Raw genomic sequence first — 229,133 nt, forward strand, 5'->3', positions numbered from 1 at the left:
CCCGACTGCCGCCTCGGCGAGCGCAGCCCCCTGGCCCGGCTGGAGAAGGCGGGCGCCCGCGTGCTCCTGCTCGGCGCGGGCTACGACACCTGCACCAGCTTCCACCTCGCCGAATACCGGATCCCCTCGCCCCGGGTCGAGGTCGGCAGGCCGGGCCCGGACGGCTGGGAGGTGGTGACCGAGGTGGCGATCGACTCGGACCGGTTCGACGAGCTGGGGTACGACTTCGAGCGCGACCGCGGGGTCGTCCGCGGAAAGGCCGGCGCGGCGGACGTACGTCTGTTCCCGGTGGCCGACGCGGTGGCGTACGCCGAGCGCTGGCTCCCGTTGCACCGTCCCCGTGAGGAGGAGATCTCCGGACCCGGCCGCCTCGGCACCCGGCCGCCTACCTAGACTCGGGCCCATGCGAAGCGACCCCGTGGTCCAGGTCCGGTCCCTGGTGAAACGGTACGGCGACAAGACCGCGGTGGACGGCCTGGACCTGGCGGCCGGGGCGGGCGTCACCGCCGTGCTCGGCCCCAACGGCGCGGGGAAGACGACCACGATCGAGACCTGCGAGGGCTACCGGAAGCCGGACTCCGGTTCGGTGTCCGTCCTCGGCCTCGACCCGGTCCGCGAGGCCGCCGCGCTGCGCCCCCGGATAGGCGTGATGCTCCAGTCCGGTGGCGTCTACTCCGGCGCCCGCGCCGACGAGATGCTCCGGCACGTGGCCGGGCTGCACGCCCACCCCCTCGACGTGGACGCCCTCGTCGAGCGCCTCGGGCTCGGAAGCTGCGGCCGTACGACCTACCGGCGGCTCTCCGGCGGCCAGCAGCAGCGCCTCGCCCTCGCGATGGCCGTGGTCGGCCGCCCCGAGCTGGTCTTCCTCGACGAGCCGACCGCCGGCCTCGACCCGCAGGCCCGCCGGGCCACCTGGGAGCTGGTCCGGGACCTGCGCGCGGACGGCGTCTCGGTCATCCTCACCACGCACTACATGGACGAGGCCGAGCAGCTCGCCGACGACGTCGCGATCATCGACGGCGGCAGGGTCATCGCCCAGGGCCCCCCGGAGGAGCTGTGCCGGGGCGGCGCCGAGAACACTCTGCGCTTCACCGGCCGCCCGGCCCTCGATGTGGGCTCCCTGCTCAAGGCCCTCCCGGCGGACTCCACCGCCGTCGAACTGACGCCCGGCGTCTACCGGGTGACCGGCAAGATCGACCCGCAGCTCCTCGCGACCGTCGCCTCCTGGTGCGCCCAGCACGGGGTGATGCCGGACCGGATCTCGGTGGAACGGCACACCCTAGAAGACGTCTTCCTGGAGCTGACCGGCAAGGAGCTGCGTTCATGATTCCGGCGAGCACACGGATCGGCCGGGGGTCCGGGGGTCGTCCCCCGGAAAGGCACAGCCTGGAGCTGACCGGCAAGGAGTTGCGTTCATGATTCCGGCGAGCACACGGATCGGCCGGGGGTCCGGGGGTCGTCCCCCGGAAAGGCACAGCCTGGAGCTGACCGGCAAGGAGCTGCGTTCATGAGCGCGCGTACGAACACGGGCATGTACACGCCGAAGCCGGGTGCCGCCCCCCTTCCCCGCATGATCGCGGCGCAGGCGGCCCTGGAGACGAGGATGCTGCTGCGCAACGGCGAGCAGCTGCTTCTGACGGTCGTCATCCCGACCCTGCTGCTGGTGCTGTTCGGCTCGGTGGACATCGTCGACACGGGCGCGGGCAGGCCGGTCGACTTCCTTGCCCCCGGCGTCCTCGCGCTCGCCGTGATGTCGACGGCGTTCACCGGCCAGGCCATCGCCACCGGCTTCGAACGCCGCTACGGCGTGCTGAAGCGGCTGGCGGTCTCGCCGCTCCCCCGCTGGGGCCTGATGACCGCGAAGACACTGTCCGTACTGGTCACGGAGATCCTCCAGGTCGTCCTGCTCACCGTGGTCGCCTTCGCGATGGGCTGGAACCCGCACGGCAACCCCTTCGCCGTGCTGCTCCTGCTGATCCTCGGCACGGCCGCCTTCTCGGGTCTCGGTCTGCTGATGGCGGGCACGCTGAAGGCGGAGGCGACGCTCGCGGCGGCGAACCTGGTCTTCCTGCTGCTGCTCGTGGGCGGTGGCGTCGTCGTCCCGCTGGACAAGTTCCCGGACGCGGCACAGAGCGTGCTCGGGCTGCTGCCGATCGCCGCCCTGTCGGACGGGCTGCGGGACGTCCTCCAGCACGGCGCCGGGATGCCGTGGGGCGACCTCGGAATCCTCGCCGTGTGGGCGATGCTCGGGCTGGGCGCTGCCGCCCGGTTCTTCCGCTGGGAATAGCCGCAGCTCACAGCCATGGCCACACCCTCGTGAACGCGTGCACAAGCGGCGGGCCTACCATGGTGCGCGTGCCGAAACCGACCCGCGACGACCTCGTCTCCGCTGCGCGCAACCCGCTCGCCTTCATCGCCGACCGCTGGACCCCGGACCCCAGAACGGTCCGGCGCGCGGCCCTCGCCGCCCTCGTCATGGCGGTGGCCATCGTGGTGACCGGTGGTGCCGTGCGGCTCACCGGGTCGGGCCTCGGCTGCCCGACCTGGCCCAAGTGCACCGACGACTCGCTCACCGCGACCCGGGCGATGGGTGTGCACGGCGCCATCGAGTTCGGCAACCGCATGCTGACGTACGTACTGTGCGCGGCGGTCGGCTGGGCGATCGTCGCCGCGCGCTCGCAGAAGCCGTACCGGCGCAGCCTGACCAGGCTTGGCTGGACGCAGTTCTGGGTGGTCATGAGCAACGCGGTGCTCGGCGGGATCGTCGTGCTGGTCGGCCTCAACCCGTACACGGTGGCCGCGCACTTCATGCTCTCCACCGCGCTCATCGCCGTCGCGGCCGTGATGTGGCACCGCACCGGCGAGGCCGACACCGCCCCGCGTCCGCTGGTCGGCAAGGCGGTGCAGCAGCTGGTGTGGGTCCTGGTGGGCGTCACGCTGCTGCTGATCGCGGTGGGCACCGTCGTCACGGGCGCCGGCCCGCACGCCGGTGACTCCAGCAAGGTCGAGCGCATCCCGCTGAACTGGGAGAACGTCACCAAGCTGCACGCGGTCCTGGCCTGGATCGTGGTGACGCTCGCCTTCGCCCTGTGGTTCGTCCTGAAGGCGGTCGACGCCCCGCGCGGACCGCTGGACCGCACCCGCGACCTGTTCCTGGTCCTCCTCGCCCAGGGCGCCATCGGCTACGTCCAGTACTTCACCGACCTCCCGGAAGTCCTGGTCGGCGCCCACATGTTCGGCTCCTGCCTGGTGTGGATCGCCACCCTCCGGGTGCTGCTGGCCCTGCGTGAACGACCGGCGGACGCGGTGGACGTGCCGGGTCCGGCCGTCGCGGAGTCGCCGGTCGCCGCGCGCGGCTGAGGCCGGGACGGGCCTGCGCCCGCCGGGTCAGCCGTACGTGCGTACGAGGTCGTCGATCGCCGGGCCGAGGAACCGCCGGGTCAGCTCGCCCCGATACGGCACCTCCTCGGCCCGCTGCCCGTAGCGGCGCCGCCTGATGTCCTCGACCACCTCGGCGGGCGCTTCCAGGGTGGGCAGCAGGTCAAGGGCCTCGCGCTTGGAGATCAGGCGGTCCTCGCGCAGGGTGGCGGTGGCGCGGGCGAAGGTGAGCAGTCCGAGGTCGACCCAGATGTCCTGCTCCCAGAGATGGGCCCTGTCGACCGCCGGGCGCCAGAACTCCCGCTGGTCGCGGACGACGAAGGCGCCCAGCTCGATGACGGAGACCGGTGGCAGCAGTGCCTCGGGCGGTTCACCGTGCAGGACCAGGCCGAAGGTGTGCAGCTCGCGTCGGGTGACCGGGGTGACCGTCCGCCGGAACAGCTTTCGGTGGGCCCAGGTGAGGTGCTTGCGCTCGGCGTCGTCCGCCGTGCCGGGGGCCAGGTAGGTGCAGTGCAGGTGGGCGGCGAGCGGCTCGTCACGCAGACGGGCGTGGAGCCGCCCCGCCCGCCAGGCCGTCCGGGCGGTGACCGGACCGTCCAGGACGGCGATCAGGTCCAGGTCGCTGCGGCCCTCCTGGTAGTCGCCTCCGCCGAGGGAGCCGTGGGCCCAGACGGCGAGCGGGCCGAGTTCCCGGAGCTCGTCGAGGAAGCGTCGGACCAAAACCGCGGTGTCGCCGACGAGGTCGGGTAAGCCGGCGATCGCCTTGTCACGTGTCATGCCGCCAGTCTCTCCGGCTCACCCCAGCCCGTACACCCGCACATCAGTTCTCTCCGACTCACCCCAGCCCGTACACCCGTCGCGCGTTCCCCGCCGCGATCAGTCCCGCCACGCGCTGCGCGTCCGCCAGTGACCAGGCGCCCTCCGCCACCCAGGTCCCCAGCACCCGGGCCAGCGCCTCACGGAACAGCCGGGCCCCGACCACGTGCAGCTCGGGCAGGCCCTGGGCGCCGCTGGAGAAGAGGAGCTTGCCGAAGGGGGCGAGTTCGAGGACCTCGGCGAGTACGGCGGTGGCGCGTGCGCCGGTGCGGACGAGTTCGGCGCCCAGGTCGGCGTAGACGTGCGGGAAGACACCGGCGAGGTGGGCCGCGTGGCGGTGGTACGGGTAGCCGTGCAGCAGGACCAGGTCGGTGCCGAGGCCCGCCGTGGCGCGGGCGAAGTCGGTGAGCAGGACGGGGTCGGTGGCGTCGATGCGCAGGCCCGGTTCGCCGAGGCCCGCGTGGAGTTGGAGGGGGCGGCCCGAGGCGACGGCGATCCACAGCAGGTGGCGCAGCAGGACCGGGTCGGTGAGCACTCCGCCGACCGGCCGGTGCGCGAGCCAGCGCCCCACCGCGCCGCGCACCTCCCCCGGGCCGGGCGGCTCGGGCGCGAACGCCAGGCCGTGCCGTACGCCCGCCACCGACGCGAAGGCGACGGCGTTCGCGGCGGCCGCGTGCACCGACTCGGCGAGATTGGCCAGGAACGACTCGACGGTGCCGGAGGTGTCCGCGACCTGCTCGGCGAGGAGTTCGAGGCGGACGATCTCGTGGGCGTCCGCGTCCGCGGTGGAGGCCATCTCGCCCGGCCCGGTGAGGTCCCCAGGCAGCCCCGTGTCGACGAGGTAGGTCGTGATGCCACTGCCCCGGAGCAGCCTGCGCCCCGCCTCCAGTACGCCCAGCTCGCGGCGCCGGGCCAGGTAACGGGCCGGTGGGCAGTGCGGTTCCAGGCCCAGCAGGGGCGGGCACCAGCGGCGCACGGCGAAGCCCGTCTGGGTGTCGAAGAAGGTGGTGCCGGGCGCCGGCGGGCCCTCACTGCGGGCGAGGTGGGCCTCGAAGGTGCCGAGGCCCAGCTCCGTTCGCAGTACGCCGTGGCAGTACTGGTCCACGAGGGACGGCGTTTCGATCATCGGGCTCCCCGAGGCTGGACCTGTGAACTCCCACAGGTCCTAACGGGTGAGCCGGGCTCAGGTGTTGCTGTTGGCGGGGCCGCCGACCTGGATTCCGGCCATCCGCGACCACTCGTACGGGCCGGTCCGCACCTTGGCGGCGAACTCTCCGTCGAAGTCCTCGTGGACGGTGACGCCGGCCTTCTGCACGGCCTGCTCGGCGATGGGGTGGCTGGGGGCCACCAGGTCGCCCCAGCCGCCGTCCTCACCGACGAGCACGATGCGGGCTCCGAGCCGGCCGATGTAGGCGACCTGGGCCTCGGCTCCGCCGTGGGCCTTGGAGAAGGCGGTGATCTGCTTGGCGAGCTTGGCCGCCTTGCGCTCGGCCTTGGCGGCCTGCTTGGCGTCGGTGCCCTCGTCAACCTGCTTGGTGTCTGCCATGGCCAGGATGCTACCGATGGGTAGAGCAGGGGACGACGCCAGGCCCACGTGGCCTTGAACACGAAACCCGCGCCCTTTGTTCTTCAGAGGCGCGGGGATCCGCGTTCTTCGGGAGCGCGGAGATCCGCGCGACAGGCCACGAACCACCCGCGGCCGAAGGATTCAGCGCAGGAACGGGTCCACCGCCACTGCCACGAACAGCAGCGACACGTACGTGATCGACCAGTGGAACAGACGCATTTCCTTGAGCTTGCCGCCGGTCGCGCCGCTCTTCGCGCGGTTCTGGAGGGCGTGGGCCTCCCAGAGCCACCAGCCGCCGGTCACCACGGCGACCGCCGTGTAGAACCAGCCCGTGTAGCCGAGCGGGGTCAGCATCAGGGAGACCGCCACCATCACCCAGCTGTAGAGGACGATCTGCCGCGCGACCACCCTGTTGGAGGCGACCACCGGAAGCATCGGGACGCCGACGCGGGCGTAGTCGTCCTTGACCTTCATGGAGAGCGGCCAGTAGTGCGGCGGCGTCCAGAAGAAGATGACCAGGAAGAGGATCACCGCGGCCCACGACATCGAGTTCGTGACGGCGGACCAGCCGATGAGGACCGGCATGCAGCCGGCGATGCCGCCCCAGACGATGTTCTGGGACGTACGTCGTTTGAGGATCATGGTGTAGACGACGACGTAGAAGAGGAGCGCCCCGAGCGACAGCCAGGCGGACAGCCAGTTGACGAGGAGCCCGAACCAGGCGGTGGCGACGACCGCGAGGGTGATGCCGAAGACGAGGCCCTCACGGGGGGTGACCATGCCGGTGACCAGCGGGCGCTGCGAGGTGCGCTCCATGAGCGCGTCGATGTCCCGGTCGATGTACATGTTGAGCGCGTTGGCACCGCCCGCCGAGAGGTAGCCGCCGATGCATGTGGCGAGCACCAGCCAGAGATCCGGGACGCCCTGCTCCGCGAGGAACATCACCGGAACGGTGGTGATCAGCAGAAGCTCGATGATCCGTGGCTTCGTGAGCGCCACGAACGCCTTGGCTCGGGCCCCGATCGGCCGCTGACCCCGGCTGCTGCTCGTGCTGCTCGCCCCGAGCACTCCCGGTGGACGGGATTCGACGGCCGTCACGCACACCCCTGACAGAGACTCCCAGCAAGCCTTTCGGTTGTGAACTCCCCGTAACGGCTCGCGCGTACCACGCCACTGTAGACGTTGCCCAGAGCCAGCCTTTCAAGGGGGTGGGGTCGTGTTTGGGAGGCACCCCGTGGCGAGCCGAACACACTTCGGTTGAGCAGTCGGATGAGCGGTTCCGTATTCAGATGTCGAACAGCGGAACCCCCTGGTCTCAGCATGCGAGCCACTGGTCGGGAGGCGGACCTGACACAGTCCCGGCAGTCTGGAAATGACTCGAAAAAATGCGCGTTCCTACGGGGGTAGGCTCGACAACGGCCGGTGCCGTGAAGAACACCGGCACGAGACATGTGGAGAGGAGCCCTGACCCAGGGTGAGCAGCAAGCCGACCACTACAGACCTCGCGTGGACCGAGTTGGACCAGCGTGCCGTCGACACGGCCCGAGTCCTGGCAGCCGACGCCGTACAGAAGGTCGGCAACGGCCATCCGGGTACGGCGATGAGCCTCGCGCCCGCCGCGTACACCCTCTTCCAGAAGGTGATGCGCCACGACCCCGCCGACCCCGACTGGGTGGGCCGTGACCGGTTCGTCCTGTCCGCCGGCCACTCCTCCCTGACCCTCTACATCCAGCTGTACCTGGGTGGCTTCGGCCTGGAGCTGGAGGACCTGGAGTCCTTCCGCACCTGGGGTTCGAAGACCCCGGGCCACCCGGAGTACGGGCACACCAAGGCCGTCGAGACGACGACCGGGCCGCTGGGCCAGGGTGTCGCCAACGCGGTGGGCATGGCGATGGCCGCCCGTTACGAGCGCGGTCTGTTCGACCCCGAGACCGCCGTCGGCGAGTCGCCGTTCGATCACCACATCTTCGTGATCGCCGGTGACGGCTGTCTCCAGGAGGGCATCTCCGCCGAGGCGTCCTCGCTGGCCGGTCACCAGAAGCTCGGCAACCTGGTCCTGTTGTGGGACGACAACCACATCTCGATCGAGGGCGACACCGAGACGGCCGTCTCCGAGGACACCGCCAAGCGGTACGAGGCGTACGGCTGGCACGTGCAGCGCGTCGAGCCGAAGGCGAACGGCGACCTCGACCCGGCCGCGCTGTTCGAGGCGATCGAGGCCGCGAAGGCCGTCACCGACAGGCCGTCGTTCATCGCGATGCGCTCGATCATCGCCTGGCCCGCCCCCAACGCGCAGAACACCGAGGCCGCGCACGGCTCGGCACTCGGCGCGGACGAGGTCGCGGCCACCAAGCGGGTTCTCGGCTTCGACCCGGAGAAGAACTTCGAGGTCGCGGGCGAGGTCATCGCGCACACGCGCGCCCTGGGCGAGCGTGGCCGTGAGGCCCGTGCCGTCTGGGAGAAGCAGCTCCAGGAGTGGCGCGACGGCAACGCCGAGCGGGCCGCGGAGTTCGACCGGATCAGCGCGGGCGAGCTGCCCGAGGGCTGGGAGTCGCACCTGCCGGAGTTCGAGACGGGCAAGAGCGTCGCGACGCGTGCCGCGTCCGGCAAGGTCCTGCAGGCGCTCGGCGCGGTCGTCCCCGAACTGTGGGGCGGCTCGGCCGACCTCGCCGGTTCGAACAACACGACGATCGACAAGACGTCGTCCTTCCTCCCGGCGGACAACCCGCTGGCGGAGGCGAACCCCTACGGCCGCACGATCCACTTCGGCATCCGCGAGCACTCCATGGCCGCGGAGATGAACGGCATCGCGCTGCACGGCAACACCCGTATCTTCGGCGGCACGTTCCTGGTGTTCTCCGACTACATGCGCAACGCCGTACGCCTGTCCGCGCTGATGCACCTGCCGGTGACGTACGTCTGGACGCACGACTCCATCGGTCTCGGCGAGGACGGCCCGACCCACCAGCCGGTCGAACACCTGGCCTCCCTGCGGGCGATCCCGGGCCTGAACATCGTCCGCCCGGCCGACGCCAACGAGACGACGATCGCCTGGCGCGAGATCCTCAAGCGCTGGACCAAGGAGTTCGGCAAGGGCGCCCCGCACGGTCTGGCGCTCACCCGCCAGGGCGTGCCGACGTACGAGGCCAACGAGAATGCCGCCAAGGGTGGTTACGTCCTGTTCGACGCCGAGGGCGGCGACGCCCAGGTCGTCCTGATCGCCACCGGGTCCGAGGTGCACGTGGCCGTGGAGGCCCGTGAGCGGCTCCAGGCGCAGGGCGTGCCCACCCGGGTGGTGTCCATGCCGTCCGTGGAGTGGTTCGAGGAGCAGGACCAGGGGTACCGGGACAGCGTTCTGCCGCCGGCCGTCAAGGCGCGGGTCGCGGTCGAGGCCGGTATCGGTCTGACCTGGCACCGGTACGTCGGTGACGCCGGCCGCATCGTTTCGCTGGAGCACTTCGGCGCTTCGGCCGACGGCAAGGTCCTCTTCCAGGAGTTCGGCTTCACTGCCGAGAACGTGGCCGCGGTCGCGCAGGAATCGCTCGCAGCCGCTCAGCGCTGACGCTCTACACACGACACGTAGGAGATGGAATTTCCATGACAGACGCACTCAAGCGCCTCTCCGAGGAGGGCGTCGCGATCTGGCTGGACGACCTGTCGCGCAAGCGCATCACGTCCGGCAACCTCGCCGAGCTGCTCGACCAGCAGCACGTCGTGGGCGTCACCACCAACCCGTCGATCTTCCAGAAGGCGATCAGCAGCGGTGACGGCTACGAGCAGCAGGTCTCCGACCTCGCCGCCCGCAAGGTCACCGTCGAAGAGGCCATCCGCATGATCACGACGGCGGACGTCCGCGACGCCGCCGACATCCTGCGCCCGGTCTTCGACGCGACCGGCGGCCAGGACGGCCGGGTCTCCATCGAGGTCGACCCGCGCCTGGCGCACAACACCAAGGCCACCGTGGCCGAGGCCAAGCAGCTTGCCTGGCTGGTGGACCGCCCCAACACGCTGATCAAGATCCCGGCCACGCTGGGCGGCCTGCCGGCCATCACCGAGGTCATCGGTCTCGGCATCAGCGTCAACGTCACGCTGATCTTCTCGCTCGAGCGTTACCGCCTGGTCATGGACGCCTACCTCGCCGGTCTGGAGAAGGCCAAGGAGCGCGGCCTGGACCTGTCGAAGATCCACTCCGTGGCGTCCTTCTTCGTGTCCCGCGTGGACACCGAGATCGACAAGCGGATCGACGCGCTCGGCACCGACGAGGCCAAGGCCGCCCGTGGCAAGGCCGGTGTCGCCAACGCCCGCCTCGCCTACCAGGCGTACGAAGAGGTCTTCGACGGCAAGCGCTGGAGCGACCTGGAGGGCGCGGGCGCCAACAAGCAGCGTCCGCTGTGGGCCTCGACCGGCGTCAAGGACCCGGCGTACAAGAGCACGCTGTACGTCGACGAGCTGGTCGCGCCGAACACGGTGAACACCATGCCGGAGGCCACGCTGGAGGCCACCGCGGCGAGCGGCGAGATCCGCGGCAACGCGATCGCCGGGACGTACGAGCAGTCGCGTGCCGAGCTGGACGCGGTCGAGAAGCTCGGGATCTCGTACGACGAGGTCGTCCAGCTGCTGGAGGCCGAGGGCGTCGAGAAGTTCGAGGCGTCCTGGAACGACCTGCTCAAGTCGACCGAGGCGGAGCTTCAGCGCCTCGCACCCTCGGAGGGCTGAACACCTTGTCGAGCAGCAATCCGCTGCGTGACGCCGCGGACCGACGGCTCCCGCGTATCGCGGGGCCGTCGGGCCTGGTCATCTTCGGCGTCACAGGCGATTTGTCACGTAAAAAGCTGATGCCTGCCGTGTACGACCTCGCCAACCGCGGACTGCTGCCGCCGGGCTTCTCGCTCGTCGGCTTCGCACGCCGGGAGTGGGCGAACGAGGACTTCGCGCAGGAGGTGCACGACGCGGTCAAGGAGCACGCCCGTACACCCTTCCGCGAGGAGGTCTGGCAGCAGCTCATCCAGGGCATGCGGTTCGTCCAGGGCACCTTCGACGACGACGAGTCCTTCGAGCGGCTGCGCGACACCATCGAGGAACTGGACAAGGCACAGGGCACGGGCGGCAACTTCGCCTTCTACCTCTCCGTGCCGCCGTCCGCGTTCCCGGTCGTCATCCAGCAGCTGAAGAAGCACGGCCTGGCCGACCAGAGCAGCGGCTCCTGGCGGCGCGCGGTCATCGAGAAGCCGTTCGGCCACAACCTGGAGTCGGCGGAGGACCTCAACAAGGTCGTCCACGAGGTCTTCGCCCCGGACCAGGTCTTCCGCATCGACCACTACCTGGGCAAGGAGACCGTCCAGAACATTCTGGCGCTCCGTTTCGCCAACACGATGTTCGAGCCGATCTGGAACCGGTCGTTCGTCGACCACGTGCAGATCACGATGGCCGAGGACATCGGCATCGGCGGCCGCGCCGGCTACTACGACGGCATCGGCGCCGCCCGTGACGTCATCCAGAACCACCTGCTCCAGCTGATGGCGCTGACCGCGATGGAGGAGCCCGCCTCCTTCGACGCGGACGCGCTCGCCGCCGAGAAGACCAAGGTCCTCGGCGCGGTGAAGCTGCCGAAGGACCTGGGCCGGGACACCGTGTTCGCGCAGTACGCGGCCGGCTGGCAGGGCGGCGAGAAGGTCATCGGCTACCTCGAAGAGGACGGCATCGACCGCAAGTCGAAGACCGACACCTACGCGGCGATCAAGGTCCAGGTCGACAACCGCCGCTGGGCGGGCGTCCCCTTCTATCTGCGGACGGGCAAGCGCCTCGGCCGCCGGGTGACGGAGATCGCGGTGGTCTTCCAGCGCGCCCCGCACTCCCCGTTCGACTCCACCGCCACCGAGGAACTGGGCCAGAACGCGATCGTCATCCGCGTCCAGCCCGACGAGGGCGTGACGGTCCGCTTCGGCTCCAAGGTGCCCGGCACGTCGATGGAGATCCGGGACGTGTCGATGGACTTCGCGTACGGCGAGTCCTTCACCGAGTCGTCGCCCGAGGCGTACGAGCGCCTCATCCTGGACGTCCTCCTCGGCGACTCGAACCTCTTCCCGCGCACCGAGGAGGTCGAGCTGTCCTGGAAGATCCTCGACCCGATCGAGGAGTACTGGGACAGGAGCGGCAGGCCCGCGCAGTACCAGGCGGGCACGTGGGGTCCCGTCGAGGCGGACGAGATGCTCGAGCGAGACGGACGGAGCTGGCGTCGGCCATGAAGACAGACCTCACGGACACCACGGCCAGCAAGATCAACAAGGCGCTGGTGAAAGCCCGCCGGGAGATAGGCACCCCGGCCGTCGGCATGGTGCTCACGCTGGTCATCGTGACGGACGAGGAGAACGCGTACGACGCGCTCAAGTCCGCCAACGACGCCTCCCGCGAGCACCCGTCGCGCACGATCGTGGTCATCAAGCGCGTCTCCCGCTCCGCCCGCGACCGCACGAAGTCCCGCCTCGACGCCGAGGTACGGGTGGGCGCGGACGCGGGCACCGGCGACACGGTCGTGCTGCGGCTGTACGGCGAGGTCGCGGACCACGCCCAGTCGGTCGTGCTTCCGCTGCTGCTGCCGGACGCGCCGGTGGTCGTCTGGTGGCCGGTCAACGCGCCGCTCGACCCGGCCCGAGACCCGCTGGGCGCGCTCGGCCAGCGCCGGGTCACCGACAGCTACGCCGCCGAGAAGCCCATCGACGAGCTGCGGACCCGCGCCGACAACTACGAGCCCGGCGACACGGATCTGGCCTGGACCCGGATCACCCCGTGGCGTTCCATGCTGGCCGCCGCGCTCGACCAGGTGGACTGCGAGGTCATCTCCGCGGAGGTGCAGGGCGAGCAGTACAACCCGAGCGTGGAGCTGCTGGCGATGTGGCTGGCGGACCGGCTCCACGTCCATGTACGGCGTGGGGTGTCGGCCGGGCCCGGCCTCAACGAGGTGCGGTTGCTGACCAGCACCGGTCCCATCCGGCTGTACCGCCCCAATGGGGGCCTCGCCCTCCTCACGCTGGAGGACCAGCCGGACCGGGCGGTCGCGCTGAAGCGCCGCGAGACGTCCGAGCTGCTGGCGGAGGAGCTGCGCAGGCTCGACCCCGACGACACGTACGCGTCGGCACTGCGGTTCGGGGTGGACCGGCTGGGAGGCACCGGTGCGCTCGGGGGTTCGGCGAGTGCGCTGACGGCTGCCACGGCCGGGGCGACCTCCACGGCCGCGACGACCGCTGCGGCCGATGCTCCGAGGACTGCTTCGGCTCCCGTTTCCGGCTACGAGCCGGGTTCGGCCGTCGCGCCGTCGTCCTCTCCGGCCCGTCCGTCCGGGTTGGCGTTGCCGCCTGCGGCTCCGTCGGCTTCGGAGGCATCAGCGGGATCGGCGGGATCGGCCGGTGACGACGACTCCGAGCGGCCCACTCCGGCGCAGATGCCGCCCGTGAAGAAGGCGGCCGCGCCGTGAGTACTCCGCAGTTGGTCGTGCACCGCGACAAGGAGCTGATGGCTCAGGCGGCGGCGGCCCGGCTGATCACCAAGGTCGTGGACGCGCAGGCCTCGCGCGGCTACGCCTCGGTGGTCCTCACGGGTGGCCGCAACGGCAACGGGCTGCTCGCCGCGCTGGCGGCGGCGCCCGCCCGGGACGCGATCGACTGGGGCCGGCTGGACCTGTGGTGGGGTGACGAGCGGTTCCTGCCCGAGGGCGACTCCGAGCGCAATGTCACCCAGGCTCGGGAGGCGCTGCTGGACTCGGTGCCGCTGGACCCGAAGCGGGTGCATGCCATGCCCGCGTCGGACGGGCCGTGGGGTGCCGATGTGGACGCGGCGGCCGCGGCGTACGCGGAGGAGCTGGCGCGGGCGGCGGGGCCGGAGAACCGTGGCTCGGTGCCCACGTTCGACGTGCTGATGCTGGGGGTCGGCCCGGACACCCATGTGGCCTCGCTCTTCCCCGAGTTGCCGGCCGTGCGGGAGACCGAACGGACGGTCGTGGGGGTCCGTGGTGCGCCGAAGCCGCCGCCGACGCGGGTCACGCTGACGCTGCCCGCGATCCGTGCGGCGCGTGAGGTGTGGCTCCTCGCCGCCGGTGAGGACAAGGCGCGGGCCTCGGCCATCGCGTTGTCCGGTGCGGGGGAGATCCAGGCTCCGGCCGCGGGTGCGTACGGAAGGTCGCGCACCCTGTGGCTGCTGGACTCGGCGGCGGCCTCGCAACTGCCGCGGTCGCTGTATCCGCCGGCGTCGCCCTGACGGCTTGTTTCGCCCCCACCGCCCCTACCCGTTCCCATCCCCAGGGGCGCTGCACCTTCGACCCCGAGAGGGTGCGTTGTCGGGTGCGGGCGGGTGGGGGCTGGTCGCGCAGTTCCCCGCGCCCCTCAAAAAACCAGGGGCCGCGTCCCATCGTTTTTCGGCGGCCCGCAGGGCCGTCGCCTTCAGGGGCGCGGGGAACTGCGCGAGCACCCCCCACCGGACCCGCGGACAGAGGTCGAAGGGGCGCTGCCCCTGGGGATGGCGGGGGCGAAAAACTCAGGCCACGAAGTCTCCCTCACGGGTCTCCGGCAGTGCCACCAGACACAGCAGGCTCACCAGGCACAACCCACCCGTGTAGAACCCGAGCACCAGCGGAGACGACCACTGGCTGTTCAGCCACGTCGCGACCAGCGGAGCGAAGCCGCCGCCCAGCGTGTTCGCCAGGATGAACGCCGCCGACGCCCCCGTGTAGCGCAACCTCGCCGGGAACAGCTCCGCGAGGAACGCCGCCACCGGGGAGAACATCAGTGCGAGCAGCATGAGCCCGATGGTGTACGCACCGGTGATGACGAGCCCGTTGCCCGTGCTGAGGGACGCGTACATGGGGACGGCCCACACGACGCAGCCGGCCGCACCCGTCAGCATGATCGGCCGGCGTCCGATCCGGTCGGCGAGCCGGGCGACGGGCAGGGTGATCGCGATCCCGGCCGCCGCCCCGACACTCGCGGCGGTGAGCATCGTGTTCTGGGGGATGCCGAGCGACTTCGGCCCGTAGGACAGGCTGTAGACGATCGTCAGGTAGTACACGGCGGAGCCGCCGATCGCCGCGCCCGTGCCGAGCAGCAGCCGGCCGGGGTACCGCGCGATGAGCGCACCGAGCGGGAAGCGCGCCGCCGGGGACGCCGGGGAGTCCGCCTGCGATACCGAGCCCTTGAACACCGGAGACTCCGACACCGTCGTCCGTACCCACAACCCGACCAGGACGAGCACCGCGCTGAGCAGGAACGGAATGCGCCAGGCCCACTCGGTGAAGCCGTCGCGGCCCACGATGTTGAGGGTGGGGAGGATGACGGCGCTGGAGAGCAGGAAGCCGAGGGAGGGGCCGATGTTCGGGACGGCTGCGTACAGCGCGCGACGGCCGGGCGGGGCGTGCTCGGCGGCCAGCAGCACCGCGCCGCCCCACTCGCCGCCCATGCTGACGCCCTGCAGCAGACGGAGGGTCACCAGGAGGACGGGGGCGAGGAGTCCGGCGCTCTCGTAGGTCGGGAGCAGGCCGACGCCGACCGTCGCGATGCCCATGAGCAGGAGGGACGCGACCAGGGCCCGCCGACGGCCCAGCCGGTCGCCGATCGTGCCGAAGAGGACGACCCCGAGGGGACGGGACAGGAAGGCCGCGGCGAAGGTGAGGAACGCGGCGAGGGAGGAGACGGTCGGGTTGCCGGAGGGGAAGAACGCGGGTCCGAGGACGAGCGCGGAGGCCGTTCCGTAGACGGCGAAGTCGTAGTACTCGATCGTCGTGCCGATGAGGCTCGCGGCGGCGACCTTGGGCGCCTTGCTCGACTCGGCCGGCGCGGAGGCCGGTAACGCGACCGGTCTGGGGTCCACTGCCTCGGCGACGGTCTCGGACGGGGATTCGGGCATGGGGGACTCACTTCCGGTACGCCCGGACACGAATGGTCCGGGCCCAGATGGTGGGGACGGCCACGCATGAAACACGAACCGGAGTGCGACTGTCACCCTAGGCCGGGAAATTCGATTCCCACAAGGAAGTCCCGGGGGGAAACTCACCGGAGGCTTCGTCGAATTATTTCGACGGAAAGGCAGAGTAAGCGTCGATTACACGCGACAACGACATTTAAAGCAGGTGATCCCATGAATCCCATGGATCCCATGTGATCCCGCTATGTGCGGGGACAGGTCGCCAGAATGTGCCACGAACACCACGCCTGGACGCCGTCAACCCCGTGGATCCTGTCAAGCAGCTATCAAATAGTCATGTGTCGGCGTGCATAAAAATTTGCCGATGGTCACGCCTTGCCAACCCCCGATCACCCACGGAATGCTGACGTGCGGCAGAACTTGAAAGTTCTACGACCATCGTTTTTCGGACATGGAGACCGCATCGGGTTGCCGCGGTTCGACTTTCTGAAATGCGGCCTCAGAGCCGGGAAGGCGCATTACCCATGCTGAAAACTGGCAAGCCATTACGTTGGAGAAGACTTTCGCTGGCCGGTGACGACCGGCATTTGCTCATACCGCTCGATCACAGCGTTTCGGACGGTCCGGTCGCCCCTCCGGGCCAATGGGACGAGCTGCTGAGGGAACTGGTGGCCGGCGGGGCTGACGGGATCATCGTCCACAAGGGGCGGGCCCGCACGCTCGCCCCGGACCTCCTCAAGAGCTGCGCGCTGGTGGTGCATCTGAGCGCCAGTACGGCCTGTTCCGCCGATGTCGACGCCAAGGTACTGGTCGGTGATGTCGAGGAGGCGGTGGCACTCGGCGCGGACGCGGTCAGCGTCCATGTGAACATCGGCTCGGACACCGAGGGGCGGCAGCTCTCCGACCTTGGCGCGGTGGCACGTTCGTGCGACACCTGGGGCATGCCGCTGATCGCGATGGTGTATCCGCGCGGCCCCCGGATCGAGAACCCGCACGATCCCGTCCTCCTCGCGCACATCGTGAACGTCGCCGCCGATCTGGGCGCCGACATGGTGAAGACCACCGTCGCCCTGCCCCTGGACCGGATGGCCGAGGTGGTGGCCCACAGCCCCATCCCCGTCCTCGCGGCCGGCGGTCCACCGGACGGCTCCGACCTGATCGAGTACGGCACCGCCGTGATGGCGGCCGGCTGCCGGGGGCTCGCCGTCGGCCGCCGGATCTTCTCCTCCCCCTCCCCCGCCGCCCTGGTGGCCCGGCTCGCCGCGGTGGTGCACGGGCACACCGGCGACGGCCTCCCGGATGGCATGAGCATGACCACCCACACCCATTACTCGACGATCGTGGCAGGTGTCGCATGAGGTTCGCATGGATCGATCTCCGTGAAGTACCCCGTCCGCAGCTCCAGGCGGTGGTGGACGCGGCCGTCCACGCCCGGATGGCCGGAGTGGTCTGTGCCGACGCCGAGTTGCTGGGGACTCTGCCGCCGACGGTGACCCGGGTGCTGGTGTCCGGGGAGCCGGCCGCGGCGGTCGCGCGGAAGGCCGGCGAGAAGGCCGCCGACAAGGGGGGCAAGGAGGCCAAGGGCACGGGCGAGGCCAAGCCCGCCGGCACCGGCGAGGCCCTCGCCGGCGCCGGGATCGACGTCCTGCTGCGGAAGTTCACCACCCAGGACGAGCTGGACGCCCTCGCCGCGGAGAACCGGGCCGCCACCCGTGCGTCCGCCACGGGTACGCCGGTCACCGGTACGCCCGTGGCCGGCTTCGTCGACGTACGGGACGACCGCACCCTCCAGCTGTCGTGCGTGGGCGCGATGGCACTGCCGTACACGGTGATCCACTTCGCCGACCCGACGAAGATCCCGCTGGAGATCGTGCTCGCGGCGGCCGAGTCGGCTGAGGGCAAGCTGGTGACGGTCGTCGGCGATCTGGAGGAGGCGGCCATCGTCTTCGACGTGCTCGAACGCGGTTCGGACGGCATCCTGTTCACGCCCCGCAGCGCCGACGACGTGTTCGCGCTGGCCCGGCTGCTGGAGGCGACGACACCGCAGCTGGAGCTGTCCACGCTGACGGTGGAGAGCATCCGGCACGTCGGGCTCGGCGACCGGGTCTGTGTGGACACCTGCTCGCACTTCGAGGAGGACGAGGGCATCCTCGTCGGCTCGTACTCGTCCGGTTTCGTGCTCTGCTGCAGCGAGACACACCCGCTGCCGTACATGCCGACCCGGCCGTTCCGGGTCAACGCCGGTGCCCTGCACTCGTACACGCTGGGCCCCGACAACCGCACCAACTACCTCAGCGAGGTCGGCTCCGGCAGCGCCCTGCTGGCCGTCGGCGCCGACGGCCGCACCCGGCGGGTGGTGGTCGGACGGGCCAAGCTGGAGTCCCGGCCGCTGCTGGAGATCCGTACCCACGCGGAGGACGGGCGGCTGGTGAGCCTGACCGTGCAGGACGACTGGCATGTACGGGTGCTCGGTCCGGGCGGCAAGGTCCTCAACGTCACCGAGTTGCAGACCGGTGACGAGCTGCTCGGCTATCTGGCGCAGGACAAGCGCCACGTGGGCCTGCCCATCGGCGAGTTCTGCAAGGAGGTCTGAGGCCACATGGGCGAACTCGTGGCGGCCGCGGCCCGCGAGGACGGGATGGGCGTCCTGGTCCAACGGCTGTTCGACGCGCGGGACGACGGCCTGCCGTATCTGACACACCGGCAGGAGTCCGTCGGGCGGGGCGAGTTACGGGAACGGGTGGCCAAGCAGGCCGCCGTGTTCGCCGGCTATGACATCGGGCCCGGCAGCACGGTGGGGCTGCGGACGCCGCCCAGTTTCACCCAGGTCGAGGTGCTGCTCGCGCTGTGGCGGCTGGGCGCTCAGGTGATGCTGTTCGACTTCCGGCTGAAGCCCGCCGAGGTGGACGCGCTCTGCGCCACCTGCCGGCCTCAGTTCATGGTCCGGGCCGGGTCCAACGTCCGGGCTGCGTTCGGCTTCCGGCCCGAGTACGAGGTCGCCACCGAGTGCCGCAGGGCCGGGCAACCGGCTGCGGGCCCGCACCGGCTGGTCCAGTTCAGCTCGGGCTCCACCGGGCGGCCGAAGGTGATCGGCAGGACCGCCGCGTCGATCGCCGCCGAGATCGAGTCGTTCGGGGCGGTCCCCGGTATGCCGGGCGAGGGCGACCGGCTGTTGCTGCTCAGCTCGACAGCGCACAGCTTCGGACTGCTCGGCGGGCTGCTGCACTCGCTGGCCGCCGGCGTCTCCGTCGTCTTCGCGCCCCGGGTCTCGGCCCGCGACATCCTGCGAACCTCGGTCGAGCACCGCATCACGCACCTGTTCGGGGTGCCGATGCACTTCGAACTGCTCGCCGCCGCCCTCGATCCACCCGCCCTGCCCGAGCTGCGGACCGCCGTCTCCGGCGGCGAGCTGATGCCCCCGGAGGTCGCCGCGCGATTCGCCGAACGGTTCGGCACCACGGTCGGCGAGGCCTACGGCACCACCGAGACCGGCATCGTCGCCATCGACGTGGCCGGCACGCTCCGGCCCACGGTCGGGCGGCCCGCGCCGGGAGTGCTGGTCCGGGAACACAAGGGCGAACTGGACGTCGCGCTCGACGGGTCTCCGTATCTCTTCGACTCCGGCGGCACCCAGTACGAGGACGGCTGGCTCCACACCCGCGACCGGGCCACGGTGGACGCCGACGGAACGGTCACCGTGGGCGGCCGCGCCGACTCCCTCGTCGTCATCGGCGGCCTCAAGGTCGACCTCACCGAGGTCGAGCACGTGCTCCGCGCGCACCCGGCCGTCGAACAGGCGGTCCTGGTCCACGAGGACGTGACCGAGGCGTACGTGGCGGTGACCGCCGGGGCCGGGAGCCCGTCGGCGGAGGAGTTGCTGCGCTGGTGCCGGGAGCGGCTGGCCGACTACAAGCTGCCCCGTGTGATCCGGCTGCTGGAGGCCCTGCCCCGCACGTCGAACGGGAAGCTGGTCCGCCAGGCGGCGACGCTCCAGGCGGCGGCGAGCAGCGCGTAACGGCTCGACGGGCTTCCCCCGTACGACTTTTCGCATGACCTTCTGACCTTCCCCATGGAGATGGCGATCATGAGCACGTCCACCCTGGACAACGAGATCCGCGAGTTCGTCCTGACCACGGTCATCGACGAGATGAACATCCTGCTGAGCCGTGACGGCATCACGGACGAGAGTCCGGTGACCGTCGGCGGGCTGGAACTGGACTCCCTGAGCCTGATCGAGCTCACGCTGCGGCTGGAGTCGCGGTTCGGCGTGGAGATCCCGGACACCGACATCGAGCCGCTTGCCTCCCTGACCCTCGGCGGGCTCGTCACCGAGGTCGTCGGGCGCGGGGCGAAGGCATGAGCGCGGAAGCCCCTGCGTCACCGGTCACGGAAGCGTCCGCATCGTCCGTCGCGGAAGCATCCGCGCGGTCCCTCACTGAAACGTCGGCGCCGTCCCTCACGGAAACGTCCGCGCCATCCCTCACGGAAACGTCGGCGCCGTCCCTCACTGAAGCGTCCGCCCCGTTCGCCATCACCACCGGCACCGTCCGGGAACTGCTCTCCGACCGCAAGGTCTTCCCCGGCGTCCCGGACGACCTCGGCGACGACGCCGAACTGGTCCTGGACTCGCTGGGGTTGGTGTGGCTGCTGCATGTGGTGGAGGAGCGGTACGGCCTGGTGGTGGAGCCCGGCGACGAGGACATCGCGGGCCTGACCTCGCTCCGCAGGCTCACCGAGTTCCTGAACGCGGCCGGGGCGGGTGCGGTGGAGGGGGGTGACCGCGTTGACCGGTGACGTGACGGTGACCGGGTTCGGCGTGCGCACCGCCTTCGGAACGGGCGCGGACGCCCTCCGCCGCGGGGTCTTCGCCGGCGTCCCCTCCTTCACCCCCACCACCCGCTTCGACACCGGCCCGTACCGTACGCCGATGGCCGGCGCCGCCCCCGACGGCCCCGACGCGGTCGAGGACTGGGCCCTGCGCCACGCCCTCGCACGCTGCGGAAGGGAGGCCCTCGACATGGCGGACCTGCCCCGGGGCACCGAGGCGGCGGTCCTGCTGGGCATCGCGGGCGACTGCACGAGCATCACCCGGTACTGGCGGGACGCGGCGGCGATGCCGGGGGCCGACGAGAGCGGCGGGACCGGCGTGGACCGGGGCGCGGCCCCAGCCCGTGGACTCACCGAAGCCGACCCGGGGCACCCCCTGCCCACCACCCCGGCCGTCTCGTCGGCCGCCCGGCTCACCGACGCCGTGCCCGCCCTGCTCACCGAGTCGCTGGCCGGAGGCCTCGGCCTGGCCGGCCCCCGGCTCACGTTCACCAACGCCTGTGTCGCCTCCGCCGCCGCGATCATCCATGCCTGCCGGCTGATCTCGTCCGGCCGGATCGACGTGGCGGTGTGCGCCGGCGGCTACCTCGTGGAGGAGGAGACGTTCGGGAAGTTCGACTCGGGGCGGGCGTTGTCCCGTGACGGCATGGTGCGGCCGTTCAGCGCCGACCGCACCGGGCTGCTGCTCGGCGACGGGGTCGCGGCGGTCGTGCTGGAGTCCGCCGAGCACGCGCGGCGGCGCGGGGCCCGGCCGCTGGCGGGCGTGGTCGGGTGGGGCGCGGCGACGGACGCCCACCACATCGCGCAGCCGCACCCGGAGGGTGTCGGCCTGGCCCGCGCGGCCCGGCAGGCGCTGCGGCTGGCCGGTGACCCCGACGGGTCGAGCCTCGGCTATGTCAACGCCCATGGCACCGGCACCAAGTACAACGACGGCGCCGAGACCCGGGGGCTGCGCGCCGCCCTCCCGGAGCGGGCCGAGTCGATCCCGGTCAGCTCCACCAAGAGCACCACGGGCCATCTCCTGGAGGCGGCCGGTGTCGTGGAGTTCGTGATCACGATGCTGGCCCTCATGGACGGCGTACTGCCGCCGACCGCCAACTTCACGCAGGCGGACCCGGAGTGCGACCTCGACTATGTGCCGAACCGGCCCCGTCGGGCCGACCTCCGCCGGGCCCTGACCATCAACGCCGCCTTCGGGGGCGCCAACACCGCACTCGTCCTGGAGCGGCCGTGACGACGACGGACAGCGGCGGGAGAACCGCACCGGCAAGCAGCGGGGAGGCCGCGCCGACCGAGAAGGCACCCCTGCGTTCGCCCCTCGGCGTCCTCACCACCGCCACCGCGACCCATGGCACCGGGTGGGACGGCGACATCCTGCTGCCGCGCCTGCCGGGGTTCGTGGAGTCGGCGTTCAGCCCGCTGGCGTACGAGGTCGCCGCGCGGTGTCTGACCGAGCGGCCGGGTGGGGGCACCTCCCGCTCGAGCGAAGCCGAGAGTGGGGGAGGCTCCCGTACGGCGGTGGCGCTGGCGAGCCTCATGGGTGACACCACCACGGCCGATCTGGCGAGCCGGCGGGTGGTGTCCGGGCGGGTCCACAACCCGCTGCTGTTCATGCAGGCCACCGCCAACTCCGTGCTGGGGCACATCAGCCGGGAATTCCGGATCACGGGGCAGATGTTCAGCCTGTCCGTCCTCGACGACCCGGTGACCGAACTGCTGGCCATGGCGGACCTCCTCCTGGAGGACCCGGAGCTGGACCGGGTCCTGGTGGTGGGCGTGGAACTGGGCGGCGGCGAGCGGCTGGCCGCCGTGCACCGGGAGCTCTCCGCCGACACCGGCCGCCCGGTCCCGGACCTCCCCGGCTCCGCCGCCCTGGCGGTGGCCGTCCTGCTGGGGCGCCCCGGTGCCGGCGCCCCCGTGACCATCCGTGCGACGCAGACGTACGACGGCGAGCGGCCGGCGGCGTCCTCGCACCCCGGCAGCGTCCGGGGCCTGTTCGACCTGGCCGCCGCCCACCGGCGGCTGCTGCGGGACGGCGGCACCCACGTCCTGGTCACCGAACCCCGGGCGCCCGCGTTCCTCCTCGACGCCGAACGGCTCCCGGACCGACCTGAAGGAAACGAGACGGAGACCCATGCTCATCAGTAGGCAGGAGCGGGCGCGGATCTGCTCCGACACCGAACTCGGCGCCGGCAACGTCCTGCGGCGGCTGCGGGCGTACGAACGCCCGCTCGACGAGGCGGTGTTGCGGACCGACGGCACCTGGCGCGCACCGGACGGCAGCCGCCCCGAGGTGCTGGCGCTCGGGCAGTTGTCCGAGGTGGTCGAGACGTACGCGGGCTGGTACGCGGCCCGGGGCGTGCGGCCCCGCGACCCGGTGGCCGTCCACTCCTTCTCGGCCGCCGAGTTCGCGGTGAACTTCCTGGCGCTGACCTCACTGGGCGCCGTCCCGTCGTTCGTCAACGGCAACCTGTCCCCGGAGATCGCCCGGGAGTACGTCCGCAGGCAGGGCGCGGTGGGTGCCTTCACGGACGAGGCGCACCGTGAGGTGCTGGCCGAGGAGGCGGAAGGCCGCGACGGCGGGACCGGCCTCGGCTTCTGTGTGACCGCCGCCGACATCCGGCCGGAGCACCGCGCGTCGCTCCCGCCGTCGTACCCGTACCGGCACGACCCGACCGACCCCGTGCTCATCTCCCACTCGTCCGGCACCACCGGCATGCCGAAGGGCGTGCCGCACACCCACCGGACGCTGATGTACGCCCAGGTGCACCGGCTGCGTTTCTCCACCGGCGCCGACATGGAGCGCACGCTGGTGGGGCTGCCGGGCGCGCACAACGCGATGGTGGCGACGCTGCTGTACTGCCTGCTGCTGCGCACGGACATCAAGCTGCTCTCCAGCCAGCGCGGCACGGACGTGCTGGACGCCGTCGAGGAGTTCCGGCCGACGACCGTGCTGGCCTTCGCCGGGACCTTCGGCGAGATGGCGGCGGAGGACCTGACGGCACGTGATCTGTCCAGCGTGCAGGTGTGGTTCAACACCGGTGACGCGGCGCACGAGGCGCACATCCGGGCGCTCGTCCAGCACGGCAGCCATGTCGAGGTCCGGCGGGACCTGAGCCGCGTCCGGGTCGACGGCTCGGTCTTCGTGGACGGGCTCGGTTCGTCGGAGGCCGGCTACTCCGTCTTCCACAACCGGCACACCAAGGACACCTCGGCCTACTCCCGCTGCGTCGGCAAGCCGATCAGCTTCGCCGAGGCCGCCGTGCTGGCCGAGGACGGCACCCCGCTGCCACCCGGCCGGATCGGCCGGCTGGGCCTCAGGTCGCCCACGCTCACGCCCGGTTACTGGAACGACTCGCTCACCTGGAACCGGATGCGGCTCGGCGGCTACTGGCTCACCGGCGACCTCGCCCACCAGGACGAGCAGGGCAACTTCTACCACCTCGACCGGGTCCCGGACGCCGTCCGCACCCGCGCCGGGATCGTCTTCAGCACCCGCACCGAGGAACTGCTCCTGGCCGAGCTGCCCCGGCTCGCCGACTGCACGGTGGTCGGGGTCGCCCCCGACGGCGTCCGCGCGGACTGGGACGGCGACGGCGAGGCCGAGGCGTTCGCGCTGCTCCAGCTCGCCGACGAGGGCGGAGCCGGGAACGGAGCCGAGGGCGGCGGCGAGGAGGGCGACGAGGTGTGGACCACGCGCGTCAACGCCGTGCTGACGGCCGCCGGGTTCCCGCCGGTGTCCCGGGCGCTGCGGATGAAGCCCGACGACGTGGCCAAGGGCGCCACCGGCAAGGTTCTCAAACGAGTGATGCGCGACCGGTTCGCCGCCGACATGGCCGACGCGGTCGCCGCCGAGGAGCAGCACGCATGAGCACGCACACCGACGCCGACGGCGTCAACCACCGCGCCCGCGCGAGTGAGGCGTACCGGCTGTGGTGGCAGCACGACGCCAACTGGTACCAGGGGGTGGCCGCGCGGTTCGGGCAGGAGGTCGCGAACGAGATCAACGCGGAGGCGCTGGGGAAGGTCGCCCTGCACGTCGGTCAGCGGGTCGCCCGGCTGTACGGGCCGCTCCCGGACACCGGCGACCGCCGCAAGGACCTGGAGGAGCTGCGCCGCCGCTACGACGACTGCGGCGACCGGATGTTCCCGCCGGAGCTGCGCAACGCCTCCACCGAGGTCGAGGACGACGACACGATCGTGCTCACCCTGAAGCGGAACTTCGCGATCACCATGGTCCGGATGGCCGGTTCGCTGGAGGGTTACCGCTGTCCCTGCACCGCCATCCACGCCGGCTGGTCCGAGGGTCTCGGTGCGGCCCTCACGGAGAACCGGGCCGAGAGCTGCCTGCGGGACGGCGACAGGGCATGCCGTCTGATCATGCGGGTCTGTGCCCCCGTCGCACCCGGTTCGGAGGGCTGAGGCATGCGCGTACTCGTCGCCGGGGCCACCGGAGTGGTCGGGCATCCGCTGGTGGGCGCCCTGCGGGCGCGGGGCCACCATGTGAGCGCGCTCGTACGGCAGGGCTCCCGGAGCCGGGCCCCCGAGGCGGACGAGGTGGTCGTCGCCGACGCCCTCGACCGTGACGCCGTGCTGTCGGCGGTGTCGGCCGCCCGGCCCGAGGTGGTCGTCCACCAGTTGTCGGCCCTGCGGCTGCTGCGCGACGACCCGCGGGGAGCCTTCGCCCTCACCGCGCTGCTGCGCACCGAGGGCACCGCCCACCTGATCGAGTCGGCCCGCGCGGTCGGCGCGCGCCGACTGGTCGCCCAGTCCATCGCCTTCGCCGCCGCCCCGGCCGGCGACCCGGTCCTCGACGAGGACGCGCCCCTGTACGTGGACGCCCCCGACCCCGGCTGGGCCTCGACGGTACGGGCCGTCGCCGAGCTGGAGCGGCAGGTGACGGGCAGCGACATGGAGGGGGTGGTGCTGCGCTACGGCACGCTGTACGGCCCCCGCACCGCGTACGCCCGTACCGGCACAACCTCCGGGTCCGTCCTGGCCGGACGGCTCCCGCTGCCCGGCGGCGGGGCCGGGATCATGTCGTTCCTGCACGTCGAGGACGCCGTGGGGGCGGCCGTGGCGGGCGTCGAAGCCGACGCCACCGGGGTGTTCCATGTGACGGACGACGACCCGGCCCCCGCCGCACAGTGGCTGCCGCACCTCGCCCGGGTCCTCGCCGCCCCCTCCCCGCGCACGGTCCCCGCGGCCCTCGCACCCCGGCTCCTCGGCTGGTTCATGGCCCACCAGCTCACGTCCGCGCACGGCGCGGCCAACGACCGGGCCCGTACGGCACTGGGCTGGAAGCCGGCCAGACCGAGCTGGCGTGACGGGCTGGGCCGGGAATGACCCGTACCGATGACGCCCTCACCGTCTGTGTGATCGGCGCCGGTCCGCGTGGCCTCTCCGTGCTGGAGCGGATCTGCGCCAACGCCGGTGGGATCGTGCGGCCGGTCGAGGTCCACCTCGTCGATCCGTACCCGCCGGGCGCGGGCGCGGTCTGGCGCACGGACCAGCCGGGCGAACTGCTGATGAACACGGTCGCCTCCCAGGTGACCCTGTTCACCGACGACAGCGTGGACTGCGCGGGACCGTCGGTGCCGGGACCCAGCCTGTATGAGTGGGCGTGCGCGATCCGCGACCGGGCGATCGACCAGGACCTTCCCGCGCGGGCTGTGGACGAGGCGCGGCGGCTCGGCCCCGACACCTATCCGACCCGCGCGTTCCACGGCCACTACCTGGAATGGGTCCTGCGGCACCTGTTACGCACGGCCCCCGCCCATGTGACGGTCCACACCCACCGGACGACGGCGGTCGCGCTGGACGACGACGCGAGCAGGCAGGACGACGGTACGGGGCGGCAGGACGATCACCCCTCGGGCCGGCCGCAGACGGTGACCCTGGAGAACGGCGGCCGGCTGGCCGGTCTGGACGCGGTGGTGCTGGCTCTCGGCCACGGCGGCGTGACCGAGTCCCCGGAGGAACGCGCGCTGCGCTCCTTCGCCGACCGGCACGGCCTCACCTACGTGGCCCCCGCCAACCCGGCCGACACCGATCTGAGCGGCATCGCGCCGGGCACGCCGGTCGCTCTGCGCGGGCTGGGCCTGAACTTCTTCGACTGCCTGGCCCTTCTCACCGAGGGCCGTGGCGGCACGTTCAAGGAGAGCGAGTCCGGTCTCGTCTACCTTCCGAGCGGCAACGAGCCCGTCCTGTACGCCGGTTCGCGGCGCGGCGTCCCGTACCACGCCCGGGGCGAGAACGAGAAGGGCGCGCTCGGCCGCCACGAGCCGCGCTTCCTGACCCCGGACGTCATCGCGGGACTACGGCGCCGCGTGGCCGACGGGCACCCCCTCGGCTTCCGCCACGACCTCTGGCCGATCGTCGACCGCGAGATACGGACCGTCCACCACGAGGCGTGGATCCGCGCCGCCCGAGGACCGGAGGCGGCCGAGGAGTTCGTACGGTCGTGCCTCGCGGATGCGGGTGGGCGGGGCGAGGCGGCCCTGCTCGACCGATACGCCGTCCCGCCCGGCGAGCGATGGGACTGGACGCGGATCGAACACCCTTACGGGGAGCGGACGTTCACGGGCCGCGCCGACTTCCGGCGCTGGCTGCTTGCGTATCTGCGCCGGGATGTCGGCGAGGCCCGCCGCGGCAATGTGAACGGACCGCTGAAGGCAGCTCTGGACGCCCTGCGGGACCTGCGCAACGAGATCCGGCTCGTCGTCGACCACGGCGGAGTCTCCGGCGACTCGTACCGTGCCGAACTCGACGGCTGGTACACCCCGTTGAACGCCTTCACCTCGATCGGCCCGCCCGCCTTCCGTATCGAGCAGTTGGTCGCGCTGATCGAGGCGGATGTGCTGCAGGTGCTCGGCCCGGGGATGCGGGTTCGGGCCCGGGCTCCCGGCGGTGGCGTCGAGGAGGGGCGCGGCGAGGGTGCCGGCGAGGGCGGCTTCCTCGTGGACGCGGAGCTGGTGGACGACCCCCCGGTCCGGGTCGAGGCCCTGATCGAGGCGCGGCTGCCCTCGGTGGATCTGCGGCGGAGCACCGACCCACTGCTCCGGGGGCTGCTCGCGTCCGGCGGGTGCGGCCCGTACCGGCTGGGGGGCGATCCGGGGCACGAGCCGGGCGGACTGGCGGTCACCGACAGCCCGCCCCGGCTGGTGGACGCGGCGGGCCGGCCGCACCCGCGCCGGTTCGCCTTCGGGGTGCCGGTGGAGGGCGTGCGCTGGGTGACGGCGGTCGGCATCAGGCCCGGCGTCGGCTCGGTGACGCTGGAGGACTCGGACGCGATCGCGCGCGCGGCGCTGGGGCTCGGGCCCGTGGGGCCGCAGGGGCAGCGAGCGGAGGGGCCGGGGGCCGCAGCGCCGAGGGCGGCAGCGCCGGAGGCCGCCGTCGCTTCGGTGGCACGTCGGACATCAGGCACAGGGAGTCGATGAGCGTGAACACGATGTCCGTGGGAACCGACGCGGGCCTGCTCGCCCCCACCTGGGCGGGCACGCCGGTCGCGGCCGAGGTGACCGACGAGGCGTGGCTGCAGGCCATGCTGGACACCGAAGTGGCGCTGGCCCGCGCCCAGCACGCGGTCGGGCTGACCCCGGCCGCCGCGGTGGAGGCGATCGCCTCGGCGGCCCGTGTGGAACGGCTCGACCTGGTCGCCCTGGCCCATGCGGCACGGGCCGCCGCCAACCCGGTGGTCGCGCTGGTGACCGCCTTCACCGAGGTCGTCGCCGCGGAGGATCCGGCCGCCGCGGAGTATGTACACAGGGGGTCCACCAGCCAGGACATTCTGGACTCGGCGGCGATGTTGATCAGCCGTCGGGTGCTCGATCTGATCGCGGCGGATCTGGTCCACGTGACGGCCGCCCTCGCCTCGCTGGCCGACACACACCGTCGCACGGTTCTCGCCGGCCGCACTCTGGCCCAGCACGCGGTGCCGACGACCTTCGGGCTGAAGGCGGCGGGATGGCTGGAGTTGGCCGTCGACGCGTCGGTGCGGGTGCGGGCGCTGGCTTCGAGACTTCCGGCCCAGTTGGGGGGCGCGGGTGGGACGTTGGCCGCGTATCGGGAGTACGCGGTGGTGGACCGCGGGAGTGGGGAAGGAAAGAGCGATGGCACCCCCGGCGAGGGCGGGCTGGAGCTGCTCAAGCCCTTCTCCGAGGCGCTGGGCCTCGCCGAGCCCACCCTCCCCTGGCACACGGTCCGTACCCCCGTCGCCGAACTCGGGGCCGTGCTCCAGCTCGTCACCGGGGCGCTCGGGAAGTTCGCGCTCGATGTGCAGACGTTGTCCCGCACGGAGATCGGTGAACTGTCCGAGCCGGCGGGGGCCGGGCGCGGTGCCTCCTCCGCCATGCCGCAGAAGCGGAACCCCGCGCTGGCCACGCTGATCGTGTCGGCCGCCCGGCAGGTCCCCGCGCACGCCCTCGTGCTGGCGCAGTGTCTGCTCGCCGAGGACGAACGGCCCGCCGGGGCGTGGCACGCAGAGTGGCAGCCGCTGCGGGAGGCGTTGCGGCTGACGGGCGGGGCCGCGCACACCGCCGTCGAGCTCGCGGATGGGCTGATCGTCCACCGGGACCGTATGCGGGCCAACCTCGACCTGACCGGCGGCGCCATCGTCACCGAACGCCTGGCCGTGGCCCTTGCCCCGGTGTTCGGCAAGGTCCGCGCGAAGAAGTTCCTGACCGGCGCCTCGGCCGAGGCCGCTGACACCGGCCGCCCCCTGCGGGAGGTGCTGGCCGCCGACCCGGAACTGTGCGCCCGGTTCGCCCCCGACCAACTGTCGGAACTGCTCGACCCGGCGCGCTACACGGGCGTGCCCGAGGCCCTGATCGACCGGGCACTGAACAGATACGAAGCCGTGCGCGGACACGAAGGCGTGCGCGGACACGAAGGCGTCCGCGCACAAGGCGTCCGCGCATACGAAGGCAGAGGTCCGGACGAGGCCGCCTGGCCCGGTCGTGAGAACAACGGAGGCACGCTGTGAGCACCGTGAGCCGGACGACCGGGAAACCGGCCGCCGCACCCGCCCGCTCCTGGCCCGTCCTCCTGGTCGTGGTCTGCGCGCAGATGCTGATCTGGCTGGACACCTCGATCCTCAATGTCGCCGTCACCACCCTCGCCGACCCGGTGAAGGGCCTGGGCGCGACCCCCGGCGAGCTGGAGTGGGTGGCGAGCGCCTACACCCTGGTCGTCGCCGGCACCCTCTTCGCGGGCGGCGCCCTGGCCGACCGTTTCGGTCCCCGGAACACGCTCGTCGCCGGGCTCGCGCTGATCGGGGTGGCCTCCGGCGCGGGCGCGTTCGTGGACAGCCCCGCGTGGCTGATCGTGGCCCGGGCCTTCATGGGTGCGGGCAGCGGCCTGCTCATGCCGGCGACGCTGACGGTGATCGTGCAGAGCACCCCGGAGGACGAACGCACCCGGGCGATCGCGATCTGGAGCTCGTCGAGCGGTCTCGGCGTCGCCGTCGGGCCCGTCGTGGGCGGGGCACTGCTCAGCCACTTCTGGTGGGGCTCGGTCTTCCTCGTCAACGTACCGATCGTCGCCCTGTGTCTGGTGGCGGTCATGGCCGTCGTCCCCGACCTGGGCGGCTCCCGCCGCCGGGTGCTCGACCTGCCGGGGCTGGGGCTTTCGGTGCTCGGCCTGGGCGGCGTGGTCTACGGCATCATCGAACTCGGCGGCGGCAGCACCTGGTACGGCCCGCACGTCCTCCTGCCGCTACTGCTGGGCGGTGTCGTGCTGGCCGTCTTCGTCTCCTCTCAGCGCAGGTCAGCGACGCCCAGCCTGGACCTGCGGCTCTTCGGGCAACCCGGATTCACGGCCGGCAGCGTGGTCCTGCTGATCGCTTTCATGGCGCTGGCCGGTCACCTGTTCTACGCGGCCTTCTATCTCCAGGGCCCCCGGGGCCTCTCCCCCGCCGACGCCGGAACCGTGATGATCGCCGCCGCCGTCGGCATCGTCCTGGGCAGCCAGGCCTCCCCCGCACTGAGCCGTCTGCTGTCGGCCCGCTGGACGGTCGCGTCCGGCGTCGCGGCCACCGCCGCCACGTACGTCGCCTACGCCTGGCTCGACGGGCGCACCCCCCTCTGGGTCGTCGCCGTACTGCTGTGGATCCAGGGCTTCGGCATGGGCCTGGTCGGCACCCCGGTCACGGCCGTGATGATGCGCGGGGTGCCGCCACAGCTCGCGGGCGCCGGCTCCGCCGTCAACAGCGTCACCCGGCAGGTCGGCGGCACCCTCGGGGTGGCGATGGCCGGCTCGATCCTCTCCGGCGTCTACCGGGACCGGATGGCCGACGCCGAACTGCCCGGCACCACGCAGGGCCTGTCACCGGCCGCCGAGGAACAGGCCCGCACCTCCGCCGAGGCCGCCCGCTCGCTCGCCGACTCACTGCACCTGCCGGAGCTGGCGGCCACGGCCGACCGTGCCTTCCTCGACGCCATGTACGCCGCCACGCTCTCCGTCGCCGCCCTCGCCCTCATCGGGTGCGCGGTGGCCGTCGTGGGCCTGCGCACCCGTGCGGCACCCGAGGGCCGCGAGCACACCACAGCGTCGGACACGGCACGGGAAGGACAGACACGATGACACGGACACCGACAGCCCGTTCGGTCCTCGTCACCGGCGGGAACAGGGGCATAGGGCTCGCCGTCGCCCGCCGTTTCGCGACGGTCGGCGACCGGGTCACGGTGACCTACCGAGGCGACGAGCCCCCCGCCTCCGAGGGATTCCTCGCCGTGCGGTGCGATGTGACGGACAGCGGGCAGGTCGACCGGGCCTTCAAGGAGGCCGAGGCGGCCCACGGGCCGGTCACCGTCCTGATCGCCAACGCGGGCGTCACCCAGGACCGGCTCCTGGTGCGGATGACCGAGGCCGACTTCACCTCCGTCCTCGACACCAACCTCACCGGAGCCTTCCGCGTCGCCCAGCGCGCGATACGGGGCATGCTCCGCACGGGCCACGGCCGTATCGTCCTGGTCTCCTCCACGGCCGCCCTGCGCGGCGCCCCCGGCCAGACCAACTACGCGGCGGCGAAGGCCGGCCTCGTCGGCTTCGCCCGCTCCCTCACCCAGGAACTCGGCCCCCGCGACATCACCTGCAACGTCGTCGCCCCCGGCCTCACCGAGACCGACATGAGCCGCGCCCTCACCCCGGACCAGCGCCGCGAACTGCTGCGAACCACCCCCGCCGGACGCCCGGCCACCCCCGAGGAGGTCGCCGAGGCGGTGGCCTTCCTGGCCGACGCCGGATACGTACGCGGCGCCGTGATCCCGGTCGACGGGGGCGCCGGGCTGGGGCACTGAGGCCGGGTGGGGAAGTGGACGTCGCGCGGCCGCCCGCTTCCCCACCCCCGCTCACCGCGTACGGCTACCGCCGTCCGCGCAGCGCCCGGTACTTGGCGACCAGCGCCTTCGTGGACTCGTCGAGGCCCGGCACCTCGGCGCCCTCCGTCAACGCCGGTTCCACCCGCTTCGCGAGGACCTTGCCCAGCTCGACGCCCCACTGGTCGAAGGAGTCGATGTTCCAGACGGCACCCTGCACGAACACCTTGTGCTCGTACAGCGCGATCAGCTGGCCGAGGACCGACGGGGTCAGTTCCTTCGCCAGGATCGTGGTCGTCGGGTGGTTCCCCTTGAACGTCTTGTGCGGAACCAGCTCGTCCGGCACCCCTTCCGCCCGCACCTCGTCCGGCGTCTTGCCGAAGGCCAGCGCCTGGGTCTGGGCGAAGAAGTTGGCCATGAGGAGGTCGTGCTGGGCCTTGAGCGCGTCGCCGAGCTCGGCGACCGGCTCGGCGAAACCGATGAAGTCCGCCGGGATCAGCTTGGTGCCCTGGTGGATCAACTGGTAGTACGCGTGCTGCCCGTTCGTCCCCGGCGTGCCCCACACCACCGGCCCGGTCTGCCACTCCACCGGCACCCCGTCCCGGCCCACGTACTTGCCGTTGGACTCCATGTCCAACTGCTGCAGGTAGGCCGTGAACTTGGACAGGTAGTGGCTGTACGGCAGCACCGCGTGCGACTGGGCGTCGTGGAAGTTGCCGTACCAGATGCCCAACAGGCCCAGCAGCAGCGGCACATTGGACTCGGCGGGCGCCGTCCGGAAGTGCTCGTCGACCAGGTGGAACCCGTCGAGCATCTCCCGGAAGCGGTCCGGACCGATCGCGATCATCAGGGACAGCCCGATCGCCGAGTCGTACGAGTACCGCCCGCCGACCCAGTCCCAGAACTCGAACATGTTGGCCGTGTCGATGCCGAAGTCCGACACCTTCCCGGCGTTCGTCGACAGCGCCACGAAGTGCTTGGCGACGGCCTCGGGGCCGGCCTTCAGTTCGGTGAGCAGCCAATCGCGCGCGGAGGTCGCGTTGGTGATCGTCTCGATCGTGGTGAACGTCTTCGAGGCGATGATGAAGAGCGTCTCCGCCGCGTCCAGGTCCCGTACCGCCTCGTGCAGGTCGGCACCGTCCACGTTCGACACGAAGCGGACGGTCAGATCGCGGTCGGTGAAGGAGCGCAGCACCTCGTACGCCATCGCCGGGCCCAGGTCGGAGCCACCGATGCCGATGTTGACGACGTTCTTGATGCGCCGGCCGGTGTGACCGGTCCACGCGCCGGAGCGGATGCGCTCGGCGAAGCCGCCCATCCGGTCGAGAACGGCGTGCACACCCGGCACCACGTTCTCGCCGTCGACCTCGATCACCGCGTCGCGCGGGGCGCGCAGCGCGGTGTGCAGGACGGCCCGGTCCTCGGTGGTGTTGATCTTCTCGCCGCGGAACATGGCGTCCCGCAGTCCGAACACGTCGGTCGCGGCGGCCAGCTCGCGCAACAGCCGCAGCGTCTCGTCGGTGACCAGATGCTTGGAGTAGTCGACGTGCAGATCGCCGACCTCCAGCGTGTACCCGGCGCCACGCCCCGGGTCGGCCGCGAACAGTTCGCGCAGCTGCACCTCACCCTGCTGCTCCCGGTGCTCGGCCAGCGCGGTCCACTCGGGCGTCTGGTCGAGCCTGGTACGGCTTTCTGCGTTCATCTCGGACTTCAGCCTTCTTTCCTACCTGGTCCTGCGTACCTTGCCCCGCTGCCGGTCCCAACCTAATTGATCACGAAGGAACACGAGCTGTCGTCCCCCGGTCGTCCGGCTCGACAACAGATACGTCCGCCCTGAGCGCCGGTATCAGCGCGGCGACGGACAGGACGAAGAAGGCAGCGGCGAGCAGCACCGGCGTGTTCGCTCCCCCGACCGTGGCGACCGCCCCGCCCAACAGCGCGCCTAGGGGCGCCCCGGCCACCCCGACCGTCCGAAAGGCGGAGCCGACACGACCGAGCAGGTCGACGGGCACTCGCTGCTGCATGAGGGTCGTGGTGTTGACGTTCCACACCATTCCCATGGCCCCGAACACGGCGAGGCTCACCGCGAGCGCCGTCAGGCTGCGCACGGAGCCCATCACGACGAGTGCCCCGATCTGCACCCCACCGGCCAGCAGCACGGCACGCACCTGCCCGACCCGGGCCACCAGCCGACCGTTCACCGCTCCCCCGGCGAGGCCGCCCACCGTGTACGCGGTCGTCACCGCCGCGAACCCGGCGTTGCCCGCGTCCAGCCAGCCGGTCACCAGCAGCACCAGCGTGGCGATGAGGGCGCCCATGCCGACGTTGCACAGCGCGGTCGCGGCGCACAGCCCGCGCAGGGCCCGGTCCCGCCACAGCGTGCGCAACCCGGCGGCGATCTCCGCGCGCAGGGTGCTGCCCGCGGGACGGGGGTCCCGCTCGGGCGGGGCGGCGCCGAGCGAGGCCACGAGGGCGGCGGCGACCAGGTAGGTCAGGGCGTCCGCCGCGAAGGGGACGGCGGCTCCTGCGGCCAGCAGCAGCGGGACGAGCGGCGCGGCCACCAGCCCGCCCGCGATCCGTTGGCCGGTCATCAGCCGGGCGTTGGCGCTGCCCAGGGCGTCCCGGCTCACCAGGGCGGGCAGCAGGGCCGTGGCCGCGTTGTCGAAGAGTGTCTGGAGTGTGGTCAGGGCGAAGGCGAGGGCGATCAGCAGGGCGATCGAGGCGTGGTCGAGGGCCACGGCCACCGCGAAGCCCGCCATGAGCAGACCGCGCGCCACGTCCACCGTCCACATGGCCCGCCGCTGGTCCACCCGGTCGGCGACGGCACCGCCGAGCAACCCGAAGAGGAGCCACGGCACATAACCACAGGCCGCGACCGAGGCGACGAGAAGCGGCTCGTCCGTCAACGTCACCGCGAGCAGCGGCAGCGCGGCCGTACGCAGTGCGTCCCCGAAGCTGGAGAGCACGGCCGCGCTCCACAGCCGTAAGAACGCTCCTCGGTACGCGGCCGCTGTCCCCCGCTCGGCCACCGTCACGTGTCCCCCTCACGATTCGTCGATGCACGAACCGTAGAGGGACCCACTGACAATCAGCCCGACCAGCGGAAACGCGAACATCGCAACCACCGTGGGCATCGCGCGTCACACGCCACGAACACGTCCGGCCGGGCACCCTCGGTGCCCGGCCGGTGTCGACTTCTAGATTTCACCCCGCAGTTTGGCGAGCGCCTCGGCGAGGATCGCCTCGCCGTCCGCGTCGCTGCGACGCTCCCGCACATACGCGAGGTGCGTCTTGTAGGGCTCGGTGCGCGGTGGGTCCGGCGGGTTGTCCCGGTCCTGTCCGGCCGGGAAGCCGCAGCGCGGGCAGTCCCAGGTGTCGGGGACCTGTGCGTCGCTGGCGAAACTCGGCTGGGTCTCGTGTCGGTTGGAGCACCAGAAGGAGATGCGCAGCCGGGGTGCGGACTCGCCGCGCTCGGCTTCGCCCATCGGCCCCGCCCCGACCCGGCTTCCTCGGATCGCGTTGCCACTTGCCACGGTCGTAACTCCCTGCGTAATGGTGCGGCGAAGCGAGTCGGCGTTGCGCTTCGCTGCGAGCGCCTCAGTCTACGTAAGGCCCAACGCGCGTCCAGTGATTGGAGTTACATCCCGCCCACAGACGCAAGCCCCATGATAGGCCGCGTTCGAAGTCGCGTACCCGGCATGGGGCTTTACGTGCGGATTGGTGCGTCCGTGACGCGTTGTCCCGCCGGTGTCGGCCTGACGTCAGTTGGTGACCTTCATCAGGATGCCCAGCACGACAATGCACGCGAACCACAGCAGACCGACCACGACGGTGATCCGGTCGAGGTTGCGCTCGGCGACCGAGGAGCCGCCGACGGAGGACTGCATACCGCCACCGAACATGTCGGAGAGGCCGCCGCCCTTGCCCTTGTGCATCAGCACCAGCAGCATCATCAGCAGGCTGAACACGATCAGGGCGATCGAGAACCCCATAACCACGGCTGGACCAACTTCCTCGGATCTGGATAGACGACGGGAGGGCCGGGACCGTTCGGCAAGCTCGACACTCGCCTACTGGGCCTCGGCCCCCCGCAAGAGTACGACGTTACGCCGCTAAGGCCTACTCACTGGTCGCGGAAGCGCACGATCTTGACGAACTCGTCCGCGTCCAGGGAGGCACCGCCGACGAGAGCGCCGTCGATGTCGGCCTGGGCCATGATCTCGGCGACGTTGCCGGCCTTGACCGAGCCGCCGTACTGGATGCGGATCCGGTCGGCGGTCTCCTGGGAGTACAGCTCGGCGAGCTTGCCCCGGATGGCCGCGCAGACCTCCTGGGCGTCGTCGGCGCCGCAGACCTTGCCGGTGCCGATGGCCCAGACGGGCTCGTAGGCGACCACGACGGTCTCGGCGTGCTCGGCGGGCACGTCCTTGAGGCCGCCCTCGACCTGGGCGAGCGTGTGGGAGACGTGGTTGCCCGCCTCGCGGACCTCCAGCTCCTCGCCGACGCACAGGATCGGGGTGAGGCCGTGCTTGTAGGCGGCCTTGACCTTCGCGTTGACGATCTCGTCGGTCTCGTCGTGGTACTGGCGGCGCTCGGAGTGGCCGATCGCCACGAACGTGCACTTGAGCTTCGCGAGCATCGGACCGGAGATCTCACCGGTGTAGGCGCCCGAGTCGTGCGCCGAGACGTCCTGGGCGCCGTACTTGATCTTGAGCTTGTCGCCGTCGACCAGGGTCTGGACCGAGCGCAGGTCGGTGAAGGGCGGCAGGACCGCGACCTCACAGGCCTCGTAGTCCTTGTCGGCGAGGGCGAAGGCGAGCTTCTGGACGTGCGCGATGGCCTCGAGGTGGTTGAGGTTCATCTTCCAGTTGCCCGCCATCAGGGGCAGGCGGCCCTTGTCGGAAACAGTCATCGAGGGTCAGTCCTCCAGTGCGGCGAGCCCGGGGAGCGTCTTGCCCTCGAGGTATTCGAGGGAAGCGCCACCACCGGTCGAGATGTGGCCGAATGCGTTCTCGTCGAAGCCCAGGATGCGCACGGCCGCGGCGGAGTCGCCGCCGCCGACGACCGTGAAGGCCTTTGAATCGAGGAGTGCCTGGGCGACCGCCTTGGTGCCCTCGGCGAAATCGGGGTGCTCGAAGACGCCCATGGGGCCGTTCCAGAAGACGGTGGCGGCGTCGGCGATCTTCGAGGCGTACAGCGTGCCGGAGTCCGGACCGATGTCCAGGCCCATCCGGTCGGCCGGCATGGCGTCCGCGGCGACCGCGGTGGCGTCGGCCGGAGCCTTGCTCTTCAGGTCCGGGAACGCGGGCGCGACGACGGCGTCGACGGGCAGGACCAGCTCGACACCGGTCCGCTCCGCGCGCTCCACGTACTCGGTGACCGCGGCGAGCTGGTCCTCCTGCAGGAGGGAGCCGCCGATCTCGTAGCCCTTGGCCTTGAGGAAGGTGTACGCCATGCCGCCGCCGATGAGGATGCGGTCGGCCTTGCCGAGGAGCTGGTCGATGACCGCGAGCTTGTCGGACACCTTGGCGCCGCCGAGCGCGACCACATAGGGGCGCTGGACGTCGTCGGTGAGCTTCTTCAGGACGCCGACCTCGGTGGCGATGAGGTACCCGGCGTAGTGCGGCAGTCGGGCCGGCAGGTCGAAGACCGAGGCGTGCTTGCGGTGTACCGCGCCGAAGCCGTCGCCCACGTAGACGTCGGCGAGGGCGGCCAACCGGTCCGCGAACGCGCCGCGCTCGGCGTCGTCCTTGGACGTCTCACCGGCGTTGAAGCGGAGGTTCTCGACGACGGCGACCTGACCGTCGGCGAGGCCCGCGACCGTGGTGGCGGCGGACTCACCCACCGTGTCCGTCGCGAACGCCACGTCGGCGCCGAGGAGTTCACCGAGGCGCGCGGCGGCCGGGGCGAGGGAGAAGGCCGGGTCCGGGGCGCCCTTGGGGCGGCCCAGGTGGGAGGCGACGACGACACGCGCGCCCGCCTCGGCCAGCGCCTTGACGGTGGGCAGCACGGCGCGGATGCGGCCGTCGTCGGTGATGGTCGTGCCGTCGAGCGGCACATTGAGGTCGGCGCGGACGAAGACCCGCTTGCCGGCTACTGGCTCGGCGAGGAGTTCGTCGATCGTCTTCATGGAGAGGGCTCCCGAGGAGGACTTGTGGTGCTCGTGATCGTAAGAGGCCGCATGTGTACGTGAGTCAGGGCCCGGGCGGCGCGTCCCTGCGCCGCACGGGCCCTGACTTCACATGGAGGTGCCTGCTCTGTCGGTCAGAGCTGCTCGCCGACGAAGACCGTGAGGTCGACGAGGCGGTTGGAGTAGCCCCACTCGTTGTCGTACCAGCCGAGGATCTTCACCGTGTTGCCCTCCTGGACCATGGTCAGGGAGGAGTCGAAGGTGCAGGAGGCCGGGTCGCTGACGATGTCCGAGGAGACGATCTCGTCCTCGGTGTAGGCCAGGTAGCCCTGGAGGTCGCCGTCCTCGGAGGCCTTCTTGAACGCGGCGTTGACCTCGTCCTTGGTGACCTCACGCTGCAGCGTCACGACCAGGTCGGTGGCCGAGCCGGTCGGGACCGGAACGCGCATCGCGATGCCGTCGAGCTTGCCCTTGAGCTGCGGGAGGACCAGCGCGGTGGCCTTCGCGGCACCCGTGGTGGTCGGGATGATGTTCTCGGCGGCGGCGCGGGCGCGACGCAGGTCCGAGTGCGGGAAGTCCAGGATGCGCTGGTCGTTGGTGTACGCGTGGACCGTCGTCATCAGGCCCTTGACGATGCCGAAGTTCTCGTCGAGGACCTTGGCCATCGGCGCCACACAGTTGGTGGTGCAGGAGGCGTTGGAGATGACGTGGTGGTTGGCCGCGTCGTACTTGTCCTGGTTGACGCCCATCACGATGGTGATGTCCTCGTCCTTGGCCGGAGCCGAGATGAGGACCTTCTTGGCGCCGCCGGCGAGGTGCTTCGCGGCGTCGGCCTTCTTCGTGAAGATGCCGGTGGACTCGATGACGATGTCGACGCCCAGCTCGCCCCACGGGATGTCCGCGGGGTTGCGCTCGGAGAGGACCTTGATGGTGTGGCCGTCCACGGTGATCGTGTCGGCGGTGTGCGACACCTCGGCCTTGAGGCGGCCCAGGATGGTGTCGTACTTCAGGAGGTGTGCGGTGGTCGCGGTGTCACCCAGGTCATTGACAGCCACGATCTCGATGTCAGCACCCTGCTCCAGCAGCGCGCGGAAGTAGTTACGACCGATGCGGCCAAAGCCGTTGATGCCTACGCGGATCGTCACGAACCGATCTCCTCGTTGGTACGCCGGCTCAGTGCCGGCGAGCTGTATGGGATGTCCCCGACCGCCTACGACCCTACCTCCCCCGGGCCTGTCGAGTGACATCGAGATGCCCTATACATGCCGGTGCGGTCCGTACTCGCCAGTAGGGGTACGGACCGCCCTGGTTTTGCAAGGTGATTACCTTTTGAGCGGCCCCCCGATCATCTGATTCCAGATGATCGGAGAGCCGCTCACGAGGCCTTTTCTCAGCCGTTCGGCGCAGTAGGCGCTCAGTTCTTCAGGGCCGCCAGCGCCTTGCCGAGCAGTGCCTTGCGGTCGGCCGCCGCGGGGACCTGCTCCAGGCCGAAGCCCAGCAGCACCGTGTCGTCCGTGGTGACCGCGCCGTAGGTCTTGAACAGTTCACCCGACAGGCCCCAGTCCTTCACGACCGCCGGACTGCCCGCGGGCGGTCCGGGGACGCTCCAGGCACCGAGCGACGTCTCGAAGCCCTCGACCGCGCCGGGCGTGCCGCCGATGACGACGGTGGCGTTGTCGGCCAGGACACCGCGCCCGCCGGAGCCGGGGTCGGTCACGTAGCTGAGCGAGACCTCGACCTTCTTCCCGGCGTACGCGGACAGGTCGAACTCGACCTTCTGCCAGCCGTCCGAGGCCCCGGTGAAGCTGTTCCAGGAGCCGCTGGTGCCGGTGGGCGTGCAGCCGCCCGCGCCCAGGGTCAGGTACCGCTTCAGGGCCGGGTGGCCCTGGATGAAGTACCCGGCCTCGCACTCGGTGGGCACGGTGGTGGAGGTGGCGCCGCCGGTCTCCGGCAGCGTCGTCCAGTCGTCCGCCCCTGCCGTGTGCGCCTCGAGAAGGGCGTGGTCGTAGCCCTCCTCGGTGCTCCACAGGAGCTGGGTGCGCAGGGCGGGCTTGTCGGCCGCGCTCACCGAGGTGAGGTCGATGGTGCGGGTGAGGCGGTTCCAGGCGTAGTCGGTGTGCGTGGCGGCCGCCATGGACGCGCCCTCGTACGGGCCGTACGGGTTGACGGTCCCGGGGTACTGGCCCGCGCCGGCGCTCTTGAACTGCGGGAACGTCTCCACGGGCAGGGCGTCCGAGGTGACGCCGAACGATCCGGCGGTGTTCAGCGGGTTCCCGGGCGCGTCGCCGAGCGTTCCGCTGAAGCCGGCGAGCTTGCTCAGGCCCGCGAAGGCCTTGGCGTCGGGCAGGGAGGTACGGCTGTAGGCGCCCAGGTAGTACTGGCTGAAGTCGTTCGACAGGGTGCCGCCGCCGAGGTCGACGGAGCCGCCGGCGCTCTCGCCCGCCTCGATCAGCTTGCCGCCCTCGTTGAGGTAGGAGCGCAGTTCGAGTTGGGTGGCGACGCCCGGACGGACGGCGCCCGTGTAGTGCACGACCTGCTTGAAGTGCTCCAGTACGCCGAGCGCGTCGGGAGCGCCCTGGGTCGCGACGTCCCAGACGAGCGCCTTCTTCTTGTTGGCCTTCAGCGCGTCGACGTAGGTCTGCGTCTGGGTCGCGGTCGCGCCCTCCTCGGCGACGACGAGCGTGTCGGCCTTGGGGCGTTCGGCGACCGTGTAGGTGAAGCGCTCACTCTTCGTGGGCTTGCCGCTCTTCGTCTCGCCGGTGAACCAGACCTCGACCTTGTCGCCGGGCTCACCCTCGCGCACCTTGGCCCGGTACTCGTCGAACCACAGGTTGTCCTCACCGCCGAACGTCTCGCCGCCCTTCCAGGACTTGAGCCTCTCCCCGTAGGTAGGGCCGCGGCCGTTGATCCGGTACTTCAGCTCCTTGTCGTCCACGGACTTGCGGGCGACGACGGAGATCTCCTGCTTCTTGCCGCGCGAGTACGACGTGGTGAAGGAGGCCGGGGTGAAGTCGGGGGCGTCGATGCCGACCGAGGACTTCGGCCGGTCGGGCGTGACGGCGGACTCGGCGACGGAGAGCGCGAACGGGATGTTCTTCGCGAACTCCTGCTGGATCAGCTTCTCGTCGTCCGGGAACGTGAAGACGGAGGCGCAGTCCTCGGGCTTCCAGGCGTCGTCCGGGTCGATGCTCGACGCGGTCTGGCAGGTCGACATCTCGGGGGTGAACATCGCCGTGCCGTTGACGTTGGCCGCGTGGCCGTCCGCCTCACCGTTGGTGGTGTACAGCTCGGAGGAGAGCTGGGGGTGGTAGCCGGGGACCGCGGGGTTCTCCGGGGTACCGGCCAGCGCCTCGTAGAGCACGTCGTCCGGGGTGGGGCTGGCCACCTGCCAGCCGACCCCGTAGAGGATGAGTTCGGCGGCCGAGTGGTAGTTGATGCCGTACTCGAAGCCGATGCGCTTCTCGAAGGCGTCCAGGGCCTTCGTCTCGGGCTCCGAGTTCGGGCCGCCGCCGCGGTAGGTCTCGCTGGTGGGGAACGGGGACGAGCCCTCGTTGTCGTAGCCCCACTTGTAGGCGAAGTTGCGGTTGAGGTCGACGCCGTCGCCGACGGTGATGGCGTTGTCGCCGTTGACGTCCCGCACGTTCTTGCGCCACTGGCGGTTGGCGGCGTCGCGGTGGGTGAAGTCGTAGCCGTCCGGGTTGGCGGAGATCACGAACCACAGCTCGGTGGTGTCGACGATCTTCTTGATCCGCTTGTCCGTCTTGTAGTTGTCCAGGTAGTGGTGCATCAGGCGCCGGGTCATCTCCGGCGTGATCCACTCACGCGCGTGCTGGTTGGACATGTACAGCACGGAGGGCTTGGCGCCGTCCTTGGTCTTCTTCGCGTCCTTGGTCAGCTTGACGGCGAGGATGTCCTGGCCCTGGAGGGACTTGCCGAGGGAGACCACCTTGGTCAGGGAGGGGTTCTCCTGGCCTGTCCGGAGGATCTCCTCCTTGATGTTGCCCGCGCCGCTGTACGGGCGGTAGACCCCGTCACCGGCGGCGGCCACCCGCGCCTCCGCCTTGCTGGTGAGCCGGTGCTCCTTGAGCTTGACGCCCTGCCCTTCGAGGGCATCCGCCTGCTTGTCGGTGAGGTAGACCTCGACCGACGCGGTGCCCTTCTCCGGCGCCTGCTCGCTGAGTTCGTGACCGTCCTGCCCGGCCGCGAGCAGCAGCGGGATCTGCTTCTTCGTCACCTCGGCGCGGAAGACCTTCACTTCCTCCGCCTCGGAGCCGTCGTTCTCGGCAGCCTGGGCCAGCGGTGCGAGTCCCGCACCACCACCCAGCAGGAGCGCGCCGGCGGCGAGGATCGATCTGGCTCTTCGTCTCATGAGCCCCCCTTGCGATGGTTCACCCCAGTAGCGAACAGACGCCAGGCTCATGTCAGATCTGCGCCAAGTCAAGGAGGCCTCACAGGCCAATCACGGAATTCACGCAGAAAGCAGAAAGCCGGTGCCGACGCCCTCAAGTGGGCCTCGACACCGGCGGGTTGAGCTTTTCTGACGTCCTGTCATCCCACCAGGTTTTCGGCCATCTCCTCGGTGATACTGGCCTCGGTCCCCGGGATACCGAGGTCCGACGCCCGCTTGTCGGCCATGGCCAGCAGACGGCGGATCCGGCCCGCGACGGCGTCCTTGGTGAGCGGCGGGTCGGCGAGCGCGCCCAGCTCCTCCAGGGAGGCCTGCTTGTGCTCCATGCGCAGCCGCCCGGCGGCCGCGAGGTGCTCGGGTACGTCGTCGGCGAGGATCTCCAGGGCACGGCCCACACGGGCACCGGCGGCGACGGCGGCACGGGCCGAGCGGCGCAGGTTGGCGTCGTCGAAGTTGGCGAGCCGGTTCGCCGTGGCCCGGACCTCGCGGCGCATCCGCCGCTCCTCCCACGCCAGGACCGACTCATGGGCGCCGAGGCGGGTCAGGAGTGCGCCGATCGCGTCCCCGTCCCGTACGACCACACGGTCCACGCCCCGCACCTCGCGGGCCTTCGCCGCGATCGACAGCCGCCGGGCGGCGCCGACCAGGGCGAGAGCCGCCTCCGGGCCCGGGCAGGTCACCTCCAGGGAGGACGAGCGGCCGGGCTCGGTGAGCGAGCCGTGGGCCAGGAACGCGCCGCGCCAGGCCGCCTCGGCGTCGCAGGTGGCCCCGGAGACGACCTGTGGGGGCAGGCCCCGGATCGGTCGGCCCCTGCCGTCCACCAGGCCCGTCTGGCGGGCCAGCTGGTCACCTCCGGCGACCACCCGGACCACGTAACGGGAACCGCGGCGCAGTCCGCCGGGCGCCATCACGATCAGTTCGGAGCTGTGGCCGAAGATCTCCAGGATGTCCCGCTTGAGTCTGCGGGCCGCCATCGCGGTGTCCAGCTCCGCCTCGATCACGATGCGTCCGCTCACCAGGTGCAGCCCGCCCGCGAACCGCAGGATCGCCGAGACCTCCGCCTTTCTGCAGCAGGTCCGGGTGACGGGTAGCCGGGAGATCTCGTCCTTCACCGCTGCCGTCATCGCCATGGGCCGATCCTTCCATGCATCCGAAAAATACGGTCGTACGCGGCGGCCAACAGCTCCGGGTCGTGCCGCGGAGATCCATCGGTCCGGGCCACCGGCGCCAGCTCGACCGCGGCGCCGAACCGTTTGGCGGCTTCGGTCAGGGAATCGCGGTCGGGCACGGCGGCCTCGTCGGCCAGCACCACGTCCAGGGCGAGTTTAGGGGCGTGTCGTCCCAAAACCTCCAAATGACGCTGCGGGGAGAAGCCATCGGTTTCTCCCGGCTGCGGGGCGAGGTTCAGCGACAGCACGAGTCGGGCCTTGGTCTCGGTGAGCGCGTCGAGCAGTTCGGGCACGAGCAGGTGCGGGATCACCGAGGAGAACCAGGAGCCGGGACCGAGGACCACCCAGTCGGCGTCACGCACCGCCGCCACGGCCTCGGGCACGGCGGGCGGGTCGTGCGGCACGACGTGCACGGACTGGACCTCGCCGGGGGTGAGCGCGACGGTCGCCTGCCCCCGGACGGTGTCGACGTCGTCCGGGCGCGCCGGATCGTGTCCCTTGACCAGGGCCTGGAGCTCCAGCGGTACGGCCGACATGGGCAGCACCCGGCCCTGGGCGCCCAGGAGCCTGCCGACCAGGTCGAGGGCCTGGACGTGGTCGCCGAGCTGCTCCCACAGGGCGACGATCAGCAGATTGCCGACCGCGTGTTCGTGCAGGTCGCCCTGGGACTGGAAGCGGTGCTGGATGACGCGGGCCCAGGTCTGGCCCCAGTCGTCGTCGCCGCACAGCGCGGCCAGCGCCTTGCGCAGGTCACCGGGCGGCAGGACGCCCAGCTCGTCCCGGAGGCGTCCGCTGGAGCCGCCGTCGTCGGCCACGGTGACGACGGCGGTGAGGTCGCCGGTGATCCGGCGCAGCGCGGCGAGCGAGGCGGACAGGCCCATGCCGCCACCGAGCGCGACGACCTTGGGCTGGGCGCCCCTGCGGCGCGGCCGGGCCCCGCGGGCCTCGGTGGGCCGGTCCGCACGGCCCTCCGGAACGACCCGGCGCAGCCTGCTCAGCCGGGACGAGGTGGGTCCGGTCACTCGCGCCCCATGTCCCGGTGCACGACCACGGTCTCGACGCCCTGGGAGGCGAGGCGGGCGGCGAGCTTCTCGGAGGTGGCGACCGAGCGGTGCTTGCCGCCCGTGCAGCCGACCGCGATGGTCACGTACCGCTTGCCCTCGCGGCGGTAGCCGGCGGCGATCATCTGGAGCAGCTCGGTGTAGCGGTCGAGGAACTCCTTGGCTCCGGGCTGGTTGAAGACGTACGCGGAGACCTCCTCGTTGAGGCCTGTGTACGGGCGCAGCTCCGGGACCCAGTGCGGGTTGGGCAGGAAGCGCATGTCCACGACCAGGTCGGCGTCGACCGGGAGGCCGTACTTGAAGCCGAAGGACATGACGGTGGCCCGCAGCTCGGGCTCCTCGTCGCCGGCGAACTGGGCGTCCATCTTGGCCCGCAGCTCGTGCACGTTCAGGCTGGAGGTGTCGATGACCAGGTCGGCGTCGCCGCGCAGCTCGCGCAGCAGTTCCCGCTCGGCGGCGATGCCGTCGGTGATGCGGCCGTCGCCCTGGAGGGGGTGCGGGCGGCGGACCGACTCGAAGCGGCGCACCAGGGCGTCGTCGGAGGACTCCAGGAAGACGATGCGCCGGGTGACGTGCTTGGTGGCCAGGTCGGCGAGGGAGTCGCGAAGGTTGTCGAAGAAGCGGCGGCCACGGACGTCGACGACGACCGCGATCCGGGCCACGTTCCCCTGGGAGCGGGCGCCGAGCTCCACCATGGTGGGGATCAGCGCGGGTGGCAGGTTGTCGACGACGAACCAGCCGAGGTCCTCCAGACACTTGGCGGCCGTCGACCGTCCGGCGCCGGACATGCCGGAGATGATGACCAGCTCGGGGATGGCCGCCTCGGGGACCCCGGCTGTTTCGATGCCCGTACTCACGTGTGCTCCGTCTTCCTGTGGCGCTGGGTGCTGCGGGGTAGCGTCGCCCACCGCGCTGTGGGCTTCCCCGCGCTCCGCTGTGTGCTCGTGGTGCTGTTCATCTGGACGCTCTGAGAGCTCCGGGGGTTCTGCCTGCTCCGGGAGGTCTCGGCGCTCGTCGTGCTCGGTCATGTCTCCTGCCCTCGCCGCCGGTCCGGGGCGCCCGCGGCCACGGGATCCCCAGAGGGGTCCGCCGTCGTACCGGGCTCCTCTTCCTCCATGATCTCTCCAGTGGCCGTGTTCACGGCGGGGGCGGCCGGAGCCGCCCGGTCGAGGGCCGCGGCGATCGTCTCGGCCGTCTTGCGGCCTATGCCGGGAACCTCGCAGATCTGGTCGATCGTCGCGGAACGCAGCTTCTTCAGCGAGCCGAAGTGCTTCAGCAGGGCCTGCTTGCGAGCCTCCCCGAGGCCGGGCACGTCGTCCAGGGCGCTCGCCCGGAAGCGCTTGGCGCGTTTGGCGCGCTGGTAGGTGATGGCGAAGCGGTGGGCCTCGTCGCGGACGCGCTGGAGAAGGTAGAGGCCCTCGCTGGTGCGGGGCAGGACCACCGGGTCGTCGTCGCCCGGCACCCAGACCTCCTCCAGGCGCTTGGCGAGGCCGCACACGGCGATGTCGTCGATGCCCATCTCGTCGAGCGCTCGCCGCGCGGCGGCCACCTGCGGCTGCCCGCCGTCGACGACGACGAGCTGAGGCGGGTAGGCGAACCGCTTGGGACGGCCGTCGTCGTCCTTGAGACCGTCGGCGGGGCCCCCGAGGCCGTCGCCGGAACCTCCGGGACCGCCGAGGGAGCCCCCGAGGCCGTCGCCGGGGTCGCCGGGCGCGGCGGAGTCGTCCTCCACCCACTCGCCGGTCCGCTCTTTCTCCGCGAGGTAGCGCTTGAAGCGCCGGCTGATCACCTCGTGCATGGAGCGGACGTCGTCCTGTCCCTCGAACCCCTTGATCTGGAAGCGGCGGTACTCGCTCTTGCGGGCCAGCCCGTCCTCGAAGACCACCATGGAGGCCACGACGTCGTCGCCCTGGAGGTGGGAGATGTCGTAGCACTCGATCCGCAGGGGGGCGCTGTCCAGGTCGAGGGCCTCGGCGATCTCCTCCAGCGCGCGGGAGCGGGTCGTGAGGTCGGAGGCGCGCTTGGTCTTGTGCAGGACGAGCGACTGCTGGGCGTTGCGTGCGACGGTCTCCATGAGCGACTTCTTGTCGCCGCGCTGCGGGACGCGCAGGGAGACATTGGCCCCACGGCGCCCGGTGAGCCACTCCTGCACGGGCCCGACGGGGTCGGGCAGCGCGGGGACGAGGACCTCCTTGGGCACGGAGTCGCCGGTCTCCTCGCCGTACAGCTGCTGAAGCGCGTGTTCGACGAGGTCACCGGTGGTGACGGCCTCGACCTTGTCGGTGACCCAGCCGCGCTGGCCGCGCACCCGTCCGCCGCGTACGTGGAAGATCTGGACGGCCGCCTCCAGCTCGTCCTCGGCGACCGCGATCAGGTCGGCGTCGGTCGCGTCGGCGAGCACGACAGCGTTCTTCTCCATGGCCTTCTTCAGGGCCTCGATGTCGTCCCGCAGGCGGGCGGCCCGCTCGTACTCCATCTCCTCGGCCGCGTCCGTCATCCGCTTCTCCAGACGACGGATGTACGTGCCCGTGCGCCCCGCCATGAAGTCGCTGAACTCGTCGGCCAGTTCGCGGTGGTCCTCGGCGGAGATCCGCTCGACGCAGGGGGCCGAACACTTCCCGATGTAGCCGAGCAGACAGGGCCGGCCGGTGCGGGCCGCGTTCTTGAAGACCCCGGCCGAGCAGGTGCGCACGGGAAAGACGCGCAGCAGCAGGTCGACCGTGTCCCGGATCGCCCACGCGTGCGCGTAGGGCCCGAAATACCGGACGCCCTTCTTCTTGTGACCCCGCATCACCTGCACGCGCGGGTACTGCTCGTTCATCGTGACCGCGAGGTACGGGTAGCTCTTGTCGTCGCGGTACTTGACGTTGAACCGGGGGTCGAACTCCTTGATCCAGGAGTACTCCAGCTGCAGCGCCTCGACCTCCGTGGACACCACGGTCCACTCCACGGAGGCGGCCGTGGTGACCATCGTGCGGGTGCGCGGGTGGAGGCCGGTCAGGTCCTGGAAGTAGTTGGCCAGGCGCTGACGCAGGCTCTTCGCCTTCCCGACGTAGATCACCCGACGGTGCTCGTCGCGGAACTTGTACACCCCGGGAGAGTCCGGAATCTGCCCCGGACTGGGGCGGTAGCTGGAGGGATCGGCCATGCTCCACACCCTACTGGCGCCCGCTGACATCACGGGGCGCCTGTGGACAAGGGCAGCCGACGCACGACCCCCGCCCGCCGGCCGGCGTCCACGGCCGTGCCCTCAGCGCGTTTCCAGGAACGTCAGCACGGCCAGGACCCGACGGTGATCATCCGGCTCCTCGGGCAACCGCAGCTTGCCCAGGATGCTCCGTACATGCTTCTCGACCGTCCCCTCGGTGACCCACAACCGACGGCCGATCCCCGCGTTGGAGCGCCCCTCGGCCATCAGGCCGAGAACCTCCCGCTCCCGATTGCTGAGCATCGACAGCGGATCGTCACGACGCTGCGCGGCCACCAGCTCCTGCACCAGCGACGGATCGATCACCGAGCCACCCCGGCGGATGCGGTCGAGGGTCTCCAGGAACTCGTCCACGACGGTGATCCGGCTCTTGAGCAGATAGCCGATGCTGCGCCCCCCGGCCAGCAGCTCCAAGGCGTCCTCGACCTCGACGAACGCCGAGAGGACCAGGATGCCCACCGACGGATACCGCTCCCGGATGGCGCCGGCGGCCTTCAGCCCCTCCGTGGACTGGGTCGGCGGCATCCGGATGTCGACGATCGCGATGTCCGGAAGTTCCGTCTCGACGAGGTCCATGAGCCCGCCGGCGTCGCCGGCCTGCCCCACGACCTCGTAGCCGACGCGCTCGCAGAGGCTCGCCAGCCCCTCCCGCAGGAGCACGTCGTCGTCCGCGAGCACCACCCGCCCGCGCAGCGGATGCTGATCGGCATCCATGGTCTCGGCCTCCCCCTTGCCCGACCTGTCCTGTTCGTCCCGACAGCCTGCCTGAACACGGGTCTTACGGCTAGCCGGAAGCCTAGTTGGGGGCGGGCCGTGAAGACACCTGAACGTTCGCCCGCCATGCTCGCAGAAGTGCGGCCGCGGGTGGACCGGCGCCTCTGACGAGAGACGGCGAGACATCCGCCTGCCCAGGAGCCGGACGGCCGTCTCCGCCGTCCGATTCGACCGCCCGAAACGTACGCCCGTACCGAGTCCCGGACTCCCCCCTTTGAACGGGCCTCGCCCGCGTACGCTTCGGGCGGTCATGCACGCGGCAGGACGGCCGCTTCGGGCGGTGTCAGCGGCAGGCGCACACTCAGCGTCGTACCGCTCCCGGGCGGGCTGGCGACCGTCAACCGGCCGCCGATGGCCTCCACCCGGTCGATGAGCCCGATCAGTCCCGACCCCTTGTCGGGTTCCGCTCCCCCGACACCGTCGTCACGGATGACCAGCTCCAGCACGCCCGAGCGCTCCTCCGCCGTCACGGTCACCACGCTCGCCCGCGCGTGCTTGACGGCGTTGGTGAGGCTCTCGGAGGTGACGTAGTACGCGGCCACCTCGACCGGTTCCGGGAAGCGGGCACCGGTGAAGGTGAGGTCGAGTTCCACGGGGACGGCGGCGCGGCGGGCCAGGGCGCGCAGGGCGGGCCCCAGGCCGCCCCTGGAGAGGACGGACGGGTGGATGCCCCGGGCCACCTGGAGCAGGTCCTGGAAGGTGTCGTCGAGGCCCCTGGCCAGGTGGTCCAGCTGCCGGGCGAGTTCCGAGGAACGGTCCTCCACCAGGGTCTCCGTCATCCGCAGCTCCAGTTGCAGGGAGACCAGGCGTTGCTGGACGCCGTCGTGCAGGTCGCGTTCGATGCGCCGGCGGGAGGCGTCCCCGGCGGCGACCACGCGCGCGCGTGAGGCGGTCAGCTGGGCGCGGCTGTCGGCGTTGGCGATCGCGGTGGCGATCAGTTCGGTGAAGTCGGCGAGCCGGGACTCGGTGCCCTCGGGCAGCGGATCGAGGGGCGAGACCGCCACGACGACTCCCCACAGCCGGCCGTCGACGACGATGGGGGCGCCCACGGAGGTGCCGGACCGGGCGGCGCTCCGGGTGCGGGCCACCTCGTCGACGGTCTTCCGGGCCGCCTCACGACGTGTCATACGGGCGGCCTCGGCGACCGCCTCCGCGCGCGCGTGCGCGATCCCCAGGGCCTTGACGCTGTTGTCGGGCTCGTAGCGCAGTACGGCCGCCGCCGTACCCAACAAGGACGCCACCTCCTCGGCCACCTTCCCGAACACGTCGGACGACGGCACCCCGCGCGCGACCGCGGTGGCGACCCGGCGCAGCGCTGTCTGTTCGAGCGAGGCCCGGCGGCTCTCGGTGACATCGCGGGCGGCGGCGTAGATGAGGCCCTCCTCGGGCACCGACCGGGCGCTCCACTGCAGCCAGCGCTCGGCACCGTCGGCGCGGATGTACCGGTTCTCGAACTCGGCGACCTCGGCGCCGCCCGCCAGCAGCGCGATGGCTTCGCGGGTGTCGTCCCGGTCCTCCTTGTGGACGAAGTCCAGGAGCGGCCGGGAGGTCAGTGTCTCGACCGGATAGCCCAGGGTGCGTTCGAAGGCCGGGTTGACGCGTTTGAAGTAGCCGTCGACGCCGCTGATGCAGAGCAGGTCCAGGGAGAGGTTGAAGATGCCTTCCAGTTCCTGTTCGGCCCGTCTGCGCCGGCCGTGGGCCGCGGCGAAGGACGCCATGGTGCCGTTCATGCCGCCCAGCAGCTGGGCCCAGGTGCCGTCGAAGGAGTCGACGTCGGCCCGGTGCCCGAGCCGGCCCGCGTCGATCGCCGTGTTCATGGCCCGGATCTCGCCGGCCAGCCGCTCGCTGGTGACCCGCAGCTCGCGGAACGTGTCGGCCACGTCGCCGAGTTCGTCGCGTCCGGCGTAGCCGATGTCGTACGAGAGGTCGCCGTCCGACAGGGCGCGGGCGCCCTCGGAGACCTGTCCGAGGGGGCGGGTGATCGAGCGGCGCAGGGCCAGCGCGAGGAGGGTGACGAGGGCCAGGACGGCGAGGGAGACGCCCAGTTCGGTGAGGGCCCGGGTCCGTGTGGCGCGCAGGTCGCGGTGGGCGGTGTCGTCGAGTTCACGGGCGGCCCGGTCCTGGATTCCGCGCAGGGCGTCGACGTACTGCTCGGAGTCGCTGAGCCAGTCGTCGTACGAGGGCCGGTCGGCGGGCCGGGGGTCGGTGTCGGCGAGCAGGTCACGGACCCTGCGGACCTCGCGTCCGGGGACCTGGAAGATCGCGGTGTGCAGTTCGGCCTTCAGCTCGTCCGAGGCGGTCAGCTGGAACCTTCTGAGCTGGGACTTCTCCAGTTCGGTCCAGCGGCCCGCGGCGGCGGTGGTGTGCCCGTCGCCGGGTGTGTGGAAGAGGATGGCCAGTTCCGCCCGTTCGCTCTCGGTGGCGGCGACGGCCCGCAGCATCGCCATGTGGGCGTCGGCCGCGCGGCCCGAGGCCCGCGTGGGGCGCCCGGATTCGAGGACGGCGACCATGTCGAGCACCTTGTTCCCTATGGCCTCGTACCGCCGGGTCACGGCCTGCACGTCCAGCGAGCCGGTGCCCGTCTGGACCCGCAGTGCGTGCAGTTGACGGCGTACGGCGTCGAGGACTCCGGCGACGTCGGGCTCCGGCTGCCGGTCGACGGCCTCCCCGAAGGCTCGTCGCAGCGCGTCGTCGGTGATCCGCTGGGCCTCCGAGCGGCCGCGCAGGGTGTCCGGTTCGGCGCTCAGCCGGGCCTCGACCGCGGCGATCCGTTCGCGTGCGACGGCGCCCGCGACCTCGCTGGTCGCGAACGACACCTCGATCGCGGTGTCGAAGTCGCTCAGGGTCCGCGCCTCCTCCCACTGGGTCATGGCGGCGAACGCGGTGAAGGACAGCAGGACGGTGACCGGCAGCAGGACAAGCAGCATCAGCTTGGGGCCGACACGCAGCCGCGCCAGGAACGGGACGGTGTCCTCGGTCGCGGCGCCGCGGCGGGCCCGCGCCACGGCGGGGCACGGGGCGGCGGGGCGCGGGGCGGGGACTCGTCCGCGGGACGGTGGGCGGAGCACGGCCGGGCCTCACGATCCGGTCGGGGGGTAGTGGCCGTGGTCCGCCAGGTCCTTGTCGACGGCACGCACCGCCTCGTCCAGGGCGGGCTGCACGGCCTCTCCCCGCATGATCTTCGTGAAGGCCCGGGCGAAGGCCTCGGTGATCGCCGGGTAGGCGGGGGTCTGCGGCCGGGGGCGGGCCGTCCCGTTGCGCAGCTGTTCTATGTAGAGGCGCCCCGGGCCGCCCTCGGCGAACACGTCGGTGCGTTCGACCGCGGTGCCGGTCGCGGGTATCCCGCCGTTGACGTCGGTCATCCGCAGGATTTCGTCGGGGCGCAGCAGGAAGGCCAGGAAGCGCCACACGGCGTCGCCGTCGGCCGTGCCCGCGGGCACGCCCCACTGCCAGGAACCCATGCCGGTGGCACTGCCCGTGCCGAAGTCGGGCAGCGGCACGATCGCCACGTCGCCCGGGTGGGCCTCCGTGTAGCGTCGGTACCACCAGTGGCCCGTCCAGGACACCGGGCTTCTGCCCTTCTGGAAGGCACCGGAGTCCTTGTTCGCGTCCACGTATCCCGCCTTCGCCCAGCCCTGCAGCGTCGTCAGCGCCTCGACCGACCGCGGCCCGTTGAGCACTCCGTCGGCCGTTCGATGGGTGGAGCGGTCGATCAGGTCGCCGCCCGCCGACCACAGGGCCGGTGCGAACCCGTACGTTCCCCATTCGGTGCCGGCCCACGGCATCTGGAGGTCCAGCGGCCTCTCGTGGCCCAGGGTGCGCAGCTTCTCCAGGATGCCGGTGAACTCGTCGGCGGTCCAGGCGTCGCCGATGCCCTTCGGGATGCGCACACCCGCTTTTCTGAGCACCGACGGCCGCACGTACAGGCCGAGTCCGGAGTCGAACGTGCCGAGGCCCCACAGCCTGCCCCGGTAGGTGCCCTGTTCGAGGACGGAGGGGAGCAGGTCCGCGCGCACGGACTCCGGGACGCAGGAGTCGATCGGCCGGAGGTCTCCGGCCCAGGCGTGGCTGAACAGCTTCGGGGCGTCGAAGTCGAGCAGGTCGGGCAGTTCGCCGTCGGCGGCCGCCGTGCGGACCAGGTCGTCGTAGTCGCCCTTCGGAGGGCGGACGAGTCGGACCGTCACGTCGTCCTGGGCGGTGTTGAAGGCCCGTACCTGGGCCTGCACGGCCTCCAGTTCACCGCGCGCGGCCGGCTCGTGGAACCACATCGTGATCTGCGCGGGAGCGTCGATCCGCCCGTCACAGGTGGCGTCGGAACCCCGCCGGGTGTCCTCGTCGCCGTCCGCTCCCGCGTCGCAGCCGCCGAGCAGCAGGGCCATGCAGAGCACAAGCGCCGACCGGGCACGGCGGCGTGTCCGCGTCGTACTGAGCCGGCCGGGCACCCCACGAGTGCTTCGCCGGGGCCCGGCGGCTCGGGTCATGGTCCGCTCTTCGGGTAACCGTCGTGGGCGGCGAGATCCTGGTCGATGGCCTCGACGGCGTCGTCCAGCGTCTTCCCGACGGGCGCGCCGGAGAAGACGATGTCTGCGACCGCGTGCGAGAAGGCGACGGTGACCGCCGGGTACGCCGGTGTCTGCGGCCTGGGCCGGGCGGCACCGCTCCTCAGCTGCTCGATGAACAGCCGCTCCGCGCCGTCCTCGTCGAACAGCGGGGACAGCTCGACGGCCCCCTCGGTCGCCGGGATCGCGCCGTTGGCCTCGCTCATCCTGGCCACCTGCGCCGGCTGCAACAGGTACTGCAGGAAACGCCACACGGCGTCGCCGTCGGTGCCCCCGGCGGGGATGCCCCACTGCCAGGAACCCATGCCGGTGACGGCACCCGTGCCGAAGTCGGGCAGCGGCACGATCGCCACGTCGCCGGGGTGGGCCGCGCTGAACTCGCCGTATTTCCAGTGCCCCATCCAGGAGATGGGGCTGCGGCCCTTCACGAACGCGCTCTTGTCCTTCTCCTCGTCCCTGTCGACATATCCCTCCTCCACCCAGTTCTGCATGGTGGTGAGGGCCCCGACGGTCTGCGGGCTGTTGAGGAAACCGTCGGCCGTGCGGAACTCCTCGGGGTCGATGAGGTCGCCGCCCGCCGACCACACGGCCGGCGCGAAGGCGTAGGTGTTCCACTCGTCGGCGGACTTCGAGTCGGTGAAGTTCAGGTCGAGCGGCGCCTTGTAGCCCTCCGCCCGCAGCTTGCGCAGGATCTCCGTCAGTTCGTCGGCGGTCCAGGCGTCGTCGACGCCCTTCGGTATCCGGACGCCGGCCTCCCTGAGCACCGACGGCCGTACGTACAGGCCGAGTCCGGAGTCGAACGTGGCAACGCCCCACAACCGGTCGTCGTACGTGCCCTGTTCACGGATGGAGGGGAGCAGGTCCTTCCGGATCTTCGCGGGTACGCAGGAGTCGATCGGCTTGAGTGTGCCGGACCAGGCGTAGCTGTAGAGGTTCGGGCCGTCGAAGTCGAGCAGGTCGGGCAGGTCGCCGCTGGCCGCCGCGGACAGGACGAGGTCGGTGTACGGGCGCTGCTCGGGCAGGGTGACCAGTTCGACCCGCACCTGCCGCTGGGACCTGTTGAACTCCTTGACCTGGCTCTTCAGCGTGCTCTGCTCACCGCTCTGCCCCGCGTGGGACCACATCGTGATGTGGGCGGTGCCCTCGATCCTCCCGTCGCAGGTCGTGTCACCCGCCGCCTTGTCCTCCTCGTCCGCCCGGCGGTCCGCATCAGGGCCACCGCACCCGGCCAGGAGCAGCACGGCGGCCGCCGCACCCGACAACAGGGCACGGCGCACAGGACGTTCTCCGAGGTCCCGGCGCTGCGTGTTCATGGCTCACCCCCACTCGACCGGACGGCACGGCCCCCACGGCGGCGACATGCTACTCCTCGTGTCTCGTTCGATTCCCTGGGTGAGAGGGAACCTGTTGATCCGGCACAGGACGCCAGCACATTCCGGCTGACGGGAACCCGGTGGCGCCGGCCTTTTCCCGCTAGCCGGAATGTGCGCCCATGACCACCTTGGGAGGCTGTGCGCATGTCCATGCGCTGTCTCATCGTCGATGACAGTGCACCGTTCCTGGAGGCTGCCCGTACGCTGCTGGAGCGCGACGGGATCCGCGTCGTCGGCGTGGCCTTCACGGGCGCGGAGGCGCTGTCACGGGCCGCGGAACTGGCCCCGGATCTCGTCCTTCTGGACATCGACCTCGACGGCGAGAGCGGCCTGGAGCTCGCGCCGAGGCTCGCGCGCACCGCCGCGCCCGTCATCATCCTCACCTCCACGCACCCGCTGGACGACATCCGAGAACTCGTCGCCGCCAGTCCCGCCAGGGGATTTCTGCACAAGTCGAAGCTCTCGGGGCAGGCGCTGCGGGACCTGCTGAGGCCTGATCACGGGTCCTCGGTGCATTGAGGATCTTGCCGATGGTGTCCGGCCATGTCACGCGTCAGGTGTTGTCGGGACCTGGTCAACACGCTTCAATGCGGGGGAACTCGGGGCAAGGAACTCCGTCGTACGGATGTGAAGACGGACGGCCGTCCAGGCCACCGGCGGCCCGAGCGTCCACCGGGCGCCCCATCGGCCCGTGCTGTCCGACCACCCGTCGCGCTCTCGTCTACAGAAAGGCCCCCTGCATGCGGCACGCCACAGAGCACGCGGACCTCGCGGCGGTCACGGACGTCGCCACGGACGCCGCCGCGGCGGAGCTGGAGTCGGCCCTGCGGGGCGGCCCCTTCCATGTCGCGCTGCGCGCCGCGATCGCCGCCCGCGGCCTGCCGCTGCAGCGCGTGCAGCACCATCTGTCGCGCTACGGGGTCAAGGTCGGTGTCACCAGCCTCAGTTACTGGCAGCAGGGCGCCCGGCGTCCGCAGCGTCCCGAGTCGCTGCGGGCCGTGCGAGCCCTGGAGGAGATCCTCCAGCTCCCGGACGAGTCGCTGATCCGGCTGCTCGCCCGGGCCGACGCGCACCCCGGCCCGGAACGCCCCGCCGGCCGCTCGTACCGCTCCGTCGTGGAGGCCTCCGGCGTGCTGGAACGACTCCTCACCGAACTGGACGTGCCGCTCGACGGCGGTGTCCACACCGTCGGCCACCACGAGCGGGTCCGCGTCGGCCCGTGCCGGGAGCTGCTGGGCCACGAGTCCCAGCACATCGTGCGCGCCCACCGGGACGGCGTGGACCGCTTTGTCGCCGTCCATCACGGCGACCCGGGGTGCGCGCCGGAACGGATGGCCGTCCGTGCCCTGGAGAACTGCCGCTCCGGGAGGGTGCGCTGGGACCGGGAGACCGGTGTCCTGGTTGCCGAACTCCTCTTCGACACCCGGCTGCGCAGCGGCGACACGTTCCTCTTCCGCTACGGCTTCGACGACGGCACGGCCGGTGTCTGCACCGAGTACGTCCGCGGCTTCCGCTCCACGGGGGGCCAGTACGCCCTCCAGGTCCGCTTCGACGAACGGGCCCTGCCCCTGCGCTGCCACCGCTTCAGCCAGCACTCCGCCGCGGCCCCCCGCAGCGGCCGGCAGCCCCTCCCCCTGAGCGGCCTCCACCGCTCGGTCCACCTCGTCGAACCACGGGTACGGCCGGGGACCGTGGGGATCGGCTGGGACTGGGAGTGACCGGCCCGGAGGTACGGGCCGGCGCCTAGGTGGCCGGCCGTCGCGGTGCGCTCCATTGCGATACTTTCCGGCCGAGAGCCCCGAGAAAGGACCCTCTTCGTGATCGTCGTCGCCGGTGAAGCCCTGATCGACCTGGTCCCGCAGGGTGTGGGCGCACTCGTGGATCTGAGGCCGGCGCGCGGCGGCGGCCCCTACAACACGGCCGTGGCACTCGGCCGTCTCGGCTCCCCCACCGCCTTCTGTTCGCGGGTGTCGTACGACGCCTACGGCGAGGCCCTGCTCAGCGGCCTGAGTGACGCGGACGTGGACGTGACGTCCGTGCAGCGCGGCCCCGAGCCGACGACCCTCGCCCTGGCCTCGATCGGCGAGGGCGGCTCCGCCCGGTACTCCTTCTACGTCGAGGGCAGCGCCGACCGCCTGTTCGAGGTCCCGGCCCGGCTCCCCGTCGGCACCCGGGCCGTCTCCTTCGGCACCTGCTCACTCGTCCTGGAACCCGGCGCCAGTGCGTACGAGAAGTTGCTGCACGCCACCGCCGCCCAGGGCGTGTTCACCGCCCTCGACCCCAACATCCGGCCGGGGCTGATCCCGGACGCGGACGCCTACCGGGCCCGCTTCACGAGCTGGCTGCCCTCGGTGTCGTTGCTCAAGCTCTCCGAGGAGGACGCGGAGTGGCTGGGTGGCACTCCACGCCTGTGGCTGGGCTCCGGCCCCTCCGCCGTCGTCGTCACCCGCGGCGGCAACGGACTGACCGTCCACACCCGCGCCGGATCCGAGCACTCCGTACCGGGCGAGAAGATCGACGTCGTCGACACCATCGGCGCCGGTGACACGGTCAACGCGGCCCTCCTCCACGGCCTGTCGACCCGGGCCGCCCTCTCCGACACGGCCCTCGCCGCCCTGGGCGCCGACGACTGGACCCGCTTGCTCCGCTTCGCCGCCCGCGCGGCGGCGATCACCTGCTCCCGGGCGGGCGCGGAGCCGCCCTACGCGGCAGAGGTGGGCGAAGCCTAGGCGCGCGCACGCGGCGGCGTCCTGACCAGGCCGGTCGGCGGAGCCCCTCGGCCCGCGGGGGGGCTTCGCGTGCGCCGCGTTCAGCCGCTGACCGCGCGCAGAGCGCCCGGTTTACGGCCGTTGAGGTGGTCGAGGGCGATGGCCGTGGCCTCGTCGGCCGGGAGGTGGACCATGAGGCGCTGGCCGTCGTCCGGCAGGGCGAGCGTCTCGTACGACAGACGCAGCCGTCCCGCCTCCGGGTGCTCGACGAGATCCGTGCCGTTGCGCAGCGGCATGGCCGGTACGCCCTTCAGCCGCAGAGTGAACCGGGCTCCCGCGGTGACCGTCAACTCGTCGGCCAGGGCGGCGACATGCGGGTCGTGCAACGGGGCCTCGTGGCGCAGATGGGCGACCTGCTCGTCGGCGAGCCGCTCCCAGCCCGGGTACACCGCGCGGGCCCGCTCGTCGGTGAACAGATAGCGCATGACGTTGGGCGGGTCGCCGTCGAGGAGCCCGAGCGGGCGGGCGAACCGCTCGTAGCCCGAGGTGTGGGCCACGATGTCGCCGAGCCAGTTGAGCAGCACGGCCGGGGTGGGCTCCAGCCTGTCGAGGAGGGCCCGCACGGTCGGCCGTACGGTGTGGGCGGGCGGGACGACCGCCGGGCAGAGCATCTTGTCGTGGCCGCTCTCCTTGGCCAGCCGGCGCAACAGGGTCCGGTCCGGCACCCGCAGGCACAGCGCGTCCGCGAGAGCGCCGAGCACCTGGGACGAGGGGTTGCGGTCGCGGCCCTGTTCCAGCCGGGTGAGGTACTCGACGCTGATCCCGGCGAGGGTGGCCAGCTCGGCGCGGCGCAGGCCGGGTGCGCGGCGGCGGGGGCCGGTGGGCAGCCCCACCTCGGCCGGGGTGATGGCCTCGCGGCGGCTGCGCAGGAAGGCGGCCAACTCGTTGTCACTCACCCGTCGAACGTACAGGGTGTGCCGCCGCTGAGGGTGGCCCTCGCGCTACCACTCTCGGCCCGGCCTCCCTCACGGGTGTGGAACGCCGGATGGTGGAGACATGACTCCGAACGACGCGCCGCAGGCGCCGACCGTCTCCGCTCTGCCCCTGTCCCCCGGCCACTGGGAACTCGACCCGCTGCACTCCGCCGTGAACTTCACGATCCGGCACCTCGGGATCGCCAAGGTGCGGGGCCGGTTCGAGCAGTTCACAGCCGAGTTGCACGCCGGTGGGACGGTCGACGACGTGCGGGTGGGCGCGGAGATCGCCCTCGCCTCCCTAGACACCGGGAACCCTGACCGGGACGCGCACACACGCTCGGCCGATCTGCTCGACGTCGAGAAACGTCCGACGATGACCTTCCGCTCGACGCGGGTGCGCGGGGCGGGCGAGGAGTGGTCGATGGAAGGGGAGTTGACCATCGGGGACGTGACCCGCCCTGTGACGCTCGCCGTCGAGTTCGGCGGGCTCGTGGACTCCCCCGGGGACGGTCGCAGGCACGCCGGCTTCGAGGCGACGGGTGAGATCCGGCGCAGCGACTACGGGCTGGACTTCGGGGCCGGTCTTCTCGGTGATGTTGTCAAGGTGCAACTGGACATGCAGTTCGTCGAACCCGAGAGCCAGGAGGGCTGACTGCTGCAGGGCCAGGGCGGCTGAGAGAAGAACGAGCGGTGGCCCGCGGGGAGTTCCCGCGGGCCACCGAACTTTTCCCGATATGGCAGGACCTGTCGCTCAGCCGCCTCAGGCCTTGCGTGCCCGTGTGGCCTTCTTCGCGGGAGTCGCCTTCTTCGTGGTCGCGGCCGCCTCCTTGGCGGTCGTGGCATTCGCGGCGGTGGTCTCGGTCGCCGCGCTCTTGGCGGCCGCGGTCGTCCGGGCGGTCGCCGTCTTCTTCGCCGTCGACCTGGCGGCGACCGTCTTCTTCGCCGGGGCCTTGCGCGGGGCCTTCACCGGGGCCGCGTCGCTGATGCGGTCGGCTCCGAGGATCTCCCGCAGGAACTTGCCCGTGTGGCTGGCCGGAACCCCTGCGACCTGCTCGGGCGTGCCCTCGGCGATGACGAGGCCACCGCCGGCGCCGCCCTCGGGCCCCATGTCCACGACCCAGTCGGCGGTCTTGACGACGTCGAGGTTGTGCTCGATGACGATGACCGTGTTGCCCTTGTCGACCAGGCCGGACAGCACCGTGAGGAGCTTGCTGATGTCCTCGAAGTGCAGACCGGTGGTCGGCTCGTCCAGGACGTAGACCGTGCGTCCGGTGGAGCGGCGCTGCAGCTCGCTGGCGAGCTTGACGCGCTGTGCCTCGCCGCCGGACAGGGTGGTCGCGGACTGGCCGAGCCGGACGTAGCCGAGGCCGACGTCCTTCAGGGTCCTGAGGTGACGGGCGATCGCGGGGACGGCCTCGAAGAAGTCCGTGGCCTCCTCGATCGGCATGTTCAGTACGTCGGCGATGGACTTGCCCTTGTAGTGGACCTCCAGGGTCTCCCGGTTGTAGCGGGCGCCGTGGCAGACCTCGCACGGGACGTAGACGTCCGGGAGGAAGTTCATCTCGATCTTGATGGTGCCGTCGCCCGCGCAGTTCTCGCAGCGGCCGCCCTTGACGTTGAAGGAGAAACGGCCGGGCAGATAGCCGCGGACCTTCGCCTCGGTGGTCTCGGCGAACAGCTTGCGGACGTGGTCGAAGACGCCGGTGTACGTCGCCGGGTTGGACCGGGGTGTACGGCCGATCGGCGACTGGTCGACGTGCACGACCTTGTCGACGAGGTCGTCGCCGTCCACGCGCGTGTGCCGCCCAGGGACGTTCCTCGCGCCGTTCAGCTCGCGGGCCAGGTGCGTGTACAGGATGTCGTTGACCAGCGTGGACTTGCCGGAGCCGGACACACCGGTGACGGCGGTGAAGACGCCCAGCGGGAACGAGACGTCGATGTCCTGGAGGTTGTTCTCCCGGGCGCCGTGCACGGTGAGCTGCCGGGTCGGGTCGAGTGGGCGGCGGATGTCGGGCAGCGGGATGACCTTCCTGCCCGACAGATACTGCCCGGTCTGCGACTCGGTGTTGTCGAGCAGCTCCTTCAGGGAGCCGCTGTGCACGACCTTGCCGCCGTGCTCGCCCGCCCCGGGACCGATGTCGACGATCCAGTCGGCCATCTTGATGGTGTCCTCGTCGTGCTCGACGACGATGAGCGTGTTGCCCATGTCGCGCAGCCGGACCAGGGTCTCGATGAGCCGGTGGTTGTCGCGCTGGTGCAGACCGATGGAGGGCTCGTCGAGGACGTAGAGGACGCCGACGAGACCGGAGCCGATCTGGGTGGCCAGGCGGATGCGCTGGGCCTCGCCGCCGGAGAGGGTACCGGCCGCGCGGTTGAGCGAGAGGTAGTCGAGGCCGACGTCGACCAGGAACCGCAGCCGTTCGTTGACCTCCTTCAGCACCCGTTCGGCGATCTTCTTGTCGCGCGGGTTGAGCTTCAGCTCGCCCAGGAAGTCCGCGCAGTCGCTGATCGACATGGCGGAGACCTCGGCGATCGACTTCTCCATGATCGTGACCGCGAGGACGATCGGCTTCAGACGTGTGCCCTCACAGGTGGGGCAGGGCACCTCGCGCATGTAGCCCTCGAAGCGCTCACGGCTGGCGTCGCTCTCGGCCTCGCCGTGCCGCCGCTTCACGAACGGAACGGCACCCTCGAAGGCCGTCGTGTACACGCGCTCGCGCCCGTACCGGTTGCGGTAACGCACCTCGATCTGCGTCTTGTGGCCGTACAGCAGGGCCTTCCTCGCGCGCTGCGGAAGACCGGCGAAGGGGATGTCGGTCCGGAATCCCAACGCGTCCGCGAGGGCGCCGATGAGGCGGCCGAAGTAGTCCTTGGTGTGGCCGTGCGACCAGGGGTGGATGGCGCCCTCGTCGAGCGACTTGTCCTCGTCCGGGACGATCAGCTCGGCGTCGACCTCCATGCGCGTACCGATGCCGGAGCAGTCGGGGCAGGCGCCGAAGGGCGAGTTGAAGGAGAAGGAGCGGGGCTCCAGCTCCTCGAAGGACAGGTCGTCGTACGGGCAGTACAGGTGCTCCGAGAACATGCGCTCGCGCTCGGGGTCGCCCTCGGGGAGGTCGACGAAGTCGAGCACGACCATGCCGCCGGCAAGACCGAGGGCGGTCTCCACTGAGTCGGTGAGGCGGCGCTTGGCGGAGTCCTTCACCGTGAGGCGGTCGATGACCACCTCGATGGTGTGCTTCTCCTGCTTCTTCAGCGTGGGCGGGTTGGAGAGCTGGACGGTCTCGCCGTCCACCCGTGCGCGGCTGTAACCCTTGGCCTGGAGATCCGCGAAAAGGTCGACGAACTCGCCCTTGCGCTCACGCACCAGCGGCGAGAGGACCTGGAAGCGACTGCCTTCGGGCAGCTCCAGCACCCGGTCGACGATGGCCTGCGGCGACTGGCGGGAGATGGGCCGGCCGCACTCGGGACAGTGCGGCTTGCCGATACGCGCGAAGAGCAGCCGCAGGTAGTCGTAGACCTCGGTGATCGTGCCGACCGTCGAGCGCGGGTTGCGCGAGGTCGACTTCTGGTCGATGGAGACCGCCGGGGACAGACCCTCGATGAAGTCGACGTCCGGCTTGTCCATCTGCCCGAGGAACTGCCGGGCGTAGGAGGAGAGCGACTCGACGTACCGGCGCTGCCCCTCGGCGAAGATCGTGTCGAAGGCCAGCGAGGACTTGCCCGACCCCGACAGGCCCGTGAAGACGATGAGCGAGTCGCGTGGCAGGTCGAGCGAGACGTTCTTCAGGTTGTGCTCGCGCGCGCCACGGACGATGAGACGGTCGGCCACGCCGGTCCGCACCTTTCTTGAGTGAGTGACAGGGGCCAAGGACCCCGTCTTCCACAGACTAGGGGGAGCCACTGACAGCGCCGGTCCTGTTTCCCCGTTCCACAACAATCCCGGGCCTTCCAGCATGCCCGACGCCGCACCCGACCATATAGCACGTGCATTCGATTTGCGGGCGTGGCCGGACTCCTTCACCCGAAGGTGTGGCGGGGCTAGGGTCGGCGGCATGATGGATCACGCACGTGACCTGGCCTCTGTACGTGAAGCGACGGACCGGCTCCTCAGCGCAGCAGCCGCACTGGACAACGCGGCCGTGACCGACCCGTCACGGCTGCCCGGCTGGACCCGCGGCCACGTCCTCGCCCACCTCGCCCGCAACGCGGACGCGCTCGTGAACGTCCTCGAAGGGCGCCCCATGTACGTCTCCGGGGAGGCCCGGGACACGGACATCGACCGGGACGCGCCACGCGCCCTGAAGACCCAGCTCGCCGACGTGCGCGACAGCGCGGACCGCTTCCAGGACGCCGCCTCGGCCCCCGGGGACCGGTCCCGCACGGTCGAGCTGCGCAACGGGGTCACGGACTCCGCGTCCCGGGTGCCGTTCCGGCGCTGGATCGAGGTGGAGATCCATCACGTGGACCTGGGGATCGGGTACGAGCTGGAGGATCTGCCGGAGGAGTTCGTGGAGCGGGAGATCGACTTCCTCGTCGACCGTTTCACCGGTCATCCCGAAGTGCCGTACACCCGTGTTACGGACGGCACGCGCGCGTGGACCACCGGTAGCGCCGCTTCCGGCCCCGGAGTGACTGTGACCGGAGCCGCGCCGGCGCTCCTCGGCTGGCTCCTGGGCCGCCGCGACGGCTCCGCGCTGCGCGTGGAAGGAGGGGCTCTCCCTCCGCTGCCCCCGCTATAGGCTGCCATCATGACGTACAGCGGAGCGGTGAAGGTCGGCGGTCCTGCGGATGTGCACGAGCTGCGGGACCTGATGATCTCCAAGGTCGCGGTCGGCCCGATGGACAACAACGCGTATCTGCTGCGCTGCCGGGCCACGGACGAGCAGCTGCTGATCGACGCCGCGAACGACGCCGCCACCCTGCTCACCCTGATCGGTGACGACGGGATCGCGTCCGTCGTCACCACGCATCGGCACGGCGACCACTGGCAGGCGCTCGCCGAGGTCGTGGCTGCCACCGGCGCCCGCACGTACGCGGGCCGGGACGACGCCGAGGGCATCCCGGTGGCGACCGACGTCCCCGTCGGCGACGGCGACACGGTCCGGGTGGGGCGCGTGGAGCTGACCGCGCGCCATCTGGTGGGCCACACGCCGGGTTCGATCGCCCTGGTCTACGACGACCCGCACGGGCATCCGCATGTCTTCACCGGGGACTGTCTCTTCCCGGGCGGCCCTGGCCGGACAACACGTCCGGAAGAGTTCAACTCCCTGATGGGCGGCCTGGAGACGAAGCTGTTCGACGTCCTGCCCGACGAGACGTGGATCTACCCCGGCCACGGCAACGACACCACCCTCGGCACGGAGCGGCCCCACCTCGCGGAGTGGCGCGCACGAGGCTGGTAACCCGTCCGACGACGACCGCCCCCGTTTCGAACCGAAGCGGGGGCGGTCGCGCGTTCAGGCACGTCGACGCTCGGGCAGCGAAGCCACCCGACAGGAACATGCAGAGGGTCCCGGGAAGACGTCTCGCGCCACGCCGGCATAGCGGCACGCTCTCGCCCGGCAAGATGCGTACGCCGCCCGCCGACACCAGCGCCCACGCCGCAAGGTGATCGACCGGCCGAGGTCCTCCGGGGCCCGCTTCCCCCCGCCTTACCTCGATACGGCGGGAGCGTGCGAGACCGCCAGGAGCGAGCAGCAGATGCCGAGGAAGCAGGCGACCACGGCGCAGAAGGCCCGCCGACGCCAGGCGGCCACCGGCGAGAAGTACACCGCCGCCCTCCGCGCCCGGGCCACGGGCCCAGTCCGGCACCGTCAGTTCAGTGCGCGCGGCACGGGCTGGGCGCCCATCATCGAGCGTGCCGAACGCAGGCTCGTCGAGGTCCGGCCCGGTCACCCCGCGCCGGACCGGGGAGAGAAGTTCGGTGACCTGTGCTGGAAGGGCACGCCATGGCCCCAGGCCCCGACGTATGGGCGGTGGGGTCGCGTCCGCCCCGCACGTCGCCGGCTACGCGGCGGGTGTGAGTTCGGCGCGGCCGAACAGCAGGGCGTAGCCGGTGGGGAGTCGGCCCAGGATGCGGGTGATGAGGTCGGGGCCGGCGTGGGCGGCGACGGCGGAGAAGACGGATCCGGTGTCCCAGCGGGTGGTGGCCAGGGAGGCGCCGGTGCGGGCGGCGAGGTCCTTGACGAAGGCCCAGCCGGTCAGGGGCTGGGGGTCGGGGATCTGTGCGGTCAGGACACGTGCGGCCTCCGGGGGCAGACAGGCGGCGAGATCGACACGTTCGTCGCCGGTGAGCCGGCGCCCCAGGCCCGAGAGGACCAGGCGGACGGCTTCGTCGGCTCGCTCACGCGTGGGGTAGGCGCCTTCGTAGCGGACCTTCTCCAGCATCTGCTCGTACGCCGTCGAGTACGAGTGCCGGTGCTCAAGCGGTTCGCGCACGTCGGTGATCACTGCGGTGCATGCCTTTCATGGGAGCCAGGGTGCCGGTGCGCGGCACCGAGGTATGGGTCAGGTGGGCCGGGGACGGCCGAAGAGGAGGTCGTAGCCGACGGGGAGCTGGAGCAGGATCTGCCCCAGCAGGTCATCGCCGACGGCGTCGGCGACGGTGGACAGCACGGCGCTGACGTCCCAGGTGGCGGTCTGCTCGGTGGCGCCCTCGATCCAGGCGGCGGTCGCCCGGACGAACCGCTCCGGGGGTAGCGGTTCGGCGCTCTGCAGCGGGTTGAGCAGGATCAGGGCGAAGCCCTCCGGCAGGCGCGCCGCGAGCTGGGCGCGGACTTCGCCGACCAGGTGCGCGCCGAGCAGGGCGAGCACCACGCGGGCCGCGCGCTCGGCTTCCTCCGCGGTGCCGTATTCGCCGCGTTCCTTCACGTTGTCGAGGAACGCTTCGCGTCGCAGAGTCATGTCGGCCCCCACGCCTCCTTGTTTCTCGGACTGCCACGGGAGGGCGGAGGACGGGGTGAGGGGGAGATCAGGTGCCCGTCCTCCGCACCGGTCCGTCCGGTGTCAGCCGGAGATCTCCTTGCGGCCGGTCCCGACGCCGATGGAGATCTTGCGGGGCTTGGCGCGCTCGGCGATCGGGATGCGCAGGGTGAGCACGCCCGCGTCGTAGTCGGCCTTGATGTGCTCGGTGTCGAGGGTGTCGGCGAGCACGATCTGGCGGGAGAACACGCCCAGCGGCCGCTCGGACAGCTCCATCTGTACATCGTCGGCCTTCGTCACCGGCCGCCGCTCGGCCTTGACGGTGAGCATGTTCCGCTCGACGTCGATGTCGATCGCGTCCGCGGTGACGCCGGGAAGGTCGAAGGCCACCACGTACTCGTCGCCCTCGCGGTAGGCGTCCATCGGCATCGCCGACGGCTTCGACCAGGTACCCGGGCCCATCAGCTGCTGCGTCAGCCGGTCCAGCTCACGGAAGGGGTCAGTGCGCATCAACATCGTGAAAACACCTCCAGCAGGTTCAGGCAGTTACTGCCAATGCGCCTCACTGACACCGTTGTAACATGTCATCCAATGGATGACAAACACGATGTCGTCTACATGATGACGATCCGAGGGAGGTGTCTGTGACCACAGCCGACCAGCCGGCCACGACCAGCACGAACGCCCACAGCCCGGCGTCGTTCCTCGCCGCCGTGGCGGCCCTGAACGCCATAGACGGCGCCCTGCGCGACGCCCATCGGGACTCTCCGGACATGCCCGACGGGGCCGGACCTGGTCCCGGGCCGGAGCAGGCGCTGGCCTCCCTGATGCTGCTGCGGCAGGTGCGCGAGCTGCTCGCCGGATGGGAGACCGGCCTGATCGAAACCGCCCGCGACGCGGGCGCCAGCTGGGCCGACCTCGCTCACCCCCTCGGCGTCGCCAGCCGTCAGGCAGCCGAACGCCGCTACCTGCGCGGCCGGCCCGGCCCCGCCGGAACCACTGGCGAGCAGCGCGTGACGGCCACCCGCCAGGCCCGTGCCGTCGAACGCACCACCGCCGCCCGGGCCCGTGCCAACGCCGCCGACCTACGCCGCATCGCGGGCCAGATCACCGCCCTCACCGACCTGCCCGCCGCCGCTCGCCGCCCGCTCGACAAGCTCCACGCGGCCCTCGCCCACGACGACCCCGCCTACCTCCTCGCCCCCCTGACCGCCACCCGCCCCTACCTGGCCGCCGCCCACCCCGACCTCGCCGCCCGGCTCGACACCCTCACACCCCCCTGAACCCACCCGTTGTCCCAAGGCATGCGCAAGATCCCCTGCCGTCACGTGACACAACTCCGCGCTTCTTCGAACGAGGAGCTGGTGAGCAGGGATCACCGTGTCCCCTCCGGACTGCCCCATCTGTCACATGGGGTAATGCTCTGGTCTGACATGGGAGCTCGCTTCACTCTCCCCCAGGGCACGAGCCCTCCGGACCCGGCCCCTCGTCGTGCTCACGGTCATCTCGACCACCTGGCGGGGACGGTCTGGTCACCCTGGTTCGCCATGGCGGGCCCTGGAGTGTCGGGTACGGGCGCGGAGAGCGCAGGGAAGTCATCACGGGGCGTCGCCTTCTGTGAGGGGCTGACGCAGGGGTGCGATTCCCGCGTGCACCAGACGGAGGAACAACGCCCTCCGCTGCTGCCGCAACTGCGGGTCCGCGCTCGTCTTCTTCAGCCCGTCCGCGACCGCGAGGAGGAGAAGCACGATGTCCTCGGCGGTCGCGTCGGAGGTCGAGAACTGCACTTCTCCCGCTGCCGCGGCGGTATGCAGCGCGGAGGCGAGCCGGACGACCAGGGCCGCATGGGCCTCGCCGGCGATGTCCCCGGCGACGTCGAGACTCGCATCGAGGACTTCCCCGCCGTGCACGCTCGACGAGATCTGTGCCAGGAGTCCCTCGAAGTAGGCGGCCATCGCGGCATCGACTCGGGACAGCACGTCGCCCTGCTGGGTGAGAGCAGTGTCCACCTCGCCGAGTGCCCGGGAGTGCGCCCGGCGGGACCCTGCCCGGAAGAGATCTTCCTTGCTGGGGAAATGCAGGTACAGGGCAGCCCGGGACATCCCGGCGGCACGGGCCACGTCCTGCATGGTGGTCTTGCCGTAGCCGTACCGACAGAAGGCGGTCAGTGCGGCATCGAGGATGTGTTCCGTTCGGTCGTCTGCCATGCTGTGATCCTGACGCAATGGACTCCCAGCGTCAACGAGTCCAATTTGGCTGGTCATCTCGGGTTCCATACTCAGTGCCCGGCCCCTCAACCCATCAGGAGCAAAGGCCCCATGACGCAGACAGCAGCCGTCCCGGCCGGTGGTGCGATCGCCGAGCAGATCCGCGACGTCGAGCGGGCCAGGCTCCGAGCGCTCGTCGCAGGCGACATCCGTGCCGCTTCCGAGCTGCACGCACCCGACTTCCAGCTCGTCACCCCCGTCGGCCACGTGCTGCCCAAGGACGCATACCTCCAGGCGATCGCGACCGGAGACATCGACTACGTGGAATGGGAACCCGGCCCCATCGACGTCCGCATTCACGGGAACGCAGCCGTCATCCGCTACCAGGCCACGCTGGAGGTGATCTTCAAGCACCACCGGGTACCCCGCGCGAGCTACTGGCACACCGACACCTATGAGAACGCAGACGGCCAGTGGCAAGCGGTCTGGTCCCAGGCAACCGCGATCGCGCAGATGACAGAGCGCCCCCTCCCGTAGCGGACCCGGACCGCCGGATCCGAGAAGGGGGGCACATGACCGATCAGATCAGGGAGCGTTTCTTCCGATGACCGCACAGCCCGCACGCCCTGAGCGCAGCGGTCCCGAGACCGCCTCGGTCATGGATGTCTCGCCGTTCAAGCCTTCTCTCGTCAAAGCGGTGTTCAGGGACGTGACCTCGATGCACGTCTCTCGGTCGGCCGCGTGGGCCGCCGCGTCGGTGACGCGGACAGTGCTGACGGAGATCATCGACGGCGCGAAGAGAGCGGCGGCGGAGGAGGCCCGGAAGAAGCTGATTCCCGGGGACCTTCTCTCGGCGATCGACCGGAACGTCGAGCTCGAGGTGGGGGACAAATGGTACGACCACAGCCCGACGTTTCGAGGCCTGACCGGTGTCCTGTACGACGCCGAGGGTGTCATCGTGCCTTCTCGTAAGCGCAGCAGGTCGCACAAACCGAGTGCCGTGGTCGGCGCCCACAGGTTCGAGGCCGGGGTCAAGAAGCTGCTGCGGAGCCGAGGGGCGACGGCCGTCCCGGCGATGGTCCGCGACCTGGACGGAATCGCGAGCGTGTTCCTGACGGACCTCGCCCGGGACGCGGCCATGGTCGTCCGCGAGGGCGGGGTCAAACGTTTCGGTGCGGTCACCCTGGTGACGTCGGGCGAACCGGCCCCACCTCCGTTCCTCAAGGATTCCCTCCGGGCCCTGTCCGCCCGCAGGGGGGACGGGCGGACCATCGGCAGGGATGACATCCTGGCCGCCACCACGATTCAGTTGTTCGGCGGCAACCTCAGGCAGCGAGCCCTCACCGAGGCACGTGAGGCGACACAGAACACCTGAGCCGGCTGCCTGGATGGGTATCTGAAGAACGAGTTCAATGTTTTCCAGGGCAGGCCGAAAGCGGATGGCTCGGTGAGGTGGGTGTCGAGTCACGCTGTTGTCGCGGTGACACTCCGCAACCGCTCCCCGAGATCTGCGCCAGAATCCCTCTCGCGAACAGAGCCAAGCAGTCCAGAGCTCGCGGTCGCAGGCACCCCCAGGCTTCCCGGGCGATCCTGGAAGGACAACACGTCCGGAAGAGTTCAACTCCCTCATGGACGGCCTGGAGACCAAGGTCTTCGACGTCCTGCCCGACGAGACGTGGATCTACCCCGGCCACGGCAACGACACCACCATCGGCACGGAGCGGCCCCACCTCGCGGAGTGGCGCGCACGAGGCTGGTAACCCGTCCGACGACGACCGCCCCCGTTTCGAAACCGAAGCGGGGGCGAACGCGCGTTCGGGCCCGCCGGCGCTCGGGGAGCGTGATGCCCACGGACGGTGGCGTCCAGAGCTCCGTCGCTGACGCCAGCAGCCGTGACCGCCGGAGGCGGGGGGACGGTTCCATGGGTTGCGGTCTCCTGGGCCGGGTGGTGATTCGGTCGGGTGACCTGACAGGTCAGAACGGCGGGCCGTTGGGGTCGAGGGGCTTGCGGCGAGAGCTGTCGCCGGTCCTGCACTCGCCCTTCGAGGGCCCGCACGGCGCCGCCGACACGAGCTGCTGTCCAAGGTGCTGCGGTACACCGAGGGCTGGGCCTCCGTCGAACTGGACCAGGACGAGGAAGCGGCGGCCGACCGCGTTATGTGGAACGCGCCGCGCGCGGCCATCGGCTACCCGCACGAGGCGGCGCTGACGACCTGATGGGGCATCGGACCGGGCGGCCGCGGACGACGGCGGGCGTCGTCCGCGGCCGTAACTCGGCGGGGGGTGCGCCCCGCCGGTCGGTCGGCAGGGCGCCAGGCGCTCAGTCCTCCTGCTGCTCGGCAGCCGCCTCCTGGCGGCAGCGGGCACACTGCGTGAGGCAGCGCGTCGGGAGCGGTTGGTCCGGCGGATCGAGCAGAACCGCGTGGCTGCCGGGGTGGCCGCAGATGGTGCACTTCATGGTCATCACCTCTTTCCTCACCCCTTCTGCGGGAAGAAGGGCCCAGCACAGTACGACCCAGCCGTGACCTGCGTCACAGGCCGACGCGACCAGCGGGGAGTTCTCCACGCGGTCCACGTCGTCCATGTACCGGGCCAGGACGCGGGAACCATCAACCCATCCGCCCGCGCGCGATCTCCAACGGGTCGTGCCCGGCAGCCCGGGCGGCAGTGGCGAAGCTGCTGCGGAGGGAGTGCCGGGACCAGTCGCCGGAGAGGCCAGCGGCGATGGCCAGGCGCTCGACGACCTCGGCGGCGGCCTCAGTGGTCATCCGCCCGGCCGGGTCCACGATGATGCGGCCGTGCCGGGTCATCGGCGGGGCGATGCGGCACCAGAGGTCGACGCGGACAAACAGTGAGCCGCCGGAGAGGCCGGCGGCTGTGAGGGCGGCGAGGTAATCGATCGAGATCTTCCCTGCATAGTGCTGTGACCGGGAGGGTTCGCCGGGGTCAGCTCGATCAGTCCGAGCGTGCTGCTTCCCACCTCCATGAGGTTTGGCGAGGGAGGCCGTCGAGTTCTCCGCGGCCGGTGCACCAGAGGAGTACCAAGGTGGGGTCTCCGGGCGGGGCGGCGGGGAAGAGCCGGTTGAGTACTGCTGTGCTCAGCGGTGCTGGTGGTAGCCAGTCCACGGACAGTCCCTGCGTGATGTCGTAGGTGTGCAGCAGTGTTTCGGCGACGCCCATCGCCGCGAACCCTTCGGGGTCGCACGGGCCCCAGTGCCAGGCCCGCAGGGTCGGGCTGGCTGTGGCCAGGGCGCTGCTGAGCAGTCCGCCGCAGGCGGTGACGGCCTGGAGTACTTCGGCCGGCGAGGCAGTGGGGCGAACGTTCAGGTCGATGGGAAGGTAGGCGTCGGCGGGCTGTGCTGCCAGCTGCCCTGCGTAGGCCAGCAGGTCGTGGCCGATGTGGGCTGCTGTTTGCCAGCAGGTCCATTCGAGCGGCCCCGCCGGCACCGTCCAGTCCTCGGCGGTATGGGGGCCAAGCACCCGCAGCATCTCTGCCACGGCGGCGTCGACGTCCTGATGGTCCATGCAGAGCTCCTCGCGGTCCGTGTTGTGGCAGTGGGCTGTGCCGGTTGTCGATCCTTCACGCTGCCAGGCATCTGGCACGTCCGCCCCAGCGGATGCCTTTCTCGCTGCGGATGCGGGCACGCTCTCGGCGTTGCGCGGCGAGCACGTCGGGGTGGCGGGCGTTGGCGTTGCGCCAGCACAGGTAGCGGTGCAGGACCCGGGTCTGTGCGGGGTGGCTGCGATGCTGGGAGTTGGCCAGGGTGAACTGCCGCAGCGGTCCGAAGTGGGCCTCGATCGGGTTGGCCCAGGAGGCGTAGGTCGGGGTGAAGCACAGCTCGACCTTGTTCTTCTTCGCCCAGCAGCGGATGTCCGCACCGGTGTGGGCGGAGAGGTTGTCCAAGATGATGTAGATCGGGGCGCCGTCGGGTCGGGCGGCGCGGATCGACTTCAGCGCCGCCAGGGTGTTGGCGGTGCCTTTGCGGCGGCGGTTGACGCCCCACAGCCGGTCGTCGCCGACGGAGTAGCAGCCGTGGAAGTAGGTGACGCCGTGGGTGCGGCGGTAGGTCGCCGGCAGCCGGTCGGGCCTGCCCTGTTTCGCCCAGCAAGAGCCCGCGGTGGGCCGGATCCCCAGCGGCCCGAACTCGTCGAAGGCGAACACCCGGCCAGGGAAGTGCTCCAGCACGTGCTCGATCCGGTCGAGCTTGGCGTCGCGCTCGGGGTCGGGAGATTCCTTCCAGGTCTTGGTGCGCTGGAAGGTAATGCCGCGGCGGCGGAGCAGGCACCGTAAGGCTTCCCGGCCGATGCGGATGACGCGTCCGTGGACTCGGCGCAGGTAGGCGGCGAGTTTGCGGATCGACCAGCGGGTGAAGAGCTGACCGAGCTTGCTGCTTCGGCCAGACGCTGCGCGGCGGCCACGCCATGGCATCACCGCGTTCCGGCCGCTGCTGGACCCGCTGGACCTGACCGGTGCGGTGGTGACCTTCGATTGAAGGCCGTCACTGTGCGAGGCTGCCGTTCCCGCACGCCGGCCAGGCACTGCAGATCGTCCGCCGGCGGCGCACGGTGCGCACCGGGAAGGTGTCACTCGAACGCGTCTACGCCATCACCAGCCTGACGGTTCACCAGGCGACAGCCGCTGACCTGACGGAACGCGTGCGCGGGCACTGGGCCATCGAGAATCGTAAGCACCATGTCAGGGATGTGACGTTCGGGGAGGATGCCTCGCGGGTGCGGACCGGCAGCGCACCGCGGGCGATGGCCTCCCTGCGGAACCTGGCCATCGGCGCACTCCGCCTGGCGGGGCGGGACAACATCGCCGAGGGCCTGCGCCATCACGGGCGGTACATTACCCGGCCGCTGGCGATCCTCGGACTCACGTGATCATTCCCAGCCGATCGCGAGAACGACGGAGCCCTGACGTGGGACTGTCCCCGCAGCTGACTACCGCGCTCGTCGCCATCGTCGCCCCGCTCCAGGTTCTTTGACCGGAGCGCGCCGTCACGAAGGCCCGCGGCCCCTACACGGCCGGGGCGATGTGGTGGCGCAGATTCATCGGCCGGTCTTTCAGCCTGGGCGGAATGTGACCCGAATTCTGCGGTCTGTTGGAAGTACGAGCACGCTGCCGTCGGTCACCGCCCAGTTCTGCGGGATGATGAACATCCGACTGTTGGCTTCCGCGAGAAGACGCAGACCGTCGTAGCGATATCGGAACTCCTGGTTCGGGGCGGCTGCGGGCAGGATTGTTTCGCGGACCTGCTGATGGTTGAAGTAGAGGCGTTCCGTGGTGTCGATCGTCACTGCGGGGCGCAGCCACAGGTGATCGGCGAGATATTCCGCGTCGTGGAAACCGTGGTTCTTCGCGTAAACGTGGGCCGCCCAGAATGAGGACAACGCGACCAAGGCCACGACGAGGGCCAACGCCAGCCGTTCGCGCGCGACCGGGTAGTCGGCGCCAACGAGCTTAAAGGACAGCACTCTGCCGTACATGAGCAGCACGAGGCCCCCACCGAGCAGCAGCGGTGTGTCCATAGCCCCAGCTCGCCACACCCGGAAGCCGCCCAGCATACCGAGCAGGAAGAGGATTAATCCGCAGGCTGAGAGTACATGCGGAAACAGTTGAACTCGGGATGGTAGCGGCGCGGTTCGGTTTCCTAGGGCACAGACGGCGTAGTACATCAGGACACCGGCCAATGCGACAGTGAGTGCGGTTCCGGCCGGCACATACAGGGCTCCAGCACTGCGCAGCGCATAGTCCTGGGTGGAGAAACCGAGTGTTGCAGCATCGACGCCGAAGTACCCATAGAGTGCGTCGGTGTAGGCGAAGCCGAAGTAGAGCAGCAGAGCCCCGATGAACGTGGTGGGGGCGGCGATAGTGGCGAGTGTGCTGACCCAATTGCCCCACGAAGATGTTTCCGCACCGGAGTTGTCGTCGGCCATGCCGTCCCCTTCCTCTGGGCAGGCTCAGCCGAGGTCGTCGGAGGCGTCAGAGTCAGGCTCGCCGGGGGTTGTTCCGTCACCTGTGGGTGTCGGCGTGTCCGTGTCCGTGTCCGTGTCCGTGTCCGTGTCCGGCGAGGCATCGGTGTCGGGTGTAGTTTCGTCCTCTCCTGTGATAAACGCCTCCATTTGGTCAACGGTCTCGTCCCTGACGCCGCCCTCATCGGTCAGGGTGACGCAGATTTGGCGCGGGCTCGACGTCACGTTCTCAGTCGAGAACTCGAACGACGCTTCAGCCTCCCCTTGGGGTGGCACAGTGACGGTCTGGCTCGGCGGCGTTGCGGGTCTGTCCTCACCAGAGGTGCAGTCGACGGCAGTGACTTTCCCCACATACTCCGTCGCCGACGGATTGAGCACCTCCTTGATGTAGAACGGCCACCCCCCACCAAAAGTGTCGGAGAGCCGGCCAGCGCGGCTAAAGCCCCCATCGTCCCTCTCTTCCTCCTCCTGCTGTTCGTCCCTCTTTTCCTGCTCCTGTTGTTCTTTCCTCTGCTCGTCGGACGTTGGGGTCGAGGTCCCGTCTGCGGATACTTCCTGCCCTGATGGCTGATCGTCCGTCGTGGAACAACCGGCGAGGGGGGCGACGATGGCACACAGCAGGGAAAGCGCGAGCAGTACTCTGCCCGGCTCACCACTGCGACGGTTCTTCGCGTCTCTCACTGAAACCTCCCGATCCGGCGGTCTCCTTCTCGCCAGCCTCTAAGGGAAAATATGCGGTGTCAATTTCGACTGAAACCGCTATTCGGGTTAGCTTTTATGACCATTGAGCTTCTTCGAGCTGGTCACCGATCAGGTGACGGCTGACGAAGCGCAACGAGCGAGGCCCTCGGGCTGTTGATCGAGATGTCTGACGTCTCAATCACGTTGCTCGGGGGCCTCGTTGGTCATCTATCCTGCCGCACTCGACCTGCCCCATGCCCTCCGCTCGGCAGTCAGCCCACCACCCTGCGCGTACCTCATGACCGTGGTGTACCGCGACGATCACGACCTGTCAGCACCCCACGACTTCACGCAGTACAAGTCAGTAGACGGTCAGGGCCGAAGGCGGCCACATGGCGATCGTCGTGTTGCGCAAGCTACGCAAGGAACTGTCGGAGGACTTCGGCCCGGGCGACCGCTGTCGTTCATCAAGGCGGTACACGCGGCACCAGGAACGGGTGAACTACCAGCCCCCGGGACCGGGCGCGATGGCTGCCTCCCAACATGAGGCCCTGGAAGTGCTCCGACTGTGCTGCCGCGCTCCGGTCGGCGTAGTCCTCCGGAGCGGTCAAAGGCCGATGCCGACAAGCGGGCTGTTCCTCACGCGGTCGACGTCGTCCATGTACCGGGCGAGAACGCGGGAGCCGTCGACCCATCCGCCCGCGCGGGCGATCTCCAGCGGGTCATGTCCGGCGGCGCGGGCGGCGGTGGCGAAGCCACGGCGCAGGGAGTGCCCGGACCCGTCGCCGGAAAGGCCGGCGACGACGGCCAGGCGCTCGATCACCTCGGCGGCGGCCTCCGCCGTCATCCGCCCGGCCGGGTCCCCGATGGTGCGGCCGCCCCGGGTCATCGGCGGGGCGATGCGGTCCCACCGGTCGACGCGGAGGAACAGCGGGCCTTCGGTGCGCCCGGCGGCAGCAAGGGCGGCGAGGTAGGCGCGCAGCGCCCGCACGGGGCAGGTGGCCGGGTCGGTGCCGTAGAGGATCGGGTTCGGGGTGTGCTTGCGGACCTTCTTCCGGTACAGCGTCACGTCGTGTCCGTGTTCCGCCTCGGTGACGGTGGCGACGTCCAGGGCGACCAGCTCGGAGACGCGGGCCGCCGTGGCGAAGCCGAGCAGAACCAGGGCGGCGTTCCGCTTCCTGGCGAGGGTGGAGCGGTCGACCCCGGCGAGCATGGCGCGGATCTGCAGCGGGAGAGCTGCGGTCGCCTGCCGTGCCTGTGCAGCCTCCGCCTTCTCCTGGGCAAGCCGGTCCTTGTAGGCGTTAAGGACGGCCCGGGCGCCGCGCATGTTCGGCTTCGGCCGTCCCTGCTCCTCGTGCCAGGAGGTCACGGCGGACATGGCTCGCTCGATGGTCGACGGTCCGGCGGGCCGGTTCATGCGGGGCCGGGGTGTGACGGTCAGGTGCCTGACCCACTCCGCCATCGTCTCGGCGGACGCGGGGACGGTTGTCCGGTCCTCCTGGGCGCACCAGGCGGTGAACGCGTCGCGGTCCGTGCCGTACGCGCGGCGGGTCGAGTCGGCGACGCTCGCCTCGATGGCGGCGACAGTCTCGGCGGAGAGGTGCCGGTCCCGGTCCGTGTGGACGAACAGCGAGGCGCCGGCCGTCTCGTCGTCCACCAGCTCGGCGTCGACGACGTCGGCGGCCGCCGTGATGACAGCCAACTGACGCGCCGTTCCACCCATGTGGTCCTCGCTCAGTTCTGGCTCTAGAGAAGGAACATTATCAAGAGTCAGACGCGGCAACGGTGGCCTCCGGTGTACGTCGATGTACGAGTTCGGCAACAGCCGCCGCGCGCCGCCGCCCCGTCGACAGCCGCCAGGAGCAGGAGCGGCCTCCGGTCGCGTACCTGATCGCGTCCACGCCGTGCGCGGAGGACTGCGACGGGTCGGCGCACCCGACAGCGCTGTGCCGAGGTGCGGGGCGACTCCCCGCGGCACAGAATGAATTGAGAGCGTCCCAGCAGCGACGGCCGGGCCTGCGGGCAGTAGTGGCTGGCCGGTCCACGCGTAGGGGCGTCGTCCTCCTGCAGACCGCAACGCGCGCGGCGCGTGCCCCGCCAAGTCCCGCCGCGCCACGCGCGTTCGAGTATGAGGAAGAGGGAGCAACCATGACCACCCCGAACACCTCGATCCTGTTCTACAGGTCCGACAACGGTCAAGCCGGCACGGGCACTCTCTCCGGCGGCCGCTGGCAGGCCAAGGCGATGCTGCGCCTCCCGACCGGATACACGCACGGCGCCGCGAGCCGCGACTCGCTGCTGCTCTACAACCAGGGCACCGGGGCCGGGGAGGTCGGCACCTTCACGGGCGGCACGTACACCCGCGTCAAGACCTACGGCTTCGCCCCGAACTGGACTTTCATCGAGGCGTCCGCCGACTCCGTGATCTTCTACAACACGACCGGCCGCGGAGTAACAGGAACCCTCATGAACGGCTCGTTTCAGCAGGTCCGCGTCTACGACGACTTCAGCTCGGGCTGGGGCACCATGGCCTCTTCCCACGACACGCTGGTCGCGGCGGCCCGGCACGGTTCTCACGAGTTCCCGTGGAGCAATGTGGCGTACGGCGCCCTCTCCGGCGGCGTCTACACGGACAAGGGCAGCATTCCGAGGGACGACTTCCTGGGGGAGTTGACCGCCACGAGCGACTCCGTGCTGTCGTGGGCCAGGGCGGGCAGCGAACTCGAGTTCCGGGTGTCAAAGGCCACCAACGGCACCGGCATCTCCTTCCAGAAGATCGGGACTTCCGGCATCTGGAACAAGGTGGGCCGGACCTCGGACAGCCTGTTCTTCTACAAGGACGACGGCACGGCCTGGACCTCGACGCTGGTGAACGGCAACTACACCAACGTCGGCCCGCTGTCCCAGGTCTCCTCGGGTTGGACCCTCATTGAGGGCGGTGTGTGAGTTCCCGGCATAGCGCAAGGCCCGCCGCGAGTACGCGAACCGGGCCCATGCCCCCTCGTCGAACCAGGGCCTGAGCATCACTCGTTGCTGCTTTGCCCCTGAGGGCAGAGCTGGGAGTCCGGGGCCGGCGTGTGCGGGGCCTGCCGTGCGGAGGAGACACCTCGGCCCCTGGACGACTGACCAGCCCGACCGGGGCTGTCCGGTACGTCATCGGCGGCCGCCCGCACCCAAAGGGCCCGAGGCGGGTTGCCTCGGGCCCTTTCTTGGGGTGCTGCATGCGGCGGGCCGCGGTGAGAGCACGTGCAGCTCACCGGGGTTTCCCGGGCGGAGTGGGCAACACCCGCAAGGACCCGGAGGCGTTCGCCAGTCCGATCCACGACGTGGAGACGAAGATCTTCGAAGCCCTGGCCGACGAGCCATGGGTCCATCCGGGCCATGGCAACGACATGACGCTCGGCGCCGAGCGCCCACACCTGCCGGAGTGGCGCGCGCGGGGCTGGTGAACTCCACGATGCCGTAAGGAAGTTGGTGAGTCGACCGACAGGGGGCGCGAGCACGCTCTCACGCGCCCCGTGTGAATCGAACGCACGCACCGATGCCACGCGCGCGCTCCCGGCGCACGCCGTGGCGTAGTCCACTGGAAGCAGGTCCGCACGGGATGACGGCTCCCGCGCGGATGGGCCGCCGGCCTCCAATCCCCGCCCTCGGCCGGCGGCCCCGCCCGAGCGTTCACAGGAATGCAACACACGTTCCCAGAATGCGGACAATGAGCCATGTGACCTCGACAAACAGGACGTGGCGCTGTCAATCTCACGCCATGCGTCCTGTCCTGCGAGCCCCGCGCTCCCCGCGCCGTGCCGCCTCCGCCGCCATAGCCGCCCTGCTCGCCGCCATGGCGGTGGGCTGCGCCCCGCAGCCGGAGGAGGGCACCTCCGGCTCGGCCTCCGCCTCGGCGTCCGGGGCGTCCTGCGCCAAGGGCGAGTTGAGCACGCAGACCTCCGGCAAGCTGACGATCGCCACCGACGAACCGGCGTACGAGCCCTGGTTCAGGGGCGACGACCCGAAGACCGGCGAGGGCTTCGAGTCGGCGGTCGCGTACGCCGTCGCGAAGGAGCTCGGCTACGCCGAGGCGGACGTCGTCTGGCAGAGCGTGCCCTTCAACAAGGCGTTCGCTCCGGGGGCGAAGACCTTCGACTTCGACATCAACCAGGTGTCGATCAGCGACGAGCGCAAGAAGGCCGTGGACTTCTCGTCGGGCTACTACGACGTGCGCCAGGCCGTCGTCGCGCTGAAGGGCTCCGCGGCCGCGAAGGCCACGAACATCGCCGACCTCCGGAAGCTCCACCTGGGCGCCCAGGTCGGCACCACCAGCCTGGACTACATCGACGACGTGGTGAAGCCGACCCAGGACGCCGCCGCGTACGCCAAGAACGACCAGGCCAAGTCCGCACTGAAGAACGGCCAGATCGACGCGATCGTGGTCGACCTGCCGACCGCGTTCTACATCACCTCGGCCGAGGTGACGGACGCGAAGATCGTCGGCCAGTTCGAGAACCAGGGCGGCACGCCCGAGCAGTTCGGGCTCGTCCTCGACAAGGGCAGCGCCCTCACGTCCTGCGTGACGACCGCTGTGGACGCCCTGCGCGAGGACGGCACGCTGGCGAAGATCGAGCAGGAGTGGCTCTCCGACGCCGTCGACGCCCCGGTCCTCAAGTGACGGTCGTGAAGCAGGAGCCAGGCCGGGGGGACGCGGCCGACGGCGACGGCATGCCCGGCGCGGACGACGGCTACGTCCCCTCGCGGCGGCGGCTCGACCGGGAGCACTACAAGCGCACCCGGGCCCGCCGCGCCACGGGCATCGCCGCCCTGTCGACCCTGGTCACGGGCGTCGTCCTCTATCTCGTCGTCGTCAACGCGCCGGGCTGGCCGCGCACCAAGGAGACGTTCTTCAGCGCGGAGTACGCGCGCGAGGCGCTCCCCAAGGTCCTCGAAGGACTGTGGCTCAACGTCCGGCTGCTGCTGATCTGCGGCGTCGCCGTGCTCGTCCTCGGCATGCTCATCGCCGTCGCGCGGACCCTTCGCGGCCCGGTGTTCTTCCCGCTGCGGGCGCTGGCCGCCGCCTACACCGACTTCTTCCGCGGGCTGCCGCTGATCATCAACCTGATGATCGTGGTGCTGGGCGTCCCCGCGCTCAGGCTCCAGGGCGTGAGCGTCGACCCGGTGCTCCTGGGCGGCACCGCGCTGACGCTCACGTACTCGGCGTACGTCGCCGAGGTGTTCCGCGCCGGCATCGAGTCCGTGCATCCCTCGCAGCGCGCGGCGGCCCGCTCGCTGGGCCTCACCAACCGGCAGGCGCTGCGGCACGTCGTGCTCCCCCAGGCGGTACGCCGCCAGGTGCCACCCCTCCTCAACGACCTCGTGTCGCTGCAGAAGGACACCGGCCTGGTCTCGATCGGCGGCGCCATCGACGCCGTACGCGCCGCGGACATCATCGTGGGCCGCAGCCTCAACTACACGCCGTACATCGTCGCCGGACTGGTCTTCGTCGCCCTGACGATTCCGATGACCCGCTTCACCGACTGGGTGACCGCCCGGATGGACCGGCAGCGGGCGCAGGGAGGTACGACATGAGCGAGACCCGAGAGGCCTCGGACGCCTCCGAGGGCTCCCCCGTGCTGCGGATGGAGTCCGTGCGCAAGACCTTCGGCGGCTCGGTCGTCCTGCGGGACGTCGACCTGGCGGTCGCCCCGCACACCGTGACCGCCCTGATCGGCGCCTCCGGGTCCGGCAAGTCGACGCTGCTGCGCTGCGCCAACCTCCTGGAGGACATCGACGACGGGGCGATCTGGCTGGACGGCGAGGAGATCACCGACCCGCGCGCCGACCAGGACGCGGTACGCCGCCGCATCGGCGTGGTCTTCCAGTCGTACAACCTGTTCCCGCACATGACGGTGCTGGACAACATCACCCTCGCCCCGCGCCGGGTGCACGGCGTGGGCCGTGCGGAGGCCGAGGAACGGGCCCATGAACTCCTGGACCGCCTCGGGCTGAACGGGAAGGCGGGCGCGTACCCCGACCGGCTCAGCGGCGGTCAGCAGCAGCGCGTGGCGATCGTGCGCGCCCTGGCCGTACGCCCCCGGCTGCTGCTGCTCGACGAGATCACCGCGGCCCTCGACCCGGAGCTGGTGGGCGAGGTCCTGAACGTCGTCCGTGACCTGAAGGACGACGGCATGACCATGGTGCTGGCCACGCACGAGATGGGCTTCGCCCGCGACGTCGCCGACCAGGTGTGTTTTCTGGACGGAGGTGTGGTGCTGGAACACGGCACCGCGGAGCAGGTCTTCGGCGACCCGCGGCAGGAACGCACGCGGCAGTTCCTGCGACGGATCGTGGAAGCGGGCCGTCTGTAAGGGGCGTTCGCCCGGGGATCGGGCATGACCGCCTCGTTCGCCCGGGGACCAGGCATGACCGCCTCGTTCGCCGGGAGACCGGGCCGCCCGCCTCCGCACCCCGCCGACGGCGCCCTACGCCTCGGCCTTTCCCGCCCCCACCAGCGCGGCCACCCGCTCCACGCCGAACACATAACCCTGCACCCCGCAGCCGGCGATGACCCCGTCGGCGCGCAGGGAGACGTACGAGTGGTGCCGGAACGTCTCCCGCTTGTGGATGTTGGAGATGTGGACCTCCAGCACGGGCAGCCCGTCACAGGTGTTGAGCGCGTCGAGGATCGCCACGGAGGTGTGCGAGTAGGCGCCCGGGTTGATGACGATGCCGCTGTGGTCGAGCCGTGCCTCATGGATCCAGTCGACGAGTTCGCCCTCGTGGTTGGACTGCCGGAAGTCCACCGTGCCCCCGTGCGCGGCCGCCGCCTTGGCGCACATCGCCTCGACGTCGGCGAGCGTGTCGGAGCCGTAGATCTCGGGCTGACGCTGCCCCAGGAGGTTCAGGTTGGGGCCGTTGAGAATCATGATCGGGGCGTTGGCCAGGCTGCGGGGCACGGTTCCTCCGGTCCGTTCGGGTGGGCGACCCGACGGGCCGCCGCTCAACCCCGGTTTATCACGGTGAAACGATGAGGCAGGAGTCCGTACCCTCCCCGCATGACCACGCCCTCGTACCCTCCCAAGCCCTCCTTCGGCGACCGCGTCGCCGTCCTCTCTCCCGGCGCCGGCCTGCCCGAGCTCTTCCCACGGCCCTACGAACTGGGCCTGCAGCGGTTACGTGAGGAGTACGGTCTCGAACCGGTCGAGTACCCGACGACCCGGAAGATGGGCACGACACCGCAGGAGCGGGCCGACGACATCCACGCGGCCTTCGCCGACCCAGGCATCAAGGCGGTCTTCACGTCGATCGGCGGCGACGACCAGATCACCGTGCTGCCGTTCCTCGACCGTGAGTTGCTGCGGGCGAACCCCAAGCCGTTCTTCGGCATGAGCGACAACTCCAACCTGTTGGCGTTCCTGTACAACACAGGAATCGTCGGCTACCACGGCGGGACCGTGATGACCTCGCTGGGCAGGTCCGGCGCCATGGACCCGCTGACCGCGGACTCCCTGCGCGCCGCCTTGTTCACCTCGGGACCGTACGAACTGCGGCCCGCCGAGCGCTTCAACGACGTCGATCGCGACTGGGCCGACCCGGCGGCCTTCGACGCGGAGCCGGAGACCGTGCCCGGCGCCGGATGGACCTGGGTGAACCCCGACCGCGTGGTGGAGGGCCGGAGTTGGGGCGGCTGCCTGGAGGTCCTCGGCTGGCTGCTGATGGCCGACCGCGAGGTGCCGCGCGACCCGTCCGTCCTCGACGGCGGCGTGCTCGTCCTGGAGACCTCGGAGGAACTGCCCAGCGGAGAGGAGGTCTTCCGCACCCTGCGAAACATGGGCGAACGCGGCCTGCTCCAGCGCTTCCCAGCACTCCTGATGGGCCGTCCCAAGGCCTGGTCCTTCGAACGGCCCAACACCCCTGAGCAGGCGGCCCGTTACGCGGCCGGACAGCGGGAGGCCGTTCTGCGCGCCATGCGGACGTACGCCCCCGACACCACGATCGTCTTCGACGTGGATCTCGGACACACCGATCCCCAGCTCGTCATCCCTTACGGGGGCGTGATCCTCATCGACGGACCCGCCCGGCGCATCTCGGTGACCTACTGAGACCCGTTGACGCCTCCTGAGCCTCATTGACCTGGAACGGGCCTTCGCACGCCCCCCGTAACCACCTGTCACCGTGGGTAGTTGAAGCGGCATGCAAGCTGCACACACCGTGAAGCCGCCTTCCATGCTGCGACTCGCGTCCGCCTCGCTCGCCGGGACGGCCATCGAGTTCTACGACTTCTTCGTCTACGGGACGGCGGCGGCTCTCGTCCTGGGGCCGCTGTTCTTCCCTACGTTCTCGCCCCTGGCCGGGACCCTCGCGGCCTTCGCGACCTTCGGGGTCGGGTTCGTGGCGCGGCCGCTCGGCTCGGTGCTGTTCGGGCACATCGGGGACCGGCACGGACGGCGGCCGGTCCTCGTCGCCTCGCTGCTGCTGACCGGAGGCGCGACGGTGGCCGTCGGCTGCGTCCCCACGTTCGACTCGATCGGTGCGGCCGCCCCTTTCCTCCTCCTGGTGCTGCGCTTCCTGCAGGGGCTCGGGCTCGGCGGGGAATGGGGCGGCGCGGTGCTGCTGACGGCGGAGCACGCACCGGCCGATCGGCGCGGGTTGTGGTCGAGCTTCCCCCAGGTCGGGCCCGCGGTCGGGTTCCTGCTGGCCAACGGGGTGATGCTGGCGCTGTCGGCGAGCCTGACGGAGTCCCAGTTCGCCGCCTGGGGGTGGCGGGTGCCGTTCTGGGCGGCGGGCGTACTGGCCGTCGCAGGGCTGTGGCTGCGGTCGTCGCTCACGGAGAGCCCGCAGTTCCTGCAGATCGACGAGCCCGCGCGCGTGCCGTTCGCCGAGGTGGTGCGCGGCCACTGGCGGCTCGTCCTGCTGACGGCGGGGGCGCTCGCGATCGGGTACGCGGTGTTCTACTCGGTGACGACCTGGTCCCTCGCGTACGGAACCGACCGGCTCGGAGTCAGCCGTACGGTCATGCTGACCTGCATCATGGGCGCCGTGGTGGTGAAGGGCGCTCTGACACCGGTGGCGGCGGTGCTCGGCGACCGGTACGGGCGGCGCCCGATGTGCCTGATCGGTTGTTCCGTCACCGTGTTGTGGATGTTCCCGATGGTCGCCCTGCTGGCGACCGGTGAACCCCTGCTGATCTTCTTCGGCTTCCTCGTGGCGATGCTCGCGTTCGTCACGATGTTCGCCGTCATCGCCGCGTACCTGCCGGAGTTGTACGAGCCGCGGGTGCGCTGCACCGGCGCCGCTGTCGGCTACAACCTCGGCGGGGTGGTGGGCGGCGCCCTGACTCCGATCGTGGCCACCGCCGTGGCCCAGGGCGGACGGGTGCCCTGGGGCGTGGGCGCGTATCTGACCGGGATCGCCCTGCTGAGCCTGGGCTGCTTCGCGCTGCTGCCGGAGACCCGGCCGGTGCCCCTGGCGACGGCGGAGGCGGAGGCCGCTGCGGGGTGAACACCCGTGCCACGTACGCGCCGACACCGGCGGCACGCATGCACCGACACCGCCGCTACGGGTTCACCGCCAGCTCCAGATACGCCGCGAACAGCACCAGATGGACCCCGCCCTGCAGTGGTGTCGCGCGTCCCGGGACCACGGTCAGCGAGGCCACCACGACGGTCAGGGCGAGCAGCACCATGTGAGTGGCACCGAGGCCGAGGACGAGTGGTCCGGAGAGCCAGACGGAGGCCAGGGCGACGGCCGGGATGGTGAGGCCGATGCTGGCCATGGCGGAGCCGAGGGCGAGGTTGAGGCTGGTCTGGACCCGGTCGCGGCGGGCGGCGCGCAGAGCGGCGATCGTCTCGGGCAGCAGCACGAGCAGGGCGATGATCACACCGACGACGGCGTGCGGCAGTCCCGCAGCGTCGACACCGGACTCGATGGTCGGTGAGACACCCTTGGCGAGGCCGACCACGCCGACGAGCGCCAGGCCGAGCATTCCGAGGCTCGTCCGGGCGGTGCGGGCCGACGGAGCCTCGGCGTGGTCGTCCTCGGTGATCACCTCGCCCAGCCGGGTGATGGGCAGGAAGTAGTCCCTGTGGCGCACGGTCTGCGTCGCCACGAACAGGCCGTACAGAGCCAGTGAGGACAGTGCGGCGAAGGTGAGTTGTGCCGTGGAGAACTCCGGGCCCGGCTTGCTGGTGGTGAAGGTGGGAAGCACCAGGCTGAGCGTGGCCAGCGTCGCGACCGTGGCGAGGGCGGCGCCGGTGCCCTCGGGGTTGAACACCGCGATTCCGTGGCGCAGTGAGCCGACGAGCAGACAGATGCCGAGGATGCCGTTGCAGGTGATCATCACGGCGGCGAAGACGGTGTCGCGGGCGAGCGTCGCGCTCTTGTCGCCGCCGTCGAGCATCAGGGTGACGATCAGGGCGACCTCGATGATCGTGACGGCGACGGCGAGGACGAGGGAGCCGAACGGTTCACCGACCCGGTGCGCCACGACCTCGGCGTGGTGGACGGCGGCCAGTACGGCTCCCGCGAGCACCAGCGTCACCAGGGCGACGGCCGCTGCGGGCAGATCACGTCCCCAGGTGAGAGCGAGCAGGACGACCGCGGCCACCGGGACGACATCGGTCCATCGTGTCGTGAGCGACCGGAGCCGAGCGAGCATGCGGTGATCCTTTCAGACGTGAAAGGGCCCCGCACTCGGTGGACGCCGTGGATCTGCGTCTGCCTCGTGCGGGGCCCCATCAGTGATTGCTGTGCGCTGTCGGCCTCCGTCAGGCCTCGACGCTGTCCTTCTCGGTGCCGTCGGCCTTCTCCTGCACTGCCTCGGCATCTGCGTGCGCCGCCTCGGCATCTGCCTGCGCCTGCTTCTTGGAAGCGATGAGGCTGGTGATCGTGGTGACGATCAGGACCGCGCAGATCACGCCGAGCGAGACCGGGATGGAGATCTCCGGTACGTGGACGCCGGACTCGTGCAGGGCGTGCAGCACCAGCTTCACGCCGATGAAGCCGAGGATGACCGACAGACCGTACGACAGGTGGACCAGCTTCCTCAGCAGGCCGCCGATCAGGAAGTACAGCTGTCGCAGACCCATGAGCGCGAACGCGTTGGCCGTGAACACGATGTACGGGTCCTGGGTCAGGCCGAAGATCGCCGGGATCGAGTCCAGCGCGAAGAGGACGTCCGTGGTGCCGATGGCGAGCATCACGACCAGCATCGGCGTCATGACGCGCTTGCCGTTCTCCTCGATCCACAGCTTGGTGCCGTGGTATCGGTCGGCGACACCGAAGCGCTTCTCCACTGCCTTGAGGAGCTTGTTCTCCTCGTACTCCTCCTCCGCCTCATCGGCCCTGGCCTCCTGGATCAGCTTCCAGGCGGTGTAGATCAGGAACGCGCCGAAGATGTAGAAGACCCAGGCGAAGCTGGCGAGGATCGCCGCGCCCGCGGCGATGAATATCGCGCGGAGCACCAGGGCTATCAGCACACCGACCAGCAGCACCCGCTGCTGGTACTGCGAGGGCACCGAGAACTTCGCCATGATCAGGACGAAGACGAAGAGGTTGTCGACGCTCAGGGACTTCTCGGTGATGAAGCCCGCGAAGAACTCTCCGGCCGGCTGGCCGCCGCCGAAGACGAGCAGCCCGAGTCCGAAGAGGGCGGCCAGGGCGATCCAGACGACCGTCCAGATTCCGGCTTCCTTGATGGACACGTCATGTGGCTTGCGGCCGATGAAGAAGTCGACCGCGATGAGGGCGGCAAGGCCCACAACTGTCAAGACCCATAGGGTCGTGGAAACATCCACTGCGCCTCCGGCAGTACGTAACGGCAAATAGCAGCGTCGTCGCTACCGGAGGTCTCTTCCACCCGGTCCTCCAAGGCGTTCCACAACGCCTGGTGCCGCCGGGCCGACGCCCCGGGATCAGGATTGATCCGTATTGACGGGTACGCCGCAGCAAGTAGGGAGTACTCCCCTCCGCACCAAAAGAGTACCCAATCACCAAGAGTAGGTAAAGGGCTAGGCAAAGAAAGGATCAAAACGGCAGGTCAAGCGGCTTTACGAGGGCTTGGTACGGGATGGTCCTCACCGGTTCCAGGAGCGGCGGGCGTCCGCGACGCGGGCGAGCACGTCATGCATGACCCGGCTGCCGGGCGGGATGCTCGACGGCTCGTACGTCCACGCGTGCCCGACCCAGGGGTCGGCGAGGTGGTCGTCGGGGGTGGGCGTCAGTCGCATCAGCGAACGCCACAGCGGGTCGAGCAACGGCCCGTAGGCGGCGGCTTCCTGCCGGTCGGCGACCATCATCAGGTGGACGCCGACCGCCGGGCCCTCGTCCGCGAGATAGCGGAGCTGGGTGACGGCGCGATCGTCGAAGCCGTGCGGGAAGTCATTGACGATCAGCAGCTGCTCGGCCGGGTCGAACCCCGGGGGCAGCGCGTCGGCCGCACCGCCGCGCACCGCCATCTGCACGAGGTCGACGCGCTGGGTGAGCCGCCCGAGGATGTCGGAGACGCCTGCGGCTCCGGCGGCGGGCGGTCCGGCGAGCACACCGGCCCCCACCAGGGGCGCCAGCGCCGACGAGCCCGCCCCGGCCGCGTCGACGACGTGCACGGTGAACTCGCCCGGCGGGTAGACCGCGAGCAGACGCGCGGCGAGCGCCACTGCCGTGTCCAGCGCACGGCGGCGCAGCTCGTCGGAGTCGGCGAGCGAGTCGCGGGAGCCGGAGCGGCCGCTGTCGATCCACAGCCCGCGCTCCAGCGGCAGCCGGACCAGCATCGGGATGCTCACGTCCTCGCTCTCCGGCAGATGGAGGTCGCCCAGGCGCAGGGCCATCGGGATCTCCATCGGCACCCGGTAGCCGTGCCAGACCGGGTTGTCCCAGCTCGCGAAGGCCGGGGGCAGCGCGGGCTCGACGACATCGGCCTCGGCCCTGAGCTGTGCGAGGTCGCGGTCGAGGGCGACCCTGGCCTGGTCCACGAGCTGGGCGTGCTTGGCTCGGGCGGCCTCGCGCGCGGCGTCGCCCTGACCGCTGATGCGGCTGCGCGGGTCGGACAGGACCTTGTCCAGCTCCTGTTCCATGCGCGACTCGGCGAAGTCGACGGCGCTGCGGTAGGCGGCGGTGGTGCGGGCGAGGTCCTCGAACATGCCCCACACCTGGTTGTAGAGCCGCTCCTCCATGGACCAGCCCGTCGCGTCGCCGGCGACCGGCCGCGCGGGCTGACCCGGCTGGGCCGGTGGCGCGGTCGGCGGGGGCGGTGGTGGCGCGGTGGTCTGACGGCCGGGGTGGCTGTAGTTGACGGGGCCGCCGGCGGTGGACGCGGCGGGCTGGGTGCCGGCGGCCGGATCGGCCGGGGCAGGGCCACCGTGTTGCGCCGAGGCGTGGTCGGGCAGGGTGGCGTCGCGAGGGGAGCCGTAGGGAGGTGTGGTGCCGTACGGGGAGGCGGGTTGGTGTCCCTGTTGCGGCGAGGTGTTCCCGGGCAGGCCCTGGGGTGTCGTGCCGCCGTGGGTCTGGTCGGGGCCCTGCGCCGGGGCGGCCGTCTGGCGGCGGCGGTCCGCGTCCGGGAGGCGGGGCGGGGGCGCGGCCACCGACCGGGCGAGGCCATGGGCCACGGCCTCGTGGATACTGCCGGCGAGCTGGTGCGCCTGGGGCAGGCCCTGGTCGGTGAGCAGCTCGGCGAGGCCGCCCGCGTACCCCTGGCCGACCGCGCGGACCTTCCAGGCGCCCTGCCTGCGGTACAGCTCGAGGGCGATGACGGCCGACTCCGCCTCGAGGTCGGTGATGGTGTAGCTGGCGACCTCGGAGCCGTCGAGGCCGGTGACCGCGACGAAGGGGGCGGCGACGGCGCCGAACCGCGCCGGGCCGCCGCTGCCCGACGGCAGGGCGAGCAGCACGGTCACCCGGTGCACGGACGGCGTCAGGGCGTCGAGGTCCACGGCGAGACGGTGGTCGGCCGCCGCCTGTTGGGGAACCTCGACGCCCGGCAGGGTGGGCGCACCCGGGTGGGCGACCCACTCCACGCCGAGCACGTGGCCGTGCTCGTCGCCGAGGGTCGCCCCGGCCACGATCGGCGTGCCGGCCGAGACGCGGATCTCCAGTCGGACCTCGGGCAGCGGATGGTTCTGCCCCCGGACCAGCTCGGCCGTCATCGACTTCGTCCCCCTGTGTCGCTTGCTGCGTGCTGCGTCGTGCTTGCCTACAGGACCGGCAGGATCGCCGGCATCAGGTCCTGGAAGGTGCGCCCGTTGGCGGGCGTACCGATGGCGGTCATCTGCCAGCCCGTGCCCGCGCGGTGGACCTTGGCCATGATCTGGGCCGTGTACTGGCCGCCGCCCGCGAGGGTGTAACGCGCGAGCTCTTCTCCGTTGGTCTCGTCGACCAGACGGCAGAACGCGTTCTGCACTTCCTGGAAGGTCTGGCCCGTGAAGGAGTTCACGGTAAAGACGATCTGGTCGATGTGGACCGGGATCCGGGCCAGGTCGACGAGGATCGCCTCGTCGTCGCCACCCTGGCCCACGCCGCCGACCAGGTTGTCGCCGGTGTGGCGGACCGAGCCGTCGTCGCTCACCAGGTGACGGAAGAAGACGACGTCGACCGGCTGCTTGTCCGCGAACAGCACGGCGGAGGCGTCGAGGTCGATCTCACGGGTGCGGGATCCGAACAGGCCGCGCCTGGGGGCAGCCTGCCAGCCGAGACCCATGCGTACCGCGGTCAGGCTGCCTCCGTCGTTCTTCTGCAGACTGATGGCCTGACCCTTGGTCATGTTGACGGTCACGCGCTGATTCCCCTCTCGAACTGACCCCTGTTTCCGTGGAATCCACGGATGTGCAGCACCTTACGCAGCAGCACTGACATTGCCGCAGCCTGTGTCGCACTTTGTGTCGGTCTTGCAACACAGCGCGCCCACGCGAAGGGCTCCCCTCTCCCCCGGCGCCCGCCGTGCCGTCAGGCCAGGCCCGCCTCCCTCATCTGCCGCAGTTCCTTCTTCATTTCGGAGACCTCGTCCCGCAGCCGGGCGGCGATCTCGAACTGCAGGTCGCCGGCGGCCGCGCGCATGCGCTCCGTCATCTCCTCGATCTGCTGGGCGAGGTCGGCCGCGGGGCGGTCGGTCGGGGCGGTCCCCTTGGCCCTGCCCTTGGCGGACTTGGCCGCCTTGCCGCCGAGAGAGGGGACGGGGGCCTTGGCGCCCTTGCCTTCCTTCCCCTGGCGGTAACCCGTGCCGAGCAGTTGCTCGGTGTCGACGTCCTCGCGGGCGATCCGCGCGACGATGTCGTTGATCTTCTTGCGCAGTGGCTGGGGGTCGATGCCGTTCGCCGTGTTGTACGCGACCTGCTTCTCCCGGCGGCGATTGGTCTCGTCGATGGCTTTCTCCATCGCCGGGGTGATCCTGTCGGCGTACATGTGGACCTGACCCGACACATTGCGCGCCGCGCGACCGATCGTCTGGATCAGTGAGGTCCCGGAGCGCAGGAAGCCCTCCTTGTCGGCGTCGAGGATCGCCACCAGCGAGACCTCGGGGAGGTCGAGGCCCTCCCGGAGAAGGTTGATGCCGACCAGGACGTCGTACTCACCGGCTCGCAGCTCGCGCAGCAGTTCGACGCGGCGCAGGGTGTCGACGTCGCTGTGGAGGTAGCGAACCTGGATGCCGAGTTCCAGGAAGTAGTCGGTGAGGTCCTCGGCCATCTTCTTGGTGAGGGTGGTGACGAGGATCCGCTCGTCCTTCTCCGTGCGCTTGCGGATCTCGTGCACCAGGTCGTCGATCTGGCCCTCGGTCGGCTTGACGACGACCTCGGGGTCGATGAGGCCGGTGGGGCGGATGATCTGCTCGACGTGGCCGTCGGAGCGGGACAGCTCGTACTGACCGGGGGTCGCCGAGAGGTAGACCGTCTGACCGACGCGCTTTTGGAACTCCTCCCACTTCAGGGGGCGGTTGTCGAGGGCAGAGGGCAGCCGGAAGCCGTGGTCGACGAGGGTGCGCTTGCGGGAGGCGTCGCCCTCGTACATCGCGCCGATCTGGGGCACGGTGACGTGCGACTCGTCGATGACGAGGAGGAAGTCGTCCGGGAAGTAGTCCAGCAGGGTGTTCGGCGGGGATCCGGGCTCGCGGCCGTCGAAGTGCATCGAGTAGTTCTCCACGCCGGAGCAGGAGCCGATCTGGCGGAGCATCTCCAGGTCGTACGTCGTGCGCATGCGCAGCCGCTGGGCCTCCAGGAGCTTGCCCTGCTTCTCCAGCTCCGACAGGCGCTCCCCCAGCTCCTTCTCGATGTCGTTGGCGGCGCGCTCCAGGCGCTCGGGGCCGGCGACGTAGTGGGAGGCGGGGAAGACGTACAACTGCTGGTCGTCGCTGATGATCTCGCCGGTGAGGGGGTGGAGGGTGGAGAGGGCCTCGATCTCGTCGCCGAACATCTCGATGCGGACGGCGAGCTCCTCGTACACGGGGAAGATCTCGATGGTGTCGCCGCGGACGCGGAAGGTGCCGCGGGTGAACGCCAGATCGTTGCGTGTGTACTGGATGTCCACGAAGCGGCGCAGCAGCTCGTCCCGGTCGAACTCCTCCCCGACCCGGAGCGGGACCATCCGGTCCACGTACTCCTGTGGCGTACCGAGGCCGTAGATGCAGGAGACCGAGGCGACCACGACCACGTCCCGGCGGGTGAGCAGCGAGTTGGTCGCGGAGTGGCGCAGACGCTCGACCTCCTCGTTGATCGAGGAGTCCTTCTCGATGTAGGTGTCGGACTGCGGGACGTAGGCCTCTGGCTGGTAGTAGTCGTAGTACGAGACGAAGTATTCGACCGCGTTGTTCGGCAGCAGCTCGCGGAACTCATTGGCCAGCTGGGCGGCCAGCGTCTTGTTCGGCGCCATCACCAGGGTGGGGCGCTGGAGCTTCTCGATCATCCACGCGGTGGTGGCGGACTTGCCGGTGCCGGTCGCGCCGAGCAGGACGACGTCCTTCTCACCTGCTCCGATGCGCTGGGCGAGCTCAGCGATGGCCGTGGGCTGGTCACCGCTCGGCTGGAAGGGGCTGACGACCTCGAGGGGCGCCACCGTGCGTTCGATCTTGGAAACGGGCCGCATGGAATCCACCGTACGACCCCGCACTGACAACGGGCTCCGATCAGCGGTTCTGCGGGGTGCGGTAACTCCGCTCGCGGTGCTCCTGACCGGTGCGGGACTCCGGGTGCCGGCAGGTGTGCGCGGTGGCCTGCGCGGGGATGCCGGGCCGCCGTTCGACCGGGTTCCCGTGGAACCTGCCCATGATCATGAACGGGTCGAACATCACGACGACGCCCGCGAGGAGCAGGAAGACCAGCGGGCCGATGATCAGCGGGGCGAGCAGACCGGCGGAGGAGGAGCCGTCGGCCGGGGCGGGGGCGGCGGCGCTGTGCAGATGCACGCTGAGGGCCGCCATGCCCGTGTAGTGCATGCCGCTGACGGCGATCCCCATGACGAGGCTGGCGCCGACACTCCACAGGAAGCCGCGGACCTGTCCGGCGGCCCACAGGGCGGCGATCGCGGCCACCACGGCGATGACGACCGACGCGGCCACGGTGAGGGTGTTGTATTCGAGCGTGCCGTTGAGGCGCAGCCCGGCCATGCCCAGGTAGTGCATGGAGGCTATGCCCAGGCCGGTGATGGTGCCGCCGGTGAAGAGCGCGGCCCCGGTCGCCCCCTTGGACGCGACCATGAAGATGCCGATACCGACCATGACGATCGCGACGGCGAGGCTCGCGAAGGTGGTCAGGGGGTCGTACTGGACCGGGGTGTGCAGGACCTTGAACCCCATCATCGCCACGAAGTGCATCGTCCAGATGCCGGAGCCGATGGCCGCCGAGCCCAGCGCGAGCCAGCCGATCCGCCAGCGGCCGTCGACGAGCATCGATCTGGTGGTGCAGCGCAGGCCGAGCGCACCACCGAGGCAGGCCATGAGATAGGCCACCACCGGTGTGACGAGTCCGTAGCTGAAGCCGTCGACCGTGCCCTGCATTCGCGGCTGCCTTTCCCGCCCTGTCGCGTCCCTGGATTCCCTGCGATGCCCCCAGCCCCGGGACCGCCACAACGGTCAGGGTTGTCGCAGAGAGTATGACCCCCACCGGAATGGTCGAACGATTTTCCGGCAAAGAAACACGCCCTTGCCTCACTTGTGCGGTGCCCGTGAGCGGACTTGGGCAACTGCATTCATTTCATGGCCATCCTGCGCCCCTCTGCTGTTGACCCTCTGCTGTCACTCTTGAGCTGACCGTGATCGACCGACGCGAGGAGTACGCATGCACGTGCGCGCAGTTGCCGCCGCGACCACAGCGCTCTTGGGGGCCACCGTGCTCCTGCTCCCCACTTCCGCCGCCCGTGCGGCAGCCGCCGACGCCGACAATCCGCTGGTCGTCGCACACCGCGGAGCTTCCGCCTACGCGCCCGAGAACACCTTGGCCGCCGTCGACAAGGCCGACGAGATGGGCTTCGAGTGGGTTGAGAACGACGTCCAGCGCACCAGGGACGGCAGACTCGTCGTCCTCCATGACGCAACGCTGACGCGGACGACCAACGTCGAGGAGCTCTATCCGGAGCGCGCGCCCTGGAACGTGGCGGACTTCACCGCCGCGGAGATCTCGCGCCTGGACGCGGGCAGCTGGTTCGGCGACGACTACGCGGGCGCGCGCGTGCCGACGTTGGAGCAGTACATGAGGCGTGTGTCACGCAATCACCAGAAGCTCGTCCTGGAGATCAAGAACCCCCAGCTCTATCCGGGCATCGAGCAGGAGACCCTGAAGGTGCTCGACAACGAGGGCTGGCTCGGCCCTGCACGCCTCGAGGACCTGGTGATCCAGAGCTTCGGCGCCGACACCGTCCGACGGGTCCACGAGCTGCGCCCGGCGGTGAAAACCGCCGTCCTCGGCACCCCGGACATCGCCGACCTGCCCGAGTACGCGACGTTCAGCGATCAGATCAACTCCTCGTACACGACCATCTCCGCGTCCTATGTCGCCACGATCCACGCGCTGAAGGGTCCGCACGGGAAACCGTTGGAGATGCTCACCTGGACCGTGAACGACGCGGCCAACGCGCGCCGGGTGGCGGACTACGGCGTGAACGGCATCATCACCAACAAGCCGGACGTGGTCAGAGAGGCCACGCAGGGCTGAGGGCGGTCCGAGACAGGTGGCGTGTGTCGCGGGGCGGAGCGCACGTCACCGTCGTTGTCAGTGGCGGCCCGTACCGTGGTCCCATGAACAGCCATGCTCAGGACGAGCGGCAGGTCGTGTGGGCCGTCGTCGGCACGGACATCGGTCCACTGCTGCTGGCCGCGACGGACGACGGCCTGGTGAACATCGTGTTCCACGTCACGGACGAGGTGCGCGACCGGACACTCGACCGGCTCGCCTCCCGCCTCGGCACCACCCCCGTGGAAGCCCCCGGCGCGCCTCGGCTGGCCGAGGCGATACGTCAGGTCGCGGCGTACTTCGCCGGCGAGCGGCACGACTTCGAGCTGCCGCTGGACTGGTCGCTGATCTCCGGGTTCAACCGTCAGGTACTGCGCGAGCTGGCGTCCGGCGTCCCCTACGGCTCCGTCGTGGGCTACGGCGACCTGGCGCGGCGCGTGGGGCAGCCGGGCGCGGCCCAGGCGGTGGGGGTCGCGATGGGGTCGAATCCACTGCCCGTGGTGGTGCCGTGCCACCGGGTGGTCGAGAGCGACGGCGGCATCGGGGGGTTCGGCGGCGGCCTGGAGACCAAGCGGAAGCTGCTGGCACTGGAAGGGGTGCTTCCGGAGCCCCTGTTCTGAGGCGGCCATGGGTGGACTTTGCGTGCCCGTGCGTGGCCCTTTGCACGGGCAGCATCGACGGCGAGTGTTGTGGTGCGAATCGGTCATCGGTCGTCGTTCCGGCACACGGAGGCCGACCGGAAACCGCCCACGCCTAGTCGTAGTGCCGAGCCTCGAGCACGTTGCCGTCCGGGTCCCGGAAGTAGAAGCTGCGCCGGGCCGCTCCACGTGCGCCGAAGGAGTCGTACGAGAAGTCCGAGACGGGGACCGACCGTTCCTCCAGACGGATGCGCAGTTCGTCGAAGGCGTCAGCGGGCAGGGCGAGGCAGACGTGGTTGACCGGGTGGCCCGCACTGTCGGCGGCGCCGGGCACCATTCTCATGGTCCCGGCCACGGCGAGCGGCATGAGGTCGAGGAGGGTCTCGTCATTGAGGCGCACGGAGGGGAACGGGGCTCGCCCCGCCGCGTACTCGGCGACCCTCACGGGCTCCAGGCCGACGGCCTTCTCGTAGAAGTCGGCTGCGGCGATCGGCTCCTGTACCCAGAGGACGACGTGGTCGAGGCGTGTCGTGTTGTCCTTCATGGACCTCAGGCTGGCGTTCTGCGCGACCACGCGCAAGCTACGCCTTCCGTCCCCACGCCGAGATCAGTGGCGGGGCGGCGATGTCCGTCGCGCCGGAGGTCACGTTGGCCAGATGACGGTCGATCTCCTCTTCCGTGGCGACGTTCGTCGTGACGAGCGCTTCGCGGAGCCGGTCGATGGTCGCCGCCTCCAGGGCGGCACAGGCCGGTGAGGCGACGGGGAAGTACGCGTCGGCCTCCACACCGCGCAGTCCCGCCGCGCGCAGCAGGCGCGGGAGTCGGCGGCCGTGCGCGGGGTCGATTCCGCGTTCGGCGAGCAGTGCGCGGACGGCCTCGCGGAGCCGGTTGGCCAGCTGGTGCTCGGGGCCGGATCCCTCGAGGCAGGCCAGAGGCTGGAGAGCGAGGTCGGCGTCCTCGATCAGGAGCCGTCCGCCGGGACGCAGAGCCTTGGTCATCGACAGCAGTGCCCTCTCGGGGTCCGGCGCATGGGCCAGGGCGAGCCGGGCGTGGACGAGGTCGAAACCGTCCCCCGGCGGCTGGTCGACGCCCACGTGGTGGACGAGGGCCTCGACCGGGGGGCGGGTGACCGAGGGGACGGCCCACGAGATGTCGGTGTCGGTCGCCATGACCCTGCCGGTCGGTCCGACCTTCTTGGCCAGCCAGGAGACCACGGACGTGCCGCCCGGGCCGACCTCCCAGCAGCGCCAGCCGGAACCCAGGCCGAAGCCCTCCATGTGCCGGAACGTCGTGGGGTCGAAGAGCGTGGCGAAGGCGTCGGGGCCCTGGCCCGTCTCGGCCTGCCGGTGGTCGAGGAGATACCCGTCGGTTCGCATCATGCCGAGATCATCCCATTTAGCCGACTTATCACTAATAGCGACGCTCCAGCAGTCCGCGAGGTCGCTCCGGCGGTGACCTGATCGGGACGGCCGATCCGAACGGCTGGATCCGGAACGGTTAAATCGACCGGGACGTCTACAAGTGAAGCGGAACATTCCGTTCCCACAGCCTTACCCGGCACTCGTTCGACCCTGTCAAACTGGCGCGACAAGGCACGAAGTGCGGTGCGAGGAGATCCACGCAAGGAGACCCAGATGTCCATGGCAGGGAATCTGCGGAAGGTCGCCGGCCTCGACAAGGTCGGCGGCCTCCGCAGGATGGCACGGCTGGCCCGACGGCGCCCCCGCGTCGACCTCAGCCATCCGGCCCGCTCCCCGCTGGGCACCTCGGTGGTGAACTGCGTGACGTACCACAAGGGCATCCGCTCCCCCGGCGGCCGTGATGTCGTCGAGGCCGTCAAGCAGGTCCGCAGGCACGACCACGGCTTCGTCTGGCTGGGGCTGCACGAGCCCACGCAGCGGGAGTTCGCCGGCATCGCCGAGCTCTTCGACCTGCACCCGCTGGCGGTCGAGGACGCGGTCGAGGCCCATCAGCGCCCGAAGCTGGAGCGCTACGGCGACACCCTGTTCGCGGTGTTCAAGACGGTCTGCTACGTCGAGCACACAGAACTGACCGCGACCAGCGAGGTGGTGCACACCGGCGAGATCATGGTCTTCGTCGGCGCCGACTTCGTGATCACCGTTCGGCACGGGCGGCACGGCTCACTCGGCCCGTTGCGCGAGGAACTGGAGTCGAACCCGGAGCAGTTGTCCAAGGGACCGGCCGCGGTGCTGCACGCGCTCGCGGACCACGTGGTCGACGACTATCTGAGCGTCACGGACTCGGTCCAGACGGACATCGACCAGGTCGAGACCGATGTGTTCGCCGCGAACGGCGCACGCGTCGATCCGGGGCGCATCTACCAGCTCAAGCGCGAACTGCTCGAACTGAAGCGGGCGGTGGCCCCGCTCGCCCGCCCGCTCCTGGAACTGACCTCACGACCGATCCGGGTGGTCGACCCGGAGATACAGGCCTACTTCCGGGACGTCTCCGACCACTTGCTGCGGGCCACCGAGCAGATCGCCGCCTTCGACGAACTGCTGAACTCGATCCTGCAGGCGCACCTGGCGCAGGTCAGCGTCGCGCAGAACGAGGACATGCGGAGGATCACGGCGTGGGCGGCGCTGATCGCCGTGCCGACCATGGTGTGCGGGGTCTACGGCATGAACTTCGAGCACATGCCCGAGCTGCACTGGAAGTTCGGCTACCCGCTGGTCCTGGGAGTCATAGCCACCGGCTGCGCCACCCTCTATCGGGGCTTCAAACGCAACGGGTGGCTGTGACTCCCGAGCGGGGAGAGGTGAAGCGGGGAGGGGGCTGAGCGGGGAACGGGAAGGTGGTCGGCGGGGTCAGCCCGTCGCGCTCTTCGCGTAGACGCTCTCGACCCAGGCGGCGATCTGGTCGTCCGACAGATGATGGGCCAGATCGGCCTCGCTGATCATGCCGACGAGACGCTTGTTCTCGATCACCGGGAGCCGACGGATCTGGTGCCCCTTCATCTCGTCCAGCACCTCGCCGATATCGGCGTTCGCGTCGATCCAGCGCGGTGTGCCCTTGGCCATCTCGCCCGCCGTGATCGTCGACGGGTCGTGCCCCAGGGCGACACAGCCGACGACGATGTCGCGGTCGGTGAGGATGCCGCAGAGCCGTTCGTTCTGGTCGCTGATGGGGAGTGCTCCGACGTTCAGCTGGCGCATCAGCTGCGCGGCGCGGTCCAGGGTCTCGTGGGCGGGGATCCACTGGGCTCCGCGGTGCATGATGTCTCCGGCGGTGGTCATGTAGTACCTCCCGGTGCCGGACGGCCGGCGCGGCGCAGGACGCACCGCTAGTCCCGGCGCCCTACATTCTTGCCGCGACCGGGGTGAAGCGCACTCGGAAGGACACACCCCGCCCCACGCCGGACCCGGGGGTGACCGAGGCGGCGAGTGGACAACCCGCTACGGGGCGACCCGGATGATCACGCGGACTTCGTTGCCCTTCTCCGGAGAAGGCGTTGCCGAGGCGATTGTGCGCAGGCTCGTACGGGAGGCGTTTGGGCTCGTCGGGAGTATCTCGACGAGGGGTACGAGTTGGTCGGGGTGACGAGGACGGCGTCGGCCTCACGTTCGATCCGGACCACGGACCTCTGGGGAGCGCCGCCGGGCCGAGCATGGCGACGCCCTGCTCAGCCCGTCAGCCGTTCCAGGCCGGGTGTCGTGGGTCGTCGGCGCGCACCAGGACATCGGCGGTGGCAGCCGGGTCGGTCTCGGTCTCATAGCGCTCGAAGGCGGGGAGGGTCCAGTGCTCGCGCTCGAGGGTGCGGCGACGCAGGGCGCCCCGGGAGAGGAGGACATGGACGGTCAGGTCGAAGGGGAACCAGTGCTTGAGGAGGAGGGGGCCGTGCGTCAACAGGATCGTGCCGGGCGGGAGTCGGACGTAGGGGCTGCGGGTCGCGCGGTCGGTGGTGGGGTCCCAGAGGTCGGGCAGGACCAGGCCCGTGCCACCGGGGTCGAGCGGGCCGAAGACCTCGCGCCACAGGGCCGCGGTGTCGAACCAGCCGTCGTAGTACGCCTCCACGTCCTCGTGGCCGTACTCGAACCGGAGCGACGCGGGCCGGAGGAATCCCTCGGTGCCCACGACGAACGAGGGCCGGCCACGTATGCGCAGTGCCTCCGACACCCGGGCGGCGAGGTCTCCGGGGCGGGCGGCCGGCGCGCCGTCGAAGGCGATGCGCGGCCAGGGCGAGCCGTCGTCCGGCTTCAGGTCGAGGAGGCGGTCGGCGAGGAGGTCGCCGAGCCGTTCCCAAGTGATCGCTTCGAATCGCACACGGTCCATGATGCCGTGCGCTGCCGACCTCGTCCGAGCCGGTGGGGAGGCCGGCCCGACAACCGCGTGACCATGCGGCCACCAGAGGGAATGAACCGCTTATGGCAGCGCTCGCTACTCCCCCGCCCCGTACCGGACTTGTCGTCGTGCAGGCGCTCAGGAAGAAGCACTGCGCCGAGTGCCGGAGCGGTCCGGTGGCGCTGCTGGTGCTGGAGGAGGGAGCCCCGCGCTGCCTGGACTGCGCGGACCTCGGGCATCTGGTGTTCCTGCCCCGGGGCGACACCGCGCTCACGCGGCGGGCCCGGGAGGCGAGTTCGCTGTCGGCCGTGGTCGTCCGGTTCAACCGGCGCCGGAGCCGGTACGAGCGGCAGGGCGTCCTGGTCGAGGAGGTGGCGCTCGCCCGCGCGGAGGAACGGTGCCTGGCGGACGCGGAGGCGCGACGCCGCCGGCGGCTGCGGGACGCGCGGCGACGGGCGGTGGAGGACGTGCGCTTCACGGACGCGTTCGCCGGGGAGATACGACGCCTGTTCCCCGCGTGCCCGGCCGAGCGGGCCCGGGAGATCGCCGCGCACGCCTCGTTGCGCGGCAGTGGCCGCGTCGGCCGCAGCGCGGCGGGACGCGCCCTGTCGCAGGTGGCGGTGACCTCTGCAGTCATCGCGTCCGTACGGCACGTGGACACGCCGTACGACCGGCTGCTGATGACCGGCGTGCCCCGGCACGAGGCGCGGCGGCGGATCGCGGGACTGGTCGAGACGACGCTGCGGGAGTGGCGGGCGGCGGGGTGAGGGGAGGGCAGGGGTGGGGAAGGAGGGGGAGGGGGAGGGACAGCCCCAGGAAGGGGACAGCCCTGTCCGGATTGCTTTTGGACGCTCACGTATGGGCCCGCACATCTCGGCCATGGTGACTGTGGTCGTACGGATGTTCACTTGTGGTGACGGTGAGTGGGGTGCAGGATCTTTGGATTCGGGGGATCGAGGTGGGAGCGGACATGATCGGTGGGCCGTACTTCGTACTGACGGTGATGGGCCTGCTCGGGACGGGGATCGTGGCGGGTGTGTTCTGCGGGTTCTCGACGTTCGTGATGAAGGGGCTGGCGTCGTTGCCGCCCGCGCAGGGCGTGGCGGCGATGCAGGCGATCAATGTGAGCGCGCTGACACCGGCGTTCATGCTCGTGTTCGTGGGGACGGCGGTGCTGTGCGCCGTGCTGGCCGTCGTGACGTTCGTGCTGTGGCCGGACGCGGGCAGAGTGGAACTGCTGCTGGGCAGCGCGCTGTATCTGTTCGGCTGTTTCGGCGTCACGATGGTGGCGAACGTGCCGCGCAACGACACACTCGCCAAGCTGGAGGCGGGCACGGCGGAGGCCGCCGCCTACTGGCGTGAGTACGTGAGCCGATGGACGATGTGGAACACCGTCCGGGCGATCGCGTCGGCTGCCGCCGCCCTGTCGTATCTGCTTGCGCTCGCCTGAGGCGGTGGCAGCGGGCGCGTCGTATCGTGGCGGGAAGAGAGCGCCGTTCCACGACGTGCAGCCTCGAGCTTCGCGCCCCAGACCCTCATGCCGATCCGAGTCCGCCGGTGTACGACCGTACGCGTACGCCATACGTGAGGGAGACGGCCATGGCCGATCCCAAGGGATTTCTGACCACCCCGCGCGAGGAGTGGCCGCGTCGGCCCGTGGAGGAGCGGGTGCGGGACTGGGACGAGGTGTATGTCCCGGGGGCGCTTCTGCCGATCATCAGCAAGCAGGCCGACCGCTGCATGGACTGCGGGATCCCGTTCTGCCACGACGCCTGTCCGCTCGGGAACCTGATCCCCGAGTGGAACGACCTCGTGTCGCGGGAGGACTGGCGGGCGGCGAGCGACCGGCTGCACGCCACGAACAACTTTCCCGAGTTCACCGGGCGGTTGTGTCCCGCTCCGTGCGAGGCGGGGTGTGTGCTGGCGATCAACCAGCCCGCGGTGACCATCAAGAACGTGGAGGTGGCTATCGCGGACCGGGCCTGGGAGGACGGTTTCACACCTCCCCGTCCACCCGACCGGCTGTCAGGGAGGACGGTCGCCGTCGTCGGCTCCGGGCCCACCGGACTGGCTGCGGCACAGCAGCTGACACGGGCCGGGCACACGGTCGCCGTGTACGAACGGGCCGACCGCGTCGGGGGTTTGCTGCGGTACGGGATACCGGCGTTCAAGATGGAGAAGCGGCATCTGGACCGGCGGTTGGAGCAGATGCGGGCGGAGGGCACGAAGTTCCGTACGTCGACCGCTGTGGGGAAGGACATCGGCGCGGCCGAGCTGCGGGCCCGGTACGACGCGGTGGTGATCGCCACGGGCGCCACGGCCTGGCGGGAACTGGATGTGCCCGGGCGGGAGTTGGACGGGATTCATCAGGCGATGGAGTATCTGCCGCTGGCCGACCGGGTGTGCGAGGGGGATCTGGAGGTGTCGCCGATGTCGGCGGCCGGGAAGCATGTGGTGATCGTCGGGGGCGGTGACACCGGGGCGGACTGTCTGGGGACGGCGGTGCGGGAAGGAGCCGCGTCCGTGACGCAGTTGGACATCTATCCGCTGCCGGAGGCGGAGCGCGACGAGGATGTCGATCCGTGGCCGACGTATCCGAAGGTCTACCGGCTCTCGGGGGCGCATGAGGAGGCGCGTGACCTTCGATCAGCGCCGTCGGCGGACGCGGACGCGCGGCTCTTCGCGGCGTCCACGCTCCGCTTCACCGGGGACGAGGCGGGGCATGTACGGGCGTTGCACCTGGTCGAGGTGGACGATCGGCGGCAGGCCCGGCCCGGTACCGGGCGGACGCTGCCCGCCGATCTCGTCCTGCTCGCGCTCGGGTTCTCCGGGCCGGACCGCCACGACGGGCTCATCGAGCAGCTGGGGCTGGCCCTCGATCCGCGCGGGACGATCACACGGGGGCCGGACTTCGCGACCACCGTGCCCGGTGTGTACGCCGCTGGGGACGCCGCCCGTGGGCAGTCACTCGTGGTCTGGGCCATCGCCGAGGGGCGGGCGGTGGCCGCCGCGGTCGACCATCAGCTGACCGGCACGGAGCGCCTACCGGCACCGATCGGACCGTACGACCGCCCCATGACGACGTAACCGCTGACCGCGGGGCGGGCCACCGACATCGGACAGCGGCCGAGCCGTTGAGCGCCGGGTCGGTGACCGCCTGACAGGGCTGACGACGTCGAACACCGAACGGCGGCCGGCTCAGCACCGCCGGTTGGACACCGCCGGACCGCACTGTCGGACCGCGCCGTCGGGTGATCGCCGCTGCGGCGGAGCGAGGCGCGCGGGATCGGCCCGCTCTTCCGGCAGTCGGGCGGGCCGGAGCGCCGGTGGTCGGGGCCGGTCGGTCGGTCGGTCGGGCTAACGGGTGTCCGTGCCGGCTTGCTTGGCTGTGGAGAGGGCGATGCGGTTCCACGTGTTGATCGTGAAGATCAGGGCAAGGACGTGGGCCAGTTCGGTGTCGTCGAAGTGGGTGGCGGCTTCGGCGTAGATGTCGTCGGGGACGCCACCGTCGGCGACCAGGGTGACCGCTTCGGTGAGTGCCAGGGCGGCCTGTTCGCGGGCGGTGAAGAAGTGCCGGGCCTCGCGCCAGACCGGGATCATGTGGAGCCGGTCCTCGCTCTCGCCGGCCTTGCGGGCGTCGTTGGTGTGCAGGTGGAGGCAGTAGGCGCAGTGGTTGAGGTGGGAGGCGCGGATCTGGATCAGTTCGACCAGAGCCGGGTCGATGCCCTCGCGGGCCGCCGCGTCGAAGCCGATGAGGGCCCGGAAGGCGTTCCGGGCGGACTTCGCGAAGTCGAGGCGAGGGGTCGCGGTCACGGGGCCCGCCGTGGTGGTGCCGGTCATCGCGTGCGTGCGGTTCCTCGTGTTCATGGTGCTCGTGTTCATGGTGCTCGTGCTGTTCGTGCTGTTCATAGCGTCCGTCGTACCCGCCATGTGCGTCGTGCTCGTCGTCATGACCATGAATCTATGGGGTGGAAAGACCTACCGTATGGTGCATTTCCATGGTGGATTCGTGGGTCAATTCGGCGGAGCGGATCGGGGCCGACCTGCATCTCGAACTGTCCGGTGGGGGCGGGCGGCGGGCGGCGTTGATCCGGGCGTTGCGGGACGCGGTGCGTAGTGGCCGGCTCCCTCCCGGAACCCGGTTGCCGCCGTACCGTTCACTCGCCGCGGACCTGGGCGTCGCGCGCAACACGGTCGCCGACGCGTACGCCGAGCTGGTCGCGGAGGGCTGGCTGACGGCCCGGCAGGGTTCGGGTACGCGGGTCGCGGAACGGGCCGAACCGCTGGGCGCCCCCGCGCGCGTACCCCGGAAGGCGCCTCCGCGCGCGCGTGGGCCGCGGCACGATCTGCGGCAGGGCACGCCGGACGCGTCGACGTTCCCGCGGGCGGCCTGGGCGACGTCGTACCGCAGGGCGTTGACCCAGGCGCCCAACGAGGCGTTCGGGCCGGGTGATCCGGCCGGCCGCATCGAGCTGCGGGAGGCGCTCACCGAGTACCTGGCACGCGCGCGTGGTGTGCGGACCGAGCCGTCACGGATCGTGATCTGCTCCGGCTTCGCGCACGCGCTGCGGCTGCTGTTCCACGGCCGGGTGCTGCGGGGGCCGCTGGCCGTGGAGTCGTACGGTCTGGGTTTCCATCGTGAGCTGCTGACGGCGGCCTCCGTACGGACGGTTCCGTTGCCGCTCGACGAGGACGGTGCCCGGGTGGACGGGCTGGGCCGGGAGCGGGCCGTGCTGCTCACTCCCGCACATCAGTTCCCGACCGGCGGGCCGCTGCATCCGGTCCGGCGGGCCGCCGTCGTGGACTGGGCACGCGCGCGTGGCGGGCTGATCCTGGAGGACGACTACGACGGGGAGTTCCGCTACGACCGCAAGCCCGTCGGGGCCGTGCAGGGTCTGGATCCCGAGCGGGTCGTGCACATCGGTTCGGTGAGCAAGAGCCTGTCGCCGGCGCTGCGGCTGGGGTGGATGGTGTTGCCGGAGCAGTACGTCGACGCCGTACTGGCGACCAAGGGCGAGCGGGAGGCGTGGGCGAGTGTGCCGGAGCAGTTGGCGCTCGCGGACTTCGTGGTCTCCGGGGCGTACGACCGTCATGTGCGGCGTGTGCGGCAGCAGTACCGGGCGCGGCGGGACCGGCTCGTCGATGCTCTCGCCGCGCACGCGCCGCACATCGAGGTCACCGGGATCGCCGCCGGACTGCACGCCGTGCTGCGGCTGCCGCCCGGGACCGAGCGGTCCGCGGTGAAGGCGGCGGCCTGGCGGGGTGTCGCGCTCGACGGCCTTGCGGAGTTCCGGCATCCGCAGGCCACGGGGGAGGCGCCGGACGGGCTCGTCGTCGGGTACGCGACGCCCCCGGAGCACGCGTACGGGGCGGCTGTGGAGGCGCTGTGCGGGGTGATGCCGCCCGGGTGAGCGGCCCGGGCGGGTCGGCGGGGCGGAGGCCGGCGGACCTGGTCGCCGGGAGGTGCTCCCGTTCGGCAGGAAATCGGCGGCGGTGGGATCATTGGCGTCAGGAGGTTACGTCACCGCTGCCGCCGTGGGCTCCCGCGATCTGGCGGTGATCCGCCCCCATCCTTCGTTCCGTCGTCAGGCGTAGGGCCCCTTCCCTCGCGTCCCCCCTGTTGACGGCCGGTCCTGGAGGGTGCTCGATGACGACGCTCGACGAACGTCACGGAGAACACGGAGAAGGCGCGCCCGGCGGGGCTCCGCTCCGGGGCGGCGGCATACCCGGTTCGCAGGTCGTCCCCCTGAACCACCCGACAGCCTCGCTCCCCCCGCTCTCCGGTTCCAAGGCGGCCAATCTCGCCCGCGCCGCCCGTGCGGGGCTGCCGGTGCTGCCCGGCTTCGTGATCCCGCACTGCCCACGAGACGCGCACAGCGAGGCGCGCACGGGTGAGGCCTCTGCGCTGTTGCGCGCCTGGGACGAGCTGTCCCGGCACGGTGCGCGCCCCCTCGTCGTGCGGTCGTCCTCGCCGCAGGAGGACACGGAGGAGTCCTCTCTGGCTGGACGGTTCGACTCGGTGCTCGATGTGCGGGGGTGGGAGGAGTTCCGTGCGGCGGTGCGTACGGTGCTCGACTCGGCACGGCAGCCCGACGGCGACACCGCGCCCATGGCAGTGCTCGTCCAGCCGATGATCAGGGCCCGGGTCGGGGGTGTGCTGTTCGGTGCGGACCCCGTGGCAGGGCGAACGGATCGGATGCTGGTCAGCGCGGTGTGGGGTGGGCCCGACACGTTGGTCAGTGGTGAACAGCCTGGGACCAGTTACGGGCTGAGCAGGTGGGGGCGGCGGCTACGGACGGAATCGGTAGATCTGACAGAGCCGACAGAGCCGATGGAACGGGCGGGGCCACGGGATTCGCCGGGGCCGAGGGAGTCGGAGGGGCCGGGGAAAGCGGTGGAGCCGGGGGACACTGCGGGGTCAACGAGATCCGCGAGGCCGAGGGACGCGGCCGAACCACCCGAATCACTGAAGCCGAGGGACGCCACCAAACCACCCGAATCGGTGAGGCCGAAGGACGCCACCAAACCACCCGAATCGGTGAGGCCGAAGGACGCCACCAAACCACCCGAATCGGTGAGGCCGAAGGGGACAGCGGAGCCACCCGAATCGGTGAGGTCGGCGGAGTCGTCCGGCGCTCGGCGGACGACCGGCCCCGAGCCGTTGCTCACCGCGTCCGAGCTACGTCGTCTCGCTCGTCTCGCGCGTCGGGCCGCCCGGGTCTTCGGGGGCCCGCAGGACATCGAGTTCGGTTTCGACGAGGACGGACGGCTGTGGCTGTTCCAGAGCCGTCCGATCACGGCGATGGCGGCCCGGCCGCCGCGCGGTGCCCGGCTGCTCGGCCCCGGGCCGGTGGCGGAGACCCTGCCGGGGCAGTTGGAGCCGCTGGAGGAGGATCTGTGGGTGGCGCCGATGGCCCGGGGGCTCGCCTTCGCGCTGGACATCGGCGGTAGCGCGCCGCGCCGGAGCCTGTGGACGACGCCGGTCGTCACGACGGTGGGCGGTCGGGCCGCGGCGGACCTGCGGCTGCTGGGCGCCGTGCCGCCGAGACACCCCAGGCTCGTATGGCTCAACCCGGCACCGGGTGCCCGGCGGCTCGGGGCCGCCTGGCGGGTGGGACGGCTGACGTCGACGTTGCCGGGCCTGGCGACGGACCTGGTGGCCGATGTCGATCGGCGGCTGGCCGAGACCCCGTCGACCACCGAACTCCCGACCGCCGAGCTGATCTCGATCCTTCGCTGGACGCGCGCCGTCCTGGTCTCGCTCCACGCCCAGGAAGCCCTCGCGGGCGCCCTCCTTCCGGAGCCTCGTATCACGGCCGCGGGCACGGCCCTCGCCACGCTCAACGAGACCAGGTACCACGACCGGAACCTCCCGGACCACCGGTTGGTGGCCACCGAACCCGTGCTCCTCGCACTGACGGCCCCCAGCCTGTGGGGCGACCTGCGACTGCCCCCGCCCGAGCACACGCACCGGCACAGTTCGACGGCGGCCACGGCAACCGTCTACCCCGGCTCCATCTCCTCCGATCCTCCCGCGGCCCCCACTCCCCCCGCCCCCGCCGCAGCCCCGCCGTCCACCCCCTCCCCCTCCGAACCCCACAACAACCCGGCCCCCCTTCCCACCCCTCACCGCACCAAGACCGTCTCTGCCCCTGCCCCTGCCCCTGCCTCCGTGGGCGCCCTCCCGCCCCGCGAGGCCCTGCGGCTGCGTATCCGTTGGGTGCAGGAGTTGCAGGTCAGGCTGGTGCGGGAGGCGGCGCGCAGACTGCGCGTGCGGGGTGTGCTGGCCGAGGCCCGGCGGGTGGGGCTGTTGCGGTGGAAGGAGTTCGTGACCGGGCTGGAGGCCGGGGGCCTGCCGCAGGACTTCGAGGAGCGGTTGCCCCGAGCCGTGTCCGCACCACTCCCGGACAGGTTCCGGCTCGCGCCCGGCGGTGTGGTCGTCGCCGAACGCACAGTCGGGCGATCCGATGACGGAGGACGGGGCGTGTCCGGTGGCCGGGGCATCGGCACGGTATGGGACGGCGACGGGACCAGGCCGCAGGATGCGCTGTTGGTGGTCCGCACGCTCGACCCGGCTCTCGCCCCACTCCTGCCACACCTCACGGGACTGGTCGCGCAGACGGGCAGTCCGTTGTCCCATCTCGCCGTGCTGGCACGGGAGTTCGGGGTCCCGGTGGTGGTCGGGGTCGGCGACGCGGTACGCCGTTTCCCGCCGGGTGCCCGGCTGATGGTCGACGGCACCTCCGGCGACGTACGGCCGTGGGGTTCGTGATGCGGCGCCTCGCCTATCTCTTCGGGGGCGCGGCGGCGGTCGGCGCGGGCGTCTATTTCGTCGTGTACCTCTACCGGTGGCAGTGGCAGCGGGCCATCCTCAGCGGGGTGCTGCTCCTGATCGTCGGGGTGCTGCTGCTCGGGATCGTGCTGCTGGGGCGACTCGCGCGGATCGAGGAGCGGATCCTGGAGAGCGAACGGCGGCAGCAGGACGCGCTCGCCCGGCTCCGGCAGACGCGCACACACACGCACACGCACGAGGGGGGCGACCGATTCCGCTGGCTGGAGGACCCGGCGAGCCGTACGTATGTCTTCGTGCCCGTGCTGATGGTCACCGGTGTGGTGTTGTCGGGGATCGCCTGGCTGGTGCAGCGGATCGCGTCGGTCACGGCGCGGCCGACGGCCGAGCGGCGTCTCGCCGGACAGCTGGCCGTGCTGACCGCGCCCGATCCGAAGCCGAACGCCGATCTGGAGGACGCTTCCCCGCTGGGCGGCGGCGGCCCGGGCCGGACGCCCCGGCTGATCACCGCGGGCGTGGGCGTCGCCCTGCTGGGCTCGCTGGTCGTCGGGCTCGCCGACCTCACCCAGACCAGGAAGGAGGAGCGGAACGGGGCCGAGGCGACCTCCGTGCTGGTCCGCGTGGACATGCGTGGCGTGCGTCCGACCGCCGAGCGACAGTCCCTGGCGGCGTCCCAGGTCTGGGAAGGCTGCCGGAACTCCACGTCGGTGCCTCTGCGGCGGACCACGCTCGGCGAGCTCGGCGACGGCCTGTTCGCCGGGGTCGTCCGCCCGGCGCTCACCGATCACGACCGTCTGCGGCTGCGCGGCTGCCTGGAGGACGCCGAAGTGGACCGCGCCCACCTCACGGTGGTGGGGATCGGCGACGCGGACAAGGAATGAGTACCGGATTGCGGAGCTCCTGAAGGGCAGCGGAGCTCTTGGAGTGCGGAAGATCAACAGAATATGCAAGATCAATACAATAGGTATGAATGACGTGAGGTATCACACAACCAGACATAACGCTTACGTCGGGCAGGCTACGATGCGAATTAGACCCCCCGTCCCCGACCTTCGGTTCATTCATGCCTGTCGCCCTGACTCCTCCGCCCGTAGCCCCGGATCTACTCCCCACCGCTCCCGTCCGGCCCCGCTCACTGCGCCGGAAGGTGGTGCGTGTGCTGATCGGCGTCCTGCTCGGCTATCTCGCTCTGTGGGCCACGGGCTCTCTCGGCATCGTGGCGGCTTCGTACGTGGCACGTGAGACGATCTCGGCGCCCGAGGGGACCCGCTCGCTGCGGGGTGTCCACAACTTCCAGCCCGTCGGCACCGACGGCGAGCTGTGGCGCGGGGCCGTGCCCTCCCCCGCCGGCTACCGGGCGCTCGCCGACCTCGGCATCACCACGGTCGTCGACCTGCGCGCCGAGAAGTTGAGCGCCGCCCAACTCGCCCTGCCGCACGAGGCGGGCCTCGACGTCGTACGGGTACCGATGCGCGACGGGCAGACGCCGACGCCGGAGCAGGTGCAGCGCCTGCTCGACGCCGTCTCGGAGAGCTCCGGGCCGGTGTTCGTGCACTGCGGTGCCGGAGTCGGCCGTACGGGGACGATGGCCGCGGCCTACCTCGTGAAGTCCGGACAGGAGGACTCGCCCGGGGCGGTCTGGCGCAACCTGTCGGTCGGGCCGCCGTCGATCGAACAGATCTACTACGGGCTGATGCTGGAGCGGGAGCGGGCGACCGCGCAGCCGCCGTTGTCGGTGGTCGTGGCGAGCCGCATCATCGACGCCCCGCGCCGCATCTGGTCGTACCTGTAGCCGTCGGCGCCGCCACGGCGTACGGGGATGCGCATCTCCGCGCGCGCCGGGGCACGCGGAGAGACACTCGCGCCCCGGCGTGCGGAGTTCGCACCGTGGCGCCGCGTTGGGACGCCGCGACACCGGAAGGCGCCCCCTTGGTGCCCGATGGCACCCCTTGGCATCCAAAGGCGCCCCACCCCGCACGAGAACGCACCCAGCCGCGCGAATGCGCGGCACCTGCCAAATAGCCTGCACGGCGCCCGCCAAATAGCCTGCACCGCGCTTGCCATAAAGCCTGCACCACGCCCGCCATAGAGCCTGCACCGCGCTTACCAAGAGGCCTGCACCGCGCTTGCCATAGAGCCTGCACCGCGCCCGCCAAGAGGCCTGCACCGCGCTTGCATTGGTCGTCCGCGAAGCCCTACGGCTTGCGCGCCACCGCCCCGTATCCCGGGATGACCCCGTCGTCCTGGCCGGGGACGGGCTCGCCGAGTTCGGGGTGCCAGTGGTGGGGCACCTCGACGCCGGGGTCGACCAGTTCGAGGCCGTCGAAGAAGCGGGTGAACTCCTCACGGGAACGCAGGGCCAGCGTGACGCCCGCGGCCTTGAGCTTCTCCGTCGCCGCCTTCGACTCCTCCGGAGTGAAGTCGGCGGTGGCGTGGGTGACGGCCAGGTAGCTGCCGGAGGGCAGTTCTGACATCAGCCGCTGGACCAGGACGTGCGCACCGTCCTCGTCGGAGACGAAGTGCAGCAGCGCGATCAGCGAGAGCGCCACGGGCCGGTCGAAGTCCAGAATCTTCTTGGCGCCCTCGATGACGGCGTGCGGGTCGCGCACGTCGGCCTGCAGATACTCGGTGCGCCCCTCCGGCGTACCGCGCAGCAGCGCCGCCGCGTGGGCGAGCACGATGGGGTCGTTGTCGCAGTAGACGACGCTCGTCTCGGGAGCGACGCTCTGGGCGATCTGGTGCAGGTTCGGCTCGGTCGGGATACCGGTGCCGACATCGAGGAACTGCCGTACGCCGTTCTCCGCCAGCCAGCGCGTGGAGCGGTGCATGAAGGCGCGGTTGACCTGTGCCATCACCGGCACCCGGGGGTCGAGGGCCAGCATCTGCCTGCCCATGGCCTCGTCGACGGGGTAGTTGTCCTTACCTCCGAGATACCAGTCGTACATCCGTGCGGGGTGGGGCCTGCTCGTGTCGATCTCGACGGGGGGACGCCCGCTCATGACGAACTCCATGGGAATGTGCGGCAGTAGGTGATCAACTCAGGGCCAACATAGGGTCATTGACTGAACAACAGGGAGTGCGCAACAGGCCTCAGGACAAGAGGAAGTCAGCCACCCCCGCCTTGGCGCCCTGGATGAAGGCGTTCATCTCGGCGGGCGTGTAGATCAGCGCCGGTCCGTCGGGGTCGGTGGACTGCCGTACGGCGATTCGGCCGTCGGCGAGCTTCATGGCCTCCAGGCAGTTGCCTCCGTTGCCTCCGCTCCAGGGCTTGTGCCAGCCCTCGCTGCCGAGTTCCCGGGCGGGCATGCCGTTGTAGACGCGTGTGTGCGACTGCTTGCGCGTGCGCGGCTGCGACTGCGACTTGATGAGTTCCATTCGGTGTCTTCAGAGCTCCTTGCGGAGATCCCGGAGGATCTCCTTCGTGCGTTGTGCAGTGGCGGCCTGCGCCGCCATGCGGTCCATGACCTCGAGGTGGGTCGCCACCTCGGAGCGGTCGTCCAGGTAGACGGCGCCGGTCAGGTACTCGCTGTAGACCATGTCCGGAAGTTCGGGCATGGCGAAACGGAACAGGACGAACGGCCCGTACGTGCCGGGGTGCGGTCCTGTGTCGAAGGGGGCGACCTGGAGCGTCACACGAGTCAGTTCCATGGCCTCCAGCAGTCCGTCGATCTGGGCGCGCATGACCGCCGGCCCACCGACCGGGCGGCGCAGAGCGGTCTCGTCCATCACGAACCACAGCCGGGGCGCGTCCTCACGCGTGAGCAGTTCCTGCCGCTGCATGCGCAGGGCGACATGGCGCTCGATGTCCTCGGGCTTGGTCTGGCCGATGGCGCCCGAGGTCATGACGCCACGTGCGTAGTCCTCGGTCTGCAGCAGTCCGGGGACGAAGTGGGGGTCGTAGCCGCGGATCAGGCCGGCCGCCCCCTCCAGGCTGACGTACATGGAGAACCAGCCCGGCAGGATGTCGTGGTAGCGCTGCCACCAGCCGGGCTTGTTGGCGTCCTCGGCGAGCCGGACGAAGGTCGCGGCCTCCTCGTCGCCGACCCCGTACGCCTTCAGCAGGAGCTGGAGGTAGGGAATCTTGAGGGCGACCTCGGCGGTCTCCATTCGGCGGACGGTGGCGGCGGCGACGTGCAGGATGCGGCCGGCCTCCTCACGCCGGATGCCCGCGCGCTCGCGCAGGTCCAGCAGACGCCGGCCGAGAACGACCTGACCGACCGTCGGCGCGGACCGCGGCTCGCTCATCTCGCCCCTCTCTTGTCTGACTCTGCGCTGACCTGCGTCGATTCCCGGCCTGTCCGGTCCCGACAGCCCGGCGGCGCCGCTCGGAGGCCTCGCGCGCCACGCAGGTCCGTGTACACAAACGAACACTGTGCGTGCTTAAGAACGTTGTGCGAGGGATTTCCAACTGGCGCCGCTACACGTGCTGTTGCGTGCAGTGTGCCACGACCGTTCAGAGAGTCATACGGCACTCTGCAATTTTCAGAGTGACACTTGCCAAGTGTTCACGGCGGGGCGATAGTGGCAAGCGTGATTCCGCCCCCTGCGCCGTTAGGAACAGACGCCGCCGGAGACCGTGTCGGTCCCGGTCCGGCCGCCGGGGCGCGCCCCGAGACAATTGCCGAGCGCCGGTTTCGGTTCGAGCTGGCCGCGCACCCGGGTGCCGTGGCCCAGGCCCGGCGTGTGACCCGAACCCAGCTCACCGGCTGGGCCCTTTGCGAGGACACCTGCGACACGGCCGCCCTGGTCGTGTCCGAGCTGGTGACCAACGCGATCGTGCACACCGCGAGCACCCAGATCGTCTGCGAGCTGCACGACGGCGACGAGCTGGTGCGCATAGCGGTACGTGACGAGGGCTGCGCTCCGGGTGAGCCGCACCCTTCTCCGCAGCGCCCCGAGGAGGAACACGGGAGAGGGCTGCTCCTCATAGAGTCCCTCTGCCGCTCCTGGGGAGCGCAGCCGGTCGGCCTGGGGCTCCTGGTGTGGGCGGACGTGCCGCGTGGTCTCCTCGTCGGCGCCGTCCCCCCCGACCTGGGCGCGGACACGGTCATGGTCACCGGCCTGGCGGCGGGCACGGACATCGCGGCCCGTTCCGATCTGGGCTGGGGCGCGAAGAAGCCGCCGACGGAGGACCGGGACGGGGACGCCGAGTCGTTCCGCCTCCCGGACGCCGAGAGCCGTGCGGGTGCCGAACCCCGTAGGGGTGCCGACGCTCGCAGAGGTATGGACGGCCGCGCGGTGGCCTGGGCCCGTGCGGGTGGGGACTGTCGTACGGAAGTCGAGGTCCGGCCGGAAGTCGGGCGGCGGACGGGGGCCGAATGGGTGTGAGCGCGTCGATCGGTCCCGCTCGGCCCCCCGGTGGGGGCAGAGTGGCCCGCGTGGTGAGCCTCGACACCCTGACCCGTATGCGCCGCGCCCAGCGTCCCGCTGCGCCGCCCCGCCCCATTCCCCTGCCCGAGGGCATGACCGCGCCCATGGGCTGCGACGCGGTTGCCGTCCCGGCCCGCTTCGGACCGATGGTCATGCCCCGGCTGCCCCGTGTGGGCTGTGTCTACGCCGACAAGGCGCACTGGTGGTGGATCGTGCCGACCGACTCCGACTACGCGCTGGAGTGGCCGGCTCCGGTGCGCTACACCACCGGGGCGCTGGTCTGCGACGGTGCGGACGTGCCCGGGCTGATCCTGCGGCCGGAGGGGGCCATTCCCTATACGCCGCCGATACCGCTGTATCTGGCGTTGTGCCGGGTCACCGGGACCACGCCTTCGTGGTCCCGGACGATGACCGCGTAGGGCTCCGCCGGTTGGGGCGCGTTCCCGCCGGGGGGGGTGCGCCCCCTGGGTACCCGCCAGGAGTCGGGGACGGTCGGTCGTTTCGCGACTTCGGGCCCTGGGGGGGGCTTGTCGCACGGTTCCCCGCGGCCCTGTGATGGAGGGGCCTTCGGTCTTTCCCTCACCTCCCGGCGTACTCCCTTCCGCCTCTTCGCGCCCCGCGTGCTCCGGGTGGGCGGAGCTGTCGTCGTCGTGCGCCCTGGTCGGGGGCGGGATGCGCCGGAATAGTGGCCTGTCGGCGACGACTCGGGGGAGGCCGTGAGTGGGAAAAGCGCGTGACGGGGGCAGCACTCCGGAGACGTCGGAGTCGGAGCTGCTGCTGTTCGGGGGGCCGCTGCGGTACGACATGGGCTGGTCACAGCATGCCAACGCGTTTCTGGAGCTGAACTTCCGCGCGATGGTGCGGCGGCTGCCGTCGCTGCTCGCGTCGAGTTTCCGGCTGGCCTGGCAGGCGGACCGGCGGGCCGCCAGGACCGTGCTGGCCGCCGAGACGGGCCGCGGCCTCGCCCAGGCGGTGAACCTGCTCGCGATGAACGCGATCCTGGCCCGGCTGATCGCGGACGGCACGGTCGAGGAGCGGCTACGGGGAGCCGCCCCCGCGCTCGGCACCATCGCCGCCGTGATGCTGGTGTCCACCCTGCTGCGAGCCGCGTCGACGTACGCCACGGGCCGGCTGGAACCGAAGGTGGAGCGCGTCGCGACCGAGCTCTATCTGGAACGGGCGGCGGCCGTGGAGCTGTCCGCGATCGAGGACGACGGTTTCCACAAGCTGCTGGACACCGCGAAGTACGGCGCCCAGTCGGCCCGCCGGATGATCAGCTACTCGGCGCGTGTGGTGAACGCGCTGATCTCGCTGACCGCGGCGGCCGGTGTGCTGACCGTGCTGCACCCGGCCCTCCTCCCGCTCCTGGTCACGATGACCCTGCCGAGCGCCTGGAGCGCCCTGACGATCGCCCGCCGCCGCTACACCTCCTTCCACGCCTGGGTGCAGCACGCCCGCGCGGGATATCTGATCGGCTCGCTGCTGATCGAGCCGGAGGCGGCCCCGGAGATCCGGGTGCACGGTGTCGGCCCGTTCCTGCTGCGCCACTTCCGCTCCATGTCGGAGACGGCGGAGGCCGAGCAGGCGCGCCTGGCCCGGCTGGCGGCCCGTACCGGCCTGTACGCGGCCGTGTGGACCGGGCTGGCGACCGTGGCGACGTACGCGACGCTGGGCGGTCTGCTTCTCGCGGGCGCCATGGCGCTGTCCGTGGCCGGTACGGCGGTCATCGCGATCCGCACCGGTTCCGCCAGCCTCGACACCCTGGTCCTGGAGGTGAACTCCCTCCACGAGGAGGCCCTCTTCGTGGGCGACATGCAGCGCCTGTACGTGGAAGCCGCCAAGCGCGCGATCCCGGAGGGCGGTGATTCGCTGCCCGAGGAGCCGCGCGAGATCCGGGTGGAGAACGTGACCTTCACCTACCCGGGCAAGGCCACCCGGCCCGCGCTGGACGATGTCACCCTGACCGTGCCGCTGGGCAAGATCGTGGCGCTCGTCGGCGAGAACGGCTCGGGCAAGACGACCCTGGTCAAGCTGCTCGCCGGGCTGTACACCCCCGACCAGGGCAAGATCATGTGGGACGGCGTGGACGCGGCGGGCGCCGACCGGCGGCAGCTGGCCGAGCGCATCGCGATGGTCGCGCAGGACTTCAAACGGTGGCCCTTCACCGCCCGCGTCAACATGGCGATCGGGCGCCCCTCGGCGCCGCTGACCGAGGAGCGGATCGCCGCGTCCGTCGCGGAGGCCGGGGCACAGGCCGTGATGGAGGATCTGCCCCGCGGCCTCGACACACTTCTGGGCAAGGGGTTCAGCGGCGGGCACGAGCTGTCGGGCGGACAGTGGCAGCGCCTCGGGATCGCGCGGGCCGCGTACCGGCGCGGGCGCATCCTGATCGTGGACGAGCCGACGGCCGCCCTGGACGCCCGCGCCGAGCTGGAGGTCTTCGAGAAGATCCGCGCCCTGGCGGGAACCGGTCAGACGGTCGTCCTGATCACGCACCGGCTGGCGTCCGTGCGCCACGCCGACCTCGTGCACGTCCTCGACCAGGGCCGCCTGGTGGAGTCCGGCACCCCGGACGAGCTGCTGGCCACGGGTGGGGTGTACGCGGAGCTGTACTCGCTCCAGGCCGAGCAGTTCGCGGCGAAGATGCCGACAAGGGAAGCTGCCGCGGCGAACATGCCGACGGGGCCGGCTGCCGAGGCGAAGGTGGCGACAGGGCATGCTGCCGCGGCGAAGGTGCCCGCACCGAAGGCGGGGTGAGGTCAGGCCGACGCGGTCACGGCGGTGTCGGCGCCGCGCACGATGACCAGGAACATGTCCGTCGCGATGTCCATCACGACCTCGGCCTGCTGCCCTTCGAGGCGGGCCGCCTGCGCCAACTCCTCCGCCGGCCACGAGCCGCGCGGCCCACCGGCGGGAAAGCGCCCCAGCACCGTTCGCCCGTTCACCCTGCACCTCCATGTCGCGCTGTACCCGTATCCCGTGATCGCGGCCGGGCAGCTTGTAGATTTAAACGCCAACCATGGGGTGAACGGCTCGCGAAGTGACGGTACTGAGACGTAGTTGACACGAGGTCAACGGCGGATCGTGAGGTACCTCTCAGAAACCACACATTCCGGTGACTCTACGTACCGACTCTTGCACTATTTGTCACTCCTCGTACTCCTCGTACTCCTCGTACTCCTCGTACTCCTCGCACTCGTCGCACTCGTCGCACTCGTCGAGGCAGCGGAAGCGCTCGTCGCTCACCGCCTCCGCCCGGCGCCGTGACGGCCGGCCGTCCGGCTGCGGAGCCGAACCCCTCCAGGCAGTGCCCGTACGCCGGGTACGTGTGGAAGACCCCCGTCCATCCCCTGCGCGCCTGGCAGGGGAGGATTCGTGTACGGCGCTCGTCACACGACGGCGAACTCGTTGCCGCGCGCCCGCAGATGCGGCAGGTGCCCGATCCGGTCGAGGAAGGCCGAGCAGTCACGGGAACCCGGGGTGGACCGGAGGCGGAAGCGGAACTCATCGACGGGGCAGGACCTTTCTGCCGAGCGTCTCCGCAAGCGCCCCGTTAGCCGCTCACTCGGGAGGCCTGTCGTAGTCCTGGATGCGGTTGCCGTGGCTGCGGTCGGTGAGTGCGGCGAGGCGGTCCGTGAGCTCCCGTACGGTCGTCGCCACGTCGACGGTGAGCAGTTCCCGGTCGCGCATCAACACACGGCCGTCGACGATCGTGGTGCGTACGTCGGCGGAACGGGCGCTGTGCACGAGGGTGGCGGCGAGGTCGTGCACCGGCTGGGTGTGCGGGCCGGTGAGGTCGACCAGGACGATGTCGGCGCGCCGGCCGGGGGCGAGGCTGCCGATCCGTTCCCCCAGCCCGACGGCTCGGGCGCTCTGCAGGGTGGCGTGGTGCAGGGCCTGGCGGGAGGTCAACCAGCGCGGGTCGCCCTCGGTGGACTTCTGCACGAGTGCGGTGAGGGCCATGGCCTCCCACACGTCCAGGGAGTTGTTGGAGGCGGCGCCGTCCGTGGCGAGCCCCACAGGGACGCCGATACGGCGCAGGGCGCGTACCGGGGTCGTGGGCCAGGCGAACTTGAGGTAGCCCCGGGGCGCGGTGGCGACGGCCACCTGCCCGGTCGCCCGCTCCAGGACCGGCAGGTCGCGCTCGACGATCCCGGTGCCGTGCGCGATGAGCACACCCGCGTCGACGCCGAGCAGCCCGGTGCGCTCCAGGACCTCGATGGGCGTGACGCCGTGCCGGGCGAGGCTGTTGTCGGTCTGGTCGCGGCTCTCCGAGGCGTGCAGATGTACGGGGAGGCCGTGCTCGCGGGCTAGGTCGGCGGTCGCGGCAAGGTCGGCGTCCTCGACGGTGTAGGGGGCGTGCGGGGCGAGCGCGGTGGTGATGCGACCGTCGGCCGCACCCCGGTGGCGTAGCGCGAACTCCAAGGACTTCTGCCGTCCTTCGGGTCCCTGCGAGGAGAAGAAGGCCTCGCCCAGATGCGCCCGCATCCCCGTCTCCTCGACCACGACGGCGACCGTCTCCATCGAGAAGTAGTGATCGGCGAAACAGGTCACCCCGCCCCGGATCATCTCCGCGCAGGCCAGCCGGGCCCCCAACTCCACGCCCTGCGTGGTGAGGTTGGACTCGACGGGCCAGATGACGTCGTTGAACCACTGCTCCGCCGGCAGGTCCTCCGCGATGCCGCGCAGCGCCACCATCGGCGCGTGCGTATGGCAGTTGATCAGCCCCGGCATCGCGACCTGGCCGCGCGCGTCGATCCGTTCCGCCGTGGCGACCGGAGCCGTCTCCTCCGCCGGCCCGATGCTTGCGATCACCCCGTCCCGTACGACGATCGCGGCGTCCTCGACGAAGGCGATCCCCTCGTGCTCATCGTGGACGAGGGCGGTGCAGCCGGTGATGACGAGATCGGCGGGCGACGGGGACGAGGTCGCGCGGGGAGGTGGGGACGGAGGCGGCGTCATGTCGTCACGGTACGACCGGGGTGTGCCCGGGAGGGGGATGAATCGGGCATCCGGTGGGTGGTGGGAACGGGATCCGGCCGTGTCCGGCGCGCACCGGGCCGGCGGGCGGGCTCAGGCGGTCAGCCCCTGCCTCGGCAGTATGTCGGCCATGTCCGGGGCGTCGGGGAGGCTGATGCCGGTGTGCCTGCGGTGGCGTGCGAGTTCGTCGAGGAGTGCAGTGAGCCGCTCGGTGTGGTGGCGGCTCAGCCGTCCGGTGTCGTCGAGGTGCACGGCGCAGGCGGTGGTGGTGTCGACCAGCCGTTCGAGGACGGCGGCGACCTCGTCGGTGCCCTCGGTGTGCCGGGCCAGGGCGGGCAGTTCGGCTCCGGAGAGGGCGATCGTGGCACGGGCCTGGGCGAGCGCCCGGTAGGCCTCGCGGCGCAGGGTCCAGCGGGCGGCCCGTTCGTCGGCCTCACCCGGCAGGGCTGCCCCGACGGACACGGTGACGCCGTTGGGGGTGGCCGCTCCGCTCGACAGGGACGTCGCGTTCGCTCCGGAGTCGGCGCCCGGCGCGCGCGACTCGTTCAGGACGTGCACGAGGTAGGCGTGCGCCGCCGTGCCCGCTTCGGTGAGCCGGGCGCGTACGCCCCCGCCTCGCTGCCCCTTCGGCATCGGCAGGTGGCCGACGATCAGGACGATGGCGCAGGCCAGGAGCGTCTCGGCGATGCGGCTCCAGGAGGCCTGGGGGTCGCCGCCGACCATGACGAGGGCGAGGACGAGGACGGTGACGACGGCGGTCTGGGCGGCGAAGTGCCGGGTGGCGACGGGTATCAGCGCCCCGCTGACCGCGACGAGCGCGATGAGCCCTTCCGGCCGGGGCAGTACGGCGGCGAACCCGGCGAAGAGCACCGCGCCGAGCACGGTCCCCGCGGCCCGGCACAGCACCCGGGACACGAGCGGCCCCAGGTCGGGCTTGACCAGGAAGACGGCGGTCGCGGGCAGCCAGTACCAGTGCTCGTGGTGCAGCACCTGTGCCACGGCCGCGGCGGCCCCGAAGGACAGGGCGACGCGCAGGCCGTACTCGCGTCCCCCGGACCCGAGGCCGAGCCGTACGAGCGACCGGAGGGTACGGCGGCGGGTGTGCAGGTCGTGTGCGTCGCCGCCCCGGTCGAAGGTCTCGGCGGCGTGCAGGAGCGCGTCGTCGAGGGCGCGCAGCGCGGGCGCGGAGCGGGAGGGCGCGGGCAGCGGCCCGGTGGCGGTGTTGCCGCGCACGGCGGCGGCGAGCCGCCGGGGCCCTTCGGAGGCACGGCCGACGACGGCGTCCCCGGCCCAGGCCAGCGCGGTCGCCGCCTCGGCCAGGGGCAGCGCGGCGGCGTACTGGGCGTGCAGCCGCCGCTCGGCCGAGGAGCTGGCGTACCGCCGTATCCGGGGTCCGGCGAGCGCGTCCTGGGCATGGTCGAGGGCGGCGGTCAGTGCGGCCCGCCGGGCGGTCGCGTCCGGGGTGCCGACGGCGTCCAGCAGCCCGGCGATCGCGTCGTAGACGGCGGCGACGGCGTCCCGTTCCCCGTCGAAGCGGTAGTCACCTGCGGTGAGGACCGCGGGTGTGGGCAGGGCGAGGCGCAGTGCGAGCAGCCATCCGGCGCCGGCGAGGTAGGCGAGCGCCCGCTCCCATCCCGGTTCCGGCAACGGCATCCCGGCCCCGATGGCGGCCGCGACCAGCAGTTGCGTGCCCGCTCCGGACGCCACGAGACCGACCGCGCTCATACCGCCGGCGAGCAGCCCGAGCGCGGTGAGCAGCAGGGTGAGGACGACGGCCCCGGCGTACTGGCCGGCGTACGTTCCGGCGAGCAGCCCCACGGCCCCGGCGAGCGCGGGCACCCCGAGCCGTTGCACGGCGGCGCGCCGGCTTCCGGGGCGGTCGTTGATCCCGGCGAGCATGGCGCCGAGCGCGGCGAGGACCCCGACGGAGGGCCGCCCGAGCAGCACGGCCACGAGCAGCAGCGGCCCACCGGCCAGCGCCCCTCGCAGCACCGCGTTCCAGGGCACCGGTCCTCGTTGGGCACGCAGTGCGTGGGCGAGCCAGGGAGGAAGGGGCAGGGCGGCGGGGCGGGTCACGGAGCTCCTGTCGTCGGGTGAGGGCGGGGGTGTGCCTTCGGGCGACGGCGGCCGGGGCGTTGGGGGTGTCAGCGGCGACGGTTGGCGCGCCGACTGACGGCATCAGTCACTTGGGTTGCCTGTGCTCTCCACCATAGGTTCCCGAACTTGAGGATATGGAACGCTCGTATTGCCGCGATGTGACAATTCCTGTAGATGCCATGTTCTTTATGAACGCAATCGAGGTACGCACGCGTAGGTCGTGAGGAAAAAAGGTGGGCCCGAGGGCGTAGCCGGCCCCCGGGCCCTGATATGCCGCCCATTGGGCACGCCGCCACGGTAGAGAACCCAGGTCAGTCGTCATGTCGCCGCGTCCTGCCTTTGGACCACCGCGCATCGAGCTGCGCGGGCTGGACTTGAACCAGCACTTCGACGTCCCGGGGCCTGGGCCCGGTCGTTGCGACGATCGGCGGCGAATACTGAGTCTGGAGCAATAGTCTGAGATTGATGACGGCCCGCCCCTGAGTTCTTCAGCGGGTACGGACCGCTCCGTCACGACAAGCCTCAGCTTCAGCTTGCGCTCCTCGCGCACCCCGCCCGGCTTGAAAGCCGACCGGGGAGTCTATGAGGCTACCCGAACTGTCCGAACAGGTAGCCGAACACGGCGTCACCGACCCGCTGGTCGACGACGTCCACACCGTTCGCTTCCTCCCGCGCGAACTTCACGGCCTGCTGCAACTTCTCGACGCGGTCGAGGATTTCGTTCACGCGTCGGGCGGGCAGGGCTCCGGAGAACTTCACGGTGGTCCAATAACCGACCGGAATGTCCTCGTAGTACACCTCCACCTGGGCGGGGTGCTTGTCGGTCGCCTCGGCCTTCACATGGTTGCGCGGCACCTTCTTGGTCCGCACCGTCCGTACGGCCTCGGTCTTCCAGTCGTCGGTGGACGGGTCCTGCGCCCACGCCTCGGAGGCGTCGAGCACGGGCAGCTTCCGCACCAGCGTGTTGATCTCCCCGAGCTGCTTCTCCAGGAAGAGCAGATAGGCCACGGGCACGTCGGCGACGAGCACCCGCCCTTCGACCTTCACGTCCGCCCGCGCCGTGCAGTTGGCCCAGTCCTTGGTGGCGGTCACATCGAACAGCCGCGTGAGAACTCCCGCGGTCTCCCGCAGCACATCCTCCGCCCGCACCTGCACCCGGGTCGACTCGGGCGGCAACTGCTCGCCCTCCTCGTCCTTCGGCTGATAGGTACGCGCGATACCGGCGAGCAACGCCGGCTTCTGCAGGCCATGATGAGCGGCCGTCAGGTCCTGATGGGACTTGGCCTTGACGCCCTTCTCCACTGCGATGATCTGATTGAGTTTCGCCACGCGAGAGACGGTAACAGCGCAAGGGCGATCTTCTCGAAGGATTATTCACCGGGGAATACGGACTTCGGTTCACCGTACGGAATTGCTCCTCGGCCGCCCTACCCGGCGGCCCCCGAAGAGCGCCTCGGCCTCGGAAGACCGCCCGCGTGAACACCAACGGCTCCGGCCGCCTCACCGAGGTCCTCGACGGCGCAGGCGACCTCGGTGAGACGGCCCTTGGGGGCGTGGTCGGCGTGGGCGAGGGTCGCGTGGGTGTGCCGTGTCGTCGTTCGGCGGCGGACGTACGGAGCTTCCCCGAGTACGCGGCCGGGCGGGCGGGTCACCGCGCAGGACTCGGTCGACGGCCAGTTCGGCGACGAGGAGGTAGCGAGGGATGTAGACGGGTTGGCAGAGGAGGGGCTCCACGTGGAAGCGCCCTTCCTCGGCGTTCGCCAACTCCCTCTCCACGGAGTCGAGATCGCGGTAGCGGACGTCGACCTGGCGGCCTTCGACGTCGGCCAGGCACCGCCGTCGAGAACACCACCGCCCCAGCCACCGATCTTCCTCCGCGCGGTCGACGCCGGCCCTGCATCTGGCGGTGTGGGGGCGCCTTGGTGCCGGGGGGAGGAGGAATGGTCGCGGCGGAACGGTGGTGCGGGGGCGCCCTTGGTGCCGGGGGAAGGAGGAATGGTCGCGGCGGAACGGTGGTGCGGGGGCGCCCTTGGTGCCGGGGGGAGGAGGAATGGTCGCGGCGGAACGGTGGTGCGGCATCGGGGAGGCCGGAGGGGCTCGCCTACAGGATCGGCGTGTTCGAGCAGGTGGCACGGGAGAAGCGCCGGCGTGTGGACAGTCCGCACGGCCGCCGGGGTGCCAGGTCCGCCGACGGCGGAGGGCGGCGGCCGCGCTCGACGGCAGCGGAAGCAGCACGGCGCCGCCCGGAAATCGGATGCGGCCGCGGCCGAGAATCCGCATGATCGACAGGTTGTCCACCACCTTTGTCCACCACCGGGAGCAGTCATGATTCAGCGCACCACCGTCCCCAGCCTCTTCGCACCCCCGGTCTACTCGCACGCGTCCGTCGTCGAGGCCGGGACGAGGCTCGCCTTCCTCGCCGGTTCCGTTCCGTTGGACGCCGACGGGAATCTGGTCGGGGAGGGGGATCCGGTACGGCAGGCCGAGCAGGTGCTGGCGAACCTCGGGGAGCAGTTGCGGGCGGTGGGCAGCGACTTCGAGCATGTCGCCTGCACCGATGTGTACGTCGTCAGCGACGAGCCCGCGGTCCTCTCCGCGGTCTGGGACGTCGTCGAGGCGTCCGGTCTCAGCACCGGCCCCCACTCGTCGACCCTCCTCGGCGTGGCCTGCCTCGGCTACACGGGCCAGCTGGTGGAGATCACGGCGACGGCGGTGGTCCCTGAGCCCCCGGCCCAGTAGAGGGTGGGGACTGCCCCCAGCCCGGCAGGGAGCGCGCGGACTGCCCCCGCCCCGCAAGCGCGCGGGGAACTGAGCGTCCACCCATCCACGAACCCGCAGCCGCCCACGACGACGAGGAGGCACCCCCTACAACGCCCCCGTCCCCCGGTCCTACGGCTCACGCGCTCCCCCGGCCCCCCAGCTCCTCCTCTTCGGCAGCGGCTTCGCATAACCTCCCGTCCGGCTGGTGGTCAGCCCCAGCGCCACCAGCGACTCGGCGAGTTTCACGGCCGCTCCCACCCCGTCTACGACCGGCACCCCCAGCTTCTCCCCCACCGTCCGCTGCAGCCCGGTCATCCCGGCGCACCCCAGGACCAGTACCTCGGCCCCGGCGTCCCGGGCCCGCTGCCCGGCCGCGAGGAAGGCCCGGGTGGTGCGGTCGGCGTCGGCGAGGTCGAGGACACCGAGCCCGGTGCCGACGATCGCCGCGCAGTTGCGGCCGACGCCGGCGGCGTCCAGGCTGTCCTCGATCTGCCCGCAGGAGCGTTCCAGCGTGGTGACGACGCCGTAGCGCCGCCCGAGCAGACAGGCGAGGTGGGCGGCGGCCTCGGTGATGTCGACGACGGGGACGTCCACCAGTTCGCGCGCGCCCTCGCGCCCGTGCTCGCCGAACCCGGCCATGACGACGGCGTCGTACGGCCCTTCGTAGGTGCGCAGGGTGTCGAGGACGGCGGCGGCGGAGAGGTAGCTGTCGAGCCAGCCCTCCGCGGACTCGGGCCCCCAGGCCGGGGTCAGCCCGATCACGGTGGTGCCCGGGCCTGCGGCGGTCCGGGCACCTCGCACGATCTCCTCGGTCATCCCCTGCGTCGTGTTGCAGTTGGTGACGACGATGCGCACGCTCAGCCCTCCACGGCTGCCGGTTCTGCGGAAGCCTGCCCGGAGGCCCGCTCGTCCCGGCACGGCACGGCGTACAGCCCGGCGGCCAGGGCCGTACCTATGAACCAGGAATACGGGGCGACCTCGCTGAAGGTCGTCACCAGGGCGAGGACCGCGGAGACCGCCGCGGCGGGCAGGAACGCCCACAGGGCCTTGGGGTTGACGCCCTTGCGGTAGTAGTAGCGGGAGCCGGGCTCGGCGTCGAAGAGTGCGTCGACGTCGATGCGGCCGCGCTTGACCCAGAAGTAGTCGAGCATGATCACACCGAACAGCGGGCCGAGGAAGGCACCAAGGCCGCCGAGGAAGTACTGGACGACGGTGGGGTTGGAGAAGAGGTTCCACGGGGTCACGACCAGCGCCGCGACCGTGCTGATCATGCCCCCGACCTTGAAAGTGATCTTCTGCGGCCAGACGTTGGCGAGGTCGTACGCCGGTGAGACGAAGTTGGCGACGATGTTGACACCCATGGTGGCGATGGCGAAGGTCAGCGCGCCCAGGACGAGGATCCAGGTGTTGCCGATCTCGGCGACGAGGTGGGCCGGGTCGGTGATCGCCTTGCCGAAGACCTCGATCGAGCCCGCCGTGACGATGACGGACACCACCACGAAGGCGGTCGAGTTGACGGGCAGGCCCCAGAAGTTGCCCCGCTTGACCGTCCGGTAGTCCGGCGCGAAGCGGGAGAAGTCGCAGAAGTTGAGCATCAGGGTGCCGTAGGTGGCGAGGACCAGTCCGATCGCGCCGAACCACTGCCGCCACTGCTCGCCGACGGAGACCGGGTTCGGGGTCGAGGTGAGGGAGATGGTCCAGCCGGCCTTGGCGAGGATCCACACGGCCAGCGCGATCATGACGAGCCAGATCGCGGGGCCGCAGAAGTCCTGGAACTTGCGGACCGACTCCATACCCTGGCTGATGATCAGCGCCTGGATGAGCCAGAGGGCGACGAAGGTGCACCAGCCGAGCTGGTGCAGGCCGAGGAAGGAGTTGTGGGTCCAGGACTCCAGGCCCGGCCAGGCGGCCAGCAGCATGATGTTGACCGCGACGGAGGCGAGGTAGGTCTGGATGCCGTACCACATGATGGCGATCACGGCCCGGATGAGGGCGGGGATGTTGGCGCCCCAGACGCCGAAGCTGATGCGGCTGACCACGGGGAAGGGCACGCCGTGGCGCTGCCCGATCCTCCCCATCCAGTTCATCCCGATGTAGATGATCACGAAGCCGACGAGCAGTGACGTGAACACCTGCCAGACGTTCATGCCGAGGACCAGCAGTCCCGCGGCGAACGTGTAGTTGCCGAGGTTGTGGACGTCGGACATCCACAGGGCGAAGAGGTCGAAGACCTTCCAGTTCCGCTTGTCGGCGGGGGCGAGGTCCTCGTTGGTGAGGCGGGGGTCGGGGACGAACGCTGTGGTGCCGGTGGCTTCGGCACTGTCGGCGAGGGACACGGGGCCTCCAGGAGCGAGAGGAGACGGGGGTGGGTGGCGGGGACGGGCGCGACGCCGGCGTGGGGAACCGGAAGAGCACCCGGGATGGTTTGGTATACCAAACTGCGCTCATAGTCCTCCCGTCAACCGTTCGGACCGATGTCGCTGTTGTTAACGCCCCGTAAAACACCCCCGGAGTCGGCGAAGATTGCCTCATGAGCTCCCTGGCTCCTCCGGAAGGAGCGAAGATCGAACCCCTCGGCGCGGTGCGCGAACGCGTTCTCGGCACCCTGCGGCAGGACATCATCGCGGGGCGCCTGCGTCCGGGCGATCGGCTGGTGGAACGTGAGCTGGCCGACCGCTTCGGGGTCTCACGGGTCCCGGTGCGTGAGGCGATCCGCGCGCTGGTCGCCGAGGGATTCGTCCACTTCGAGACCCCGCGCCGCACCGTCGTCCGCCGCCTCACCCCGGCGGACGTGGCGGAACTCTTCGAACTGCGCGAGGCTCTGGAGGTGTACGCCGCCGGGCTCGCCGCCTCCCGCGCCACCCGGGAGTCCCTCGCGGAGCTGTCGGCGCTGCTCGACCGGGCGGCGGAGGCGACCCTCGCCGGGGACGCCGAAACGATCACCGACATCAACACCCGTTTCCACGACCGCGTCCTCGCCATGGCCGGCAACAGCCTGCTCATCTCGGTCATGGAGCCGGTCGACGGCCGCCTGCGCTGGCTGACCCGTCAGAACACCGAGTGGCCCCAACTGCTCACCGAACACCGCGAGTTGTACGACGCCATCGCCTCGGGCGACCCCGACCGCGCCCGCGCCCACGCCCTCACCCACGTCCGGACCAACTACCGGTCGACGGTGCGGCACCTGTTCGGCGAGGAGGGCGGCATCGGCACGGACGGCACACCGCAGGCCCGGTGAACCGCGAGCCCCGGCACACCATGTGTGCCGGGGCGGGCCGGGGCACCCGTCGAACGCCGTCGGCCGGCTCCCCTCAGGACCGGTCCTCGCGTCCTCACGGCCTCAGCCCTTGGCGTACTTGTCCGTCGCCGCCACCAGCGCCGCCGCCATGTCAGGCGCGCCCGCGCTGTGTCCCACGTCGTCGATGACGATCAGCTCGCTGCCGGGCCAGGCGTGGTGGAGGCGCCAGACGATGCCGAGGAGATTGCCGGGGTCGAGGCTGCCCTGGACGAGGGTGCCCGGGATGCCCTTGAGCAGGTGCGCGTCACGCAGCACCACACCGTCGCCGCCCCCGTCGAGGAAGTGGCCGTTGCCCCAGTAGTGGGTGACGGTGCGGGCGAAGGCGTAGCGGAACACCGGGTCCTCGTAGCGCGGCACGGAGCGGGGCGGCAGCGCGGCGATGGCCGTCTCCCAGTCGGTCCAGGCCCGCGCAGCCCGCGCCCGCACCGCCTCGTCGGGCGACTCGAGCAGCCGGTTGTACGCGGCAGCCGGGTTCCCGTCCCGCTCGTCCTCGGGCAGCTCGGCCAGGAACCGTTCGAAGGCCTCCGGGAAGAACTGTCCGAGTCCCCGGGTCAGCAGGGCGACTTCGGCGTCCGACCCCGTGGCGACCCCTGTGAGGACCATCTCGGTCACGGCCTGCGGATGCGTCTGCGCGTAGCGCAGGCCGAGCGCCGACCCCCACGACACACCCCACACCAGCCACCGCCCGATCCCGAGATGCCGTCGCAGCAGCTCCAGGTCGGCGATCAGATGATCCGTCGTGTTGACGCTCATGTCGGTCTCGTACGCGCTCGCGAGCGGCGTCGAACGCCCGCAGCCACGCTGGTCGAGCAGCACGATCCGGTACGCCTCGGGGTCGAAGAGCCGCGGGAACCAGGCGTTGGCCCGGGACCCCGGCCCGCCGTGCAGCACGACCGCGGGCTTGCCCCGTGGATTGCCGTAGACCTCCCAGTACAAGCGGTTGCCGTCCCCGACGTCGAGCATGCCGTGGTCGTACGGTTCGATCTCCGGGTAGAGGGGCATTGCGCGACCCTAACCGGCGTACGACGGCGTCGGCAGCCGGTTTTCCGCCGGACCCGACACCCCGGACCGCCCCCGTGCACCCGGGCCGCCTCGACTACGAAGTGACGCTCAGCCCCGCGGACTTCGCCGCCGTACGCAGGACCTCGCACAGCATGGCGGGGGTCAGCCGGCCGGTGAAGGTGTTGCGCTGACTCACATGGAAGCAGCCGAAGAGGTCGAGCCCGTCGAGCGGTACGTGGGTGCCGTGGCCGAAGACGGGTCGCGGCCGGGGCACGTCCCAGCCGGCCTCGGCGAGCGCGGGCAGCGCGGCCTGCCAGCCGAAGGCGCCGAGCACGACCACGGCCCGCAGTTTCGGCCGCAGCAGCTCCAACTCCCGGACCAGCCACGGCCGGCACGTGTTCCGTTCCTCGGGCGTCGGCTTGTTGGCGGGCGGCGCGCAGTGCACGGGTGAGGTGATCCGTACGCCGTACAGCTCCAGACCGTCGTCCACGCCCACCGCCGTGCCGCGCGAGGCCAGGCCCACGTCGTGCAGGGCCGCGTACAGCACGTCCCCCGAGCGGTCGCCGGTGAACATCCGCCCCGTCCGGTTCGCCCCGTGCGCGGCGGGCGCGAGCCCGACGATCAGCAGCGCGGCGTCGGGCGGCCCGAAGCCCGGCACCGGCCGCCCCCAGTACTCCTGGCCGGCGAACGCGGCCCGCTTCGTACGCGCCACCTCTTCCCGCCACTCGACCAGCCGGGGACAGGCCCGGCACCCGCTGATCCGCGCGTCGAGCTCGGCCAGCCCGGTGCCCCCACCGCCACCGCCGCCGCCTCCGCCTCCGCTGTCGCTGTGGCCGTACCTGTCACCACCGCTGCCGCCGCCCATGTCTCCACGGTACGTCCGGTGATCGCCTCCCCCGCGCGGCCGGCCGGGAAGCTAAGGTCGAGGTATGGCTTCTGAAGGTACGCAGGAGCGGACGAGCGGTCCGGACACCACCGACCGGGGTACCGACGGGTCGGCGGCGTCCGCAGCCGCGGACGCCGCCCGCCCGGCGAGCGGCGAGAGTGTGCGCGTCGACAGCTGGATCTGGTCCGTCCGCCTGGTCAAGACCCGCTCGATGGGCGCCACCGCCTGCCGGGGCGGCCACGTCCGCGTCAACGGTGAACGCGTCAAGCCCGCCCACGCGCTGCGCGTCGGCGACGAGGTGCGGCTGCGCCAGGCCGGGGGCCACGAGCGGATCGTCGTCGTCAGGCGTCTGATCCGCAAGCGGGTCGGCGCGCCCGTCGCCGCCGAGTGCTATGTCGACAACTCCCCGCCGCCCCCGCCCCGTGAGGCCATCGCCCCCGCAGGCATCCGCGACCGAGGCACCGGCCGCCCCACCAAACGCGACCGCCGCGACCTGGAACGCCTCCAGGGCCTGGCCGAGGCCGCCAACGCCGAGCGCCACCGCCGCCCCACCTAGGCAGCCGCGGGCACCCCGCTAACGCCGGTGAGCACGGTGAACACACCCCACACCGGCGCCGCACCCTGCCATGGATATCGCCGAGGGGCTTCCCGGAGGTCACCGGAAAGCTCCTCGGCGATACCCGCCGCGCGGGCGGGGCCGCAACGGTCACGCCGCTCGTCGCGCCCATCGCACCCACTGCGTCGGGCCTGCCACGTCCCGGCGTCGCACCCAGGCGATCAGGGCGAGCGGAACGATCAGGATGAGCGGTGTCGCCGCGTACTCCCCGTCGAAGGCGGTGATCTGCGTGATGAACGCCCCCACCATCAGCGCGCTCAGCGACACCGCCGCGACCGAGGCCAGTGCGGGAATCAACAGCCCTATGGCACCCGCCAGTTCGAGCGCGCCGATGGTGTACATCCCCGCGCCGCCCCAGCCGAGCGTGTCGAAGGACTCGACGGCCGACGGGTGCGCGATCAGCTTGGGCAGTGCGCTCGCGAACGCGTAGAACAGCGCGAGCGCGATCTGCAGCGCACGCAGCGAGATCCGTGCGCCCTTGCTGCGTGCGGTGCCTGTCGTGCCGGCGGCGGAAGCGGTGGTCTCGGGCATGGGATCTCCTGTGTGAAGCGGTTCCGTATCGCTGTCACAGAGGTAGACCGGGTCCCTCCCCCGAACTCATCGCTGCCCGCCGGGATTTCGGGCCGAGATCACTCCCCCTCCCCTCCCCCCTCATCCGGCGGGCACCGTCGGCACCACCTTCACCCACACCCGGTCCTCCGTCAGATATCGCTCGACCTCGAGCCCCGCCTCCCCCAACGCCTCCTCGAACTGTTCCTTGGTCAACGGTCGTGCCCGGAACGTCTGGGTCCACTCGCCGTCCGGGAAGACGTACTCCACGAACACCGAGTCGACCCCGTCCCCGACCGGTTCGGCCGAGGCTATGCGGACGGTGAAGCCTCGGGGGTCGACCCGCTCCCGGGGAACGTTCGTGTGGTAGTCCTCCCCCTCGCGCTGGATCAGTACGAAGCCGTCGTCCGCGACATGCCGCAGACAGGTCGCGAGCATCCCGCGCCGCACCTCGGGGTCCCCGGTGTGGACAAGGAACGACGCGAGCAGCACCACGTCGAACTTCTCACCCAGGTCGAGACTTTCGATCGGACCGCATATCGTGCGGGCCCCGCGCACCCGCTCCAGCATCTCCGCCGACTCGTCGACAGCCGTGACGGTGAACCCCCGCTCGATCAGGGGGTGGGTCATACGGCCCACGCCGCTGCCCAGTTCGAGAATGCGCGCGCCCGCGGGCGCGACGCCGGCGATGACCTCCGGCTCGTCGCCCACCGGCAGCCGCGTGTACAACTCGACCGCGCAGCCGTCCGGGGTGATCGCGCCGGGTCCGGTCCCCTCGTATCCCTCACGCATCTGAATGCTCATATCCGTCCAACGGCCGGGCGGACACGGGCCGTTCCTGTCACACCGCACCCGATGGGGTGAACATGGGTGCACTGCGTCGATCGTGCCGATCGCGCCTCACCAGGCGAACCAGCCGTGCCCGCTGTACCAGTGCCCGCCCGCCCGCAGATGATCGGCCACGGCCCGTTCGAGACCCGTCCGGCGCGGCAGGGTCTCCACCGGCAGGTCCGGGTCCCCGAAGACGAAGCGGATCGGTAGGTCGTCCTCGGGTTCGCTGTTGCCGCAGGCGATCCGGAACCGCTCCTGGAACCGGACGATGTTGGCGTCCGTCGGCAGATACCGCTTCAGCTGCGGGTCGAGGAGCCAGGAATGGCAGCAGCCCGCCGTGTAGCGCTCCTGAGGGAAGTGCCGCGCGAAGAAGTCGTGGGCGGATGCCAGCGACCGGTCGCACGCTTCCGGCGTCAGGGGTCCCGCGTAGTCGGGTATGTGCAGGTCGAGGCAGGGTTCTCCGGGCCGCAGCCCCAGGCCCGCCGCCGCCAGCGCGACGCCTTCCCGTCCGCTCACCCGTGACCGCTGGTACTGCAGCCGGCCGAGCTGGAACAGCTCCCCGTGGAAGTGCAGCGAGAACCAGCCCGGCGCGACGAGCCCGCCCACGCCGTACCGTCTGCGGTGCAGCACCAGGCCCCGGCCGAGGTCCGCGAGGGTGCGCCGGGAGATGTCGTCGGGGATGCCACGCTCGCGGTGGTAGGCGCGCACGTACGGCAGGGCCGCGAGGAAGACGTACACATGGAAGTAGCGGCCGAGCGGGCCCGACTCCAGGGGGAACGGCAGGAGTCCCGGCCCCTTGCCGATCTTCCCCATGTCCCGCGCGAGACCGGCGACGCACCGCCCGAGCAGCCAGGTCGCGCTCTCGTCGGCCGCCAGTGTGCGGCGCAGCGCGACCAGGTCGTTGATGTCCTCGTACGGCACGGCGAGGTCCACCAGCACGTCCGGCAGCTCGTCGGCGTCCGGCAGCCGCGCCTGCGCTTCCGGGGCGTTCTCGCTCTCCTGAAGGCCCTTCAGCCAGTCGGCGAGCCTCTCGTCCGCCCGCACCGCGTCCAGCAACACCATGGCCTCCCCGTCACCGCATCGGTCTCCTGGAGAACGTGCGAGGCGAGGAGTACGTTTCCCAGTAGGACGAGGAGGAGCGGTCGATCCGATGCGTACCGGCAGTGAACCGACGACAGCGCGCAGTCCCCTGCGGATGCGGCTCTGGCTGAGCGTGTGGGGTCTGATCTGGGCGATCGCCGGAACGGCGGCGTTCGCCCTGGTCGGCCGCCCCGGCTGGGCGATCGCCTGCGGGGTGCTGTGGCTGATCGTCACCGTCGACCTGGTCGTGATCCTGCGCCACATCCGTCAGGGCCCGCACTACCAGCCGGGCCGGGACATCCCGCCGTACCAACCACCGAGTCCGCCCCGTCCGTAGGTGTGAGGGCAGGCGCGGCCGTCAGGAGTCGAACCGTGCCGCTTCCAGGTACTGCGGGTTCGGGTCGAGGGCCGCGGCGAGCCGGAAGTGACGCTTGGCCTGGTCGTCGCGGGCCTGGCGCTGATAGGTGCGGGCGAGGGCGAAGTGCGCGAACGCGTTGTCCGGCTCACGCTCCAGGACGATGGTGAACTCCAGCTCGGCGGGCCGCAGTTGGGCCGCCGCGAAGAAGGCGCGGGCGCGCAGCAGCCGGGCCGCCGTGTTCTCGGGGTGCTCGGCTATGACCCGGTCGAGCAGCTTGACCGCGCCCCGCGGATCGCGCGCGGCGAGCAACTGCTCGGCAGCACGGAAGTCGATGACGTGCGTCTCCGGGGTACGTCCGGTGGAACCGCTGGTCTCGGGCACGGCTGAGTCCTTCCCTTGCTGGGACGGTTCAACGCCCCCTGCTCCCCCGCTATTCCTATGTGTGTTCGGATCGTTCCCGGGCCGCGTGTGCCCGATGCGTGAGATCCGCCCATACGTCCCGCACCCGGCGCCGCAGGTCTTCCAGGGGTACGTCGTTGTCGATGACGATGTCCGCGATCTCCAGACGCTTGTCGCGGGTCGCCTGGGCGGCCATGCGCGCGCGGGCGTCCTCCTCCGTCATGCCACGCAGGTGTACGAGACGGTCGAGCTGTGTCTCGGGGGCCACGTCCACGACGACCACCAGGTCGTACAGCGGGGCGAGGCCGTTCTCGGTGAGCAGGGGGACGTCGTGGATGACGACGGAGTCCTCGGCGGCGGCGTTCTCCAGCTCTCTGGAGCGGGCGCCCACCAAGGGGTGCACGATCGCGTTCAGCGCGGCGAGCTTCTCCGGGTCCGCGAACACGAGGGAGCCCAGCCTGGGCCGGTCCAGGCTGCCGTCCGGCGCGAGCACGGCCCCGCCGAAGGTCTCGACGACCGCTGCGAGCCCCGGAGTACCCGGTGCGACGACCTCGCGCGCGATGCGGTCCGCGTCGATCAGCACGGCGCCGCACTCCACGAGCAGCCGTGACACCTCGCTCTTGCCGGCGCCGATACCGCCGGTCAGGCCCACCTTCAGCATGCCCGGCAGCTTAGGCCCTGCCACTGACACAGCTGTGGGAGACCCTGATGTCCGCCGGGCCCTGCACCGCTCGGACATCAGGGTCTCCCCAGCCCCGGAAGCATGCTCCGCAGGCGGCCGGGAGGGCTCAGCCCTCGCCCTCCCGCTCCGCCAGGAACTTCTCGAACTCGAGCCCGATCTCGTCCGCGGAGGGGATCTCGACGGGCTCGGCGAGCATGTTGCCCCGCGTCTCGGCGCCCGCGGCCGCGTCGTACTGGTGCTCCAGGCCCTGCACGAGGGCGACCAGTTCCTCGTCGCCCTCCCGGATCTGCCGGTCGATCTCCGTCTGCGTACGGTGGGCCTCCGTGCGCAGGGCGTGCGCGACGGAGGGCAGCACCAGGCCGGTGGCCGCCGTGACGGCCTCCAGGACGGTCAGGGCCGCGTCCGGGTACGGGGAGCGGGCGATGTAGTGCGGTACGTGCGCGGCGACGCCCAGCACGTCGTGCCCGGCCTCCATGAGGCGGTACTCCACGAGGGACTCGGCGCTGCCGGGCACCTGGGCCTCCTCGAAGGGGCTGCGGTGGCCGGGGACCAGCTCGGCCCGGTTGCCGTGCGGGGTGAGGCCGACGGGGCGGGTGTGCGGCACGCCCATGGGGATGCCGTGGAAGTTCACCGAGAGGCGCACGCCGAGCCGCTCCACGATCTGCTGGACGGCGGCCGCGAAGCGCTCCCACTCCACGTCCGGCTCGGGGCCCGACAGCAGCAGGAAGGGCGCTCCGGTGGCGTCCTGGACGAGCCGTACGTCGAGCGTCGGCTCCTCGTAGTCGGTCCAGCGGTCGCGCTTGAACGTCAGCAGCGGGCGGCGTGCCCGGTAGTCCACGAGCCGGTCGTGGTCGAAGCGGGCCACGACCTGGTGGGGCAGTGAACCGAGGAGTCGTTCGACGATCTGGTCGCCCGCCTCACCCGCGTCGATGTATCCGTCGAAGTGGTAGAGCATGACAAGTCCCGCCGATTCCTGGGCGAGCGCCATGTCGACGACGGCCAGGCCCTTCGGCTCCCATGCGTACAAGCCCTGCGGATCAAGCACTGTGACCGCTCCTCCTCGTGTTCCTACTCCACAACACGGGACGGGGGCCGGGCATTCCCGGTGGACGCTCCACGGATGCGGTGCGCGCCGCCACGACCGCGGCACGCGCGTGGAGCACTGTCACGGCCTTCGGCGCGGACTCGAACACCCCCTGCACGGACGGCGTCGGCTCGGGGCGGCACGACTCCTCGCCGTGGATCCGCATGCCCACGGCCACTGCCCTCCGTTCACGCCCGTCGGGGGTGAGCCGCGTGACGAGTGACCGCGGCGCCGGTCCTCGGCCGTCAACTCCCCGCCCAGGGTTTCCTTGTCGGTGGCGTTGGCGCGCAACTCCGAGACGGGGCCGTGGACATCGGCCTTCACGGTCCGGTACCGGACCGGGTTCTGCCCGGCCGGGCTAAGCGTCGCGGATGTACGCGCCGGCACCGACGTCGGCGCACAACTCCTTGGGGACGCACGGTTCGCGGCACCGGTCGGGAATGACCGTGCACCGCGCAAGACAGGCCGTCCGTGTGGTGAGCCTGGGTGGTGAGTCCGGGTGGTGACGCACTGTCCGCCCGGCGCATCCCGTCCCTGCGCCGCACGGTGCGCTTGCGTCGTCCGTGCCTCTCCCCGCTCCCGGCCTCCAGGACCGTGCGGTCCCAACCCGCCCTGCCCACCCCGCGCCCACCCTGGTGTCCCTGCCGTGCGCACGGCGCCCCTCCTCCGACCACGGACGACCCCAGAAGCCTGTCAACGGCCGTCGTCCCCGCAGACACCCCCGCCCGCTACCGTGCCCCGCTGCGTTTCCCGCCGGGTCCGGCGGCATCGGGACGCACTTCGGGCCCGCATCCTGGGTGGATGCGGGCCCGAAGTGTTATCGGCTAGACCTCAGCCGTGTGCGTTCAGCTCTGGCCGCCGGCCAGCTTCTCGCGAAGGGCAGCCAGGGCCTCGTCCGAAGCCAGGGCACCGGAGGTGTCCGCGCCCTCGGAGGAGTACGACGAGCCACCGCCGCTCGCGGCCGGAGCCGCACCCGCGGAGTCGCCGCCCTCGGCCGCGGCGGCGGCGTCGGCCTCGCGGGACTTGATGACCTGGGCCTGGTGCTGCTCGAAGCGCGTCTGCGCCTCGGCGTACTGGGTCTCCCACACCTCACGCTGGGACTCGAAGCCCTCGAGCCAGTCGTTGGTCTCGGGGTCGAAGCCCTCGGGGTAGATGTAGTTGCCCTGGTCGTCGTACGACGCGGCCATGCCGTACAGCGTCGGGTCGAAGTCGACCGTGGCCGGGTCGGCACCGAAGGCCTCGTTGGCCTGCTTCAGCGAGAGGCTGATGCGACGACGCTCGAGGTCGATGTCGATGACCTTGACGAAGATCTCGTCGTTGACCTGGACGACCTGCTCCGGGATCTCCACGTGGCGCTCGGCCAGCTCGGAGATGTGGACCAGACCCTCGATGCCCTCGTCCACGCGGACGAACGCACCGAACGGAACCAGCTTCGTGACCTTACCCGGGACGACCTGACCGATCTGGTGCGTCCGGGCGAACTGCTGCCACGGGTCTTCCTGCGTCGCCTTCAGCGACAGGGAGACACGCTCGCGGTCCATGTCGACGTCGAGGACCTCGACGGTGACTTCCTGGCCGACCTCGACAACCTCGGAGGGGTGGTCGATGTGCTTCCAGGAGAGCTCGGAGACGTGCACGAGACCGTCGACGCCACCCAGGTCCACGAAGGCACCGAAGTTGACGATCGAGGAGACGACGCCGGAGCGGACCTGACCCTTCTGCAGGGTCGTGAGGAACGTCTGGCGCACCTCGGACTGGGTCTGCTCGAGCCAGGCACGGCGGGACAGAACCACGTTGTTGCGGTTCTTGTCCAGCTCGATGATCTTCGCCTCGAGCTCCTTGCCCACGTAGGGCTGGAGGTCGCGGACACGACGCATCTCGACGAGGGACGCCGGCAGGAAGCCACGGAGGCCGATGTCGAGGATGAGACCACCCTTGACGACCTCGATGACGGTACCGGTGACGATGCCGTCCTCTTCCTTGATCTTCTCGATGGTGCCCCAGGCGCGCTCGTACTGGGCGCGCTTCTTCGAGAGGATCAGGCGGCCTTCCTTGTCCTCCTTCTGGAGAACAAGGGCTTCGATCTCGTCGCCGACCTTGACGACCTCGTTCGGGTCGACGTCGTGCTTGATCGAGAGCTCACGGCTCGGGATGACACCTTCGGTCTTGTAACCGATGTCGAGGAGAACCTCGTCCCGGTCAACCTTGACGATGACGCCGTCGACGATGTCGCCATCGTTGAAGTACTTGATCGTCTCGTCGATAGCGGCGAGGAATGCTTCCTCGTCACCGATGTCGTTGACCGCAACCTGCGGGGTGGTGGCGGTGATCTCGGTGCTGCTCGTCATGTGGGAAAGGGCTCCGGTACGGACAGAGAGTCGTAGGTACTGCTTACGCCGGGAGCCCGTTTCGCTCTGCAGAAGGCCGGACAGCCAAGGAAGCGCCACACCAGGACCGAAAGATCCGGTGGCGCCTCGACAACCGAGGGGACATACATACAGATGCGAGCGCAACCTGCTACGTCTGAGGTGCGCAGGCCCGCAGCGCAACTTGTAGCATACGGGGGCAGCCAGGCAGGGTCAATGCGCGAAGGCGCACACCCGGGGCGGAACGCCGCAAACCCGGCACAAAACCTGTCCCGTGAGGCCACGCAGGCCTGGGAGACCCCTTTCGTGACACCACCGGAGCGGGTCGGGCCACGCAGGTTACGGAAGAGTACGACGAGGGAGCCGATCATCCAAGAGCCTGTAGTCCACGAAGCCGCCGAGACCCACGGGGCCCCCGGCGCACCCGAGGCCGACGAATCGGAGGCCACCCGGCGCGAGGCCGGGATGACGGAGAGTTCCCGGGCCAACCGGGGCTGGTGGGACCGGAACGCCGACGAGTACCAGATCGAGCACGGCACGTTCCTCGGCGACGACCGTTTCGTCTGGGGCCCGGAAGGGCTCGACGAGGTGGAGGCGGAACTGCTGGGGCCGCCCGAGGAACTGAAGGGCAAGGACGTCCTGGAGATCGGCGCAGGTGCCGCGCAGTGTGCGCGCTGGCTGGCCGCCCAGGGGGCCCGTCCGGTCGCCCTGGACCTCTCCCACCGCCAGCTCCAGCACGCCCTGCGCATCGGGGGATCGTTCCCTCTGGTGTGCGCCGACGCCGGCGACCTGCCCTTCGCGGACGGCTCCTTCGACCTGGCGTGCTCGGCGTACGGGGCGCTGCCCTTCGTCGCCACCCCCGTGCGGGTGCTGCGGGAGGTCCGCCGCGTCCTTCGCCCCGGCGGCCGCTTCGTCTTCTCGGTGACCCATCCGATCCGCTGGGCCTTCCCCGACGAGCCCGGCCCGGAGGGCCTGTCCGTCTCCGGCTCCTACTTCGACCGCACGCCGTACGTGGAACAGGACGAGGAGGGGCGGGCCGTGTACGTCGAGCACCACAGGACGATCGGCGACCGCGTGCGGGACGTCGTGGCGGCCGGCCTGAGGCTGGTCGACCTGGTGGAGCCGGAGTGGCCCGCCTGGAACACCTCCGAGTGGGGCGGGTGGTCCCCGCTGCGCGGGAACCTGATCCCGGGGTCGGCGATCTTCGTGTGCGAGCGGGACTGAAGCGGGACGGGGCCGGCGGGCGACGAGGAAGAGGCACGCGCGCGTAGAGGATGTTTTCGGGGGCGTACGACACTGGGGGCGTGATCCGTTACGACGCCCTGGACGCGCTGCCCGTGCGCGCTGCCCTGCCCGCTCTGGACGACGCTCTGGAGGGACACGGCACCGCCGTCCTCGTCGCGCCACCCGGTACCGGCAAGACCACGCTGGTGCCGCTGGCCCTGGCGGGACTGCTGGACGGCGGGCCGGTACGGCGGGTGGTCGTCGCCGAGCCTCGGCGGATCGCGGCGCGGGCGGCGGCGCGGCGGATGGCGTGGCTGCTGGGCGAGAAGGTCGGCGGGAGCGTCGGTTACACCGTGCGCGGCGAACGGGTCGTCGGGCCACGTGCGCGCGTGGAGGTCGTCACGACGGGTGTACTGCTGCAGCGGTTGCAGCGGGACCAGGAGTTGCCGGGCGTCGACGTCGTGGTGCTCGACGAGTGCCACGAACGGCATCTGGACGCCGACACGGTGGCGGCGTTCCTGCTCGACGTGCGGGAGGCGCTGCGGCCCGAGCTGCGGCTGGTGGCGGCGTCGGCGACGACGGACGCGGAGGGCTGGGCGCGACTGCTGGGCGGGGCGCCTGTGGTCGCGGCGGAGGGGGTGTCGTACCCGGTCGAGGTGGTGTGGGCGCCGCCGCCCCGTCCGGTACGGCCGCCGCACGGGATGCGGGTGGACCCGGCGGCGCTGTCACATGTGGCGTCGGTGGTGCGGCGGGCGCTGGCCGAGCGGCGGGGGGACGTCCTCTGTTTCCTGCCCGGGGTGGGCGAGATCGCACGTGTGGCCGGGCAGTTGGGGGGTCTCGGTGACGTGGACGTGCTCCAGGTGCACGGGCGGGCGCCGGCTGCCGTGCAGGACGCGGTGCTGGCGGGCGGGGAGCGGCGCCGGGTGGTCCTTGCGACCTCGGTGGCGGAGTCCTCGCTGACGGTGCCCGGGGTGCGGGTGGTCGTCGACTCCGGGCTGGCGCGGGAGCCGCGCGTCGACCACGCGCGGGGGCTCAGCGCGCTGACGACGGTACGGGCCTCGCAGGCGGCCGGGCGGCAACGCGCCGGGCGAGCCGGGCGCGAGGCCCCCGGCGCGGTCTACCGGTGCTGGACGGAGGCCGAGGACGTCCGTCTGCCGCGCTTCCCCTCGCCGGAGATCAAGGTGGCCGACCTGACCGCCTTCGCCCTCCAGGCGGCCTGCTGGGGCGAGCCGGACGCCTCCGGGCTCGCCCTTCTGGACCCGCCCCCGAGCGGGGCGATGGCCGCGGCCCAGAGCGTCCTGTCCGCGATCGGCGCGGTCTCCCCCACCGGGCACGCCACGGACCGGGGTGTACGCATGTCCCGTCTCGGTCTGCACCCCCGGCTGGCCCGCGCCCTCCTGGACGCGACGCCGAAGGTGGGGGCCGAGCGGGCTGCCGAGATCGTCGCGTTGCTGAGCGAGGAGCCCCCGCGGGAGTACGGCGACGACCTCACCGCCGCGCTACGGGCCGCCCGGCGCGGGGGCGACGCCTACGCGGCTCGCTGGCGCACGGAGGTCCGGCGCCTGCGGACCGCGTCGGCGCCCGTTCCTGCGGCGGAGGTCGCCGGGGTGGGTGGTGGTTCCCGGCCCGCCGCGACGGAGGGCGCGGCCGGTGGGCGGGCGGGTGCCGGGGAGGAGTGGGGGGTCGGGGTCGTGGTGGCGCTCGCGTTTCCGGAGCGGGTGGCGTGGGGCGGCAAGGGGTCGTTCCTGATGGTCTCCGGGACTCGGGCCGAGGTGGCGGAGGCGTCCGGGTTGCGGGGGGTGCCCTGGATCGCCGTGGCGGTCGCCGATCGGGCGGTGGGGGCGGGCCACGCGCGCGTGCGGCTCGGGGTCGCCATCGACGAGGGGGTCGCCCGGGAGGCGGCCGCGCCTCTCCACAGTCGGGGCGAGGAGGTCGTCTGGAGGGACGGGGACGTCGTTACCCGGCGGGTGGAGCGGCTGGGGGCCGTGGAGTTGGCGGTGCGGCCGTTGCGGGAGGCGGCGCCCGGCCTCGTACGGGAGGCGTTGCTGGAAGGGCTGCGGGTCGAGGGGCTCGGGCTGTTGCGGTGGTCCCAGGACGCCGCGCGGTTGCGGGAGCGGCTGAGCTTTCTGTGTGCCCGGCTCGGAGCGCCCTGGCCCGACGTGTCCGACAGTGCCCTGCACGCGCGCGTGGAGGAGTGGCTGGAGCCGGAGTTGAGCCGGGCCCGGCGGCGGGCGGACCTCGGGCGGATCGATGCCGGGGAGGCGCTGAAGAGGCTGTTGCCGTGGGCCACGGGGGACGCCGTACGGCTGGACGAGCTGGCGCCCGAGCGGATCGAGGTGCCGAGCGGGTCCCGGGTGCGGGTCGACTACGCGCGGCCCGAACAACCGGTGCTGGCGGTGAAGCTGCAGGAGATGTTCGGGCTGCGGGAGTCGCCCGTACTGGCCGGGGTGCCCGTGCTGGTGCATCTGCTGTCCCCCGCCGGGCGGCCCGCCGCCGTGACCGCCGACCTCGCCTCGTTCTGGAGGGACGGATACAAGGCCGTACGGGCGGAGTTGCGCGGGCGGTATCCCCGGCATCCGTGGCCGGAGGACCCGGCGACGGCCGAGCCCACCCGGTACACGAACGCGCGGCTCAGGCGTTGACCGGCTCGGAGGCCGGGGGCCTGCTGGACTCCGGTTCGCCGCGCCCGCGGCCGCGGGCCTCGACGTAGAGGGAGAGGGCGAGGAGCAGGATGCCGAGGCCGAGGAAACCCCAGGGCAGGTAGGACGTCATGAGGAGGACGAGCAGGCGCTGGGACTTGACCAGGTCGACGGTGTGCTCGATGTAGTCCTCGCGCATCTTCACGTGGCCGGCGAAGGCGGTCACCTTCTCGCGGTCGCCCAGGAGCGCGCCGCCGCGGAGTTCCTCCTTGTGGATCTCCTCGCCGTAGACGGGGGCTCCGGTGACGGGCTCCACCCAGAACTTGCGGACGGTGGTGTACCAGCGGGTCGTGCCCGTCCCGGCGACCGTCTCCCGGGTGATGCCCTCGACGGGCATGGTGCGGGGGAAGGGGACCTCGGTCCAGGGGATGGTCTGCTCGAAGTAGTAGACCTCGACTCCCCGGAAGTCCTGGGTGCCCTTGTAGTGGATGGGGGCGGTGATCCGGGCCTGGGCGTCGAAGTACTCGTAGTCCCTCTTCTCCGTGAGGAAGGGCCACTTGAATTCCAGACCCTCCCGTTTCACGGGGTCGCCGTCGACCATCTCGCCCTTGGCGTGCACGGGTTCCTGGGTGTGGGCGTCGAAGATGTAGCGCTCGGGGATCCTGGAGACCATCTTGCCGTCCGGGCCCTGGACGTACGACAGGCCGTCCCAGACGACGACGTCCCGGTCGGTGTTCTTCTCGATCTCCTCGGAGGCCTCCACGTTGCCCTTGAGGGTCTGCACGATGGTGACCTCGGGCACCGTTTTCGCGGTCATCGTGCCGTAGTCGAGGAGGGTCGCGTCCTTCGCCTCCAGGACCATGTCCTGGTACTGGTTCGCCGGGATCTTGGCCAGGTTCGGGAAGGCGTACCAGCGCAGCAGTGGGGACAGGGCGGTGAAGAACACGGCGAGCGCGAGCAGGATCAGACCGGCCCTACGGCGCATCTCGGCCTCCCTCCCGGGCGGTTGCGGACGTGCGGCCGCCCTCGGCTGTGCGGCTATGGATGTGCGGGGACCGTCGTCAGCAACGGCTTCGGTGACGTCTCCCCCGTCGGTGAGCCCAGCGCCGTGATCGTGAACACCAGGGCGAAGGCGAGGGCGAGACCGGTCGCGGCGGCGATCAGGGCGCGCATACGGACCTCCCGACTACGGGCCTCACGACAACGGGAACTGATACTTCGTCAGGTCCGGCACCGTAGCAACGGCTGGGCGAGATGAGAACACGTTGCACACACACACAACGGCGGCGCCCCTCCCGGAAGAGGGGCGCCGCCGTGGCCGTACGGACGGCCGGTGTGCCGACTAGGACTCGCTGGGGCTCGGCGTCACCGGCCCGGCCGTCTCCGTCGGCTCGGCCGACTCTGCGGGCGCCTCCACCTTCAGTTCGAGCGTGAGGGTCGCGCCGCCCTCGGTCTCGACGTGGAGCAGGAACGTGCCGGTGGCGTCGTCCGAGTACAGCTTCGGAAGCTTGAGGAGGCCATCGGTCCCGGTCTCCAGGGCGAGGGTGCGTACGGGCTTGCCGTCCGCACCCTGGAAGTAGGGGCCCTTGTCGTTCTCGGTGAGGTCGACGAGCGACTTGACGAGGGTCGCCTTGACGGCGACCTTGTCGGCGACCTCGCCCCGGTAGGTGGCCTTGACCTCGACCTGCTCCGCGAACTCGCCGTTCGGGACGCAGGTCAGCGCGGTGGTGCCGGTGCGGGCGAGGGCGTCGGCCCGGCGGGCGGTGACGGTGACCTTGTGCTCGAGGGCGGTCACGGAGCGGCCCACGACGGTGGCGCGGACCGTGACGGCGCCGGTCTTCTCGCCTGCCACGAGTGCGGGGGCGGTGGCCTTGCCCACGCTGTTGGTGATGACGGTCGCGACCTTCTCGCCACCGGTGAAGGTGGTGTCGGTGTCACCGGCGATCGTGAAGCGGACCCGGACCTTCGCCACGGCCTTGCCCGCCTTGGTCTCCGTGCGGGCGGCGAGTTTGCCGGTGAAGGTGTCGCCGGCCATGGCCGTGAGGTTCGCCGCGCCCGCGTTCTCCAGGTGGTGCACCGTGTCGGTGGGGGTGGCCGGCGTCGAGGGCGGCGTGGTGGCGGGCGGGGGCGGGGTGGTGGTGCCGCCGCCGGACGGCTCTTCGGTGCTCGGCTTGTCCGTCTTCGGCGGCGTGGGGCTGGGGTTCGGCGTGGAGGTGCCGTTGCCGTTGCCGTTTCCGCCATTGCCGTTGCCGGTGTTGTTGCTGTTGCCGCCGCTGGGCGTCTCGGGCAGGGAGCCGGTGCCGTCCGGGATCTCGTGGGTGCCCTTGCGGTAGTACTCCAGCCACGTCATGACGGTGTTGTAGTACTCCGTCGAGTTGTTGTAGCTGAGGATCGCGCTGCGCAGGTTGGCGTCGTTCGACAGGTCCCAGTCGAAGCGGCACAGGTAGTGGCCGGCGGCGAGGGCCGCGTCGTAGACGTTGTTGGGGTCCTTGGCGCCGTCGTCGTTGCCGTCGCGGCCCGCCCACTCCCAGGTGGAGGGGATGAACTGCATCGGGCCGACCGCCCGGTCGTGCGTGGTGTCGTCGTCGTACGCGCCGTTGTCGGTGTCGCTGATGTTGGCGAAGCCGTTGCCGTTGAGCGGGGGGCCGAGGATCTTCTTGCCGATCGTGGTGCCCTCGGCGTCGACACGGCCGCCACTGGCCTGACCGGACTCCACCTTGCCGATGGCTGCGAGGAGTTGCCAGGGCAGGTTGCAGCCGGGCTTGGACTCGCGCAGGGACGCCTCGGCCTTCTTGTAGGCGTCGAGGACGGTCGCGGGTATACCGCGCTCGGAGCCGCCCGTCGTGCCCGAGGTGTCACCCGTACCCGTCGTCGGGTTGGGGCTGTCGAGGGGCGGAAGGTCCGTGTAGTAGCGCGAGTTGCCCGAGGCGGTGTCGTCGGCCAGGGTGCTCATCTCCGGCGACGGCGCGCCCGCGGCCTGTCTGCCCGCACTGTCGGTGGTCACTCCCGGGGCCTGGGAGGCGGCGAGCGCCGCTACCGTGGCCGCGGCCAGGGCGGTCGTGGCCGCCCCCTTGCGGAGCCTCAAACCGAACTGCGCCGCCATTGAGTGAACCCCTCCCGGTGGTCGAACGCCTCGGCGTTCTTCCCGTCTATGGATGCCGCGGGCATTTCTCCGGTTTCCCTGCCCAGGTACACCGACTCCGGAGTTCCGGTCTTGGTTGCCCTGTTCCGGCATTCCATTCCCAGAAATCCGGTGGCCACCACCCCCGACCGGCGCGACGACCCAGGCGACCCTACGACAACTTCCGTCGCCCGGACACCCGTTCGTGCCCGATATTCACCTATTGGCCATATCGGTTTGCTGTCGCGCGGGCACCTTCGGAGGAGCGGGCACGGGTCGCGCATACTGGCGACCGTTCATCGCCGGGCCGACCCATCCGGCCAAAGTACGTCACAGGGGGACGACTTGCCCTTCACGCTCAGCCACGCGGCCGCCGTACTGCCCGCCCTGCGAGGGGACGGGACGGGGCGCGGACTCCTGGTGCCGTCGGTGCTCGTCGCCGGTTCGTTCGCGCCCGACATGACCTACTACGTGGCGAGTGTCCTGCCCGAGGCCATGGAGTTCGGCGATGTCACGCACTCCTTCGCCGGAGTCTTCACCGTCGACGTCCTCGTCACCTGGGCGCTGGTCGGGCTGTGGCTGGTACTCCGCGAACCGCTGGTCGCGCTGCTGCCGAGGCGGCGGCAGGGGCGGGTGGCCGCGCTGGTGCGCTGTGGGGCGGGAACACGGCGCTTCAGTTACTCGCTGGCCCTGTGGTGGTACGTCTCCGCCGCCCTCGGTTCGCTCACCCATGTCGTCTGGGACGCGTTCACCCATCTCGACCGGTGGGGGATGCGGCTGTTCCCCGTCCTCGGCGAGGAGATCGCGGGCTCGCCGCTCTACTGGTACCTCCAGTACGGCGGCTCCGCGGTCGCGGCGGTCGTGATCGCCGTCTTCGTCGTGCTGGCCCTGCGCCGGCAGCCGGCGGTCGAGCCCGTGGGCGTGCCCGTGCTCTCCTCTGCCGACCGGTGGGTGGCGGGCGCCGTCATCGGGGGCTGCGCGCTGGTCGCGGCCGTGCAGCGGGTGGCCCGCTGGTGGGCGCACTGGGGGTCGGTCGCCAAGCCGTACGAGGTGATCCCGACCGTGTGCTTCGGGGCGGGCGCCGGGCTCGTGGCCGGTGTCGTCCTCTACGGCGTCGGCGTCAGGGCGCGGCGCCCGGCTCCCGCCGCTGCGGCGCCCGCAGTCGACGCGGAGGCGGACAGCTCGGTCCGCCGCTGAGCGCCGGGCGTCGGGTGGGGGCTCCGCTGGGGAAGCGGGGTCTGGCGGCGCGGGCGGCGTACGGGGGGACGTGTCCGAGGAGGGCCGCCAGGGGGTGGGTCAGCGGCCAGGGGTAGAGGCTGTGCGGCCGCCGGACGCGTGGGCGGGCCCAGGTGGCCCGGGTGAGGCGGGTTCGCACCCCTGACAGGCGGGTGGCAGCTGTCGCTGTACGGCGGCGGAGCGTGCGTATGCCCATGCGGGCATCCTTGCGGCTGTGCTCCGCCCGGGGCGCCTTGGTGAGGGCCAGCCGGGTGACGGGGATCGGGCTGTGGCGCAGCGGGACAAAGGGGGTGACCTGGGGCTGGGCACCGCCTGACAGCGCCGTACCGGTTGCTCGCCGGGGCGGTGGATCGTTGCTGAACGGCGCAGGCGGTGGTGCCGACGCGGCGGGTGGGGCCTGGTGCACACGCCGGCCCGGTGGGCGAGGCCCGGCACGTGCGTCGCCGGGCCCCACCGTCGGTCGACCGGTGCGCCGTCCAGTTGCTGCCGCGGCGCCGCTGGTGTCCTGCGCGGGTAAGTTCCTAGGTAGTTCCGGCTCAGGCTCGAACGGCCAACGCGCCTGATCGACGTCCGAAACCCCGGTCGCCGAGGCGCGGCAGATCTACCGACGGACTACTGGCGCCGGACACTAGTGCGCCGCCGACTCCCAGTCCGGGCCGTAGCCCACCGAGACGTCCAGCGGGGCCCTCAGGTGGACGGCGCCCGCCATCTCACGGCGGAGGATCTGCTCGGTGCGGTCGCGTTCCCCTGGGGCGATCTCCAGGACGATTTCGTCGTGGACCTGGAGGAGCATGCGGGAGGCGAGGCCGGCCTCGTCCATGGCGCGGCCGACGTTCAGCATGGCGATCTTGACGATGTCGGCGGCGGTGCCCTGGATGGGCGCGTTGAGAGCCATCCGCTCGGCGGCCTCGCGACGCTGACGGTTGTCGCTGTTGAGGTCGGGGAGATAGCGGCGGCGCCCGAAGATCGTCGCCGTGTACCCCGTCGCCCGTGCCTCGTCCACGGCCCGGCGCAGATAGTCCCGTACGCCGCCGAACCGCTCGAAGTACGCGTCCATCAGGGCACGCGCCTCGCCCGCGTCGATGTTCAGCTGCTGGGAGAGGCCGAACGCGGACAGCCCGTAGGCCAGGCCGTACGACATCGCCTTGATCTTGCGGCGCATCTCCGCGTCCACCGCCGACTGCTCGACCCCGAACACCTGGGCGGCCGCCGTGGTGTGCAGGTCCTCGCCGGAGGTGAACGCCTCGATGAGGCCCGCGTCCTCGGAGAGGTGGGCCATCACGCGCAGTTCGATCTGACTGTAGTCCGCCGTCATCAGCGACTCGAAGCCCTCGCCGACGACGAAGCCGCGGCGGATGCCACGGCCCTCGTCGGTGCGGACCGGGATGTTCTGGAGGTTCGGGTCCACCGACGACAGGCGGCCCGTGGCGGCGACCGTCTGGTTGAACGTGGTGTGGATACGGCCGTCCGCGGCGATCGTCTTGATCAGGCCCTCGACGGTGACGCGGAGCTTCGCCTGCTCACGGTGGCGGAGCATGATGACCGGCAGTTCGTTGTCCGTCTGGCCTGCGAGCCAGGCGAGGGCGTCCGCGTCCGTGGTGTAGCCCGTCTTCGTGCGCTTGGTCTTGGGCAGGCCCAGCTCACCGAAGAGGACTTCCTGGAGCTGCTTGGGCGAGCCCAGGTTGAACTCGTGCCCCGCCGCCGCGTGCGCCTCCTTCACCGCCTGCTGCACGGCGCCCGCGAACATCTGCTCCATGGCCTCCAGATGGGCCCGGTCCGCCGCGATGCCCTGGCGTTCCATGCGGGCCAGGAGCGCGGAGGTGGGCAGCTCCACGTCCCGGAGGAGGTCGGCCGCGCCCACCTCCTGCAGGCGCTCGCCGAAGGCCTCGCCGAGGTCGAGGATCGCGCGGGCCTGCACCATCAGCGCGTCGGCCTCGGCGCCCTCGTCCGCCCCGAAGGCCAGCTGACCGTCGGCCGTGGCGGCGGGGGCCAGCTCACGGCCCAGGTACTCCAGGGACAGCGCGTCCAGGTCGAAGGAGCGGCGGCCCGGCTTGACCAGGTACGCGGCGAGCGCGGTGTCCATGCCGACGCCCTCGATCGTCCAGCCGTGGTCGGCGAAGACCCGCATCGCGGCCTTGGCGTTGTGGAACACCTTCGGCCTCGCGGTATCGGCGAGCCAGGCCGCCCACGCGGTTTCGTCCGTCTCGTCCAGCTGCGTCGGGTCGAACCAGGCGGCCGCTCCCCCGGCCGCGGCGAGCGCGATCTCGGCGACCGAGCCCGTGCCGAGCGCCCAGGTGTCGACCGTGGCGACACCGAGGACCTCCGTGCCGTGCTCGGCGAGCCAGGGGGCCACCTCGCCGGAGTCGAGGACCGTGCCGTCCACCTCGACGCCCGGGGCGGCCGGCTGACCTGCGTCGGCCTCCTCGGCGCCCGGGTCGACGGCCAGCAGACGCTCGCGCAGCGACGGGTTGCGGATCTCCAGGGTGTCCAGGACCATCGCGACGGCCTTGCGGTCGTACGCGGCGCGCTCCAGGTCGGTGACGCCCTTGGGCAGTTCGACCGTACGCACCATCTCGGTGAGGCGGCGGTTGAGCTTGACGGCCTCCAGGTGGTCGCGGAGGTTCTGCCCGGCCTTGCCCTTGACCTCCTCGACGCGCTCGACGAGATCCGCGAAGGAACCGAACTGGTTGATCCACTTCGCGGCGGTCTTCTCGCCGACACCGGGGATGCCGGGGAGGTTGTCGGACGGGTCGCCTCGCAGGGCCGCGAAGTCCGGGTACTGGGCCGGGGTGAGGCCGTACTTCTCGAACACCTTCTCCGGGGTGAACCGGGTCAGCTCCGAGACACCCTTCGTGGGGTAGAGCACGGTGGTGTGTTCGCTGACGAGCTGGAAGGAGTCGCGGTCGCCGGTGACGATGAGGACCTCGAAGCCCTCCGCCTCGGCCTGGGTGGCGAGGGTGGCGATGATGTCGTCGGCCTCGAAGCCGTCGACCGCGAAGCGGACGGCGTGCATCGCGTCGAGCAGCTCGCCGAGCAGTTCGACCTGGCCCTTGAACTCGTCCGGGGTCTTCGAGCGGTTCGCCTTGTACTCGGTGAACTCCTCGGAGCGCCAGGTCTTGCGGGAGACGTCGAACGCGACCGCGAAGTGGGTGGGGGCCTCGTCGCGCAGCGTGTTCGCCAGCATCGACGCGAAGCCGTAGATCGCGTTGGTCGGCTGGCCCGTCGCCGTCGTGAAGTTCTCCGCGGGCAGCGCGAAGAACGCGCGGTAGGCCAGCGAGTGCCCGTCCATGAGCATGAGCCGGGGACGGCTGCCGCCGGGGGTGCTGTCGGTCTTCTTCGATCCTGTCTCTGCCACGAACCCGATCCTGCCACGTGCCACTGACAGCCGGACCCCAGGGACGTGCCGAGTACCGCCCGAGGCCGGGGCGGCGGCGGGTTTCGGCCGGGAGTCGCCCGGATCCGGGGGCGAAGGCCGCCCCCGGCACCACCGAACGCCGCCCGAAGTCACGGGCGATGCCGACCCGGCCCCGCCGAACGCCCGCCCGAAGCCGGGGGGAAGCGCCCCGGCACGACCGACCACGCCCGAGCCCGCGGGCAAAGCCCGGCCCGGCACGACCCGACCACCGTCGTCGTCGTGGCGGACCGTCGTCGTCATGGCGGACCGCCGTCATCGTGGCAGACCGCCGTCATCGTGGCAGACCGCCGTCATCGCGACAGACCGCCGTCTCGGGCGGACCGCCGTCATCGCGACAGACCGCCGTCTCGGGCGGACCGCCGTCATCGTGACAGACCGCCGTCTCGGGCGGACCGCCGTCATCGTGGCAGACCACCGTCGTCATGGCAGACCGTCGTGGCAGACCGCCGTCGTCATGGCAGACCGCCGTCGTGGCAGACCGCCGTCTCAGTCAGAGAGTTCGGAGCGGCTGAGAAAAGGGGCAGCCACCGACGGCGCGCCGGTCGATCTCAACCGCCGGCCGATCGCAGGCCACCAGCAGCTCTCACCCACCAGCCGACCTCAGTCCCCAGGCCCCGATCCGGCCATCGCCCGCCCCGTCCGCCGGTCGGTCCCAGCCACCCTCCGGTCTCGAACCGTCGGCCGAGCCCGACCCCCACCGATCTCAGCCGTCGGCCGACCCCAGTCACCTCGCGCCCCGCCCGCCACCCTCACCCCAACCCACTGCCCTCCACCCCAACCCGCCGCCCGGCCCCCGACCCCCGCGGTCTCGGTCATCGATCCGTCTCGGTCTCGGTCATCGATCCGTCTCGGTCTCGGTCATCGATCCGTCTCGTTCGACGCCGGTCACGCGTGCGAGGATCGGAGGAACAGCCTCACGCCCGAACAGCACGTGCACGCGAATGGGGAGCAGCCATGGCCGGCAAGGCGCCGAAAAGTGATCCGGTTCAGGACGCGCCGCAGGTCGCGGAGCCCAAGCACGCTGCGGCGGGCCTGCCGGCGATCGGGCACACGTTGCGGATCGCGCAGCAGCAGATGGGCGTGAAGCGGACCGCGCTGACGCTGCTGCGGGTCAACCAGAAGGACGGCTTCGACTGTCCGGGCTGCGCCTGGCCGGAGCCGGATCACCGGCACGCCGCCGAGTTCTGCGAGAACGGCGCGAAGGCGGTCGCCGAGGAGGCCACGCTGCGCCGGGTCACCCCGGAGTTCTTCGCCGCCCACACCGTCGCCGACCTGGCGACCCGCAGTGGCTACTGGCTGGGGCAGCAGGGGCGGCTCACCCACCCCATGTACCTCCCCGAAGGCGCCGACCGCTACGAGCCGGTGTCCTGGGAGCGCGCCTTCGACATCGTCGCCGAGGAACTGAAGGCCCTCGCTTCCCCCGACGAGGCCCTCTTCTACACCTCCGGCCGGACGAGCAACGAGGCCGCGTTCCTGTACCAGCTGTTCGCCCGTGAGTTCGGCACGAACAACCTGCCGGACTGCTCCAACATGTGCCACGAGTCGTCGGGCTCCGCGCTCTCCGAGACGATCGGCATCGGCAAGGGCAGCGTCCTGCTGGAGGACCTCTACAAGGCCGATCTGATCATCGTCGCCGGGCAGAACCCGGGGACGAACCATCCTCGGATGCTCTCCGCGCTGGAGAAGGCCAAGGCGAACGGCGCGAAGATCATCACCGTCAACCCGCTGCCCGAGGCCGGCCTGGAGCGGTTCAAGAACCCGCAGACCCCGCAGGGCATGTTCAAGGGCGCCGCCCTCACCGACCTGTTCCTCCAGATCCGCCTCGGCGGCGACCAGGCCCTGTTCCGCCTCCTGAACAAGCTGATCCTGGCTGAACACGACAGCGCCTCCGGCGCGGGGTCCGGCGCGGTCGACGAGGCGTTCATCAGCGAGCACACCCACGGCTTCGAGGAGTTCGCCGAGGCCGCCCGCGCCGCCGACTGGGACGAGACGCTCACCGCGACCGGCCTCACGCGCGAGCGGATCGAGGAGGCCCTGCGCATGGTCCTCGCCTCGAAGCGGACCATCGTCTGCTGGGCGATGGGCCTCACCCAGCACAAGCACTCGGTGCCGACCATCCGCGAGGTGGTCAACTTCCTTCTGCTGCGCGGCAACATCGGCCGCCCCGGCGCGGGCGTCTGCCCGGTGCGCGGCCACTCGAACGTGCAGGGCGACCGCACGATGGGCATCTTCGAACGGCCCGCCCCGGCCTTCCTGGACGCCCTGGAGAAGGAGTTCGGCTTCGCCCCGCCCCGGGAGCACGGATACGACGTCGTACGGGCCATCAGGGCCATGCGCGACGACAGGGCGAAGGTGTTCTTCGCGATGGGCGGCAACTTCGTGTCGGCCTCCCCCGACACCGAGGTCACGGAGGCGGCCATGCGCCGCGCCAGACTCACCGTGCACGTGTCGACGAAGCTGAACCGCTCGCACGCCGTCACGGGCGCGCGGGCACTGATCCTGCCCACCCTGGGCCGCACCGAGCGCGACCTCCAGGGCGGCGGCGAGCAGTTCGTGACCGTCGAGGACTCGATGGGCATGGTGCACGCCTCACGCGGGCGTCTGGAGCCCGCGAGCGGGCAGCTGCTGTCCGAGACCGCCATCGTGTGCCGGCTCGCCCGCCGCGTCCTCGGCGCGGGCAGCCGGACGCCGTGGGAGGAGTTCGAGAAGGACTACGCGACCATCCGCGACCGCATCGCGCGCGTGGTGCCCGGTTTCGAGGACTTCAACGCGCGCGTGGCCGACCCCAGCGGCTTCGCGCTCCCGCACGCCCCGCGCGACGAGCGGCGCTTCCCCACGGCCACCGGCAAGGCCAACTTCACGGCCGCGCCGGTCGAGTACCCGCAGCTGCCGCAGGGCCGTCTCCTGCTGCAGACGCTGCGCTCGCACGACCAGTACAACACCACGATCTACGGCCTGGACGACCGCTACCGGGGCATCAGGAACGGCCGCCGGGTCGTGCTGGTCAACCCCGAGGACGCACGGGCGCTGAAGCTCGCCGACGGGTCGTACGTGGACCTGGTGAGCGAGTGGCGGGACGGCGTGGAGCGCCGGGCCGACGGCTTCCGGGTGGTGCACTATCCGACGGCACGCGGCTGTGCGGCCGCCTACTACCCGGAGACCAACGTCCTGGTGCCGCTGGACGCCACCGCCGACACCAGCAACACCCCGGCCAGCAAGTCCGTCGTGGTCCGTCTGGAACAATCGTCGACCGACTGAGCGTTTGCTCAGGAGGGCCGGCGCCCGACCGCCGGCGGCGCACGCGAGCGACGAACGGAGCCCCATGGGCGAGCAGCACCAAGTGAAGTTCCCGCAAGAGGTCATCGACGAGTACGCGACCCTCGGCATCGACCTGGTCGCGATGTTCTCCGCCGGGCATCTGGGCACCCGTATGGGCGTGCGGATCGTGGAGGCGTCGGCGGACCGGGTCGTCGGGACGATGCCGGTGGAGGGCAACACCCAGCCGTACGGGCTGCTCCACGGCGGCGCGTCCGCCGTGCTCGCGGAGACCCTGGGATCGGTCGGCTCCATGCTGCACGCCGGCAGCTCCAAGATCGCCGTGGGTGTCGACCTGAACTGCACGCACCACCGGGGCGTGCGGTCCGGGCTGGTGACCGGTGTCGCCACACCGCTGCACCGGGGGCGTTCGACGGCGACGTACGAGATCGTCGTCAGTGACGAGGCCGGCAAGCGGGTGTGCACGGCCCGGCTGACCTGCCTGCTCCGGGACGCTCCGGCGGTCGCGGGTGAGCGGGCGCGGACGTCGCACTGATGCGCGCGGACGCGGGGCCGGCCGGGGCGAAGGCCGCTTCTCCCCTGGTCTCCCGCGGCGGCCAGGCCCTAGCGTCGGGGCATGACAACGGGAAGAGCCCTCTGGCCGGGGGCGGTGCTCGGGCTGGCGCTGCTGACCGGTGTCCTGGCCACCGGGTGCGCACAGTCGGGTGCGACGGGCCGGCCTGCGTCCGCGACGGGCGGACCGACGGCCCCGCGGGGCGGCGGCTCACCGTCGCCGTCGGCCACCCCGCCCGAGGAGCTGTGCGCGAAGCTCGTCGCGTACTGGTCGCGGGAGACGATGGACGACGACACCTACGGGGACTATCAGTCCATGGGGCTGTCGAACGGGCAGTACGACATCCTTCGGAAGGTCGTGGACGCGGCACGGGCCGAGAAGAGGCGCGCGGGTTCCGCCGCCGCGGAGCGGCTGATCGACCGGCGGGCGCGTGCGGACTGCCGGAAGCGGTACCGCTCGGGCGGTCCGGGCGAGGAGCACTGGCAGTGAGCGGGGTCGGTCCCGTGGAGCCGGGCGAGGGCACGCGCGCGTGGGACGTACCGGAAGCGGACCTCGCGCCCCCTCCGGAGCCTCCTCACGGGCGGTTCACGCGGGTGTACGCCCGGCACCGCCGTGCCCTGCTCGCGGCGGCCGTGGCCGTCGTCGTGCTCGCGGGCTGCGGCTACCTGTACGCCACCCGTCCGAAGCCGGAACCCGAGCCCGAGGCTCCTTACCCGTCCCAGGCGCTCGTCGTGAGCTATCTCGGCCCGGTGACCCGGTCCGCCGGGGCGTCGCGCGCGAGCTTCGGCTTCGAGGTCGGGCTGAGCGTGCGGTCCGGCCCCCCGGTCACGGTCGAACAGATGACCCAGCCCTACGCGGGGCTCTCCCTGCGGACGGACCCTCGCACTCCGGTCCGGATCGGGACGGACCGGCCCCGAAAGATCGTCATCACCATGCGCGTCACGGAATGCGGGAAAGTGCCGAAGAACGCCGGACTGCCTTTCCTCGACGTAACTCTACGTAATACGCGCGCAATAGAAGCACACAGCTTCATCCTGGGTGAGCGCTACGCGCAGGACCTCTCCGACGCCCTTCAAGTCGCCTGTAGCAACGATTCCTCGTCAGTACCAAAACCCTGAACACTCCTGAACCTACCCGCGCCAACCCTGCACGTTCTCACTATGTGGACAGGGCGAATCGGCCTGAATTCCGCACATCCACCCACTGAGTACCGCTCTGCATTACCTCGTGTCATAACAAGAGCGTCACAGCCTTGGCCAGACTCTCCTACACATTCCCTACACCCGCCTAGAGTCACGGCCAGTCACCGCGCCAACGGAATCGAAGTCACGTCTTCGGCCCAGCGCTCGACTCGGCCGCTTCCAAACAGGAAGGGCCGTGCCAGGGAAAGGACTGATCGTGCGTCAACGTTCGCTCATAGCCATCACCGCCGCGCTGGCGGCGGGAGCACTCACTCTCACCGCCTGCGGTTCGCGCGACGGGGGCAACGGCGGCTCGGACACCGGCAGTGGCACCACTGTCGTCATCGGCGTCGACGCCCCGCTGACCGGTGACCTGTCCGCGCTGGGTCTCGGCATCAAGAACTCCGTGGACCTGGCCGCCAAGACGGCCAACAAGGACAAGTACGTCGAAGGCGTCACCTTCAAGGTCGAAGCCCTCGACGACCAGGCGCAGCCCTCCTCCGGCCAGCAGAACGCCACGAAACTCGTCGCCGACAAGGACGTCCTCGGTGTCGTCGGCCCGCTGAACTCCTCAGTCGCCGAGTCCATGCAGAAGGTCTTCGACGACGCCAAGCTCGTCGAGGTCTCCCCGGCCAACACCAACCCGGCCCTCACCCAGGGCCCGGACTGGCAGACCTCGAAGGTCCGCCCGTACAAGTCGTACTTCCGCACCGCGACCACGGACGCCATCCAGGGCCCGTTCGCCGCGCAGTACGTCTTCAAGGACGCCAAGAAGAAGAAGGTCTTCGTCATCGACGACAAGAAGACCTACGGCGCCGGTCTGGCCGCCACCTTCTCGGACGAGTTCAAGAAGCTCGGCGGCAAGATCGTCGGCACCGAGCACATCGACCCCGAGACCAAGGACTTCTCCGCGGTCGCCACCAAGGTCAAGTCCTCCGGCGCCGACGTCGTCTACTACGGCGGCGAGTACCCCCAGGCCGGTCCCCTCAGCAAGCAGATCAAGGCCGCGGGCGCCAAGGTCCCCGTCGTCGGCGGTGACGGCATCTACAGCGCCGACTTCATCAAGCTCGCCGGCGCCAGCGGCACCGGCGACCTCGCCACCTCCGTCGGCGCCCCGGTCGAGGAACTCGACTCCGCCAAGGAATTCGTCGCCAACTACAAGACCGCCGGCTACAAGGAGGCCTACGAGGCCTACGGCGGCTACTCCTACGACTCCGCCTGGGCGATCATCGAGGCCGTCAAGAAGGTCGTCGAGGACAACAACGGCAAGCTGCCGGACGACGCCCGCGCCAAGATCACCGAGGCCGTGCAGAACGTCTCCTTCGACGGTGTGACCGGCAAGGTCTCCTTCGACGAGTACGGTGACGCCACCAACAAGCAGCTCACCGTCTACGCCGTCGAGGGCGGCGAGTGGAAGGCCGTCAAGTCCGGCACCTTCGCCGGCTGACCCACACCCACACACATCCCTGAGCCGCGCGGGGCGCCGCACCACTGGCGCCCCGCGCGGACTCACATCCGGTCACATCCCTCGATATATCCGAAGTCTCGGAGGACATGCGGTGAACGAACTGCCGCAGCAGCTGGTCAACGGCCTGCTACTGGGATCCATGTACGGGCTGGTCGCCATCGGCTACACGATGGTCTATGGCATCGTCCAGCTCATCAACTTCGCCCACGGTGAAATCTTCATGGTGGGCGGATTCGGCGCCCTCACCATGTACCTGTACGTGCTGCCCGACGGCACGTCCATGTGGGTGGCACTGCCCCTCATGCTCATCGGCGGCATCCTCGTCGCCGTACTCGTGGCGGTCGGCGCGGAACGATTCGCCTACCGCCCCCTGCGCACAGCACCACGCCTCGCGCCCCTCATCACCGCCATCGGCCTCTCCCTCGCCCTCCAACAGGCGGTATGGGCCTGGTACCCCAACGCCCGGTCCGCGATCACCTTCCCCCAGATCGAAGGCGGCCCCTTCGAGATCGGCAGCGTCACCATCCAGACCGGTGACATCTTCCTGCTGCTCGCCGCCCCCATCAGCATGGCGATCCTCGCGTACTTCGTGATGAAGACCCGCACCGGCCGCGGCATGCAGGCCACCGCGCAGGACCCGGACACCGCCAAACTCATGGGCATCAACACCGACCGCATCATCGTGGTCGCCTTCGCCCTCGGCGCCGCCTTCGCCGCCGTCGGATCCGTCGCCTACGGCCTCAAGTACGGCGAGGTCCAGTTCCGCATGGGCTTCATCCTCGGCCTCAAGGCCTTCACCGCCGCCGTCCTCGGCGGCATCGGCAACATCTACGGCGCCATGCTCGGCGGCCTGGTCCTCGGCGTCGCCGAAGCCCTCTCCACCGCCTACATCTCCGACATCCCCGGCATGGACCAGTTCGGCAGCCAGTCCTGGGCCAACGTCTGGGCGTTCGTACTCCTCATCCTCGTACTCCTCGTCAGGCCACAGGGGCTGCTCGGCGAGCGCGTGTCGGACAGGGCGTGACACCGATGACCACACAGACCACCGCACCCCGGACCACCGGCAAGACCACCGCCGGCGACCCGCACAGCCTCGTGGGCATCCCCCCGCACATCGGCCGCGCCCTCGCCACCGGCGGCGGCGCCCTCGCCGTCGTCTCCGCCTTCCTCGCCTGGACCTGGACCTCGGCCTTCCCCGGTGACCTCACCGTCTACGGCTACCCGGGCGGCCTCCAGGTCCTCGTCCTCATCGGCGGCGCCCTCACCGCACTCCTCGGCCTGTCCTCCTACGGCATCAAGGGCCTGCGCTGGCTGACCCCCGCAGGCGCCGACAGCGCCCTCAAACTGGCCGCGCTCGGCACCTTCGCCACCGCCTGGTACACGATCATCGCGATCAGCGCCCAGCTCGGCGGCGTCGTCAACCTGGAGCCCGGCGGCTGGATCGCGGGCATCACGACCCTCGCCGCCCTGCTCGGCGCCCTCTCCCTGCCGTACGCGCTGCCGGAGACCGACCCCGGCGACCCGGACGACACCGGCTGGGACCAGTTCCGCCACAAGGCACGCACCCAGCGGACCATCGTCAAGGCGGCCTTCGCCTCCGGCACCGCCACCCCCGCGCGCCAGCTCCCCCCATACGCCGAAATCCTGATCATCGTCGGCGCACTCGCCCTCGGCCTCACCGTCTTCACCTACGGCATCGGCACCGAGTACGACGAACTGTTCATCGGCTTCCTCATCACCGCGGGCTTCGGCTTCGGCGCAGCCGCAAAGGCCGGCCTCGTGGGCCGGATCTCGGCGCTCACCGCCAAGCACCGCAACGTGACGATGATCGGCGCGTTCACCGCGGCCGCCGCCTTCCCGTTCACCCAGTCCGACGACCAGTACGCGACCATCGGCGTCTACATCCTGATCTTCGCCACCGTCGCCCTCGGCCTGAACATCGTCGTCGGCCTCGCCGGCCTCCTCGACCTCGGTTACGTCGCCTTCCTCGGCGTCGGCGCCTACACCGCGGCCATGGTCTCCGGCTCCCCCTCCTCCCCCTTCGACATCCACCTGCCGTTCTGGGCATCCGCCATCCTCGGCGCCGCCGTCGCCATGATCTTCGGCGTCATCATCGGCGCCCCCACCCTGCGCCTGCGCGGCGACTACCTCGCCATCGTGACGCTCGGCTTCGGTGAGATCTTCCGGATCACCGTCCTCAACATGGACGGCACCTCCGGCCCCGACATCACCAACGGCTCCAACGGCATCTCCTCGATCCCGAACCTCAACATCCTCGGCTTCGACTTCGGCCAGGAACACACCTTCCTGGGCTTCACCATCGCCCGCTTCGCCAACTACTTCCTGCTGATGCTCCTCATCACCCTGGTCGTGGTCATCGTCTTCCGGCGCAGCAGCGACTCCCGCATCGGCCGCGCCTGGATCGCCATCCGCGAGGACGAGACCGCCGCCCTCGCCATGGGCATCAACGGCTTCCGCGTCAAGCTCATCGCCTTCGCCCTCGGCGCCGCCCTCGCCGGCCTCGCCGGCACGGTCCAGGCCCACGTCACCTACACGGTGACACCCGAGCAGTACCAGTTCGCCGCAGTCGTCCCGCCCAACTCGGCCTTCCTCCTCGCAGCGGTCGTCCTCGGCGGCATGGGCACCATCAGCGGCCCGCTCGTCGGCGCCGCACTGCTCTACCTCATCCCGTCCAAGCTCCAGTTCCTGGACGACTACCAGCTCTTCGCCTTCGGCCTCGCGCTCGTCCTCTTGATGCGCTTCCGCCCGGAGGGCCTCATCCCGAACCGGCGCCGCCAGCTCGAATTCCACGAAGAGGCCGAAGCGCCCGCAGTCCTCAGCAAGGCAGGGGCCTGACCACGATGACTACCAACACCACCACCAAGGACACCGCCCCCGGCTCCAGCGCCTCCGGCGAGACCGTCCTCGACGCCCGCGGCGTCACCATGCGCTTCGGCGGCCTCACCGCCGTACGCAACGTCAACCTCACCGTCAACAGCGGCGAGATCGTCGGACTCATCGGCCCCAACGGCGCCGGCAAGACGACCTTCTTCAACTGCCTCACCGGCCTCTACATCCCCACCGAGGGCGAAGTCCGCTACAAGGGCCAGATCCTGCCGCCCAAGTCCTTCAAGGTCACCGCGGCCGGCATCGCCCGCACCTTCCAGAACATCCGCCTGTTCGCCAACATGACGGTCCTGGAAAACGTCCTCGTCGGACGCCACACCCGCACCAAGGAAGGCCTCTGGTCGGCCCTCCTGCGCGGCCCCGGCTTCCACCGGGCCGAGAAGGCCTCCCGCGAACGCGCCATGGAACTCCTCGAGTTCGTGGGCCTCGCCGACAAGGCCGAACACCTCTCCCGCAACCTGCCCTACGGCGAACAGCGCAAGCTCGAAATCGCACGAGCCCTGGCCAGCGAACCCGGCCTGCTCCTGCTCGACGAGCCCACCGCAGGCATGAACCCCCAGGAGACGCGAACCACCGAAGAACTGGTCTTCGCCATCCGCGACCAGGGCATCGCCGTCCTCGTCATCGAGCACGACATGCGGTTCATCTTCAACCTCTGCGACCGCGTCGCCGTCCTCGTCCAGGGCGAGAAGCTCGTCGAGGGCGACAGCGCCACCGTGCAGGGCGACGAGCGCGTCGTCGCCGCCTACCTCGGCGAACCCTTCGAAGACGCACCCGGCCAGGACGAGGTCGCCGAAGTCGAGGCCGCCGAAGCACACGCCGCGCCCACGCAGGACGCCGCGCCCGGCAAGGAGAACGACCGATGACCACACTGCTCGAAGTAGAGGACCTCCGGGTCGCCTACGGCAAGATCGAAGCCGTGAAGGGCATCTCCTTCAAGGTCGAGGCCGGCGAGGTCGTCACCCTCATCGGCACCAACGGCGCCGGCAAGACCACCACCCTGCGCACCCTGTCCGGCCTGCTCAAGCCCGTCAGCGGCCAGATCAAGTTCGACGGCAAATCCCTGAAGAAGGTCCCCGCGCACGACATCGTCGCGCTCGGACTCGCCCACTCCCCCGAGGGGCGGCACATCTTCCCGCGCATGACCATCGAGGACAACCTCCGCCTCGGCGCCTTCCTGCGCAACGACAAGCCCGGCATCGAGAAGGACATCCAGCGCGCCTACGACCTCTTCCCCATCCTGGGCGAACGTCGCAAGCAGGCCGCCGGTACGTTGTCCGGCGGCGAGCAGCAGATGCTGGCCATGGGCCGCGCGCTCATGTCCCAGCCGAAGCTGCTCATGCTCGACGAGCCCTCCATGGGCCTCTCGCCGATCATGATGCAGAAGATCATGGCGACGATCGCCGAGCTGAAGTCCCAGGGCACGACGATCCTGCTCGTCGAACAGAACGCGCAGGCCGCGCTCTCACTCGCCGACCAGGGCCACGTCATGGAGATCGGCAAGGTCGTCCTGTCCGGCACCGGCTCCGACCTGCTGCACGACGAGTCGGTCCGCAAGGCGTACCTCGGCGAGGACTGACCTCGCTCGCACACGACGAGGCCCGCGCCCCCTTTCAGGTGGGGGGTGCGGGCCTCGTCGTATGTATGTGTACGTGTACGGGGGAGCGGGGTCAGCCCTTGGCCGCCTTCTTCTCGTCGGCGTCCTGGATGACGGCCTCCGCCACCTGCTGCATCGACATCCGACGGTCCATCGACGTCTTCTGGATCCAACGGAACGCGGCCGGCTCCGTCAGCCCGTACTCCGTCTGCAGAATCGACTTCGCACGGTCGACGAGCTTGCGGGTCTCCAGGCGGAGGGTGAGGTCGGCGACCTCCTTCTCCAGCTCCTTCAGCTCCGTGAACCGGGACACGGCCATCTCGATGGCCGGCACGACGTCACTCTTGCTGAACGGCTTCACCAGGTACGCCATCGCACCGGCGTCCCGGGCACGCTCGACAAGGTCGCGCTGCGAGAAGGCGGTCAGCATCAGAACGGGCGCGATGCCCTCCTCGGCGATCTTCTCGGCGGCGGAGATGCCGTCCATCTTGGGCATCTTCACATCGAGGATCACGAGATCCGGCTGGTGCTCCCGGGCCAGCTCGATGGCCTGCTCACCGTCACCGGCCTCGCCCACTACGGAGTAGCCCTCCTCCTCGAGCATCTCCTTCAGGTCGAGACGGATCAACGCCTCGTCCTCGGCGATGACGACGCGGGTCGTCAGCGGAGGCACGTGTGACTTGTCGTCGTCGGCGACGGGCTGGGGCGACTCGGGGGCGGTCACTTGGGCTCCTCGTTCGGGGCAGGGGTACTGCTGACAAGAGGGTACCTAGCTGCGGTAAGGTGGGGGCACGGCGAGTGACCGCCAACCTTCGTTTCAAAGGGGCCCCGGTAGCCCAGCGGCAGAGGCAATGGTCTCAAACACCATCCAGCGTCGGTTCGAATCCGACCCGGGGTACTTTTCCTTTAGTTCCAAGGTCACGACACGCAAGCGGATGTCCACGTTCTCGTGAACATCCGCTTTTTGCTGCGCGCGGACGCGATCAGTTGCACAGAGTAGTCGCATGTACGACATGAGTACACGCAAGCGAGCACTCGCACTGGTCTCCCAGGGGCGCAGCCTCAACTCAGTGAGCCGAGAGACTGGCGTCTCACGATCGGCGATCCGGTGTTGGCTGACCCGGATCGAACCACTTGAACGCACACCTCCCTGTGTCCGATGCCGGGACACACCAGGAGCACCGGAAGACCCCGCAACGTATGCCTATCTACTGGGTCTCTACCTGGGCGACGGCTACATCATCTCCAAACCGCGGCAGCGCTATCTGATGGTCACGTGTACGGCGTCCTGGCCCGGTCTGATCGATGCAGCCGAGGACGCCATGCGCAAGGTGCTGCCCTGGCCCAGCGTCAGCCGACTCCAGCGAGCTGGGTGCGTCGACGTGAAGTCCTTCACCAGGCATTGGACTTGCCTCTTCCCTCAGCACGGCCCCGGCAAGAAGCACGAGCGCCGAATCGCTCTAGAAGCCTGGCAGCAAGCCATCGTCGACACCCACCCCTGGGACTTCGTCCGAGGCCTCATCCACTCCGACGGCTGTCGACTGACCAACTGGACGACCCGCCTGGTCGGCGGCGAACGCAAGCGCTACGAGTACCCGCGCTACTTCTTCACCAACAAGTCCGACGACATCCGGCAGCTCTACACCGACACCCTCGACAAGCTCGGCATCGAGTGGACGCACTGCACCCGCGACGGCAACCCGTACAACATCTCCGTCGCCAAGAAGGCCTCCGTCGCCCTCATGGACACCCACGTAGGCCCGAAGTACTGACCCCCTACTTCACTTCGGGCTGTCGTCCGTCCCGATGTGATGCACCCGCACCATGTTCGTGAAGCCCGCGACCCCCGGCGGTGAGCCCGCCGTGATCACGACCACGTCCCCCTTCTTGCAGCGGCCGTACTTGAGCAGCAGCTCATCCACCTGGTCGACCATCGCGTCCGTCGAGTCGACACTCGGGCCCAGGAAGGTCTCCACCCCCCACGTGAGGCTCAACTGCGAGCGTGTCGCCGGGTCCGGGGTGAAGGCCAGGAGGGGAATCGGCGACCGGTAGCGGGAGAGGCGGCGGGCCGTGTCGCCGGACTGGCTGAAGGCGACCAGGAACCTGGCGTCGAGGAAGTCGCCGATCTCGGCGGCCGCGCGGGCCATCGCGCCGCCCTGGGTGCGGGGTTTGTTGTGCTCGGTGAGGGGCGGGAGGCCCTTCACGAGCATGTCCTCCTCCGCCGCCGCCACGATCCGGCTCATCGTGCGGACCGCCTCCACCGCGTACTTGCCGACGCTCGTCTCGCCGGAGAGCATCACCGCGTCCGTGCCGTCGAGGACCGCGTTGGCGACGTCGCTGACCTCGGCGCGTGTCGGCCGGGAGTTGTTGATCATCGAGTCGAGCATCTGCGTGGCGACGATGACCGGCTTGGCGTTGCGCTTCGCGAGCTTGACCGTGCGCTTCTGGACCAGCGGGACCTGTTCGAGGGGCATCTCGACGCCCAGGTCGCCGCGCGCGACCATGATGCCGTCGAAGGCCGCGACGATCTCCTCGATGTTGTCGACCGCCTGCGGTTTCTCGATCTTGGCGATGACGGGGAGTCGGCGGCCTGCCTCATCCATGATCTGGTGGACGCGTTCGATGTCCCGGCCGGAGCGGACGAAGGACAGCGCGATGACGTCGAAGCCCGTGCTGAGCGCCCAGCGGAGGTCTTCCTCGTCCTTGTCCGACAGCGCCGGCACCGATACGGCGACTCCCGGCAGGTTCAGTCCCTTGTTGTCCGAGACGACGCCGCCTTCGACGACCCTGGTGTGGACTCGGGGGCCGTCCACGGCCGTGACTTCCAGCGTGACCTTGCCGTCGTCGACGAGGATGTGGTCGCCGGGGCTGACGTCGGCCGCCAGGCCGCCGTACGTCGTGCCGCAGATCTCGCTGTCCCCTTCCACTCCCTCCTCGACGCTGATCGTGAAGGTGTCGTCGCGTTCAAGGAGTACGGGGCCTTCGGTGAAGTGGCCGAGGCGGATCTTCGGGCCTTGAAGGTCGGCGAGGGTGCCGACGCTGCGGCCGGTCTCGTCGGCGGCCTTGCGGACGTGCTGGTAGCGCTCGTCGTGTTCGGCGTGGCCGCCGTGGCTGAGGTTGAAGCGGGCGATGTCCATGCCGGCCTCGACCAGGGCCTTGATCTGGTCGTACGAGTCGGAGGCGGGCCCGAGGGTGCAGACGATCTTTGCTCGGCGCATGTTTCGAGCCTATGGCTTACCCACCGGTAGTGATTTGGTGGAGCGTGACTACTCAACGGCCTTTGGGTGAAAGGTAATTGACAAGTGGTCACAAGGGTTGAAGGGTGCTCCGGCCCGAGCGGCCCGGGGCGCTTCTGCGGCAGGCTGGTCACAGTTGTGGCGGGAGCATCGTGAAGCGGGCGTTGACCTGTGCGTGGACGTGCTGGCGTTGGGGTTCCAGGTCGAGGGGGGCGGCGGTGGTGTCCTCGGCTTCGGCGATCATGGATCGCATACGTCCGCCGTGGGCGGCGTGGTGGATGGGCTGGGGGGCCTCCGCGCCGATGTCGGCGAGTTCGACCAGGGCGGCCAGGGAGGTTCCCAGGGCCTCGGCGTACTCTCTGGCGCGCTGCACGGCTTCCCGTACGGCCTGCTGTCGGGCTCGTTTGTGGGCGGGTGAGTCGGGGCGGAGGGACCACCAGGGGCCGTCGACGCGTGTGAGGTCGAGGTCGGCGAGGCGTGTGGTGAGTTCGCCCAGTGCGGTGAAGTCGGTCAGCTCGGCGGTGATGTGGACGCGGCCGTGGTAGGCCTGGATCCTTTCGCCTCTGCCTTTCTCCTTCAGTTCGGGGGTGATGGAGAGGGCGCCGGTCTCCAGTCGTTCGACTGCTTCGCCGTAGGTCTTGACGAGGTCGAGGACGGTGGTGTTGCGGCGGGTGAGGTCGTCGAGGGCGGCGCGCCGGTCCTTGCCTCGGGCGAGGACGGTGACTGTGATGCGGGCTGTTTCGGGGTCGACTTCGAGGTGGGCTTCGCCGCGGACGGCGATGCGGGGCGCGTCGGGGGTGCCGTAGGGGACGGCGGTGGGGTGGGTTTCCTCTGGGCTGGTGGCCATACGTCCCACTCTGTCATCGGCGGTGTGGTCGCCGACCCCGCAGGTCACCAGATCGAAACCTGTTGGGTCTGTTGCGGTGGGGGCGGTGCGGGTCAGAATCTACGCGCGTCGTCGCATGTGGTCGTTTGTTCTGTCGGCCATTGTCTACGCGCGTTGAGATCGTCCGTTCCCCCGAGGAGTACCCGACATGCCCTTGAACCGCCGGAAGTTCCTGAAGAAGTCGGCCGTGACCGGTGCGGGAGTGGCCATCGCCGGTTCGGCCATGGCCCCGAGTGCGCAGGCGGCCGAGGTGAAGGGTGGCAGGAAGAAGGACCCGACGCGGTACGGCTTCACCGTGATGGGGACGACCGACCTGCACGGCAATGTCTTCAACTGGGACTACTTCACGGACAAGGAGTTCGACGACAAGGCGCACAACGATGTCGGTCTGGCCAAGATCTCCACGCTGGTGAACCAGATCCGCGAGGAGAAGGGGCGGCGGAACACGCTGCTCATCGACGCCGGTGACACCATCCAGGGCACGCAGCTGTCGTACTACTACGCGAAGGTGGACCCGATCACCGCCAAGGGTGGTCCGGTGCATCCGATGGCGCAGGCGATGAACGCGATGGACTACGACGCGGCGGCGCTGGGCAACCACGAGTTCAACTACGGCATTCCGGTGCTGCGGAAGTTCCAGAAGCAGTGTCGTTTCCCGCTGCTGGGTGCGAACGCGCTGGATGCGAAGACTCTGCTCCCGGCCTTCCCGCCGTACAGCATGCACCGGATGCGTGTGCCGCACGGGCCGGATGTGAAGGTGGCGGTCCTGGGTCTGACGAACCCGGGTATCGCGATCTGGGACAAGGCCAATGTGCAGGGGAAGATGACGTTCCCGGGGCTGGAGGAGCAGGCGGCGAAGTGGGTGCCGAAGCTTCGGTCGATGGGGGCGGATGTCGTCATCGTGTCGGCGCACAGCGGGTCTTCGGGCACCTCTTCGTACGGTGATCAGTTGCCGTACATCGAGAACGCGGCCGGGCTGGTGGCCGAGCAGGTGCCGGGGATCGACGCGATTCTGGTGGGGCACGCGCACACGGAGATCCCGGAGTACTTCGTCACCAACAAGGAGACCGGCAAGCAGGTGGTGCTGTCGGAGCCGCTGAAGTGGGGGCAGCGGCTGACGCTGTTCGACTTCGAGCTGGTGTGGAGCAAGGGCTCCTGGAAGGTCGAGAAGGTCGGCGCGCAGGTTCTCAACTCCAACACGGTGGAGGAGGACCCGAAGATCGTGTCGATGCTCGTCGACGAGCACAAGAAGGTCGTCGCGTACGTCAACCAGATCATCGGTACGAACGCGGCCGAGATGACGTCGGTGGAGGCGCCGTACAAGGATGTGGCGATCATCGATCTGATCAACCACATCCAGGCCGACACGGTGAAGCAGGCTCTTTCCGCTTCCGAGTACGCGTCGCTGCCGGTGTTGTCGCAGGCGGCGGCGTTCTCGCGGAGTGCGGTGATTCCGGCGGGGAACGTCAGTATTCGGGACGTGGCGGGTCTGTACGTCTTCGAGAACACGCTGGAGGCGCGTCTGATGACGGGTGCGCAGATGAAGGCGTATCTGGAGTACTCGGCGAACTACTTCGTGCAGACGGCGGCGGACGCGGCGGTCGATCCGGCGAAGCTGACGAACGCGAACGGGACGCCGGACTACAACTACGACGCGGTGAGTGGTCTGTCGTACGAGATCGACATCGCGAAGCCGGCGGGGTCGCGGATCGTGAATGTGCGGTTCGAGGGTGCGGCGTTGGCGGACGACCAGAAGTTCGTGTTCGCGGTGAACAACTACCGGGCCAACGGCGGTGGCAACTTCCCGCATGTCGCCGCGGCCCAGCTGTTGTGGTCGAACTCGGACGAGATCCGTAACACGATGATCGCGTGGGTGAAGGCGAAGGGGTCGATCGACCCGGCGGCGTTCGCGTCGGTGGACTGGAAGCTGACGCGGAACGGTACGCCGGTCTTCTAGAGGTTGTGCCCGTCTTCTAGAGGTTCAGGAGTGACAGGTCCACGGCGTCGGCGATGGCTTTCGCGCCGGCGTCGTTGACGTGGAGGCCGTCGCCGCTGTTGTAGTCGTCGTGGATGCGGGTGGGGTGGTCCGGGTCCGCGACGGCGGCGGCGATGTCGATGACGGCGTCGAAGGGGTGGGTGTCGCCGAGGAGCCAGGTGTTGACCTCGGCGCGTACGGCTTGGCCTTCGTCGGTGTCGTAGCCGGGGTAGACGGTGCCGGCGTAGGGGCCGAGGGTGGCACCGATGACGGTGAGGCCGGCGGTGTGGAGGCGGTCGGCGAGGGTGGTCAGTGCGGTGGTGAGGTCGGCGGCCGTGGGGAGTTTGGCGGGTTCGGGGAAGGCGATGGCGCCGGGCAGGCCGAGGTCGTTGAGGCCGGCGTGGATGATGACGTGGCTGGCGCCGGGTATGTCGAGGACGTCGTGGTCGACGCGGGAGAGCAGGTGGGCGCCGATCTCGTCGGTGAGGAGGCGGTTGCCGGAGATGCCGGTGGCGACGACCCAGCCGTCTGTGAGGCGGCGGTCGAGCTGGGCGGGGAAGCTGCTGCCGGTGCCGGGGGTGGTGGCCATGCCCTCGATCCAGGAGTCTCCGAAGGCGACGGCGATGCGGGTGTTGTCGGTGGCGAGGACGTCGATGCCGGTGACGAAGTGCCCGGTGATGAGTTCGTCGGATTCGTCGAGGGACGCGGCGGTGAGCTGGTCGCCGGGGACGGCGTGGCCGACGTCGTAGGGGATCGCGGTGTGTGTGGTGAGGCCGGTGTCGCCGGGGAGGTAGAGGCTGAGGGCGAGTTCCTCGCCTGCGGTGACGGGGCCTTCTACGGGGTCGCTGATGATCTCCTCGCCGGGTGGGACGGTGACGGTTTCGGCGCCGGCGAAGAGGAGGGTGACGTCGGTGGCGGGGTCGATGGCGCTGCCTTCGGTGCGGCGGGCGAGGTGGGCGCCGCCGATGTCGAGGGGTGTGCGGCCGTAGAGGTTGCTGAGGCGGACGCGTAGGGCCTCGCCGCCGCCTGCCGGGCGGAGGGTCTGTCGTACGGTCTGGTCGGTGAAGCTTCGGACTTCGAAGAGTTTGAAGGCTTCTTGGGGGTCGATCACGGCGGAGCGGTGGGCGGCGATCCAGGTCGTGCCCGTGCGAGTGCTGGTCATGGCCGCAAGGTAGGCAGATTTTTTGCAGCCGTCACCACTCCTGCCCTACTTCTTTGCTCGTCGATTACCTCAGGTCGACGAGTGGGGTCAGTGGGGTGAGGGTTTGCTCCTGCCGGGCGGGTGGGATCTGTGGCCGGGGTTCGAGGCCGAACGTGGTGAAGGCGGTGCGGCCGGGCAGGGGGTAGGGCTCTTTGCCGGTGAGGGTGTTGAGGATGGTGGCGCTGCGCCAGGCGGCGAGGCCGAGGTCGGGGGCGCCGATGCCGTGGGTGTGCAGTTCGGCGTTCTGGACGTAGACGCGGCAGCCGGTGGCGGTGACGGACGGGTCGAGGATCATCCGGAATCTGTCGTCGACGCGGGGGCGCTCGCGGCTGTCGCGCCGCATGTACGGGTCGAGGCCGGCGAGCACGCGGTCGAGGGGCCGCTCGTGGTAGCCGGTGGCGAGGACGACGGCGTCGGTGGTGAGGCGGGAGCGGGCGCCCTGTTCGAGGTGTTCGAGGTGGAGTTCGACTTTGGTGGTGGCGAGCCGGCCGGCCGTGCGGACGTGTACGCCGGGGGTGAGGACGGCGTCGGGCCAGCCGCCGTCGAGGGTGCGGCGGTACAGCTCGTCGTGGATGGCGGCGATCGTGTCGGCGTCGATGCCCTTGTGGAGCTGCCATTGGGCGGTGACGAGCCGGTCCCGGGTCGGTTCGGCGAGGGCGTGGAAGTAGCGGGTGTAGTCCGGCGTGAAGTGTTCGAGGCCCAGCTTGGAGTACTCCATGGGCGCGAACGCCTCCGTGCGGCCGAGCCAGTGCAGTCGTTCCCGGCCGGGGGGCCGGTGGCGCAGCAGGTCGAGGAAGACCTCGGCTCCGGACTGTCCCGCGCCGATGACGGTGATGTGTCCGGCGGCCAGGAGGCGGTCGCGCTCGTCGAGGTAGTCCGCGGCGTGGATGACGGGCACGCCGGCCGCCTCGACGAGCGGCTTGAGGGGTTCGGGAACGTACGGTTCGGTGCCGACGCCGAGCACGATGTTCCGTGCGTAGGTACGGCCGAGTGCCGCGGTCTGTCCGTCGCCGTCCAGTTGGGTGTGGTCGACCTCGAACAGGTCGCGTTCGGGGTTCCAGCGCACCGAGTCGACCTGGTGGCCGAACCGCAGTCCCGGAAGGTTCTCGGCGACCCAGCGGCAGTAGGCGTCGTATTCGGCGCGCTGGATGTGGAATCGCTCGGCGAAGTAGAACGGGTAGAGCCGGTCGCGGGTCCTGAGGTAGTTCAGGAACGACCAGGGGCTCTTGGGGTCGGCGAGCGTCACCAGGTCGGCGAGGAAGGGGACTTGGACGGTGGCGCCTTCGATGAGCAGTCCCGGGTGCCAGTCGAAGGCGGGGCGCTGTTCGTAGAAGACGGCGTCGAGTTCGGCTAGGGGTTGTGCGAGGGCGGCGAGCGAGAGGTTGGCGGGTCCGATGCCGACGCCGACGAGGTCGCGGGGGGCTTCGGGTTCCGGCTGGTCGTGCTCTGGGGGCGTGCTCATGCGGGGGCGTGTCCTTCGGGGAGTTCTGCGGGTGCTGCGGGTTCTGTGAGTTCTGTGGGTTCTGTGAGTTCTGTGGGTTCTGCGAGTTCTGCGAGTTCTGCGAGTTCTGCGGATGCTGCGGGTGCTGTGGATGCTGCGGGTGCTGCGAGTTCTGTGGGTGCTGTGGCTTCCACGAGCTTCAGCAGGGTGGCGAGGTCGCCCGGCCGGGTGTGGGGGTTGAGCAGGGTGGCCTTGAGCCACAGTCGGCCGTCGAGTTCGGCGCGGCCCATGACGGCCCGGCCGTCGTGGAGCAGTTGGCGGCGTACGGCGGCCACGGCGTCGTCGGACGCCCCGGTGGGCCGGAAGAGGACCGTGCTGATGGTGGGCCGGTCGTGGAGTTCGAAGCCGGGGTGTGCCTCGATGGTGGCGGCGAACTCCTGCGCGAGAGCGCAGACTTGGTCGACGAGGCGGCCGATTCCGGCGCGGCCCAGGGTCTTGAGGGTGACGGCGATCTTGAGGATGTCGGGCCGTCGGGTGGTCCGCAGGGACCGGCCGAGCAGGTCGGGCAGGCCGGCCTCGGTGTCGTCGTCCGCGTTGAGGTAGTCCGCCCGGTGGTGGAGTACGGCGAGGTCCGGTGCGTCGCGTACGGCGAGGAGTCCGGCGGCGGCCGGTTGCCAGCCGAGTTTGTGCAGGTCCAGGGTGACGGTGTGGGCGCGGGCGAGGCCGTGCAGGCGGGCTCGGTGCCGGTCGCTGAGGAGAAGGCCTCCGCCGTAGGCCGCGTCGATGTGGAGCCGGGCGCCGTGGGTTGCGCAGAGGTCGGCGATGTCGGGCAGCGGGTCGATGAGTCCGGCGTCGGTGGTGCCGGCTGTGGCGGCGACGAGGAGGGGCCCTCGGAGGTGGGTGAGAGCGTCGTCCAGGGCGGCGGGGTCGAGGGTGCCGGCCGGGGTCGGGATCACGACGGGCTCGGGGAGGCCGAGGAGCCAGGCGGCGCGGGGGAGGGAGTGGTGGGCGTTGGCCCCGCAGACGAGCTGTACTCCCGCGTGCGCCTCTCTGGCCAGCAGGACGGCGAGGTGGTTGGACTCGGTGCCGCCGGTGGTGACCAGTGCGTCGGCGGCACCGGTCTCCTGGGCCAGCGCCCGGGTCACCAGTGCTTCGAGCGTGGAGGCCGCCGGGGCCTGGTCCCAGGAGTCGAGGGACGGGTTCAGCACGGAGGCGGCCAGGTCTGCGGCGGCGGCCACGGCCAGGGGTGGCGTGTGCAGGTGGGCCGCGCACAGGGGGTCGGCCGGGTCGGCGGTGCCCGCCGCGAGGGCCCGGACCAGCCGGTGGAGGGCGTCCGGCTCGCCTTCGGCGGGCAGGGGCTCACCGAGCGCGTCCCGCACCTGCGCCGCGACCGCCTCCGGGCCACCGGCGGGGAGGGGGCCGCCCCGGGCCTCGGCCCCCTCCCGCAACGCGTCGAGCACCGTGTCGAGCAGCGGGCGGAGCGCGCCGGGACCTCGGGGTCCCGAGGCGAGGGGCGGAGTGGTCATGGATTCCTCCGGAGCACGGGGAATCCCATTTTGTACGCCGATCGGGTGCCGAGCCCGAAAAGGCCGTTGATTACAACCGAAAGAGGGTACGGGAACACGCCTTGAACGGCGGCGCTCCCCAAAGGGGCCCGGGGAACTGCGCGACCAGCCACGAACGGCCTTCAGCCCGCAGCCCCCGCAGCCTCGACGGCGGAACCCGGAAGGACCCGGCTCCTACGCCTCTCGCACTCGCAGCGCACGCGCCAGGTCGTCCAGTTGATCCACCAGCTTGCGTCGCAGTGCCGGAATCAGGTCGCCGTGCTGAAGACACCGCTCCCCCAGGTCGAGCGTCTCCGGGTCCACCGCATGCACCGGGAACGCCCACCGCCCTGCGGCTTCCGCGATCGCCGGTCCTCGCCTGGCGGCCAGCGAAACCGCGTCGGCCCAGTAGCGCTCGACGTACTCCCGCAGGAGGTCCGCCTGCTCGGGTTGCCAGAATCCCTGGGCGGTGGCGGTGAACAGGTAGTTGGAGAGGTCGTCGGTGGTGAACATCGCCTCCCAGGCGGCGCGCTTGGCCTCGGGTTCGGGCAGCGCGGCCCGGCAGCGGGCGGCGCCCTCCTGGCCGCTGGCGCTGGGGTCCCGTTCCAGTTCGTCGGCGATCGCGGCGGCGTCGACCGCGCCGAGGACGGCGAGCCGGCCGAGGACGCGCCAGCGCAGTTCGGGGTCGAGTTCGGGGCCGCCGGGGACCGTGCCGTCCGCGAGCCAGGCGGCGATGGTCTCGGGGTGGGCGGCGACGTCGATGGCGTGGCGTACGGCGGTGAGGCGCAGGCCGGGGTGGTCGCCGTCCTCGGTGCGGCGGATGAGGTCGCGGCACAGGGAGCCGAGGGTGGACAGGCCGGTGGCGCGCTGCTCGGGGGCGAGGAAGCGGTCGGCGACCTGGGTGGTGGCGAAGGTGAGGACGCCCTGGACGATGGCGAGGTCGCTCTCGCGCGGGAGGTGGGTGCGGGCGGCTTCCAGGTAGGCGGTGGCGGGGAGTTCGGCGTCGCGTACGGCGTCGCGCAGGGCGTTCCAGACGACGGCGCGGGTGAGCGGGTCGGGGAGGCCGCAGAGGTGGTCGGTGACGGCGGCGAAGGAGTCGGGGTCGAAGCGGATCTTGGCGTAGGTGAGGTCGCCGTCGTTGAGGAGGAGGAGTGCGGGTCGTTTGCCGATGGGCTGGTGGGTGGAGTGGGGGAGGTCGAGTTCGACGCGGTTGCGGAGGGTGAGGTGGCCCTGGTCGTTGCCGGGGTCCCGGTCGTAGATGCCGACGGCGATGTGGTGGGGGCGGTCGCCGGTGCGGTCGACGGTGAGGGTGTGGGTGCCGTCGGCGGCGCGGGTGATCCTGGGGGTGAGGGTGTCGACGCCGGTGGTGCGGAGCCAGGCGTCGGCCCAGGCGTGGACGTCGCGTTCGGTGGCGCCGGCGAGGTTGTCGATGAAGTCGGCGAGGGTGGCGTTGCCGAAGCGGTGCCGGGTGAAGTGGGCGTTGATGCCGGCGAGGAAGTCCTTCTCGCCGAGCCAGGCGACGAGCTGGCGGAGGGCGGAGGCGCCCTTGGCGTAGGAGATGCCGTCGAAGTTGAGGAGGGCGGCGGCGGTGTCGTCGACGTTCTCGGGGGCGACGGGGTGGGTGGAGGGGCGCTGGTCGGCGTCGTAGCCCCAGGCCTTGCGGGCGATGCCGAAGTCGACCCAGGTGTCGGCGAAGCGGCTGGCTTCGGTGAGGGTCTGGTAGCCCATGTACTCGGCGAAGGACTCGTTCAGCCAGATGTCGTCCCACCACCTGAGGGTGACGAGGTCGCCGAACCACATGTGGGCCATCTCGTGGGCGATGACCATGGCGCGGGTCTGGCGTTCGGTGTCGGTGACGGCGGAGCGGTAGACGAACTCGTCGCGGAAGGTGACGAGGCCGGGGTTCTCCATGGCGCCGGCGTTGAATTCGGGGACGAAGGCCTGGTCGTAGGAGTCGAAGGGGTACGGCTCCTCGAACTTTTCGTGGTACCGGTCGTAGAGGGCGCGGGTGACGTCGAGGATCTCGTCGGCGTCGGTGTCGAGGTGGGGGGCGAGCGAGCGGCGGCAGTGGATGCCGAAGGGCAGGCCGCGGTGTTCGGTGCGCACGGAGTGCCAGGGGCCGGCGGCGACGGCGACGAGGTAGGTGGAGATCGGCGGGGTGGTGGCGGCCCGCCAGGTGCCGTCGTCCTGCTGTTCGGTGATGCCGTTGGCGAGGACGGTCCAGGCCTCGGGGGCGGTGACGGTGAGGTCGAAGACGGCCTTGAGGTCGGGTTGGTCGAAGGCGGCGAAGACTCGTTGGATGTCGTCCAGGAAGAGCTGGGTGTAGACGTAGGTCTCGCCGTCGGTGGGGTCGGTGAAGCGGTGCATGCCCTCGCCGGTGCGGGAGTAGCGCATGGTGGCGTCGACGCGCAGTTCGTGCTTGCCCGGGTTGAGGCCCTTGAGAGGGAGGCGGTTCTCGTCGAGGGTCTCGGGGTCGAGGGGTTGTCCGTCGAGGGTGACGGAGCGCAGTTCGGCGGGCTTGAGCTCGACGAAGGTGTCCGCGGCCTTCTTCTTCCCCCGCACGGTGAAGTGGATGACGGTACGGGAGTCGAAGGTCTCGTCGCCGCGCGTGAGGTCGAGTGCGATCTCGTAGCGGTGGACGTCGAGGAGCCGAGCACGGGCTTGCGCTTCGTCGCGCGTCAGTACGGACATGAGGGACATGCTGCCTGATGCCTTTGGCACAGGACAGGGGCGGGCCTGGTACGCGACCTTTGTCCGGTCGCGTGCGCCGTGTGTCCGGCCGTATGCGGCCTATGCCCGGTCCTTCGCGCCGTCGTGCTGTGCGGGTACGCGCCCCCGGTCGTGGTGGTCGTCGTCGGCGCCCTTGAGTTCCTCGTGCTCCTTGAGGCGGGTGCGCAGGTCGCGGACCTCGCGTTCCAGGGCGTGGGAGCGTTCGTGGGCGTCGTAGAGGTAGCGGACCTTGGTGCGCAGGGCCCAGGGGTCGACGGGTTTCATGACGAGGTCGGCGACGCCGAGGCGGAAGGCGGCTGCGGTGAGTTCGGCGTCGGGGCCGAAGCCGGTGAGGAGGATGACGGGGATGTGCTGGGTCTGTTCCACGCCGCGCATGTAGTGGACGACGTCGAGGCCGCTGACGCCGGGCATGCGGACGTCGAGGAGGAGCAGGCCGACCTGGCCGCGGAGGACTTCCTTGAGTGCCGCGTCGCCGCTGGTGGCGCGCGTCAGGCGGTAGCCCAGCGGGGCCAGGGCGCTCTCCAGGGCGTACAGCGTGTCCTCATGGTCGTCGACGATGAGGATCCTGGCTTCCGACGGCATGACCTCTCACGGCGTGTAGTCGTTGCCTGACAAGGAGTGCTCACGCAGGATGCCCGTCGGCGGGCTCGATGTCACTCCCCTGCGTCTGGCGCTGTGCCGGTCGTGCCCACTGTGCCGTTGAGCGCGTCGTCCGCGATGCGTTCGTGGTGCCGGATGACCTCGGCGATGATGAAGTTCAGCAGCTTCTCGGCGAACGCCGGATCCAGCTTGGCACTTTCGGCGAGTCCGCGCAGGCGGTTGATCTGTTGTGCCTCGCGGCCGGGGTCGGCGGGGGGCAGTTGGTGCGCGGCCTTGAGGTGGCCGACCCGTTGGGTGCATTTGAAGCGTTCGGCGAGCATGTGGACGACGGCGGCGTCGATGTTGTCGATGCTGTCGCGCAGCCGGGTGAGTTCCGCCCGGACGTCCGGGTCGACCTCGTCGGCCGGCGCGGCCGCGATGTTCGCGTCGTCGGTGTTGCTGGTGGTCATGGTCGTCACCCTAGCGACGCTGTGGTTCGGTGCCCGCACCGGCTTAGAGTGGAACGTATCGGGGCGTCTTTGGGGGTGCGGACGTGGCGAACGGCGGACCTGTCGAGCACGGCTACCCGCATCTGGACACCGTGCGGGCGTCGATCACCGCGCTGTACAAGCGGCTCTCGTACGACACGATCCAGCTGTTCGCCACCAGTGTGGCACCCGTCGACGTGGCGTTCTGCGACACGGACGATCTCCATCTGGGTGCGCAGCGGGTGGCGCGGGAGCTGGTGCGGCACTATCGGCTGCCGGAGGCCCGGATGGTCGTCGGTTTCCGGGAGATGACCCATGCGGCGAGCGTCGAGCTGGCGGCGGGGCCCGAGTACTTCGTCGAGCTGAACGACCGGTTCCGCAGGCACCGGCGGGACATCGGGGCGGCGCTCGCGCACGAGGTCATGCACGTCTATCTGCACCGGCTCGGGCTGTCCTTCCCCGGCACGCGTGAGAACGAGATTCTCACGGACACGGCGGCGGCATATCTGGGGGCGGGGTGGCTGCTGCTGGACGCGTACCGGGAGGATTCCGCGTCGTCGCAGAAGCTGGGGTATCTGACGCCGGAGGAGTTCGGGTACGTGCTGGCCAAGCGGGCGCAGGTGTTCGGTGAGGATCCCTCGGTGTGGTTCACCAGCGCGCAGGCGTATTCCGCGTATGCGCAGGGCCGGGTGCGGGCTCGCCGGGACGAGCGGCAGCCGCCGCTGACGGCGGCGGGGTGGGCGGGGCGGCGGCGGTACGCGCGGGATCGGCGCCATGCGCAGGACCTGCGGTCGGGCTCGGCGGGGTCGGGGGTGCCGTATGTGTTCACGCCTGAGGGGCGGGGGCCGCTGCGGGTGTCGTTTCCCTGTCCGACGTGTCATCAGAGGATTCGGGTGCCGGTTCGGGGGCGGGTTCGGGCGCGGTGTGGGTTGTGTCGGACGGTTCTGGAGTGCGACACGTAGGTCATTCGGGGCGCGTACGGGGGTGGTTGGTGCGGTGCGCCGGCAGGTGCGGGTGTGTGGGCTGGTGTGGGGCCTGGTGTGTAGGGGCTGGCGTGTAGGGGCTGGTCGCGCAGTTCCCCGCGCCCCTGGGAGTGGCGGGCCCCTGAGAGCGGCGGGCCCGGTCATGAGGCGCCGTACACCGGGCGTGGTTCCTCCGCCTCGGCCAAGAGCTTTCGTACGGTCTCCCCCGCCCCCTCCGGCGTCCAGCGCGCCCCTTTGTCCGCGGTGGGGCCCGGGTGCCAGCCCTCCATGACGGTGATGCGACCGCCCTCCGTCTCGAAGACCCGGCCGGTGACGCCCTCGCTCGCGGCGGAACCCAGCCACACCACCAGTGGGGAGACGTTCTCCGGGGCCATCGCGTCGAAGCCGGTGCCGGGGGCGGGGGCGGCCATGGCCTCGGCGAAGGCGCCCTCGGTCATCCTGGTGCGTGCGGCGGGGGCGATGGCGTTGACCTGGACGCCGTAGCGGGCGAGTTCGGCGGCGGCGACGAGGGTGAGGCCGACGATGCCGGCCTTGGCGGCGCTGTAGTTGCCCTGGCCCAGTGAGCCCAGCAGGCCCGCGCCACTGCTGGTGTTGACGATCCTCGCGGTGGGTGTGCGGCCGGCCTTGGTCTCGGTGCGCCAGTGTGCGGCGGCGTGCTTCAGGGGGAGGAAGTGGCCCTTGAGGTGGACGCGGAGGACGGCGTCCCAGTCGTCCTCGTCGAGGTTGACGAGCATGCGGTCGCGGAGGAAGCCGGCGTTGTTGACGAGGGTGTCGAGTCGGCCGTAGCCGTCCAGGGCGGTGCGGACGAGGGAGGCGGCGCCGTCGGTCGTGGCGATGTCCCCACCGTGCGCGATCGCTTCTCCTCCTGCCGCATGGATCTCCTCGACGACCCGGGCGGCCGGGCTGTCGGGGTTCGGTGTGCCGTCGAGTCCGACGCCGAGGTCGTTGACGACCACGCGGGCGCCCTCGGCGGCGTACGCGAGCGCGTGCGCGCGGCCGAGGCCACGCCCCGCCCCGGTCACGACCACGACGCGCCCTTCGCAGAGCCGGTGCGTGCTGTTCATCGCGGTTCCCCTCTCTCGTGTCCTTGTCGGCGGTGGTCTGCGCCGCGAGGTGCGTGGGCTGCACCTCGCCGGGTGAGCCACGCCTCGTGGGCCGTGGTCTGCGCCGCGAGGTGCGTGGGCGGCGGCGCGAGGGCTGTGGGCGGCTCCCCGCTGCGGGGCCCCGCCCCACCGGGTGCGAGCCACGCCCCCTGGACGGTGAGCAGCACCGGAGGGCCATGGCCAGCACCCCACTGCCGGTGGGCTACACCCCACCGGATGCGAACCACGCCCCCTGGGTCGTGGCTGTGCCCGGCCTTTCGTGGCCCGCCGCGCCGGGTGGCTCGTCGGCGCCTGTCGGATCGTCGCCGGTCGCCCTCTTCTTCTCGTCGGCCGGTATCGGATCGTCGTCGACCGCCACCCGTTCATCGTCGGCCGGTATCGGTTCATCGTCGGCCGCCACCCGCCCCTCGTCGGCCGGTATCGAATGACCACCGGCCGCCACCCGCCCCTCGTCGGCCGGTATCGAATGACCACCGGTCACCACCCGCCCCTCGTCGGCCGCCGCCGCGTCCAGGAAGGCCGGGCGTTCGCCGCCGCCGTGGACGAGGAGGGAGGCGCCGGTGATGTAGGCGGCCGCGTCGGAGGCGAGGAAGACCGCCGCGTCGCCGATGTCGGAGGGGGTGGCGAGGCGGCCCAGCGGGACCGTGCGGGCCACGGCGGCGATGCCGTGGTCGTCGCCGTAGTGGAGGTGGGCGAGTTCCGTGCGGACCATGCCGAGGACGAGGGTGTTGACCCGTATCTCCGGGGCCCACTCGACGGCCATGGAGCGCGCCAGGTGCTCCAGGCCGGCCTTGGCCGCGCCGTACGCGGCCGAGCCGGGCGACGGGCGGCTGCCGCTCACACTGCCGATCATCACGATCGCGCCCCGGGCCCGCCGGAGATGTTCGTGGGCGGCGAGGGAGACGGTCAACGGGGCGGTGAGGTTGAGTTCGACGACGCGGGCGTGGCGGCGTGCGTCGGTCGCGGTGAGCGGGCGGTAGGGGGTGCCGCCGGCGTTGTTCACGAGGACGTCCACGCGGGGCAGTTCGGCGAAGAAGCGGTGCACGGCTTCGGGATCCCGGACGTCCAGCGGCATGAACTCGGCGCCCTTGAGAGGTACTTCGGGTGGGCGGCGGGCGCAGGTCACGACCTCGGCGCCGGCTTCGGCGAAGGCTCGGGCGATGCCGGCGCCGACGCCGCGCGTGCCGCCGGTGACGACGGCGAGCTTCCCGTTGAGCCGCATCCGCTGCTACCTTCCACCCAAGAGACGTACCTAACAAACGTTAGGTGGAAGGTAGCTGATGCGCCGATGAGTGTCTCCACCTCGTCCCCGGAAAAGGGGATTTCCGTCGTCACGATCGATTTCCCGCCGGTGAACGCGCTGCCGGTGCGCGGGTGGTTCGAGCTGGCCGACGCCGTGCGCGGTGCGGGCCGTGATCCCGAGGTCCGGTGTGTCGTGCTGGGCGCGGAAGGGCGCGGGTTCAACGCCGGCGTGGACATCAAGGAGATCCAGGCGGCGGGCCACACGGCGTTGATCGGCGCCAACCACGGCTGTGCGGAAGCCTTTGCCGCCGTGTACGAGTGCGAGGTGCCGGTGGTCGCCGCCGTGCAGGGGTTCTGTCTGGGCGGCGGCATCGGGCTGGTGGGCAACGCGGACGCGATCGTGGCGAGCGAGGACGCGACCTTCGGGCTGCCCGAACTGGACCGGGGCGCGCTGGGCGCGGCGACGCATCTGGCCCGGCTGGTGCCTCGGCATCTGATGCGCGCGCTGTACTACACCTCGCGTACGGCGACCGCCGCCGAGCTGCGGGCGCACGGCTCGGTGTGGCGGGTGGTACCGCGTCCCGAACTGCCATCCGCCGCACTGGAGTTGGCACGGGAGATCGCCGCGAAGGACGGCCGGCTGCTGCGGCTGGCGAAGGCCGCCATCAACGGCATCGACCCGGTCGACGTCCGCCGCAGCTACCGCTTCGAGCAGGGCTTCACCTTCGAGGCAAACCTCAGCGGGGTAGCCGACGAGGTCCGCGGCACCTTCGGGAGGGCCGGTACGGCCGGGGCGGCGAAGGCACCGGGGCAGGCCGGGGGAAGCGCCACGAACGAGAGGGACCTGGGTGAGTGACAAGACGATGACCGCCGACGAGGCCGTCTCGCGGCTGGAGAGCGGGATGGCCCTCGGCATCGGCGGCTGGGGATCACGCCGCAAGCCGATGACCCTGGTGAGAGCACTGCTCCGGTCCGAGATCACCGATCTCACGGTCGTCTCGTACGGCGGCCCGGACGTCGGCATGCTCGCCGCCGCCGGACGCATCCGGAAACTGGTCGCCGCCTTCGCCACCCTCGACTCCATCCCCCTCGAACCGCACTTCCGCGCGGCGCGCGAGCGGGGCGCGTTCGAGCTGATGGAGGTCGACGAGGCGATGTTCATGTGGGGGCTGCGGGCCGCCGCGAACCGGCTGCCCTTCCTCCCGGTCCGGGCGGGCATCGGCTCGGACGTGATGCGGGTCAACCCCGGTCTGCGGACGGTCACCTCCCCCTATGACGACGGGGAGACCTTCGTCGCCATGCCCGCCCTGCGCCTGGACGCCGCGTTCGTGCACGTCAACCGGGCCGACCGACAGGGCAACGGCCAGTATCTGGGCCCGGACCCGTACTTCGACGACCTCTTCTGCGAGGCCGCCGACACGGCGTACGTGTCGTGCGAACGGCTCGTGGACACGGCGGAGTTGACGAAGGAGGGCCCGCCCCAGTCGCTGCTGGTCGGTCGTCATGTGGTCACGGGCGTGATCGAGGCTCCGAACGGCGCGCACTTCACCTCCTGCGCCCCCGACTACGGCCGGGACGAGGCCTTTCAGAAGACGTATGCGGGCACGGCGTGGGAGGACTTCGCGGAGCGGTTCCTGACGGGTGACGAGCCCGCGTATCAGTCGGCCGTGCGGGCGTGGCACAAGGAGGACTCATGAGCACGGCACCCGTGCACACTGCGACCCGCGCCGAGTACTGCGTGATCGCCTGTGCCGAGGCCTGGCGTGGGGCCGGGGAGATCCTCGCCAGTCCCATGGGCCTCATTCCGTCCCTGGGCGCGCGCCTCGCCAAGCGGACGTTCTCGCCGGATCTGCTGCTGACCGACGGTGAGGCGCTGCTCGTCGGCCTCGACGGCACCGTCGAGGGCTGGCTGCCCTACCGGCGGCACCTGGCCCTGGTCACCGGCGGCCGACGGCACGTGATGATGGGCGCGAGCCAGATCGACCGGTACGGCAACCAGAACATCTCGTGCGTCGGCGACTGGGCGAAGCCGAGGCGACAGCTCCTCGGTGTGCGGGGCGCGCCGGTCAACACCCTGAACAACCCGACCAGTTACTGGGTCCCCAGGCACTCCCGGCGGGTCTTCGTCGAGAAGGTCGACATGGTGTGCGGGGTCGGCCACGACCGCGTGGCCGAGCATCCGGCCGCCGCCCGCTTCCACCACCTCCCGCGTGTCGTGTCCGACCTCGGGGTGTTCGACTTCGCGACCCCCGACCACGCGATGCGGCTGGCCTCGCTGCACCCGGGTGTCACGGTCGAGCAGGTCAAGGAGGCGACCGGCTTCACGCTCGCCGTCCCGGACGAGGTGCCGTACACGCGTGAACCGACCGATGCCGAGCTGAGGCTGATCCGCGAGGTGATCGACCCGGAGGACACGCGCGTACGCGAGGTCGGAGGCTGACGGAAGAGCGAGCGGCCGACAGAGGAGAGTGACTGATGGAAACGGCACTGACCCGGCTCGTCGGCATCCGCCTTCCGATCGTGCAGACCGGTATGGGCTGGGTGGCCGGCCCCCGTCTGGTCTCCGCGACGGCGAACGCGGGGGCGCTCGGCATCCTGGCCTCCGCGACGATGACGCCCGCGCAACTCCGGGACGCCGTACGGGAGGTGAAGTCCCGTACGGACGGCGCGCCCTTCGGGGTGAACCTGCGGGCCGACGCGGGGGACGCGCGGGAGCGGGTCCGGATCATCGTCGAGGAGGGCGTCCGGGTGGCGTCGTTCGCGCTCGCCCCGTCCAGGGAGCTGATCGCCGAGCTCAAGGACGCGGGCGTGGTCGTCATCCCGTCCGTCGGCGCGCGGCGGCACGCCGAGAAGGTGGCCGCGTGGGGTGTGGACGCGGTGGTCGTGCAGGGCGGCGAGGGCGGCGGGCACACCGGGGAGGTGGCGACGACCGTACTGCTGCCGCAGGTCGTGGACGCCGTCGACATCCCCGTCGTCGCCGCCGGCGGATTCCACGACGGGCGCGGGCTGGTGGCCGCGCTGGCGTTCGGGGCGGCCGGGGTGGCGATGGGCACCCGGTTCCTGCTCACCTCGGACTCGACGGTGCCCGACGCGGTGAAGGCCCGCTATCTGGCCGCCACGGTCAGGGACGTGACCGTCACCAGGGCCGTGGACGGGCTGCCGCACCGCATGCTCCGCACGGAGTTCGTGAGCGCGCTGGAGGCGTCCGGCCGGGCGCGCGCCCTGGCGCGCGCCGTGCGCCACGCGGCCGGCTTCCGGCGGCTCTCCGGGCTCACCTGGCGCCGTATGGTCCGCGACGGCCTCGCCCTGCGGCACGGCAAGGACCTCACCTGGAGTCAGGTTCTGCTCGCCGCCAACACGCCCATGCTGCTCAGGTCCGCGATGGTGGACGGCCGTACGGACCTGGGGGTGATGGCGGCCGGGCAGGTCGCCGGGGTGATCGACGACCTGCCGTCGTGCGCGGAGCTGGTGGAACGGATCATGAAGGAGGCGGAGGAGGCGCTGACGTCCTTGGGGCGACTCGGCACCGCCCCGTGACCGTCCCCGCCATTCACTGACCGTCGCACCCACCGCTCGGTGACCGTCGCACCCTCGCTCGCTGACCGTCGCACCCTCGCTCAGTGACCGTCACCCTCCCAGCGCCAGGACACCGTCGTGCTCGGTTGACCATCCGGGTGTAGCAGCCCGTGGCGCCGCGCTGCACGGCGCAGGTGTATTCGCGCCCGTCGGAGTTGCGGTGGACGGTCACGAACGGGACGAGCATGACGGCCAAGGGTTCGGACAGGGGGTGCTCGGCAGCCTCACTCAGTGACCGTCACAGCCGCTCGATGATCGTCACGTTCGCCTGCCCGCCCCCCTCGCACATCGTCTGGAGCCCGTACCGGCCGCCCGTGCGCTCCAGTTCGTGCAGAAGGGTCGTCATGAGCTTGGCGCCGGTCGCGCCCAGGGGGTGGCCGAGGGCGATGGCACCACCGTTGACGTTGACCTTCTCCGGGTCGGCGCCCGTCTCCTTCAGCCAGGCCAGGACGACCGGCGCGAAGGCCTCGTTGATCTCGACGAGGTCGATGGCGTCGAGGGTGAGGCCGCTCTTCTTCAGGGCGTACGCGGTCGCCGGTATCGGCGCGGTGAGCATGCGGATGGGGTCCTCGCCACGTACGGAGAGGTGGTGCACGCGGGCGCGCGGGGTCAGCCCGTGCTCCTGGACGGCTCGTTCGGAGGCGAGGAGGAGCGCGGCGGCGCCGTCGGAGACCTGGGAGGAGCAGGCGGCGGTGACGGTGCCGCCGTCGATGACCGGCTTCAGCGCGGCCATCTTCTCCAGGGAGGTGTCCCTGCGGGGTCCCTCGTCGACGGTGACGTCCCCGTACGGCACGGTCTCGCGCGTGAAGCGGCCCTCGTCGACGGCCCGTACCGCCCGCCGGTGGGAGCGCAGCGCGTACTCCTCCTGGTCGCGGCGGCTGATGCCCCACTTCGCGGCGATCATCTCCGCGCCGGCGAACTGGTTCACCGGCCGGTCCCCATACCGTGCGCGCCACCCCTCGCTGCCCGCGAAGGGCCCGTCCGTGAGCCCGAGGGGCACGGCGGCCTGGCGGGAGGCGAAGGCGATGGGGATCATCGTCATGTTCTGGACGCCGCCCGCGACCACCAGGTCCTGGGTGCCGGAGAGCACGGCCTGGGCGGCGAAGTGCACGGCCTGCTGCGAGGAGCCGCACTGCCGGTCGACGGTCGTACCCGGCACTTCTTCGGGCAGCCCGGCCGCCAGCCAGCTGGTCCGGGCGATGTCCCCGGCCTGCGGTCCGACGGTGTCCAGGCAGCCGAAGACGACGTCCTCCACGGCGGCCGGGTCCACGCCCGCGCGTGCGACGAGCGCTTTGAGGGCGTGCGCGCCGAGGTCGGCCGGATGGACCTGGCCGAGCCCTCCCCCGCGCCGCCCGACGGGCGTCCGGACCGCTTCGACGATATAGGCCTCGGCCATGGCAACTCCCCTGACGTCAACGGTTGTTCACATACGGCTCTTCACGTACCGCTTTCAGTAGCGCTGCCACGTACGGCGATCCCGTCCAGGACCATCGACAGGTACTGTCGGGCGATCTCCTCCGGGCTGTACTTTCCGCCTGGCCGGTACCAGGACGCGGCGACCCAGACCGTGTCGCGCACGAAGCGGTAGGTGACCCTCGTGTCGAGGTCGGCCCGGAGCTCTCCCAGGGCGACCCCGCGCTCCAGCGTGGACAGCCATGCCTTCTCGAACTTGGTCTGCGACTGCTCCAGGAAGAAGAACCGCCGCTCCTGGGCGATCAGTTGCTTCGCCTCGTTCTGGTAGATCCGGACGGCGGCACAGTGCCGGTCGATCGCCCGGAAGGACTCGGTGACCAGGGATTCGAAGGTGTCCCGGGGACCCGTTCCGGCATCCAGGACGGCGTCGTACCGCTCCCAGAGTTCGTCGAGGAAGGTCCGCAGGATCTCCTCCAGCATCGCGTCCTTGGACTCGAAGTAGTAGTAGAGGCTGCCCGCGAGCATGCCCGCGTCGTCCGCGATCCTGCGTACGGTGGTCGCGTTGTACCCCAGGTCGGCGAAGACGTTCGCGGCCCTGTCGAGGAGTTCACCGCGGCGGGCGGGCGCGGCGGCGGTCGCCCGGGGCTTCTTCTTGGTCGGCACGCTGTTCGTTGTCCTTACGGGTGCTGGTTGCTGACGGAGACGATCTCACCCGTCATGTACGAGGAGTAGCCGGACGCGAGGAACACGATCACGTTGGCGACCTCCCAGGGTTCGGCGTACCGCCCGAAGGCCTCGCGCGCGGTCAGTTCGGCCAGCAGTTCGGGGGTCGTGACCTTCGCGAGGTGCGGGTGCATGGCGAGGCTCGGTGACACGGCGTTGACCCGGACCCCGTACCGGGCCGCCTCGAGGGCCGCGCACCTGGTCAGTGCCATCACGCCTGCCTTCGCGGCAGCGTAGTGCGCCTGCCCGGCCTGGGCGCGCCAGCCGACGACGGAGGCGTTGTTGACGATCACGCCGTCACCGCTCTGCCGCATCAGTCTCAGCGCCTCCCGGGTGCAGCGGAACGTGCCGTTCAGTGTCACGTCCAGCACCTTGGACCACTGCTCGTCGGTCATGTCGACGAGGTCCGAGGTGCCGCCGAGGCCGGCGTTGTTGACGACGATGTCGAGCCGTCCGTGCAGCCGGACGGCCGCCTCGAACAGCGCCCGCACCTGATCCTCGTCGGTCACGTCGCACGGCACCGCTCGGACGGACTCCGCTCCGAACTCGGCGGCCAGCTCGCCCTTGTACTCCTTGAGTCTGCGTGTGTGGGCGTCGCTGATCAGCACGCGGGCGCCCTCCTCCAGGAAGCGTCGCGCGGTCGCTCCGCCGATGCCCGCACCGGCCGCCGCGGTGATCACGGCGGTGCGTCCGGCGAGCAGGCCGTGGCCGGGGAGATACGCCGGAGGCTCGACGGTGGTCATGCGGGCACGCTAACCTACCAAACACTTGTTAGGGAAGACCGAACGCCACCTGGTCGACCGAACGTTGCTCGGCCGGCCTTGCCGGACCGGTCAAGCGTTTGTCAGGCAAAGAAGGGGTGTGCCCCATGGACCTCGCCCGTTCGCCCGCAGACGAGTCCTTCCGCGCCGAGGCCCGCGCATGGCTGCGCACCCATGTCCCGCCCGAGCCGCTCCCCTCCCTGGAGACGGCGGAGGGCTTCGCCGCCCACCGTGTCTGGGAGTCCGAGCTGGCCGCCGACCGCTGGTCGGTGGTGGACTGGCCGACCGAGTACGGCGGCCGGGCCGCGGGCCTGCTGCGCCGACTGGTCTTCGAGGAGGAGTACTACGCGGCGGGCGCCCCGGGCCGCGTCGGCCAGAACGGCATCAGCCTCCTCGCTCCCACCCTCTTCGACCACGGCACGCGGGAGCAGCGGGCCCGTGTGCTGCCCCCGATGGCCTCCGGCGAGGTGGTGTGGGCCCAGGCCTGGTCGGAGCCCGAGGCCGGGTCCGACCTTGCCTCGCTCACCTCCAGGGCGGTACGCACGGACGGCGGTTGGCTGCTGACCGGCCAGAAGACCTGGTCGTCGCGCGCCGCCTTCGCGGACCGGGCGTTCGGCCTGTTCCGCAGCGAGCCGGGCACCCCGAAGCCCCACCAGGGCCTGACGTATCTGATGTTCGACCTGCGCGCGCCGGGCGTGACGGTCCGCCCGATCGGCCGTCTCGACGGCAGGCCCGCCTTCGCCGAACTCTTCCTCGACGAGGTGTTCGTACCGGACCAGGACGTCATCGGCGAGCCCGGCCAGGGCTGGCGCATCGCCATGTCCACCGCAGGCAACGAACGCGGCCTGACGCTCCGCCCCCCGGGCCGCTTCCTGGCCTCCGCGGACCGGCTGTTCGACCTCTGGCAGGCCCAGGGAAGCCCGGCGTCCGCACACGACCGCGTGGCCGACGCGTTGATAGGTGCCCGCGCCTACCAGCTCTTCACCTACGCGGCCGCCTCCCGCTTCCTGGAGGGCACGCCGGTCGGCCCCGAGTCCAGTCTGAACAAGGTCTTCTGGTCCGAGTACGACATCGCCCTGCACGAGACGGCACTCGAACTGCTCGGGGAGGAAGGCGAGTCGACGGACACCGACTGGTCCGAGGGCTATGTCTTCTCCCTCGCCGGCCCGATCTACGCCGGCACCAACGAGATCCAGCGCGACATCATCGCCGAGCGCCTCCTCGGCCTGCCGAAAGGCCGCCGCTGATGCGTGACCTCATCCTGAAGGGCCGCCGCTGATGCGCTTCCTCCTCGACACCGAGCAGCGGGCGTTCGCCGAGTCGCTGGACGCCATGCTGACGGCCGCCGACACACCGGCCGTCGTACGGGCCTGGGGGCGCGGGGAGCATGGGGCGGGGCGCGCGCTGTGGTCCCGTATCGCGGAAGCCGGAGTGTTCGCGCTGGCGGCACCGGAGGCGTACGAGGGGGTCGGCCCCCTGCCCGTCGAGCTGGCCGTCGCCTTCGTGGAGCTGGGGCGGCACGCGGTGCCGGGCCCGCTCGTGGAGACGGCCACGGCGGCGGTCCTCCTGGCCGGTCTGCAGGACCCGGGCCCGGCCGAGCGCCTGCTCCCGGCGCTGGTGTCGGGGGAGGCCATGGCCACGGTGGCACCGTCGCCGGAGTCGTACGCCCTGGACGGGGACGCGGCGACGACCCGTCTGTCGTACGACTCGGGCACCGGTGAACTGCGGCTCTCCCCCGGCCACGGCCCGGTCCGCCCCTCTCTGGACCCGGCCCGCCGCCCGACCCCGCTCTCCCCCGGCGGCGAACTCCTCGCCACGAACCCGCCCTCCCTCGCCGCGGCCCTGACCTGGGCCCGTCTCGCGGTGGCCGCCCAGGCCCTCGGCGTCGGGCTGGCTCTCCTGGACAGGACGGTGGCGTACGTCGGGCAGCGCACCCAGTTCGGTGTGCGCATAGGCTCGTTCCAGGCGGTGAAGCACCGGCTGGCGGACGCGAAGGTGGCCCTGGAGTTCGCGCGTCCGCTGGTCCTCGGGGCGGCGGTCACGCTGGACCCCGCGGATGTGGCGGCGGCGAAGGTGACGGCGTGCGAGGCGGCGTACACGACGGCGCGCACGGCGCTCCAGCTGCACGGCGCGATCGGTTACACGGCGGAGTGCGACCTGTCGCTCTGGCTGACCAAGGCCCGAGCGCTGCGGACCGCGTGGGGCGGCCCGGCCGAGTGCCGCGGTACCGTGCTCAGCGCCGGTCGCCGCCGGTGATCTCCCCGGTCGGCCTCAGCCCACCGCCTTCTTCACCAGGGCGCTGATGAGCTGTTCGTCGGCCGCGGTCAGCTCCTTCAGGGCGTAGGCGGTCGGCCACATCGCGCCCTCGTCGAGTGCCGCCTGGTCGCTGAAGCCGAGTGTGGCGTACCGGGACTTGAACTTCTCCGCGCTCTGGAAGTGGCAGACGATCTTGCCGTCCCTGGCGTACGCGGGCATCCCGTACCAGAGCTTGGGCGCGAGGTCGGGAGCGGCGGTCTTGACGATCTCGTGGATCCGCTCGGCGAGAACCCGGTCCGCTTCCGACATCTCGGCGATCTTCGCGAGCACGTCCTGCTCCGCTGCCGCCTCTTTCTCCGCCCGGGACGCACCACGCCGTGCCGCCGTCTTCTTCTGATCGCGTGCGTGCTCCTTCATCGCGGCCCGTTCCTCGGCGGTGAAGCCGTCGTACTTCTCGGCGGGCGTGCCAGGGTTCTCGGCGGGCATGCCGGAGTTCCCGGCGGGCGACTTCGTGGACGGCATGGCAGGTGTCCTCTCGGAGAAGGTGAGACGTGGCGGTGCGGAGGTACGGGATCGGAGGTCAGGACGGTGTGGGAGCGGGCGGCGCGGCGGCCTCCCAGACGAAGCCGTCCGGGTCGGTGAGGGCGTCGGCGGTGCTGCCGAGGACGATGCGGTGCGAGCCGGTGCCGTCGTTGGGGACGCCGAGATCCTTGGCCAGCGCGCGGCGCTTGTAGAGCGCCAGCTTGACGGGGCTGGACCGACCGGGGGCGAACTCGGCGTACTTGCCGCCGAAGCTCTTGGCCACGGTCAGGCCCCGGCCCACGTAGAACTGCTTGGTGGCCTTCACGTCCTCGACGCCGAGCAGCAGGACGATCTCGTCGATCTCGCGGGTGGCGGGGCCGGTGTCCTTCTTCGCCGAGGTCGCGATCTTCCAGACTGTCCCGTCCGGGGCCTGGACGACGCCGCCGTAGCCCCACATCGACTTCGTGGCGGGCTTCAGGACCGCGGCACCGGCTTCCACGGCGGCGGCGACGAAGCCGTCCACGGTCGCCGGCCCGGACACCGTGAGCGCCAGGGTGAAGCCGCGAAATCCGGTCGAGTGCGCCTCGGACGCCCGCAGGCGTAGGTACGTGTCCACGCCGAAGGCTCTGTAGAAGCGGCGGGCGGCCTCGGGGTCGGCCACTTCGAGGGTGACGGACGCGAGGGTCATGCGGGCTGCGGTGGAAGTGGTGGTTGCCATGTCCCTCACGCTATGGGCTGGGCGGTGGCCGGGGCTTCTCGATTCCTGACCGGTCTCGCCACCTGCTTGGCCACGCACGCGGGCATCCCCTCCACCGTGATCGCCGAGCCCGCGTCACGGGCCGTGTTCGCGGCGTCGGCAAGGTCGGACGCGGCATCTGCCGCCTGGCGCCTGAAGGCCCCGGGAGGCATGCCGACCAGCTCGGTGAAGCGAGTGGTGAACGTGCCCAGGGACGCGCAGCCGACCGCGAAGCAGACCTCGGTGACGCTGAGATCGCCCCGCCGCAGCAGCGCCGTCGCCCGCTCGATGCGACGCGTCATCAGATACGAATACGGCGACTCACCGTAGGCGGCCCGGAACTGCCGACTCAGGTGCCCGGCGGACATGTGCGCATCGCGAGCGAGCGCCTCCACGTTCAGCGGCTGCGCGTACTCCCTGTCGATCCGGTCGCGGACGCGGCGCAGCAGCGCGAGATCGTTCAGGCGCTGCGCCTGGACGCGCGCACGCCGCCATTCGGGCTTGCACATGGGAACCCTCCTCCTCAGCGCAGCTCCTGGATGCGGACCAGGTTGCCCGCGGGGTCGCGGAAGGCGCAGTCCCGGATGCCGTACGGCTGCTCGGTCGGCTCCTGGACGACCTCCGTGTCACCGGCCTGTACTTTCTCGAACGTGGCGTCGAGGTCCGGGGTGGCCAGCAGGATCCAGCCGTAGGTGCCCTTGGCCATCATCTCGGTGATGGTGCGGCGCTCATCCTCCGTGATGCCGGGATCGGCGGCGGGTGGGGCCAGAAGGATCGACGTGCCGGGCTGGCCGGCCGGACCGACCGTGATCCAGCGCATCCTGCCCTGCCCGGCATCGCTGCGGACCTCGAAGCCGAGGACGTCGCGGTAGAAGGCGAGCGACGCGTCCGGGTCGTCGTGCGGCAGAGCGGTCGTGTGAATGGTGATGTCCATGACGAGCAGGCTAGACGCGACTCCGTGCGCTGCGCTTCTCGATTCCTGCTCGGTCCGGGGTCGACACCGCGAGCGGCGCGAAGGCGTCCCGCCCGAAGCTCGGCCTCGCCATGCAGCCGCTGCGCAAGGGCGACACGTTGAAGGTCACCCGCTCGACCGTCTCTCCCGCTCGGCCGTTTCTCCCGTTTCCGTCCTCCACCTGGTGCCCCTCGGTGCCGAACCGTGCGAGCGAGGCATCGGCCTGCACGTCATCGAGCAGGGCATCACACCTCCAGAACCCGAAGCCAAGGCACTCCCCCTGCCCACGACGCCCCGATCGTTCGCTATTTTGTTCGCCGCCGTCCTCACCGGCTCGTCATCAGCCCCGCACCCTCAAGGAGCCGGCCGTGGAACCCGAGTCCCCGTCATCGTCCGAGCCCGCCGTCACCACCTGCTACCGCCACCCGAAAGTGGAGTCGTACGTCCGCTGCACGCGCTGCGAGCGGTTCATCTGCCCGGACTGCATGCGCGACGCGGCCGTGGGCCACCAGTGCCCGGAGTGCGTGAAGGAGGGCTCGAGAACGGTCCGCCAGGCCCGCACGGCCTTCGGCGGCCGGATCTCCACGGTCCCGCTGGTGACGTACGTCCTGATCGGTCTGAACGTCGTGGCCTACGTCGCCGAAGTGCTCCGCCCGGCGATCGTGGACGACTTCGCGATGCTGGGCCGGGGCCTGCTCGGCTCGGACGGCCTCCACTACGTCTGGCAGAGCGCCTACCCGGACGACTTCCACCTCGAAGGCGTGATCGACGGGGAGTGGTACCGCCTCCTCACCGGCGCCTTCCTCCACCTCCCGCCCACCGAGGGCACGTTCGGCATCCTGCACATCGTGATGAACATGGTCACCCTGTGGAACGTCGGCAGGATCGTCGAGTCCCAGCTCGGCCGCGCCCGCTACCTCGCCCTGTACCTGCTCTCGGCCCTCGGCGGCTCCGTCCTCGTCCTCCTCCTCGCCCCCGACACCAACACGGTCGGCGCCTCCGGCGCCATCTTCGGCGTCTGCACCGCGTACTACGTCCTGGCCCGCCGCCTGGGCGCCGACCCGGCGGGCATCAACCGCTTCATGGCGGGCCTGCTGGTGTGGCTGGTCATCTCGGCGGTCGTGACGTCCTGGCAGGGCCACCTCGGCGGCCTGCTGACCGGCGGCCTGATCGCCCTCGCGTTCGCCTACGCGCCCCGGGACCGGCGGCGGGTACTCGTGCAGGCGGGGGCGTGTGCGGCGGTGCTGACGCTGTTGGTGGTGCTGGCGCTCGCCAGGGTCGCGGGGATGACGGCATGAGCGAGAGGTGACCGCCGGGCAGCGGGCCTTGCGCTCCCGGCGGTCACCGGACATGCGACGGCGCCTGCCCAGTCGTCCGGTCGGGGACTGGCGGGCAGGCGCCGTCTGTGTTCCGTACGCCGTTGTACGGGACGTATGTGGGGTGACCCGTCAGGTCACCGTCCTGTGTGGGGCCCTCAGACCATCAGCGAGCGGTCCGTCGGCCGGATCGGCGCCGGCAGTTCGCTCGCCCCCGTGAGGAAGCGGTCGCAGCCCTGGGCCGCGGACCGGCCCTCCGCGATCGCCCACACGATCAGCGACTGACCGCGACCCGCGTCACCGGCCACGAACACGCCCGGCACGTTGGTCTGGAAGTCGGCGTCGCGGGCGATGTTGCCACGCTCGTCGAGGTCCAGGCCGAACTGGTCCACCAGACCGTTGTCACGGTCGGTGCCCGTGAAGCCCATGGCGAGGGTGACCAGCTGGGCGGGGATCTTGCGCTCCGTGCCCGGCTTCGGGGTCAGCCTGCCGTCGATGAACTCGACCTCGGTGAGGTGCAGGAACTGGACGTTGCCGTCCTCGTCGCCCTCGAAGTGGGTGGTGGAGACGGAGTAGACCCGCTCACCGCCCTCCTCGTGCGCGGAGGTGACCTTGTAGAGCATGGGGAAGGTCGGCCACGGCTGGTTCGCGGCGCGGTCCTCGCCCGGCTGCGGCATGATCTCCAGCTGTGTCACGGAGGCCGCGCCCTGACGGTGGGCCGTGCCCACGCAGTCCGCGCCCGTGTCGCCGCCGCCGATGACCACGACGTGCTTGCCCTCGGCCGTGATGGGGGGCGCCACGAAGTCGCCCTCCTGGACCTTGTTGGCCAGCGGCAGGTACTCCATGGCCTGGTGGATGCCGGCCAGCTCGCGGCCGGGGACCGGGAGGTCACGGGCGGTGGTGGCACCCGCGGCGATGACGACGGCGTCGTACCGCTTCTTCAGGTCCGTCGCCTTGAGGTCGCGGCCGATCTCGATGCCCGTACGGAACCGGGTGCCCTCCGCGCGCATCTGCTCGATGCGGCGGTTGATGTGCCGCTTCTCCATCTTGAACTCGGGGATGCCGTAGCGGAGCAGACCGCCGATGCGGTCCGCGCGCTCGTACACCGCGACCGTGTGGCCGGCCCGCGTCAGCTGCTGGGCGGCGGCCAGTCCCGCCGGGCCCGAGCCGATGACGGCGACCGTCTTGCCGGACAGGCGCTCCGGGGCCTGGGCCGCGACGTCGCCGCTGTCCCACGCCTTGTCGATGATGGAGACCTCGACGTTCTTGATGGTGACGGCCGGCTGGTTGATGCCGAGGACGCAGGCCGACTCGCAGGGGGCGGGGCAGAGCCGCCCGGTGAACTCCGGGAAGTTGTTCGTCGCGTGCAGTCGCTCCGACGCCGCCGCCCAGTCCTCACGGTAGGCGTAGTCGTTCCACTCGGGGATGAGGTTCCCGAGCGGACAGCCGTTGTGACAGAACGGGATGCCGCAGTCCATGCAGCGGGACGCCTGCTTCGAGATGATCGGAAGCAGCGAACCCGGGACGTAGACCTCGTTCCAGTCCTTCAGTCGTACGTCGACGGGGCGGGACTTGGCGACCTCGCGCCCGTGGTTCAGAAAGCCCTTCGGGTCAGCCATTGATCGCCGCCTCCATCATCTTCTCGGTGATCTCGGTCTCGGAGAGACCGGCCTGCTCGGCGGCGGCCTTGGCGGCGAGCACTGCCTTGTACGTGCTGGGGATGATCTTGCTGAAGCGCTCCACGGCGACGGGCCACTCGGCGAGCAGCTTCTCTGCGACCGTCGAGCCGGTCTCCTCGGCGTGGCGGCGCACCACGTCGTGCAGCCACTGCTTGTCGGTGTCGTCGAGGGCCTCGATCGCGCCCACGTTGCCGACGTTGACGTTGTCGCGGTCAAGGTCGATGACGTACGCGATGCCGCCGGACATGCCGGCCGCGAAGTTGCGGCCCGTCTCGCCGAGGACGACCGCGTGGCCGCCGGTCATGTACTCGCAACCGTGGTCGCCCACGCCCTCGGAGACGACCGTCGCGCCGGAGTTGCGGACACAGAACCGCTCGCCCGTACGACCGCGGAGGAACAGTTCGCCGCCGGTCGCGCCGTAGGCGATGGTGTTGCCCGCGATCGTCGAGAACTCGGCGAGGTGGTCGGCGCCCCGGTCGGGGCGGACGATCACACGGCCGCCGGAGAGGCCCTTGCCGACGTAGTCGTTGGCGTCGCCCTCCAGGCGCAGCGTGACACCGCGCGGCAGGAAGGCACCGAAGGACTGGCCCGCCGAGCCCGTGAAGGTGATGTCGATGGTGTCGTCGGGCAGACCGGCCCCGCCGAACTTCTTCGTCACCTCGTGGCCGAGCATCGTGCCGACCGTGCGGTTGATGTTGCGGACCTTTATCTGGGCGCGGACCGGCTGGGCGTCGGTGGCGTCCGAGGCGGCGAGGGCGTCGGCGGCGAGCTTGATCAGCTCGTTGTCGAGTGCCTTCTCCAGGCCGTGGTCCTGCTCGATCACCTGGTGGCGGACGGCGCCCTCGGGCAGCTCGGGCACGTGGAACAGGGGCTCCAGGTTCAGGCCCTGCGCCTTCCAGTGGTTCACCGCGCGGGTCACGTCGAGCGTCTCGGCGTGGCCGACGGCCTCCTCGATGGTGCGGAAGCCCAGCTCGGCGAGGATCTCGCGGACCTCCTCGGCGATGAACTCGAAGAAGTTCACGACGTACTCGGCCTTGCCGGAGAACCGGTCGCGCAGCGTCGGGTTCTGCGTGGCGATGCCGACCGGGCAGGTGTCCAGGTGGCAGACGCGCATCATGACGCAGCCGGAGACGACCAGCGGCGCGGTGGCGAAGCCGAACTCCTCGGCGCCGAGGAGCGCGGCGATGACCACGTCACGGCCGGTCTTCAGCTGGCCGTCGGTCTGTACGACGATGCGGTCGCGCAGGCCGTTGAGGAGCAGGGTCTGCTGGGTCTCGGCGAGGCCGAGCTCCCAGGGACCGCCGGCGTGCTTCAGCGAGGTGAGCGGCGAGGCGCCCGTGCCGCCGTCGTGGCCGGAGATGAGGACGACGTCCGCGTGCGCCTTGGAGACACCCGCGGCGACCGTGCCGACGCCGACCTCGGAGACCAGCTTGACGTGGATCCGCGCCTGCGGATTCGCGTTCTTCAGGTCGTGGATCAGCTGGGCCAGGTCCTCGATGGAGTAGATGTCGTGGTGCGGCGGCGGGGAGATGAGGCCCACGCCCGGCGTCGAGTGACGCGTCTTCGCGACCCACGGGTACACCTTGTGACCGGGCAGCTGACCGCCCTCACCGGGCTTGGCGCCCTGGGCCATCTTGATCTGGATGTCGTCCGCGTTGACCAGGTACTCGGAGGTCACACCGAAGCGGCCGGAGGCGACCTGCTTGATCGACGAACGGCGCGCCGGGTCGTACAGGCGGTCCGGGTCCTCGCCGCCCTCACCGGTGTTGGACTTGCCGCCCAGCTGGTTCATGGCGATGGCGAGGGTCTCGTGCGCCTCGCGGGAGATCGAGCCGTACGACATGGCGCCGGTCGAGAACCGCTTGACGATCTCGGAGGCCGGCTCGACCTCGTCGATGGAGATCGGCGGGCGCTCCCCGGTCTTGAAGCCGAACAGGCCGCGCAGCGTCATCAGGCGCTCGGACTGCTCGTTCACGCGGTCCGTGTACTTCTTGAAGATGTCGTAGCGGCGCGTCCGGGTCGAGTGCTGGAGGCGGAAGACCGTCTCCGGGTCGAACAGATGCGGCTCGCCCTCGCGGCGCCACTGGTACTCGCCGCCTATCTCCAGGGCACGGTGGGCCGGCGCGATGCCGCTGGCCGGGTACGCCTTGGCGTGGCGGGCGGCGACCTCCTTGGCGATGACGTCGATGCCGACGCCGCCGATCTTGGTGGCCGTGCCGTTGAAGTACTTCTCGACGAATTCGTCCGCGAGACCGACGGCCTCGAAGACCTGGGCGCCGCGGTAGGAGGCGACCGTGGAGATGCCCATCTTCGACATGACCTTCAGGACGCCCTTGCCGAGGGCGTAGATCAGGTTGCGAATGGCCTGCTCGGCCTCGATGTCGGAGAGGAACGTTCCGGCGCGGACGAGGTCCTCGACGGTCTCCATCGCCAGGTACGGGTTGACGGCCGCGGCGCCGAACCCGATGAGCAGGGCGACGTGGTGGACCTCGCGGACGTCACCGGCCTCGACCAGGAGGCCCACGTGGGTGCGCTCCTTGGTACGGATGAGGTGGTGGTGGACGGCCGCGGTGAGCAGCAGCGACGGGATCGGCGCGTGCTCGGCGTCCGAGTGGCGGTCGGAGAGGACGATCAGCCGGGCACCGTTGTCGATGGCGGCGTCGGCCTCGGCGCAGATCTCCTCGAGGCGCGCGGCGAGGGCGTCACCGCCGCCGGAGACCCGGTAGAGGCCGGAGAGCGTGGCGGCCTTCATGCCGGGCATGTCGCCGTCGGCGTTGATGTGGATGAGCTTGGCCAGCTCGTCGTTGTCGATCACCGGGAAGGGCAGGGTGACGCTGCGGCACGACGCGGCGGTCGGCTCCAGGAGGTTGCCCTGCGGGCCCAGCGAGGACCGCAGACTCGTGACCAGCTCTTCACGGATCGCGTCCAGCGGCGGGTTGGTGACCTGCGCGAACAGCTGGGTGAAGTAGTCGAAGAGCAGCCGCGGACGCGCGGACAGCGCGGCGATCGGCGAGTCCGTGCCCATCGAACCGAGCGGCTCGCCACCGGTCTTGGCCATCGGCGCGAGGATGATGCGCAGCTCCTCCTCGGTGTAGCCGAAGGTCTGCTGGCGGCGGGTGACCGAGGCGTGGGTGTGCACGATGTGCTCGCGCTCGGGCAGGTCGGAGAGCTCGATCTCCCCGGCCTCCAGCCACTCGGCGTAGGGCTGCTCGGCGGCGAGGCCGGCCTTGATCTCGTCGTCCTCGATGATGCGGTGCTCGACGGTGTCGACGAGGAACATCCTGCCGGGCTGCAGACGGCCCTTGCGGACGACCTTGGCGGGGTCGATGTCGAGGACGCCGACCTCGGAGCCGAGGACGACGAGGCCGTCGTCGGTGACCCAGTAGCGGCCGGGACGCAGACCGTTGCGGTCGAGGACCGCGCCGACCTGCTTGCCGTCGGTGAAGGTGACGCAGGCCGGGCCGTCCCAGGGCTCCATCATTGTGGCGTGGAACTGGTAGAAGGCGCGGCGGGCCGACTCCATGGAGTCGTGGTTCTCCCACGCCTCCGGGATCATCATCAGCACGGAGTGCGGCAGGGAGCGGCCGCCGAGGTGGAGCAGCTCCAGGACCTCGTCGAACGAAGCGGAGTCCGAGGCGTCCGGCGTACAGATCGGGAAGATCCGGTCCAGCGTCTCCTGCCCACCGAACAGGTCGGAGGCCAGCTGGGACTCGCGCGCGGTCATCCAGTTGCGGTTGCCCTTGACCGTGTTGATCTCGCCGTTGTGCGCGACGAAGCGGTACGGGTGGGCGAGCGGCCACGACGGGAAGGTGTTCGTGGAGAACCGGGAGTGCACGAGCGCGATCGCGGAGGCGAAGCGGCGGTCGGACAGGTCCGGGAAGAAGGGCTCCAGCTGGCCGGTGGTCAGCATGCCCTTGTAGACGATCGTCCGCGCGGACAGCGAGGGGAAGTAGACGTCGACCTCGCGCTCGGCGCGCTTGCGCAGCACGAAGCTCTTGCGGTCGAGGTCGATGCCCGTGGCGGGCACGGCCGCCGCGTCGGCGACGAAGACCTGACGGAAGGAGGGCATCGTCGAGCGGGCGGTGGCGCCGAGCAGCTCGGGGGCGACGGGCACCTCGCGCCAGCCGAGGACGGTCAGGCTCTCCTCGGCCGCGATGGCCTCGATACGGGCCGCGGCCTCGTCGGCGCCGTCCTCGGGCAGGAAGGCGATACCCACGGCGTACGAGTCGGCCGCGGGCAGCTCGAATCCGGCCACCTCACGGAAGAACGCGTCGGGAACCTGCGAAAGAATGCCGGCGCCGTCGCCGGAGTCGGGCTCGGAGCCGGTGGCACCGCGGTGCTCCAGGTTGCGAAGAACCGTGAGCGCCTGCTCGACCAGCGCATGGCTCGCCTCGCCGGTGAGGGTGGCCACGAAGCCGACGCCACAGGCGTCGTGCTCGTTGCGGGGGTCGTACATACCCTGCGCAGCAGGGCGAGCATCCATGAAGGACCACTTCTGGCCATTCGCGGAGTGCTGGGACGGCTGGCGCGGCGTACGCATCGGCTCTCCCGTCGTCGTCATTTGGCTGGGGGTACCTCCCAGGCCCTGAAGGCTCTGGGGGAGCGATTGCCGAGGGACGACGCTGGCCCTCTGCGCAAAGTGCAAAATTTCGTGCAGGTTACATGATGGAGCGATTCTCGGGAACTGGATACTTCGTCCCAACATGCGGACGCCACGGGCGCGGAGGGGGTGCCGCGCACGGTTGCGTAAATCAGGGGGAGCCGACCGGACAGATCAATGTCGGCCGACCGGGGGCACAGAAGGCGGCGTCGCCCACTGCATCAGGGTGCTTGCAGGCGTCTTTGCCCGCGGCGCTTACGGCTCATGCCCAGCGGTTAAGCATTCGAAACCGCCTGGTAACGACTACTTATGCGGCCCCGCGCATACGTAGCCATCCGATCCATCATACGGCCGCTCCGATCAGGCTGCCCAGGGCGTACGTCACACCCGCCGCGGCGCCACCGAGGGCGAGCTGCCGCAGCCCGCTGAACCACCAGCTCCTGGCCGTCACCCTGGCCACCACCGCCCCGCACCCGAAGAGCCCCGCGAGCGCCACCAGCACGGCGGGCCACAGCGTGCCCGCGCCGAGCAGGTAGGGCAGTACGGGCAGCAGGGCGCCCAGCGCGAAGGAGCCGAAGCTCGACACGGCGGCGACGACGGGCGAGGGAAGGTCGCCGGGATCGATGCCCAGTTCCTCGCGGGCGTGGATCTCCAGGGCCTGCTCCGGGTCGTGCGACAGCTGCCGCGCGACCTCCCGGGCGAGCCCCGCCTCGACCCCACGGGTCTCGTAGAGCGCGGCCAGCTCCTTCTCCTCGTCCTTGGGGTGCTTGCGCAACTCCCGCCGCTCGACGTCGAGTTCGGCCTCGACGAGTTCTCGCTGCGAGGCCACGGAGGTGTATTCGCCGGCGGCCATGGAGAAGGCTCCGGCCGCGAGACCTGCGAGCCCGGCGACGACGACCGCATCCCGGCCGGCCGACCCGCCCGCGACACCGGTCATCAGCGCCAGGTTGGACACGAGTCCGTCCATCGCCCCGAACACGGCAGGCCGCAGCCAGCCGCCGTTCACGTCCCGGTGGGTGTGGTTGTCGCGGTGCGCCTCGTGCAGCGCGGCTTCGGTGTCGATGATCGCCACGGTCAAGCCCCTTTCCTCGCATCGAACGTACGCTCGGAAAATTGCTTCTGCCAGCAAGGAAGGCCGTACTTACCAGGGGCCGCAACTGTTCGAGAAACCGTTGCCGCTCATTCGTACACGGCTCTGCACAGATGTCGACCGGGTGATACAGCGGCGTTCCGGGGGCCGTCGGGGCACCCGATGTGGCAGAGATCTTCACAGCGAAATCTTCGACGTCGCGAAATCTTCGGAGCGGATCAACTGCCCGTAGGGCCAGACCTGCCCACCGGGCCAGAGAGGCGCCATATGCCTTCCATCGCCTGCATTCCTTCGGTCCCGGCGCCCGGGGACGCCGCCGCTCTCCGCGAGCGGGCGCGGGGGGCCATGCTCGGGCTCGCCGTCGGGGACGCGCTGGGGGCGCCCGCCGAGAACATGAAACCCTCCGAGATCCGCGCACGCTGGGGGCGCATCACGGGGTACGTGGCCGAACACCCCTCGGGCACGGACGACACCGAGTACGCCATCTTCTCCGGGCTGCTGCTGGCCCGGCACGGCTCGGCGCTCACCGTCACGCATGTGGAGACGGCCTGGCACCAGTGGATCGCGGACCGGGACGAGGGCCCGTTCCGGGGCGCCGGCTTCAGCGAACGCGGCACCCTGGAGAACCTCCGCCGGGGCCTGGCCGCGCCGATCTCCGCGCAGCACCGGCACGCCTGGAGCGACGGCCTGGCCATGCGCGCGGCCCCCTTCGGCGTCTTCGCCGCGGGCCGCCCGGCGGAGGCCGCCCGTCTGGTCGCCATCGACGGCTCGGTCAGCCACGAAGGCGAGGGCATCTACGGCGGCCAGGCGGTCGCGGCGGGAGTGGCGGCGGCGATGGGGGGCGCCCCCACGATCGCCGTGGTCGCCTCCGCCCTCGCCGTGGTCCCCGACGACTCCTGGACGGCCCGCTCCCTGCGCCGGGCGGTGGCGATCGCCCACCGCGGCGAACGCGCGGTCCGTTCCGCGGTCGTCATCGGCGGCTACCCCTGGACCGACCTCGCCCCCGAAGCCGTCGCCCTCGCCTTCGGCGCCTACGCGGCGGCCGACGGCGACTTCACCGAGTCGGTGCTGACGGCGGTGAACATGGGCCGCGACGCCGACACGACCGCCGCCGTCGCCGGCGCCCTGGCCGGCGCGACCCGGGGCGCGTCCTCGATCCCGCCCGAGTGGGCCACCGCCATCGGCCCGGCGAGGGGCAGCTGCCTCCCCTCCATGGCAGGCCACCACGTCCTCGACGTGGCCGAGCTCCTGGTCCCCGGCGAGGGCGGCAAATGGGGCACCACCACGACCCCCCTCCACCGCGAGGAGCGGCCCTGCCCACCTCCGACCGCCTTCACCCTGGCCCCACCCACCAAGACGGAGACCCCCTCATGACCCCACCACCACCGTGGGACGAAACCACACCCGCCGGGCCATCGAAGCCGGGCGACGGGGCTTCGCATTCGGCAGCACCCGGGCCGTACGACGGGACGACCCGTACGGCAACACCGGCACCGTGTGGCGAGACAGCGCGCGCGGCGACACCCGGACCGGTCGACGACACCACGCCCACCTCGTGGACGGTGGCGAACACATCCGGCGGGAACGGACTCGCTGTCACGGCGAAGCCGGTCGAAGCCGTGCACCTGGTCGCGGCGAACCCGGTCGAAGCCGAACTCACGGACACGGCCAACCCCATCGAAGCCACGCACACAGTCGCGGCCAACCCGATCGAAGCCGAACTCACGGACACGGCCAACCCCATCGAAGCCACGCACACAGTCGCGGCGAAGCCGATCGACCTCGACCCCGGGGTCGTGGCGAAGCCGTCCGGAACCGCACCCACGGTCGTGACGAGGCCGATCACCCCCGCACCCGCACCCGCAGTCGCCGACGCCGACGCCGACGACGACGGCCCACCGGGGCCACCCGCACCCGACGACGAAAGCCGCACGGGCGGTGCGGGTGGGAACAAGCCGGCCGAAGGCGAAGCCGAGGCGGGCCGGGCGGCGTACCCCCCGGAGGGCCACCGCATCGAGGGCCTCCTGCTGGGCCTGGCCGCGGGCGACGCCGCCGGCTGGCCCGCAGCCCGCCACCGAGCCGCCCGCATGCCGGAGTGGACCCGCCGCCTGACCCGCGAACTGGACACCTTCGCCGAGCAGAACGCCACCACCACACTCCCGGTCCCCATCGCCCTCAACCAACCACCCGAACCCCTCCGCCTCGGCCCCTCCGACGACGCGGAATGGGCCGCGTTCGCCGCCGAGGCCCTCCTCCGTGCCGGTGACGCTGCCGCCTTGGGCGACCTCAGCCTGGAACGCCGCACCCGCGCCTCGATCGACCTCTCCTGGAACGCCGTGGCCAGCGAGATCGCCGCCGCCGCCGAACGCGCCCCCGAGGTCGAGTCCGCCGTACTCCCCCTGCGCGCCCGCATCTCCGTACGCGCCGGACTCGGCAACCTCGCCACCGGCCTGCGCCCACCCGCCACCGGCCACGACAACCCCCACTACTTCGACGACGCGGCCTGCGTACGCGCCTGCGTGCTCGCCGTGGCCCACCCGGGCGACCCTCGCCGCGCCGCCGATCTCGCCGAGTTCGACGCCCGCTACACCCAGGACGGCGACGGCGTGCACGGCGCCCGCGCGATGGCCGCCGCGCTCGCCCTCGCGCTCGTCGGCGCGAACGTCGACGACTGCACGGCAGCCGCCCTCGCCGAACTTCCCGCCGAGACGGAGATCGGCCGCAACGCCCGCCACGCCCTGGATCTCGCCCACCGCCACAAAAAAGAAGGAACATTCGCTCTGGTCCCGCTCCTGGAGCACCAGATCGTCGACCACGTCTACAGCTACGGCATCGCCGCCGCCGAGACCGTCCCCGTGGCGCTCGCCCTGGCCACCGCCGCCGAGGGCCGGATCGCCGAGGCCGTCCCCGCCGCCGCCTGCCTCTCCCGCGTCGCCGACTCCGCCCCGGCCCTCGCCGGCGCCCTCACCGGCGCGCTCAGCGGCGCCGCCGCCATCCCCGACACCTGGCGGGAAGCCTGCCGCACCCTCTCCGGCTGCGCACTCCCCCGCCTCACCGGCACCGATCTCGTACACCTCGCCGAACTTCTCGCAGCCACGGAACTCGGCACTCCAGGAGGATGATTCGGGCATGACGTCCCCAATGGATCCCAACCCGCACGCAATGCCCCATGCCGGAGCAGGCGTTGCGGCGAACGCCGCGGCAAGCCTCGAAGAGCGCATCACCGGCGCCCTGGTCGGCGCCGCCGTAGGCGACGCCCTCGGCGGCCCGGTCGAGGGCTACACCCCGGAGCAGATCCTCGAACGCCACGGCGGCCGCGTCCACGGCATCGTCGGCCCCTGGAACGGCGACGGCTGGCGCACCGCCCGCCCCATCGCGCCGTACCACAAGGGCGACGGCCACGTCACCGACGACACCTTGATGACCCACGCGCTCGTGCGGGTGTACGACCGCGTACGCGACCACCTTGACGCGTACGCCATCGCCGAGCACCTGGTGCCGGACATGATGACGACCCCGCGCTGGATCCCCGAGCTGGAGGCGGAGGCCCTCCCCCTCCAACGGGTCTTCCTCGCCGAGAAGTGGCTCGTGGCCCGCATCCACTACGGCCACATCGACCCCCGAGAGGCCGGCACCGGCAACATCGTCAACTGCGGCGCCGCGATGTACATGGCCCCCGTCGGCCTGGTCAACGCGGCCGACCCGCCCGGTGCGTACGCCGAGGCCCTCGACATCGCGGGGGCCCACCAGTCGTCCTACGGCAGGGAGGCGGCGGGCGTGTTCGCGGCGGGGGTCGCGGCGGCGTGCACGCCGGGCGCGACCGCGGAGTCGGTGATCGAGACGTGCCTCGCCGTGGCCAAGGACGGCACCCGCGCGGCGATCGAGGCCGTGTGTGAAGTGGCCCGCCGCCACACGGACTTCGAGTCGGCGCTACGGCCGCTCCGCGAGGCGGTGACACCGTTCGACACGGTCGGCCCCGACTACCGCGCTCCCTCCCTCAACGCCCGCCGCCCCTCCCGCCTCCACGCGATCGAGGAACTCCCCATCGCCCTGGGCATGTTGCTCGTGGCGCGCGGCGACTACCGTCACGCGGTCCTGGGTTCGGTGAACTACGGCCGCGACTGCGACTCGATCGCCACGATGTCGGGAGCGCTGGCAGGGGCACTGGGCTCGCAGGTCCCGTCCGACTGGGCCAAGACGGTCGCGGAGGCCAGCCGCCTGGACCTGCACGCCCCCGCCACGGCCCTGACGGCGGTCACCCTCCAGATCCACGCCCAGGACCTGCACCGCCGCCGCGCCCACGAGGCCGCCCTCGCCACCCTGGCCCCCCTCCGGTGACCCCCCTCCGACTCACCTGGGTCCAACCGGAAGACCTCCTGGGCCACGAACTCCACCAGGCGGTCCAGGACGGTCGCGAGCCGTCGGCCATCGCCGCCCGCTGGCGAGGAGCGGGCGGCCCCCCGGCCCCGCCCCGCGCCGGCGCATCCCCGCATCGGACGTCCCGCTACTTGCGCCAACTCGCCGAGGACCTGCTGGACGAACTGGCAGACCTACCCAGCAGCTTGGCGGAACACGAGCCGACCGAGCTGAGCAGGATCAAGGCGTTGTGCCCGGACTGGCCGATGCGTCCGGCCGAGCCCACCGGTCCTGCTGGGCCGCCCCGTCCCGGCCACTCCACCCACCCCGCTCAGCCTGCGGGCAGTCGTGCCGCCGGGGCGGCACGGGTGGGCGCAGGCGGCACCCTGCAGGCGCAGGCCCGCGACACCCTCCCCACCCCGGCCACGTACACGCGGCGACTGGAGGCGGCCTGGCTCGGCCGCGCCGTCGGCTGCCTCCTCGGCAAACCCGTCGAGAAACTCCCCCTCCCCGCGATCCGCCAACTCGCCCGGGCCACCGGCAACTGGCCCCTCACCACCTGGTTCACCGCCCGTGGCGTCCCCCCGGAACTCCTCGCCGCCCACCCCTGGAACCGCCGTTCGGCCCCCACCTCCCTCGCCGAGAACATCGACGGCATGCCCGAGGACGACGATCTCAACTACCCCCTCCTCAACCTCCTCCTGCTCGCCCGCCACGGCCGCGACTTCACCACCACGGACGTGGCACGGCTCTGGCTCGACGAACTCCCCGCAGGCCGCACCTTCACCGCCGAACGCATCGCCTACCGCAACCTCCTCACCGGCATCGACCCCCCGCACACAGCCCGCCACCGCAACCCGTTCCGCGAATGGATCGGCGCCCTGATCCGCGCCGACGTCCATGGCTGGACCAACCCCGGCGACCCGGCCACCGCGGCCGAACAGGCCCACCGCGACGCCGCCCTCACCCACACCGCGAACGGCGTCTACGCGGCGATGTTCGTCGCGGCCACCATCGCGGAGGCGGCCACCGGCACCCACGACGTCCACCACTGCCTGCGCACCGGCCTCAAGGTCGTCCCCCCGGACTCCCGTCTGGCGAAGGCGATCGACCACGCCCTCCGACTCGCCACGGGCGAGCGCGACTTCGACACGGTCGTCGACGAACTCCACTCCACCTACGCCGACCACCACTGGGTGCACGCCCTCCCCAACACGGCCCTGCTCACCGCCGCACTCACCCATGCGGACGGCGACTTCACGGCCTCCGTCTGCCGCGCGGTGTCGGGCGGTTGGGACACCGACTCCAACGGCGCGACGGCGGGCAGCATCGCCGGCCTCCTGACCGGCTCCCCGGACGCCCTCCCCGACCGCTGGACGGCCCCCCTCAAGAACCGCCTGGCCACCTCGGTCGCCGACTTCAACGGCGTCGGCTTCGACACCCTGGCCCACCTCACCCTCCGGGAGACCCCCCACCCATGACCCAGGCGTACGACCCCCCGCTCTCCCACCTCCGCGTGCTCGACCTCGCCACTCTCTTCGCCGGCCCCCTCGCCGCCACGATGCTCGGCGACTTCGGCGCGGAGGTCATCAAGATCGAACACCCCACGAAGCCGGACCCGTCCCGTGGCCACGGCCCGTCGAAGAACGGCGTGGGCCTGTGGTGGAAACTGCTGGGCCGCAACAAGCGCACCCTGACGCTGAACCTCTCCACCCCCGGCGGCCGGGACACGCTCCTGCGCCTCGCCGCCACCGCCGACGTGATCATCGAGAACTTCCGCCCCGGCACCCTGGAGAAATGGGGCCTGGGCTGGAAGGAACTCTCCGCCGCGAACCCCCGTCTGGTCCTCGCCCGCGTCACCGGCTTCGGCCAGTTCGGCCCGTACGCGCACCGCCCCGGCTTCGGCACGCTGGCCGAGGCGATGAGCGGCTTCGCCGCGATCACCGGCGAGCCGGACGCCCCTCCTGTCCTGCCCCCCTTCGGCCTGGCCGACTCGATCGCGGGCCTGGCGACGGCATACGCGGTGATGACCGCACTCGCCGCGCGTGACCGGACGGGCGAAGGGCAGACGGTCGACATGGCGATCATCGAGCCGATCCTCACCGTCCTCGGTCCCCAACCCCTCTGGTACGACCAGCTCGGCCACGTCCAGCCCCGTACCGGCAACCGCTCCGCCAACAACGCGCCCCGCAACACCTATCGCACGGCGGACGGTACATGGGTGGCCGTCTCCACCTCGGCCCAGTCGATCGCGGAGCGGGTGATGCGCCTGGTCGGCCGCCCCGAGCTGATCGACGAGCCCTGGTTCGGCTCAGGCGCGGAACGGGCCCGTCACGCCGACGTCCTGGACGAGGCCGTCGGCGCGTGGATCGCCCGCCACACCCGCGAGGAGGTCATCGAGGTGTTCGAGAAGGCGGAGGCGGCGGTGGCCCCCATCCAGGACGTACGGGAGGTGATGACCGACCCCCAGTACCGGGCCCTGGACACGATCACGACCGTCGACGACCCCGACCTCGGCCCCCTGCGTATGCAGAACGTCCTCTTCCGCCTCTCCGCCACCCCCGGCGCGATCCGCTGGGCGGGCCGCGCACACGGCGCCGACACGGACTCGGTCCTCACCGAACTGGGCCTGTCGGAACCGGACATCGATGCCCTCCGCCAGGAGGGCGCCCTGTGACCCCCGGTTCGACGACCCCCTTCCCCCTGACCTGGCTGTACGTCCCCGGCGACCGCCCGGAGGTGGTCACCAAGGCCCTGGCCTCCGGCGCGGACGTGGTGATCGTGGACCTGGAGGACGCGGTGGCGCCGAACCGCAAGGCCTACGCCCGCGCGGCGACCGCCGAACTCCTCTCGAGCCCGTCCACCGTCGCGGTTCACGTACGCGTGAACGCCCTGGGCACCCCGGAGGCCGAACAGGACCTCAAGACCCTCTCCTCTCTCCCCGGGCTGGCGGCCCTCCGCCTGCCGAAGATCACGTCCCCCGCCGACGTCGCCGGCGTAGCGGAAAGAACCGCCCCCGCGGAAGGAGGAGCGATCCCCCTGTACGCGCTCCTCGAATCGGCCCTGGGTGTGGAACGCGCCTACGACATCGCCACCGCCCATCCCGCCCTCCGCGGCATCGCGCTCGGCGAGGCTGACCTCCGCGCCGACCTGGCCGTCCGGCACGACTCGGCCCTCGACTGGCCCCGCTCCCGGGTGATCCTCGCCGCGCGCGCCGCGGGCCTCCCCTCACCGGCCCAGTCGATCTACCCGGACACGAAGGACCTCGAAGGGCTGGCCGCCTCCTGCGCCCACGGCCGCGCCCTCGGCTTCCTGGGCCGCGCCGCCATCCACCCTCGGCAGCTCCCGGTGATCGAACGCGCCTACGCCCCCACCCCGCGGGAAGTGGAATCGGCCGAGGAGACCCTCAAGGCCGCGACCACCGCGCCCGGCGCCCAGGCCCTCCCCGACGGCCGCTTCATCGACCCGGCCGTGGTGGCAGCCGCCCGCAGAACCCTCACCCTGGCCAACCGCCCCACCAGACGCTGATCCGCCCCCGCCGCCCCTACCCATTCCCATCCCCAGGGGCTGCGCCCCTTCGACCCCCCTCTGCGGGCCCGGTGGGGGCTGGTCGCGCAGTTCCCCGCGCCCCTGAAAAAGCAGGGGCTGCGCCCCGTGCTTTTCCAGGGGAGCAAGGCCGTGGTCTTTCAGGCCCGCAGGGCCTGATCTTTCAGGGGCGCGGGGAACTGCGCGAGCAACCACGAACCCCCCGCAGCCGCCCCACCGCCTCAGTCACCCCACCCCGCCCATCTCCCCGCCCACCCCGCAACCCAAAGACCCACCCGCCCGGAAGGGGCGGATGGGTGGGGAACATCCCTCGCGGCGCGGCGGATCACCGCAACCTAAGCGCCACGTCAGCTCTTCTCGGCGGACTCGGCCTTCTTCTCGACCACGGAGTCGGAGGCGGCATCCGCGTCCTTCTCCTTCTTCGCATCGGCCTCGCCCGAGGGCTCCGCGGACTCCGCGGACTCCGAGTCCTCGTCGTCCTTCTGCTCGCCCTTCTCCACGTCCGCAGCGGCAGGGTCCCCGTCGGAGACACCCGGCTCGACGACCTCTTCCCGCCCGGGCCGCTTCCGGGCCGACAGGACGATGTAGATCACGGCGAGGATGAAGACGAACAGCGCGGTCCAGTTGTTGAGGCGCAGCCCGAAGATGTGATGGGCCTCGTCGACCCGCATGTACTCGATCCAGAACCGCCCCACGCAGTACGAGGCGACGTACAGCGCGAACGCCCGCCCGTGCCCGAGGTTGAAGCGACGGTCCGCCCAGATGACGAGGAGCGCGACACCGATGCACCACAGCGACTCGTAGAGGAAGGTCGGGTGGTACGTGCCCGGCAGCCGCCCGTCCGTGGAGGACGTGATCTCCACGGCCCACGGCACGTTCGTCTTCCTGCCGTACAGCTCCTGGTTGAACCAGTTGCCCCACCGCCCGATCGCCTGCGCGAGGGCGATGCCGGGCGCGACGGCGTCGGCCCAGGCGGGCAGCGGGATGCCACGCCGACGGCAGCCGATCCACGCACCCACCGCGCCGAGGGCGATCGCGCCCCAGATGCCGAGCCCGCCCTCCCAGACCTTGAAGGCGTCGACCCAGTCACGGCCCTCGCTGAAGTACAGCTCGTAGTCCGTGATCACGTGGTAGAGCCGTCCGCCGACCAGGCCGAAGGGCACGGCCCAGACCGAGATGTCGGCGACCGTACCGGCCCGTCCGCCCCGCGCGACCCAGCGTTTGTTGCCGAGCCAGACGGCTACGAAGACACCGATGATGATGCAGAAGGCGTAGCCGCGCAGCGGGACGGGACCGAGGTACAGCACCCCGCGCGACGGGCTGGGAATGTAGGCAAGTTCCATGGCAGGGTCGACGCTACCCTGCCGGGCCCGGCCGACGGCAGGCGGCCCGGCAACGGGTCCATAACGCCGTACCACAACTGCCTTGACTCCTCAGGGCCCCCCGCAGCCCCTCGGCTCACACGCGACTCACCCCTGGGCGTTCGCCTCCACCATCTGCTTCAGCTTGGCGGGGGTCATGGACTGGTCCGCGTAGATGTTGGTGCCGTTGAGGAAGACGCTCGGGGTGCCGGAGAAGCCGCCCTTCTGGAACGCCTCGTTCGACTTCGCGACCCAGCTGTTGTGCCTGCCGTCCTCGACGCACGTGCGGAAGGCCGCGGTGTCCAGCCCGTCCACCTTCTTCGCCAGGTCGAAGAGCTTGGTCTCGCTGGCGAAGTCGTCGCTCGTCTCGGCGGGCTGGTTCTGGTACAGCACGTCGTGGTACGCGGGGAACTTCCCCTCGTTCTGTGCGCACGCGGCGGCGTTTGCGGCCTTGCGGGAGCCGCTGCCGCCCATGTTCCCGTCGATCAGGGTGGCGAGGTGGTACTCGACCTTCAGCTTCCCGGCCTCGGTCAGCTCGTGGATCGTCGAGCGGTAGGCGTCCTCGAAGGACTTGCAGGCCGGGCAGCGGAAGTCCTCCCACACCGAGAGGGTCGACTTCGCGCCGGCGTCCCCGACGGGGATCGCGAGGCTGTCCTCGCCGTTGGCCCCCGAGGGCGCCACGACCGGGCCCGCGGTGTCGGCGTCGTCGTCCTTGCCCGCGTTCGCCGCCACGACGCCGATCACGGCGGCCAGGCCCAGCACGCACAGCACCGAGGCGCCCACGATCAGCACCCGACGGCGCTTCTCGCTGGCCTTCTGCTTCTCGCGCTCCTCCGCCAGTCGTTCACGGGCGGTGCGCTTTCCCTCACGGTTCTTCTCGCTCACATCCCGCAGAACGAACCGGGGAGGCGCACCGCGCCTCCCCGATCCCACTTCCACCCGTTCGGGTGAGCGTATGGCCCGTTACGTTCAGCGATCCCCGTACGACAAACGGGTGAACGTCACGAGCCCCCTGGGCGCGCCGGATCGCACGCCCGATCACGCGCCCCGGCGTACGCCCTTCGCGAGGTCGCCCGCGAGTTCCCGTACGGCGTTCAGACCGGCCGCCTCGTCGGGGGCGTCCAGCATCCGCTTCACGAACGCGGAGCCGACGATCACACCGTCGGCGAACCCGGCGACCTCGGCGGCCTGCCCGGCGTCGGAGACGCCGAGGCCGACGCAGACCGGCAGGCCGGAACCCGTGGCCCGGGTGCGCTCCACCAGGTCCTGGGCCTGCGCGCCCACCGACTCGCGGGTGCCCGTGACCCCCATCAGCGAGGCGGCGTAGACGAAGCCGCTGCCCGCCGCGGTGATCTCGGCGAGGCGGGCGTCCTTGCTGCTGGGCGCGACCACGAAGACGGTGCCGAGACCGTGCTTGTCCGCGTGCTCCCTCCACAGCGCCGACTCCTGGACGGGCAGGTCGGGCAGGATGCAGCCCGCGCCACCCGCCTGAGCCAGCTCGGCGGTGAAGCGCTCGACGCCGTAGCGGTCGATGGGGTTCCAGTACGTCATGACGAGGACGGGCTTCCCGGTGGCCTCGAAGGCCTCCCGGACCGTGCGCATCACGTCCGCGATCTTGACGCCGCCGCGCAGGGCGATGTCGTCGGCGGTCTGGATGACGGGACCGTCGAGGACCGGGTCGCTGTGCGGCAGCCCGACCTCGACGACGTCGGCGCCGCCCTCGAAGACCGCCTTGATGGCGGCGATACCGCCGTCGACGGTCGGGAACCCGGCCGGCAGATAGGCGATGAGCGCGGCCCGCCCCTCCGCCTTGGCGGCGGCGAGGGTGTCGCTCAACAGTTGGATGTTGCCGCTCACTTGGCGTCCCCCTCGATCTCGGCGAGATCGGCCGCGTCGGCGGCGACCTCGGCGTCGGCAGCGGTTTCGTACAGGCCGAAGTACCGCGCGGCCGTGTCCATGTCCTTGTCGCCGCGCCCGGACAGGTTGACGACGATCAGCCCGTCCTTGCCCAGCTCCCTGCCGACCTCCAGCGCGCCGGCGAGCGCGTGCGCGCTCTCGATCGCCGGGATGATGCCCTCGGTGCGCGACAGCAGACGCAGCGCCTGCATGGCAGCGTCGTCGGTGACCGCGCGGTACTCGCCGCGGCCGCTGTCCTTGAGGTACGCGTGCTCGGGGCCGATGCCCGGGTAGTCGAGGCCCGCCGAGATCGAGTAGGGCTCGGTGATCTGCCCTTCCTCGTCCTGGAGGACGTACGAGCGCGACCCGTGCAGGATGCCCGGCTCACCGGCGGTGAGCGTCGCCGCGTGCTCACCGGTCTCGATGCCGTGACCCGCGGGTTCGCAGCCGATGAGGCGTACGTCGGCGTCCGGGATGAAGGCGTGGAAGAGCCCGATGGCGTTGGACCCGCCGCCCACGCAGGCCACGGCGGCGTCGGGCAGCCGCCCGGCGCGTTCGAGGATCTGACGCCGTGCCTCGACCCCGATCACCCGGTGGAAGTCGCGGACCATGGCGGGGAAGGGGTGGGGCCCGGCCACGGTCCCGAACAGGTAGTGCGTGCGGTCGACGTTGGCGACCCAGTCCCGGAACGCCTCGTTGATGGCGTCCTTGAGGGTCCGGGAACCGGACTTCACGGCGACGACCTCGGCGCCCAGCATGCGCATGCGGGCGACGTTCAGGGCCTGCCGCTGGGTGTCGATCTCCCCCATGTAGATCGTGCAGTCGAGCCCGAAGAGCGCGCAGGCAGTGGCGGTGGCGACGCCGTGCTGGCCCGCTCCCGTCTCGGCGATGACCCGCGTCTTGCCCATGCGCCGGGTGAGCAGGGCCTGCCCGAGCACGTTGTTGATCTTGTGCGATCCGGTGTGGTTCAGGTCCTCGCGCTTGAGGAACACCCGCGCCCCGCCGGCGTGCTCGGCGAACCTCGGCACCTCGGTCAGCGAACTGGGCCGCCCCGTGTAGTGCACGAGCAGATCGTCGAGCTCGCGCGCGAACTCGGGGTCGTGCTTCGCCTTGTCGTACTCCACGGCGACCTCGTCCACGGCGGCGACCAGCGCCTCCGGGATGAACTTGCCGCCGAACGCGCCGAAGTACCCCTCGGCGCTGGGAACCTGACCCTCGGGGTCGGGAATGAAGAACTCACTGGACATGCGGTTACCTCGCAGGGGCACAGCCCCGGGTTGGTCGGACGATGGGTTCACAGTGATCACGCACACGCTGGCTGAGAGCCGCGGAATCGGCTCACCGTCGCGAACGGTCGTCGGACCTCGCTCCGGTGGCAGTGATTCCGCCGCGGACGAACGCCCCCACGGCGCATACCGGCGGTTCCGTACGACCGGAACCCCTGCACGGGGGTCCGGCAACGGCACGTCGCCGTGCGTTCGGTGGAGGACGCGGCTCAGCTCACCGCAGGTGACGCGTCCGGGGCCATCGCATGCCGTTCACCTGGCCCGGCTCGTCGCCGATGACGTACCGGACCCGGCGCCCGTGGACCCGGCGGGCGGGCGCCCGGCAGCCACGGGGACGGCACCCGCGCGCGAGGCGGGCGTAGGGGTCCCTGGTCGTCATGGAGATCGAGAACATCAGGGCACAGCCTACCGGCCCCGGATCACCCGTGTGGGTGATCTCGACCGACAAGGCCGCCCCCGCGCACCCCGACGCCCCGGCCGGGACGAACCCCGGCCGGTCGGCGACGAAGGCGCGGTCGGTCATGGCCGGGTCAGCCCCGCCCGTGCCGCAGCGCCGGGTGCTCGCCCGCGGCGACGAGGTCGGCGACGGCCGTCCTGGGGTCCTTGCCGGTGACGAGGGACTCGCCCACCAGGACGGCGTCGGCGCCGGCGTTGGCGTAGGCGATGAGGTCGTGCGGGCCCCGGACGCCGGACTCGGCGATCTTGATGATGGAGTCGGGGATCTCGGGGGCGACCCGCTCGAACGTGGTGCGGTCGACCTCGAGGGTCTTCAGGTTGCGGGCGTTGACCCCGATCACCCGGGCACCGGCGTCGACCGCGCGTTCGACCTCGTCCTCGTCGTGGACCTCGACGAGCGGGGTGAGTCCGATGGACTCGGCACGCTCGATCAGCGACTCCAGCGCCGGCTGGTCGAGAGCCGCGACGATCAGCAGGACCACGTCGGCGCCGTACGCCCGTGCCTCCCACAGCTGGTACGAGGTGACGATGAAGTCCTTGCGCAGGACGGGGATGTCCACGCGCGCGCGGACGGCCTCCAGGTCGGCCAGCGAGCCGCCGAAGCGGCGCTGTTCGGTGAGGACGGAGATGATCGCCGCGCCACCCGCCTCGTAGTCGGCCGCGAGACCGGCCGGGTCGGCGATCGCGGCGAGCGCGCCCTTGGAGGGGCTGGACCGCTTGACCTCGCAGATCACCTTGACGCCGTCGCCACGGAGGGCGGCCGCGCCGTCCTTGGCCGCCGGAGCCTTCGCCACGCGCTCCTTGAGCTCGTCGAGGCTGACGCGCGCCTGCCGCTCCGCGAGGTCGGCACGGACTCCGTCGATGATCTCGTCGAGCACACTCACGCGAGCGGCCCCCTTTCAGACGGTGAAAACGATGAAAATCAGTGACAACGTTTGACGGTCATGTATTGACAGTCGAGCGGTTCTCAGGGTTCTGGCAGTTCACTGTGATGGTATCCGCAGGAGGGCGTAGGCCTCACATCCGGTTGACGGCGGTCCCACTACCTGGACGTTCACCGTTTGATCAAGGATGGAGCCAGCTACCGAACGGCAGGTTCCGGACAACCGTGAAGACCAGCGCCAACGCGCCGAGCGACCACATCCGGACGGGGCCGAGCCGCAGGCGCAGAGGTCGCCCGCGCGCCACATGGACCACCCAAACGGTCCACAGCACCGCGAAGCCCACGAAGCCCGCCACGGCCAGCGCGTTGTCGGTGAGGGCGGTCGCGACATCCCCGTGCGCGAAGGCGTGCGCGCTGCGCAGACCGCCGCAGCCGGGGCAGTAGAGGCCGGTGAAGCGCCACAGCGGGCAGACGGGGTAGTGGCCGGGGTCGTTGGGGTCCACGGCCGCGACGTAGGCGAAGGCCCCGCCGACGGCCGCGAGCACCCCGGCGGGCACACCGAGCGCGCGGAGCGTGCGCCCCGGGCCACGACCGGGGCCGCTGATCGCGGCGGTCGCATCGGCCGTTTCGGCGCGCGACGGCGGCGCGGTCGGCTGGGTCTCGGGGTTCACACACCGCATTCTGCCCCGCGCGGGCCGTACGCGCGCCCGAGGGGCGGCTCCGTGGCACGGAGCCGCCCCTCGGGCGGAAAGTCAGCTCTTGGCGGCGGCCGGCTCGGGAGTCGTCGCGGTCTGCGCGCGGACCGTCGCCTTCTCGTACACGGCGTGCGCGTCCTTCGGCTGGCCCAGGCCCATGGCGCGCATGACCATGCCGACGACACCGCCGAGGACGATGATGACCATTCCGGCCCAGAATCCCAGCGGCTGGGCCATCACCATGTAGGCGCCCGAGACGCAGAAACCGATGAAGGTGATGGTGACGCCGGTCCAGGCGGCCGGGGTGTGACCGTGGCTGCTGCCCGCCATGACTTGCTCCTCGTTGTTCATTGCGTGGTGCGATGCGTGTGGCTCGATGCCTGTACTGAGTCGGACGCTCGTCGTCCATTGTCCCGTACGACTGCGAGTGCCTTGAGCGGGGGTGTCCCCTCCCGCGTTCCGGTTCGCGCGGTCCGGGGGTCGTGCGGTCCGTGCGGTCTAGGCCGGATCGGATCCCGTGGGGTCCTCGCCCCGGTCCAGGGCCTTCCACATGTCCTCGGGCCGGTCGGGGTCGACCGGCTCGGCCTTGCGCGGCCGGGGTGTGCCGTCCCGTTCGTAGCGGCCGGACATCGCGGGCCACATCCGTCCGTAGCGAAGCGCCAGCAGCCCGGCGAGCAGGATGAGCGCGCCACCGGCGGCCGCGACGTACGGCCAACCGGTGTGGCCGATCGCGTCGACGGCCGCGGCGGTGTCGCCGGAGGCCTCGGCCGCCTTGTCGTCGAGCGCCGAGCTGTCGTACGCGCCGAGCAGCGCGGCGGCGATCGTGCCCGCCCCGGAGAGGGCGAGCAGGGCGGCGACCAGGACGCGCCCGGACCGGCGTACGGCGAAGACGGCGACGAGCGCGGCGAGGCCCACCACGGCGAGGGCCGCGGGCACGCCTGTGACGTCGCTGCCCTGGGCGGTCAGCGGGAAGGCGCCGCCGGCCACCGAGATGGTGCCCTCCGACCAGCGCTGGCGGCTGGCGAGCAGCGCGACGGCCGCGCCGAGGGCACCGCTGAGCAGCGCCAGGGCGAGGCTGCGTCGGCCGGCGCGGACGGACGCGGATTCGGAACGGGGGTGAGGTACTGCGGTCACGTACTCCACTATCGCCTGCGCCCCGGGCGGGTTGTCACCCGGGGCGCACGTGAGAAGCGCCCTATTGTCCGAGCCGGTTGGCCGTGTGCACCGCGCGCAGGACCGCCGCCGCCTTGTTGCGGCACTCGGTGTCCTCGGCGACGGGGTCGGAGTCGGCGACGATGCCGGCGCCGGCCTGGACGTACGCCGTGCCGTCGCGCAGCAGTGCCGTGCGGATGGCGATGGCGGTGTCGGAGTCGCCCGCGAAGTCGAGATAGCCGACGCAGCCGCCGTACAGGCCCCTGCGGGACGGCTCCAGTTCGTCGATGATCTGCATGGCGCGCGGCTTCGGGGCGCCGGAGAGAGTGCCGGCGGGGAAGCAGGCGGTCAGGACGTCGAAGGCCGTACGGCCCGCCGCGACCCGGCCGGTGACGGTGGACACGATGTGCATCACGTGCGAGTACCGCTCGACGGACATGAAGTCGACGACCTCGACCGAGCCCGGTTCGCAGACCCGGCCCAGGTCGTTGCGGCCGAGGTCGACGAGCATCAGGTGCTCGGCGCGCTCCTTGGGGTCGGCGAGCAGCTCCTCGGCGAGGGCCTGGTCCTCCTGCGGGGTCGCGCCCCGGTGCCGGGTGCCGGCGATGGGGTGGACCATGGCGTGCCCGTCCTCGACCTTGACCAGGGCCTCGGGGGAGGAACCGACGACGTCGAAGCCGTCGAAGCGGAACAGGTACATGTACGGGGACGGGTTGGTCGCCCTGAGGACGCGGTAGACGTCCAACGCGCTTGCCGTGCACGGTGTTTCGAAGCGCTGGGAGGGGACGACCTGGAAGGCCTCGCCGGCCCGGATGCGTTCCTTGATGTCCTCGACGGCCTCCTGGAAGTCGGGGCCGCCCCACAGCGCGGTGTACTCGGGCAGCTCCGAGGGCGGCAGGGCCGCCGGGGGCTGGGGGACGGGCCGGGCGAGGTCGGCCTGCATGGCGTCGAGGCGGGCGACGGCGTCGGCGTGGGCCTCGTCGACACCCGTGTCCAGGTCGTTGTGGTTGATGGCGTTGGCGATGAGCAGGACCGAGCCCTCCCAGTGGTCCATGACCGCCAGGTCGCTCGTCAGCAGCATGGTCAGCTCGGGCAGCCGGAGGTCGTCCCGCTCGCCGGGGCCGATCTTCTCCAGGCGGCGCACGATGTCGTAGCCGAGGTAGCCGACCATGCCGCCGGTGAAGGGCGGCATGCCCTCCTGGTGGGGGGTGTGGAGCGCCTCGATGGTGGCGCGCAGGGCGGCGAGGGGGTCGCCGTCCACGGGGACGCCGACGGGCGGGGTGCCGAGCCAGTGGGCCCGGCCGTCGCGGGCGGTGAGGGTGGCGTGGCTGCGGACGCCCACGAAGGAGTAACGGGACCACGAGCGGCCGTTCTCCGCGGACTCCAGCAGGAAGGTGCCGGGGCGTTCGGCGGCGAGCTTGCGGTAGAGCGCGACCGGGGTGTCGCCGTCGGCGAGGAGTTTGCGGCTGACGGGGATGACCCGGCGGTCGCCGGCCAGCTTGCGGAACGTCTCGAGGTCCATGGCGGCTGACCTTACTGATCCAGTGACGGTACGTCGGAATCGGCGCCGCCCTCGACGGCCTTGAGGACGTCCTCGTCGAAGCAGGTGCGGGCGCCGGTGTGGCAGGCGGCGCCGACCTGGTCGACCTTGACGAGGACGGTGTCGGCGTCGCAGTCCAGGGCGACGGACTTCACCCACTGGAAGTGGCCGGAGGTGTCGCCCTTCACCCAGTACTCGTGGCGGCTGCGCGACCAGTACGTGCAGCGGCCGGTGGTGATCGTGCGGTGCAGGGCCTCGTCGTCCATCCAGCCGAGCATGAGCACCTCACCGGTGTCGTACTGCTGGGCGATGGCGGGCAGGAGCCCGTCGGCGCTGCGCTTGATGCGCGCGGCGATCCGGGGGTCCAGCGCGCTGGGAGTGCCGGGGCCGGCGGGGGCTCCGGGACCGGGAGGGCTGCTGGAGGACGGCGTGCTGGTCATGCGTGCCATTGTGCCGCGCCGCGCCGACCGGCCCGGTCCGTTGTCCACAGGCCGGACCCTCTTGTCGTACGAATGGCACCCCGGCCGGGCATCCGTCGCCACGTGTCGGCCGGACCTGCGCTGGGCGGAGCATCGGCGCGGTCGTAGGCTGGCTGCATGTCGACCCATGCCAAGCGTGAACGGCTTCTCTTCGCCGACCTGTTGGAGACCGCGGGCCCTGAGGCCCCCACCCTGTGCGAGGGCTGGACGACCCGTGATCTGGCCGCGCACGTGGTCGTGCGCGAGCGCCGCCCCGACGCCGCCGGGGGCATACTCATCAAGCAGCTCGCGTCGCGCCTGGACCGGGTGATGGCGGAGTTCGCCGCGAAACCCTATGAGGAACTGATCCAGCTCGTCCGCACCGGTCCGCCGCGTTTCTCGCCGTTCTCCCTCAAGCAGATCGACGAGGCGTCGAACACGATCGAGTTCTACGTCCACACCGAGGACGTCCGCCGCGCCCGGCCCGAATGGTCGCCGCGCGAGCTCGACCACGTCTTCCAGGACGCCCTCTGGTCCCGCCTGGAGCGCACCGCCCGCCTCATGGGCCGCGGCTCCCCCACCGGCCTGGTCCTGCGCCGCCCCGACGGCCGGACGGCGGTGGCCCACCGCGGCGCCCCCGTCGTCACCGTCACCGGCGAGCCCTCCGAGCTGCTGCTGTTCCTCTACGGCCGCCAGCAGGTCGCCGACGTCGAACTGGAGGGCGAGAAGGAAGCGATCACCAAGCTGCACGAGACGAAGCAGCTGGGTATCTGAGCAGGCCCCGCCGCACGCACCGACGGAGATGCCCCGGCCGCCCTCGGGCGGCCGGGGCCGGAGCGGTGCGCGACGTCACCGCACCGGGTGCCCCGCCCCCCGCAGCGCGTTCTTGACCTCGCCGATGCGCAGGTCGCCGAAGTGGAAGACGGAGGCGGCGAGGACGGCGTCGGCGCCCGCTTCGATGGCCGGGGCGAAGTGGGCGAGTCCTCCGGCGCCGCCGGAGGCGATGACGGGGACGGTGACGTGCTTGCGGACGGCGGCGATCATCTCCAGGTCGTAGCCGTCCTTGGTGCCGTCCGCGTCCATCGAGTTGAGCAGGATCTCGCCGGCGCCGAGTTCGGCGGCCCGGTGGGCCCACTCGACGGCGTCGATGCCGGTGCCCTTGCGGCCGCCGTGGGTGGTGACCTCGAAGGATCCGGCTTCCGTGCGGCGGGCGTCGACCGACAGGACCAGCACCTGGCGGCCGAAGCGCTCGGCGATCTCACGGATGAGGTCGGGGCGGGCGATCGCCGCCGTGTTGACGCCCACCTTGTCCGCGCCCGCCCGCAGCAGCTTGTCCACGTCCTCGGCCGTGCGGACGCCGCCGCCGACCGTCAGCGGGATGAAGACCTGCTCGGCGGTGCGGCGCACCACGTCGTAGGTGGTCTCGCGGTTGCCCGACGAGGCGGTGATGTCCAGGAACGTCAGCTCGTCGGCGCCCTCGGCGTCGTACACCTTCGCCATCTCGACGGGGTCGCCCGCGTCGCGCAGGTTCTGGAAGTTGACGCCCTTGACGACCCGGCCGTTGTCCACGTCCAGGCAGGGGATGACTCGGACCGCCAGGGTCATGAATCCACGGCTCCTTAGGAATGGCCTGATGTCCTGGGAAAGGCCCGCGAAGGCCTAGCCTCTGAATGCTTCGATCTCTACTTCGACGAGGATGCGCGGGTCGACGAAACCCTCCACGACCAGCAGGGTCGCGGCCGGACGCACCGGGTCGAAGATCTCCTTGTGGGCCCGCCCCACGTCCTCCACGTCCCGCATGTGGGTCAGGTACATCCGCGTACGGATCACGGACCCGGCGCCGAGCCCGAACTCGCCGAGCGCCTCGACCGCGCTGGTGAAGGCCACCTTGGCCTGTTCGTACGGGTCGCCCTCCCCGTACAGCACATCGCCCCTGAAGGCCGTCGTGCCCGCCACCAGGACGCGGTCGCCCGCCGCGACGGCGCGCGCGAAACCGAAGGACTCCTCCCAGGGACTCCCGCTCTGCACACGCCGCACGGCTTCGGACGTCATGACGACACAGCCTCCAGGGCCTCTTCCAGGGTGAACGCCTTCGCGTACAGGGCCTTGCCGACGATGGAGCCCTCGACACCGAGGGGCACCAGCTCGGCGATGGCCCGCAGGTCGTCGAGGGACGACACGCCGCCGGACGCCACGACCGGGCGGTCCGTCGCGGCGCACACGTTGCGCAGCAGCTCCAGGTTGGGGCCCTGGAGGGTGCCGTCCTTGGCGATGTCCGTGACGACGTAGCGGGCGCAGCCCTCCTTGTCGAGGCGCTCCAGCGTCTCGTAGAGGTCGCCGCCGTCGCGGGTCCAGCCACGGCCCTTCAACGTCGTACCGCGCACGTCCAGACCCACCGCGATCCTGTCGCCGTGTTCGGCGATGACCTTGGCGACCCACTCGGGGGTCTCCAGGGCGGCGGTGCCCAGGTTGACCCGGGTGCAGCCGGTGGCCAGGGCCTTCGCCAGGGAGGCGTCGTCCCGGATGCCGCCGGACAGTTCCACCTTGATGTCCATCGCCCGGGTGACCTCGGCGACCAGGTCCCGGTTGTCGCCGGTGCCGAACGCGGCGTCCAGGTCGACCAGGTGCAGCCACTCGGCGCCCGCACGCTGCCAGGCGAGGGCGGCCTGGAGCGGGGAGCCGTAGGAGGTCTCCGTGCCGGACTCGCCGTGGACGAGCCGGACCGCCTGGCCGTCGCGGACGTCGACGGCGGGAAGGAGTTCGAGCTTTGCCATGGCTACAGGGTTCCGATCCAGTTGTTCAGCAGCTGCGCTCCGGCGTCGCCGGACTTCTCGGGGTGGAACTGGGTGGCCCACAGGGCGCCGTTCTCCACGGCCGCCACGAAGGGCTTGCCGTGCGTCGACCAGGTGACCCTGGGCGCGGTCAGCGCGGGGTTGTGCGTCTCCAGGGCCCAGTCGTGGACGGCGTAGGAGTGCACGAAGTAGAAGCGGGCGTCGGCGTCCAGGCCGGCGAACAGCGTCGTGTCGGCCGGTGCCTCGACGGTGTTCCAGCCCATGTGGGGCACGATCTCGGCCTGGAGCGGCTCGACCGTGCCGGGCCACTCGTCGAGGCCGTCGGTCTCCACGCCGTGCTCGATGCCGCGCGCGAAGAGGATCTGCATGCCGACGCAGATGCCCATCACCGGTCGGCCGCCGGAGAGCCGGCGGTCGACGATCCAGTCGCCGCGCGCCTCCTTCAGTCCCTTCATGCAGGCGGCGAAGGCGCCGACGCCGGGCACCAGCAGCCCGTCGGCGTTCATGGCGGTGTCGAAGTCACGCGTTATCTCGACCTGGGCGCCCGTACGCGCGAGGGCGCGCTCGGCGGACCTCACGTTCCCGAAGCCGTAGTCGAAGACGACGACCTTCTTGGATCCGGTGCTCAATTCCACACCTCCAGCCGCAGGATGCCCGCGACGAGACACATCGCGGCGCCGATCGAGAGCAGTGTGATGAGGCTCTTCGGCATGTCCTGCTTGACGAACGAGATGACCCCGCCGACCAGGAAGAGGCCGACGACGATCAGGACGGTGGAGAGGCCGTTCACAGCGCGCCCTTCGTGGAGGGCAGGATGCCGGCCGCGCGCGGGTCGCGCTCGGACGCGTAGCGCAGGGCCCGCGCCAGCGCCTTGAACTGGCACTCGACGATGTGGTGGGCGTTGCGCCCGTACGGCACGTGCACGTGCAGCGCGATCTGGGCCTGGGCGACGAACGACTCCAGGATGTGCCGGGTCATCGTGGTGTCGTACTCGCCGATCATCGGCGCCATCTTCTCGGGCTCGGTGTGCACGAGGTACGGGCGGCCGCTCAGATCCACCGTCACCTGGGCGAGGGACTCGTCCAGCGGGACCGTGCAGTTGCCGAAGCGGTAGATGCCCACCTTGTCGCCGAGGGCCTGCTTGAAGGCGGCGCCCAGCGCGAGGGCGGTGTCCTCGATGGTGTGGTGGGAGTCGATGTGCAGGTCGCCGTCGGTCTTCACGGTCAGATCGAACAGACCGTGGCGGCCGAGCTGGTCGAGCATGTGGTCGTAGAAACCGACCCCGGTGGAGATCTCCGTCCTGCCGGTGCCGTCGAGGTTGATCTCGACGAGCACCGAGGTCTCCTTCGTGGTGCGTTCCACTCGTCCGACACGGCTCATGCGCTCTGCTCCTTCTTCAGTTCACGTACCGCGTCGAGGAACGCGTCGTTCTCGGCGGGAGTTCCGGCGGTGACCCGCAGCCATCCCGGTACACCGTTGTCCCGGACCAGGACGCCCCGGTCGAGGATCCGCTGCCAGACCTCGTGCGCGTCCTCGAACCTGCCGAACTGGACGAAGTTGGCGTCGGACTCGGTCACCTCGTAACCGATGGCGCGCAGCTCGGCGACGAGCCGGTCCCGCTCCGTCTTCAGTTGCTCGACGTAGCCGAGGAGGGTGTCGGTGTGTTCCAGGGCGGCCAGCGCGGTCGCCTGGGTGACGGCGGAGAGGTGGTACGGCAACCGTACGAGCTGGACCGCGTCCACGACCGCCGGGTGCGCGGCGAGGTAGCCGAGGCGCAGACCGGCCGCGCCGAAGGCCTTGGACATCGTCCGCGAGACGACCAGGTTCGGCCGTCCGTCGAGCAGCGGCAGCAGCGAGTCGCCGTGGCTGAACTCGATGTACGCCTCGTCCACCACGACCATCGACGGCTTGGCCGCCTGCGCGGCCTCGTACAGCGCGAGGACGGTCTCTTGTGGGACCGCGTTGCCCGTGGGGTTGTTGGGGGTGGTGACGAAGACGACGTCCGGCCGGTGCTCGGCGATCGCCTTCTCGGCGGCGGCGAGGTCGATCGTGAAGTCGTCGCCCCGGGGTCCGGAGAGCCAGCCGGTGCCCGTGCCGCGCGAGATCAGCCCGTGCATCGAGTACGAGGGCTCGAAGCCGATGGCGCTGCGGCCGGGTCCGCCGAAGGTCTGCAGAATCTGCTGGATGACCTCGTTGGAGCCGTTGGCCGCCCAGACGTTCGTCAGGTCGACCCCGTAACCGGAGGTGTTCGTCAGGTACTCGGCGAGCCGTGTCCGCAGCTCCACCGCGTCCCGGTCCGGGTAGCGGTTGAGGTGCCGGGCCGCCTCCCGCACCCGCTCGACGATCCGCTCGACCAGCGGTTCGGGCAGCGGGTACGGGTTCTCGTTGGTGTTCAGCCGTACGGGAACATCGAGCTGGGGCGCGCCATAGGGGCTCTTGCCGCGCAGTTCGTCCCGTACGGGAAGATCGTCGATTCCGAAGCTCACTTGCCAGGTACCTTCCAACCGAACCGTGCCTTGATCGCCGCGCCGTGCGCGGGCAGGTCCTCCGCCTCCGCGAGCGTCACCACGTGGTGCGCGACCTCGGCCAGCGCGTCCTTCGTGTAGTCGACGATGTGGATGCCGCGCAGGAAGGACTGCACGGACAGACCGGAGGAGTGGCAGGCGCAGCCGCCGGTCGGGAGCACGTGGTTGGAGCCGGCCGCGTAGTCGCCCAGCGAGACCGGCGACCAGGGGCCGATGAAGACGGCGCCCGCGTTGACCACGCGCTCGGCGACCGCCGTGGCGTCGGCCGTCTGGATCTCCAGGTGCTCGGCACCGTACGCGTTGACGACCCGCAGGCCTTCGTCCACCCCGTCGACCAGGACGATCGCGGACTGTCGGCCCGCGAGTGAGGGCCGGATGCGGTCCTCGACGTGCTTGGTGGCCTCGACCTGCGGCTGAAGCTCCTTCTCGACCGCGTCGGCGAGGGCGACGGAGTCGGTGACGAGCACGGCGGCCGCGAGCGGGTCGTGCTCGGCCTGGCTGATCAGGTCGGCGGCGACGTGCACCGGGTCGGCGGTGTCGTCCGCGAGGACCGCGATCTCGGTCGGGCCCGCCTCGGAGTCGATGCCGATGACCCCGGTGAAGTACCGCTTGGCGGCGGCCACCCAGATGTTGCCGGGGCCGGTGACCATGGGGGCGGGCGGGCAGGACTCGGTGCCGTACGCGAACATCGCGACGGCGGTGGCGCCACCGGCCGCGTACACCTCGTCGACGCCGAGCAGCGCGCAGGCCGCGAGGATCGTGGGGTGCGGGAGCCCGTCGAAGTCGGCCTGCGCCGGGGAGGCGAGGGCGATCGAGGGGACCCCGGCCTCCTGCGCCGGGACCACGTTCATGATCACGGACGAGGGGTACACCGACCGGCCGCCGGGGGCGTAGAGGCCGACGCGCTCGACCGGTACCCACTTCTCGGTGACCGTGCCGCCGGGGACGACCTGGGTGGTGTGCGTGGCGCGGCGCTGCTCGCGGTGGACGATGCGGGCGCGCCGGATCGACTCCTGGAGGGCCTCGCGGACGGCCGGGTCGAGCTGTTCCAGCGCCCGGGTGAGGGCCTCGGCCGGGACCCGTACCGAGGTCAGGCGTACGCCGTCGAACTTCTCCGCGTAGTCGATCAGCGCCGCGTCGCCCCGATGATGCACGGCCTCGCAGATCGGACGCACCTTCTCCAGGGCGGCCGAGACGTCGAAGTCGGCTCGGGGCAGCAGGTCGCGCAGGGCGGGTCCCTCGGGGAGGGCGTCACCGCGCAGATCGATTCGGGAGATCACGGTCCCAATTCTCTCAGACCCGCGTCGGCCGTCATCCGCGCGTTCCACTGGGTGATACGGAGCCACCCGGGAACCTGCAGCATCACCTTCACGTCTGGTGTTCAGGACGTCACTCAGCGGGCATCACCAGCGTAAACAGTTGCGCGATACACGTGAGTGCACAGGACGGGGGAAGGAAGCGCGTGAGCGAGGGGCCCGGCATCCGGGACGACGGGGACCTGCCGGACGACCTGACCGCCGCCGAGGCAGGCATGTGGCAGGCGTTCCGCAACGGCAGCGTGTACGACCTGCGCGACGGGGACATCGTCGTGGACGACCCGCACGGCGGCCACCCCTGGGGGCCCGAGCGGACCGTTCGGGCCCGGATCGTGGCCTGGCTGCTGCTGGACGGGCCGGCCGCGCTGGCCGGGCGGGTGTCCGCGCTGAAGCTGGTCGGCGTCCAGATCAAGGGTGTGCTGGAGCTGGCGGGCGGCCAGGTGGTGCCGTACGTGGAGATGAAGGGCTGCCGGTTCGAGAAGGAGATCCTGCTGCCGGAGGCCCGGTTCACGACCCTGCGGCTGGTGGACTGCTCGGTGCCCCGGCTGGAGGCGGCCCGGCTGCACACGGAGGGCGATCTTCATATGCCGCGCTGCCGGTTCCACAACGGGGTGCGGCTGGCGGACGCCCACATCGGCACCGATCTGCTGCTCAACCAGGCGGTCGTCTACCGCGACCGGCACGGCCGCTCGCTCTCCGCCGACGGGCTGACCGTCGCCCAGGACGTCCAGGCCGAGATGCTGGAGTCGCACGGCGAGCTGAGCCTGCGCGGCGCGACCGTCGGCGCCTCGCTCAGTCTGCGCGGCAGCCGGCTCGCCAACCCGTACGGCCGCCTCGCCCTGAACGCGCCCCAGCTGACCGTCGAGCGCACCCTGTATCTGACCCCGGCCGGTATCGGCAATCCGCTGCACACCAGCGGCAGCACGCCCGCGCGCGGCACCCGCGTCCAGCGGTTCGAGTGCGAGGGCGGGATCCGGCTGGACGACGGGCGGTTCGGTGACTCCGTCGACCTGGAGCGGGCCCGGTTCACCTTCACGGATGACCAGGAGCTGTCGCTGCGCCGCGTCCAGGTGCCCGAGCTGCGCTTCCTCGGCGACAGGCCGGAGCGCGGCAAGGTCGTCCTGTCCGGGGCCCGCGTCGGCGTCCTGATCGACAGATCGGAGAGCTGGCCGGGCCCCGGCAACCTCCACATGGGCGGCTTCCAGTACGAGAGCCTCGTGCCGCGCGACCGGTTCCCGCTGGCCAGGCGGCTGGAGTGGGTGGCGGCGGCCACCGCCGAGTACAGCCCGGAGCCGTACGAGCGGCTGGCGACCGTACTGCGGGCCGGCGGGGACGACGAGGGCGCCCGCGAGGTGCTCCTCGCCAAGCAGCGCCACCGGCGGGAGAACCTGCCGCTCGCGGCCAAGCTCTGGGGCCACGCGCAGGACTGGACCGTCGCGTACGGGTACCGGCCGGGCCGGGCCGCGGTGTGGATGGCGCTGCTGTGGGCGCTGACCTCGTTCGCCTTCTCGCACGCGGACCATCCGCCGATGAAGAGCGGCGAGCACCCGAACTGGAACCCCTCGCTGTTCGCCCTGGACCTGCTGCTGCCGATCGTCGACCTCGGCCAGGTCGGCTACTGGCAGCTGGACGGGGGCTGGCAGTGGCTGGCCGCCGTGGTGATCATCCTGGGCTGGATCCTCGCGACGACGGTGGCGGCGGGCGCCACCCGGCTCCTGAGCCGGAACTGAGCCGTTCTCTCCGGAGGTCGCTCGGCGTTCCGGACCTTAGTCTGGGCGGCAGACAACCCAAAGCTTCTTCCCACCGTCTTGATACCGAAACCATCGATTGCGTGACCACGATGGCGAGAACCCGGTCCGCGAGAGCGGCGCCGGCTCAGGCGCAAAGGGGTGTCATGGGTCCGCTGCGCGCGCTCGTCCGTACCGCCCGGATGGCACGTCACACCTCACGGCTCGGTGCCGGTCTGACCGCCGACGACGAGGTCCTGCTCGACGCCCCCGACGGGCGGCTCGGACCCGCGCTGGTGGCGGCCGGCCGTGGTGAGTACGCGCCCGCGGCGAAGCTGCTGGCGATCACCCGGGAGGCGGCCGAGTGGGAGAACCGCGACCGGTACGCGTTACGGCTGGCCGCCTTCGCCCAGGCGCGCGACGGGTGGCTGCGGGCCTGGCAGACGGCCGCCCCGCACGACCCTGACGCCCTGCTGATCAGGGCCGAGCTGGCAGTGGCCCGCGGCTGGCGCTCCCCCGCCCGGGTCGAACTGCTGCGCGAGGTGAACCCGTTGATCGCCGCGGCCGCCGAGGGGGAGCCGCGCGACCCGGTGCCCTGGCGGATCGCCCTCGACCACGCCCGGGGCACGGGCCTCGGCCACACCGGCTTCGAGCAGCTGTGGGCGGAGGCGGTCCGCCGCTCCCCGCACCACTACGGCTGCCACGTCTCGGCATTGAAGTACCTCTCGGCCGCCTGGTACGGCTCGCACCGCGAGTGCTTCGACTTCGCCGAGCGGGCCGCCGAGGACGCGCTCCCCGGCTCCCTCGTCCGGGCCCTGCCGGTACGGGCGGCCCTGGCGTACCTCGCCGAGGGGGGCGGGGCCGTGATCCCCCGCGCACGTCTGGACGAGGCGGCGGACGGCGCGATCGCGCTCTCCGCCGAGTACGAGCCGGGCGACCCCTGGCCGGCCGAGGTCCGCAATCTGCTCACCTACGTCCTGGTCCGGCTGGAGCGCTGGACGGACGCCCTGACCCAGCTGCGCCTGATCGGCCCGTACGCCACGTCGTTCCCGTGGGACCGGATGTCGGACGATCCGCTGGGCCAGTTCCTCCAGCTGCGGGACGGCGTACGGCTGGAGGTGGCGTGCTCGATCCCGCTGCGCGCACGGCCGGAGCGGCCGACGCGAGCCGAGGGTTAGGTCTCACCGGAGGTCACCAAACGAGTACGGACGAACACGCCCGCCCCGACGACCATTAGGCTCTGGCCTCGTGACCACCGTCCGGCTGCCGCTCTTCCCCCTGAACTCGGTGTTGTACCCGGGGCTCGTGCTTCCTCTGAACATCTTCGAGGAGCGCTATCGCGCCATGATGCGCGAGTTGCTGAAGACCCCCGAGGACCAACCCCGCCGCTTCGCCGTCGTCGCCATCCGCGACGGCCACGAGGTCGCGCTGAGCGCCCCCGGCATGCCGGATCCGACCGCCCTGCCCGACCGGGGCCCGACCGCGGGCTTCGGCGAGGAGCCGACCAAGGCGTTCCACTCCGTGGGCTGCATCGCCGACGCGGCAACCATCAGGGAGCGCGACAACGGCACGTACGAGGTCCTCGCGACCGGGACCACCCGGGCGCGTCTGCTCTCCGTGGACGCCTCGGGCCCGTTCCTCGTGGCGGATCTGGAGGAGCTGCCGGAGGACGCGGGCGACGAGGCGGGCGCGCTGGCGGAGGGCGTGCTGCGGGCGTTCCGCCAGTACCAGAAGCGACTCGCGGGCGCCCGGGAGCGCTCGCTGTCGACGGGCGCGGACCTCCCGGACGAGCCGGCCGTCGTCTCGTACCTGGTCGCCGCGGCGATGATGCTCGACACGCCCGCCAAGCAGCGGCTCCTGCAGGCCCCCGACACCGCGTCCCGCCTGCGCGACGAGCTGACACTCCTGCGCGCCGAGTCCGCCATCATCCGTAGTCTGCCGTCGTTGCCCGCGTCGGAGCTGACGCGGGGCCCGACGAGCCTCAACTGACGTACACGAGAAGGCCGATGGCGAAGAAGTCGAAGAAGCAGCAGGCGGGCGGAACGCCCGCGACGGTGGCCCTGAGCGCGGCCGGCATGGAGTTCACCGTGCATGCCTACGAGCACGATCCCGCGCATCCGTCCTACGGCGAGGAGGCGGCCGAGGCGATGGGCGTCTCCCCCGAACGGGTCTTCAAGACCCTGGTGGCGGACGTCGACGGCGTGCTCGTGGTCGCGGTCGTGCCGGTGGCGGGTTCGCTGGACCTGAAGTCGCTGGCGACGGCGGTCGGCGGCAAGCGGGCGGCGATGGCGGACCCCACCCTGGCGGAGCGCACGACGGGCTATGTCCGGGGCGGCATCTCCCCCCTCGGCCAGCGCAAGAAGCTCCGCACGGTGCTGGACGCCTCCGCGGACGCCCACGACACGATCTGCGTCTCGGCCGGGCGCCGCGGCCTGGAGGTCGAGCTGGCCCCCCGGGACCTTCTGAAGCTGACGGAAGCGGTGGCCGCGCCCATCGCCCGCGCGTGACCCCGGTGTAGTTCCTGGGGGTCACGCGTCAGGGCTCGGGGGTTTCCGGTGCGTGGGCGGGTGCGGGTGCGTGGGCGGGTGAGTGGGCTTCTCGCGCAGTTCCCCGCGCCCCTGAAGGACCAGGCCCTGCGGGCCTGAAGTGCACGGGGCACAGCCCCTGCTTTTCAGGGGCGCGGGGAACTGCGCGAGCAACCACGACGCCCCCGCAGACGCCGACGCACCCGAACCCCCGGCCCACCAGGCGCCCAGGACGTCACGCGACCGGCGCCCCGTACCCGTCCTTGATCTGCTCACCCTCGAACGGCTCGGGATCCCGCGGCCCGAACAACGCGGTCAGCCCGAGGTGGACGAGCAACGCCGCCAGCGGCCACGCCAGCAGCGCCCCCTTCGCGGCGAGCTTCAGCGGCGCGGAGAACGTCACCCCCTGCCCGACCTCCTTGGCCCGTGCCGCGACATCGGTCTCGGGTCCGAGCCAGACCCCGAGCCGCCACGCCAGCACGGCGCCCAGCAGCCCGCCGACCGTGAGCGCCACGACGAGGGGCACCCCACCGCGCCGGCGCAGCACGAAGACGACGAGTGCGCTCAGCGCGCCGGCTCCCAGCGCCAGCAGCGTGAACGTGCCGTCGACGCCGACGGCCTGTTCGCCCTCGGTGTCCTTGAAATAGACCGCCGACCCGTCGGAGACGAGCGGTACGTGCGGCGCGAGCCACCACCACATGAGCCCGAGCAGCGCGCCGCCGAGCAGCGCCATGACCGCGGTGACGACGGCGGCCTCGATCAGCTCGGTCCTCAGCCCGGGACCGGCCGGCTTCTGCGGCTCGTACCAGAGTTCCGCCTCGTCCCCGCCGCTGGTGGGCGGCGGAGCCCAGGGGTCGTTCGGGGACTGGTCGTGCGGCGGCGGTGGGGGAGTCAACGGTGCGGTCACTCTGCCATCGTGCCAGGCGCGGCTGTGCGCCGCGTCACCGGACGGCGGCCCGCCGGTACGCCCAGGTGGCGACGGCCAGGGAGACGACCCCGACCCCCGCGCACACGGCGAGGTCACCGAGCACGAACGCCCAGTCGGGGTCCGGCCCGAAGGTCCGCGCGAAGGCCTCCACACCGTAGGTCGAGGGCAGCAGGTCCCGCGCGAACCGGATGAAGCCCGGCATCCTGTCGGCCGGCAGCACGCCCAGCAGGAGCGCCGCCGACATGCCGAGCTGCCCGAGCACGGTGGCGAGTTCCGGGCGCGGGGCGAGCAGGCCCAGTGCGGCGCCCAGCCCGGCGAGCGCGGCCCCGGCGAGCGGGATCACGGCGACGAGCACCCAGAGGTGGGTCAGCGGCAGCCCGAAGAGCACACAGCCGAAGACGGCGGTCACGACGGTCCCCGGCACGGTGAAGGAGGCGTACGCCCCCGCCGCGCCCAGCACCACCGCCGCCGGTGGCACCGGCAGCGTCGCGTAGTGGTCGAGCCCTCCGCTGGACCGCAGCTGTCCGAAGTACTGGGCCAGCAGGTTCAGCGCGACGAAGGCGACGACGAGTACCGCCGAACCGGCGACCACGGCGTGCGCCTCGGCACCGCCGTCCACCACACCGCGCATCAGGATCATGATCCCGATCGACTGGAAGGTGGCCACGAACAGCAGCGGGATCCGCGCGACGCGTGCCCGGGAGAGCTGCGCCCGGTACACGGCACAGAGCGACGGCCACAGGCGCGCGCGGGGCCCGAGCTCGGCGGCTCGGCGCTCCACGTGCTCCTCGGCGGCCAGGGCCTGGCCCGGCAGGATCTCGGCGGGTACGACACTCACGTCGAGCGGCTCCTCTTCGCTTCGGCTGTCGCCCATTTTCGTACGGCCGTGGCAGCCCTGCCGTTCACATCCGCACCGACTGTTCTCCGGCACACGCCCGCGTCCCTCACCCCTTGACCAGTCCCTGTGCACTGCCCGCGCTGCCGCCGAGTGCCAGGTAGACGTCCTCCAGGCTCGGCGTGGCGAGGGTGAAGTCGTCGAGTGCCACGAAGGCGGCGCCCCCGGTCACCGTGGCCACCACCGCGCGCGCCTCCTCGGGGGCGAGCCGGAGCGTCCAGCTGCGCCCGGACTCCACGGCGCGCGGACGCAGCGCGGCGACCTCGGGCACGTCCAGCGGGGCCTTCTCCCGCCACACCAGCTCGACGCGCACCTCGCCCGCGACCTGTTCCTTCAGTCCGGTCGGCGTGTCGCAGGCGATGACCCGCCCTTTGTCGAGGACGGCGACCCGGTCGAGCACGGTCTCCGCCTCGATGACGTTGTGGGTGACCAGCAGGACGGTGGTGCCGGACTCGGCGCGCCGCCGGTCGACGGCGGCCCACACGGCCCGCCGGGCCACCGGGTCCATGCCGCTGGTCGGCTCGTCGAGCACGAGCAGCGGCCGCTCCCCGACCAGCGCGGTGGCGAAACAGGCGAGCCGCCGCTGCCCGCCGGACAGCTTCTTCAGCGGCCGCGCGGCGAGCCCGGTCAGCCCCAGTTCCTCCAGCACCGCGTCCCGCTCGGCCCGCGCCCGCCGTACCTCCAGCCCACGCAGCCGTCCGGTGGTCTCCGCTGCGAGCGCCACGGTCAGTTCGTCGAGGGCTGTCGACTCCTGCCCCAGATAGGCGAGGATCCGCGCGGCCCGCTCCGGATGCCGCACGATGTCGTGGCCCAGGATGTCGACGGTGCCGTCATCGGGCCGCATCAGCCCGGTCAGCTGCCGTACGAGAGTGGTCTTGCCCGCCCCGTTGGGTCCGAGCAATCCGAAGATCTCCCCGCGCCGGACCTCCAGCGCCACCGCGTCGTTGGCCCGCACCTCGGGGGTCCCCGGCGTACCCCGCCGCCCCCGCGTCGCCGGATACGTCTTGGTGAGCCCCCGCACAGCACACACGACATCCCGACCGTGTCGGATCACCTGTGCCGTACGCGTACTCACGAGGGACGAGCCTACGGGGTCTCGGAGGCGAATTTCCCTCCGGGTCGCTCCAGCCGAGCCCGAAGGCTCCGCCGCGTGGGCGCGACCAGCCGCGACGAACCGGCCGATCACTCGCGAACAGGCGTCCCCGAGCCACCAGGCGCCCCTACCGCTCCCCCGCGGGCGCGTGCTCGACCCCTGTCCGCGCATCGATCTCCCGCCAGAACCCGGCCCGGATCGCATACCGGTCATGCTCATCGATCTGATCGTCCTTGTGGGCCAGCAGCCCGAACCGGGCCGCGTACCGCAGCAGCTCCCCGTCCACCCGGTGGGGAACCCGTGGGTACATCGCCGACAGCTTCTGCAGATGCGACTGATCGGTCAGCCGGGCCATCCACCGCCGAGCGAACACCTGACCGACCTCGAAGGGGTCACCTCCGACCGTCGTGATGTCCTCCTCCCGATCGGCCCACCGCTGCTCCGCCGTCGTCAGCTGCGCCAGCGTCGGCATGGCCGCAGCCTCCGGCGGCTCCGACGCGCCCCCGGGCCGGTCCACCCACCCCTTGTCGGAGGACCACCGCAACGTGGCCGTCGCCGGATGCTGCACGGCGTGCGCCCCGGGCCCCCGCATCGCCGCCAGGTCCTTCGGCGTCGGTACGCCCTTGGGGGTTGCCGTCCGTTCCTCGACCCCGTTGCGCGCGGGGCCCGCCGCCGAGGCGTGTTCGGGTTCTCCGGGCGTCCGCTCGACGGCGGGCGCGAGGGCCGACTCGGGCAGCGGCGCCGACAGGATCGCGGCGATCTCCGGCCGCGGCACCGACTGCGGCGCACAGATCCCGCCGACGTCCTTGGCCCGTACCGCCTTGGTGATCCAGATCCGGTCGAGCACGCGCCGCTCGTCGGCCTCGGCGACCAGGTCCTCGGACTGGTTGTAGTCGCCGTCGGCGGCCTGCACGGCCCACAGGTGTACGGCGACACCGTGCTCCTTGGCGGCCATCATGCCCGGCAGCAGATCCCCGTCACCGGTCACGAGGACCACGTCGGAGCAGGCGCGGTTGCGGGCCAGTTCGGTCAGTTCGGCGTGCATGGCGGCGTCCACGCCCTTCTGCGCCCACCGCCCGTCACTCCGGGTCAGCGCGCCGAGCCGGACGGTCACCCTGGGCATCACGCGCAGCCTGCGGTGCTCGGGCTGCGGGACACGGTCGGGGGCGCCGTCGAACCAGTAGATGCGCAGCAGCGGCCGCTCGGTGTCGGCCTCGGCGCGCTCGCGCAGCCCCTGGATGAGGGCGGCGTGATCGACGGTGATGCGGGAGCGGGAGGGTTCCCCGGCGAGGAGGCTGGCGGCCGCGCCGAGCAGATACCCGGCGTCCACCAGGACGATGCAGCGGTCCACGCGGTCCACCCTCTTTCCGGGAGGTTTGCTTCGGGCTTGCTTCGAGTCTGCCCGACCGCGCGAAGGTTAACGGCCGGAACTCGATCTTCGGCGTGGCGTCTTCACCACGAGCTTGCTCCAACGCGGCACCCACGCCGACGCGTCACCGCACGCGCTCCGGCAACTCTCGTCACGGACGGTGATTTTCCGAAATGCGCGCGTTATCATGTTATGTGAGTCTGGTCGCGGCCCTGGCCCCTAGATCCCCCACAGGAGGCAGATCCCCATGGCCAAGAACAAGAAGCAGGACCGGAAGCAGCCGCAGTCCGAGCGTGGTCAGCAGGAGGCCCAGCGGTCCTCGCTGGAGTCGCAGGCCGAGCAGCGCGCGACCCAGGTGACCCCCGGCGACATGGCCCGCAAGGGTCGGCAGAAGCGCTTCGGTCACAACTGACATCCGCGGGACGGGCTGTTGCAGCCCGGGCACACGGAAGGGCGCGTCCGGAACACCGGATGCGCCCTTCGCTCGTTCACGCCCGCCGTCCCGCCGGGGGCGCCGCCCTGCCGGGGCCGCCGTCCCGCCGGGGCCGCCGCGGCCGCTCAGCCGGCCAGGCAGGACGGGCCGAGCAGCACCTTCAGGTCGCCGAACAGGGCGGGGTCCGGCTTCACCCGGTGCCGGTCGAGGCGCAGCACGGTCGTCTTGGTCGGGCCCTGGAGCCTGATCCGGACCTCGCTGTCGCCCTTGTGGTGGCTGAGGATCTCACCAAGGCGGCTGACCATGGGTGGGGTGACGCGGGTGGCCGGGATGGTGAGGATCACCGGCGCGTTGGTGCCCGCGTTCGACAGGTCGGGGACCTGCATCTCCATCGCGACCAGCCGGGGCACCTCCTCGCGCTTGTCGAGGCGGCCCTTCACGAACACCACCGCGTCCTCGACGAGTTGGGTCGAGACGAGCTGGTAGGACGCCGGGAAGAACATGCACTCGATGGAACCGGCGAGGTCCTCCACCGTGGCGATGGCCCAGGCGTTGCCCTGCTTGGTCATCTTGCGCTGGAGGCCCGAGATGATGCCGCCGATGGTGACGACCGCGCCGTCGCCGTGCTCACCGCCGGTGAGCTGGGCGATGCCCGCGTCGGCCTTGTCGGAGAGCACGTGCTCCAGGCCGAAGAGCGGGTGGTCGGAGACGTAGAGACCGAGCATCTCCCGCTCCTGGGCGAGCAGATAGGTCTTCTCCCACTCGTCGGTGGTGAACTCCACGTCGAGTCCGAAGCCCGGCTCGGTGTTCTCCTCGTCGCCCATGCCGCCGAAGAGGTCGAACTGTCCTTCGGCCTCCTTGCGCTTGACCGCGACCACGTTGTCGATCATCGAGTCGAAGTGCGCGGTGAGGCCCTTGCGGGTGTGCCCCATCGTGTCGAAGGCGCCCGCCTTGATCAGCGACTCCGTGGTGCGCTTGTTGCAGGCGACCGCCTCGACCTTGTCGAGGTAGTCGGGGAAGGAGGCGTACTTCCCCTTGGCCCTGCGGCTGCGGATGATCGACTCGACCACGTTCGTGCCGACGTTGCGCACGGCTTCGAGGCCGAAGAGGATCACGTCGTCGCCCTGGGCGGCGAAGTTGTGCTCGGACTCGTTGACGTTCGGCGGGAGCACCTTGATCTTCATGCGCCGGCACTCGTTGAGGTAGACCGCCGACTTGTCCTTGTCGTCCTTGACCGAGGTGAGCAGCGCGGCCATGTACTCGGCCGGGTAGTTCGCCTTCAGATAGCCGGTCCAGTAGGAGACCAGGCCGTACGCGGCCGAGTGGGCCTTGTTGAAGGCGTAGCCGGCGAAGGGGACCAGGACGTCCCACAGGGCCTGGATGGCCTCGTCGCTGTAGCCGTTCTTCCGGGCGCCCGCCTGGAAGAGGACGAAGTTCTTCGCCAGTTCGTCGGGCTTCTTCTTGCCCATCACGCGGCGCAGGATGTCGGCCTCGCCGAGCGAGTACCCGGCGATGATCTGGGCGGCCTTCTGCACCTGCTCCTGGTAGACGATCAGGCCGTAGGTGA

General features: G+C 70.9%; 203 protein-coding genes, 1 tRNA gene and 4 pseudogenes (2 of these 208 cut by a window edge). 95 read left to right on the plus strand and 113 right to left on the minus strand.

Features of this window, described 5'->3' with window-relative positions; translation table 11 throughout:
• The 4 genes from OG858_RS10950 to OG858_RS10965 form a co-directional block, all read left to right on the plus strand.
• On the plus strand, window positions 1-393 hold the end of the coding sequence (locus tag OG858_RS10950) for an aminoglycoside N(3)-acetyltransferase (RefSeq protein ID WP_328544957.1). Its footprint begins 441 nt before the window's first position; only the last 393 of its 834 coding nucleotides appear in the window; the start codon falls outside the window, past its left edge; the stop codon is at window positions 391-393.
• A gap of 10 nt (window positions 394-403) precedes the next feature.
• Window positions 404-1,327 carry an ABC transporter ATP-binding protein gene (locus OG858_RS10955; RefSeq protein ID WP_086747589.1) on the plus strand — a complete coding sequence of 308 codons (924 nt, stop codon included), beginning with the start codon at window positions 404-406 and terminating at the stop codon, window positions 1,325-1,327.
• Between the two features lie 180 nt (window positions 1,328-1,507).
• Window positions 1,508-2,287, plus strand: coding sequence for an ABC transporter permease (locus tag OG858_RS10960; RefSeq protein WP_086747590.1), 780 nt, complete (start codon window positions 1,508-1,510; stop codon window positions 2,285-2,287).
• Between the two features lie 59 nt (window positions 2,288-2,346).
• The gene (locus tag OG858_RS10965; protein ID WP_086747591.1) at window positions 2,347-3,360 is read left to right on the plus strand and encodes a COX15/CtaA family protein; all 1,014 of its coding nucleotides are present in this window, start codon (window positions 2,347-2,349) and stop codon (window positions 3,358-3,360) included.
• 27 nt (window positions 3,361-3,387) lie between these two features.
• On the opposite strand, the gene OG858_RS10970 is transcribed toward OG858_RS10965, so the two are convergent.
• From OG858_RS10970 to OG858_RS10985, 4 genes are all read right to left on the minus strand, one after another.
• Complete coding sequence (locus OG858_RS10970; protein WP_328544956.1) at window positions 3,388-4,155, minus strand: nucleotidyltransferase domain-containing protein; 768 nt, start codon at window positions 4,153-4,155, stop codon at window positions 3,388-3,390.
• A 58-nt stretch (window positions 4,156-4,213) separates the two neighbouring features.
• A complete protein-coding gene (locus tag OG858_RS10975; RefSeq protein ID WP_086747593.1) occupies window positions 4,214-5,320 on the minus strand; it encodes an amidohydrolase family protein in 1,107 nt (368 codons plus the stop codon).
• A 57-nt stretch (window positions 5,321-5,377) separates the two neighbouring features.
• Window positions 5,378-5,740 carry a hypothetical protein gene (locus OG858_RS10980; RefSeq protein WP_086747594.1) on the minus strand — a complete coding sequence of 121 codons (363 nt, stop codon included), beginning with the start codon at window positions 5,738-5,740 and terminating at the stop codon, window positions 5,378-5,380.
• A 162-nt stretch (window positions 5,741-5,902) separates the two neighbouring features.
• Complete coding sequence (locus OG858_RS10985; RefSeq protein WP_086747595.1) at window positions 5,903-6,859, minus strand: heme o synthase; 957 nt, start codon at window positions 6,857-6,859, stop codon at window positions 5,903-5,905.
• Between the two features lie 376 nt (window positions 6,860-7,235).
• On the opposite strand from OG858_RS10985, the gene tkt reads away from it, so the two are divergent.
• The 5 genes from tkt to pgl are packed head-to-tail and all read left to right on the plus strand — an operon-like array spanning window position 7,236 to window position 14,011.
• Entirely contained in the window at window positions 7,236-9,323 is a 2,088-nt protein-coding gene (gene tkt, locus OG858_RS10990) for a transketolase (RefSeq protein WP_328544955.1), read from the plus strand.
• Window positions 9,324-9,358: 35 nt separating this feature from the next.
• The gene (tal, locus tag OG858_RS10995; protein WP_086747597.1) at window positions 9,359-10,477 is read left to right on the plus strand and encodes a transaldolase; all 1,119 of its coding nucleotides are present in this window, start codon (window positions 9,359-9,361) and stop codon (window positions 10,475-10,477) included.
• A 5-nt stretch (window positions 10,478-10,482) separates the two neighbouring features.
• A complete protein-coding gene (gene zwf / locus OG858_RS11000) occupies window positions 10,483-12,006 on the plus strand; it encodes a glucose-6-phosphate dehydrogenase (RefSeq protein ID WP_060891839.1) in 1,524 nt (507 codons plus the stop codon).
• Entirely contained in the window at window positions 12,003-13,232 is a 1,230-nt protein-coding gene (opcA, locus tag OG858_RS11005) for a glucose-6-phosphate dehydrogenase assembly protein OpcA (RefSeq protein ID WP_319319108.1), read from the plus strand. Before zwf ends, opcA begins: the two co-directional genes overlap by 4 nt.
• On the plus strand, window positions 13,229-14,011 hold the full coding sequence (gene pgl, locus OG858_RS11010; RefSeq protein WP_086748989.1) for a 6-phosphogluconolactonase: 783 nt from the start codon (window positions 13,229-13,231) through the stop codon (window positions 14,009-14,011). Before opcA ends, pgl begins: the two co-directional genes overlap by 4 nt.
• Before the next feature lie 276 nt (window positions 14,012-14,287).
• On the opposite strand, the gene OG858_RS11015 is transcribed toward pgl, so the two are convergent.
• Window positions 14,288-15,652, minus strand: a complete 1,365-nt coding sequence (locus OG858_RS11015) for an MFS transporter (protein WP_086747820.1) — start codon at window positions 15,650-15,652, stop codon at window positions 14,288-14,290.
• Window positions 15,653-16,194: 542 nt separating this feature from the next.
• Between OG858_RS11015 and OG858_RS11020 the strand changes: the two genes are divergently transcribed.
• From OG858_RS11020 to fabG, 14 genes are read left to right on the plus strand one after another with little or no spacing between them, the layout of a single operon-like run.
• Window positions 16,195-17,028 (plus strand): 2-amino-3,7-dideoxy-D-threo-hept-6-ulosonate synthase, encoded by an 834-nt coding sequence (locus tag OG858_RS11020; RefSeq protein ID WP_179200911.1) that lies wholly within the window; start codon window positions 16,195-16,197, stop codon window positions 17,026-17,028.
• Window positions 17,025-18,263 (plus strand): 3-dehydroquinate synthase II family protein, encoded by a 1,239-nt coding sequence (locus OG858_RS11025; protein ID WP_319065942.1) that lies wholly within the window; start codon window positions 17,025-17,027, stop codon window positions 18,261-18,263. The genes OG858_RS11020 and OG858_RS11025 overlap by 4 nt, the downstream gene beginning before the upstream one ends.
• Window positions 18,264-18,269: 6 nt before the next feature.
• A complete protein-coding gene (locus OG858_RS11030; RefSeq protein WP_328544954.1) occupies window positions 18,270-19,685 on the plus strand; it encodes a class I adenylate-forming enzyme family protein in 1,416 nt (471 codons plus the stop codon).
• Between the two features lie 60 nt (window positions 19,686-19,745).
• On the plus strand, window positions 19,746-20,030 hold the full coding sequence (locus OG858_RS11035; RefSeq protein ID WP_234361230.1) for an acyl carrier protein: 285 nt from the start codon (window positions 19,746-19,748) through the stop codon (window positions 20,028-20,030).
• Entirely contained in the window at window positions 20,027-20,464 is a 438-nt protein-coding gene (locus OG858_RS11040) for an acyl carrier protein (RefSeq protein WP_328544953.1), read from the plus strand. Before OG858_RS11035 ends, OG858_RS11040 begins: the two co-directional genes overlap by 4 nt.
• Window positions 20,454-21,731, plus strand: coding sequence for a beta-ketoacyl-[acyl-carrier-protein] synthase family protein (locus OG858_RS11045; RefSeq protein ID WP_319319124.1), 1,278 nt, complete (start codon window positions 20,454-20,456; stop codon window positions 21,729-21,731). Before OG858_RS11040 ends, OG858_RS11045 begins: the two co-directional genes overlap by 11 nt.
• A complete protein-coding gene (locus OG858_RS11050) occupies window positions 21,728-22,645 on the plus strand; it encodes a hypothetical protein (RefSeq protein ID WP_256960131.1) in 918 nt (305 codons plus the stop codon). Before OG858_RS11045 ends, OG858_RS11050 begins: the two co-directional genes overlap by 4 nt.
• Window positions 22,632-24,368, plus strand: a complete 1,737-nt coding sequence (locus OG858_RS11055) for a class I adenylate-forming enzyme family protein (protein ID WP_328544952.1) — start codon at window positions 22,632-22,634, stop codon at window positions 24,366-24,368. The genes OG858_RS11050 and OG858_RS11055 overlap by 14 nt, the downstream gene beginning before the upstream one ends.
• Complete coding sequence (locus OG858_RS11060; RefSeq protein WP_086746229.1) at window positions 24,365-24,919, plus strand: hypothetical protein; 555 nt, start codon at window positions 24,365-24,367, stop codon at window positions 24,917-24,919. Before OG858_RS11055 ends, OG858_RS11060 begins: the two co-directional genes overlap by 4 nt.
• Before the next feature lie 3 nt (window positions 24,920-24,922).
• Window positions 24,923-25,843 carry an NAD-dependent epimerase/dehydratase family protein gene (locus tag OG858_RS11065; RefSeq protein ID WP_328544951.1) on the plus strand — a complete coding sequence of 307 codons (921 nt, stop codon included), beginning with the start codon at window positions 24,923-24,925 and terminating at the stop codon, window positions 25,841-25,843.
• Entirely contained in the window at window positions 25,840-27,936 is a 2,097-nt protein-coding gene (locus OG858_RS11070; protein WP_319065949.1) for an FAD/NAD(P)-binding protein, read from the plus strand. The genes OG858_RS11065 and OG858_RS11070 overlap by 4 nt, the downstream gene beginning before the upstream one ends.
• A complete protein-coding gene (locus OG858_RS11075) occupies window positions 27,933-29,480 on the plus strand; it encodes a class-II fumarase/aspartase family protein (RefSeq protein WP_319065950.1) in 1,548 nt (515 codons plus the stop codon). The genes OG858_RS11070 and OG858_RS11075 overlap by 4 nt, the downstream gene beginning before the upstream one ends.
• Window positions 29,477-31,078 (plus strand): MFS transporter, encoded by a 1,602-nt coding sequence (locus OG858_RS11080; RefSeq protein ID WP_256961085.1) that lies wholly within the window; start codon window positions 29,477-29,479, stop codon window positions 31,076-31,078. Before OG858_RS11075 ends, OG858_RS11080 begins: the two co-directional genes overlap by 4 nt.
• Entirely contained in the window at window positions 31,075-31,794 is a 720-nt protein-coding gene (gene fabG / locus OG858_RS11085) for a 3-oxoacyl-ACP reductase FabG (protein ID WP_328544950.1), read from the plus strand. The genes OG858_RS11080 and fabG overlap by 4 nt, the downstream gene beginning before the upstream one ends.
• 64 nt (window positions 31,795-31,858) lie before the next feature.
• Here the strand turns inward: fabG and pgi are convergent, their stop codons facing one another.
• The 16 genes from pgi to OG858_RS11165 all read right to left on the minus strand — a co-directional run bounded on the left by pgi (window position 31,859) and on the right by OG858_RS11165 (window position 54,434).
• Window positions 31,859-33,514, minus strand: a complete 1,656-nt coding sequence (gene pgi, locus OG858_RS11090) for a glucose-6-phosphate isomerase (RefSeq protein ID WP_319065952.1) — start codon at window positions 33,512-33,514, stop codon at window positions 31,859-31,861.
• Window positions 33,515-33,584: 70 nt separating this feature from the next.
• Window positions 33,585-34,847 carry an MFS transporter gene (locus OG858_RS11095; protein ID WP_319065953.1) on the minus strand — a complete coding sequence of 421 codons (1,263 nt, stop codon included), beginning with the start codon at window positions 34,845-34,847 and terminating at the stop codon, window positions 33,585-33,587.
• A gap of 162 nt (window positions 34,848-35,009) precedes the next feature.
• Complete coding sequence (locus tag OG858_RS11100) at window positions 35,010-35,345, minus strand: RNA polymerase-binding protein RbpA (RefSeq protein WP_078935388.1); 336 nt, start codon at window positions 35,343-35,345, stop codon at window positions 35,010-35,012.
• Window positions 35,346-35,573: 228 nt separating this feature from the next.
• On the minus strand, window positions 35,574-35,804 hold the full coding sequence (secG, locus tag OG858_RS11105; RefSeq protein WP_033317921.1) for a preprotein translocase subunit SecG: 231 nt from the start codon (window positions 35,802-35,804) through the stop codon (window positions 35,574-35,576).
• A 131-nt stretch (window positions 35,805-35,935) separates the two neighbouring features.
• Entirely contained in the window at window positions 35,936-36,691 is a 756-nt protein-coding gene (gene tpiA / locus OG858_RS11110) for a triose-phosphate isomerase (RefSeq protein WP_079023973.1), read from the minus strand.
• A gap of 39 nt (window positions 36,692-36,730) precedes the next feature.
• On the minus strand, window positions 36,731-37,942 hold the full coding sequence (locus OG858_RS11115) for a phosphoglycerate kinase (protein WP_328544949.1): 1,212 nt from the start codon (window positions 37,940-37,942) through the stop codon (window positions 36,731-36,733).
• Window positions 37,943-38,076: 134 nt separating this feature from the next.
• Window positions 38,077-39,087 (minus strand): type I glyceraldehyde-3-phosphate dehydrogenase, encoded by a 1,011-nt coding sequence (gene gap, locus OG858_RS11120; RefSeq protein WP_086746911.1) that lies wholly within the window; start codon window positions 39,085-39,087, stop codon window positions 38,077-38,079.
• 269 nt (window positions 39,088-39,356) lie between these two features.
• Window positions 39,357-42,311, minus strand: coding sequence for a M14 family metallopeptidase (locus OG858_RS11125; protein WP_086746910.1), 2,955 nt, complete (start codon window positions 42,309-42,311; stop codon window positions 39,357-39,359).
• A 179-nt stretch (window positions 42,312-42,490) separates the two neighbouring features.
• Window positions 42,491-43,480 (minus strand): DNA-binding protein WhiA, encoded by a 990-nt coding sequence (gene whiA / locus OG858_RS11130; RefSeq protein ID WP_005477942.1) that lies wholly within the window; start codon window positions 43,478-43,480, stop codon window positions 42,491-42,493.
• Window positions 43,471-44,541, minus strand: coding sequence for a gluconeogenesis factor YvcK family protein (locus OG858_RS11135; protein ID WP_086746909.1), 1,071 nt, complete (start codon window positions 44,539-44,541; stop codon window positions 43,471-43,473). Before OG858_RS11135 ends, whiA begins: the two co-directional genes overlap by 10 nt.
• The gene (rapZ, locus tag OG858_RS11140) at window positions 44,538-45,488 is read right to left on the minus strand and encodes an RNase adapter RapZ (RefSeq protein ID WP_256960216.1); all 951 of its coding nucleotides are present in this window, start codon (window positions 45,486-45,488) and stop codon (window positions 44,538-44,540) included. The genes OG858_RS11135 and rapZ overlap by 4 nt, the downstream gene beginning before the upstream one ends.
• Before the next feature lie 116 nt (window positions 45,489-45,604).
• Window positions 45,605-47,728, minus strand: coding sequence for an excinuclease ABC subunit UvrC (gene uvrC / locus OG858_RS11145; protein WP_328544948.1), 2,124 nt, complete (start codon window positions 47,726-47,728; stop codon window positions 45,605-45,607).
• 102 nt (window positions 47,729-47,830) lie between these two features.
• A complete protein-coding gene (locus OG858_RS11150) occupies window positions 47,831-48,502 on the minus strand; it encodes a response regulator transcription factor (RefSeq protein ID WP_086746906.1) in 672 nt (223 codons plus the stop codon).
• A gap of 308 nt (window positions 48,503-48,810) precedes the next feature.
• Window positions 48,811-51,489: a PAS domain S-box protein gene (locus OG858_RS11155; RefSeq protein ID WP_319066134.1), complete on the minus strand. Its 2,679-nt coding sequence runs from the start codon at window positions 51,487-51,489 to the stop codon at window positions 48,811-48,813.
• A 150-nt stretch (window positions 51,490-51,639) separates the two neighbouring features.
• Window positions 51,640-52,941, minus strand: a complete 1,302-nt coding sequence (locus tag OG858_RS11160) for an ABC transporter substrate-binding protein (RefSeq protein WP_327743653.1) — start codon at window positions 52,939-52,941, stop codon at window positions 51,640-51,642.
• Window positions 52,942-53,039: 98 nt separating this feature from the next.
• A complete protein-coding gene (locus tag OG858_RS11165) occupies window positions 53,040-54,434 on the minus strand; it encodes an ABC transporter substrate-binding protein (protein WP_327743654.1) in 1,395 nt (464 codons plus the stop codon).
• A 204-nt stretch (window positions 54,435-54,638) separates the two neighbouring features.
• On the opposite strand from OG858_RS11165, the gene OG858_RS11170 reads away from it, so the two are divergent.
• From OG858_RS11170 to OG858_RS11180, 3 genes are all read left to right on the plus strand, one after another.
• Complete coding sequence (locus OG858_RS11170; protein ID WP_086747833.1) at window positions 54,639-55,013, plus strand: response regulator; 375 nt, start codon at window positions 54,639-54,641, stop codon at window positions 55,011-55,013.
• A gap of 221 nt (window positions 55,014-55,234) precedes the next feature.
• The gene (locus OG858_RS11175; protein WP_086747832.1) at window positions 55,235-56,212 is read left to right on the plus strand and encodes a hypothetical protein; all 978 of its coding nucleotides are present in this window, start codon (window positions 55,235-55,237) and stop codon (window positions 56,210-56,212) included.
• A gap of 99 nt (window positions 56,213-56,311) precedes the next feature.
• Window positions 56,312-57,223, plus strand: a complete 912-nt coding sequence (locus OG858_RS11180; RefSeq protein WP_086747831.1) for a carbohydrate kinase family protein — start codon at window positions 56,312-56,314, stop codon at window positions 57,221-57,223.
• Between the two features lie 80 nt (window positions 57,224-57,303).
• Here OG858_RS11180 and OG858_RS11185 read toward each other — a convergent pair whose 3' ends face one another.
• On the minus strand, window positions 57,304-58,158 hold the full coding sequence (locus OG858_RS11185; protein ID WP_327723825.1) for a helix-turn-helix domain-containing protein: 855 nt from the start codon (window positions 58,156-58,158) through the stop codon (window positions 57,304-57,306).
• A gap of 100 nt (window positions 58,159-58,258) precedes the next feature.
• Here OG858_RS11185 and OG858_RS11190 point away from each other — a divergent pair, with 100 nt between their 5' ends.
• On the plus strand, window positions 58,259-58,831 hold the full coding sequence (locus OG858_RS11190) for a YceI family protein (RefSeq protein WP_086747829.1): 573 nt from the start codon (window positions 58,259-58,261) through the stop codon (window positions 58,829-58,831).
• Window positions 58,832-58,939: 108 nt separating this feature from the next.
• Here OG858_RS11190 and uvrA read toward each other — a convergent pair whose 3' ends face one another.
• The gene (uvrA, locus tag OG858_RS11195) at window positions 58,940-62,008 is read right to left on the minus strand and encodes an excinuclease ABC subunit UvrA (RefSeq protein ID WP_327723826.1); all 3,069 of its coding nucleotides are present in this window, start codon (window positions 62,006-62,008) and stop codon (window positions 58,940-58,942) included.
• Window positions 62,009-62,231: 223 nt separating this feature from the next.
• Between uvrA and OG858_RS11200 the strand changes: the two genes are divergently transcribed.
• Window positions 62,232-62,918: a maleylpyruvate isomerase family mycothiol-dependent enzyme gene (locus tag OG858_RS11200; protein WP_086747827.1), complete on the plus strand. Its 687-nt coding sequence runs from the start codon at window positions 62,232-62,234 to the stop codon at window positions 62,916-62,918.
• Window positions 62,919-62,927: 9 nt separating this feature from the next.
• Complete coding sequence (locus tag OG858_RS11205; RefSeq protein ID WP_086747826.1) at window positions 62,928-63,581, plus strand: MBL fold metallo-hydrolase; 654 nt, start codon at window positions 62,928-62,930, stop codon at window positions 63,579-63,581.
• A 604-nt stretch (window positions 63,582-64,185) separates the two neighbouring features.
• Here OG858_RS11205 and OG858_RS11210 read toward each other — a convergent pair.
• The 3 genes from OG858_RS11210 to OG858_RS11220 form a co-directional block, all read right to left on the minus strand.
• Window positions 64,186-64,629: a DUF2267 domain-containing protein gene (locus OG858_RS11210; RefSeq protein WP_086747825.1), complete on the minus strand. Its 444-nt coding sequence runs from the start codon at window positions 64,627-64,629 to the stop codon at window positions 64,186-64,188.
• A gap of 57 nt (window positions 64,630-64,686) precedes the next feature.
• Window positions 64,687-65,082: a DUF2267 domain-containing protein gene (locus OG858_RS11215; RefSeq protein WP_328544947.1), complete on the minus strand. Its 396-nt coding sequence runs from the start codon at window positions 65,080-65,082 to the stop codon at window positions 64,687-64,689.
• A 102-nt stretch (window positions 65,083-65,184) separates the two neighbouring features.
• Window positions 65,185-65,616 (minus strand): Hsp20/alpha crystallin family protein, encoded by a 432-nt coding sequence (locus OG858_RS11220; RefSeq protein ID WP_086747823.1) that lies wholly within the window; start codon window positions 65,614-65,616, stop codon window positions 65,185-65,187.
• Window positions 65,617-65,744: 128 nt separating this feature from the next.
• Here OG858_RS11220 and OG858_RS11225 point away from each other — a divergent pair, with 128 nt between their 5' ends.
• Window positions 65,745-66,383, plus strand: coding sequence for a type III effector protein (locus tag OG858_RS11225; protein ID WP_327723830.1), 639 nt, complete (start codon window positions 65,745-65,747; stop codon window positions 66,381-66,383).
• Window positions 66,384-66,698: 315 nt separating this feature from the next.
• On the opposite strand, the gene OG858_RS11230 is transcribed toward OG858_RS11225, so the two are convergent.
• Entirely contained in the window at window positions 66,699-67,307 is a 609-nt protein-coding gene (locus OG858_RS11230) for a TetR/AcrR family transcriptional regulator (protein ID WP_319065959.1), read from the minus strand.
• A 111-nt stretch (window positions 67,308-67,418) separates the two neighbouring features.
• Between OG858_RS11230 and OG858_RS11235 the strand changes: the two genes are divergently transcribed.
• From OG858_RS11235 to OG858_RS11250, 4 genes and pseudogenes are all read left to right on the plus strand, one after another.
• Complete coding sequence (locus tag OG858_RS11235) at window positions 67,419-67,844, plus strand: nuclear transport factor 2 family protein (RefSeq protein ID WP_319065961.1); 426 nt, start codon at window positions 67,419-67,421, stop codon at window positions 67,842-67,844.
• A 67-nt stretch (window positions 67,845-67,911) separates the two neighbouring features.
• Window positions 67,912-68,682 (plus strand): hypothetical protein, encoded by a 771-nt coding sequence (locus tag OG858_RS11240; protein WP_319317462.1) that lies wholly within the window; start codon window positions 67,912-67,914, stop codon window positions 68,680-68,682.
• 202 nt (window positions 68,683-68,884) lie between these two features.
• Window positions 68,885-69,067: pseudogene (locus OG858_RS11245) on the plus strand (MBL fold metallo-hydrolase); the annotation flags it as partial.
• A 325-nt stretch (window positions 69,068-69,392) separates the two neighbouring features.
• Window positions 69,393-69,524, plus strand: coding sequence for a hypothetical protein (locus tag OG858_RS11250; protein WP_319261083.1), 132 nt, complete (start codon window positions 69,393-69,395; stop codon window positions 69,522-69,524).
• Between the two features lie 103 nt (window positions 69,525-69,627).
• Here OG858_RS11250 and OG858_RS11255 read toward each other — a convergent pair whose 3' ends face one another.
• The 4 genes and pseudogenes from OG858_RS11255 to OG858_RS11270 form a co-directional block, all read right to left on the minus strand.
• A complete protein-coding gene (locus tag OG858_RS11255) occupies window positions 69,628-69,765 on the minus strand; it encodes a hypothetical protein (protein WP_319261081.1) in 138 nt (45 codons plus the stop codon).
• Between the two features lie 151 nt (window positions 69,766-69,916).
• Complete coding sequence (locus tag OG858_RS11260) at window positions 69,917-70,117, minus strand: site-specific integrase (protein ID WP_319261078.1); 201 nt, start codon at window positions 70,115-70,117, stop codon at window positions 69,917-69,919.
• A gap of 145 nt (window positions 70,118-70,262) precedes the next feature.
• Window positions 70,263-70,832, minus strand: a complete 570-nt coding sequence (locus OG858_RS11265; protein ID WP_328544946.1) for a maleylpyruvate isomerase N-terminal domain-containing protein — start codon at window positions 70,830-70,832, stop codon at window positions 70,263-70,265.
• A gap of 55 nt (window positions 70,833-70,887) precedes the next feature.
• Window positions 70,888-71,712: pseudogene (locus OG858_RS11270) on the minus strand (IS630 family transposase); the annotation flags it as partial.
• A gap of 161 nt (window positions 71,713-71,873) precedes the next feature.
• Between OG858_RS11270 and OG858_RS11275 the strand changes: the two are divergent.
• On the plus strand, window positions 71,874-72,191 hold the full coding sequence (locus OG858_RS11275) for a hypothetical protein (protein ID WP_328544945.1): 318 nt from the start codon (window positions 71,874-71,876) through the stop codon (window positions 72,189-72,191).
• A gap of 183 nt (window positions 72,192-72,374) precedes the next feature.
• Here the strand turns inward: OG858_RS11275 and OG858_RS11280 are convergent, their stop codons facing one another.
• The 3 genes from OG858_RS11280 to OG858_RS11290 form a co-directional block, all read right to left on the minus strand.
• Window positions 72,375-73,247 carry a hypothetical protein gene (locus OG858_RS11280; RefSeq protein WP_319261070.1) on the minus strand — a complete coding sequence of 291 codons (873 nt, stop codon included), beginning with the start codon at window positions 73,245-73,247 and terminating at the stop codon, window positions 72,375-72,377.
• A 24-nt stretch (window positions 73,248-73,271) separates the two neighbouring features.
• The gene (locus tag OG858_RS11285) at window positions 73,272-73,964 is read right to left on the minus strand and encodes a hypothetical protein (RefSeq protein ID WP_328544944.1); all 693 of its coding nucleotides are present in this window, start codon (window positions 73,962-73,964) and stop codon (window positions 73,272-73,274) included.
• 607 nt (window positions 73,965-74,571) lie between these two features.
• The gene (locus tag OG858_RS11290; protein ID WP_328544943.1) at window positions 74,572-75,687 is read right to left on the minus strand and encodes a tyrosine-type recombinase/integrase; all 1,116 of its coding nucleotides are present in this window, start codon (window positions 75,685-75,687) and stop codon (window positions 74,572-74,574) included.
• 425 nt (window positions 75,688-76,112) lie between these two features.
• On the opposite strand from OG858_RS11290, the gene OG858_RS11295 reads away from it, so the two are divergent.
• From OG858_RS11295 to OG858_RS11315, 5 genes and pseudogenes are all read left to right on the plus strand, one after another.
• On the plus strand, window positions 76,113-76,910 hold the full coding sequence (locus OG858_RS11295) for a hypothetical protein (protein WP_319317471.1): 798 nt from the start codon (window positions 76,113-76,115) through the stop codon (window positions 76,908-76,910).
• 317 nt (window positions 76,911-77,227) lie between these two features.
• Window positions 77,228-77,413, plus strand: a pseudogene (locus OG858_RS11300) (MBL fold metallo-hydrolase); the annotation flags it as partial.
• Window positions 77,414-77,727: 314 nt separating this feature from the next.
• Entirely contained in the window at window positions 77,728-78,627 is a 900-nt protein-coding gene (locus OG858_RS11305; protein WP_319261058.1) for an ABC transporter substrate-binding protein, read from the plus strand.
• Window positions 78,624-79,541, plus strand: coding sequence for an amino acid ABC transporter permease (locus tag OG858_RS11310; RefSeq protein ID WP_086746216.1), 918 nt, complete (start codon window positions 78,624-78,626; stop codon window positions 79,539-79,541). Before OG858_RS11305 ends, OG858_RS11310 begins: the two co-directional genes overlap by 4 nt.
• The gene (locus OG858_RS11315) at window positions 79,538-80,320 is read left to right on the plus strand and encodes an amino acid ABC transporter ATP-binding protein (RefSeq protein ID WP_179200741.1); all 783 of its coding nucleotides are present in this window, start codon (window positions 79,538-79,540) and stop codon (window positions 80,318-80,320) included. The genes OG858_RS11310 and OG858_RS11315 overlap by 4 nt, the downstream gene beginning before the upstream one ends.
• A 114-nt stretch (window positions 80,321-80,434) precedes the next feature.
• On the opposite strand, the gene aroQ is transcribed toward OG858_RS11315, so the two are convergent.
• On the minus strand, window positions 80,435-80,908 hold the full coding sequence (gene aroQ, locus OG858_RS11320) for a type II 3-dehydroquinate dehydratase (protein ID WP_086746215.1): 474 nt from the start codon (window positions 80,906-80,908) through the stop codon (window positions 80,435-80,437).
• 99 nt (window positions 80,909-81,007) lie between these two features.
• On the opposite strand from aroQ, the gene OG858_RS11325 reads away from it, so the two are divergent.
• The gene (locus OG858_RS11325; RefSeq protein ID WP_086746214.1) at window positions 81,008-82,054 is read left to right on the plus strand and encodes a S66 family peptidase; all 1,047 of its coding nucleotides are present in this window, start codon (window positions 81,008-81,010) and stop codon (window positions 82,052-82,054) included.
• Between the two features lie 124 nt (window positions 82,055-82,178).
• Complete coding sequence (locus tag OG858_RS11330; protein WP_328544942.1) at window positions 82,179-83,453, plus strand: MFS transporter; 1,275 nt, start codon at window positions 82,179-82,181, stop codon at window positions 83,451-83,453.
• A 55-nt stretch (window positions 83,454-83,508) separates the two neighbouring features.
• On the opposite strand, the gene OG858_RS11335 is transcribed toward OG858_RS11330, so the two are convergent.
• The 6 genes from OG858_RS11335 to OG858_RS11360 all read right to left on the minus strand — a co-directional run bounded on the left by OG858_RS11335 (window position 83,509) and on the right by OG858_RS11360 (window position 91,926).
• The gene (locus OG858_RS11335) at window positions 83,509-84,609 is read right to left on the minus strand and encodes a calcium:proton antiporter (RefSeq protein ID WP_086748728.1); all 1,101 of its coding nucleotides are present in this window, start codon (window positions 84,607-84,609) and stop codon (window positions 83,509-83,511) included.
• A gap of 109 nt (window positions 84,610-84,718) precedes the next feature.
• Window positions 84,719-85,747: a TerC/Alx family metal homeostasis membrane protein gene (locus tag OG858_RS11340; RefSeq protein WP_086748729.1), complete on the minus strand. Its 1,029-nt coding sequence runs from the start codon at window positions 85,745-85,747 to the stop codon at window positions 84,719-84,721.
• A 279-nt stretch (window positions 85,748-86,026) separates the two neighbouring features.
• Window positions 86,027-88,090, minus strand: a complete 2,064-nt coding sequence (locus OG858_RS11345) for a TerD family protein (protein WP_328544941.1) — start codon at window positions 88,088-88,090, stop codon at window positions 86,027-86,029.
• A 47-nt stretch (window positions 88,091-88,137) separates the two neighbouring features.
• Window positions 88,138-88,716: a TerD family protein gene (locus OG858_RS11350; protein ID WP_086748731.1), complete on the minus strand. Its 579-nt coding sequence runs from the start codon at window positions 88,714-88,716 to the stop codon at window positions 88,138-88,140.
• 170 nt (window positions 88,717-88,886) lie between these two features.
• On the minus strand, window positions 88,887-91,016 hold the full coding sequence (gene uvrB, locus OG858_RS11355; protein ID WP_086748732.1) for an excinuclease ABC subunit UvrB: 2,130 nt from the start codon (window positions 91,014-91,016) through the stop codon (window positions 88,887-88,889).
• Window positions 91,017-91,056: 40 nt separating this feature from the next.
• Window positions 91,057-91,926, minus strand: coding sequence for an MHYT domain-containing protein (locus OG858_RS11360; protein WP_319065967.1), 870 nt, complete (start codon window positions 91,924-91,926; stop codon window positions 91,057-91,059).
• Window positions 91,927-92,206: 280 nt separating this feature from the next.
• Between OG858_RS11360 and OG858_RS11365 the strand changes: the two genes are divergently transcribed.
• Together OG858_RS11365 and OG858_RS11370 are read left to right on the plus strand one after the other, a co-directional pair.
• Window positions 92,207-93,079 carry a glycerophosphodiester phosphodiesterase gene (locus tag OG858_RS11365; protein WP_086752234.1) on the plus strand — a complete coding sequence of 291 codons (873 nt, stop codon included), beginning with the start codon at window positions 92,207-92,209 and terminating at the stop codon, window positions 93,077-93,079.
• A gap of 83 nt (window positions 93,080-93,162) precedes the next feature.
• The gene (locus OG858_RS11370; protein ID WP_086752236.1) at window positions 93,163-93,717 is read left to right on the plus strand and encodes a methylated-DNA--[protein]-cysteine S-methyltransferase; all 555 of its coding nucleotides are present in this window, start codon (window positions 93,163-93,165) and stop codon (window positions 93,715-93,717) included.
• Window positions 93,718-93,850: 133 nt separating this feature from the next.
• On the opposite strand, the gene OG858_RS11375 is transcribed toward OG858_RS11370, so the two are convergent.
• Together OG858_RS11375 and OG858_RS11380 are read right to left on the minus strand one after the other, a co-directional pair.
• Window positions 93,851-94,279, minus strand: coding sequence for a VOC family protein (locus OG858_RS11375; protein ID WP_086752244.1), 429 nt, complete (start codon window positions 94,277-94,279; stop codon window positions 93,851-93,853).
• 37 nt (window positions 94,280-94,316) lie between these two features.
• A complete protein-coding gene (locus OG858_RS11380) occupies window positions 94,317-95,114 on the minus strand; it encodes a methyltransferase domain-containing protein (protein ID WP_086752238.1) in 798 nt (265 codons plus the stop codon).
• Between the two features lie 255 nt (window positions 95,115-95,369).
• Here OG858_RS11380 and OG858_RS11385 point away from each other — a divergent pair, with 255 nt between their 5' ends.
• Entirely contained in the window at window positions 95,370-96,497 is a 1,128-nt protein-coding gene (locus tag OG858_RS11385) for a magnesium and cobalt transport protein CorA (protein WP_328544940.1), read from the plus strand.
• Window positions 96,498-96,563: 66 nt separating this feature from the next.
• Here OG858_RS11385 and OG858_RS11390 read toward each other — a convergent pair whose 3' ends face one another.
• Together OG858_RS11390 and OG858_RS11395 are read right to left on the minus strand one after the other, a co-directional pair.
• Entirely contained in the window at window positions 96,564-96,992 is a 429-nt protein-coding gene (locus OG858_RS11390; protein ID WP_086752240.1) for a CBS domain-containing protein, read from the minus strand.
• Window positions 96,993-97,386: 394 nt separating this feature from the next.
• Window positions 97,387-98,028 carry a nucleoside/nucleotide kinase family protein gene (locus tag OG858_RS11395; protein ID WP_328544939.1) on the minus strand — a complete coding sequence of 214 codons (642 nt, stop codon included), beginning with the start codon at window positions 98,026-98,028 and terminating at the stop codon, window positions 97,387-97,389.
• A gap of 92 nt (window positions 98,029-98,120) precedes the next feature.
• On the opposite strand from OG858_RS11395, the gene OG858_RS11400 reads away from it, so the two are divergent.
• From OG858_RS11400 to OG858_RS11410, 3 genes are all read left to right on the plus strand, one after another.
• Window positions 98,121-98,804 (plus strand): DUF2293 domain-containing protein, encoded by a 684-nt coding sequence (locus tag OG858_RS11400; RefSeq protein WP_086752242.1) that lies wholly within the window; start codon window positions 98,121-98,123, stop codon window positions 98,802-98,804.
• A 203-nt stretch (window positions 98,805-99,007) separates the two neighbouring features.
• Window positions 99,008-99,487 carry an anthrone oxygenase family protein gene (locus OG858_RS11405; protein ID WP_319065973.1) on the plus strand — a complete coding sequence of 160 codons (480 nt, stop codon included), beginning with the start codon at window positions 99,008-99,010 and terminating at the stop codon, window positions 99,485-99,487.
• Between the two features lie 149 nt (window positions 99,488-99,636).
• Window positions 99,637-101,124 carry a glutamate synthase subunit beta gene (locus OG858_RS11410; RefSeq protein ID WP_086752097.1) on the plus strand — a complete coding sequence of 496 codons (1,488 nt, stop codon included), beginning with the start codon at window positions 99,637-99,639 and terminating at the stop codon, window positions 101,122-101,124.
• Between the two features lie 270 nt (window positions 101,125-101,394).
• Here OG858_RS11410 and OG858_RS11415 read toward each other — a convergent pair whose 3' ends face one another.
• Entirely contained in the window at window positions 101,395-101,904 is a 510-nt protein-coding gene (locus OG858_RS11415; protein ID WP_373420895.1) for a carboxymuconolactone decarboxylase family protein, read from the minus strand.
• Window positions 101,905-102,035: 131 nt separating this feature from the next.
• Here OG858_RS11415 and pdxR point away from each other — a divergent pair, with 131 nt between their 5' ends.
• From pdxR to OG858_RS11440, 5 genes and pseudogenes are all read left to right on the plus strand, one after another.
• Window positions 102,036-103,448 carry a MocR-like pyridoxine biosynthesis transcription factor PdxR gene (gene pdxR / locus OG858_RS11420; RefSeq protein ID WP_086752093.1) on the plus strand — a complete coding sequence of 471 codons (1,413 nt, stop codon included), beginning with the start codon at window positions 102,036-102,038 and terminating at the stop codon, window positions 103,446-103,448.
• Window positions 103,449-103,684: 236 nt separating this feature from the next.
• A pseudogene (locus OG858_RS11425) lies at window positions 103,685-104,287 on the plus strand (PEP/pyruvate-binding domain-containing protein); the annotation flags it as partial.
• Window positions 104,288-104,647: 360 nt separating this feature from the next.
• Window positions 104,648-106,309, plus strand: a complete 1,662-nt coding sequence (locus tag OG858_RS11430; protein ID WP_328545346.1) for a PEP-utilizing enzyme — start codon at window positions 104,648-104,650, stop codon at window positions 106,307-106,309.
• Window positions 106,297-107,208: a hypothetical protein gene (locus OG858_RS11435; protein ID WP_256960651.1), complete on the plus strand. Its 912-nt coding sequence runs from the start codon at window positions 106,297-106,299 to the stop codon at window positions 107,206-107,208. The genes OG858_RS11430 and OG858_RS11435 overlap by 13 nt, the downstream gene beginning before the upstream one ends.
• 182 nt (window positions 107,209-107,390) lie before the next feature.
• The gene (locus OG858_RS11440) at window positions 107,391-108,119 is read left to right on the plus strand and encodes a phosphatase domain-containing putative toxin (RefSeq protein ID WP_319065975.1); all 729 of its coding nucleotides are present in this window, start codon (window positions 107,391-107,393) and stop codon (window positions 108,117-108,119) included.
• Window positions 108,120-108,522: 403 nt separating this feature from the next.
• Here the strand turns inward: OG858_RS11440 and OG858_RS11445 are convergent, their stop codons facing one another.
• From OG858_RS11445 to OG858_RS11455, 3 genes are all read right to left on the minus strand, one after another.
• The gene (locus OG858_RS11445) at window positions 108,523-109,338 is read right to left on the minus strand and encodes an SAM-dependent methyltransferase (RefSeq protein ID WP_086750162.1); all 816 of its coding nucleotides are present in this window, start codon (window positions 109,336-109,338) and stop codon (window positions 108,523-108,525) included.
• A 79-nt stretch (window positions 109,339-109,417) separates the two neighbouring features.
• The gene (locus OG858_RS11450; protein ID WP_086750161.1) at window positions 109,418-109,702 is read right to left on the minus strand and encodes a DUF397 domain-containing protein; all 285 of its coding nucleotides are present in this window, start codon (window positions 109,700-109,702) and stop codon (window positions 109,418-109,420) included.
• A 9-nt stretch (window positions 109,703-109,711) separates the two neighbouring features.
• On the minus strand, window positions 109,712-110,572 hold the full coding sequence (locus tag OG858_RS11455; RefSeq protein ID WP_086750160.1) for a helix-turn-helix domain-containing protein: 861 nt from the start codon (window positions 110,570-110,572) through the stop codon (window positions 109,712-109,714).
• A 285-nt stretch (window positions 110,573-110,857) separates the two neighbouring features.
• Here OG858_RS11455 and OG858_RS11460 point away from each other — a divergent pair, with 285 nt between their 5' ends.
• The 3 genes from OG858_RS11460 to OG858_RS11470 all read left to right on the plus strand — a co-directional run bounded on the left by OG858_RS11460 (window position 110,858) and on the right by OG858_RS11470 (window position 114,454).
• Window positions 110,858-111,655, plus strand: coding sequence for an ATP-binding protein (locus tag OG858_RS11460; protein WP_086750159.1), 798 nt, complete (start codon window positions 110,858-110,860; stop codon window positions 111,653-111,655).
• The gene (locus OG858_RS11465; RefSeq protein WP_179201198.1) at window positions 111,646-112,116 is read left to right on the plus strand and encodes a hypothetical protein; all 471 of its coding nucleotides are present in this window, start codon (window positions 111,646-111,648) and stop codon (window positions 112,114-112,116) included. The genes OG858_RS11460 and OG858_RS11465 overlap by 10 nt, the downstream gene beginning before the upstream one ends.
• 301 nt (window positions 112,117-112,417) lie before the next feature.
• A complete protein-coding gene (locus OG858_RS11470; protein WP_327723848.1) occupies window positions 112,418-114,454 on the plus strand; it encodes an ABC transporter ATP-binding protein in 2,037 nt (678 codons plus the stop codon).
• Window positions 114,455-114,456: 2 nt separating this feature from the next.
• Here OG858_RS11470 and OG858_RS11475 read toward each other — a convergent pair whose 3' ends face one another.
• The 4 genes from OG858_RS11475 to OG858_RS11495 form a co-directional block, all read right to left on the minus strand.
• Entirely contained in the window at window positions 114,457-114,642 is a 186-nt protein-coding gene (locus OG858_RS11475; protein ID WP_086750157.1) for a hypothetical protein, read from the minus strand.
• A gap of 616 nt (window positions 114,643-115,258) precedes the next feature.
• Window positions 115,259-116,659 (minus strand): amidohydrolase, encoded by a 1,401-nt coding sequence (locus tag OG858_RS11485; RefSeq protein WP_328544938.1) that lies wholly within the window; start codon window positions 116,657-116,659, stop codon window positions 115,259-115,261.
• A 111-nt stretch (window positions 116,660-116,770) separates the two neighbouring features.
• A complete protein-coding gene (locus OG858_RS11490; RefSeq protein ID WP_328544937.1) occupies window positions 116,771-118,753 on the minus strand; it encodes an FUSC family protein in 1,983 nt (660 codons plus the stop codon).
• A gap of 609 nt (window positions 118,754-119,362) precedes the next feature.
• Window positions 119,363-120,103 carry a DUF7873 family protein gene (locus tag OG858_RS11495; protein WP_037693212.1) on the minus strand — a complete coding sequence of 247 codons (741 nt, stop codon included), beginning with the start codon at window positions 120,101-120,103 and terminating at the stop codon, window positions 119,363-119,365.
• Between the two features lie 996 nt (window positions 120,104-121,099).
• Here OG858_RS11495 and OG858_RS11505 point away from each other — a divergent pair.
• Entirely contained in the window at window positions 121,100-121,513 is a 414-nt protein-coding gene (locus OG858_RS11505; RefSeq protein ID WP_319065982.1) for a RidA family protein, read from the plus strand.
• Between the two features lie 150 nt (window positions 121,514-121,663).
• Here OG858_RS11505 and OG858_RS11510 read toward each other — a convergent pair whose 3' ends face one another.
• Both OG858_RS11510 and OG858_RS11515 read right to left on the minus strand, forming a co-directional pair.
• On the minus strand, window positions 121,664-122,389 hold the full coding sequence (locus OG858_RS11510) for an aspartate/glutamate racemase family protein (RefSeq protein ID WP_327749035.1): 726 nt from the start codon (window positions 122,387-122,389) through the stop codon (window positions 121,664-121,666).
• Between the two features lie 2 nt (window positions 122,390-122,391).
• The gene (locus tag OG858_RS11515; RefSeq protein WP_319065985.1) at window positions 122,392-123,870 is read right to left on the minus strand and encodes an NCS1 family nucleobase:cation symporter-1; all 1,479 of its coding nucleotides are present in this window, start codon (window positions 123,868-123,870) and stop codon (window positions 122,392-122,394) included.
• Window positions 123,871-124,064: 194 nt separating this feature from the next.
• Here OG858_RS11515 and OG858_RS11520 point away from each other — a divergent pair, with 194 nt between their 5' ends.
• A complete protein-coding gene (locus OG858_RS11520; RefSeq protein WP_319065986.1) occupies window positions 124,065-124,772 on the plus strand; it encodes a GntR family transcriptional regulator in 708 nt (235 codons plus the stop codon).
• Window positions 124,773-124,874: 102 nt separating this feature from the next.
• Here OG858_RS11520 and pip read toward each other — a convergent pair whose 3' ends face one another.
• Both pip and OG858_RS11530 read right to left on the minus strand, forming a co-directional pair.
• Window positions 124,875-125,834 (minus strand): prolyl aminopeptidase, encoded by a 960-nt coding sequence (gene pip / locus OG858_RS11525; protein ID WP_086749189.1) that lies wholly within the window; start codon window positions 125,832-125,834, stop codon window positions 124,875-124,877.
• 94 nt (window positions 125,835-125,928) lie between these two features.
• The gene (locus OG858_RS11530) at window positions 125,929-126,699 is read right to left on the minus strand and encodes a uracil-DNA glycosylase (RefSeq protein WP_319065988.1); all 771 of its coding nucleotides are present in this window, start codon (window positions 126,697-126,699) and stop codon (window positions 125,929-125,931) included.
• A 64-nt stretch (window positions 126,700-126,763) separates the two neighbouring features.
• On the opposite strand from OG858_RS11530, the gene OG858_RS11535 reads away from it, so the two are divergent.
• Complete coding sequence (locus tag OG858_RS11535) at window positions 126,764-127,276, plus strand: RNA-binding S4 domain-containing protein (protein ID WP_319065989.1); 513 nt, start codon at window positions 126,764-126,766, stop codon at window positions 127,274-127,276.
• 150 nt (window positions 127,277-127,426) lie between these two features.
• Here OG858_RS11535 and OG858_RS11540 read toward each other — a convergent pair whose 3' ends face one another.
• The 3 genes from OG858_RS11540 to OG858_RS11550 form a co-directional block, all read right to left on the minus strand.
• A complete protein-coding gene (locus OG858_RS11540) occupies window positions 127,427-127,867 on the minus strand; it encodes a DoxX family protein (protein WP_319065990.1) in 441 nt (146 codons plus the stop codon).
• A 120-nt stretch (window positions 127,868-127,987) separates the two neighbouring features.
• Window positions 127,988-128,689 (minus strand): class I SAM-dependent methyltransferase, encoded by a 702-nt coding sequence (locus OG858_RS11545; RefSeq protein WP_319272908.1) that lies wholly within the window; start codon window positions 128,687-128,689, stop codon window positions 127,988-127,990.
• A gap of 96 nt (window positions 128,690-128,785) precedes the next feature.
• Entirely contained in the window at window positions 128,786-129,775 is a 990-nt protein-coding gene (locus OG858_RS11550; RefSeq protein ID WP_086747402.1) for an acyltransferase domain-containing protein, read from the minus strand.
• A gap of 91 nt (window positions 129,776-129,866) precedes the next feature.
• On the opposite strand from OG858_RS11550, the gene OG858_RS11555 reads away from it, so the two are divergent.
• Window positions 129,867-130,133, plus strand: a complete 267-nt coding sequence (locus tag OG858_RS11555) for a DUF6343 family protein (RefSeq protein WP_086747401.1) — start codon at window positions 129,867-129,869, stop codon at window positions 130,131-130,133.
• A 21-nt stretch (window positions 130,134-130,154) separates the two neighbouring features.
• Here the strand turns inward: OG858_RS11555 and OG858_RS11560 are convergent, their stop codons facing one another.
• The 4 genes from OG858_RS11560 to rpsA form a co-directional block, all read right to left on the minus strand.
• Window positions 130,155-130,535, minus strand: a complete 381-nt coding sequence (locus tag OG858_RS11560) for a tetratricopeptide repeat protein (RefSeq protein ID WP_086747400.1) — start codon at window positions 130,533-130,535, stop codon at window positions 130,155-130,157.
• A 55-nt stretch (window positions 130,536-130,590) separates the two neighbouring features.
• Window positions 130,591-131,214 (minus strand): dephospho-CoA kinase, encoded by a 624-nt coding sequence (coaE, locus tag OG858_RS11565; protein ID WP_319065993.1) that lies wholly within the window; start codon window positions 131,212-131,214, stop codon window positions 130,591-130,593.
• Between the two features lie 127 nt (window positions 131,215-131,341).
• The gene (locus OG858_RS11570; RefSeq protein WP_046704556.1) at window positions 131,342-132,280 is read right to left on the minus strand and encodes a PAC2 family protein; all 939 of its coding nucleotides are present in this window, start codon (window positions 132,278-132,280) and stop codon (window positions 131,342-131,344) included.
• An 884-nt stretch (window positions 132,281-133,164) separates the two neighbouring features.
• Window positions 133,165-134,667, minus strand: coding sequence for a 30S ribosomal protein S1 (gene rpsA, locus OG858_RS11575; RefSeq protein ID WP_086754479.1), 1,503 nt, complete (start codon window positions 134,665-134,667; stop codon window positions 133,165-133,167).
• Window positions 134,668-134,901: 234 nt separating this feature from the next.
• Here rpsA and OG858_RS11580 point away from each other — a divergent pair, with 234 nt between their 5' ends.
• The gene (locus tag OG858_RS11580) at window positions 134,902-135,909 is read left to right on the plus strand and encodes a class I SAM-dependent methyltransferase (protein ID WP_408059385.1); all 1,008 of its coding nucleotides are present in this window, start codon (window positions 134,902-134,904) and stop codon (window positions 135,907-135,909) included.
• A gap of 80 nt (window positions 135,910-135,989) precedes the next feature.
• Window positions 135,990-138,551 (plus strand): ATP-dependent helicase HrpB, encoded by a 2,562-nt coding sequence (gene hrpB, locus OG858_RS11585; protein ID WP_327749034.1) that lies wholly within the window; start codon window positions 135,990-135,992, stop codon window positions 138,549-138,551.
• Here hrpB and OG858_RS11590 read toward each other — a convergent pair.
• From OG858_RS11590 to OG858_RS11600, 3 genes are all read right to left on the minus strand, one after another.
• Window positions 138,541-139,533: a DUF3068 domain-containing protein gene (locus OG858_RS11590; protein ID WP_327749033.1), complete on the minus strand. Its 993-nt coding sequence runs from the start codon at window positions 139,531-139,533 to the stop codon at window positions 138,541-138,543. The genes hrpB and OG858_RS11590 overlap by 11 nt on opposite strands.
• A 53-nt stretch (window positions 139,534-139,586) precedes the next feature.
• Window positions 139,587-139,721 (minus strand): SPW_0924 family protein, encoded by a 135-nt coding sequence (locus tag OG858_RS11595; RefSeq protein WP_107065316.1) that lies wholly within the window; start codon window positions 139,719-139,721, stop codon window positions 139,587-139,589.
• Window positions 139,722-139,890: 169 nt separating this feature from the next.
• Window positions 139,891-141,651 (minus strand): lytic transglycosylase domain-containing protein, encoded by a 1,761-nt coding sequence (locus OG858_RS11600; RefSeq protein WP_327749032.1) that lies wholly within the window; start codon window positions 141,649-141,651, stop codon window positions 139,891-139,893.
• A 363-nt stretch (window positions 141,652-142,014) separates the two neighbouring features.
• Here OG858_RS11600 and OG858_RS11605 point away from each other — a divergent pair, with 363 nt between their 5' ends.
• Complete coding sequence (locus OG858_RS11605) at window positions 142,015-142,866, plus strand: DUF4184 family protein (protein WP_086754074.1); 852 nt, start codon at window positions 142,015-142,017, stop codon at window positions 142,864-142,866.
• A gap of 667 nt (window positions 142,867-143,533) precedes the next feature.
• Here the strand turns inward: OG858_RS11605 and polA are convergent.
• Window positions 143,534-146,260: a DNA polymerase I gene (gene polA / locus OG858_RS11610; protein WP_086753261.1), complete on the minus strand. Its 2,727-nt coding sequence runs from the start codon at window positions 146,258-146,260 to the stop codon at window positions 143,534-143,536.
• 1,014 nt (window positions 146,261-147,274) lie between these two features.
• Between polA and OG858_RS11615 the strand changes: the two genes are divergently transcribed.
• From OG858_RS11615 to OG858_RS11655, 9 genes are all read left to right on the plus strand, one after another.
• Window positions 147,275-149,578 (plus strand): FdhF/YdeP family oxidoreductase, encoded by a 2,304-nt coding sequence (locus tag OG858_RS11615; protein ID WP_328544935.1) that lies wholly within the window; start codon window positions 147,275-147,277, stop codon window positions 149,576-149,578.
• Window positions 149,579-149,642: 64 nt separating this feature from the next.
• Window positions 149,643-150,131, plus strand: coding sequence for a PaaI family thioesterase (locus OG858_RS11620; protein WP_319066002.1), 489 nt, complete (start codon window positions 149,643-149,645; stop codon window positions 150,129-150,131).
• Window positions 150,132-150,212: 81 nt separating this feature from the next.
• A complete protein-coding gene (locus tag OG858_RS11625) occupies window positions 150,213-150,638 on the plus strand; it encodes a hypothetical protein (RefSeq protein WP_328544934.1) in 426 nt (141 codons plus the stop codon).
• Window positions 150,635-151,267 carry a Tat pathway signal sequence domain protein gene (locus OG858_RS11630; RefSeq protein WP_327743671.1) on the plus strand — a complete coding sequence of 211 codons (633 nt, stop codon included), beginning with the start codon at window positions 150,635-150,637 and terminating at the stop codon, window positions 151,265-151,267. Before OG858_RS11625 ends, OG858_RS11630 begins: the two co-directional genes overlap by 4 nt.
• Before the next feature lie 280 nt (window positions 151,268-151,547).
• Window positions 151,548-152,777, plus strand: coding sequence for a branched-chain amino acid ABC transporter substrate-binding protein (locus tag OG858_RS11635; RefSeq protein ID WP_179200768.1), 1,230 nt, complete (start codon window positions 151,548-151,550; stop codon window positions 152,775-152,777).
• A gap of 112 nt (window positions 152,778-152,889) precedes the next feature.
• Window positions 152,890-153,822 (plus strand): branched-chain amino acid ABC transporter permease, encoded by a 933-nt coding sequence (locus tag OG858_RS11640; RefSeq protein WP_086746428.1) that lies wholly within the window; start codon window positions 152,890-152,892, stop codon window positions 153,820-153,822.
• A 5-nt stretch (window positions 153,823-153,827) separates the two neighbouring features.
• Complete coding sequence (locus tag OG858_RS11645; RefSeq protein WP_086746427.1) at window positions 153,828-155,654, plus strand: branched-chain amino acid ABC transporter permease; 1,827 nt, start codon at window positions 153,828-153,830, stop codon at window positions 155,652-155,654.
• Window positions 155,655-155,659: 5 nt separating this feature from the next.
• Complete coding sequence (locus tag OG858_RS11650) at window positions 155,660-156,571, plus strand: ABC transporter ATP-binding protein (RefSeq protein ID WP_086746426.1); 912 nt, start codon at window positions 155,660-155,662, stop codon at window positions 156,569-156,571.
• Window positions 156,568-157,284 carry an ABC transporter ATP-binding protein gene (locus tag OG858_RS11655; protein ID WP_037693245.1) on the plus strand — a complete coding sequence of 239 codons (717 nt, stop codon included), beginning with the start codon at window positions 156,568-156,570 and terminating at the stop codon, window positions 157,282-157,284. The genes OG858_RS11650 and OG858_RS11655 overlap by 4 nt, the downstream gene beginning before the upstream one ends.
• Window positions 157,285-157,375: 91 nt before the next feature.
• Here OG858_RS11655 and OG858_RS11660 read toward each other — a convergent pair whose 3' ends face one another.
• Window positions 157,376-158,026 (minus strand): ANTAR domain-containing response regulator, encoded by a 651-nt coding sequence (locus tag OG858_RS11660; RefSeq protein ID WP_037693246.1) that lies wholly within the window; start codon window positions 158,024-158,026, stop codon window positions 157,376-157,378.
• Between the two features lie 101 nt (window positions 158,027-158,127).
• On the opposite strand from OG858_RS11660, the gene OG858_RS11665 reads away from it, so the two are divergent.
• Window positions 158,128-158,200, plus strand: a tRNA-Leu gene (locus OG858_RS11665).
• 106 nt (window positions 158,201-158,306) lie between these two features.
• Window positions 158,307-159,074, plus strand: a complete 768-nt coding sequence (locus OG858_RS11670; RefSeq protein WP_086746425.1) for a helix-turn-helix domain-containing protein — start codon at window positions 158,307-158,309, stop codon at window positions 159,072-159,074.
• A gap of 9 nt (window positions 159,075-159,083) precedes the next feature.
• Here the strand turns inward: OG858_RS11670 and pyk are convergent, their stop codons facing one another.
• Together pyk and OG858_RS11680 are read right to left on the minus strand one after the other, a co-directional pair.
• Window positions 159,084-160,520 carry a pyruvate kinase gene (gene pyk, locus OG858_RS11675; RefSeq protein ID WP_086746424.1) on the minus strand — a complete coding sequence of 479 codons (1,437 nt, stop codon included), beginning with the start codon at window positions 160,518-160,520 and terminating at the stop codon, window positions 159,084-159,086.
• A gap of 148 nt (window positions 160,521-160,668) precedes the next feature.
• Window positions 160,669-161,385, minus strand: coding sequence for an SIMPL domain-containing protein (locus tag OG858_RS11680; RefSeq protein WP_086746423.1), 717 nt, complete (start codon window positions 161,383-161,385; stop codon window positions 160,669-160,671).
• Between the two features lie 187 nt (window positions 161,386-161,572).
• Here OG858_RS11680 and OG858_RS11685 point away from each other — a divergent pair, with 187 nt between their 5' ends.
• Entirely contained in the window at window positions 161,573-163,381 is a 1,809-nt protein-coding gene (locus OG858_RS11685; RefSeq protein ID WP_319066012.1) for a 5'-nucleotidase C-terminal domain-containing protein, read from the plus strand.
• Window positions 163,382-163,397: 16 nt separating this feature from the next.
• Here the strand turns inward: OG858_RS11685 and OG858_RS11690 are convergent, their stop codons facing one another.
• The 6 genes from OG858_RS11690 to OG858_RS11715 form a co-directional block, all read right to left on the minus strand.
• On the minus strand, window positions 163,398-164,561 hold the full coding sequence (locus OG858_RS11690; RefSeq protein WP_319318857.1) for a GDSL-type esterase/lipase family protein: 1,164 nt from the start codon (window positions 164,559-164,561) through the stop codon (window positions 163,398-163,400).
• A gap of 64 nt (window positions 164,562-164,625) precedes the next feature.
• The gene (locus tag OG858_RS11695; protein ID WP_086746420.1) at window positions 164,626-166,062 is read right to left on the minus strand and encodes a lysine N(6)-hydroxylase/L-ornithine N(5)-oxygenase family protein; all 1,437 of its coding nucleotides are present in this window, start codon (window positions 166,060-166,062) and stop codon (window positions 164,626-164,628) included.
• Window positions 166,059-167,567, minus strand: coding sequence for a pyridoxal phosphate-dependent decarboxylase family protein (locus OG858_RS11700; protein ID WP_328544933.1), 1,509 nt, complete (start codon window positions 167,565-167,567; stop codon window positions 166,059-166,061). Before OG858_RS11700 ends, OG858_RS11695 begins: the two co-directional genes overlap by 4 nt.
• Window positions 167,568-167,780: 213 nt before the next feature.
• Window positions 167,781-170,285 (minus strand): aminopeptidase N, encoded by a 2,505-nt coding sequence (gene pepN / locus OG858_RS11705; RefSeq protein WP_328544932.1) that lies wholly within the window; start codon window positions 170,283-170,285, stop codon window positions 167,781-167,783.
• Between the two features lie 90 nt (window positions 170,286-170,375).
• A complete protein-coding gene (locus tag OG858_RS11710; RefSeq protein WP_086751591.1) occupies window positions 170,376-170,897 on the minus strand; it encodes a response regulator in 522 nt (173 codons plus the stop codon).
• 71 nt (window positions 170,898-170,968) lie between these two features.
• Window positions 170,969-171,364 (minus strand): chorismate mutase, encoded by a 396-nt coding sequence (locus OG858_RS11715; RefSeq protein ID WP_086751589.1) that lies wholly within the window; start codon window positions 171,362-171,364, stop codon window positions 170,969-170,971.
• Window positions 171,365-171,447: 83 nt separating this feature from the next.
• Between OG858_RS11715 and OG858_RS11720 the strand changes: the two genes are divergently transcribed.
• Window positions 171,448-172,344, plus strand: a complete 897-nt coding sequence (locus tag OG858_RS11720) for a hypothetical protein (RefSeq protein WP_328544931.1) — start codon at window positions 171,448-171,450, stop codon at window positions 172,342-172,344.
• A 161-nt stretch (window positions 172,345-172,505) separates the two neighbouring features.
• Here the strand turns inward: OG858_RS11720 and OG858_RS11725 are convergent, their stop codons facing one another.
• Window positions 172,506-173,429: an SDR family oxidoreductase gene (locus OG858_RS11725; RefSeq protein ID WP_327749026.1), complete on the minus strand. Its 924-nt coding sequence runs from the start codon at window positions 173,427-173,429 to the stop codon at window positions 172,506-172,508.
• A 241-nt stretch (window positions 173,430-173,670) separates the two neighbouring features.
• The gene (locus OG858_RS11730; RefSeq protein WP_406195860.1) at window positions 173,671-174,690 is read right to left on the minus strand and encodes an SDR family oxidoreductase; all 1,020 of its coding nucleotides are present in this window, start codon (window positions 174,688-174,690) and stop codon (window positions 173,671-173,673) included.
• A gap of 66 nt (window positions 174,691-174,756) precedes the next feature.
• Here OG858_RS11730 and OG858_RS11735 point away from each other — a divergent pair, with 66 nt between their 5' ends.
• From OG858_RS11735 to OG858_RS11750, 4 genes are read left to right on the plus strand one after another with little or no spacing between them, the layout of a single operon-like run.
• Window positions 174,757-175,566: an enoyl-CoA hydratase family protein gene (locus OG858_RS11735; RefSeq protein ID WP_319066028.1), complete on the plus strand. Its 810-nt coding sequence runs from the start codon at window positions 174,757-174,759 to the stop codon at window positions 175,564-175,566.
• Entirely contained in the window at window positions 175,559-176,407 is an 849-nt protein-coding gene (locus OG858_RS11740) for a CoA transferase subunit A (RefSeq protein WP_319066030.1), read from the plus strand. The genes OG858_RS11735 and OG858_RS11740 overlap by 8 nt, the downstream gene beginning before the upstream one ends.
• Window positions 176,404-177,150, plus strand: coding sequence for a CoA-transferase subunit beta (locus tag OG858_RS11745; RefSeq protein ID WP_328544930.1), 747 nt, complete (start codon window positions 176,404-176,406; stop codon window positions 177,148-177,150). Before OG858_RS11740 ends, OG858_RS11745 begins: the two co-directional genes overlap by 4 nt.
• 35 nt (window positions 177,151-177,185) lie before the next feature.
• On the plus strand, window positions 177,186-178,247 hold the full coding sequence (locus OG858_RS11750) for an NAD(P)H-dependent flavin oxidoreductase (protein WP_086751284.1): 1,062 nt from the start codon (window positions 177,186-177,188) through the stop codon (window positions 178,245-178,247).
• 277 nt (window positions 178,248-178,524) lie between these two features.
• On the opposite strand, the gene OG858_RS11755 is transcribed toward OG858_RS11750, so the two are convergent.
• The 3 genes from OG858_RS11755 to OG858_RS11765 are packed head-to-tail and all read right to left on the minus strand — an operon-like array spanning window position 178,525 to window position 181,165.
• The gene (locus OG858_RS11755; RefSeq protein ID WP_328544929.1) at window positions 178,525-179,682 is read right to left on the minus strand and encodes an acetyl-CoA C-acetyltransferase; all 1,158 of its coding nucleotides are present in this window, start codon (window positions 179,680-179,682) and stop codon (window positions 178,525-178,527) included.
• 41 nt (window positions 179,683-179,723) lie between these two features.
• A complete protein-coding gene (locus tag OG858_RS11760) occupies window positions 179,724-180,362 on the minus strand; it encodes a TetR/AcrR family transcriptional regulator (protein WP_086751278.1) in 639 nt (212 codons plus the stop codon).
• Between the two features lie 14 nt (window positions 180,363-180,376).
• Window positions 180,377-181,165, minus strand: a complete 789-nt coding sequence (locus OG858_RS11765) for an SDR family oxidoreductase (RefSeq protein WP_086751276.1) — start codon at window positions 181,163-181,165, stop codon at window positions 180,377-180,379.
• 125 nt (window positions 181,166-181,290) lie between these two features.
• On the opposite strand from OG858_RS11765, the gene OG858_RS11770 reads away from it, so the two are divergent.
• Together OG858_RS11770 and OG858_RS11775 are read left to right on the plus strand one after the other, a co-directional pair.
• Entirely contained in the window at window positions 181,291-182,430 is a 1,140-nt protein-coding gene (locus OG858_RS11770) for an acyl-CoA dehydrogenase family protein (protein ID WP_086751274.1), read from the plus strand.
• Window positions 182,431-182,461: 31 nt separating this feature from the next.
• On the plus strand, window positions 182,462-183,439 hold the full coding sequence (locus OG858_RS11775; protein WP_328544928.1) for an acyl-CoA dehydrogenase family protein: 978 nt from the start codon (window positions 182,462-182,464) through the stop codon (window positions 183,437-183,439).
• A gap of 15 nt (window positions 183,440-183,454) precedes the next feature.
• Here the strand turns inward: OG858_RS11775 and OG858_RS11780 are convergent, their stop codons facing one another.
• Genes OG858_RS11780 through OG858_RS11795 form a run of 4 tightly spaced genes read right to left on the minus strand, consistent with a single transcriptional unit; the run spans window position 183,455 to window position 185,631 of the window.
• The gene (locus OG858_RS11780) at window positions 183,455-183,961 is read right to left on the minus strand and encodes an iron chaperone (protein ID WP_406195867.1); all 507 of its coding nucleotides are present in this window, start codon (window positions 183,959-183,961) and stop codon (window positions 183,455-183,457) included.
• A 58-nt stretch (window positions 183,962-184,019) separates the two neighbouring features.
• Window positions 184,020-184,679, minus strand: coding sequence for a glyoxalase (locus OG858_RS11785; protein ID WP_319260950.1), 660 nt, complete (start codon window positions 184,677-184,679; stop codon window positions 184,020-184,022).
• A 5-nt stretch (window positions 184,680-184,684) separates the two neighbouring features.
• Entirely contained in the window at window positions 184,685-185,206 is a 522-nt protein-coding gene (locus OG858_RS11790) for a helix-turn-helix transcriptional regulator (protein WP_327723868.1), read from the minus strand.
• A 14-nt stretch (window positions 185,207-185,220) separates the two neighbouring features.
• Window positions 185,221-185,631, minus strand: a complete 411-nt coding sequence (locus OG858_RS11795) for a VOC family protein (protein ID WP_086751266.1) — start codon at window positions 185,629-185,631, stop codon at window positions 185,221-185,223.
• Window positions 185,632-186,017: 386 nt separating this feature from the next.
• On the opposite strand from OG858_RS11795, the gene OG858_RS11800 reads away from it, so the two are divergent.
• Window positions 186,018-186,947, plus strand: a complete 930-nt coding sequence (locus OG858_RS11800; RefSeq protein WP_319260946.1) for a rhomboid family intramembrane serine protease — start codon at window positions 186,018-186,020, stop codon at window positions 186,945-186,947.
• A 176-nt stretch (window positions 186,948-187,123) separates the two neighbouring features.
• Here the strand turns inward: OG858_RS11800 and OG858_RS11805 are convergent, their stop codons facing one another.
• From OG858_RS11805 to OG858_RS11815, 3 genes are all read right to left on the minus strand, one after another.
• The gene (locus OG858_RS11805; protein ID WP_086751261.1) at window positions 187,124-188,584 is read right to left on the minus strand and encodes a glutamate synthase subunit beta; all 1,461 of its coding nucleotides are present in this window, start codon (window positions 188,582-188,584) and stop codon (window positions 187,124-187,126) included.
• Window positions 188,577-193,184 (minus strand): glutamate synthase large subunit, encoded by a 4,608-nt coding sequence (gltB, locus tag OG858_RS11810; protein WP_319318946.1) that lies wholly within the window; start codon window positions 193,182-193,184, stop codon window positions 188,577-188,579. Before gltB ends, OG858_RS11805 begins: the two co-directional genes overlap by 8 nt.
• Before the next feature lie 403 nt (window positions 193,185-193,587).
• Window positions 193,588-194,316 carry a VIT1/CCC1 transporter family protein gene (locus tag OG858_RS11815; protein WP_328545345.1) on the minus strand — a complete coding sequence of 243 codons (729 nt, stop codon included), beginning with the start codon at window positions 194,314-194,316 and terminating at the stop codon, window positions 193,588-193,590.
• Window positions 194,317-194,601: 285 nt separating this feature from the next.
• Between OG858_RS11815 and OG858_RS11820 the strand changes: the two genes are divergently transcribed.
• The 6 genes from OG858_RS11820 to OG858_RS11845 all read left to right on the plus strand — a co-directional run bounded on the left by OG858_RS11820 (window position 194,602) and on the right by OG858_RS11845 (window position 202,218).
• The gene (locus OG858_RS11820) at window positions 194,602-195,708 is read left to right on the plus strand and encodes an ADP-ribosylglycohydrolase family protein (RefSeq protein WP_327723870.1); all 1,107 of its coding nucleotides are present in this window, start codon (window positions 194,602-194,604) and stop codon (window positions 195,706-195,708) included.
• A 422-nt stretch (window positions 195,709-196,130) separates the two neighbouring features.
• Window positions 196,131-197,456 (plus strand): ADP-ribosylglycohydrolase family protein, encoded by a 1,326-nt coding sequence (locus tag OG858_RS11825; protein ID WP_408059474.1) that lies wholly within the window; start codon window positions 196,131-196,133, stop codon window positions 197,454-197,456.
• Between the two features lie 40 nt (window positions 197,457-197,496).
• A complete protein-coding gene (locus OG858_RS11830) occupies window positions 197,497-198,672 on the plus strand; it encodes an ADP-ribosylglycohydrolase family protein (protein ID WP_319066138.1) in 1,176 nt (391 codons plus the stop codon).
• The gene (locus tag OG858_RS11835) at window positions 198,669-200,171 is read left to right on the plus strand and encodes an ADP-ribosylglycohydrolase family protein (protein WP_327723871.1); all 1,503 of its coding nucleotides are present in this window, start codon (window positions 198,669-198,671) and stop codon (window positions 200,169-200,171) included. Before OG858_RS11830 ends, OG858_RS11835 begins: the two co-directional genes overlap by 4 nt.
• Window positions 200,168-201,367 (plus strand): CaiB/BaiF CoA transferase family protein, encoded by a 1,200-nt coding sequence (locus tag OG858_RS11840; protein WP_327723872.1) that lies wholly within the window; start codon window positions 200,168-200,170, stop codon window positions 201,365-201,367. Before OG858_RS11835 ends, OG858_RS11840 begins: the two co-directional genes overlap by 4 nt.
• Complete coding sequence (locus OG858_RS11845) at window positions 201,364-202,218, plus strand: HpcH/HpaI aldolase/citrate lyase family protein (RefSeq protein ID WP_327723873.1); 855 nt, start codon at window positions 201,364-201,366, stop codon at window positions 202,216-202,218. The genes OG858_RS11840 and OG858_RS11845 overlap by 4 nt, the downstream gene beginning before the upstream one ends.
• A gap of 365 nt (window positions 202,219-202,583) precedes the next feature.
• On the opposite strand, the gene lgt is transcribed toward OG858_RS11845, so the two are convergent.
• The 11 genes from lgt to hisI form a co-directional block, all read right to left on the minus strand.
• The gene (gene lgt, locus OG858_RS11850) at window positions 202,584-203,579 is read right to left on the minus strand and encodes a prolipoprotein diacylglyceryl transferase (RefSeq protein WP_319317221.1); all 996 of its coding nucleotides are present in this window, start codon (window positions 203,577-203,579) and stop codon (window positions 202,584-202,586) included.
• Window positions 203,580-203,705: 126 nt separating this feature from the next.
• Window positions 203,706-204,482: a DsbA family protein gene (locus tag OG858_RS11855; protein WP_179201431.1), complete on the minus strand. Its 777-nt coding sequence runs from the start codon at window positions 204,480-204,482 to the stop codon at window positions 203,706-203,708.
• Window positions 204,483-204,635: 153 nt separating this feature from the next.
• A complete protein-coding gene (trpA, locus tag OG858_RS11860) occupies window positions 204,636-205,454 on the minus strand; it encodes a tryptophan synthase subunit alpha (protein ID WP_086753459.1) in 819 nt (272 codons plus the stop codon).
• Window positions 205,451-206,740 (minus strand): tryptophan synthase subunit beta, encoded by a 1,290-nt coding sequence (trpB, locus tag OG858_RS11865; RefSeq protein WP_319066050.1) that lies wholly within the window; start codon window positions 206,738-206,740, stop codon window positions 205,451-205,453. The genes trpA and trpB overlap by 4 nt, the downstream gene beginning before the upstream one ends.
• A 253-nt stretch (window positions 206,741-206,993) precedes the next feature.
• A complete protein-coding gene (gene trpM / locus OG858_RS48115) occupies window positions 206,994-207,302 on the minus strand; it encodes a tryptophan biosynthesis modulator TrpM (RefSeq protein WP_408059386.1) in 309 nt (102 codons plus the stop codon).
• A 7-nt stretch (window positions 207,303-207,309) separates the two neighbouring features.
• Complete coding sequence (gene trpC, locus OG858_RS11875; protein WP_086746287.1) at window positions 207,310-208,119, minus strand: indole-3-glycerol phosphate synthase TrpC; 810 nt, start codon at window positions 208,117-208,119, stop codon at window positions 207,310-207,312.
• Window positions 208,120-208,300: 181 nt separating this feature from the next.
• Window positions 208,301-208,798: a DUF2752 domain-containing protein gene (locus OG858_RS11880; protein WP_319317216.1), complete on the minus strand. Its 498-nt coding sequence runs from the start codon at window positions 208,796-208,798 to the stop codon at window positions 208,301-208,303.
• 72 nt (window positions 208,799-208,870) lie between these two features.
• Window positions 208,871-209,143 carry an HGxxPAAW family protein gene (locus OG858_RS11885; RefSeq protein WP_037696256.1) on the minus strand — a complete coding sequence of 91 codons (273 nt, stop codon included), beginning with the start codon at window positions 209,141-209,143 and terminating at the stop codon, window positions 208,871-208,873.
• Between the two features lie 168 nt (window positions 209,144-209,311).
• A complete protein-coding gene (locus tag OG858_RS11890; protein ID WP_086746285.1) occupies window positions 209,312-209,956 on the minus strand; it encodes a TIGR02234 family membrane protein in 645 nt (214 codons plus the stop codon).
• Between the two features lie 52 nt (window positions 209,957-210,008).
• Window positions 210,009-211,487, minus strand: coding sequence for an anthranilate synthase component I (locus tag OG858_RS11895; RefSeq protein ID WP_086746284.1), 1,479 nt, complete (start codon window positions 211,485-211,487; stop codon window positions 210,009-210,011).
• Window positions 211,488-211,498: 11 nt separating this feature from the next.
• On the minus strand, window positions 211,499-211,945 hold the full coding sequence (gene hisI, locus OG858_RS11900) for a phosphoribosyl-AMP cyclohydrolase (RefSeq protein WP_086746289.1): 447 nt from the start codon (window positions 211,943-211,945) through the stop codon (window positions 211,499-211,501).
• A 156-nt stretch (window positions 211,946-212,101) separates the two neighbouring features.
• On the opposite strand from hisI, the gene OG858_RS11905 reads away from it, so the two are divergent.
• Window positions 212,102-212,737, plus strand: a complete 636-nt coding sequence (locus OG858_RS11905; RefSeq protein WP_328544927.1) for a TIGR03085 family metal-binding protein — start codon at window positions 212,102-212,104, stop codon at window positions 212,735-212,737.
• A gap of 75 nt (window positions 212,738-212,812) precedes the next feature.
• On the opposite strand, the gene hisF is transcribed toward OG858_RS11905, so the two are convergent.
• From hisF to hisD, 8 genes are read right to left on the minus strand one after another with little or no spacing between them, the layout of a single operon-like run.
• The gene (hisF, locus tag OG858_RS11910; protein ID WP_086746282.1) at window positions 212,813-213,568 is read right to left on the minus strand and encodes an imidazole glycerol phosphate synthase subunit HisF; all 756 of its coding nucleotides are present in this window, start codon (window positions 213,566-213,568) and stop codon (window positions 212,813-212,815) included.
• A 54-nt stretch (window positions 213,569-213,622) separates the two neighbouring features.
• Window positions 213,623-214,015: a RidA family protein gene (locus OG858_RS11915; protein WP_086746281.1), complete on the minus strand. Its 393-nt coding sequence runs from the start codon at window positions 214,013-214,015 to the stop codon at window positions 213,623-213,625.
• Complete coding sequence (gene priA / locus OG858_RS11920; protein WP_046704720.1) at window positions 214,012-214,737, minus strand: bifunctional 1-(5-phosphoribosyl)-5-((5-phosphoribosylamino)methylideneamino)imidazole-4-carboxamide isomerase/phosphoribosylanthranilate isomerase PriA; 726 nt, start codon at window positions 214,735-214,737, stop codon at window positions 214,012-214,014. Before priA ends, OG858_RS11915 begins: the two co-directional genes overlap by 4 nt.
• Before the next feature lie 2 nt (window positions 214,738-214,739).
• The gene (hisH, locus tag OG858_RS11925; protein ID WP_086746280.1) at window positions 214,740-215,390 is read right to left on the minus strand and encodes an imidazole glycerol phosphate synthase subunit HisH; all 651 of its coding nucleotides are present in this window, start codon (window positions 215,388-215,390) and stop codon (window positions 214,740-214,742) included.
• Complete coding sequence (locus tag OG858_RS11930) at window positions 215,381-215,545, minus strand: hypothetical protein (RefSeq protein WP_179200749.1); 165 nt, start codon at window positions 215,543-215,545, stop codon at window positions 215,381-215,383. The genes hisH and OG858_RS11930 overlap by 10 nt, the downstream gene beginning before the upstream one ends.
• A complete protein-coding gene (hisB, locus tag OG858_RS11935) occupies window positions 215,542-216,135 on the minus strand; it encodes an imidazoleglycerol-phosphate dehydratase HisB (RefSeq protein WP_037693319.1) in 594 nt (197 codons plus the stop codon). The genes OG858_RS11930 and hisB overlap by 4 nt, the downstream gene beginning before the upstream one ends.
• Window positions 216,132-217,241 (minus strand): histidinol-phosphate transaminase, encoded by a 1,110-nt coding sequence (locus OG858_RS11940; protein WP_319260912.1) that lies wholly within the window; start codon window positions 217,239-217,241, stop codon window positions 216,132-216,134. The genes hisB and OG858_RS11940 overlap by 4 nt, the downstream gene beginning before the upstream one ends.
• Window positions 217,238-218,560 (minus strand): histidinol dehydrogenase, encoded by a 1,323-nt coding sequence (hisD, locus tag OG858_RS11945; protein WP_319066060.1) that lies wholly within the window; start codon window positions 218,558-218,560, stop codon window positions 217,238-217,240. The genes OG858_RS11940 and hisD overlap by 4 nt, the downstream gene beginning before the upstream one ends.
• Before the next feature lie 182 nt (window positions 218,561-218,742).
• Here hisD and OG858_RS11950 point away from each other — a divergent pair, with 182 nt between their 5' ends.
• The 4 genes from OG858_RS11950 (at window position 218,743) to ybaK (ending at window position 222,830) form a co-directional block, all read left to right on the plus strand.
• Window positions 218,743-220,326 carry an oxidoreductase gene (locus tag OG858_RS11950; RefSeq protein ID WP_319260908.1) on the plus strand — a complete coding sequence of 528 codons (1,584 nt, stop codon included), beginning with the start codon at window positions 218,743-218,745 and terminating at the stop codon, window positions 220,324-220,326.
• A gap of 164 nt (window positions 220,327-220,490) precedes the next feature.
• The gene (locus OG858_RS11955; RefSeq protein WP_086752548.1) at window positions 220,491-221,501 is read left to right on the plus strand and encodes a hypothetical protein; all 1,011 of its coding nucleotides are present in this window, start codon (window positions 220,491-220,493) and stop codon (window positions 221,499-221,501) included.
• A 70-nt stretch (window positions 221,502-221,571) separates the two neighbouring features.
• Complete coding sequence (locus OG858_RS11960; protein ID WP_086752546.1) at window positions 221,572-222,312, plus strand: LON peptidase substrate-binding domain-containing protein; 741 nt, start codon at window positions 221,572-221,574, stop codon at window positions 222,310-222,312.
• 17 nt (window positions 222,313-222,329) lie between these two features.
• Entirely contained in the window at window positions 222,330-222,830 is a 501-nt protein-coding gene (ybaK, locus tag OG858_RS11965; protein WP_086752544.1) for a Cys-tRNA(Pro) deacylase, read from the plus strand.
• 253 nt (window positions 222,831-223,083) lie between these two features.
• Here ybaK and OG858_RS11970 read toward each other — a convergent pair whose 3' ends face one another.
• From OG858_RS11970 to OG858_RS11985, 4 genes are all read right to left on the minus strand, one after another.
• Window positions 223,084-223,755 (minus strand): DUF2567 domain-containing protein, encoded by a 672-nt coding sequence (locus tag OG858_RS11970; protein WP_086752542.1) that lies wholly within the window; start codon window positions 223,753-223,755, stop codon window positions 223,084-223,086.
• Between the two features lie 34 nt (window positions 223,756-223,789).
• Window positions 223,790-224,614: an ABC transporter permease gene (locus OG858_RS11975; RefSeq protein ID WP_086752552.1), complete on the minus strand. Its 825-nt coding sequence runs from the start codon at window positions 224,612-224,614 to the stop codon at window positions 223,790-223,792.
• 106 nt (window positions 224,615-224,720) lie between these two features.
• Window positions 224,721-225,746, minus strand: a complete 1,026-nt coding sequence (locus tag OG858_RS11980) for an ABC transporter ATP-binding protein (protein WP_179201380.1) — start codon at window positions 225,744-225,746, stop codon at window positions 224,721-224,723.
• Window positions 225,747-225,891: 145 nt separating this feature from the next.
• Window positions 225,892-227,115, minus strand: coding sequence for an NYN domain-containing protein (locus tag OG858_RS11985; RefSeq protein WP_319066065.1), 1,224 nt, complete (start codon window positions 227,113-227,115; stop codon window positions 225,892-225,894).
• 265 nt (window positions 227,116-227,380) lie between these two features.
• Here OG858_RS11985 and OG858_RS11990 point away from each other — a divergent pair, with 265 nt between their 5' ends.
• Window positions 227,381-227,545, plus strand: a complete 165-nt coding sequence (locus OG858_RS11990) for a hypothetical protein (RefSeq protein WP_199923884.1) — start codon at window positions 227,381-227,383, stop codon at window positions 227,543-227,545.
• Window positions 227,546-227,691: 146 nt separating this feature from the next.
• Here OG858_RS11990 and dnaE read toward each other — a convergent pair whose 3' ends face one another.
• Window positions 227,692-229,133: the 3' end of a DNA polymerase III subunit alpha gene (gene dnaE / locus OG858_RS11995; protein WP_086748921.1), read on the minus strand. It continues 2,098 nt past the right edge of the window; only the last 1,442 of its 3,540 coding nucleotides appear in the window; the start codon falls outside the window, past its right edge; its stop codon occupies window positions 227,692-227,694.

The organism is Streptomyces europaeiscabiei (assembly GCF_036346855.1).
GTDB lineage: Bacteria > Actinomycetota > Actinomycetes > Streptomycetales > Streptomycetaceae > Streptomyces > Streptomyces europaeiscabiei.

Excerpts from the sequence above, each read along its gene's own strand:
- OG858_RS10955 (WP_086747589.1), top strand. The coding sequence starts at position 404 with ATGCGAAGCGACCCCGTGGTCCAGGTCCGGTCCCTGGTGAAACGGTAC.
- OG858_RS10960 (WP_086747590.1), top strand. The coding sequence starts at position 1,508 with ATGAGCGCGCGTACGAACACGGGCATGTACACGCCGAAGCCGGGTGCC.
- OG858_RS10965 (WP_086747591.1), top strand. The coding sequence starts at position 2,347 with ATGGTGCGCGTGCCGAAACCGACCCGCGACGACCTCGTCTCCGCTGCG.
- OG858_RS10970 (WP_328544956.1), bottom strand. The coding sequence starts at position 4,155 with ATGACACGTGACAAGGCGATCGCCGGCTTACCCGACCTCGTCGGCGAC.
- OG858_RS10975 (WP_086747593.1), bottom strand. The coding sequence starts at position 5,320 with ATGATCGAAACGCCGTCCCTCGTGGACCAGTACTGCCACGGCGTACTG.
- OG858_RS10980 (WP_086747594.1), bottom strand. The coding sequence starts at position 5,740 with ATGGCAGACACCAAGCAGGTTGACGAGGGCACCGACGCCAAGCAGGCC.
- tal (WP_086747597.1), top strand. The coding sequence starts at position 9,359 with ATGACAGACGCACTCAAGCGCCTCTCCGAGGAGGGCGTCGCGATCTGG.
- opcA (WP_319319108.1), top strand. The coding sequence starts at position 12,003 with ATGAAGACAGACCTCACGGACACCACGGCCAGCAAGATCAACAAGGCG.
- OG858_RS11015 (WP_086747820.1), bottom strand. The coding sequence starts at position 15,652 with ATGCCCGAATCCCCGTCCGAGACCGTCGCCGAGGCAGTGGACCCCAGA.
- OG858_RS11020 (WP_179200911.1), top strand. The coding sequence starts at position 16,195 with ATGCTGAAAACTGGCAAGCCATTACGTTGGAGAAGACTTTCGCTGGCC.
- OG858_RS11025 (WP_319065942.1), top strand. The coding sequence starts at position 17,025 with ATGAGGTTCGCATGGATCGATCTCCGTGAAGTACCCCGTCCGCAGCTC.
- OG858_RS11030 (WP_328544954.1), top strand. The coding sequence starts at position 18,270 with ATGGGCGAACTCGTGGCGGCCGCGGCCCGCGAGGACGGGATGGGCGTC.
- OG858_RS11035 (WP_234361230.1), top strand. The coding sequence starts at position 19,746 with ATGGCGATCATGAGCACGTCCACCCTGGACAACGAGATCCGCGAGTTC.
- OG858_RS11040 (WP_328544953.1), top strand. The coding sequence starts at position 20,027 with ATGAGCGCGGAAGCCCCTGCGTCACCGGTCACGGAAGCGTCCGCATCG.
- OG858_RS11055 (WP_328544952.1), top strand. The coding sequence starts at position 22,632 with ATGCTCATCAGTAGGCAGGAGCGGGCGCGGATCTGCTCCGACACCGAA.
- OG858_RS11060 (WP_086746229.1), top strand. The coding sequence starts at position 24,365 with ATGAGCACGCACACCGACGCCGACGGCGTCAACCACCGCGCCCGCGCG.
- OG858_RS11065 (WP_328544951.1), top strand. The coding sequence starts at position 24,923 with ATGCGCGTACTCGTCGCCGGGGCCACCGGAGTGGTCGGGCATCCGCTG.
- OG858_RS11070 (WP_319065949.1), top strand. The coding sequence starts at position 25,840 with ATGACCCGTACCGATGACGCCCTCACCGTCTGTGTGATCGGCGCCGGT.
- OG858_RS11075 (WP_319065950.1), top strand. The coding sequence starts at position 27,933 with ATGAGCGTGAACACGATGTCCGTGGGAACCGACGCGGGCCTGCTCGCC.
- fabG (WP_328544950.1), top strand. The coding sequence starts at position 31,075 with ATGACACGGACACCGACAGCCCGTTCGGTCCTCGTCACCGGCGGGAAC.
- pgi (WP_319065952.1), bottom strand. The coding sequence starts at position 33,514 with ATGAACGCAGAAAGCCGTACCAGGCTCGACCAGACGCCCGAGTGGACC.
- secG (WP_033317921.1), bottom strand. The coding sequence starts at position 35,804 with ATGGGGTTCTCGATCGCCCTGATCGTGTTCAGCCTGCTGATGATGCTG.
- tpiA (WP_079023973.1), bottom strand. The coding sequence starts at position 36,691 with ATGGCGGGCAACTGGAAGATGAACCTCAACCACCTCGAGGCCATCGCG.
- OG858_RS11115 (WP_328544949.1), bottom strand. The coding sequence starts at position 37,942 with ATGAAGACGATCGACGAACTCCTCGCCGAGCCAGTAGCCGGCAAGCGG.
- OG858_RS11125 (WP_086746910.1), bottom strand. The coding sequence starts at position 42,311 with ATGAGACGAAGAGCCAGATCGATCCTCGCCGCCGGCGCGCTCCTGCTG.
- whiA (WP_005477942.1), bottom strand. The coding sequence starts at position 43,480 with ATGGCGATGACGGCAGCGGTGAAGGACGAGATCTCCCGGCTACCCGTC.
- uvrC (WP_328544948.1), bottom strand. The coding sequence starts at position 47,728 with ATGGCCGATCCCTCCAGCTACCGCCCCAGTCCGGGGCAGATTCCGGAC.
- OG858_RS11150 (WP_086746906.1), bottom strand. The coding sequence starts at position 48,502 with ATGGATGCCGATCAGCATCCGCTGCGCGGGCGGGTGGTGCTCGCGGAC.
- OG858_RS11155 (WP_319066134.1), bottom strand. The coding sequence starts at position 51,489 with ATGCTGCTTGTCCTGCTGCCGGTCACCGTCCTGCTGTCCTTCACCGCG.
- OG858_RS11160 (WP_327743653.1), bottom strand. The coding sequence starts at position 52,941 with ATGGCCCTGCTGCTCGGCGGCTGCGACGCGGGAGCGGACGGCGACGAG.
- OG858_RS11165 (WP_327743654.1), bottom strand. The coding sequence starts at position 54,434 with ATGAACACGCAGCGCCGGGACCTCGGAGAACGTCCTGTGCGCCGTGCC.
- OG858_RS11170 (WP_086747833.1), top strand. The coding sequence starts at position 54,639 with ATGTCCATGCGCTGTCTCATCGTCGATGACAGTGCACCGTTCCTGGAG.
- OG858_RS11175 (WP_086747832.1), top strand. The coding sequence starts at position 55,235 with ATGCGGCACGCCACAGAGCACGCGGACCTCGCGGCGGTCACGGACGTC.
- OG858_RS11190 (WP_086747829.1), top strand. The coding sequence starts at position 58,259 with ATGACTCCGAACGACGCGCCGCAGGCGCCGACCGTCTCCGCTCTGCCC.
- OG858_RS11200 (WP_086747827.1), top strand. The coding sequence starts at position 62,232 with ATGATGGATCACGCACGTGACCTGGCCTCTGTACGTGAAGCGACGGAC.
- OG858_RS11205 (WP_086747826.1), top strand. The coding sequence starts at position 62,928 with ATGACGTACAGCGGAGCGGTGAAGGTCGGCGGTCCTGCGGATGTGCAC.
- OG858_RS11215 (WP_328544947.1), bottom strand. The coding sequence starts at position 65,082 with ATGACTCTGCGACGCGAAGCGTTCCTCGACAACGTGAAGGAACGCGGC.
- OG858_RS11220 (WP_086747823.1), bottom strand. The coding sequence starts at position 65,616 with ATGTTGATGCGCACTGACCCCTTCCGTGAGCTGGACCGGCTGACGCAG.
- OG858_RS11230 (WP_319065959.1), bottom strand. The coding sequence starts at position 67,307 with ATGGCAGACGACCGAACGGAACACATCCTCGATGCCGCACTGACCGCC.
- OG858_RS11235 (WP_319065961.1), top strand. The coding sequence starts at position 67,419 with ATGACGCAGACAGCAGCCGTCCCGGCCGGTGGTGCGATCGCCGAGCAG.
- OG858_RS11240 (WP_319317462.1), top strand. The coding sequence starts at position 67,912 with ATGACCGCACAGCCCGCACGCCCTGAGCGCAGCGGTCCCGAGACCGCC.
- OG858_RS11255 (WP_319261081.1), bottom strand. The coding sequence starts at position 69,765 with ATGAAGTGCACCATCTGCGGCCACCCCGGCAGCCACGCGGTTCTGCTC.
- OG858_RS11260 (WP_319261078.1), bottom strand. The coding sequence starts at position 70,117 with ATGACCCGGCACGGCCGCATCATCGTGGACCCGGCCGGGCGGATGACC.
- OG858_RS11265 (WP_328544946.1), bottom strand. The coding sequence starts at position 70,832 with ATGGACCATCAGGACGTCGACGCCGCCGTGGCAGAGATGCTGCGGGTG.
- OG858_RS11280 (WP_319261070.1), bottom strand. The coding sequence starts at position 73,247 with ATGGCCGACGACAACTCCGGTGCGGAAACATCTTCGTGGGGCAATTGG.
- OG858_RS11290 (WP_328544943.1), bottom strand. The coding sequence starts at position 75,687 with ATGGGTGGAACGGCGCGTCAGTTGGCTGTCATCACGGCGGCCGCCGAC.
- OG858_RS11295 (WP_319317471.1), top strand. The coding sequence starts at position 76,113 with ATGACCACCCCGAACACCTCGATCCTGTTCTACAGGTCCGACAACGGT.
- OG858_RS11305 (WP_319261058.1), top strand. The coding sequence starts at position 77,728 with ATGCGTCCTGTCCTGCGAGCCCCGCGCTCCCCGCGCCGTGCCGCCTCC.
- OG858_RS11315 (WP_179200741.1), top strand. The coding sequence starts at position 79,538 with ATGAGCGAGACCCGAGAGGCCTCGGACGCCTCCGAGGGCTCCCCCGTG.
- OG858_RS11325 (WP_086746214.1), top strand. The coding sequence starts at position 81,008 with ATGACCACGCCCTCGTACCCTCCCAAGCCCTCCTTCGGCGACCGCGTC.
- OG858_RS11330 (WP_328544942.1), top strand. The coding sequence starts at position 82,179 with ATGCTGCGACTCGCGTCCGCCTCGCTCGCCGGGACGGCCATCGAGTTC.
- OG858_RS11335 (WP_086748728.1), bottom strand. The coding sequence starts at position 84,609 with ATGCTCGCTCGGCTCCGGTCGCTCACGACACGATGGACCGATGTCGTC.
- OG858_RS11345 (WP_328544941.1), bottom strand. The coding sequence starts at position 88,090 with ATGACGGCCGAGCTGGTCCGGGGGCAGAACCATCCGCTGCCCGAGGTC.
- uvrB (WP_086748732.1), bottom strand. The coding sequence starts at position 91,016 with ATGCGGCCCGTTTCCAAGATCGAACGCACGGTGGCGCCCCTCGAGGTC.
- OG858_RS11360 (WP_319065967.1), bottom strand. The coding sequence starts at position 91,926 with ATGCAGGGCACGGTCGACGGCTTCAGCTACGGACTCGTCACACCGGTG.
- OG858_RS11365 (WP_086752234.1), top strand. The coding sequence starts at position 92,207 with ATGCACGTGCGCGCAGTTGCCGCCGCGACCACAGCGCTCTTGGGGGCC.
- OG858_RS11370 (WP_086752236.1), top strand. The coding sequence starts at position 93,163 with ATGAACAGCCATGCTCAGGACGAGCGGCAGGTCGTGTGGGCCGTCGTC.
- OG858_RS11375 (WP_086752244.1), bottom strand. The coding sequence starts at position 94,279 with ATGAAGGACAACACGACACGCCTCGACCACGTCGTCCTCTGGGTACAG.
- OG858_RS11380 (WP_086752238.1), bottom strand. The coding sequence starts at position 95,114 with ATGATGCGAACCGACGGGTATCTCCTCGACCACCGGCAGGCCGAGACG.
- OG858_RS11385 (WP_328544940.1), top strand. The coding sequence starts at position 95,370 with ATGTCCATGGCAGGGAATCTGCGGAAGGTCGCCGGCCTCGACAAGGTC.
- OG858_RS11390 (WP_086752240.1), bottom strand. The coding sequence starts at position 96,992 with ATGACCACCGCCGGAGACATCATGCACCGCGGAGCCCAGTGGATCCCC.
- OG858_RS11395 (WP_328544939.1), bottom strand. The coding sequence starts at position 98,028 with ATGGACCGTGTGCGATTCGAAGCGATCACTTGGGAACGGCTCGGCGAC.
- OG858_RS11400 (WP_086752242.1), top strand. The coding sequence starts at position 98,121 with ATGGCAGCGCTCGCTACTCCCCCGCCCCGTACCGGACTTGTCGTCGTG.
- OG858_RS11405 (WP_319065973.1), top strand. The coding sequence starts at position 99,008 with ATGATCGGTGGGCCGTACTTCGTACTGACGGTGATGGGCCTGCTCGGG.
- OG858_RS11410 (WP_086752097.1), top strand. The coding sequence starts at position 99,637 with ATGGCCGATCCCAAGGGATTTCTGACCACCCCGCGCGAGGAGTGGCCG.
- OG858_RS11415 (WP_373420895.1), bottom strand. The coding sequence starts at position 101,904 with ATGAACACGAGGAACCGCACGCACGCGATGACCGGCACCACCACGGCG.
- pdxR (WP_086752093.1), top strand. The coding sequence starts at position 102,036 with ATGGTGGATTCGTGGGTCAATTCGGCGGAGCGGATCGGGGCCGACCTG.
- OG858_RS11440 (WP_319065975.1), top strand. The coding sequence starts at position 107,391 with ATGCCTGTCGCCCTGACTCCTCCGCCCGTAGCCCCGGATCTACTCCCC.
- OG858_RS11445 (WP_086750162.1), bottom strand. The coding sequence starts at position 109,338 with ATGGAGTTCGTCATGAGCGGGCGTCCCCCCGTCGAGATCGACACGAGC.
- OG858_RS11450 (WP_086750161.1), bottom strand. The coding sequence starts at position 109,702 with ATGGAACTCATCAAGTCGCAGTCGCAGCCGCGCACGCGCAAGCAGTCG.
- OG858_RS11455 (WP_086750160.1), bottom strand. The coding sequence starts at position 110,572 with ATGAGCGAGCCGCGGTCCGCGCCGACGGTCGGTCAGGTCGTTCTCGGC.
- OG858_RS11465 (WP_179201198.1), top strand. The coding sequence starts at position 111,646 with ATGGGTGTGAGCGCGTCGATCGGTCCCGCTCGGCCCCCCGGTGGGGGC.
- OG858_RS11485 (WP_328544938.1), bottom strand. The coding sequence starts at position 116,659 with ATGACGCCGCCTCCGTCCCCACCTCCCCGCGCGACCTCGTCCCCGTCG.
- OG858_RS11505 (WP_319065982.1), top strand. The coding sequence starts at position 121,100 with ATGATTCAGCGCACCACCGTCCCCAGCCTCTTCGCACCCCCGGTCTAC.
- OG858_RS11520 (WP_319065986.1), top strand. The coding sequence starts at position 124,065 with ATGAGCTCCCTGGCTCCTCCGGAAGGAGCGAAGATCGAACCCCTCGGC.
- pip (WP_086749189.1), bottom strand. The coding sequence starts at position 125,834 with ATGCCCCTCTACCCGGAGATCGAACCGTACGACCACGGCATGCTCGAC.
- OG858_RS11530 (WP_319065988.1), bottom strand. The coding sequence starts at position 126,699 with ATGGGCGGCGGCAGCGGTGGTGACAGGTACGGCCACAGCGACAGCGGA.
- OG858_RS11535 (WP_319065989.1), top strand. The coding sequence starts at position 126,764 with ATGGCTTCTGAAGGTACGCAGGAGCGGACGAGCGGTCCGGACACCACC.
- OG858_RS11540 (WP_319065990.1), bottom strand. The coding sequence starts at position 127,867 with ATGCCCGAGACCACCGCTTCCGCCGCCGGCACGACAGGCACCGCACGC.
- OG858_RS11545 (WP_319272908.1), bottom strand. The coding sequence starts at position 128,689 with ATGAGCATTCAGATGCGTGAGGGATACGAGGGGACCGGACCCGGCGCG.
- OG858_RS11555 (WP_086747401.1), top strand. The coding sequence starts at position 129,867 with ATGCGTACCGGCAGTGAACCGACGACAGCGCGCAGTCCCCTGCGGATG.
- coaE (WP_319065993.1), bottom strand. The coding sequence starts at position 131,214 with ATGCTGAAGGTGGGCCTGACCGGCGGTATCGGCGCCGGCAAGAGCGAG.
- rpsA (WP_086754479.1), bottom strand. The coding sequence starts at position 134,667 with ATGACGAGCAGCACCGAGATCACCGCCACCACCCCGCAGGTTGCGGTC.
- OG858_RS11580 (WP_408059385.1), top strand. The coding sequence starts at position 134,902 with ATGCGCGAAGGCGCACACCCGGGGCGGAACGCCGCAAACCCGGCACAA.
- OG858_RS11590 (WP_327749033.1), bottom strand. The coding sequence starts at position 139,533 with ATGCGCCGTAGGGCCGGTCTGATCCTGCTCGCGCTCGCCGTGTTCTTC.
- OG858_RS11595 (WP_107065316.1), bottom strand. The coding sequence starts at position 139,721 with ATGCGCGCCCTGATCGCCGCCGCGACCGGTCTCGCCCTCGCCTTCGCC.
- OG858_RS11600 (WP_327749032.1), bottom strand. The coding sequence starts at position 141,651 with ATGGCGGCGCAGTTCGGTTTGAGGCTCCGCAAGGGGGCGGCCACGACC.
- OG858_RS11615 (WP_328544935.1), top strand. The coding sequence starts at position 147,275 with ATGGCCGGCAAGGCGCCGAAAAGTGATCCGGTTCAGGACGCGCCGCAG.
- OG858_RS11620 (WP_319066002.1), top strand. The coding sequence starts at position 149,643 with ATGGGCGAGCAGCACCAAGTGAAGTTCCCGCAAGAGGTCATCGACGAG.
- OG858_RS11625 (WP_328544934.1), top strand. The coding sequence starts at position 150,213 with ATGACAACGGGAAGAGCCCTCTGGCCGGGGGCGGTGCTCGGGCTGGCG.
- OG858_RS11645 (WP_086746427.1), top strand. The coding sequence starts at position 153,828 with ATGACCACACAGACCACCGCACCCCGGACCACCGGCAAGACCACCGCC.
- OG858_RS11650 (WP_086746426.1), top strand. The coding sequence starts at position 155,660 with ATGACTACCAACACCACCACCAAGGACACCGCCCCCGGCTCCAGCGCC.
- OG858_RS11655 (WP_037693245.1), top strand. The coding sequence starts at position 156,568 with ATGACCACACTGCTCGAAGTAGAGGACCTCCGGGTCGCCTACGGCAAG.
- OG858_RS11670 (WP_086746425.1), top strand. The coding sequence starts at position 158,307 with ATGTACGACATGAGTACACGCAAGCGAGCACTCGCACTGGTCTCCCAG.
- pyk (WP_086746424.1), bottom strand. The coding sequence starts at position 160,520 with ATGCGCCGAGCAAAGATCGTCTGCACCCTCGGGCCCGCCTCCGACTCG.
- OG858_RS11680 (WP_086746423.1), bottom strand. The coding sequence starts at position 161,385 with ATGGCCACCAGCCCAGAGGAAACCCACCCCACCGCCGTCCCCTACGGC.
- OG858_RS11685 (WP_319066012.1), top strand. The coding sequence starts at position 161,573 with ATGCCCTTGAACCGCCGGAAGTTCCTGAAGAAGTCGGCCGTGACCGGT.
- OG858_RS11690 (WP_319318857.1), bottom strand. The coding sequence starts at position 164,561 with ATGACCAGCACTCGCACGGGCACGACCTGGATCGCCGCCCACCGCTCC.
- OG858_RS11695 (WP_086746420.1), bottom strand. The coding sequence starts at position 166,062 with ATGAGCACGCCCCCAGAGCACGACCAGCCGGAACCCGAAGCCCCCCGC.
- OG858_RS11700 (WP_328544933.1), bottom strand. The coding sequence starts at position 167,567 with ATGACCACTCCGCCCCTCGCCTCGGGACCCCGAGGTCCCGGCGCGCTC.
- pepN (WP_328544932.1), bottom strand. The coding sequence starts at position 170,285 with ATGTCCCTCATGTCCGTACTGACGCGCGACGAAGCGCAAGCCCGTGCT.
- OG858_RS11710 (WP_086751591.1), bottom strand. The coding sequence starts at position 170,897 with ATGCCGTCGGAAGCCAGGATCCTCATCGTCGACGACCATGAGGACACG.
- OG858_RS11715 (WP_086751589.1), bottom strand. The coding sequence starts at position 171,364 with ATGACCACCAGCAACACCGACGACGCGAACATCGCGGCCGCGCCGGCC.
- OG858_RS11725 (WP_327749026.1), bottom strand. The coding sequence starts at position 173,429 with ATGAACAGCACGCACCGGCTCTGCGAAGGGCGCGTCGTGGTCGTGACC.
- OG858_RS11730 (WP_406195860.1), bottom strand. The coding sequence starts at position 174,690 with ATGCGGCTCAACGGGAAGCTCGCCGTCGTCACCGGCGGCACGCGCGGC.
- OG858_RS11735 (WP_319066028.1), top strand. The coding sequence starts at position 174,757 with ATGAGTGTCTCCACCTCGTCCCCGGAAAAGGGGATTTCCGTCGTCACG.
- OG858_RS11745 (WP_328544930.1), top strand. The coding sequence starts at position 176,404 with ATGAGCACGGCACCCGTGCACACTGCGACCCGCGCCGAGTACTGCGTG.
- OG858_RS11750 (WP_086751284.1), top strand. The coding sequence starts at position 177,186 with ATGGAAACGGCACTGACCCGGCTCGTCGGCATCCGCCTTCCGATCGTG.
- OG858_RS11755 (WP_328544929.1), bottom strand. The coding sequence starts at position 179,682 with ATGGCCGAGGCCTATATCGTCGAAGCGGTCCGGACGCCCGTCGGGCGG.
- OG858_RS11765 (WP_086751276.1), bottom strand. The coding sequence starts at position 181,165 with ATGACCACCGTCGAGCCTCCGGCGTATCTCCCCGGCCACGGCCTGCTC.
- OG858_RS11770 (WP_086751274.1), top strand. The coding sequence starts at position 181,291 with ATGGACCTCGCCCGTTCGCCCGCAGACGAGTCCTTCCGCGCCGAGGCC.
- OG858_RS11775 (WP_328544928.1), top strand. The coding sequence starts at position 182,462 with ATGCGCTTCCTCCTCGACACCGAGCAGCGGGCGTTCGCCGAGTCGCTG.
- OG858_RS11780 (WP_406195867.1), bottom strand. The coding sequence starts at position 183,961 with ATGCCGTCCACGAAGTCGCCCGCCGGGAACTCCGGCATGCCCGCCGAG.
- OG858_RS11785 (WP_319260950.1), bottom strand. The coding sequence starts at position 184,679 with ATGGCAACCACCACTTCCACCGCAGCCCGCATGACCCTCGCGTCCGTC.
- OG858_RS11790 (WP_327723868.1), bottom strand. The coding sequence starts at position 185,206 with ATGTGCAAGCCCGAATGGCGGCGTGCGCGCGTCCAGGCGCAGCGCCTG.
- OG858_RS11795 (WP_086751266.1), bottom strand. The coding sequence starts at position 185,631 with ATGGACATCACCATTCACACGACCGCTCTGCCGCACGACGACCCGGAC.
- OG858_RS11805 (WP_086751261.1), bottom strand. The coding sequence starts at position 188,584 with ATGGCTGACCCGAAGGGCTTTCTGAACCACGGGCGCGAGGTCGCCAAG.
- gltB (WP_319318946.1), bottom strand. The coding sequence starts at position 193,184 with ATGCGTACGCCGCGCCAGCCGTCCCAGCACTCCGCGAATGGCCAGAAG.
- OG858_RS11820 (WP_327723870.1), top strand. The coding sequence starts at position 194,602 with ATGCCTTCCATCGCCTGCATTCCTTCGGTCCCGGCGCCCGGGGACGCC.
- OG858_RS11830 (WP_319066138.1), top strand. The coding sequence starts at position 197,497 with ATGCCCCATGCCGGAGCAGGCGTTGCGGCGAACGCCGCGGCAAGCCTC.
- OG858_RS11840 (WP_327723872.1), top strand. The coding sequence starts at position 200,168 with ATGACCCAGGCGTACGACCCCCCGCTCTCCCACCTCCGCGTGCTCGAC.
- lgt (WP_319317221.1), bottom strand. The coding sequence starts at position 203,579 with ATGGAACTTGCCTACATTCCCAGCCCGTCGCGCGGGGTGCTGTACCTC.
- trpB (WP_319066050.1), bottom strand. The coding sequence starts at position 206,740 with ATGTCCAGTGAGTTCTTCATTCCCGACCCCGAGGGTCAGGTTCCCAGC.
- trpM (WP_408059386.1), bottom strand. The coding sequence starts at position 207,302 with ATGACCGACCGCGCCTTCGTCGCCGACCGGCCGGGGTTCGTCCCGGCC.
- OG858_RS11880 (WP_319317216.1), bottom strand. The coding sequence starts at position 208,798 with ATGCGGTGTGTGAACCCCGAGACCCAGCCGACCGCGCCGCCGTCGCGC.
- OG858_RS11885 (WP_037696256.1), bottom strand. The coding sequence starts at position 209,143 with ATGGCGGGCAGCAGCCACGGTCACACCCCGGCCGCCTGGACCGGCGTC.
- OG858_RS11895 (WP_086746284.1), bottom strand. The coding sequence starts at position 211,487 with ATGGACCTCGAGACGTTCCGCAAGCTGGCCGGCGACCGCCGGGTCATC.
- hisI (WP_086746289.1), bottom strand. The coding sequence starts at position 211,945 with ATGACCAGCACGCCGTCCTCCAGCAGCCCTCCCGGTCCCGGAGCCCCC.
- OG858_RS11905 (WP_328544927.1), top strand. The coding sequence starts at position 212,102 with ATGTCGACCCATGCCAAGCGTGAACGGCTTCTCTTCGCCGACCTGTTG.
- hisF (WP_086746282.1), bottom strand. The coding sequence starts at position 213,568 with ATGACCCTGGCGGTCCGAGTCATCCCCTGCCTGGACGTGGACAACGGC.
- OG858_RS11915 (WP_086746281.1), bottom strand. The coding sequence starts at position 214,015 with ATGACGTCCGAAGCCGTGCGGCGTGTGCAGAGCGGGAGTCCCTGGGAG.
- priA (WP_046704720.1), bottom strand. The coding sequence starts at position 214,737 with ATGGCAAAGCTCGAACTCCTTCCCGCCGTCGACGTCCGCGACGGCCAG.
- hisB (WP_037693319.1), bottom strand. The coding sequence starts at position 216,135 with ATGAGCCGTGTCGGACGAGTGGAACGCACCACGAAGGAGACCTCGGTG.
- OG858_RS11955 (WP_086752548.1), top strand. The coding sequence starts at position 220,491 with ATGGGTCCGCTGCGCGCGCTCGTCCGTACCGCCCGGATGGCACGTCAC.
- ybaK (WP_086752544.1), top strand. The coding sequence starts at position 222,330 with ATGGCGAAGAAGTCGAAGAAGCAGCAGGCGGGCGGAACGCCCGCGACG.
- OG858_RS11990 (WP_199923884.1), top strand. The coding sequence starts at position 227,381 with ATGGCCAAGAACAAGAAGCAGGACCGGAAGCAGCCGCAGTCCGAGCGT.